General features: G+C 66.7%; 211 protein-coding genes, 1 pseudogene and 1 riboswitch (2 of these 213 only partly in view). Of the genes and pseudogenes, 78 read left to right on the forward strand and 134 right to left on the reverse strand.

Annotation, left to right across the window (positions count from 1 at the left end):
- The 6 genes from pilQ to E6C76_RS17080 all read left to right on the forward strand — a co-directional run.
- A protein-coding gene (gene pilQ, locus E6C76_RS17055) for a type IV pilus secretin PilQ (RefSeq protein WP_136349450.1) crosses the window boundary here: on the forward strand, window positions 1-2,155 show its 3' portion. The gene continues 11 nt to the left of window position 1, outside the view; only the last 2,155 of its 2,166 coding nucleotides appear in the window; the start codon falls outside the window, past its left edge; the stop codon is at window positions 2,153-2,155.
- An 85-nt stretch (window positions 2,156-2,240) separates the two neighbouring features.
- Window positions 2,241-2,759: a shikimate kinase gene (locus tag E6C76_RS17060; protein ID WP_136349451.1), complete on the forward strand. Its 519-nt coding sequence runs from the start codon at window positions 2,241-2,243 to the stop codon at window positions 2,757-2,759.
- Complete coding sequence (aroB, locus tag E6C76_RS17065) at window positions 2,759-3,841, forward strand: 3-dehydroquinate synthase (protein WP_136349664.1); 1,083 nt, start codon at window positions 2,759-2,761, stop codon at window positions 3,839-3,841. Before E6C76_RS17060 ends, aroB begins: the two co-directional genes overlap by 1 nt.
- Window positions 3,838-4,983, forward strand: a complete 1,146-nt coding sequence (locus tag E6C76_RS17070; protein ID WP_136349452.1) for a deoxyguanosinetriphosphate triphosphohydrolase — start codon at window positions 3,838-3,840, stop codon at window positions 4,981-4,983. Before aroB ends, E6C76_RS17070 begins: the two co-directional genes overlap by 4 nt.
- Before the next feature lie 250 nt (window positions 4,984-5,233).
- On the forward strand, window positions 5,234-9,907 hold the full coding sequence (locus E6C76_RS17075) for a glutamate synthase-related protein (RefSeq protein ID WP_136349453.1): 4,674 nt from the start codon (window positions 5,234-5,236) through the stop codon (window positions 9,905-9,907).
- A gap of 1 nt (window position 9,908) precedes the next feature.
- The gene (locus E6C76_RS17080) at window positions 9,909-11,372 is read left to right on the forward strand and encodes a glutamate synthase subunit beta (protein ID WP_136349454.1); all 1,464 of its coding nucleotides are present in this window, start codon (window positions 9,909-9,911) and stop codon (window positions 11,370-11,372) included.
- 203 nt (window positions 11,373-11,575) lie between these two features.
- Here E6C76_RS17080 and E6C76_RS17085 read toward each other — a convergent pair whose 3' ends face one another.
- Complete coding sequence (locus E6C76_RS17085; RefSeq protein ID WP_136349455.1) at window positions 11,576-12,760, reverse strand: acetate/propionate family kinase; 1,185 nt, start codon at window positions 12,758-12,760, stop codon at window positions 11,576-11,578.
- Window positions 12,757-14,169 carry a bifunctional enoyl-CoA hydratase/phosphate acetyltransferase gene (locus tag E6C76_RS17090; RefSeq protein WP_136349456.1) on the reverse strand — a complete coding sequence of 471 codons (1,413 nt, stop codon included), beginning with the start codon at window positions 14,167-14,169 and terminating at the stop codon, window positions 12,757-12,759. The genes E6C76_RS17085 and E6C76_RS17090 overlap by 4 nt, the downstream gene beginning before the upstream one ends.
- 192 nt (window positions 14,170-14,361) lie before the next feature.
- On the opposite strand from E6C76_RS17090, the gene glmU reads away from it, so the two are divergent.
- The 3 genes from glmU (at window position 14,362) to E6C76_RS22645 (ending at window position 19,134) form a co-directional block, all read left to right on the forward strand.
- Entirely contained in the window at window positions 14,362-15,729 is a 1,368-nt protein-coding gene (gene glmU, locus E6C76_RS17095) for a bifunctional UDP-N-acetylglucosamine diphosphorylase/glucosamine-1-phosphate N-acetyltransferase GlmU (RefSeq protein ID WP_136349457.1), read from the forward strand.
- A 2-nt stretch (window positions 15,730-15,731) separates the two neighbouring features.
- A complete protein-coding gene (glmS, locus tag E6C76_RS17100) occupies window positions 15,732-17,561 on the forward strand; it encodes a glutamine--fructose-6-phosphate transaminase (isomerizing) (protein WP_136349458.1) in 1,830 nt (609 codons plus the stop codon).
- 265 nt (window positions 17,562-17,826) lie between these two features.
- On the forward strand, window positions 17,827-19,134 hold the full coding sequence (locus E6C76_RS22645) for a methyl-accepting chemotaxis protein (protein WP_136349459.1): 1,308 nt from the start codon (window positions 17,827-17,829) through the stop codon (window positions 19,132-19,134).
- Window positions 19,135-19,250: 116 nt separating this feature from the next.
- Here E6C76_RS22645 and E6C76_RS17110 read toward each other — a convergent pair whose 3' ends face one another.
- The 10 genes from E6C76_RS17110 to E6C76_RS17155 all read right to left on the reverse strand — a co-directional run bounded on the left by E6C76_RS17110 (window position 19,251) and on the right by E6C76_RS17155 (window position 28,349).
- Window positions 19,251-19,901, reverse strand: coding sequence for a DedA family protein (locus tag E6C76_RS17110; RefSeq protein WP_136349460.1), 651 nt, complete (start codon window positions 19,899-19,901; stop codon window positions 19,251-19,253).
- 37 nt (window positions 19,902-19,938) lie between these two features.
- Window positions 19,939-21,510 (reverse strand): TerC family protein, encoded by a 1,572-nt coding sequence (locus tag E6C76_RS17115; RefSeq protein ID WP_230976303.1) that lies wholly within the window; start codon window positions 21,508-21,510, stop codon window positions 19,939-19,941.
- Between the two features lie 166 nt (window positions 21,511-21,676).
- Entirely contained in the window at window positions 21,677-22,351 is a 675-nt protein-coding gene (locus E6C76_RS17120) for a DUF6969 family protein (RefSeq protein ID WP_136349461.1), read from the reverse strand.
- Between the two features lie 12 nt (window positions 22,352-22,363).
- Complete coding sequence (locus E6C76_RS17125; protein ID WP_136349462.1) at window positions 22,364-22,546, reverse strand: hypothetical protein; 183 nt, start codon at window positions 22,544-22,546, stop codon at window positions 22,364-22,366.
- Window positions 22,543-23,751 (reverse strand): YeeE/YedE family protein, encoded by a 1,209-nt coding sequence (locus E6C76_RS17130; RefSeq protein ID WP_136349463.1) that lies wholly within the window; start codon window positions 23,749-23,751, stop codon window positions 22,543-22,545. The genes E6C76_RS17125 and E6C76_RS17130 overlap by 4 nt, the downstream gene beginning before the upstream one ends.
- Window positions 23,752-23,842: 91 nt before the next feature.
- A complete protein-coding gene (locus E6C76_RS17135) occupies window positions 23,843-25,159 on the reverse strand; it encodes a rhodanese-like domain-containing protein (RefSeq protein WP_136349464.1) in 1,317 nt (438 codons plus the stop codon).
- A 228-nt stretch (window positions 25,160-25,387) separates the two neighbouring features.
- On the reverse strand, window positions 25,388-26,221 hold the full coding sequence (gene fghA / locus E6C76_RS17140; protein ID WP_136349465.1) for an S-formylglutathione hydrolase: 834 nt from the start codon (window positions 26,219-26,221) through the stop codon (window positions 25,388-25,390).
- A gap of 10 nt (window positions 26,222-26,231) precedes the next feature.
- The gene (locus E6C76_RS17145) at window positions 26,232-27,341 is read right to left on the reverse strand and encodes an S-(hydroxymethyl)glutathione dehydrogenase/class III alcohol dehydrogenase (RefSeq protein WP_136349466.1); all 1,110 of its coding nucleotides are present in this window, start codon (window positions 27,339-27,341) and stop codon (window positions 26,232-26,234) included.
- A gap of 56 nt (window positions 27,342-27,397) precedes the next feature.
- Entirely contained in the window at window positions 27,398-27,673 is a 276-nt protein-coding gene (gene frmR, locus E6C76_RS17150) for a formaldehyde-responsive transcriptional repressor FrmR (RefSeq protein WP_136349467.1), read from the reverse strand.
- 106 nt (window positions 27,674-27,779) lie between these two features.
- The gene (locus E6C76_RS17155) at window positions 27,780-28,349 is read right to left on the reverse strand and encodes a TetR/AcrR family transcriptional regulator (RefSeq protein ID WP_230976304.1); all 570 of its coding nucleotides are present in this window, start codon (window positions 28,347-28,349) and stop codon (window positions 27,780-27,782) included.
- A gap of 185 nt (window positions 28,350-28,534) precedes the next feature.
- Here E6C76_RS17155 and E6C76_RS17160 point away from each other — a divergent pair, with 185 nt between their 5' ends.
- From E6C76_RS17160 to E6C76_RS17180, 5 genes are all read left to right on the forward strand, one after another.
- Window positions 28,535-29,680, forward strand: coding sequence for an efflux RND transporter periplasmic adaptor subunit (locus E6C76_RS17160; protein ID WP_136349468.1), 1,146 nt, complete (start codon window positions 28,535-28,537; stop codon window positions 29,678-29,680).
- Between the two features lie 34 nt (window positions 29,681-29,714).
- Window positions 29,715-32,837: an efflux RND transporter permease subunit gene (locus E6C76_RS17165; protein WP_136349469.1), complete on the forward strand. Its 3,123-nt coding sequence runs from the start codon at window positions 29,715-29,717 to the stop codon at window positions 32,835-32,837.
- Entirely contained in the window at window positions 32,834-34,276 is a 1,443-nt protein-coding gene (locus E6C76_RS17170; RefSeq protein ID WP_331000024.1) for an efflux transporter outer membrane subunit, read from the forward strand. Before E6C76_RS17165 ends, E6C76_RS17170 begins: the two co-directional genes overlap by 4 nt.
- Window positions 34,277-34,372: 96 nt before the next feature.
- Complete coding sequence (locus E6C76_RS17175; RefSeq protein WP_136349470.1) at window positions 34,373-35,782, forward strand: DHA2 family efflux MFS transporter permease subunit; 1,410 nt, start codon at window positions 34,373-34,375, stop codon at window positions 35,780-35,782.
- 42 nt (window positions 35,783-35,824) lie between these two features.
- Window positions 35,825-36,682, forward strand: a complete 858-nt coding sequence (locus E6C76_RS17180) for a hypothetical protein (RefSeq protein ID WP_136349471.1) — start codon at window positions 35,825-35,827, stop codon at window positions 36,680-36,682.
- Between the two features lie 52 nt (window positions 36,683-36,734).
- On the opposite strand, the gene E6C76_RS17185 is transcribed toward E6C76_RS17180, so the two are convergent.
- Window positions 36,735-37,835 (reverse strand): NAD(P)-dependent alcohol dehydrogenase, encoded by a 1,101-nt coding sequence (locus tag E6C76_RS17185; protein WP_136349472.1) that lies wholly within the window; start codon window positions 37,833-37,835, stop codon window positions 36,735-36,737.
- A gap of 204 nt (window positions 37,836-38,039) precedes the next feature.
- Window positions 38,040-39,023, reverse strand: coding sequence for a GlxA family transcriptional regulator (locus E6C76_RS17190; protein WP_136349473.1), 984 nt, complete (start codon window positions 39,021-39,023; stop codon window positions 38,040-38,042).
- Between the two features lie 95 nt (window positions 39,024-39,118).
- Here E6C76_RS17190 and E6C76_RS17195 point away from each other — a divergent pair, with 95 nt between their 5' ends.
- From E6C76_RS17195 to E6C76_RS17210, 4 genes are all read left to right on the forward strand, one after another.
- Entirely contained in the window at window positions 39,119-39,730 is a 612-nt protein-coding gene (locus tag E6C76_RS17195) for a LysE family translocator (protein ID WP_136349474.1), read from the forward strand.
- A 158-nt stretch (window positions 39,731-39,888) separates the two neighbouring features.
- Window positions 39,889-40,401: a sigma-70 family RNA polymerase sigma factor gene (locus E6C76_RS17200; RefSeq protein ID WP_136349475.1), complete on the forward strand. Its 513-nt coding sequence runs from the start codon at window positions 39,889-39,891 to the stop codon at window positions 40,399-40,401.
- Window positions 40,398-41,405 (forward strand): FecR domain-containing protein, encoded by a 1,008-nt coding sequence (locus tag E6C76_RS17205; RefSeq protein ID WP_136349476.1) that lies wholly within the window; start codon window positions 40,398-40,400, stop codon window positions 41,403-41,405. Before E6C76_RS17200 ends, E6C76_RS17205 begins: the two co-directional genes overlap by 4 nt.
- A 128-nt stretch (window positions 41,406-41,533) precedes the next feature.
- The gene (locus tag E6C76_RS17210; protein WP_136349477.1) at window positions 41,534-44,029 is read left to right on the forward strand and encodes a TonB-dependent siderophore receptor; all 2,496 of its coding nucleotides are present in this window, start codon (window positions 41,534-41,536) and stop codon (window positions 44,027-44,029) included.
- Window positions 44,030-44,089: 60 nt separating this feature from the next.
- Here E6C76_RS17210 and E6C76_RS17215 read toward each other — a convergent pair whose 3' ends face one another.
- The 9 genes from E6C76_RS17215 to E6C76_RS17255 form a co-directional block, all read right to left on the reverse strand.
- A complete protein-coding gene (locus E6C76_RS17215) occupies window positions 44,090-45,001 on the reverse strand; it encodes a DUF4351 domain-containing protein (RefSeq protein WP_136349478.1) in 912 nt (303 codons plus the stop codon).
- Between the two features lie 79 nt (window positions 45,002-45,080).
- A complete protein-coding gene (locus tag E6C76_RS17220) occupies window positions 45,081-45,407 on the reverse strand; it encodes an AzlD domain-containing protein (protein WP_136349479.1) in 327 nt (108 codons plus the stop codon).
- A complete protein-coding gene (locus E6C76_RS17225) occupies window positions 45,404-46,114 on the reverse strand; it encodes an AzlC family ABC transporter permease (RefSeq protein WP_136349480.1) in 711 nt (236 codons plus the stop codon). The genes E6C76_RS17220 and E6C76_RS17225 overlap by 4 nt, the downstream gene beginning before the upstream one ends.
- A gap of 93 nt (window positions 46,115-46,207) precedes the next feature.
- On the reverse strand, window positions 46,208-46,810 hold the full coding sequence (locus E6C76_RS17230; protein ID WP_136349481.1) for an LON peptidase substrate-binding domain-containing protein: 603 nt from the start codon (window positions 46,808-46,810) through the stop codon (window positions 46,208-46,210).
- Complete coding sequence (locus E6C76_RS17235; RefSeq protein WP_136349482.1) at window positions 46,800-47,420, reverse strand: flavin prenyltransferase UbiX; 621 nt, start codon at window positions 47,418-47,420, stop codon at window positions 46,800-46,802. Before E6C76_RS17235 ends, E6C76_RS17230 begins: the two co-directional genes overlap by 11 nt.
- Window positions 47,421-47,502: 82 nt before the next feature.
- A complete protein-coding gene (locus E6C76_RS17240; protein WP_136349483.1) occupies window positions 47,503-48,663 on the reverse strand; it encodes an ABC transporter substrate-binding protein in 1,161 nt (386 codons plus the stop codon).
- Between the two features lie 96 nt (window positions 48,664-48,759).
- A complete protein-coding gene (locus tag E6C76_RS17245; protein ID WP_136349484.1) occupies window positions 48,760-49,701 on the reverse strand; it encodes a branched-chain amino acid ABC transporter permease in 942 nt (313 codons plus the stop codon).
- Complete coding sequence (locus E6C76_RS17250; protein ID WP_136349668.1) at window positions 49,701-50,579, reverse strand: branched-chain amino acid ABC transporter permease; 879 nt, start codon at window positions 50,577-50,579, stop codon at window positions 49,701-49,703. The genes E6C76_RS17245 and E6C76_RS17250 overlap by 1 nt, the downstream gene beginning before the upstream one ends.
- A 61-nt stretch (window positions 50,580-50,640) precedes the next feature.
- Window positions 50,641-51,612: an NAD(P)H-dependent flavin oxidoreductase gene (locus E6C76_RS17255; RefSeq protein WP_136349485.1), complete on the reverse strand. Its 972-nt coding sequence runs from the start codon at window positions 51,610-51,612 to the stop codon at window positions 50,641-50,643.
- A 167-nt stretch (window positions 51,613-51,779) separates the two neighbouring features.
- Here E6C76_RS17255 and E6C76_RS17260 point away from each other — a divergent pair, with 167 nt between their 5' ends.
- Window positions 51,780-52,397, forward strand: a complete 618-nt coding sequence (locus E6C76_RS17260) for a trimeric intracellular cation channel family protein (protein WP_230976305.1) — start codon at window positions 51,780-51,782, stop codon at window positions 52,395-52,397.
- A 56-nt stretch (window positions 52,398-52,453) separates the two neighbouring features.
- Here E6C76_RS17260 and E6C76_RS17265 read toward each other — a convergent pair whose 3' ends face one another.
- The 4 genes from E6C76_RS17265 to E6C76_RS17280 form a co-directional block, all read right to left on the reverse strand.
- Window positions 52,454-52,879: a hypothetical protein gene (locus tag E6C76_RS17265; protein ID WP_136349487.1), complete on the reverse strand. Its 426-nt coding sequence runs from the start codon at window positions 52,877-52,879 to the stop codon at window positions 52,454-52,456.
- Window positions 52,879-54,108 (reverse strand): hypothetical protein, encoded by a 1,230-nt coding sequence (locus E6C76_RS17270; protein WP_136349488.1) that lies wholly within the window; start codon window positions 54,106-54,108, stop codon window positions 52,879-52,881. Before E6C76_RS17270 ends, E6C76_RS17265 begins: the two co-directional genes overlap by 1 nt.
- A complete protein-coding gene (locus E6C76_RS17275; RefSeq protein ID WP_211090261.1) occupies window positions 54,105-56,549 on the reverse strand; it encodes an EAL domain-containing protein in 2,445 nt (814 codons plus the stop codon). Before E6C76_RS17275 ends, E6C76_RS17270 begins: the two co-directional genes overlap by 4 nt.
- Window positions 56,550-56,666: 117 nt before the next feature.
- A complete protein-coding gene (locus tag E6C76_RS17280; RefSeq protein ID WP_136349489.1) occupies window positions 56,667-58,046 on the reverse strand; it encodes a malonyl-CoA decarboxylase in 1,380 nt (459 codons plus the stop codon).
- A gap of 161 nt (window positions 58,047-58,207) precedes the next feature.
- Here E6C76_RS17280 and E6C76_RS17285 point away from each other — a divergent pair, with 161 nt between their 5' ends.
- The 3 genes from E6C76_RS17285 (at window position 58,208) to E6C76_RS17295 (ending at window position 61,104) form a co-directional block, all read left to right on the forward strand.
- Window positions 58,208-59,911, forward strand: coding sequence for a PAS domain-containing sensor histidine kinase (locus tag E6C76_RS17285; protein WP_136349490.1), 1,704 nt, complete (start codon window positions 58,208-58,210; stop codon window positions 59,909-59,911).
- A gap of 8 nt (window positions 59,912-59,919) precedes the next feature.
- Window positions 59,920-60,528 (forward strand): response regulator, encoded by a 609-nt coding sequence (locus E6C76_RS17290; protein ID WP_211090262.1) that lies wholly within the window; start codon window positions 59,920-59,922, stop codon window positions 60,526-60,528.
- Window positions 60,529-60,660: 132 nt separating this feature from the next.
- The gene (locus E6C76_RS17295) at window positions 60,661-61,104 is read left to right on the forward strand and encodes a helix-turn-helix domain-containing protein (RefSeq protein WP_136349492.1); all 444 of its coding nucleotides are present in this window, start codon (window positions 60,661-60,663) and stop codon (window positions 61,102-61,104) included.
- A 37-nt stretch (window positions 61,105-61,141) separates the two neighbouring features.
- Here the strand turns inward: E6C76_RS17295 and lgt are convergent, their stop codons facing one another.
- The 5 genes from lgt to dmeF all read right to left on the reverse strand — a co-directional run bounded on the left by lgt (window position 61,142) and on the right by dmeF (window position 68,088).
- Entirely contained in the window at window positions 61,142-61,930 is a 789-nt protein-coding gene (lgt, locus tag E6C76_RS17300; RefSeq protein WP_136349493.1) for a prolipoprotein diacylglyceryl transferase, read from the reverse strand.
- A gap of 22 nt (window positions 61,931-61,952) precedes the next feature.
- A complete protein-coding gene (locus E6C76_RS17305; protein ID WP_136349494.1) occupies window positions 61,953-62,633 on the reverse strand; it encodes a YceH family protein in 681 nt (226 codons plus the stop codon).
- A 91-nt stretch (window positions 62,634-62,724) separates the two neighbouring features.
- On the reverse strand, window positions 62,725-65,811 hold the full coding sequence (locus E6C76_RS17310; protein WP_136349495.1) for an efflux RND transporter permease subunit: 3,087 nt from the start codon (window positions 65,809-65,811) through the stop codon (window positions 62,725-62,727).
- Complete coding sequence (locus tag E6C76_RS17315) at window positions 65,808-66,953, reverse strand: efflux RND transporter periplasmic adaptor subunit (protein WP_136349496.1); 1,146 nt, start codon at window positions 66,951-66,953, stop codon at window positions 65,808-65,810. The genes E6C76_RS17310 and E6C76_RS17315 overlap by 4 nt, the downstream gene beginning before the upstream one ends.
- Before the next feature lie 82 nt (window positions 66,954-67,035).
- On the reverse strand, window positions 67,036-68,088 hold the full coding sequence (dmeF, locus tag E6C76_RS17320) for a CDF family Co(II)/Ni(II) efflux transporter DmeF (RefSeq protein ID WP_136349497.1): 1,053 nt from the start codon (window positions 68,086-68,088) through the stop codon (window positions 67,036-67,038).
- A 177-nt stretch (window positions 68,089-68,265) separates the two neighbouring features.
- Here dmeF and ilvD point away from each other — a divergent pair, with 177 nt between their 5' ends.
- Window positions 68,266-70,116: a dihydroxy-acid dehydratase gene (ilvD, locus tag E6C76_RS17325; RefSeq protein WP_136349498.1), complete on the forward strand. Its 1,851-nt coding sequence runs from the start codon at window positions 68,266-68,268 to the stop codon at window positions 70,114-70,116.
- Between the two features lie 25 nt (window positions 70,117-70,141).
- Here ilvD and E6C76_RS17330 read toward each other — a convergent pair whose 3' ends face one another.
- Window positions 70,142-70,726, reverse strand: coding sequence for a cytochrome b (locus E6C76_RS17330; protein WP_136349499.1), 585 nt, complete (start codon window positions 70,724-70,726; stop codon window positions 70,142-70,144).
- A 209-nt stretch (window positions 70,727-70,935) separates the two neighbouring features.
- A complete protein-coding gene (locus E6C76_RS17335) occupies window positions 70,936-71,877 on the reverse strand; it encodes a ChaN family lipoprotein (protein WP_211090263.1) in 942 nt (313 codons plus the stop codon).
- A gap of 173 nt (window positions 71,878-72,050) precedes the next feature.
- Between E6C76_RS17335 and rhtB the strand changes: the two genes are divergently transcribed.
- Complete coding sequence (rhtB, locus tag E6C76_RS17340) at window positions 72,051-72,671, forward strand: homoserine/homoserine lactone efflux protein (RefSeq protein ID WP_136349500.1); 621 nt, start codon at window positions 72,051-72,053, stop codon at window positions 72,669-72,671.
- A gap of 21 nt (window positions 72,672-72,692) precedes the next feature.
- On the opposite strand, the gene E6C76_RS17345 is transcribed toward rhtB, so the two are convergent.
- The 5 genes from E6C76_RS17345 to E6C76_RS17360 all read right to left on the reverse strand — a co-directional run bounded on the left by E6C76_RS17345 (window position 72,693) and on the right by E6C76_RS17360 (window position 75,938).
- Window positions 72,693-73,616, reverse strand: a complete 924-nt coding sequence (locus E6C76_RS17345; RefSeq protein ID WP_136349501.1) for a metal ABC transporter solute-binding protein, Zn/Mn family — start codon at window positions 73,614-73,616, stop codon at window positions 72,693-72,695.
- 17 nt (window positions 73,617-73,633) lie between these two features.
- Window positions 73,634-74,500 (reverse strand): metal ABC transporter permease, encoded by an 867-nt coding sequence (locus E6C76_RS17350; protein WP_136349502.1) that lies wholly within the window; start codon window positions 74,498-74,500, stop codon window positions 73,634-73,636.
- Complete coding sequence (locus tag E6C76_RS17355; protein WP_136349503.1) at window positions 74,497-75,240, reverse strand: metal ABC transporter ATP-binding protein; 744 nt, start codon at window positions 75,238-75,240, stop codon at window positions 74,497-74,499. The genes E6C76_RS17350 and E6C76_RS17355 overlap by 4 nt, the downstream gene beginning before the upstream one ends.
- A 10-nt stretch (window positions 75,241-75,250) precedes the next feature.
- Window positions 75,251-75,400, reverse strand: a complete 150-nt coding sequence (locus E6C76_RS22110; RefSeq protein WP_168734368.1) for a hypothetical protein — start codon at window positions 75,398-75,400, stop codon at window positions 75,251-75,253.
- A 64-nt stretch (window positions 75,401-75,464) separates the two neighbouring features.
- Complete coding sequence (locus E6C76_RS17360) at window positions 75,465-75,938, reverse strand: Fur family transcriptional regulator (protein ID WP_136349504.1); 474 nt, start codon at window positions 75,936-75,938, stop codon at window positions 75,465-75,467.
- 96 nt (window positions 75,939-76,034) lie between these two features.
- Here E6C76_RS17360 and E6C76_RS17365 point away from each other — a divergent pair, with 96 nt between their 5' ends.
- From E6C76_RS17365 to E6C76_RS17380, 4 genes are read left to right on the forward strand one after another with little or no spacing between them, the layout of a single operon-like run.
- Complete coding sequence (locus E6C76_RS17365; RefSeq protein ID WP_230976306.1) at window positions 76,035-76,601, forward strand: DUF2796 domain-containing protein; 567 nt, start codon at window positions 76,035-76,037, stop codon at window positions 76,599-76,601.
- Window positions 76,598-77,311, forward strand: a complete 714-nt coding sequence (locus E6C76_RS17370) for an ABC transporter ATP-binding protein (RefSeq protein ID WP_136349506.1) — start codon at window positions 76,598-76,600, stop codon at window positions 77,309-77,311. The genes E6C76_RS17365 and E6C76_RS17370 overlap by 4 nt, the downstream gene beginning before the upstream one ends.
- Entirely contained in the window at window positions 77,308-78,573 is a 1,266-nt protein-coding gene (locus E6C76_RS17375; protein ID WP_136349507.1) for an ABC transporter permease, read from the forward strand. The genes E6C76_RS17370 and E6C76_RS17375 overlap by 4 nt, the downstream gene beginning before the upstream one ends.
- 5 nt (window positions 78,574-78,578) lie before the next feature.
- On the forward strand, window positions 78,579-79,223 hold the full coding sequence (locus E6C76_RS17380; protein WP_136349508.1) for a DUF3299 domain-containing protein: 645 nt from the start codon (window positions 78,579-78,581) through the stop codon (window positions 79,221-79,223).
- Between the two features lie 2 nt (window positions 79,224-79,225).
- On the opposite strand, the gene mutY is transcribed toward E6C76_RS17380, so the two are convergent.
- Window positions 79,226-80,278 (reverse strand): A/G-specific adenine glycosylase, encoded by a 1,053-nt coding sequence (gene mutY / locus E6C76_RS17385; protein WP_269140173.1) that lies wholly within the window; start codon window positions 80,276-80,278, stop codon window positions 79,226-79,228.
- Between the two features lie 123 nt (window positions 80,279-80,401).
- Between mutY and E6C76_RS17390 the strand changes: the two genes are divergently transcribed.
- Window positions 80,402-80,905, forward strand: a complete 504-nt coding sequence (locus tag E6C76_RS17390) for a flavin reductase family protein (RefSeq protein WP_136349509.1) — start codon at window positions 80,402-80,404, stop codon at window positions 80,903-80,905.
- A gap of 70 nt (window positions 80,906-80,975) precedes the next feature.
- Here E6C76_RS17390 and E6C76_RS17395 read toward each other — a convergent pair whose 3' ends face one another.
- Both E6C76_RS17395 and E6C76_RS17400 read right to left on the reverse strand, forming a co-directional pair.
- Window positions 80,976-81,551: a HupE/UreJ family protein gene (locus tag E6C76_RS17395; RefSeq protein WP_136349510.1), complete on the reverse strand. Its 576-nt coding sequence runs from the start codon at window positions 81,549-81,551 to the stop codon at window positions 80,976-80,978.
- 340 nt (window positions 81,552-81,891) lie between these two features.
- Window positions 81,892-83,025, reverse strand: coding sequence for a hypothetical protein (locus E6C76_RS17400; RefSeq protein ID WP_136349511.1), 1,134 nt, complete (start codon window positions 83,023-83,025; stop codon window positions 81,892-81,894).
- A 339-nt stretch (window positions 83,026-83,364) separates the two neighbouring features.
- Here E6C76_RS17400 and E6C76_RS17405 point away from each other — a divergent pair, with 339 nt between their 5' ends.
- Window positions 83,365-83,658, forward strand: coding sequence for an ArsR/SmtB family transcription factor (locus E6C76_RS17405; protein ID WP_136349512.1), 294 nt, complete (start codon window positions 83,365-83,367; stop codon window positions 83,656-83,658).
- Window positions 83,659-83,698: 40 nt separating this feature from the next.
- Window positions 83,699-84,811: an alkene reductase gene (locus E6C76_RS17410; protein WP_136349513.1), complete on the forward strand. Its 1,113-nt coding sequence runs from the start codon at window positions 83,699-83,701 to the stop codon at window positions 84,809-84,811.
- A 34-nt stretch (window positions 84,812-84,845) separates the two neighbouring features.
- Here E6C76_RS17410 and E6C76_RS17415 read toward each other — a convergent pair whose 3' ends face one another.
- Window positions 84,846-85,058 (reverse strand): DUF3079 domain-containing protein, encoded by a 213-nt coding sequence (locus E6C76_RS17415; protein WP_136349514.1) that lies wholly within the window; start codon window positions 85,056-85,058, stop codon window positions 84,846-84,848.
- Window positions 85,059-85,256: 198 nt separating this feature from the next.
- On the opposite strand from E6C76_RS17415, the gene E6C76_RS17420 reads away from it, so the two are divergent.
- The gene (locus tag E6C76_RS17420) at window positions 85,257-85,643 is read left to right on the forward strand and encodes a VOC family protein (RefSeq protein WP_136349515.1); all 387 of its coding nucleotides are present in this window, start codon (window positions 85,257-85,259) and stop codon (window positions 85,641-85,643) included.
- Here the strand turns inward: E6C76_RS17420 and E6C76_RS17425 are convergent.
- The 3 genes from E6C76_RS17425 to E6C76_RS17435 are packed head-to-tail and all read right to left on the reverse strand — an operon-like array spanning window position 85,634 to window position 87,114.
- Complete coding sequence (locus E6C76_RS17425; RefSeq protein WP_136349516.1) at window positions 85,634-86,287, reverse strand: AraC family transcriptional regulator; 654 nt, start codon at window positions 86,285-86,287, stop codon at window positions 85,634-85,636. The two genes, E6C76_RS17420 and E6C76_RS17425, sit on opposite strands and share 10 nt — an antisense overlap.
- On the reverse strand, window positions 86,274-86,609 hold the full coding sequence (locus tag E6C76_RS17430) for a cupin domain-containing protein (protein WP_136349517.1): 336 nt from the start codon (window positions 86,607-86,609) through the stop codon (window positions 86,274-86,276). The genes E6C76_RS17425 and E6C76_RS17430 overlap by 14 nt, the downstream gene beginning before the upstream one ends.
- A gap of 1 nt (window position 86,610) precedes the next feature.
- On the reverse strand, window positions 86,611-87,114 hold the full coding sequence (locus E6C76_RS17435) for a YbaK/EbsC family protein (protein ID WP_136349518.1): 504 nt from the start codon (window positions 87,112-87,114) through the stop codon (window positions 86,611-86,613).
- 186 nt (window positions 87,115-87,300) lie between these two features.
- Here E6C76_RS17435 and E6C76_RS17440 point away from each other — a divergent pair, with 186 nt between their 5' ends.
- On the forward strand, window positions 87,301-88,440 hold the full coding sequence (locus E6C76_RS17440; RefSeq protein WP_136349519.1) for an ABC transporter substrate-binding protein: 1,140 nt from the start codon (window positions 87,301-87,303) through the stop codon (window positions 88,438-88,440).
- A 54-nt stretch (window positions 88,441-88,494) separates the two neighbouring features.
- On the opposite strand, the gene E6C76_RS17445 is transcribed toward E6C76_RS17440, so the two are convergent.
- The gene (locus tag E6C76_RS17445) at window positions 88,495-90,552 is read right to left on the reverse strand and encodes an LTA synthase family protein (protein ID WP_136349520.1); all 2,058 of its coding nucleotides are present in this window, start codon (window positions 90,550-90,552) and stop codon (window positions 88,495-88,497) included.
- Window positions 90,553-90,652: 100 nt separating this feature from the next.
- On the opposite strand from E6C76_RS17445, the gene E6C76_RS17450 reads away from it, so the two are divergent.
- The 4 genes from E6C76_RS17450 (at window position 90,653) to E6C76_RS22650 (ending at window position 94,536) form a co-directional block, all read left to right on the forward strand.
- A complete protein-coding gene (locus E6C76_RS17450) occupies window positions 90,653-91,336 on the forward strand; it encodes a response regulator transcription factor (RefSeq protein ID WP_136349521.1) in 684 nt (227 codons plus the stop codon).
- On the forward strand, window positions 91,333-92,721 hold the full coding sequence (locus E6C76_RS17455; protein ID WP_136349522.1) for an ATP-binding protein: 1,389 nt from the start codon (window positions 91,333-91,335) through the stop codon (window positions 92,719-92,721). Before E6C76_RS17450 ends, E6C76_RS17455 begins: the two co-directional genes overlap by 4 nt.
- A gap of 141 nt (window positions 92,722-92,862) precedes the next feature.
- Complete coding sequence (cycA, locus tag E6C76_RS17460; RefSeq protein WP_136349523.1) at window positions 92,863-94,257, forward strand: D-serine/D-alanine/glycine transporter; 1,395 nt, start codon at window positions 92,863-92,865, stop codon at window positions 94,255-94,257.
- A gap of 147 nt (window positions 94,258-94,404) precedes the next feature.
- Window positions 94,405-94,536 (forward strand): hypothetical protein, encoded by a 132-nt coding sequence (locus E6C76_RS22650; RefSeq protein WP_408003495.1) that lies wholly within the window; start codon window positions 94,405-94,407, stop codon window positions 94,534-94,536.
- A gap of 113 nt (window positions 94,537-94,649) precedes the next feature.
- On the opposite strand, the gene E6C76_RS17465 is transcribed toward E6C76_RS22650, so the two are convergent.
- From E6C76_RS17465 to lldD, 9 genes are all read right to left on the reverse strand, one after another.
- Window positions 94,650-97,064: a TonB-dependent siderophore receptor gene (locus tag E6C76_RS17465; protein WP_136349524.1), complete on the reverse strand. Its 2,415-nt coding sequence runs from the start codon at window positions 97,062-97,064 to the stop codon at window positions 94,650-94,652.
- Window positions 97,065-97,184: 120 nt separating this feature from the next.
- Window positions 97,185-97,613, reverse strand: coding sequence for a PIN domain-containing protein (locus E6C76_RS17470; protein WP_136349525.1), 429 nt, complete (start codon window positions 97,611-97,613; stop codon window positions 97,185-97,187).
- Complete coding sequence (locus E6C76_RS17475; protein WP_211090265.1) at window positions 97,610-97,864, reverse strand: DUF6364 family protein; 255 nt, start codon at window positions 97,862-97,864, stop codon at window positions 97,610-97,612. The genes E6C76_RS17470 and E6C76_RS17475 overlap by 4 nt, the downstream gene beginning before the upstream one ends.
- A gap of 75 nt (window positions 97,865-97,939) precedes the next feature.
- On the reverse strand, window positions 97,940-98,878 hold the full coding sequence (locus E6C76_RS17480; RefSeq protein ID WP_136349526.1) for a FecR domain-containing protein: 939 nt from the start codon (window positions 98,876-98,878) through the stop codon (window positions 97,940-97,942).
- Window positions 98,879-98,880: 2 nt separating this feature from the next.
- Entirely contained in the window at window positions 98,881-99,411 is a 531-nt protein-coding gene (locus tag E6C76_RS17485) for a sigma-70 family RNA polymerase sigma factor (protein ID WP_136349527.1), read from the reverse strand.
- 296 nt (window positions 99,412-99,707) lie between these two features.
- Complete coding sequence (locus tag E6C76_RS17490; RefSeq protein ID WP_136349528.1) at window positions 99,708-102,122, reverse strand: TonB-dependent siderophore receptor; 2,415 nt, start codon at window positions 102,120-102,122, stop codon at window positions 99,708-99,710.
- A 109-nt stretch (window positions 102,123-102,231) separates the two neighbouring features.
- Entirely contained in the window at window positions 102,232-103,194 is a 963-nt protein-coding gene (locus tag E6C76_RS17495) for a FecR domain-containing protein (protein WP_136349529.1), read from the reverse strand.
- A 4-nt stretch (window positions 103,195-103,198) separates the two neighbouring features.
- The gene (locus E6C76_RS17500; protein WP_136349530.1) at window positions 103,199-103,702 is read right to left on the reverse strand and encodes a sigma-70 family RNA polymerase sigma factor; all 504 of its coding nucleotides are present in this window, start codon (window positions 103,700-103,702) and stop codon (window positions 103,199-103,201) included.
- A gap of 178 nt (window positions 103,703-103,880) precedes the next feature.
- The gene (gene lldD / locus E6C76_RS17505; protein ID WP_136349531.1) at window positions 103,881-105,032 is read right to left on the reverse strand and encodes an FMN-dependent L-lactate dehydrogenase LldD; all 1,152 of its coding nucleotides are present in this window, start codon (window positions 105,030-105,032) and stop codon (window positions 103,881-103,883) included.
- A 217-nt stretch (window positions 105,033-105,249) separates the two neighbouring features.
- Here lldD and E6C76_RS17510 point away from each other — a divergent pair, with 217 nt between their 5' ends.
- The 3 genes from E6C76_RS17510 (at window position 105,250) to E6C76_RS17520 (ending at window position 107,563) form a co-directional block, all read left to right on the forward strand.
- Window positions 105,250-106,026, forward strand: a complete 777-nt coding sequence (locus E6C76_RS17510; RefSeq protein ID WP_136349532.1) for an FCD domain-containing protein — start codon at window positions 105,250-105,252, stop codon at window positions 106,024-106,026.
- 323 nt (window positions 106,027-106,349) lie between these two features.
- Window positions 106,350-106,988, forward strand: a complete 639-nt coding sequence (locus E6C76_RS17515) for a DUF4198 domain-containing protein (RefSeq protein WP_136349533.1) — start codon at window positions 106,350-106,352, stop codon at window positions 106,986-106,988.
- Between the two features lie 296 nt (window positions 106,989-107,284).
- Entirely contained in the window at window positions 107,285-107,563 is a 279-nt protein-coding gene (locus tag E6C76_RS17520; RefSeq protein ID WP_136349534.1) for an HU family DNA-binding protein, read from the forward strand.
- A gap of 49 nt (window positions 107,564-107,612) precedes the next feature.
- On the opposite strand, the gene E6C76_RS17525 is transcribed toward E6C76_RS17520, so the two are convergent.
- Together E6C76_RS17525 and mtnA are read right to left on the reverse strand one after the other, a co-directional pair.
- Window positions 107,613-108,296 (reverse strand): class II aldolase/adducin family protein, encoded by a 684-nt coding sequence (locus E6C76_RS17525; RefSeq protein WP_136349535.1) that lies wholly within the window; start codon window positions 108,294-108,296, stop codon window positions 107,613-107,615.
- Window positions 108,293-109,369 (reverse strand): S-methyl-5-thioribose-1-phosphate isomerase, encoded by a 1,077-nt coding sequence (mtnA, locus tag E6C76_RS17530; RefSeq protein WP_136349536.1) that lies wholly within the window; start codon window positions 109,367-109,369, stop codon window positions 108,293-108,295. The genes E6C76_RS17525 and mtnA overlap by 4 nt, the downstream gene beginning before the upstream one ends.
- A 121-nt stretch (window positions 109,370-109,490) precedes the next feature.
- Here mtnA and E6C76_RS17535 point away from each other — a divergent pair, with 121 nt between their 5' ends.
- From E6C76_RS17535 to E6C76_RS17550, 4 genes are all read left to right on the forward strand, one after another.
- Window positions 109,491-110,660 carry a pyridoxal phosphate-dependent aminotransferase gene (locus E6C76_RS17535; RefSeq protein WP_136349537.1) on the forward strand — a complete coding sequence of 390 codons (1,170 nt, stop codon included), beginning with the start codon at window positions 109,491-109,493 and terminating at the stop codon, window positions 110,658-110,660.
- A gap of 306 nt (window positions 110,661-110,966) precedes the next feature.
- On the forward strand, window positions 110,967-111,848 hold the full coding sequence (gene rapZ, locus E6C76_RS17540; RefSeq protein WP_136349673.1) for an RNase adapter RapZ: 882 nt from the start codon (window positions 110,967-110,969) through the stop codon (window positions 111,846-111,848).
- Window positions 111,845-112,240, forward strand: a complete 396-nt coding sequence (locus E6C76_RS17545; RefSeq protein WP_230976307.1) for a NusG domain II-containing protein — start codon at window positions 111,845-111,847, stop codon at window positions 112,238-112,240. The genes rapZ and E6C76_RS17545 overlap by 4 nt, the downstream gene beginning before the upstream one ends.
- Window positions 112,221-112,742: a Gx transporter family protein gene (locus E6C76_RS17550; RefSeq protein WP_211090266.1), complete on the forward strand. Its 522-nt coding sequence runs from the start codon at window positions 112,221-112,223 to the stop codon at window positions 112,740-112,742. The genes E6C76_RS17545 and E6C76_RS17550 overlap by 20 nt, the downstream gene beginning before the upstream one ends.
- Before the next feature lie 227 nt (window positions 112,743-112,969).
- On the opposite strand, the gene E6C76_RS17555 is transcribed toward E6C76_RS17550, so the two are convergent.
- The 14 genes from E6C76_RS17555 to E6C76_RS17620 form a co-directional block, all read right to left on the reverse strand.
- On the reverse strand, window positions 112,970-114,094 hold the full coding sequence (locus E6C76_RS17555; protein ID WP_136349538.1) for a protein-glutamate methylesterase/protein-glutamine glutaminase: 1,125 nt from the start codon (window positions 114,092-114,094) through the stop codon (window positions 112,970-112,972).
- Window positions 114,091-114,591, reverse strand: coding sequence for a chemotaxis protein CheD (locus E6C76_RS17560; protein WP_136349539.1), 501 nt, complete (start codon window positions 114,589-114,591; stop codon window positions 114,091-114,093). Before E6C76_RS17560 ends, E6C76_RS17555 begins: the two co-directional genes overlap by 4 nt.
- On the reverse strand, window positions 114,591-115,430 hold the full coding sequence (locus tag E6C76_RS17565; RefSeq protein ID WP_136349540.1) for a CheR family methyltransferase: 840 nt from the start codon (window positions 115,428-115,430) through the stop codon (window positions 114,591-114,593). Before E6C76_RS17565 ends, E6C76_RS17560 begins: the two co-directional genes overlap by 1 nt.
- A gap of 39 nt (window positions 115,431-115,469) precedes the next feature.
- Entirely contained in the window at window positions 115,470-117,074 is a 1,605-nt protein-coding gene (locus E6C76_RS17570) for a methyl-accepting chemotaxis protein (RefSeq protein ID WP_136349541.1), read from the reverse strand.
- A gap of 41 nt (window positions 117,075-117,115) precedes the next feature.
- The gene (locus tag E6C76_RS17575; RefSeq protein WP_136349542.1) at window positions 117,116-117,691 is read right to left on the reverse strand and encodes a chemotaxis protein CheW; all 576 of its coding nucleotides are present in this window, start codon (window positions 117,689-117,691) and stop codon (window positions 117,116-117,118) included.
- 16 nt (window positions 117,692-117,707) lie between these two features.
- Window positions 117,708-119,405, reverse strand: a complete 1,698-nt coding sequence (locus E6C76_RS17580) for a methyl-accepting chemotaxis protein (RefSeq protein ID WP_168734369.1) — start codon at window positions 119,403-119,405, stop codon at window positions 117,708-117,710.
- Between the two features lie 60 nt (window positions 119,406-119,465).
- Entirely contained in the window at window positions 119,466-121,664 is a 2,199-nt protein-coding gene (locus tag E6C76_RS17585; RefSeq protein WP_136349543.1) for a chemotaxis protein CheA, read from the reverse strand.
- A gap of 3 nt (window positions 121,665-121,667) precedes the next feature.
- Window positions 121,668-121,994: an STAS domain-containing protein gene (locus E6C76_RS17590; protein ID WP_136349544.1), complete on the reverse strand. Its 327-nt coding sequence runs from the start codon at window positions 121,992-121,994 to the stop codon at window positions 121,668-121,670.
- Window positions 121,995-122,034: 40 nt separating this feature from the next.
- Window positions 122,035-123,315, reverse strand: a complete 1,281-nt coding sequence (locus E6C76_RS17595; RefSeq protein WP_136349545.1) for a methyl-accepting chemotaxis protein — start codon at window positions 123,313-123,315, stop codon at window positions 122,035-122,037.
- 16 nt (window positions 123,316-123,331) lie between these two features.
- A complete protein-coding gene (locus tag E6C76_RS17600) occupies window positions 123,332-123,697 on the reverse strand; it encodes a response regulator (protein WP_136349546.1) in 366 nt (121 codons plus the stop codon).
- A gap of 173 nt (window positions 123,698-123,870) precedes the next feature.
- Window positions 123,871-124,752 carry a dienelactone hydrolase family protein gene (locus E6C76_RS17605; RefSeq protein ID WP_136349547.1) on the reverse strand — a complete coding sequence of 294 codons (882 nt, stop codon included), beginning with the start codon at window positions 124,750-124,752 and terminating at the stop codon, window positions 123,871-123,873.
- An 81-nt stretch (window positions 124,753-124,833) separates the two neighbouring features.
- Window positions 124,834-125,394, reverse strand: coding sequence for a crossover junction endodeoxyribonuclease RuvC (gene ruvC, locus E6C76_RS17610; RefSeq protein WP_136349548.1), 561 nt, complete (start codon window positions 125,392-125,394; stop codon window positions 124,834-124,836).
- A 25-nt stretch (window positions 125,395-125,419) separates the two neighbouring features.
- Window positions 125,420-126,298 carry a DMT family transporter gene (locus E6C76_RS17615; protein WP_136349549.1) on the reverse strand — a complete coding sequence of 293 codons (879 nt, stop codon included), beginning with the start codon at window positions 126,296-126,298 and terminating at the stop codon, window positions 125,420-125,422.
- Between the two features lie 136 nt (window positions 126,299-126,434).
- Complete coding sequence (locus tag E6C76_RS17620; protein WP_136349550.1) at window positions 126,435-127,160, reverse strand: YebC/PmpR family DNA-binding transcriptional regulator; 726 nt, start codon at window positions 127,158-127,160, stop codon at window positions 126,435-126,437.
- 118 nt (window positions 127,161-127,278) lie between these two features.
- Here E6C76_RS17620 and E6C76_RS17625 point away from each other — a divergent pair, with 118 nt between their 5' ends.
- A complete protein-coding gene (locus tag E6C76_RS17625) occupies window positions 127,279-127,881 on the forward strand; it encodes a hypothetical protein (RefSeq protein WP_136349551.1) in 603 nt (200 codons plus the stop codon).
- 29 nt (window positions 127,882-127,910) lie between these two features.
- A complete protein-coding gene (locus E6C76_RS17630; protein WP_136349552.1) occupies window positions 127,911-129,425 on the forward strand; it encodes a helicase HerA-like domain-containing protein in 1,515 nt (504 codons plus the stop codon).
- Window positions 129,426-129,456: 31 nt separating this feature from the next.
- Here E6C76_RS17630 and E6C76_RS17635 read toward each other — a convergent pair whose 3' ends face one another.
- Complete coding sequence (locus E6C76_RS17635; RefSeq protein WP_136349553.1) at window positions 129,457-131,259, reverse strand: DUF1631 family protein; 1,803 nt, start codon at window positions 131,257-131,259, stop codon at window positions 129,457-129,459.
- Between the two features lie 98 nt (window positions 131,260-131,357).
- On the opposite strand from E6C76_RS17635, the gene E6C76_RS17640 reads away from it, so the two are divergent.
- A complete protein-coding gene (locus E6C76_RS17640; RefSeq protein WP_168734370.1) occupies window positions 131,358-132,263 on the forward strand; it encodes a DMT family transporter in 906 nt (301 codons plus the stop codon).
- Window positions 132,264-132,308: 45 nt separating this feature from the next.
- On the opposite strand, the gene E6C76_RS17645 is transcribed toward E6C76_RS17640, so the two are convergent.
- Window positions 132,309-133,517: an MFS transporter gene (locus tag E6C76_RS17645; RefSeq protein ID WP_136349555.1), complete on the reverse strand. Its 1,209-nt coding sequence runs from the start codon at window positions 133,515-133,517 to the stop codon at window positions 132,309-132,311.
- 98 nt (window positions 133,518-133,615) lie between these two features.
- Here E6C76_RS17645 and E6C76_RS17650 point away from each other — a divergent pair, with 98 nt between their 5' ends.
- Complete coding sequence (locus tag E6C76_RS17650; protein ID WP_211090267.1) at window positions 133,616-134,584, forward strand: LysR family transcriptional regulator; 969 nt, start codon at window positions 133,616-133,618, stop codon at window positions 134,582-134,584.
- A gap of 29 nt (window positions 134,585-134,613) precedes the next feature.
- Here the strand turns inward: E6C76_RS17650 and metF are convergent, their stop codons facing one another.
- From metF to metK, 6 genes are all read right to left on the reverse strand, one after another.
- Window positions 134,614-135,447, reverse strand: coding sequence for a methylenetetrahydrofolate reductase [NAD(P)H] (metF, locus tag E6C76_RS17655; protein ID WP_136349557.1), 834 nt, complete (start codon window positions 135,445-135,447; stop codon window positions 134,614-134,616).
- Window positions 135,434-136,261 carry a TlyA family RNA methyltransferase gene (locus E6C76_RS17660; RefSeq protein WP_136349558.1) on the reverse strand — a complete coding sequence of 276 codons (828 nt, stop codon included), beginning with the start codon at window positions 136,259-136,261 and terminating at the stop codon, window positions 135,434-135,436. The genes metF and E6C76_RS17660 overlap by 14 nt, the downstream gene beginning before the upstream one ends.
- Window positions 136,262-136,678 carry a PIN domain-containing protein gene (locus E6C76_RS22115; RefSeq protein WP_168734371.1) on the reverse strand — a complete coding sequence of 139 codons (417 nt, stop codon included), beginning with the start codon at window positions 136,676-136,678 and terminating at the stop codon, window positions 136,262-136,264. It lies immediately after the preceding gene.
- Window positions 136,675-137,121 (reverse strand): FitA-like ribbon-helix-helix domain-containing protein, encoded by a 447-nt coding sequence (locus E6C76_RS17670; protein ID WP_136349559.1) that lies wholly within the window; start codon window positions 137,119-137,121, stop codon window positions 136,675-136,677. Before E6C76_RS17670 ends, E6C76_RS22115 begins: the two co-directional genes overlap by 4 nt.
- Before the next feature lie 63 nt (window positions 137,122-137,184).
- Window positions 137,185-138,594 carry an adenosylhomocysteinase gene (ahcY, locus tag E6C76_RS17675; RefSeq protein ID WP_136349560.1) on the reverse strand — a complete coding sequence of 470 codons (1,410 nt, stop codon included), beginning with the start codon at window positions 138,592-138,594 and terminating at the stop codon, window positions 137,185-137,187.
- A gap of 79 nt (window positions 138,595-138,673) precedes the next feature.
- Window positions 138,674-138,741, reverse strand: a riboswitch (S-adenosyl-L-homocysteine riboswitch).
- Between the two features lie 61 nt (window positions 138,742-138,802).
- A complete protein-coding gene (gene metK / locus E6C76_RS17680; protein ID WP_136349561.1) occupies window positions 138,803-139,969 on the reverse strand; it encodes a methionine adenosyltransferase in 1,167 nt (388 codons plus the stop codon).
- Between the two features lie 210 nt (window positions 139,970-140,179).
- Between metK and E6C76_RS17685 the strand changes: the two genes are divergently transcribed.
- Both E6C76_RS17685 and E6C76_RS17690 read left to right on the forward strand, forming a co-directional pair.
- Window positions 140,180-141,049 (forward strand): lysophospholipid acyltransferase family protein, encoded by an 870-nt coding sequence (locus E6C76_RS17685; RefSeq protein ID WP_136349562.1) that lies wholly within the window; start codon window positions 140,180-140,182, stop codon window positions 141,047-141,049.
- Window positions 141,046-141,969: a lysophospholipid acyltransferase family protein gene (locus E6C76_RS17690; protein WP_136349563.1), complete on the forward strand. Its 924-nt coding sequence runs from the start codon at window positions 141,046-141,048 to the stop codon at window positions 141,967-141,969. Before E6C76_RS17685 ends, E6C76_RS17690 begins: the two co-directional genes overlap by 4 nt.
- Here the strand turns inward: E6C76_RS17690 and E6C76_RS17695 are convergent.
- On the reverse strand, window positions 141,963-142,223 hold the full coding sequence (locus E6C76_RS17695; RefSeq protein WP_136349564.1) for a hypothetical protein: 261 nt from the start codon (window positions 142,221-142,223) through the stop codon (window positions 141,963-141,965). The two genes, E6C76_RS17690 and E6C76_RS17695, sit on opposite strands and share 7 nt — an antisense overlap.
- A 93-nt stretch (window positions 142,224-142,316) precedes the next feature.
- On the opposite strand from E6C76_RS17695, the gene dapF reads away from it, so the two are divergent.
- From dapF to E6C76_RS17730, 7 genes are all read left to right on the forward strand, one after another.
- Complete coding sequence (gene dapF, locus E6C76_RS17700) at window positions 142,317-143,150, forward strand: diaminopimelate epimerase (RefSeq protein ID WP_136349565.1); 834 nt, start codon at window positions 142,317-142,319, stop codon at window positions 143,148-143,150.
- Window positions 143,151-143,190: 40 nt separating this feature from the next.
- Window positions 143,191-143,841: a DUF484 family protein gene (locus E6C76_RS17705; RefSeq protein WP_136349566.1), complete on the forward strand. Its 651-nt coding sequence runs from the start codon at window positions 143,191-143,193 to the stop codon at window positions 143,839-143,841.
- Between the two features lie 12 nt (window positions 143,842-143,853).
- The gene (xerC, locus tag E6C76_RS17710; RefSeq protein ID WP_136349567.1) at window positions 143,854-144,774 is read left to right on the forward strand and encodes a tyrosine recombinase XerC; all 921 of its coding nucleotides are present in this window, start codon (window positions 143,854-143,856) and stop codon (window positions 144,772-144,774) included.
- 218 nt (window positions 144,775-144,992) lie between these two features.
- Window positions 144,993-145,496, forward strand: a complete 504-nt coding sequence (locus E6C76_RS17715; RefSeq protein ID WP_230976308.1) for a hypothetical protein — start codon at window positions 144,993-144,995, stop codon at window positions 145,494-145,496.
- Window positions 145,497-145,508: 12 nt separating this feature from the next.
- Window positions 145,509-145,733: a hypothetical protein gene (locus E6C76_RS17720; protein WP_136349568.1), complete on the forward strand. Its 225-nt coding sequence runs from the start codon at window positions 145,509-145,511 to the stop codon at window positions 145,731-145,733.
- A 78-nt stretch (window positions 145,734-145,811) separates the two neighbouring features.
- Window positions 145,812-147,002 (forward strand): class I SAM-dependent rRNA methyltransferase, encoded by a 1,191-nt coding sequence (locus E6C76_RS17725; RefSeq protein WP_136349569.1) that lies wholly within the window; start codon window positions 145,812-145,814, stop codon window positions 147,000-147,002.
- Window positions 147,003-147,151: 149 nt separating this feature from the next.
- Entirely contained in the window at window positions 147,152-147,502 is a 351-nt protein-coding gene (locus tag E6C76_RS17730) for a DUF2249 domain-containing protein (protein ID WP_136349570.1), read from the forward strand.
- A gap of 52 nt (window positions 147,503-147,554) precedes the next feature.
- Here E6C76_RS17730 and E6C76_RS17735 read toward each other — a convergent pair whose 3' ends face one another.
- From E6C76_RS17735 to ruvA, 4 genes are all read right to left on the reverse strand, one after another.
- Window positions 147,555-147,890, reverse strand: a complete 336-nt coding sequence (locus tag E6C76_RS17735; RefSeq protein ID WP_136349571.1) for a hypothetical protein — start codon at window positions 147,888-147,890, stop codon at window positions 147,555-147,557.
- Between the two features lie 22 nt (window positions 147,891-147,912).
- Window positions 147,913-148,971: a Holliday junction branch migration DNA helicase RuvB gene (ruvB, locus tag E6C76_RS17740; protein ID WP_136349572.1), complete on the reverse strand. Its 1,059-nt coding sequence runs from the start codon at window positions 148,969-148,971 to the stop codon at window positions 147,913-147,915.
- Window positions 148,972-149,083: 112 nt separating this feature from the next.
- Window positions 149,084-149,899 (reverse strand): THxN family PEP-CTERM protein, encoded by an 816-nt coding sequence (locus E6C76_RS17745; protein WP_136349573.1) that lies wholly within the window; start codon window positions 149,897-149,899, stop codon window positions 149,084-149,086.
- A 125-nt stretch (window positions 149,900-150,024) separates the two neighbouring features.
- Window positions 150,025-150,630 carry a Holliday junction branch migration protein RuvA gene (gene ruvA, locus E6C76_RS17750; RefSeq protein WP_136349574.1) on the reverse strand — a complete coding sequence of 202 codons (606 nt, stop codon included), beginning with the start codon at window positions 150,628-150,630 and terminating at the stop codon, window positions 150,025-150,027.
- Between the two features lie 190 nt (window positions 150,631-150,820).
- On the opposite strand from ruvA, the gene E6C76_RS17755 reads away from it, so the two are divergent.
- The 5 genes from E6C76_RS17755 to E6C76_RS17775 all read left to right on the forward strand — a co-directional run bounded on the left by E6C76_RS17755 (window position 150,821) and on the right by E6C76_RS17775 (window position 155,435).
- Window positions 150,821-151,981 (forward strand): ABC transporter substrate-binding protein, encoded by a 1,161-nt coding sequence (locus E6C76_RS17755; RefSeq protein WP_136349575.1) that lies wholly within the window; start codon window positions 150,821-150,823, stop codon window positions 151,979-151,981.
- Window positions 151,982-152,015: 34 nt separating this feature from the next.
- Window positions 152,016-152,936: a branched-chain amino acid ABC transporter permease gene (locus E6C76_RS17760; protein ID WP_136349576.1), complete on the forward strand. Its 921-nt coding sequence runs from the start codon at window positions 152,016-152,018 to the stop codon at window positions 152,934-152,936.
- A gap of 77 nt (window positions 152,937-153,013) precedes the next feature.
- Window positions 153,014-153,976, forward strand: a complete 963-nt coding sequence (locus E6C76_RS17765) for a branched-chain amino acid ABC transporter permease (protein WP_136349678.1) — start codon at window positions 153,014-153,016, stop codon at window positions 153,974-153,976.
- Window positions 153,973-154,722 (forward strand): ABC transporter ATP-binding protein, encoded by a 750-nt coding sequence (locus tag E6C76_RS17770; protein WP_136349577.1) that lies wholly within the window; start codon window positions 153,973-153,975, stop codon window positions 154,720-154,722. The genes E6C76_RS17765 and E6C76_RS17770 overlap by 4 nt, the downstream gene beginning before the upstream one ends.
- Window positions 154,719-155,435, forward strand: coding sequence for an ABC transporter ATP-binding protein (locus tag E6C76_RS17775; protein WP_136349578.1), 717 nt, complete (start codon window positions 154,719-154,721; stop codon window positions 155,433-155,435). Before E6C76_RS17770 ends, E6C76_RS17775 begins: the two co-directional genes overlap by 4 nt.
- Before the next feature lie 3 nt (window positions 155,436-155,438).
- On the opposite strand, the gene E6C76_RS17780 is transcribed toward E6C76_RS17775, so the two are convergent.
- The 11 genes from E6C76_RS17780 to E6C76_RS17830 form a co-directional block, all read right to left on the reverse strand.
- Window positions 155,439-156,314, reverse strand: coding sequence for a prenyltransferase (locus E6C76_RS17780; protein WP_230976309.1), 876 nt, complete (start codon window positions 156,312-156,314; stop codon window positions 155,439-155,441).
- Window positions 156,315-156,385: 71 nt separating this feature from the next.
- Entirely contained in the window at window positions 156,386-157,840 is a 1,455-nt protein-coding gene (gene rng, locus E6C76_RS17785) for a ribonuclease G (protein WP_136349579.1), read from the reverse strand.
- Between the two features lie 113 nt (window positions 157,841-157,953).
- On the reverse strand, window positions 157,954-158,577 hold the full coding sequence (locus E6C76_RS17790) for a Maf family protein (protein WP_136349580.1): 624 nt from the start codon (window positions 158,575-158,577) through the stop codon (window positions 157,954-157,956).
- Between the two features lie 83 nt (window positions 158,578-158,660).
- Entirely contained in the window at window positions 158,661-159,131 is a 471-nt protein-coding gene (gene rlmH / locus E6C76_RS17795; protein WP_136349581.1) for a 23S rRNA (pseudouridine(1915)-N(3))-methyltransferase RlmH, read from the reverse strand.
- Window positions 159,132-159,138: 7 nt separating this feature from the next.
- The gene (rsfS, locus tag E6C76_RS17800; protein ID WP_136349582.1) at window positions 159,139-159,498 is read right to left on the reverse strand and encodes a ribosome silencing factor; all 360 of its coding nucleotides are present in this window, start codon (window positions 159,496-159,498) and stop codon (window positions 159,139-159,141) included.
- Complete coding sequence (gene nadD, locus E6C76_RS17805) at window positions 159,498-160,181, reverse strand: nicotinate-nucleotide adenylyltransferase (RefSeq protein ID WP_136349583.1); 684 nt, start codon at window positions 160,179-160,181, stop codon at window positions 159,498-159,500. The genes rsfS and nadD overlap by 1 nt, the downstream gene beginning before the upstream one ends.
- Window positions 160,162-160,962, reverse strand: a complete 801-nt coding sequence (locus E6C76_RS17810) for a BPSS1780 family membrane protein (RefSeq protein WP_136349584.1) — start codon at window positions 160,960-160,962, stop codon at window positions 160,162-160,164. The genes nadD and E6C76_RS17810 overlap by 20 nt, the downstream gene beginning before the upstream one ends.
- Entirely contained in the window at window positions 160,952-161,713 is a 762-nt protein-coding gene (locus E6C76_RS17815) for a DUF2189 domain-containing protein (protein ID WP_136349585.1), read from the reverse strand. The genes E6C76_RS17810 and E6C76_RS17815 overlap by 11 nt, the downstream gene beginning before the upstream one ends.
- Window positions 161,710-162,660 carry a homoserine kinase gene (locus E6C76_RS17820; RefSeq protein WP_136349586.1) on the reverse strand — a complete coding sequence of 317 codons (951 nt, stop codon included), beginning with the start codon at window positions 162,658-162,660 and terminating at the stop codon, window positions 161,710-161,712. Before E6C76_RS17820 ends, E6C76_RS17815 begins: the two co-directional genes overlap by 4 nt.
- A gap of 40 nt (window positions 162,661-162,700) precedes the next feature.
- Window positions 162,701-163,033, reverse strand: coding sequence for a DUF2782 domain-containing protein (locus E6C76_RS17825; protein WP_136349587.1), 333 nt, complete (start codon window positions 163,031-163,033; stop codon window positions 162,701-162,703).
- Window positions 163,034-163,118: 85 nt separating this feature from the next.
- Window positions 163,119-163,841 (reverse strand): LOG family protein, encoded by a 723-nt coding sequence (locus E6C76_RS17830; protein WP_136349588.1) that lies wholly within the window; start codon window positions 163,839-163,841, stop codon window positions 163,119-163,121.
- A 103-nt stretch (window positions 163,842-163,944) separates the two neighbouring features.
- Here E6C76_RS17830 and polA point away from each other — a divergent pair, with 103 nt between their 5' ends.
- Window positions 163,945-166,656 (forward strand): DNA polymerase I, encoded by a 2,712-nt coding sequence (polA, locus tag E6C76_RS17835; protein ID WP_136349589.1) that lies wholly within the window; start codon window positions 163,945-163,947, stop codon window positions 166,654-166,656.
- An 86-nt stretch (window positions 166,657-166,742) separates the two neighbouring features.
- Here the strand turns inward: polA and E6C76_RS17840 are convergent, their stop codons facing one another.
- From E6C76_RS17840 to E6C76_RS17890, 11 genes are all read right to left on the reverse strand, one after another.
- On the reverse strand, window positions 166,743-167,936 hold the full coding sequence (locus E6C76_RS17840) for an O-antigen ligase family protein (protein ID WP_136349590.1): 1,194 nt from the start codon (window positions 167,934-167,936) through the stop codon (window positions 166,743-166,745).
- A gap of 19 nt (window positions 167,937-167,955) precedes the next feature.
- Window positions 167,956-169,341: an undecaprenyl-phosphate glucose phosphotransferase gene (locus E6C76_RS17845; RefSeq protein ID WP_136349591.1), complete on the reverse strand. Its 1,386-nt coding sequence runs from the start codon at window positions 169,339-169,341 to the stop codon at window positions 167,956-167,958.
- 173 nt (window positions 169,342-169,514) lie between these two features.
- Window positions 169,515-170,933, reverse strand: coding sequence for a mannose-1-phosphate guanylyltransferase/mannose-6-phosphate isomerase (locus tag E6C76_RS17850; RefSeq protein WP_136349592.1), 1,419 nt, complete (start codon window positions 170,931-170,933; stop codon window positions 169,515-169,517).
- Window positions 170,934-171,565: 632 nt separating this feature from the next.
- Window positions 171,566-172,456: a GDP-mannose 4,6-dehydratase gene (locus E6C76_RS17855; RefSeq protein WP_136349593.1), complete on the reverse strand. Its 891-nt coding sequence runs from the start codon at window positions 172,454-172,456 to the stop codon at window positions 171,566-171,568.
- Between the two features lie 11 nt (window positions 172,457-172,467).
- Window positions 172,468-173,502: a GDP-mannose 4,6-dehydratase gene (gene gmd, locus E6C76_RS17860; RefSeq protein ID WP_136349594.1), complete on the reverse strand. Its 1,035-nt coding sequence runs from the start codon at window positions 173,500-173,502 to the stop codon at window positions 172,468-172,470.
- A 174-nt stretch (window positions 173,503-173,676) separates the two neighbouring features.
- On the reverse strand, window positions 173,677-174,726 hold the full coding sequence (locus E6C76_RS17865; protein WP_230976310.1) for a glycosyltransferase: 1,050 nt from the start codon (window positions 174,724-174,726) through the stop codon (window positions 173,677-173,679).
- A 332-nt stretch (window positions 174,727-175,058) separates the two neighbouring features.
- The gene (locus E6C76_RS17870) at window positions 175,059-176,330 is read right to left on the reverse strand and encodes a hypothetical protein (RefSeq protein ID WP_136349596.1); all 1,272 of its coding nucleotides are present in this window, start codon (window positions 176,328-176,330) and stop codon (window positions 175,059-175,061) included.
- A gap of 276 nt (window positions 176,331-176,606) precedes the next feature.
- Window positions 176,607-177,944: a glycosyltransferase family 1 protein gene (locus tag E6C76_RS17875; RefSeq protein ID WP_136349597.1), complete on the reverse strand. Its 1,338-nt coding sequence runs from the start codon at window positions 177,942-177,944 to the stop codon at window positions 176,607-176,609.
- Between the two features lie 114 nt (window positions 177,945-178,058).
- Complete coding sequence (locus E6C76_RS17880) at window positions 178,059-178,727, reverse strand: PIG-L deacetylase family protein (protein WP_136349598.1); 669 nt, start codon at window positions 178,725-178,727, stop codon at window positions 178,059-178,061.
- On the reverse strand, window positions 178,724-179,776 hold the full coding sequence (gene pseI / locus E6C76_RS17885) for a pseudaminic acid synthase (protein ID WP_136349599.1): 1,053 nt from the start codon (window positions 179,774-179,776) through the stop codon (window positions 178,724-178,726). Before pseI ends, E6C76_RS17880 begins: the two co-directional genes overlap by 4 nt.
- A complete protein-coding gene (locus E6C76_RS17890; protein ID WP_136349600.1) occupies window positions 179,773-180,729 on the reverse strand; it encodes a UDP-3-O-(3-hydroxymyristoyl)glucosamine N-acyltransferase in 957 nt (318 codons plus the stop codon). The genes pseI and E6C76_RS17890 overlap by 4 nt, the downstream gene beginning before the upstream one ends.
- A 445-nt stretch (window positions 180,730-181,174) precedes the next feature.
- Between E6C76_RS17890 and E6C76_RS17895 the strand changes: the two are divergent.
- Window positions 181,175-182,234: pseudogene (locus E6C76_RS17895) on the forward strand (IS5 family transposase).
- A 153-nt stretch (window positions 182,235-182,387) separates the two neighbouring features.
- Here E6C76_RS17895 and E6C76_RS17900 read toward each other — a convergent pair.
- From E6C76_RS17900 to E6C76_RS17950, 11 genes are all read right to left on the reverse strand, one after another.
- Window positions 182,388-183,086: a formyltransferase family protein gene (locus E6C76_RS17900; RefSeq protein ID WP_136349601.1), complete on the reverse strand. Its 699-nt coding sequence runs from the start codon at window positions 183,084-183,086 to the stop codon at window positions 182,388-182,390.
- Complete coding sequence (pseG, locus tag E6C76_RS17905; protein ID WP_136349602.1) at window positions 183,040-184,161, reverse strand: UDP-2,4-diacetamido-2,4,6-trideoxy-beta-L-altropyranose hydrolase; 1,122 nt, start codon at window positions 184,159-184,161, stop codon at window positions 183,040-183,042. The genes E6C76_RS17900 and pseG overlap by 47 nt, the downstream gene beginning before the upstream one ends.
- Window positions 184,161-186,188 carry an aminotransferase class III-fold pyridoxal phosphate-dependent enzyme gene (locus E6C76_RS17910; RefSeq protein ID WP_136349603.1) on the reverse strand — a complete coding sequence of 676 codons (2,028 nt, stop codon included), beginning with the start codon at window positions 186,186-186,188 and terminating at the stop codon, window positions 184,161-184,163. The genes pseG and E6C76_RS17910 overlap by 1 nt, the downstream gene beginning before the upstream one ends.
- On the reverse strand, window positions 186,185-187,078 hold the full coding sequence (locus E6C76_RS17915; RefSeq protein WP_136349604.1) for an aldo/keto reductase: 894 nt from the start codon (window positions 187,076-187,078) through the stop codon (window positions 186,185-186,187). Before E6C76_RS17915 ends, E6C76_RS17910 begins: the two co-directional genes overlap by 4 nt.
- Window positions 187,065-187,607 carry a GNAT family N-acetyltransferase gene (locus E6C76_RS17920; protein ID WP_230976311.1) on the reverse strand — a complete coding sequence of 181 codons (543 nt, stop codon included), beginning with the start codon at window positions 187,605-187,607 and terminating at the stop codon, window positions 187,065-187,067. The genes E6C76_RS17915 and E6C76_RS17920 overlap by 14 nt, the downstream gene beginning before the upstream one ends.
- Window positions 187,608-187,761: 154 nt before the next feature.
- Window positions 187,762-188,082, reverse strand: coding sequence for a PLP-dependent aminotransferase family protein (locus E6C76_RS22310; protein WP_211090270.1), 321 nt, complete (start codon window positions 188,080-188,082; stop codon window positions 187,762-187,764).
- A 140-nt stretch (window positions 188,083-188,222) separates the two neighbouring features.
- Window positions 188,223-189,389, reverse strand: coding sequence for an acyltransferase family protein (locus tag E6C76_RS17930; protein WP_136349605.1), 1,167 nt, complete (start codon window positions 189,387-189,389; stop codon window positions 188,223-188,225).
- Between the two features lie 9 nt (window positions 189,390-189,398).
- On the reverse strand, window positions 189,399-190,565 hold the full coding sequence (pseC, locus tag E6C76_RS17935; RefSeq protein WP_136349606.1) for a UDP-4-amino-4,6-dideoxy-N-acetyl-beta-L-altrosamine transaminase: 1,167 nt from the start codon (window positions 190,563-190,565) through the stop codon (window positions 189,399-189,401).
- Between the two features lie 3 nt (window positions 190,566-190,568).
- Window positions 190,569-191,567, reverse strand: coding sequence for a UDP-N-acetylglucosamine 4,6-dehydratase (inverting) (gene pseB, locus E6C76_RS17940; protein ID WP_136349607.1), 999 nt, complete (start codon window positions 191,565-191,567; stop codon window positions 190,569-190,571).
- A gap of 32 nt (window positions 191,568-191,599) precedes the next feature.
- Window positions 191,600-192,844, reverse strand: a complete 1,245-nt coding sequence (locus E6C76_RS17945) for a lipopolysaccharide biosynthesis protein (RefSeq protein ID WP_136349608.1) — start codon at window positions 192,842-192,844, stop codon at window positions 191,600-191,602.
- A 34-nt stretch (window positions 192,845-192,878) separates the two neighbouring features.
- Complete coding sequence (locus E6C76_RS17950; protein WP_136349609.1) at window positions 192,879-194,099, reverse strand: Wzz/FepE/Etk N-terminal domain-containing protein; 1,221 nt, start codon at window positions 194,097-194,099, stop codon at window positions 192,879-192,881.
- Window positions 194,100-194,320: 221 nt separating this feature from the next.
- Here E6C76_RS17950 and E6C76_RS17955 point away from each other — a divergent pair, with 221 nt between their 5' ends.
- From E6C76_RS17955 to E6C76_RS18005, 10 genes are all read left to right on the forward strand, one after another.
- The gene (locus E6C76_RS17955; protein ID WP_136349610.1) at window positions 194,321-196,075 is read left to right on the forward strand and encodes a carbamoyltransferase family protein; all 1,755 of its coding nucleotides are present in this window, start codon (window positions 194,321-194,323) and stop codon (window positions 196,073-196,075) included.
- 197 nt (window positions 196,076-196,272) lie between these two features.
- Window positions 196,273-197,199 (forward strand): DUF6625 family protein, encoded by a 927-nt coding sequence (locus E6C76_RS17960; RefSeq protein ID WP_136349611.1) that lies wholly within the window; start codon window positions 196,273-196,275, stop codon window positions 197,197-197,199.
- A 14-nt stretch (window positions 197,200-197,213) separates the two neighbouring features.
- Window positions 197,214-198,356: a glycosyltransferase gene (locus E6C76_RS17965; protein ID WP_211090271.1), complete on the forward strand. Its 1,143-nt coding sequence runs from the start codon at window positions 197,214-197,216 to the stop codon at window positions 198,354-198,356.
- A 19-nt stretch (window positions 198,357-198,375) separates the two neighbouring features.
- Window positions 198,376-199,239: a glycosyltransferase gene (locus tag E6C76_RS17970; RefSeq protein ID WP_331000026.1), complete on the forward strand. Its 864-nt coding sequence runs from the start codon at window positions 198,376-198,378 to the stop codon at window positions 199,237-199,239.
- Window positions 199,191-200,390 carry a glycosyltransferase gene (locus E6C76_RS17975; RefSeq protein WP_230976312.1) on the forward strand — a complete coding sequence of 400 codons (1,200 nt, stop codon included), beginning with the start codon at window positions 199,191-199,193 and terminating at the stop codon, window positions 200,388-200,390. The genes E6C76_RS17970 and E6C76_RS17975 overlap by 49 nt, the downstream gene beginning before the upstream one ends.
- 453 nt (window positions 200,391-200,843) lie before the next feature.
- Entirely contained in the window at window positions 200,844-201,698 is an 855-nt protein-coding gene (locus tag E6C76_RS17985) for an AarF/UbiB family protein (protein ID WP_168734373.1), read from the forward strand.
- 180 nt (window positions 201,699-201,878) lie between these two features.
- Window positions 201,879-202,133 (forward strand): DUF6625 family protein, encoded by a 255-nt coding sequence (locus tag E6C76_RS17990; protein WP_211090272.1) that lies wholly within the window; start codon window positions 201,879-201,881, stop codon window positions 202,131-202,133.
- A 55-nt stretch (window positions 202,134-202,188) separates the two neighbouring features.
- Window positions 202,189-203,187, forward strand: a complete 999-nt coding sequence (locus tag E6C76_RS17995; protein WP_136349613.1) for a glycosyltransferase family protein — start codon at window positions 202,189-202,191, stop codon at window positions 203,185-203,187.
- 7 nt (window positions 203,188-203,194) lie between these two features.
- Entirely contained in the window at window positions 203,195-203,998 is an 804-nt protein-coding gene (locus E6C76_RS18000; protein ID WP_136349614.1) for a polysaccharide pyruvyl transferase family protein, read from the forward strand.
- A gap of 369 nt (window positions 203,999-204,367) precedes the next feature.
- Window positions 204,368-205,372, forward strand: a complete 1,005-nt coding sequence (locus E6C76_RS18005) for a glycosyltransferase family 9 protein (protein WP_136349615.1) — start codon at window positions 204,368-204,370, stop codon at window positions 205,370-205,372.
- Here the strand turns inward: E6C76_RS18005 and rfbC are convergent.
- From rfbC to E6C76_RS18025, 4 genes are all read right to left on the reverse strand, one after another.
- Window positions 205,340-205,906 (reverse strand): dTDP-4-dehydrorhamnose 3,5-epimerase, encoded by a 567-nt coding sequence (rfbC, locus tag E6C76_RS18010; RefSeq protein WP_136349616.1) that lies wholly within the window; start codon window positions 205,904-205,906, stop codon window positions 205,340-205,342. The two genes, E6C76_RS18005 and rfbC, sit on opposite strands and share 33 nt — an antisense overlap.
- Entirely contained in the window at window positions 205,906-206,781 is an 876-nt protein-coding gene (gene rfbA / locus E6C76_RS18015) for a glucose-1-phosphate thymidylyltransferase RfbA (RefSeq protein ID WP_136349617.1), read from the reverse strand. The genes rfbC and rfbA overlap by 1 nt, the downstream gene beginning before the upstream one ends.
- Before the next feature lie 106 nt (window positions 206,782-206,887).
- Complete coding sequence (locus E6C76_RS18020) at window positions 206,888-208,012, reverse strand: porin (protein WP_168734374.1); 1,125 nt, start codon at window positions 208,010-208,012, stop codon at window positions 206,888-206,890.
- Between the two features lie 246 nt (window positions 208,013-208,258).
- Window positions 208,259-209,317: a porin gene (locus E6C76_RS18025; RefSeq protein ID WP_136349619.1), complete on the reverse strand. Its 1,059-nt coding sequence runs from the start codon at window positions 209,315-209,317 to the stop codon at window positions 208,259-208,261.
- A gap of 309 nt (window positions 209,318-209,626) precedes the next feature.
- Between E6C76_RS18025 and E6C76_RS18030 the strand changes: the two genes are divergently transcribed.
- A complete protein-coding gene (locus E6C76_RS18030) occupies window positions 209,627-209,866 on the forward strand; it encodes a type II toxin-antitoxin system prevent-host-death family antitoxin (protein ID WP_136349620.1) in 240 nt (79 codons plus the stop codon).
- Complete coding sequence (locus tag E6C76_RS18035) at window positions 209,866-210,243, forward strand: type II toxin-antitoxin system VapC family toxin (RefSeq protein WP_136349621.1); 378 nt, start codon at window positions 209,866-209,868, stop codon at window positions 210,241-210,243. Before E6C76_RS18030 ends, E6C76_RS18035 begins: the two co-directional genes overlap by 1 nt.
- 43 nt (window positions 210,244-210,286) lie before the next feature.
- Here the strand turns inward: E6C76_RS18035 and E6C76_RS18040 are convergent, their stop codons facing one another.
- The 12 genes from E6C76_RS18040 to E6C76_RS18095 all read right to left on the reverse strand — a co-directional run bounded on the left by E6C76_RS18040 (window position 210,287) and on the right by E6C76_RS18095 (window position 224,170).
- Complete coding sequence (locus E6C76_RS18040; protein WP_168734375.1) at window positions 210,287-212,512, reverse strand: lipopolysaccharide kinase InaA family protein; 2,226 nt, start codon at window positions 212,510-212,512, stop codon at window positions 210,287-210,289.
- A 127-nt stretch (window positions 212,513-212,639) separates the two neighbouring features.
- A complete protein-coding gene (gene msbA / locus E6C76_RS18045; protein ID WP_136349623.1) occupies window positions 212,640-214,457 on the reverse strand; it encodes a lipid A export permease/ATP-binding protein MsbA in 1,818 nt (605 codons plus the stop codon).
- Window positions 214,458-214,518: 61 nt separating this feature from the next.
- A complete protein-coding gene (locus tag E6C76_RS18050) occupies window positions 214,519-215,970 on the reverse strand; it encodes a lipopolysaccharide kinase InaA family protein (protein WP_136349624.1) in 1,452 nt (483 codons plus the stop codon).
- Complete coding sequence (locus tag E6C76_RS18055; RefSeq protein ID WP_136349625.1) at window positions 215,970-216,734, reverse strand: lipopolysaccharide kinase InaA family protein; 765 nt, start codon at window positions 216,732-216,734, stop codon at window positions 215,970-215,972. The genes E6C76_RS18050 and E6C76_RS18055 overlap by 1 nt, the downstream gene beginning before the upstream one ends.
- A complete protein-coding gene (gene rfaP / locus E6C76_RS18060) occupies window positions 216,731-217,564 on the reverse strand; it encodes a lipopolysaccharide core heptose(I) kinase RfaP (RefSeq protein ID WP_136349626.1) in 834 nt (277 codons plus the stop codon). Before rfaP ends, E6C76_RS18055 begins: the two co-directional genes overlap by 4 nt.
- Complete coding sequence (locus E6C76_RS18065; RefSeq protein ID WP_136349627.1) at window positions 217,561-218,694, reverse strand: glycosyltransferase family 4 protein; 1,134 nt, start codon at window positions 218,692-218,694, stop codon at window positions 217,561-217,563. Before E6C76_RS18065 ends, rfaP begins: the two co-directional genes overlap by 4 nt.
- Complete coding sequence (waaC, locus tag E6C76_RS18070) at window positions 218,694-219,776, reverse strand: lipopolysaccharide heptosyltransferase I (protein WP_136349628.1); 1,083 nt, start codon at window positions 219,774-219,776, stop codon at window positions 218,694-218,696. The genes E6C76_RS18065 and waaC overlap by 1 nt, the downstream gene beginning before the upstream one ends.
- Window positions 219,777-220,832 (reverse strand): lipopolysaccharide heptosyltransferase II, encoded by a 1,056-nt coding sequence (waaF, locus tag E6C76_RS18075; RefSeq protein ID WP_136349629.1) that lies wholly within the window; start codon window positions 220,830-220,832, stop codon window positions 219,777-219,779.
- The gene (rfaD, locus tag E6C76_RS18080; protein ID WP_136349630.1) at window positions 220,832-221,803 is read right to left on the reverse strand and encodes an ADP-glyceromanno-heptose 6-epimerase; all 972 of its coding nucleotides are present in this window, start codon (window positions 221,801-221,803) and stop codon (window positions 220,832-220,834) included. Before rfaD ends, waaF begins: the two co-directional genes overlap by 1 nt.
- On the reverse strand, window positions 221,800-222,768 hold the full coding sequence (gene rfaE1 / locus E6C76_RS18085) for a D-glycero-beta-D-manno-heptose-7-phosphate kinase (protein ID WP_136349631.1): 969 nt from the start codon (window positions 222,766-222,768) through the stop codon (window positions 221,800-221,802). The genes rfaD and rfaE1 overlap by 4 nt, the downstream gene beginning before the upstream one ends.
- 95 nt (window positions 222,769-222,863) lie before the next feature.
- Complete coding sequence (gene cobC, locus E6C76_RS18090) at window positions 222,864-223,415, reverse strand: alpha-ribazole phosphatase family protein (protein WP_136349632.1); 552 nt, start codon at window positions 223,413-223,415, stop codon at window positions 222,864-222,866.
- Entirely contained in the window at window positions 223,400-224,170 is a 771-nt protein-coding gene (locus E6C76_RS18095; RefSeq protein ID WP_136349633.1) for an adenosylcobinamide-GDP ribazoletransferase, read from the reverse strand. The genes cobC and E6C76_RS18095 overlap by 16 nt, the downstream gene beginning before the upstream one ends.
- Between E6C76_RS18095 and E6C76_RS18100 the strand changes: the two genes are divergently transcribed.
- The gene (locus E6C76_RS18100) at window positions 224,169-224,486 is read left to right on the forward strand and encodes a type II toxin-antitoxin system CcdA family antitoxin (protein ID WP_230976313.1); all 318 of its coding nucleotides are present in this window, start codon (window positions 224,169-224,171) and stop codon (window positions 224,484-224,486) included. The two genes, E6C76_RS18095 and E6C76_RS18100, sit on opposite strands and share 2 nt — an antisense overlap.
- 1 nt (window position 224,487) lies before the next feature.
- Window positions 224,488-224,519, forward strand: partial view of a CcdB family protein gene (locus E6C76_RS18105; RefSeq protein WP_136349634.1) — the 5' portion only. It continues 286 nt past the right edge of the window; only the first 32 of its 318 coding nucleotides appear in the window; its start codon is at window positions 224,488-224,490; the stop codon falls past the right edge of the window.

Consider the following 224,519-nt stretch of genomic DNA (forward strand, 5'->3'; position numbering starts at 1 on the left):
GATCGCGACGCTGCTGTGCGCAGCGCTTGTCCTGGCGCCCGGTGCGGCGGCTCCGGTGTACGCGCAGGAGGCGGCGCACGCGCAGGCGCCGCTCAACCGCATCGAGAGCCTGGAGGTCGCCCAGCAAGGCGGTGCGGTTTACGTCAAACTCCTCATGCAGGAGCCGCTCGCCAGCGTACCCGCCAGTTTCAGCGTGGCGAATCCGGCGCGTATCGCCTTCGATTTTCCGGGCACGGCCAACGCGCTGGGACGCAATGCGCAGACCTTCAACCAGGGAGATCTGAACAGCGCGAACATCGTCCAGGCCGGTGAGCGCACCCGTCTCGTCCTCAACCTGACGCGCGTGACGCCATACGAGGCCCGCTTGGAGGGCGGCGGACGCGAACTGATCATTGCGCTGACGCCGATTGCCCAGGAAAACCTGACGGCGAGCGCCTCGGCCGAGCAGCCGCTGGTCAATTTCGCCGCCTCCTCGAAAGCTGCCGAAGTGGTCAGCAAGAGCATCCGCGACGTCAATTTCCGCCGCGGCAAGGACGGTGAAGGGCGGGTCATCGTCGAACTGTCCAACCCGGACACCGCGATCGACGTTCGTCAGCAAGGCCCCAATCTGGTCGTCGAGTTCGTCAAGACCTCGTTGCCCGAGCATTTGCAGCGCCGTTCCGACGTGGTCGATTTCGGCACGCCGGTGCAGAGCATGACTGCCCAGCAGCAGGGCGACAACGTCCGTCTGGTGGTCGCCCCCTCCGGCCTCTGGGAGCACAACGCCTATCAGAGCGACAACCAGTTCGTTCTGGAAGTGAAGCGCCTGGTCGAAGACCCGAACCGCCTGGTGCAGGGCACGCCGCGCGGCCAGTATGCCGGCGAACGCCTGTCGCTGAATTTCCAGAACATCGACGTGCGTGCGGTGCTGCAGGTCATCGCCGACTTCACCGACTTCAACATCATCACCAGCGACTCGGTGCGCGGCAATTTGACCCTGCGCCTGAAGGATGTGCCCTGGGACCAGGCCCTGGACATCATCCTGCAGGCCAAGGGCCTGGATATGCGCAAGAACGGCAACGTGATCTGGATCGCGCCGGGCGCCGAACTGGCCTCGCGCGAGAAGATGCAGCTGGAGGCCCAGGCGCAGATCGGCGACCTGGAGCCTCTGCGCACCGAGAGCTTTCAGATCAACTACCACCGCGCCAAGGAAATCTTCGACTTCCTGAACAAGAAGGATCAGACCATCCTGTCTAGGCGGGGCAGCGTGGTGGTCGATGACCGCAGCAACAAGCTGTTCGTCACCGACGTCGGCAGCCGCCTGGACGATCTGCGCCGCCTGATCTCGGAGATCGACCTGGCGCCTCGCCAAGTGTTGATCGAGGCGCGTATCGTCGAGGCCAGCAAGGACTTTACACGGGACATCGGTGTCCGTCTGGGCTACGGTGACCGTACGGCACGCAAGATCGGCAATGGCGGCCGGGTGGGTTTCGGCTCCTCCGAGTTCGCTTCGATCAACGCCGACGGTACGATCAACACCGGGGCCAATGCGCCGATCAACGGTATGATCCACCGTGTTGGTGAATCTGCGACTAGTGGCAGCTCCATCACTAACCCCTACGGCACGTTGAATCTGACCCTATTCAACAGTAGTTTGACGCGCTTCCTGAACCTTGAACTGACCGCGATGGAATCCGATCAGCGTGGCCGCATCATCTCCAGCCCGCGGGTGCTGACGGCCAACCAGGTTGAGGCCTCGATCGAGCAGGGCCAGGAGATTCCGTATCAGGAAGCGAGCAGTTCCGGAGCGACCAGTGTGTCGTTCAAGAAGGCGGTGCTGTCGCTCAAGGTCAAGCCGCTGATCACCCCCGATGGGCGCATTCAGCTGCAGGTGACGGTGAACAAGGACCAGCCCGTGTTTGATACTCGCTTCGCTGTCCCGGCGATCGACACCAAGAACATCAAGAGTGAAGTGCTGGTCGAGAATGGCGGGACCGTGGTAATCGGTGGTATTTTTGAAGAGGAGGAGAGCACCTCCATTTCACGCGTACCGCTGCTTGGCGAGATTCCGGTGGTCGGCGCGCTGTTCCGTAATACCAGCCGGATTTCCAACCGCCAGGAACTGCTGGTATTTATTACCCCGCGTATCGTGAACGACGCGCTGACGCTGCGCTGATCAGGGCAAACGGCAAATCGGGGGCCGGGACTCCGGAGCGGGAGTCCCGGCCCCTTGTGTTTCAACACTGCATGACACCACGGGCGTGGATCGAATCATACTGATCGGCATGATGGGGGCCGGCAAGACCACCATCGGACGTGAATTGGCCAAGCGCTGCGGCATGCGTTTCGTGGACTGCGATCACGAGATCGAGGCTCGCACCGGCGTCAGCGTGCCCACCATCTTCGAGATCGAGGGCGAGGAAGGTTTCCGCCGGCGGGAAACCCAGGTCATCGACGAACTCACCTGCACGCCGGGGCTGGTCATCGCCACCGGCGGGGGCGCGGTGCTCAGCCCGCTCAACCGTACGATGCTGGCCGAGCGCGGCGTGGTGATCTATCTGAATGTACCGCCCCAGGTGCTGTGGGAACGCACGCGGCACGACCGCAACCGTCCCTTGCTGCGCGTGCCGAATCCACGCGAGCGCATCTTCGCTCTGCATCGCGAGCGTGATCCGCTTTACCGGGAGATCGCCGACATCATCGTCGATGGCGGCCGGGGCAATCCGGGCGGTACCATACGGCAGATACGCAAGGCCCTGGAAATCTGCGGAAAGGCATGATGCACACACTGGACGTCGCGCTGGGCGAGCGCAGCTACCCCATCCATATCGGCCGGGGGCTGCTTGATGACCCCGCTCCCATTCTGGCGCGCTTGAAAACCCCGCGCGTCGCCCTGGTCACCAACGACCGGGTCGGGCCGCTCTATCTGGAGCGCGTTCAGCACGGCCTGGAGCGCGCGGGCGTGCGCTGCACCGCCGTGGTGCTGCCCGACGGCGAGGCGCACAAGGATTGGCCGACCCTCAATCTGGTCTTCGACGCGCTGCTCGGCGCGCGCTGCGAACGCTCCACCACGCTGATCGCGCTCGGCGGCGGGGTGGTCGGCGACATGGCCGGCTTTGCCGCCGCCACCTATCAGCGGGGCATGCCGTTCATGCAGATGCCGACCACGCTGCTGTCGCAGGTGGACTCCTCGGTGGGCGGCAAGACGGCGATCAACCACCCGCTGGGCAAGAACATGATTGGCGCGTTCTACCAGCCCCGCCTGGTGATCGCCGATACCGCCACGCTCGATACGCTGCCGGACCGCGAACTGAAGGCCGGCGTGGCCGAGGTCATCAAGTACGGACTGATCCGCGACGCGGCCTTCTTCGCCTGGCTGGAAGACAACCTCGAACGCATCCTCGCACGCGATCCGGACGTGCTTGCCCAGGCCATCGAACGCTCCTGCCGCAACAAGGCGGAGGTGGTGGCGGCCGACGAGACCGAACGTGGCGAACGCGCCCTGCTCAACCTTGGGCATACCTTCGGCCACGCCATCGAAACCGGCCTGGGCTACGGTGAATGGCTGCACGGCGAGGCGGTGGCAGCCGGTACGGTGATGGCCGCGCGCCTGTCGCGCGACCTGGGCTGGCTGGGGGAGGGCGACCTGGACCGGCTGGTGGCCCTGTTCGAACGTGCGGGTTTGCCGGTACAGGGGCCGAAGCTGGGCGCGGAGCGCTACCTGGAGCTGATGGCGCACGACAAGAAGGTCGAAGACGGCCGTCTGCGTCTGGTGCTGCTCGATGGCATCGGGGCCAGCCGGGTCAGCGATGCGGCCGCGCCCGAGCGCATCGCTGCCGCCATCGAGGCATGCTGCGCATGAGCGCGAACCTGTGTTCCGCGCCCGCGCTGGCATCCTACGCCGCCCGCGCGGAGACCTCGCGCGGCCGCCAGCATGCCGAACCGGCGCCGGCCGAACGCAGCGAATTCCAGCGCGACCGCGACCGCATCGTGCATTCCACCGCCTTCCGGCGGCTGGAGTACAAGACGCAGGTGTTCGTCAATCACGAGGGCGACCTGTTCCGCACCCGCCTGACGCACAGCATCGAGGTCGCGCAGATTTCGCGCGGCATCGCGCGCATTCTCGGGCTCAACGAGGATCTGGCCGAATCCATCGCGCTGGCGCATGACCTCGGGCACACTCCGTTCGGCCACGCCGGACAGGAGGCGCTCAACGATTGCATGAAGAGCCATGGCGGCTTCGAGCACAACCTGCAATCGTTGCGCACGGTGGATCTGCTCGAAGAGCATTACGCCGCCTTCGACGGGCTCAATCTCACCTTTGAGACGCGCGAGGGCATCCTCAAGCACTGCTCGCGCGCCAACGCGGAGCGTCTCGGCGAGCTGGGCGTGCGTTTTCTCGAAGGCACGCAGCCCACGCTCGAAGCCCAACTGGCCAATCTCGCCGACGAGATCGCCTACAACAACCACGACGTCGACGACGGTCTGCGCTCCGGGTTGATCACCCTGGAGCAGCTCGATGCCGTGCCCATCTTCGCCGCCAATCGCCGCGAGGTGGAGCGCACTTGGCCCGGCCTGGCCGGCCGCCGGCTGATTCACGAGACCATCCGCCGCATGATCAATCAGATGGTGCTCGACCTCAGCGCGCGCACGCGCGAGAACATCGCCGCTGCCGGGGTGGCGACACTCGCCGATGTGCGCGCCGCGCCGCGTCTGGTGGCCTATTCCGACGAGCTGCAGCCGCGTCTGCGCGAACTCAAGCGCTTTCTGCGCGACAACTTGTACCGCCATTATCAGGTGCTGCGCATGACCAACAAGGCGCGCCGCATCGTCACCGACCTGTTCGACGCCTTCATGGCCGAGCCGCAACTGCTCCCGCCGCAATACCAGGCGCGCGGGCGCGACGGCATGGCGCGCGCCATCGCCGACTACATCGCCGGGATGACCGACCGCTACGCCATCAAGGAGCATCGCCGGCTGTTCGCGGTCGGCGAAATCCACTGAGCCGTCATAGGCTTGCCGCAGCGCAAAAAAATCTTGAATGATGATCCCCACGGGGGGTATATTCGTCGACCGCTCTCCAGAAAGCAGAATGCGGGCGCCTGATTGCGCGCAAAAGACCAAAGCCGGTGCCTGAGGACCGGCGTTTTTTTGGCCTTTGCACTATTTTGGTGCGTATTTTGCTTGGGGTTGGCAACTGCTTGATTCGTGCCGGATCCGTCCGGTTGAACGTGTTGTTTCGAGGAAGAACGAGATGGATCTCCCCCAGAAGCAGGGCCTGTATGACCCGGCAAACGAACACGATGCCTGTGGCGTGGGCTTCATTGCCCACATCAAGGGCAAGAAGTCCCACGACATCGTCCTGCAGGGCCTCGAAATCCTGAAAAACCTGGATCACCGCGGCGCGGTGGGCGCCGACCCCTTGCAGGGCGACGGCGCCGGCATCCTGATCCAGATTCCCGACCAGCTGTACCGCGAGGAAATGGCCGCGCAGGGCGTGCAGCTGCCGGCCGCCGGCGAGTACGGCGTGGGCATGGTGTTCATGCCCAAGGAAGCGGCCTCGCGTCTGGCCTGTGAAGAGGAAATCGAGCGCGCGGTGCGCGCCGAAGGGCAGATCGTGCTGGGCTGGCGCGACGTGCCGGTCAACCGCGACATGCCGATGAGCCCCACCGTGAAGGCCAAGGAGCCGGTGATCCGCCAGGTCTTCGTCGGCCGCGGCCCGGACGTCATGGTCACCGAGGCGCTGGAGCGCAAGCTGTACGTCGCGCGCCGCCGCGCGGCCAACGCCATCGGCGCGCTGCAGCTCAAGCACGGGCAGGAGTTCTACATGGTCTCCATGTCCGCGCGCACGGTGAACTACAAGGGCCTGCTGCTCGCCAACCAGGTGGGCGAGTACTACCTCGACCTGGTCGATCCGCGCGCCGTCTCCGCGCTCGCCCTGGTGCACCAGCGCTTCTCCACCAACACCTTCCCGAAGTGGAACCTGTCGCACCCGTTCCGCTACATCGCCCACAACGGCGAGATCAACACCCTGCGCGGCAACTACAACTGGATGCGCGCGCGCGAGAAGGGCGTGCATTCGCCGCTGCTCGGCGCCGACCTGGAAAAGATCTGGCCGCTGATCTACCCCGGCCAGTCCGACTCCGCCGCCTTCGACAACGCGCTCGAACTGCTGGTGATGAGCGGCTACTCCATGGCCCACGCGGTGATGATGATGATCCCCGAGGCCTGGGAATCGCACACCTTCATGGACGAGCGCCGCCGCGCCTTCTACGAGTACCACGCGGCCATGATGGAGCCGTGGGACGGCCCGGCCGCGGTGGCGTTCACCGACGGCCGCCAGATCGGCGCCACGCTGGACCGCAACGGCCTGCGCCCGGCGCGCTACCTGGTCACCGACGACGACCTGGTGGTGATGGCCTCGGAATCCGGCGTGTTGCCCATCCCCGACAGCAAGATCGTCAAGAAGTGGCGCTTGCAGCCCGGCAAGATGTTCCTGATCGACATGGAGCAGGGTCGCATCATCGACGACAAGGAGATCAAGGAATCCCTCGCCGCCGCGCGCCCGTACGCCGACTGGCTGTCGCGCATCAACATCAAGCTGGACGGGCTGGAAACCCCGGCCAATGTGGCGGCGCCCGAGGCCGCCGCCTCGCTGCTCGACCGCCAGCAGGCCTTCGGCTACACCCAGGAAGACATCAAGTTCATCCTGGAGCCGATGGGCAAGGCCGGCGAGGAAGCCACCGGCTCGATGGGCAATGATTCCCCGCTAGCCGTGCTGTCGGGCAAGGAAAAGCCGCTCTACAACTACTTCCGCCAGCTCTTCGCGCAGGTCACCAACCCGCCCATCGACCCGATCCGCGAGCAACTGGTGATGTCGCTGGTGTCCTTCATCGGCCCGCGCCCGAACCTGCTCGAAATCAACGAGATCAACCCGCCGTTCCGCCTGGAAGTGTCGCAGCCGGTGCTGGACTTCGCCGACATGGCGAAGATCCGCAACATCGCGCGCTACACTCACAACAAGTTCCGCTCGGCGGAACTGGATGTCTGTTACCCGGCCGCCTGGGGCAAGGAAGGCGTGGAAGCGCGCCTGGCCTCGCTGTGCGCGGAAGCCGAGGACGCGGTGCTGCAGGGCTACAACATCCTGGTGGTGTCCGACCGCAAGGTGGATGCCGACAGCGTCGCCATCCCCGCGCTGCTGGCGCTTTCCGCCATCCATCAGCACCTGGTCGGCAAGGGCCTGCGCACGCGCGCCGGGCTGGTGGTGGAAACCGGCACCGCGCGTGAGATCCACCACTTCGCCGTGCTCGCCGGCTACGGCGCGGAAGCCGTGCATCCCTACCTCGCGCTGGAAACCCTGCAGAACCTCGCGGGCGACGCCGAAACCGGCGAGAAGTACGTCAAGCACTTCGTCAAGGCCGTCGGCAAGGGGCTGATGAAGGTGATGTCCAAGATGGGCATCTCCACCTACATGTCCTACACCGGCGCGCAGATCTTCGAAGCGGTCGGCCTGCAGCAGGCGCTGCTCGACAAGTATTTCACCGGCACCACCAGCCAGGTCGAGGGCATGGGCGTGTTCGAGATCATGGAAGAGGCCATCCGCCTGCACAAGAAGGCCTTCAGCGCCGATCCGGTGCTCGCCGCCATGCTCGACGCCGGCGGCGAGTATGCCTACCGCGCGCGCGGCGACGAGCACATGTGGACGCCCGACGCCATCGCCAAGCTGCAGCACTCCACGCGCTCCGGCAAATACGACACGTACAAGGAGTACGCGCGCATCATCAACGACCAGAGCAAGCGCCACATGACGCTGCGCGGCCTGTTCGAGATCAAGCCCGCCGGCGCGCCGGTGGCGCTGGACGAAGTCGAACCGGCCAAGGAAATCGTCAAGCGCTTCGCCACCGGCGCGATGTCGCTCGGCTCGATCTCCACCGAGGCGCATTCCACGCTGGCCATCGCCATGAACCGCATCGGCGGCAAGTCGAATACCGGTGAGGGCGGCGAGGATCCGATGCGTTTCAAGCCGATCACCAAGGCCATGAAGCTGTCGCAGATTATCGGCGAAGGCCGCATCGAGCGCGATCTGGAATTGTCCGCCGGCGATTCGCTGCGTTCGGCGATCAAGCAGGTCGCTTCCGGCCGCTTCGGCGTGACCACCGAATACCTGGTCAATGCCGACCAGATCCAGATCAAGATGGCCCAGGGCGCCAAGCCCGGCGAGGGCGGCCAGTTGCCCGGCCACAAGGTCTCCGAGTACATCGGCTACCTGCGCCATTCGGTGCCGGGCGTCGGGCTGATCTCGCCGCCGCCGCACCACGACATCTACTCCATCGAGGATCTGGCCCAGCTCATCCATGACCTGAAGAACGCCAATCCCAAGGCCGACATCTCGGTCAAGCTGGTCTCCGAGATCGGCGTGGGCACGGTGGCGGCCGGCGTGGCCAAGGCCAAGGCCGACCACATCGTCATCGCCGGGCACGACGGCGGCACCGGCGCCTCGCCGCTGTCGTCGATCAAGCACGCCGGTTCGGCCTGGGAGCTCGGCCTCGCCGAAACCCAGCAGACCCTGGTGCTGAACCGCTTGCGCTCCCGCGTGCGCGTGCAGGTCGATGGGCAGATCAAGACCGGCCGCGACGTGGTCGTCGGCGCGCTGCTGGGGGCCGACGAATTCGGCTTCGCCACCGCGCCGCTGGTCGTCGAGGGCTGCATCATGATGCGCAAGTGCCACCTCAACACCTGCCCGGTGGGCGTCGCCACGCAGGACCCGGTGTTGCGCCGCCGCTTCTCCGGCCAGCCGGAGCACGTGGTCAACTTCTTCTTCTTCATCGCCGAGGAAGTGCGCGAACTGATGGCCCAACTGGGCATCCGCAAGTTCGACGAACTGATCGGCCGCGCCGACCTGCTCGACATCAAGCAGGGCATCGAGCACTGGAAGGCCAAGGGGCTGGATTACTCGCGCATCTTCTACCGCCCCAACGTGCCGGCCAGCGTGCCGCGCCTGCACACCGAGACGCAGGACCACGGCCTGGACAAGGCGCTCGACAACCAACTCATCGAACTGGCCGGGCCCGCGTTGGAAAAGGGCGAAAAGCTCAGCATCGACCTGCCGGTGCGCAACATCAACCGCACCGTCGGCGCCATGCTCTCCGGCCGCGTGGCCGAAAAGTACGGCAACGCCGGCCTGCCCGCCGACACCATCCACGTCAAGCTCACCGGCACCGCCGGCCAGGCCTTCGGCGCCTTCCTGGCGCGTGGGGTCACGCTGGAACTGGTGGGCGAGGGTAACGACTACGTGGGCAAGGGCCTGTCCGGCGGGCGCATCGTCGTGCGCCCGCAGGCCGAGTTCCGCGGCGCCACGGCGGACAACATCATCGTCGGCAACACCGTGCTGTACGGTGCCACCGAGGGCGAGGTGTACTTCGCCGGCGTGGGCGGCGAGCGCTTCGCGGTGCGCAACTCCGGCGCCACCGCGGTGGTGGAGGGCGTGGGCGACCACGGCTGCGAGTACATGACCGGCGGCACCGTGGTGGTGCTCGGCCAGACCGGGCGCAACTTCGCCGCGGGCATGTCCGGCGGCGTGGCCTACGTGCTCGACGAGGCCGGCGACTTCGACAAGCGCTGCAACATGGCGCAGGTCGCCCTGGAGCCGCTGCCCGAGGAAATCGAGGCGCGCAAGGGTTCCGAATTCGGCGACGAGCTCGAATCCCACGGCCACGTGAAGATCAACCATCTGTCGATGGGCGACGAGCAGATCCTCAAGGGGCTGATCGAGCGCCACGCACGCTTCACCGGCAGCCCGCACGCGCGCCAGATCCTGGAAGACTGGACGACTTGGCGCGGCCGCTTCGTCAAGGTGTTCCCCAACGAGTACCGTCGCGCGCTGGCCGAAATGGCCGCGCAAAAGCAACAGCAACTGGAGGCCGCTTGAGATGGGCAAGCCAACCGGATTCCTTGAGTACCAGCGCCTGTCCGAAGCCTACAAGCCGGCCGCCGAGCGGCTGAAGGACTACCGCGAGTTCACCGTACGCCTGGACGATCAGCAGGCCGCCGTGCAGGGCGCGCGCTGCATGGACTGCGGCATCCCGTTCTGCAACAACGGCTGCCCGGTCAACAACATCATCCCGGACTGGAACGATTTGGTGTACCGCAACGGCTGGCAGGAAGCCATCCAGGTGCTGCACTCCACCAACAACTTCCCGGAATTCACCGGGCGCATCTGTCCGGCGCCCTGTGAGGCCGCCTGCACCCTCGGCATCAATGCGGACCCGGTGGGCATCAAGTCCATCGAGCGTGCCATCATCGACAAGGCCTGGGAACAGGGTTGGGTGCGGCCGCAGCCGTCCGCCGCCAGGACCGGCAAGAAGGTCGCCGTGGTCGGTTCCGGCCCGGCCGGGCTGGCCGCGGCGCAGCAACTGGCGCGTGCCGGCCATGACGTCACCGTGTTCGAGAAAAACGACCGCGTGGGCGGCCTGCTGCGCTACGGCATCCCCGACTTCAAGATGGACAAGGCGCTGATCGACCGCCGCGCCGAGCAGATGAAGGCCGAAGGCGTTACCTTCCGCACCGGCGTGCTGGTCGGCGCCAGGGAAGTGCCTGCCGGCATCATCAACGACGCCAGGGAAATCATCTCCGCCGAGGAACTGAAGAAGACCTTCGATGCGGTGATCCTCGCCGGCGGCGCCGAAGTGCCGCGCGACCTGCCGGCCCCCGGCCGCGAACAGGCCGGCGTGCATTTCGCGCTGGAATTCCTCATTCCGCAGAACAAGGAAGTGGCCGGCGACCGCGCCAACCCGATTTCCGCCAAGGGCAAGCACGTGGTGGTGATCGGCGGCGGTGATACCGGCTCCGACTGCGTGGGCACCTCCAACCGCCACGGCGCGCTGTCGGTGACCCAGCTCGAACTCATGCCGATGCCGCCCGAGCAGGAGAACAAGCCGCTGACCTGGCCGTACTGGCCCACCAAGCTGCGCACCTCCACCTCCCACAACGAAGGCTGCACGCGCGAGTTCGCCGTGGCCACCAAGGAATTCATCGGCGAAAACGGCCAGGTCAAGGCCGTCAAGCTCGTCCGGCTGGAGTGGAAGGACGGCAAGATGAGCGAGGTGGCGGGTTCGGAATTCGAACTCAAGGCCGATCTGGTGCTGCTCGCCATGGGCTTCACCAATCCGGTGGGCGGCGTGCTGGACGGCTTCGGCGTGGGCAAGGACGCGCGCGGCAACGCCAAGGCCACCACCGACGGCGCCGGCTGCTACGCCACCAACGTGCCGGGCGTGTTCGCCGCCGGCGACATGCGCCGTGGCCAATCGCTGGTCGTGTGGGCGATTCGCGAGGGCCGCCAGGCCGCCCGTGAAGTCGATGCGTATCTGATGGGTGAGAGCGTTCTGCCTCGCTGAACGGCGTATCGCCCACGCAGGGCGAGTTGACGAAAGCGGGCCGACCGGCCCGCTTGGCGAGGGCCGCCAGGCCACCCGTGAGGTCGATGCGTATTCGACGGGTGAGAGCGTGCTGCCGCGCTGAACGCGTCGGGCACGGACGATGTAAAAAGGGCGACCCGCGGGTCGCCCTTTTTGCTGCCGTCGGACCGGTTGGCCCCGGGTCAGAGCTCCAGCACTTCCGCCGTGTAGCGCGCGATCATGCCTTCCTCATTGGTCGGGATCACCGCCACGGCCACGCGGCTGCCCGCGCTTTCGATACGCGAGGCGTGCGCGGCGTTGGCCTGCGGGTCGATCTCGACGCCCAGCCAGGCGGACAGCGCGGCGGCCTTCTCGCGCACCGGCGCGGCGTGTTCGCCGATACCGCCGGTGAATACCAGCGCGTCCAGCCCGCCGGCGGCTGCCGCCAGCGAACCCAGTTCGCGGGCGATGCGGTAGCAGAACAGGTCCACCGCCTCCTTGGCTTCCGGGGCCTCGGAGTTCAGCAGCGTGCGCATGTCCTGGCTGATGCCGGATACGCCGAGCAGGCCGGATTCCTTGTACAGCAGGCGGGTCAGCGCCTTCAGGTCCATGCCCTTCTGCTCCATCAGGTAGAGCAGCACGCCGGGGTCCAGGCTGCCGGTGCGGGTGCCCATCATCAGGCCTTCCACGGCGGTGAAGCCCATCGTCGAGGCCACGCTCTTGCCGTCGCGCAGCGCGGTCATCGACGCGCCGTTGCCCAGGTGGGCGATTACCACCGCGCCGCTCGCGCGCTCGCCGATCACCTCCGGCAGCTTGCGTGCCACGTAGTCGTAGGACAGGCCGTGGAAGCCGTAGCGCTTCACGCCGGCGGCGGTGAGTTCGCGCGGGATCGCGAAGGTCTGCGCGACCGCCGGCTGGGTGCGGTGGAAGGCGGTGTCGAAGCAGCCCACCTGGGGGATTTCCGGCAGCAGCGCGGAAACCGCGTGCACCGCGCGCAGGTTGTGCGGCTGATGCAGCGGAGCGAGCGGGATCAGCCGTTCCAGCCGGCGCATGGTTACGCCGTCCAGCCGTGTGGGGGCGCTGAAGCGGATGCCGCCATGCACGATGCGGTGGCCGGCGGCGACGATTTCCAGGTCCGGATTGTGTGCGGCCAGCCAGCGGAACAGATGGGTGAGCGCGTCGCGGTGCTGCTCGGACTGCCCGCCGGAAGTGGTCACCGGCTCATGATGGCGCTCGCCGTTGGCGTCGCGCGCGGTCAGCTCCGGGTTGGCGCCGATGCCTTCCACCTGCCCCGAGAGCGCGGGCTTTTCGGCCAGCTGCGGTTCGGTGGGGAAGAGCGCGAACTTCAGGCTGGACGAGCCGGCGTTGAGGACGAGAATGGCCTTCATCCGAGCATTGCCTCCCGTTTCTTGTGGGCCATCAGTTGCACGATGGCGCAGGAGGCGGCGCGCGTCTCGGCGGTGTCGGCGCGGCTGGTCAGCACGATGGGCACGCGCGCGCCCAGCACCACGCCGGCCATCAGCGCGCTGGCGAGGTATTCGAGCTGCTTGGCGACCATGTTGCCGGATTCGAGGTCTGGCACCACCAGGATGTCGGCGTTGCCGGCGACCACCGAGCGGATGCCCTTGGTTTTGGCGGCGACCAGCGACACCGCGTTGTCGAAGGCCAGCGGGCCGTCGAGCAGGCCGCCCTTGATCTGGCCGCGGTCGGCCATCTTGCACAGCGCGGCGGCCTCGATGGTGGAGCGGATCTTCGGGGTGACGGTTTCCACCGCCGACAGGATGGCCACCTTGGGTTCGGGCAGGCCAAGCACGTGGGCGAGGTCGATGGCGTTCTGGATGATGTCGACCTTCACTTCCAGCGTTGGCTCGATGTTGATCGCCGCGTCGGTGATCAGCAGCGGATGCGGATAGGTCGGCACGTCGGCGAGGAACACGTGGCTGATGCGCCGCGCGGTGCGCAGGCCGCCCTCGCGGGAAACCACCGCGCCCATCAGCTCATCGGTGTGCAGCGACCCCTTCATCAGCGCCTCGGCCACGCCGTCGCGGCACAGGCCCACGGCGGTTTCGGCGGAAGCGTGGCTGTGCGCCACATCGACGATGCGGAAACCCTTGATGTCGATGTTGTGCTCTTCGGCCACCGCGCGGATCTTGGCTTCCGGGCCGACCAGGATCGGATCGACCAGCCCCGCCTGGGCGGCCTGCACCGGGCCGCGCAGCGATTCGCTGTCGCACGGGTGGGCCACGGCGATGGGAATCGGCGCCAGTCCGGTGCTGATCGACAGCAGGTGGCGGTAGCGCAGCTCGCGGTCGGAGATGGTCACCGCCGGCAGATTGACGCGCGCGCGCTTGATCTTCTCGGTGGGCGCCAGTACCTCGGCGTTGCCGTCGATCACCTTCAGGCCATCCTGGTTCACCGCCAGGCAGTCGAAGATGATGTGATGGTTGTGGTCGTGCTTCTCGCGGCAGGTCACGGTGATGGTCAGCGTGTCGCCGATGGTGATCGGCCGCCAGAAATTCAGCCCCTGCGACACGTAAACCGTGCCGGGGCCGGGGAATTCGGTGCCCAGCACGGTGGAGATCAGCGTGCTGCCCCACATGCTGTGGCCCACCACCTCGCGGAACTGGCTGGAACGGGCGAACTCCGGATCGACGTGCGTCGGGTTCACGTCGCCGGACATCACCGCGAACAGGTGGATGTCTTCCGGTTTCAGCGTACGGACGAGCTGGGCGATATCGCCCACCTGGATCTCGTCGAAGGTGCGGTTCTCGATGAATTGCTGGACGGCATGCTCCATGGCGGTTCTCGCTAGAGTGTTTGCATTTGCAACATGGCGATTCTAACCATGATCCGTGACATCCACCGCACAAACATGGTCATTTTGTGTGCGCTGCAACAACGTACGCGCTGTAACACCCACGCCATCCGGGCGCGGTAGGCCTGCATGCTAGAATCGCAGCCGATTCAAAGCTCATTCCCCGGGGTATCCATGGAAGTGGTCGTCTTGGCCGCCGGACAAGGCAGGCGCATGCGTTCCGCCTTGCCCAAGGTATTGCAGCCGCTCGCCGGCCGCGCGCTGCTCGCCCACGTGCTGGACACCGCGCGTGCCCTGGAACCCGGCCGCATCTGCGTGGTGTACGGCCACGGCGGCGAGGCCGTGCGGGCGCGCTTCGCCAACGAAACGCTGGACTGGGCCCTGCAGGCCGAACAACTCGGCACCGGCCACGCCGTGTGCCAGGCCCTGCCCGTGCTCACCGATGGCGAGCAGGCCCTGGTGCTGTACGGCGACGTGCCGCTCATCGGCGCTGCCACGCTGCGCCGCCTGGCCGAAGCCGCCGGCCGCGAGCGCCTCGCCCTGCTCACCGTGGAACTCGACGACCCCACCGGCTACGGGCGCATCCTGCGCAATGCAGAAGGGCAGGTCACGCGCATCGTCGAGGAAAAGGACGCCAACGCCGCCGAACGCAGCATGCGCGAGGTGAACACCGGCATCCTCGTCGCCCCGGTCGCCCGCCTGCGCGACTGGCTGGCGCGCGTCGGCAACCAGAACGCGCAGGGCGAGTACTACCTCACCGACATCATCGGCCTGGCCGTGGCCGACGGCGTACCGGTGGTCACCGAACAGCCCGCCGCCGAGTGGGAAACCCTGGGCGTCAACAGCAAGCCGCAACTGGCCGAGCTGGAACGCCTGCACCAGCGCAACATCGCACAGCGCCTGATGGAAGACGGCGTTACCCTGATCGATCCGGCACGCATCGACGTGCGCGGCCAACTGATCTGCGGGCGGGATGTGGAAATCGACGTCAATTGCGTGTTCGAAGGCCGCGTGGAACTCGCCGACGGCGTGCGCGTGGGCGCCAACAGCGTGATCCGCGACGCGCTTATCGGCGCCGGCACGCGCATCGCGCCGTTCTCCCACGTCGAATCCACTCGCATGGGCGAACACTGCGTGATCGGCCCCTACGCACGCACCCGGCCGGGCACCGAACTGGGCGCGGACGTGCATCTGGGCAACTTCGTCGAAGTGAAGAACAGCCGCATCGCCGACCACTCCAAGGCCAACCACCTGGCCTACGTGGGCGACGCCGACGTGGGCAGCCGGGTGAACATCGGCGCCGGCACCATCACCTGCAACTACGACGGCGCCAACAAGCACCGTACCATCATCGAAGACGACGTGTTCATCGGTTCCGACACCCAACTCGTCGCCCCGGTGCGCGTCGGCCGCGGCGCCACGCTGGGCGCCGGCACCACGCTCACCAAGGACGCGCCGGCCGAACAGCTCACCGTCTCGCGCGCCAGGCAGATCAGCCTTCCGGGCTGGCAGCGCCCGGTGAAGAACAAGCAAGGAGCCTGACCATGTGCGGCATCGTCACCGCCATCTCCACCGCCGACATCGTGCCGGTGCTGCTCGAAGGCCTGCGCAAGCTGGAATACCGCGGCTACGATTCCGCTGGCCTGGCCATCGTCTCGAATGGCCGTCTCGCCCGCCTGCGCGCCGCCGGGCGCGTGGCCGAACTCGCCGCCCTGGCCGAACGCGAACACGCCAGCGCGCGCATCGGCATCGCCCACACGCGCTGGGCCACCCACGGTGTGCCGTCCGAACGCAACGCCCACCCGCACATCTCCGGCGGGCTGGCGGTGGTGCATAACGGCATCATCGAAAACTTCGAGGCTATCAAGAGCGCCCTGCAGGCACGCGGCTACGTGTTCGAATCCGACACCGACACCGAAGCCATCGCCCACCTCATCCACAGCAAGCTCGCCGCCGGCGCCGACCTCTTCGAAGCCGTGCGCCTGGCCACCAATGAATTGCACGGTGCCTACGCCATCGCCGTGCTGGCCGAGGCCGAACCGGAACGCGCCGTGGTCGCGCGCAGCGGCGCACCGCTGCTGCTCGGCGTGGGCGAACACGGCATGTACGCCGCCTCCGATACCGCCGCGCTGCTGCAGGTGACCCGCCAGGTCATCTACCTGGAAGACGGCGACGTGGCCGAACTGCGCCTCGCCAGCCACCGCATCGTGCGCCCGGACGGCAGCTCGGTGGAACGCGAAATCCACCTCTCCAGCCTGTCGGCGGACGCGGTGGAGCTCGGCCAGTTCCGCCACTACATGCAGAAGGAAATCTTCGAACAGCCCCAGGCCCTCGCGCAGACCCTGGAAATCATCACCGGCGGTGGCTCCGTCGCCCCGCAACTGTTCGGTGCGCGCGCGCTGGAAGTGCTGGGCGGCGTGCAGCGTGTGCTGGTGCTGGCCTGCGGCACCAGCTACCACGCCGGCCTGGTCGCGCGCTACTGGCTGGAATCGGTCGCCAAGGTGCCCTGCTCGGTGGAAATCGCCAGCGAATACCGCTACCGCGACTCGGTGCCGGATCCGGACACCCTGGTCGTGGTCATCTCCCAGTCCGGCGAGACCGCCGATACCCTGGCCGCCCTCAAGCACGCCATCGCCCAGGGCATGCAGCGCACCCTGGCCATCTGCAACGTGCCGGAATCCGCCATCGTGCGTGAAGCGAGCTTGCGCTTCATCACCCGCGCCGGCCCGGAAATCGGTGTGGCCTCCACCAAGGCCTTCACCACCCAGCTCGCTGCCCTGGCCCTGCTCACCCTTACGCTGGCCAAGCTCGCCGGCCGTCTGCCCGAAGAACAGGAAGCCCGCCACCTGCAGAACCTGCGCCACCTGCCGGTGGCCGTGCAGAAGGTGCTGGAACTGGAACCGGAGATCGAACGCTGGGCCCAGCGCTTCGCCGCCAAGCAGCACGCCCTGTTCCTCGGCCGTGGCCGCCACTGGCCCATCGCCATGGAAGGCGCACTGAAGCTCAAGGAAATCTCCTACATCCACGCCGAAGCCTACGCCGCCGGCGAACTCAAGCACGGCCCGCTCGCCCTGGTGGACCGCGACATGCCCGTCATCGCCGTGGCCCCGGCCGACGAACTGCTGGAAAAACTCAAGTCCAACCTGCAGGAAGTCCGCGCGCGCGGCGGCGAACTCTACGTGTTCGCCGACGCCGGCAGCGAAATCCCCGAATCGGAGGGCGTGCACATCCTGCACATGCCGGAGCACTACGGCATGCTTTCCCCGGTGCTGCACGTCGTACCGCTGCAACTGCTGTCCTACCACGCCGCGCTGGTAAAGGGGACGGATGTGGACAAGCCGAGGAATCTGGCGAAGTCGGTGACGGTGGAGTGAGGATGGGCATGTTGCGCTGATTCGTTGCTCCGATCCAGTAGAACCGAAGATTTCCCGCAAGATGAACAACGCCCGGCATGCCGGGCGTTGCTGTTTGTGTGTGGCCGGAAAGAGTGTCTCGATTGTGATGGTTCGCTACTGCTGTCGCTGATCGCGATTCAGGTCTGAATGGCAACGTCGGGAGTATCACCTGGACAGAAAGTCCGCAGCCCCTGCATACTCACTATGAATCAGCGTACGGTACGCCGCATACCGAGGAGGCTCCATGTTCATCCGCAAAGCTCAATGCGAACGTGCCCTGGCCCTTCAACGCGATGATTTCGAACATGAGATCGCACGCTATCGCGACGACCTGAACGCCATACGACAGAATCTCGCCTACATCGAGTTCACGCCGGAAGGCACCATCCTCGACGCCAACGACTGCTTTCTCGCGGCCACGGGCTACACCCTCGACGAAATCCGCGGCCAGCATCACCGCATGTTCTGCGAACCGGCCTACACGGCCAGCGACGAATACGCCGCCTTCTGGCGCAACCTCGCGCAAGGCCAACCCAACCAGAGCACGTTCGGGCGGCTCACCAAATCGCGCCGGACGATCTGGCTCGAAGCCTCCTACTTCCCGGTCCGGAACGCCAGCGGCCAGATCGTCAAGATCATCAAGATCGCCTCCGACGTCACGGACAACCACTTTTCGCTGCTCGACAAGACGGCCATGTTCACGGCGCTCAACAACTCCCTCGCCGTCATCGAGTTCAAACCCGACGGCACGATCCTCACCGCCAACGAAAATTTCCTGCGTACGATGGGCTACCCGCTGGAGCAAATCCAGGGGAAACATCACTCGATGTTTTGTACGGAGGCGTTTTACCGCGAGAACCCCGACTTCTGGAAGCGCCTGGCAGACGGCCACTTCATGTCCGACCGTTTCGACCGCCTCAACAGTGCCGGCGAGCGCGTATGGCTCGAGGCCACCTACAACCCCATCGTCGACGCCGACGGCAAGGTGTACAAGGTCATCAAGTTCGCGTCCGACATCACCAGCCGTGTCAATGCCAAGCTCGACGCCGCAACGGCCGCCACCGACGCCTCGCGCCAGACCTCGCAGATCGCGCACGAAGCCAAGGAGCAACTCGACGAAGTGGTCGCGCTTTCCGACGAAATCGCGCGTCACGCCAATGAGGCCGCTACCGTCAGCGCCAGGCTCGACGACCAGATCGAAAGCATCAACGAAATCGTCACCACCATCCAGAGCATCGCGAACCAGACCAACCTGCTGTCCCTCAACGCCTCCATAGAAGCCGCGCGCGCCGGAGAAAGCGGCCGAGGCTTCGCCGTCGTGGCGGACGAGGTGCGCAAGCTCGCCTCCAAAACCTCCGAAGCCACCGCCGAAATCAGCAATGTTGCCCACGCCAACACCGAACTGACCCAACTGATCGCACTCCAGATCGACCGCATCCATGAAATCTCGACCAGCAGGCAATCCAAGGTGCAGCACGTGCGCACGCGCATCGCCAGCGTTGACGATAGCATCGCGAACCTCCTCGACGTCGTCGCCCACCTGGAGGAGTGACGCGGCCGCTGCGGCCGAGTAGCAGTCAAACAGCCTTCACAGACGAGAACGCCCGGCTTGCCGGGCGTTCTTCATGAGGCGATCGTCTTCAGCCTCGATCCGGTCCGGAACACCGTTCAGGCCGGCCCCTCCGCCCGTCCCCCGCGCTCCCGCCACCACGCAACGACGATCGGCGTTACCGACAGCAGGACGATGCCGATGACCACCGCCGACAGGTTGTTCTTGACCACCGGCAGGTTGCCGAACCAGTAGCCCAGCATGGTCAGCGGGGCCACCCACAGCGCGGCGCCGAAGACGTTGAAGAACACGAAGCGGCGGTATTCCATGCGCGACATGCCGGCCACGAACGGGGCGAAGGTGCGGATGATGGGGACGAAGCGGGCGATCACGATGGTCTTGCCGCCGTGGCGCGCGTAGAAGGCCTGGGTGCGTTCCAGTGCGCGGCGGTTGATGAGGCGGCTGTTCCAGTGTTCGATGCGCCGGCCGAAGTATTTGCCGATGGTGTAGTTGACGGTGTCGCCGAGCACGGCGGCGACGAACAGCAGGCCGATCAGCACGGCCGGGTCCAGGCCGCCGCCGGCGGCCAGCGCGCCGGCCATGAACAGCAGGGAGTCGCCGGGCAGGAAGGGGGTGACGACCAGCCCGGTTTCGCAGAACACGATCAGGAACAGGATGGCGTACAGCCATGGGCCGTACTGGGCGAGCAGCTCGGCCAGATGCTGGTCGAGGTGGAAGAGCAGGTCGATGAAGAAGGTGATGATTTCCATGCTGGGGCGGTGTCTGGGCTAGGGGCCGGCCGGCGGTTCACTCGGCGGCGGGTTCGGACGGCCGGGGCGGTTCGAGCCGGTGGATCTGTACGGTGGTGATGCGGCGTTCGTCGATGCCGGTGATGCGGAATTCGAAGTTCTCGTGGATCAAGGCTTCGTCGACCTTGGGCATGTAGCCGAAGTTCGCCAGCAGGTAGCCGCCCAGGGAGGAATAGCTGCCGTCCTCGCTGAGCAGGCCTTCGGTGTGCAGGGCCTGTTCGAGCTGGTGGAGGTCGACGCTGCCGGAGACGGTCCATTTGCCCGGCCCGGCGGGCTGGATTTCCAGGGTCTCGTCCTCGTCGGGGAATTCGCCGGCGATGGCTTCGAGGATGTCGATGGGCGAAACGACGCCCTTGAACAGGCCGAATTCGTCGCTGACCAGGGCGATCTGCCCGCGTGCGTGGCGCAGGGTTTCGATCAGTTTGATGGCGATGGTGCTGTCCGGCACGTAGATGGGCGCGCGCAGGCTGGCTTGTTCGTCGATGTGCCCGAAGCGCAGCAGGTCGGCGAGCAGGTCCTTGGCGCGCGCCACGCCGACGATTTCGTCGAGCGAGCCGCGGCACACCGGGAACATGGCGTGCGGGGCGGCCAGCAGCTTGTCGCGGATCACATCCGGCGCTTCGTTGAGATCGATCCAGGAGATGTCGGAGCGCGGCGTCATGATGGAGCGCACGTCGCGTTCGGCCAGGGTGAGCACGCCGCCGACCATGCTGCGCTCTTCCGGGGCGAAGGCGGATGCCGCCGCCACCGATCCGCCCGCGGGTGCGGCGGCGGCCATTTCCGGCGCCGGGCGGCCGCCGAGCAGACGCAGCACCGCTTCGGCGGTGCGGTCGCGCAGCGGGATGCGCGCCTCCTCCCTGGCGAGGTTGCGCTTGGCGAGCTGGTTGAAGGTCTCGATCATCACCGAGAAGCCGATGGCCGCGTACAGATAGCCCTTGGGCAGGTGGAAGCCCAGGCCCTCGGCGACCAGGCTGAGGCCGATCATCAGCAGGAAGCTCAGGCACAGCACGACCACCGTGGGGTGGGCGTTGACGAAGCGGGTGAGCGGCTTGGAGGCGAGCAGCATCACGCCGATGGAGATCACCACCGCCGCCATCATCACCGGCAGGTGGTTGACCATGCCGACGGCGGTGATCACCGCGTCCAGGGAGAACACCGCGTCGAGCACGACGATCTGCGCCACGACCACCGAGAAGCTGGCATAGACCGCCGTGGCCGGCCCCTTGTGCGTCACGCCCTCCAGGCGCTCGTGCAGTTCGGTGGTGGCCTTGAACAGCAGGAACAGGCCGCCCAGCAGCAGGATCAGATCGCGCCCGGAGAAGCTGAAGCCGAACATGCTGAACAGCGGCGTGGTCAGCGTGACCAGCCAGGAGATCACCGAGAGCAGCATCAGGCGCATCAGCAGCGCCAGGCTGAGCCCGATGACGCGCGCCTTGTCGCGTTGATGCGGGGGCAGCTTTTCCGCCAGGATGGCGATGAAGATCAGGTTGTCGATGCCAAGCACGATCTCCAGCAGAACCAGGGTGGCAAGGCCGATCCAGGTGGCTGGGTCCGAGAGCAGTTCGATCATGTTGGTTGGAGTGGGTGCGGTGCGGGGAAAAAGTCGGGCGCCGGGGGCCAAAGACCCCGGGCGCCCCGCATGGTTTCATACGAACGTGACAACAACAAGCGACAACTGGGCAGTTGCCGGGCAGGAGCGGGCTGTCGCGGTTGCCGGATGAGGCGTGCGGACGGGCTTATGGCCGTGGTGCGCCGCCGTCGGCAGGGGTTTGCCGTTCGAGCGTGCGTGCGGTGTCGCGCAGGTCGATGAGGGCTTCCGAGGTGACTTTCAGCCTGCGGTCGTCCAATACCTCCGCCAGGGTCTTGCCGTGTTCCCGGGCATGGCGCGCCAGGGTTTCGGCGCGCGTCTGGAGCAGCGCGCGGATGTCCGCCTCGTACAGGCGCAGGATCGCCGAGACCCAGCGGTTGACCAGGTAGGAGGGGCGGTCCAACTGCACGTCGAAGCGGCCGAGCAGTTCGCCGGCGCGTTCGGGCTCGATGAAATCGTCGCCGGCCATCCACTGATTCACGGTGAACAGCCGGTAGGCCCTGCCGGCGGCATCCACGCTGATGCCCGCCAGATGATGGATGGGGCCGCCCTTGCCCGCGGGGCGGACGAAGCAGTGGAAGTGCCCGTGCTCGCGCTCGTCGCGGGCCGGCAGGTGGCAGTGGTAGTACCACAGCGAGCCGCTTTCCGGATCGAACACGTCGTCCGGCGGGTAATGCGCCCAGCCCTCGACGGCCTCGCCGTGGCCGAGCGTGGTCAGCAGCACGTTGCTGGCGGACTTGGCCAGCACGTGTTCGCAGAACAGCGCTTCGCGGGCGGCTTGCAGGCGCTCGGCGAAGGTGTCGGGCGGAGGCGTTTCGTCCATGGGTGGGGTCCGCTAGATGGCGCCGCAGGGCGCGTAGCCCTCGTCGTCGTCCTGGCTGGCGGATTCCGACGATGGCGCGCTGGCGCGCGCGGCCTCGGGGATTTCGGCGGGGGCGTTCGCCTGGTGGTCGGCGATCACCGCGACCGTGGCGGCCAGCAGGGCGGAGCCGAACAGGAGCGTGTTGCGGGATTTCATGTTGGCTTGTGTCCGTCCAGGCCGAAGAAGGGGCGCAACCGCATGCCCACGATGCTGCCGAGAAAGGCCAGGGCGAACCATACCCAGCCATGCACGCTGCCCGAGGCGATGCCGCCGAACAGCGCGCCGATGTTGCAGCCGAACGACAGGCGCGCGCCGTAGCCCATCAGCAGGCCGCCGAGGATGGCGGCCACCACCGGGGCCAGCGTCAGTTTTGCGCTGCCCTGGGCGAATTTCCCCGCCAGTCCGGCGGCCAGCGCGGCGCCGAGGATCACGCCGAAGTTCATCACCGAGGTGACGTCCGCCAGCACGCTGGCGTTCAGTGCGCGCTCCTGCATCGGCCAGCTCCAGAAGGTCCACTCGCCCACCGCGACGCCGGCCGCCTGGGCGATCTTGGCGCCCCACAGGCCGAAGGCGTAGGTGACCGACCACGGATGCCCGGCGGAGAACAGGGTGACCGCATTGAGCCCCGCCAGGATCAGCGCGGCGGCGGTGAGCGACCAGGGGCCGAACAGCCAGGCCCGCAGGGTGAGCGGGAAAGGCGTGCTGCGTGCTTCCAGCATGCCGTGGGCGCGCTTCTCCACCCAGATGCTCAGCAGCGCGACGAGGCCCAGGCCGCCCAGGGTGAGCGCCAGCGCCGGCACCCAGCCGAAGCTCTTGCTCAGGTTGATGGAGGACAGCGAGGGCTGCGTCAGCCACCACGGCAGATGGGCGGTGCCGACCAGCGAGCCGAGGATGAAAAAGGCCAGCACGACCAGCATGCGCGCCTGCCCGCCGCCGACGGTGAACAGCGTGCCGGACGCGCAGCCGCCGCCCAGCTGCATGCCCAGCCCGAACAGGAAGGCACCGACCACCACCGAGGTGCCCACCGGCGCGAACGCGCCCGCCAGCGGACGCCCCCAGGGGCTGATGTCGCTGGCCAGCAGCGGAATGAACAGGAGTGCGGCCGCCGCGACCATCAGCATCTGTGCGCGCAGGGAACGTCCGCGCCGCTCCTGCACGAAGCGCCGCCAGCCGCCGGTGAAACCGAAGGAAGCGTGGAACAGGGTCAGCCCGAAAGCGCCGCCGAGCAGGAACAGAAAGGCCTGCCGGGCGTCGATCGCCAGGCCGATGCCCAGCGCGGCGAGCAGGATGAAGCCGCCGACGAAGGTGACGAGGTAATGGTCGGCGGCAGCCGGAGGGGAAGTGGAAATGCGGGTGCTCATGTGCGAATGACGCTCACCCCGCGCACGGATGCGCGGGGTGAGCGTGGGAAAGGTTCAGAGAGGGCCCGGGGAGGGTCCGTTGCAGTATCCCTTACTTGCTCTTCCAGCCCTCGAACTTGCCGGTGAAGAAGTCGATGTTCTTGTAGCCGAGCAGGCTGAGGGTCGTGTAGGTGTGGGTCAGCTGGTAGCCGCCGCGCGCGTAGATGATCACGCGCTTGTCCGGCGTCACACCCGCGGCCTTGTAGAGCTTGTCCAGCTCGGCGGTGGATTTCAGCGTGCGGTCGGCGTTCAGCGTGGTGTCCCAGAATACGTTCACCGAGTTGGGGATGTGGCCCCAGTCGTAGTCGGCCGGCGCGCGCACGTCGATGATCACGCTCTTCTTGTCGTCGGAGGCCTTCTTCAACTCGTTGATGTCGATGAACTGCGGCACGCCGCTCTTGCCGCCGACGGGAATGCCATCCGCAGTGGTCTGCGCCGAGGCGCCGCCCGCGACGTTGAAGGTGTAGTTGTCGTAGGCGATGGACTGGCCGGCCTTCGGGTCGCGGCTCCATTCGTCCCAGCTGGCGTCGTAGAAGGCCACGTTCCGGTAGCCCAGGTTGCGCAGCGCCAGGTAGTTGTTGGCCGCGTAGACGCCGCTGCCGCAGTAGGAAACGATTTCGTCGTCCGGGTTGATCTGCTTGTCGGCGAGCACCTGGGCCAGTGCGGACTGCGGCTTGAGCGTGCGCTCGGCGGTCAGCAGCTTCGGCGCCGGCAGGCTCTTCGCGCCCGGGATGTGGCCGTCCAGATAGGCTTCCTCGTCGCGGCCGTCGATGATGGTCACGTCGGCCTTGCCCACCTTGCCTTCGACGAATTTCTTGTCGACGCGGATTTCCTTCTTCTGGCTCAACTTGAAGGCGCTTGGCTGCGGGGTGACGGCTTCGGTGGAGAGCTTTTCCTTCCACGCGCCGACACCGCCGTCGAGCACGTGCACCTTCTTGAAGCCGGCGTAGTCGAACACCACGTAGGCGCGGCCGGGCAGCGCGCTGTTCTCGTAGATCACCAGGGTGTCGTCATAGCTCAGGCCAGCGGCGGCGAGTTCGCGCTCGATCACCTCGTCGCTGGCGAACTCGTTGCGCACGCCGTCCACTTCGCGCTGGTTGAACTTGATCCACGGCAGATTGATGGCGCCGGGGATGTGGCCGGCGGCGTAATCCTTGGCGGGGCGCAGGTCGATGATCTTGGCGCCGGAGGCGGCCAGCTTCTTCGCCTGATCGGCGGAGATGATGATGTTGCCCTGCTGCGCGGCTTGCGCCGCGGCGGGGGTGGCGGCCACGGCGGCGCCGGTATGAGCGGTGGCCGCCAGGGCCGGCAGGCTCACGGCGAGCAGGACGGAGCGCAGGGATTTCTTCAGGGGGAATCTCGGGGACATTTTCGCTTCCTTTTATTGTGATGGACGGTCCGGGCAGGGGATGCGGCGGCATGCCGGACATGCTTCCAAGGGCGAAAATGTAAGACCTGGGGCGGTCATATCAAACGACGAATTACCGATATCTATATCACTTTCGTTGTATTTTTCCGTTGGACATATTTCAACTGGATGCCCCGGCAAGCGGCGTGCCCCCGGCGCTTGCCGGGGGCGGTCGGGCCACTGCGTGTTTCAGGCGCCACGCAGCGCCCGGGCGTGATGCGCGACGTGCTCGCCGATGAAGCTGGCGATGAAGTAGTAGCTGTGGTCGTAGCCGGGGCGCAGGCGCAGTTGCAGCGGATGTCCGGCGGCCTCGGCGGCAGCCTGCAGCAGTTGCGGGCGCAACTGGCTTGCGAGGAATTCGTCGCCCTCGCCCTGGTCGATCAGCAGCGGCAGCTTCTCCGGGGCCGATTTCACCAGTTCGGTGGCGTCCCAGGCCTTCCAGCTTGCGCGGTCCTCGCCCAGATAGGCGGTGAACGCCTTTTCGCCCCAGGGCACCTGTGTGGGCGCGACGATGGGCGAGAATGCCGAGACGCTGCGGTAGCGCCCCGGGTTCTTCAGGGCGATGGTGAGCGCGCCGTGTCCGCCCATGGAATGGCCGCTGATGGCGCGCGCGGCGGTGGCCGGAAAGTTCGCCTCGACCAGCGCCGGCAGTTCTTCCACGATGTAGTCGTACATGCGGTAGTGCCTGGCCCAGGGTTCCTGCGTGGCGTTGAGGTAGAAGCCTGCGCCCTTGCCCAGGTCGTAGCCTTCGGCATCGGCCACCTCGTCGCCGCGCGGGCTGGTGTCGGGCACGACGAGGAGGATGCCGTGCTCGGCGGCGTAGCGCTGCGCGCCGGCCTTGGTGATGAAGTTCTGCTCGGTGCAGGTCAGGCCGGACAGCCAGTACAGCACCGGCAGCCTTTCCTTTTCCGCCTGCGGCGGCAGGTACACGGCGAAGTTCATCGCGCAGCCCAGCACCTTCGATTCGTGCCGGTACACGTCCTGCCAGCCACCGAAGCAGGCGCGGTGTTCAATGCGTTCCATCCCCGTCTCCTCAGTAATGCACCACCGAGCGGATGGACTTGCCCTCGTGCATCAGCTCGAAGGCGGTGTTGATGTCGTCCAGCGGCATGGTGTGGGTGACGAAGGGGGCCAGTTCGATCTTGCCCTGCATGGCGTCTTCCACCATGCCCGGCAACTGCGTGCGGCCCTTCACGCCGCCGAAGGCGGTGCCCTTCCAGGTGCGCCCGGTGACCAGCTGGAACGGCCGCGTGGAGATTTCCTGCCCCGCGCCGGCCACGCCGATGATCACGCTCTGGCCCCAGCCCCGGTGCGCGCATTCCAGCGCCGCGCGCATCACGTTGACGTTGCCGATGCACTCGAAGCTGTGGTCCACGCCCCAGCCCGTCATGTCCACGATGACCTGCTGGATGGGCTTGTCGTGATCCTTGGGATTCACGCAGTCGGTGGCGCCGAACTGCCTGGCCAGTTCGAACTTGGACGGGTTGGTGTCGATGGCGATGATGCGCCCGGCCTTGGCCTGGCGCGCGCCCTGGATCACCGCCAGGCCGATGCCGCCGAGGCCGAACACGGCCACCGAATCGCCTTCCTGCACCTTGGCGGTGTTGTGCACCGCGCCGATGCCGGTGGTCACGCCGCAGCCCAGCAGACAGACGTGTTCGGGGTTGGCCTGCGGGTTGACCTTGGCTAGCGACACCTCGGCCACCACGGTGTATTCGCTGAAGGTGGAGCAGCCCATGTAGTGGTAGATGGGCTGGCCGTTGTAGGAGAAGCGCGTGGTGCCGTCCGGCATCACGCCCTTGCCCTGGGTGGCACGCACCGAGACGCACAGGTTGGTCTTGCCGGACTTGCAAAACAGGCATTCGCCGCATTCGGCGGTGTACAGAGGGATGACGTGGTCGCCCGGCTGCACGCTGGTCACGCCTTCGCCCACTTCCACCACGATGCCGGCGCCCTCGTGGCCCAGCACGGCGGGGAACAGGCCTTCCGGGTCGTCGCCGGAGAGGGTGAAGGCATCGGTGTGGCAGACGCCGGTGTGGGTGATCTTCACCAGCACTTCGCCCGCCTTGGGCGGGGCAACGTCGATCTCGACGATCTGCAGCGGTTCTCCGGGGGCGAAGGCGACGGCGGCGCGGGATTTCATGGTCTCGACTCCTTTTCTCTTTGTCGGGGCGGGGCGCGGCTGCGTGGCCGCGCGGGTCATTTGAGGTAGGAACGCAGCAGGCCGGTCATCTCTGCGATGCGCGCCTGCCGGTCTGTGTCGGACGTGGCCGGCTGGCCGAAGGTTTCGCGCAGGTGGGCTTCCATGACCTCGGACATCAGCCCATTGACCGCGCCACGGATGGCGGCGATCTGCTGCAATACCGGGGCGCAGTCGGCGCCGGCCTCCAGCGCACGTTCCAGCGCCTCGGCCTGGCCGCGGATGCGGCGCACGCGGGTGAGTACGCGCTTCTTCTCTTCCGGGCTGTGGGGCACGGCAGGCTCCTGTCCAATACTGGGGTATAGTATCAAGGCGGGTGTGCGGCCCGTCAATCCTCTGGCGCGGGCGTGTTGGGCCCGCTCCCCCGCCCTGCGGGACTGCCTATGGTTTCTGCGTCCGGGTGCCGTCGAGGAAGGCGCTTTCGATCAGCGCGGCCAGTCCGACGCGGGCGACGCGGCCCCGGCGTTCGGCGTCGAACAGGCCGATCAGGGTGCTGATGAAGATCTCGGTGAGCCCGGGCGCGCTGATGTCGATGCGGAACACGCCGGCCTGCTGCCCGCGCAGGAAGAAGGCGTCGAGCGCCTTGTCCCACTCGCAGTGCGCGCAGATGTCGGTGGAGGCGTCCTTCCAGTAGTACATCAGGAACACGGTCAGCTCGCGGTGTTCCAGGTGGCTGGCGATCAACTGCCGCAGCGCGTCCAGCGGCGGGGCGCTGTCCAGCCGGGCGGAGGTGATGACTTCGTCGAGCACTTGCCCGCTGTGCGTCGCGAGCCGGTCGATCAATGCCTGCCGGGTGCGGCAGAAGCGGTAGAGCGTGGCCTTGCTGATGCCGATGGCGCGGGAAAGCTCCTGCAGCGAAGCCCTGGGCTGTTCCACCAGTGCCAGCGCCAGCGCGACCAGGATGCGGCGGTCTTCGGCATCGGTGGTGGGCGGCGTGCTCGTCATCGACATTGCTTTATCCATGTCCGGAATGGGGTCGGCGAATCGTACTGGATTCGATTTTCCCTAACCACCCGTTTGCTACCCGGGTGGTGCTATTTTAGCATTTTGGTTCAAAATGAATCTAAATAGATTCAAAAGATGCTTCATGGTAGCATCGCTGTCTTGCCAAAAATTCACACGCACGGGTGTCGATGATGAAAGGTCTGCAAATGGGGTGGCTGCCGCCATCCGCGCTGGTTCTGGCGGTTCTGCTGACGGGCTGCGGGCGGGGCGGGGATGCGCCGCCGCCGGCCGAGATGGCGAAGGCCGTGGAGGTGGTGGCCGCGCAGTCGCGTGAACTGGCGCTGACCAGCGAGCTGCCCGGACGCGTCGAGCCGGTGCGCGTGGCCGAGGTGCGTGCCCGCGTGCCCGGGATCGTGCTGAGCCGCAGCTTCGAGGAAGGCGCGGACGTCAAGGCAGGCCAGTTGCTGTTCCAGATCGATCCGGCCCGCTTCAAGGCGGAGCTGTCGCGGGCGCGCGGCGAACTGGCGAAGGCCGAGGCGGCGCTGCTCGACGCCCAGTCGGTGGTGCGGCGGTATGCGCCGCTGGTGGAGATCGAAGCCGTCAGTCCGCAGGATTTCGATGCGGCGCAGGCCGCCCTGCAGAGCGCGCAGGCGGCGCGGCAGTCCGCGCAGGCCGAGGTGGAGACGGCGCAGCTGAATCTGGAATACGCCAGCGTGCGCGCACCGATTTCCGGGCGCATCGGCCGTGCGCTGGTGACCGAGGGGGCACTGGTGGGGCAGAACGAGGCCACGCCGCTGGCAGTCATCCAGCAGCTCGACCCCGTGTATGTGGACTTCAAGCAGCCCGCGGCTGATCTGCTGCGTCTGCGCGAGGCGCTGGAAGAGGGCCGTCTGGCGCGCACGGACGGCGCCGTGCCGATCAGCGTGAGCGTGGAAGGCGCCAGCCGCCCGCGCGAGGGCCGGCTGCTGTTCTCCGACGTGACGGTGGACCGCGCCACCGGGCAGGTGTCGCTGCGCGGCGAGGTGCCGAACGCGGACGGCCTGCTGCTGCCCGGCCTGTACGTGCGCGTGCGCATCGCCCAGGGCCTGGACCCGCAGGCCGTCGTGGTGCCGCAGCGCGCGGTGCGGCGCGCGGCCGACGGCAGCGCGAGCGTGCTGGTGGTGGGCGCGGACGGCGTGGCCGAGGAGCGCCCGGTGCACACCGGCGCGATGGCCGGCACCGAATGGCAGATCCGCGCAGGGCTGGCGGCGGGGGAGCGGGTGATCGTCGGCGGCAGCGCCGGCGCGGGCGAGCCCGTACGCATCGTCACGCCGGCCGCCGGCGGCGAACCGCGCTGAGCCGGCTGGCCGGCGCATTCCCGAGGACCACGACATGTCCAGGTTTTTCATCGACCGCCCAAACTTCGCGTGGGTGATCGCCATTTTCATCACCTTCGCCGGCCTGCTGGCGATTCCGTCGCTGCCGGTGTCCCAGTATCCGGTGGTGGCGCCGCCGCAGATTTCCATCAACGCCACCTACCCGGGCGCTTCCGCGACCACCGTGGTCGATTCGGTCACCAGCGTGATCGAGGAGGAACTGAACGGTGCCAAGGGGATGCTGTACTACGAATCCTCCAGCAGTTCGGCCGGCACCGGCGAGATCGTCGTCACCTTCGCGCCGGGCACCGATCCGGACCTGGCGCAGGTGGATGTGCAGAACCGCATCAAGAAGGCCGAGGCGCGCCTGCCGCAGGCAGTGATGCAGCAGGGCCTGCAGGTGGAGCAGGCCAGCGCGGGCTTCCTGTTGATCTACACGCTGCGCTACAAGAGCGGCGATGCCGACGTGGTCGGCCTGGCCGATTTCGCCGCGCGCAACGTCAACAACGAGATCCGCCGCGTGCCCGGCGTCGGCAAGGTGCTGTTCTTCGGCGCGGAGGCGGCCATGCGGGTGTGGCTCGATCCGCAGAAGCTGGTCGGCTACGGCCTGTCGGTGGACGACGTGAATGCCGCCATCGCCGCGCAGAACGTGCAGGTGCCGGCCGGCAGCTTCGGCAGCCGTCCCGGCGGCGCGCAGCAGGAGCTGACCGCCACCATCGCCGTCAAGGGCATGCTGGAGACGCCGGAGGAATTCGGCCGCATCGTGCTGCGCGCCAATCCGGACGGCTCGGCGGTCACCCTGGCGGACGTCGCGCGCATGGAGATCGGCCGGCAGGACTTCCAGTTCGACATCCGTGACGGCGGCCGCAAGGCCGTCGGCGCCGCGGTGCAACTGAGCCCCGGCGCCAACGCGCTGCAGACCGCGGAGGCCGTGCGTGCCCGCCTGGAGGAACTGTCCGCCGGTTTCCCGGACGACATCGAGCATTCGGTGCCCTACGACACCTCGCGCTTCGTCGAGGTGGCCATCGACAAGGTGGTGATGACCCTGATCGAGGCCGTGGTGCTGGTCGTCCTGGTGATGCTGCTGTTCCTGCAGAACCTGCGCTACACGCTGATTCCGACCATCGTGGTGCCGGTGTGCCTGGCCGGCACGCTGGCGATGATGTACGCACTGGGTTTCTCGGTGAACATGATGACCATGTTCGGCATGGTGCTGGCCATCGGCATCCTGGTCGACGACGCCATCGTGGTGGTGGAGAACGTCGAGCGCATCATGACCGAGGAGGGCCTGCCGCCGCGCGAGGCCACCATCAAGGCCATGGGCCAGGTGTCGGGCGCCATCGTGGGAATCACGCTGGTGCTGTCGGCGGTGTTCCTGCCGCTGGCGTTCATGAGCGGCTCGGTGGGGGTGATCTACCAGCAGTTCTCGCTGTCGCTGGCGGTGTCCATCCTGTTTTCCGGCTTCCTCGCGCTGACCTTCACCCCGGCGCTGTGCGCGACCCTGCTCAAGCCCATCCCGCAGGGGCATCACGAGCAGAAGAAGGGCTTCTTCGGCTGGTTCAACCGCGGCTTCGCCACGCTCACGGCGCGCTTCGAATGGCTGAGCGCGCGCCTGGTGCGGCGCACCGGGCGCTACATGCTGATCTACGCCGGCATCGTGGCGGTGCTCGCGTTCTTCTACCTGCGCCTGCCGGAATCCTTCGTGCCGGCCGAGGATCAGGGGTATTACATCGTCGACGTGCAACTGCCGCCGGGGGCCGCGTATGCGCGCACCGAGAAGGTGGCCGAGGCGCTGGAAGACTATCTGCTCAAGCGCGACGTCACCTCAGCCAACACGCTGGTGCTGGGGTGGAGCTTCTCCGGCACGGGACAGAACGCGGCCATCTCGTTCCCGATGCTGACCGACTGGTCGGTGCGCGAGCAGTCCGTGAACGACGAGGTGGCGGCCTTCGGCGCGCATTTCGCCGATTTCACCGACGCGCAACTGATGGCGGTGAACCCGCCGCCGATCGAAGGCCTGGGCAATGCCGGCGGCTTCGCGCTGCGCCTGCAGGACCGTGGCGGCCTGGGCCGCGCGGCGCTGGTCGAAGCGCGCAACCAGCTGCTGTACCGCGCCAACACCTCGCCGGTGATCGCCTACGCGATGATGGAGGGCCTGGAAGACGCACCGCAGCTGCGCCTCCACATCGACCGCGAAAAGGCCGAGGCGCAGGGCGTGGGCTTCGGCACCGTCAGCGCGGCGCTGTCCACCGCCTTCGGCTCCTCGGTGGCGGCCGACTTCGCCAACGCCGGGCGCCTGCAACGCGTGGTGGTGCAGGCCGACTTGGCGGAGCGCATGACGCCGGAGGGCATCCTGCGCCTGCACGTGCCCAACGCGCGCGGCGAGCAGGTGCCGCTGGCGGCCTTCGCCAGCGCGAGCTGGGAAACCGGCGCGGTGCAGATTTCGCGCTACAACGGCTATCCGGCCTTCAAGATTTCCGGCGATGCGGCGCCGGGCTACAGCACCGGCCAGGCGATGGCCGAGCTGGAGCGCATCATCGCCGAACTGCCGCCGGGCATCGGCTACGAGTGGACCGCGCTGTCCTTCCAGGAGCGCGCGGCCGGGGCGCAGGCGCCCTTCCTGTTCAGCGTCGCCATCCTGGTGGTGTTCCTGCTGCTGGTGGCGCTGTACGAGAGCTGGTCGATTCCCACCGCGGTGATGCTGATCGTGCCGATCGGCGCGCTCGGTGCGGTACTGGCGGTGACGCTGCTGGGCATGCCCAACGACGTGTACTTCAAGGTCGGCCTGATCACCATCATCGGGCTGGCGGCGAAGAACGCCATCCTGATCGTCGAATTCGCCCGCAGCCTGTACCTGCAGGGGCGGCCCGTGGTGGACGCGGCCATCGAGGCGGCGCGGCTGCGCTTCCGGCCGATCATCATGACCTCGATGGCGTTCATCCTCGGCGTGGTGCCGCTGGCCATCGCCAGCGGTGCCGGCGGCGCCAGCCAGCGCGCCATCGGCACCGGGGTGATCGGCGGCATGCTGAGCGCTACGCTGCTCGGGGTGATCTTCGTGCCGATCTTCTTCGTCTGGGTGATGTCGCACGTGCGGCGCGCCCGCGCCGATGCACCGGCGGATGCGGAGGTGGCGGAATGAACGGCAGACAAGGTGGAGGCGAATGCATGGGCGGCCGCAAGACACTCACCGCGCTGACAGTCGCCACCCTGCTGGCCGGCTGCTCGCTCGCGCCGGTCTACCAGCAACCCGAAGCGGCCCTGCCCGCGCAGTGGAAGCAGGCGGCCGACCGGGTGGGCGCCGCCACGGCGGAAACCGGCTGGCGGGATTTCATCCTCGACGAGGGCCTGCGCGAACTGGTCGTGCAGGCCCTGGCCAACAACCGCGACCTGCGCCAGACTCTGCTGGACGTCGAGGCGGCGCGCGCGCAGTACCGCGTGCAGCGCGCCGACCGTGTGCCGGGACTGGAGGCGCAGGGCGGCGGCACGCGCCAGCGCGTGCCGGGCGACCTGAGTAGCAGCGGCGAATCCGCCGTGCACAGCCAGTGGCAGGCCGGCATCGGGCTGAGCGCCTTCGAACTGGATCTGTTCGGCCGCGTGCGCAATCTGTCGCAGGCCGCGCTGCAGGAATATCTGGCCACCGAGGAGGGCGCGCGGGCGGCACGCATCAGCCTGATGGCGGAAGTCGTGCGTGCCTATCTGGTACGCGACGGCGCGCAGCGCCGGCTGCACCTGATCCGGCAGACGCTGGCATCGCGCGAGGCCTCGCTGGCGCTGATCGAGCGCCGCCGCGCGGCCGGTGCCTCGACCGCGCTGGATCATCAGGAAGCGCTCGGCCTGGCCGAACAGGCCCGCGCCGAGCTGGAGCGCGTGGACCGCGAGTTCCGCCAGGCCGGCAACGCGCTGCGGCTGCTCGTCGGCATGGCGGATCTGGCGCTGCCGGAGAGCACGAATGCGCGTACCGTGCTGGTGCAGGACATCGCCCCGGGCGTGCCTTCGGACCTGCTGGCCCGCCGCCCGGACATCCTCGCCGCCGAACACCGGCTGCGCGGGCGCAATGCCAGCATCGGCGCGGCGCGCGCGGTGTTTTTCCCGCGCATCGCGCTGACCGGCCTGTTCGGCAGCGCCAGCGCGGAACTGTCCGACCTGTTCGGTTCGGGCCAGCGCGCCTGGTCGTTCTCGCCGCAGATCACCCTGCCGATCTTCGACGGCGGGCGCAACCGCGCCAACCTGGACCTGGCGGCGGTCCGCAGAGACATCGCCGTGGCGGCCTACGAGCAGACCGTGCAGCAGGCCTTCCGCGAGGTGGCCGACGCGCTGGACGCCACTGCGACGCTGTACCGCGAGGAAGCCGCGCGCCGCACGCTGGCGGCGTCCAGCGCCGAAGTGCTGCGCCTGGCGGAAGCGCGCTACCGCGCCGGTGTGGACAGCCATCTGCGCTACCTGGATGCCCAGCGCAGCGCGCTCGCCAACGAGATGGCCCTGGCCGAAGTCGCCACGCAGCGCCAAGTCGCGCTGGCGACGCTGTTCAGCGCCCTGGGGGGCGGCTGGGAACGGGCGGAGGGCGTGGCCGGACGGTGAAAGGCAGATCATCCGGCGGCAGCCGCGACGGGGTGTTGTGGGCAAGCTCCTCGCCGGGCTAATGTCGGGGCTTCGTTCTCCGGATCCGCTCCCGCCGTGAAACCCAGGTTGTCCCCCAGCCGTGCAGCACTGATCGAACGCTACGGCGAACGCTACAAATGGATCGCGCTGTCCGTGGTCGCACTCGGCACCATCGCCGCGGTGCTGTCGACCACCAGCTTCAACGTGGCGATTCCCGCGCTGATGGCGCATTTCGGCCTCGGGCAGGAGCGCGTGCAGTGGGCCATCACCGGCTTCATGGGGGCGATGACGCTGGCCATGCTGCCCACGCCCTGGCTGCTGGACCGCTTCGGTTTCCGTACCTGCTTCCTGAGCGCCATCCTGGTTCTCGCGCTGGCCAGCGTGGCGGGCAGCCTGTCGCCGTCCTTCGGCTTCCTGGTGGCGATGCGGGTGATCCAGGGCGCGGCGGCGGGTTTGCTGCAGCCGCTCGGCGCGCTGGCCGTGCTGCGGCTGTTTCCGCCGCAGGCGCAGGGCAGGGCGGGCGGTGTGCTGGGCTTCGGCATCGTGCTGGCGCCGGCGGTGGCGCCGGCGCTGGGCGGAATCCTGCTCGACCTGTTCGGCTGGCCGGCGATCTTCTGGCTCAACCTGCCGTTCTGCCTGGTGGCCGGCGTGGCGGCGCTGTTCCTGCTGCCGGTGGCCGGCGAGCGCAGCGCCAGGCCGTTCGACTGGACCGGGGTGAGCCTGCTGGCGCTGGCCACCGTGGGCGCCATCGAGAGCGTTGCCGGCCTGCACCACAGCGGGCTGTTCAGCTTGTGGACGCTGGTGCCCGCGGCGGCGGCGCTGCTCGGCTTCGGCGGCTTCGTGGTGCACAGCCGGCGTGCGGCGGCGCCGATCATTCATCCGGGGCTGTTCGCCGACCGGGCGTTCGCCATGGGCAACGTGGTGTCCTTCGCCTACGGCTTCGGGCTGTACGCCTCCACCTACCTGATTCCGGTGTTCATGCTCAGTGCGCTGGGCTACTCAGCCACCGAGGCCGGCGCGACGCTGCTGCCGGCGGGCATCGCGCTGGCGCTGTGCATGCCCCTGGCCGGCCGCCTGGCTGACCGCTATCCGCCGCGGCGCGTGGCGCAGTGCGGGCTGGCGGTGTTCGGCGCGTCCTTCGCGCTGCTGGCGGTATATGGCGGTGACGTCACCCATGGCGAACTGATCGCCTTCACCATCCTCGGGCGCATCGGCCTCGGCCTGATCCTGCCCTCGCTCAACCTGGCCGCCCTGCGCGGGCTGGCGCCGCACCAGTTGGGGCAGTCGTCCACGGTGATTACCTACGCGCGCCAACTGGGCGGCGTGCTGGGCGTGGCGATCTGCGCGGTATTCGTCGAGTGGCGCATGGCCGCGATGCCGGCGGACGAGGCCGGCGCGTTCGCCCAGGGCTTTGTGCTGGTCGCGGTGGTGTTCGGCATCGCATTCCTGGCGGCCTTGCGGATGCGCCGCGCGGATGGCGCCTGAGTGCTAGACTGAAAAACCGCGTCCATCCAAGTGGAGTCCGCCATGAACATCGACCTCGCCGCGTTCCGCCTGAATGCACTGACCACGCTGACCGGCAGCGGCGCGAGCGCCGCCGGTGGCAGCGCGGGCAATACCGATTTTCTCAACATCCTGCTGCAGGCGCGCGGCGCATCCGGCACCCTGAACGCCGGTGGCGGCAGCGGAAGCGCGGTGGACGCGCTGCTGGGCGGCGAGTCCTCGCGGATGAACAGCGTGCTCTCGCAGCTTGAGGCGAGCAACGCTGCCTTTCTGCAGCGCTACAACGCCCGCGTGGAAGAGATCGGCGACGAGGCGGAGGTGCTCACGCAACTGCGCGAGCGCGTGGCCGAACTGGGCGCGGCCAGCGGGGCCATGGCGCAACTGAAGACGGACAGCGCGGACGACGAGATCCGCGCCGTGCTGCGCGAATTCATCGCCGGCTACAACGCCTGGGATGCCGAATTCGATCCCTACTTCGAGCGCGGCGGGCTGCTGGAGGACAACCAGGCCGGCGGCGTGGCGCGCTTCTCCCTGCGCCGCGAGGTGGGCTCGATCTTCCACGGCGCGGGCAACGGCGGCTTCGAACTGGGGCTGACCGACATGGGCGTGCGCTTCACCGCCGACGGGCAACTGGTGCTGGACGAAGCGGCCTTCGACGCCGCGCTGGCTTCCGACCGAGAGGGCGCGCTGGGCACGCTGAACAACGTGGCCCGCGCGTTCGGCCAGGCTGCCGAGATGCTGTCCGCCGACGGCCATCTGCTCGACCGCCGCATCGACAACGCCGAGCGTGCGGTGGCCTGGGCCGCCGACAACCAGGACGAGGTGGATGCGGAGTTCGGCCCCGGCGCGGTGCGTGCGCGCCTGCGCGGCCTGTATGGCTGAACGCTGATGCCGCCACCCGGCGCGCCGGCGGACCGGCGCGCGGGCCGGGCGCTCAGAACGGCTTGATGGCGACCTTCAGCACGCCGTCGCGCTGATTGGCGAACAGGTCGTAGGCCGTGACGATGTCGTCCAGCTTGTAGTGGTGGGTGACCAGCAGGCCGAGGTCCAGGCGTTCTGCGGCGATCACGTTCATCAGGCGGCGCATGCGCTCCTTGCCGCCGGGGCACAGCGCGGTGTTGATGCGGTGATCGCCCAGGCCGGCGGCGAAGGCATCCAGCGGAATCTTCAGATCCTGCGAATACACCCCCAGGCTGGACAGCGTGCCGCCGGGCTTGAGGCAGCGCAGCGACTGTTCGAAGGTGATCTGCGTGCCGAGCGCCTCGATGGCCGAGTCCGCACCGCGCCCGCCGGTGAGCTTCATCACCTCGTCCACCACGTCGCAGTTGCGGAAGTTGAGGCTGATGTCGGCGCCGAGCTTCTGCGCGATGCCCAGGCGGTGGTCGTTGCCGTCCACGGCGATGATGGTGGTGGCCCCCAGCAGGCGCGCACCGGCGGTGGCGCACAGGCCGATCGGCCCCTGGGCGAAAACCACCACGGTGTCGCCGATGCGGATGTTGGCGTTTTCCGCGCCCTTGAAGCCGGTGGACATGATGTCCGGGCACATCAATACCTGTTCGTCGGTAAGGCCGTCGGGAATCGGCGCCAGGTTGGCCTGCGCGTCCGGCACCAGCACGTACTCGGCCTGGGTGCCGTCGATCAGGTTGCCGAAACGCCAGCCGGCGGTGGCCTTGTAGCCGTGGCAGCCGCAGCGCCCGGAGGGGATCAGGTAGCTGCCGTCCTGCGACGGGGCGCCGTCCTGCGCGGCGTAGGAGCCGAAGTTGGGGCAGATGGCGCCGGCGATGACGCGCTGGCCTTCCTCATAGCCGGTGACCGCGCTGCCGAGCTTTTCAATGATCCCCACCGGTTCGTGGCCGACCGTGAGGCCCTTGGCGACCGGGTATTCGCCCTTGAGGATGTGGACGTCGGTGCCGCAGATGGTGGTGGTGGTGATGCGCACCAGCGCATCGTTGGGGCCGACGTCTGGGATGGGTTTCTCGGTCAGTTCGATACGGCCGGGTTCTAGGAAAACGGCGGCCTTCATTCTTGTTGCCATGAGTGCTCTCCTTCCTTGTATTGGTATTGCCGACGGTGGGCGGCAGTTCCATGCTAGTGGATCGCAGGGCGGAGTTCTTGTGCCAGATCATGGGACGGCAAGTTCGACGGGAAATGCATGAATCATGCTGGGCAGGCTGCGCCGGGATGTCCGCCTTCCGGTCTCGCCGGCGTGTCCGCCTGGCCGGGGGAGGAAGGTTCCGGCCTACCCGGGCTGTTTGCGGAAGCGTGCCGGCGACTGCCCGAAGCGTCTGCGGAACTGGCGCGCCAGCTGGCTGGTGTCGGCCAGGCCGATCTCGTCGGCGATCTGCGCCAGCGCGTGGCCGGAGTTGAGCAGCCGCCAGCGCGCGTGCTGCATGCGCATCTCCGTCCAATATGCGCGTACCGTCCGGCCGTGGCGCTGCAGGAACAGGCGGTCGAGCTGGCGGCGGCTGACGCCGATGCGCGCGGCCAGTTCGTCGGAGGTGGCGCGCGTGCCCAGCAGCGTGCGCATCAGCGCGATGGCGCGGCCGACGTGGCGGCCGGAGACGGCGGCATCGTCGAGCGAGCGCAGCGCGTGGGCGCTGCCGCGCGCCTCGTCCACCAGCATGTCGGGCAGGCCCTTCAGCGCGCGCGTGCGCCCGCAGGCGCCGGCCAGCAGTTCCACCGCCAGATCGATGGCCGCCATGCCGCCTGCGCAGGTGATGCGCGCGCCGTCCACGCAGTACAACTGCTCGCTCATCACTTCCACGCGTGGGTGGCTGGCGCGGAATTCGGCCTCGTGGCGCCAATGCACGGCCACCTTGTGGCCGTCCAGCAGCCCGCAGGCGGCCAGCAGGAAGCTGGCGTTGTCGATGGCCACCAGCTTCACGCCGTGGCGCAGCGCGCGGCGCAGCAGGGGGCGGTAGCGCGGCGCGAGGGCCTCGGTGGCACGTGCGCTGCGCCCGCCGAACAGCACCAGGTAGTCGTACTCGTCCCAACGCGCATCGGCCGCGGCCAGGTCGGTGTGCACCGCCACCCCGCTGCTCGCGCGCACGCTGCCGGCTTCGATGCCGAGGATGCGCCAGGCGCAGTAGCGCTGGCGGCTGTAGTCCTCCTCGTCGGCGGTGAAGCGCAGCTTGTCGAGGAAACCGCCGAAGGGCAGCAGGGCGAATTCCGGCAGCGGCAGCAGCAGGAAGCGCAGGTCCGGGGCGATGGGTTCGGTGGGCATGGCGGATGTCCGGATCAGACCGATCTGTGTCCGGATCATACCGTGCGCAGCATACGCCGCGCCCTACACTGGGCGCCTGTTCCCGGAGACCGATGATGGCGCTGCATGTCTGGCTGCTTTACACCCTGGCAGCGATCGGCCTGGCGCTCACGCCCGGCCCCAACAGCCTGCTGGCGCTCACCCACGGTGCGCTCTACGGCACCCGCCACACGCTGTACACCGTGGTCGGCGGCGTGCTCGGCTTCACCGTGCTGATCGCTCTGTCGATGTTCGGCCTGGGCGCCTTGCTGCAGACCTCGCAGCACGCCCTGCTGGTGCTCAAGTGGGTGGGCGGCGCCTATCTGGTGTGGCTGGGCGTGCAGTTGTGGCGCGCGCCGGCCATGCATCTGGCCCCGGTGGGCCACGGCGGCAGGCCGCGCGGCCGCGTGCTGTTCCGCCAGGGCCTTTTGTCGGCGTTGTCCAATCCAAAGGTATTGCTGTTCTACGGCGCCTTCCTGCCGCAGTTCATCGACGCGCAGCGCGCGCTGCTGCCGCAGTTCGTCATCATGGCGGCCACCTTCGCGGTGGTGGAGTTCGCCGTGGAGGTGGTGCTCGCCCGTCTGGCGCATGCCATCCGGCCCTGGCTGGAGCGCGGCGGCAAGCGCTTCAACCGGGTGTGCGGGACGCTCTTCGTGCTGATCGGCGCCGCGCTGCCGGCCACGCGTTAGAGCGCGGGCCTGGATTGAAGGCAGGTTCTGGCCGCATGGCCGCCGCGCTAGCCGTGTTGCTGCACATTCCCATAAAATAAGAAGCGTTCGCATTTGTTGTGCTGTTTTCGTACTTCAGCCCGGCAAGCCCGACCCGCCACGACAGGAACCCCCACGGTATGGACGCCTCCACTCCGCCGGACCGCATCGACGCGCTCTACATCCAGCACCACGGCTGGCTGGTCGGCATGCTGCGCCGCAAGCTCGGCAATGTGGACAACGCGCACGACATCGCGCAGGACACCTTCCTGCGCATCCTGTCCGCCAGCGAACCGGTATCGATCCGTGAGCCGCGCGCCTTTCTCACCACCGTTGCCAGCCGGCTGACGGCGCAGTACTTTCGCCGGCTGGCGCTGGAGCGCGCCTACCTGGAGGCCCTCGCCGCCCAGCCGGAAGCCACCGCCCCGTCGCCCGAAACCCGCCAACTGGTGGTCGAGGCCCTCACCGCCGTCAGCAACGTGTTGGCCGGCCTGCCGGCGCGCACGCGCGAAATCTTCCTGCTGTCGCAGCTCGACGGCCTGACCTATGGCGAAATCGCCCGCTTGCAGCAGGTTTCCGTCGGTACCGTGCAAAAGGCCATGACCAAGGCCCTCATGCACTGCTACAGCGCGGTGTACGGCGACGACGCATGAACCATCCCGCCGAATCCCTGCTCGGCCGGCAGCCGGATGGAATCCCGGCACTCGACCCCGCCGTGGTGGAACAGGCCATCGCCTGGCACGTCGCCCTGCTCTCCGGCAGCGCCGACGACGCCCAGCGCGCGGCCTGTCTGGCCTGGCGGCAGGCAGACGAAACCCATGAATGCGCCTGGCAGCGCATCGCCTCGCTCGGCCAGGGCATGCGCGCGGCCAGCGGCGAAGTCGCGCCGCCGCTGGCCCGCTACCTGCTGCGCAGCGCGGCAGGCGGTGCACGCCGCATCGTGCTGAAGAGCTTTGCCGGCCTCGGCCTGCTCGGCGGCGGCGTGCTGCTGGCCAACGAACTGCGCCTGCACGACGCCATCGGCGCCGACCACCGTACCGCCACCGGCGAACAGCGCTGGATCACGCTGGCGGACGGCACCCGCATCCTGCTCAACACCGCCACGTCGATCGACGTGCGCTACGGCGCCGAACTGCGCCAGATCCGTCTGCGCAGCGGTGAAATCCTCGTGGAAACCGCGCCGGACGCCGCGCGCCGCCCCTTCCTCGTCAGCACCGCGCATGGGGATGTCCTGCCCGTCGGCACGCGCTTTTCCGTCCGCCAGGACCAGGGCGACGGCCCCATTGCCGTCGCCGTGTTCGATGGCACCGTCGAAATCCGCCCCGCGCACGGTGCCGCGCTGCGGCTGCATGCCGGCCAGCAAAGCGCCTTCACCGCCCAGGGTACGGTTCCTGCCCATCTCCTGCATGCCGGGCAGGAAGCCTGGCGCGATGGCATGCTGGTCGTCGAGCGCATGCCGCTGCCCGACTTCATCGCCGAACTCGAGCGCTACCGCCCCGGCAGGCTGAGCTGCGACCCCGCCGTCGCCCACCTGCGCGTCAGCGGCGCCTTTCCGCTGCACGCGCCGGACGAAGTGCTTGCGTTGCTGGCCGAGACGCTGCCGATCCGCATCGAGCATTTCACCCGCTACTGGGTCACCGTCAGGCTGCGCACCTGAGCGCCGCCCATCAAAAAAATTTCGGATGGTGGGGTAGTTTTTTCCATCTCGCGCATCAAGCAGAACAGAGAGGCCGCAAATGCCCGCGCGCCTTCCGTTCAACGCCTGTCCGCGAAAGGAAAATCCGCATGCAGCACGCTCACCCGTTCCCCGTCCGCCGCCCGCTTGCCAGCACGATCCGCCTGATGCTGTGCGGCGCCCTCCTGGCCGGCGGCGCCATCCAGGCGCCGGCCCAGGCCCAACCGGCCGGGTCCGCCGGCGGCGCCCAGGCCTCGGCCAGCCGCGCCTACGACATTCCCGCCGGCAGCCTGGACCAGGTGCTCGGCCATTTCGGCCGCGAAGCCGGCGTAATGATCGCCATCGACCCCGAACTCACCCAGGGCATCCGCAGTGGCGGACTGCGCGGCACGCACACCACCGCCTCCGGCCTCGCCGCCATCCTCGCTGTCCATCGGCTGGAGGCCGTTCCCGGCGCAGGCGGCGGCTACCGCTTGCGCCGCCTGCCGGCGGCGGCGGACACCAGGCTGGCGCCGGTCACGGTGACGGCCCAGGCCGAGCGCAGCGGCACCACGGAAGGCACCGGCAGCTACACCACCCGCAGCATGAGTACCGCCACCAAGCTGCCGCTGTCCATCCGCGAAACGCCGCAGTCGGTCACGGTCATCACTTCACAGCGCATCGAGGACCAGGGGCTGACCTCGCTCAGCGACGTCGTGCAGGCCACGCCCGGCCTCACCGTGACCAAATGGGGCGGCGAGCGCTATCGCTTCACTTCGCGCGGCTTCCAGATCAACAATCTGATGGTCGACGGCATTCCGATCCAGTACGAGGAGGCCGCGCTGTCCACCGGCGCCATGTCGATGTACGACCGCGTCGAGGTCATGCGCGGCGCGGCCGGGCTGATGGAGGGCGAGGGCACGCCGGGCGGCTCGATCAACCTGATGCGCAAGCGTCCGACCCGGGAATTCCAGGGCTCGCTGACCGGCAGCGCCGGCAGCTGGGACAACTACCTCGGCTCCCTCGACGTCGGCGGCCCGATCAACGAGGCCGGCACCCTGCGCGGCCGCGCCGTGGTCAGCTATCAGGACAAGCAATCCTTCATCGACGATTACGCGAACAAGCGCACGCTGGTGTACGGCATCCTCGAAGCCGATCTCACCCCCGCCACCACCGCGACGCTGGGCTTCTCCTACAGCAACGAGGACAACCCCGGCGCGGACTGGAACGGCATCGGCACCTGGCCGGACGGCAGCTTTCTGCCCATCTCCCGCTCCACGCGCATGAGTCCGAGCTGGTCCTACTGGGACAAGAAAAGCACAACGGTGTTTGCCGATCTGGAACACCGGCTGGACAACGGCTGGAAGGCCAAGGTTGCGGTGAACGTGGTGGATAGCCGCATGGACATGCTCGGTACATTTCTCGGCGATACCGTCGTGGACAGCGCGGGCAACCCTTCCTTCACGCTGTATGGCGGGAGTACCGCCTATCGCTATGACCGCGAGCAGTACAGCATCGACGCTTATGCATCCGGTCCAGTGAATCTGTGGGGGCGCACACATGAATTGGCGATCGGTGCCAGTCACCGCAAGAGCACCTGGAAAGACGAAGGCGCACCGACCGATTTCACCTCGGTAAGCTTCAACCCGCTGAATTGGAACCCGCGTTCCGTCCCCAAGCCGACGATCACCGGCAGTTGGAGCCTATGGACCCGTGACGACGAACGGGAGCAGACCGGCCTCTACGGGTCTGGCCGTTTCAAACTGTCCGATCCGCTGACCCTGATCGCCGGGGCACGCCTGGATTGGTACAAGCATACGATTGCCCAGCAGTGGGGCGGATACGCCTATGGCGCGACGGATTTCAACATCGACCATGAATTCACGCCGTATCTGGGCGCGGTTTACGATTTGAACGCGCAGCACTCGATCTATGCCAGCTGGACGCGCATCTTCAATCCGCAGAGTTATTACACAGCCAATGGCGGCCTGCTCGACCCGCAGACCGGCAGCAACTACGAGATCGGCATCAAGGGCGAGTACTTCGGCGGCCGCCTGAACGCCAGCGCCGCGATCTTCCAGATCGACCTGGAGAACCTGCCGGATGGTTTGCCCGTGTCCCAATGCGCGACCGGGTTGACCAGTTGCTATCGCTCGGCCGGCGAAGTGCGCAGCCGTGGCGTCGAGTTCGAGCTGAACGGCGAACTGGCGCCGGGCTGGCAGATGGCCGCCAGCTACACCTATGCCTCGGCCAAGCGCCTGTCGGAGGCATCGGGTTACGATCCGATCGGCAGCCACAGCATCGGCAAGCGCTACGCGACCAACATCCCCCGCCACCTGTTCAAGCTCGCCACCACGTATCGGCTGCCGGGCGACCTGAGCCGCTGGAAGGTGGGCGGTTCGCTGCATGCGCAGGACGATATCGCAAGCCCGTGGGGCGTGAAGCAGGGCGGCTATGCCATCGTCGGGCTGCATGCCAGCTACGCGCTCACCAGGCAACTGGACCTGAGCCTGAATATCAACAACCTGTTCGACCGCGAATACTATTCGACCATTGGCTCATACTCGGATGCCAACTTCTTCGGTGATCCGCGCAACTTCCTGCTGACGGCGAAGTACCGCTTCTAGGCGCCATGCCGGGCGGCCTTAGCGGCCGCCCGCATTGCACCGCCCCGGAGAACGGGGGCGTCAGTGCGCGCCGAACACGTCGTCCAGCGTGCGGGCGTCGAGGATGTTGTCGGCCCAGTGTTCCAGTTCGGCGGAACTGGCCTTTTGCAGGCGTTCGGTGACGGCCGGATCGAGCGGACCGAAGCGGCGGGCGAGTTGGCGGGAGAGCACGGCGAGTTCGCCTTGCTGCATCCCCTGTTGCATGCCCTGCTGTCTGCCCTGGGTAAGCAAGCGTTCTGTCAATCCAGCCATTTTCCGGTTCTCCTGCGGGTAGCGTGCGGCGTACAGCCGCCGTTCATTATCGTCAAGGGCGCTGTAGATGTCGACGAAGTCCATGTATTTGAGGCGTTTTTCGACTTCCGGTTCAAGCGTCAGCAGGCCGCGGACGGCCTGGGCGTAGACCTCGATCTTCCTGTCCCTGGGCCAGTGCATGTTGGGCAGGTTGAGGCGGGCGACGAGGTTGCCGCTGTTCATGTGGGGGTGGGCCGGGATGTCGGCCAGAATGCAGGCGAGGTAGTCGAAGCGCAGGTAGGCGTGGCGTTCGCTGCCCAGTTCCAGCGAGCGGGGAATGCGCCGGCTGCCGCGCAGGAAGATGACCACCGGCACCACGCGCGCGGTCTTGCACAGTTCAGCCAGCGTGGCGGTGTAGGACACCAGCCGGTGGATGGAAAAGCGCGCCGGATCGCTTTCTTCTTCCAGCACGAAGAGCAGGGCTTCCCGGCGGCCGTCGGGCCATTCCACCAGCAGGGGCACGTCGAGTTCGTGGAAGCGGTCGCCGAGGCGGTTTTTCAGCTGTTCCTGGCGGATGGGCGTGATGAGCACCGCGTCGTCGAGGTCCCGCGCTTCTTCAGGGGCGAAGAATTCCAGCGCCTGGCGCGGGTAGTCGAGGATGAGGTTCTTGAAGTTCTGGTCGTGGCTGACGGGGGCGGACATGTGGAGGTTCCGGCAATGATGATGGAATCATCATTCGCCGTCCGGATCATGTCAATATCATCGATGCTGCGGCGCTTGCCTACAGCCCCAGCCCCTTGCGCAGCAACAGCAGCACGGCCATGCCGCCGATGAAGGGCAGCCAGGGGTTGCGGAAGCGGGTGCAGGCCAGGATCACCACGATGGCGGCGGCCAGCTTGGGGTTGAAGGGTTCGAACCCGCCGTCGGCGAGCAGCACGTCCGGCGCCACCAGCGCGGCCAGCGCGGCGGCCGGGGCGTAGCGCAGCGCGCGCTGCAGGGGGGCCGGCAGGCGGGCGCGTTCGCCGGGGATGATGAAGCTGCCGCGGGTGAGGATGGTGGTGCTGCCGATGGCGGCCAGCGTCAGCCACAGCCAGAAGCCTTGGCTCATGCCGGCCTCCCGCTGTTGCCTTGCCAGCGCTCGGCGGCGAAGCCCGCGGCGATGCCGGCCAGGATGCCGACGATCATGCCGAGCTTGAGCGGCAGGCCGCGCGCGAACACCGTGGCCAGACCGCCGACCAGCGCGGCGACCAGCATCGGGCGGGTGGCGCACATCGGCACCAGCATGACCATCAGCGCGATGGTGGCCATGAATTCCAGCGACCAGTCGCGCGGCAGGATGCCGGCGCCGAACACGCCGACCGCGGTGAAGATCTGCCAGAGCAGCCAGCACCACAGCGACGGCGCCAGGAAACAGCCCCAGCGCCAGCGCGCATCGTCGGCGCGCAGCAGACGCTCGGAGAGCACGGCGAACACGCCATCCACCAGCAGATAGCTGGAGAACACGCGGCGCGGGCGCGAGGCGTCGGCGAAGGCCGGGGCGAGCGCGGCGGAGAAGATCACGAAGCGCAGGTTGAGCACCAGCGCGGTAAGCACCAGCAGCCACAGCGGCGCGCCCACGGCGATCAGCGGCAGGGTGCCGAGCTGGGCGGTGCCGGCGTACACCAGCAGGTTCATGCCCATGGCTTCGAGCGGGCTCAGGCCGATGGAGCGCATGGCCACGCCGGTGACCACGGCCCAGGGGATCAGGCCCACGGACAACGGCAAAAAGGCGCGGAAGCCTTCTGCGGCGCCGCGCTTGAAGGAATCGTCGAACATCGGGATGGGAATCCTGCGGGTGTCGCGTCGGGGGCCGCGACCAGCCTTGGAGGATAGCAGTGCCGGCGGCCGGCGGAAATGCTCCCGTGGCGTTCAGCCGCGTCCGCCGAGCAGGCCGTGCTGGCGGAGGTATTGCTGGATGATCTCCAGCCGGCTGACCACGTCGTCGAGTTCCAGCAGGGCCTGGCGCGCGCGCGCCGGAATGGGCAGCAGCTCGGCGTAGCGCGCGCCCACCCAGGCGGCGTCGTCGAGGCGCAGCGGTTCGGGCAGCGGGTTGCCGACCTCGCCGGCGATGGCACCGAGCAGCGGCAGGATGTCGGCCTGCGCGTCGGGCACCGCCTGCGGCGGCGGTTCGTCCAGCCAGCGCACGGTGGCGGTGAGCAGGCCGTCGGCCTCGACCTCGTGGTCCTCGATGCGGAAGCGCCGGCGGCCGCGCGCGATGATGGACAGCACGCCCGGCTCGCCCATGTCCCAGTGCTCGATGACGGCCTCGGTGCCCACCGGATGCGGCACGGCGGGCTCGCCGACTTCCTTGCCGGCGGCGATCAGGCACACGCCGAAGGCCGACTGCTCGCGCAGGCAGCGCGCGCTCATGTCCATGTAGCGCGCCTCGAACACGCGCAGCGGCAGACGGCCCTCGGGGAACAGCACGGTGCCCAGCGGGAACAGCGGCAGGCGGGCGGTCTCAGCCGTCATCGCGCGGCTCCTCCCCCCAGCGCGGCCCCAGGTCGTGCTGCACGCCGAGCTGGTCGAGGATGCGCGCGACGACGAAATCGACCAGATCGTCGATGCCGCGCGGGTGGTGGTAGAAGCCCGGATTGGGCGGCAGGATGACCACGCCCAGGCGCGCCAGGCGCAGCATGTTCTCCAGATGGATGGCGGAGAAGGGGGTTTCGCGCGGCACCAGGATCAGCTTGCGGCCTTCCTTGATGGCCACGTCGGCGGCGCGTTCCACCAGGCTGCCGGCCAGCCCGGCGGAGATCGCCGCCAGCGTGCCCATGGTGCACGGGCACACTACCATGGCGTCCGGCGGATTGGAGCCGGAGGCCGGCGGGGCGAACCATTCCTCGCGGCCGAACACGCGCAGGCGGCCGTCGGCGTCGTGGAAACGCTCGCGCAGCACCGCCTGCACCTCGGCCGGGCGGGAGGGCAGGTCGAGGCCCATCTCCTGGCGGGCGACGATCTGCGCCACCTGCGAATACAGCAGCCACACCCGGTGGCCACCGGCCAGCAGGCGGTCGATGAGCCGCAGGCCGTAGGGCATGCCGGAGGCGCCGGTGAGGGCGACGGCGATGGTCTGGGTCATGGGTGTGCGCGGGCGGGGAACGGGGTGCTAGTGTTGCACGCCCGCCGCGTGAGGAAAAGCGGGCGCGTCGTGCCGGCGGCCCTCAGTGCAGATAGTCGGAAATCAGTTGCCAGCGCCCGTTGCGGATCTGCGCCAGACGGCCGCTGCGGTTGCCCAGGTGGTCGTCGGCACTGAAGCGGTAAACCGGCCCGCCGAAGATGTCCGGCCGGATCTGCAGGTTTTCCAGGGCGACGCGGAAGCCTTCCACGGTGAGTTCCGGGCCGGCGGCCTGCGCGGCCTGCACCAGCAGGTCGGCGGCGGTGTAGCCCATCACGCTCCATACGTTGGGCGCGGCGCCGAAGCGTTCGCGGTAGCGCGCCACCCAGGCCGCCAGTTCGGGCGTGGCGCCCTCGGCGTAGGGGTGGGGCAGCACCGACACGCCGTACAGGCCCTCCACCGCCGGGCCGCCGAGCGCGTGGGTCTGCGCCGAGTAGCCGGACGCGGTGACCAGCATGTCCACCTCCCAGCCCAGCTTGCGTGCCTCGGTCATCGCCGCCACGGTCTCGCGTACCACGGTGGCGAGCACCACCAGGTCGCAACCGGCCGCGCGCAGGCGCGCGATCTGGCTGGAAAAGTCGGTGGCGCCGCGCTTGTAGCTGGTGCGTTCGGTGAGTCGCCTGCCTTGCCGCGCCAGCCCGGCCTCCACGCCCTTCATCACTTCCAGGCCGTAATCGTCGTCCTGGTAGAGCAGGCAGGTGCGCGAATACTCGTGGGTCTTCACCATGTAATCGGTGGCCGCCGCCATGTAGTCCTGATATGGCGCGTAGATCTGGAATTTCAGCGGGTGCAGCGGCAGGTAGGTGGCTTCGTGCGGCGAGAACGGGAACAGGTGCGGGCGGCCGGCCTCCACGATCATCGGCATGCTGGCCATGACCACCGGGGTGCCCATGTTGGACAGGAAGGCGAACACGCGGTCGCGCTGGATCAATTTGCGCGCGGCCAGTACCGCGCGCTTGGGATCGTAGCCGGCGTCCTCGACGACCAGGCGCAGACGGCGGCCATGCACGCCGCCGCTGGCGTTGGCCTCCTCGAAGCGCATCAGCATGCCGTCGCGCACCGGTGCGCCGAGCATGGCGATCGGCCCGGAGAGATCCTGGATGCTGCCGACGGTGATCTCGTCGTGGCTCACGCCGGGGGTTTCGGCGCCGGCGGCGAGCGGCAGCAGGGCGAACGCGGCGGCCAGGAGGATGCGGGAGTGGAGCATGGAAAACCTCGAACGCATGGCTACCACTGAAGGCGTAGCACCAAATACTTCATAAAGTATGGCTGGCGGCACGCTTTGCGCAACCCCGCGCCGGCATCAGCGCTGTCCGGCGATGCCCTGCGGCCGCCACAGCACCACCGCCACCAGCACGCCGCCGAACAGCAGGGCTTCCAGGCCCGCGGTGCTGGCCAGCGCGTCGGGCAGCAGATCGCGGGCGAGCGCGATGAGCTGCGGAATGGCGACGATGACCAGCGCACCCCACAGCGCGCCGGCCAGGTGCCGCGCGCCGCCGATGAAGGCCAGCATGAGTAGTTCGAAGGACAGCATCAGGCCGAACTGCTCGGGGGTCAGGAAGCCGATCCAGTGGGCGTACAGCCCGCCGGCCAGGCCGGACAGCGCGCCACCGGCGACGAAGGCGGAGGTTTTCGCGCGGGCGGGGTCGATCGCGCAGGACTGGGCCGCCGCCTCGTCGGCGCGGATGGCCCGCCAGGCGCGCCCGAGCGCGGAATCCACCCAGTGTCGGCAGGCCAGCCAGGCCAGCGCAAGCACGAGCAGGCTGACCAGCGCCTCGCGCGCGGCGCTGTCCGCCGCCAGCGGGCCGACCGCGAAGGCCGGCACTGCCAGCCCGGCTGCGCCCCCGGTCAGCCCGTCCGCGCGTACCAGCAGTTCCTCGATGATCAGCGCGAAGGCCAGCGTGCTCATGGCGAAGTACAGCCCGCCCAGCCGGCGTGCCGGCAGACTGGCCAGCCAGCCGCCGCCGGCGCCCAGCGCCATGGCGAAGGGCAGGGCCAGCGGCGCCGGCACGCCCAGGCGCACGAGCAGGCACTGGGCGTAGGCGCCCAAGGCCATCAGCGCACCCTGGCCCAGCGAGATCTGCCCGGCTTGGCCGACGATCAGCACCACGCCCAGTCCGGCGATGGCGAAGGTGGCAACGAAGGCGAGCTGGCCGAGCGCGTAATCCGGCCCCATTGCCGCCAGTACCCCCAGCGCGGCGAGGGCCAGCGCGCTCCAGGCCACCCAGCGCAACGGCGTACGCATTACCGCGCGCGCTCCCGCCCGGCCGCGCTGCCCAGGCCGTTGGGGAACAGCAGCAGCGCACCCATCAGCAGCAGGTAGGGCACCATGTCCTTGGCGCCTTCGGGCAGGGCCAGCCCGGCGAGCGCTTCGACCACGCCCAGGAACACACCGGCGGCCAGCGCGCCGGACAGGCTGCTCATGCCGCCCAGTACGGCGGCGGGGAAGGCCTTCAGGGCGATCAGCCCCATGTTCAGATGGATGAAGGTGATCGGCGCCAGCAGCAGCCCGGCGAAGGCCGCCAGCCCGGCGCCGAGCGCCCAGGCCAGGGTGTGCATGGCGGCCACCGGCACGCCGCTGAGCGCGGCGGCGCGCGGATCCTCGGAGCAGGCGCGCAGCGCCAGGCCGAGGCGTGTATGGCGGAAGAACAGGGCGAGCGCGCCGGCCACCAGCAAGGTTGCGCCGATCACCATCAGGTGCGCGGGCGCCAGTGCCAGTCCGCCGAGGCGCAGCGCTTCATCGGCGGGCTGGCCGAGGCGGTGCATGGAGTGGCTGGCGGCGGGTACGGCGGTGAGCGCGCCGCGCATCATCAGGCCAAGGCCGAAGGTGAGCAGCACAGCGGTGAGATGCGGTTGGCCGAGTGCGCGGCGCAGCACGCTGCGCTCCAGCCCGGCGCCAAGGCCGACCATCAGGCCGAGGCCGAGCGCAATGGCCAGCCACAGCGGCAGACCCACGCCGGCGTTGAGCGCCAGCACCGTGAAGGCGCCCAGCATCAGTAGGTCGCCCTGCATGAAGCTGATTGTTTCGGTGGCCTTGTAGATCAGCACGAAGGACAGCGCCACCAGCCCATAGACGCAGCCGATGGCGATGCCGCTGGTGAGAACCTGCAGGAAGGTGAGCATGGGGCGCAAGGATAGCCGATCCGGCCGCCGGGCGGCGCCCCCGCCCCGTTCAGGTGTCTGCTCAGGTGGCCAGTGCCGGGCTGGGGGGCAGCGCGCAGGCGCTGCGGTATTCGGCGGCCAGGCGGTCGACCAGTTCGGCCACCGGCACGACGTCGTGGATGGTGGCCACGCCGTGGCCGGCGCTCCATACATCGCGCCAGGCGCGCGCCTCGTCGGCGATGCCGTGCAGCTTGCCCTTGCCGAAGTTCACGCCGAGCTGCTCGCGGTCGAAACCGGCACGCTCCAGGCTGGGCCACAGAAAGTTGGCGTTGGTGCCGGAGATGGCGTCGGTATATACCACGTCGCCCGGCCCGCTATCGACCAGCATGCGCTTGTAGTCGTCCTGCGCCATGGACTCGCGCGTGGCGATGAAGCGCGTGCCCATGTAGGCGAAATCCGCGCCCATGGTCTCGGCGGCGCGCACGCTGGCGCCGTCGGAGATGGCGCCGGCGAGCACCAGGGCGCCGTCCCAGAATTCGCGGATCTCGCGGATCAGGCTGAACGGGCTCTGCGTGCCGGCATGCCCGCCCGCACCGCCGGCCACGGCGATGATGCCGTCCACCCCGGCGGCCGCGGCCTTGCGCGCGTGGTAGGCATGGATGATGTCGGAGAACACCAGCCCGCCATAGGCGTGCACGGCCTTCACCACCTCGCCGGGATGGCCGAGGCTGGTGATCACGAAGGGCACGCGGTGCTCGACGATCAGCGCGAGGTCTTCGGGCAGGCGGGTGTTGCTCGGGTGCAGGATGAGGTTGATGCCGTAGGGCGCCACCGGCGCGCCGGGATGGGCGGCGCGGTGCTCGGCCAGCTCACGGTCGATGCGCGTCAGCCATTCGCCGAACTGCGCGGCCGGGCGGGCGTTGAGCGAGGGCAAGGTGCCGGCCACGCCGGCCTTGCAGGCCTCGATGACCAGATCGGGGCCGGACACCAGGAACATCGGCGCGGCGATCACCGGCACCCGCAGGGCGCCGCGGAATACGTTCGGTACGGACATGCTGTCTCCTCTGGATGGCGGAGGCTCGTGGGCGGCCTTCCTCGGACGGACTCTAGCACGCCGGGCAGTCATGTCAAACGACCGTTTGAATTGCGCCGGGCGGGCCGATTTCCACCGGGTCGGCGGCCATGGCCGGACCCGCGCGGGCGATGCTATGCTCCCGCGCCATGTCCATCGAAACCCTCATCTACGCCATGGCGCTGGGCGGCGTGGCGGTCAATGCCGCCGCCGGCGTGCTGGAAGCCGGACGCAAGCCCTTCGACCTGTTCGGCATGGTGGTGGTCGCCCTGGCCGCCGCCTTGGGCGGCGGCAGCCTGCGCGACGTGCTGCTCGACCGCACGGTGTTCTGGATCGCCGACCAGATCTACCTGCTCACCGCCGTGCTGGCCGGCCTGGTGACCTTCGCCCTGGTGCGCGTGGTGCGCCTGCCGCCGCGCCTGTTCCTGCTGCCCGATGCAGTGGGGCTGGCGCTGTTCACCGTGAGCGGCACGCAGGCCGCGCTGGCGATGGATGCGCCGTGGCTGGTGGCCAGCATGATGGGGGTGATCACCGGGGTGTTCGGCGGCATCGTGCGCGACGTGCTGTGCAACGAGGTGCCGCTGGTGTTCACCGGCGAGCTGTACGCCACCGCGTCCTGGCTGGGCGCGCTGCTGCTGGTCGGGTTGGTGGGCGGGGGCGTGTCCCCCGGCTGGTCGGCGCTGGCCGCCGCCGCGCTGGTGCTGGTGCTGCGCCTGGCGGCGATCCGTTTCCGCTGGCGCCTGCCGGTGTTTACCGCACGGCCCTGAGCTGGCGGTGGCGCGGCGGCCCGGCCGCGTTTCGTCCCGCAAGCAGGGAACCCGTTTCAGGGCAGGCGCAGCAGGATCTTCAGGCCGTCGGTGGCCGCGTCGGCCGGCAGGTAGCCGATGGCCGCCGGATTGGCCGCCACCCACTGGCGCGCTTCGCTGACGCTGCCGGCCTCGCGCGGTGGCAGCGCGCGCCCGGAGAACACCTGGCGTGACCACCAGGCGCGGATCTGCGCGGGATTCTTGCCGGTGAGCAGCAGGTAGAAGCGGTCGCGCAGATTGCCCGGGGGCAGGTCCACCAGCATCGCCGTGCGCCCGTCCGGCAGCGCGTCGCGGCGGCCCAGGTAGAGTTGCTCGGCCTGCTCGCGCGACAGCGCCGGCAGGGGATTGTCCGCGTGGCCGATCAGCACGAACTCCGCGCGAACACCGGCCACCCACAGCAGCAGGGCGCACGCGGCCAGCAGGGGGTGCAGTGGGCGGGGCATCAGAACACCACGTCCAGCGACAGGCTGAGCAGGTGCACCGTGCGCCCGTCCGGCGTGGTGCCGGGCGTGGCGGAATTCGGAAAGTACGATCCCCAGGCGCCCCGATCGACGCGTGCGCGGCTCCATTCCACCTTGAACGCGGTGTCGCGCGCGAAATCCCAGCGCGTGCCGACGGCGAGGCTGCGCTGGGCGTCGTTGCGTGAAGCGGCGAAGGCCTCCACCGCGGCGGCCAGCGGTGCGGGCAGGCCGTCGGCGCGTGCCACCGGGCGCTCCTGGCGCTGGCGGGCCAGGGTGAGGTAGGGCGTGAAGGCGCCGAAACGCCTGCCGGCGGTGAGGTACCAGGCGTGCGCGCTGTTGACGTAGCGGTCGGCGCGCCGGTAGACGAACTCGCCGATCAGCATGTTCCGGCCGTCGTCCCACTGGAAGCCGGCCGAACTGAAGCCGGCGTGCCCCTGCTTGCCGGACAGTCTTGCGGGCAGGGCCGCGGCGGCACCGCCGGCGAGATTCAGCGCGCCGACCAGCTGGTGGTAGGCGGGGTCGTTCCAGCGTAGCTGCAGGCGCCCCTCGCCATGGCCGGCGTGCAGGCTGAAGTGTTCCCCGACCAGGGCCAGGTTGAGGCCGCGAATCCGGCGCATGCGGGCCTTGCCTTCATCGAGCAGATCGATCCGGCCGGTGCCGTAGTAGGGCTTGATTTCCAGATCGAGCCTGCCGAGTGGCACCTGCCAGAGCAGATCGAAGCCGTCCAGATCGCTGAACGGGTTGAGGCTGTAGACCTCCTGCGGCGGACGTACCCACGGGTGGGCGTAGTTGACGTAGAGCGAGTCGGACAGCATGAAGAAAGGCGCGCGCAGGCGGCCGATGCGCGCGCTCAGCGTGGGGGTGGGGGCGAAGCGCCAGAATGCCCAGGTGATGCGTGGGTCGTAGGAGCCCAGCGGGGATTCGTGGGTCATCGCCTGCACGGTCAGGTCGCCCGCCTTGCCCAGGCGCAGGCTGCCCTGCACGCCCGCCAGGGTGTCGTTGCCGAAATCGACGCGCCTCTTGCCGGGTTTGTTGAAGCCGGAGCGGTAGAACCACAGGTCGCTGCGGTCGACGGCCGTGGCGCCCAGCGTGGCGAAGCCGGACAGATGCAGACCGGTGGCGCCGCCTTCGTCCTGTGCCCCGGCAGGGAGGGCGGCAAACGCCAGCGCCAATGCGCCGGCGAGGACGGCCAGCACGCGCGTCGCGCTCATCGTACGGTCTCCCCGGCGGCGAGCAGGGCGAAGGCGGCCTCGCCGTCGAGCGGGCGGTCGTACAGATAGCCCTGGCCGAAGTCGCAGCCCATCGCGCGCAGCAGTTCTTCCTGTTCGGTGGTCTCGATGCATTCGGCGACCACGCTCATGCCCAGGTCGTGGGCCAGTTCGATGCTGCGCCGGACGATGGCGCCCAGGCGGGCGTCGCCGGCCAGGTTGCGCACGAAGGAACCGTCCAGTTTGACCGTGTCGCAGGGAATGGTGTGCAGATAGCTGAGCGCCGAGTAGCCGGTGCCGAAGTCGTCGATCAGCACGCGGATGCCGGCGCGCCGGATGCGCGCGAGCATGGCCGGCGCGGGGCCGTCGGCCGCGGCCGCGGCGCTTTCGGTGACTTCCACGCGCACGGCCTCGGTGGGCAGGCCGTGGCGCTGGATGCAGTCGAGCACCAGCTTGGGCAGGTCGGGCTCGAGGAACTGGCGGGCGGAGAGGTTGATGCTGACCGGCGGAACCTGTCCGGCGCCGAGCCGGTGGCGCCAGGCAGCGAGGTCCGCGCAGGCGCGTTCGAGCACCTGCATGCCGATCTCGTGGATCAGCCCGAGGGTTTCGGCCAGTGGCACGAAGGCCAGCGGGCCGAGTACGCCGTGCTGCGGGTGCGGCCAGCGCACCAGGGCTTCCAGGCTGGTGACGCGCCGGTCGTCCAGGGCGACGATGGGCTGGTAGTACACCGCCAGGGCGCGGCGGGTCAGCGCGCCGCGCAGGTCGGCCTCCAGGCGCAGGGCGTGCAGGGTCTGGGTGTGCATGCCGGGTTCGAACACCACCACCGTGCCGTCGCCCCCGCGCCGCGCGCGGTGCAGGGCGTTGTCGGCGTCGCGCAGCATGGCTTCGGCATCGTCGTGGTAATCCTTGGAGAGCGCCACGCCGATGCGCGTCTTGGGGTACACCGCGTGCCCGGCCACGGTGGCCGGGCGGGCCAGCGCATCGCGCAGTTCCGCGGCGATGCGGCCGGCTTCGTCGGCGGCGGATACACCGTTGAGCAGCACGGCGAACAGGTCGCCGCCGATGCGCGCGGCCACGTCGCCGGCGCGCAGGTGTTCGCCGATGCGTTCCGCGACGCGGCGCAGCAGTTCGTCCCCGGCGAAGTGGCCGAAGCTGTCGTTGATCAGGCGGAAGCGCTCCAGGTTGACGGTGAGCACGGCGAAACGCAGCTTGTCGCTGTAGCGCTGGCGGCCGAGCGCGCTGTTGAGATGCTCGACGAACAGCGCGCGGTTGGGCAGGCCGGTGAGCGGGTCGTGCAGCGCGTCGTGCTGCAGGCGCTGCTGAGCCTGCCGGCGCGTATGCACGTCGGCCAGCGAACCGGCCATGCGGAAGGCGCGGCCGTCGGTGTCGCGCCGCGCCACGCCTCGGGTGAGCACCCAGCGGTAAGCGCCGTCCGGCAGGCGGATGCGGTGTTCGAGCATGAACTGGGTGCTCTCGCCCTTGAGGTGCTCGCGCAGTTCGGCGAGGAAACGCGCCGAGTCATCGGGATGCAGGCTGGCGGCGATGTCGCCGGGCGCCGCCTGGGTGGTGGTGGCGTCGCGTCCGGCGATCTCGAAGCAACGCGGTGACAGGTACAGCGTACCGGCGGCGATGTCCCAGTCCCACACGCCGTCGTTGGCGCCATGCACGGCCAGCGCGTAGCGTTCCTCGCTGGCTTGCAGGCGGGTGGCGGTGTACTCCAGTGCTTCGATGCGGTCCTGCAGGCGGTCGGCCATGCGGTTGAAGTGGCGCGACAGGCTGGACAGTTCGTCGTGGCCCTCTTCCGGCAGACGATGGTCCAGATGGCCTTCGGCGAGCGCTTGGCTGCCGGCCAGCAGCCGGCCGAGCTTGCGGGTGAGCAGATAGCCGATCAGCGAGAGCAGTACGCAGGTGAGGGCGATCTCGGCCAGGGCGATGGCCGCGCCCTGTTCGAGGATGGCCTGGCGGGCGGCGGTGAGCGTGGAGACCGAAACGCCGAACTGCAGGTAGCCGACCTCGTTGCGGTCGAGCAGCAGCGGCCTGCGCACGTGGATCAGGCCGTCGCGCGGCATGGCTTCGAGGCGGCCATCGCCCCAGCGGTGGGGCGGCGGCGTGCGGTCCATCGCGGGCAGGCCGGCGCTGACCAGCAGCCGGCCGTCCGGGCGGGCGATGCGCACGTAGACCAGGCCCTCGCCGGCATCGTCGAGCAGTTCCCCGAGCACGTCCTGCAAGCCTGCGTAGCCGCCGTGGGCGCTCTGCGTGGTGGCGGCCACGGCGTGCAGCATGGCGGCATTCTGTTCCACCAGCGTGCGCAGGCTGGCATGGGCGGCTTCGTCCATCAGCCGCACGCTGTTGGCCAGCAGCAGGGTGAGCAGTACGACCTGGACCACGGTGCTGGCGAGCAGCAGACGGATGCGGATCGAACTGGGCTTGAAAGGCAGCGGCAAGTCGTTCTTCCGGGTCGGGGCGCAGGCGGAGATGCAGAAGTGGTGGGCCTTTCGCCGAATTGTAAGTGAATTTCTTACTTCGGGTTGATGAATCGATATGCCGTTCTGCTTGCCGGGTCAGCGCCGGGCCTGTCGTCTGACCGCGCTGGCGGCATCGACCTTGCCGTCGCAGGCGAAGGCCTCCAGATTGGTTTCGATGCGATCCGGGTCGTACAGATAATTGACCATCATGCCCCAGGATTGCTCCAGCCCCTTGTGAGAAATGTCGGCCATCCAGTTCAAACGTTCCACGCGCGCGCCGTTGCCCAGGTGGAAGCGCGCCACCGGATCGGCGGCGCGGCCGTCGCGGCGGGCTTCGAGCAGATAGCGTGCGGCCAGGCGCAGCAGCGGGTCGCGCAGCGCGCGGGCGAGCGCGGGATCGTCCTGCCAGCCGGGCTGGCTGTCGAGGAAGGCGCGCAGGCGGGGCGATTCCGCGTCTGCCACGCCGGCGGCGGCCAGGCGCTTCCAGTCGGTGGCGGTGAACGCGGCGGCGATCTCCGCCGGATGGCGGCGTGCCCAGCGCGCCAGGCCGGGAATCGGCGACAGGGTGGCGAAGGTGTCGAGTCTGGGGAAGTCGCGGCGCAGGTCCTCCACCACGCGCTTGAGCAGGAAATTGCCGAAGGACACGCCGCGCAGGCCGTCCTGGGTGCTGCTGATCGAGTAGAAGATGGCGGTGCGCGCGTGCGCCGAGTCGAGCACCGGGGCATGTTCGTCGAGCAGCTTCTGCACGTTGTCGGCGAGTTCCTCGACCAGTGCCACTTCCACGAAGATCAGCGGTTCGAGCGGCATGCGCGGGTGGAAGAAGGCGTAGCAGCGGCGGTCGGAATCGAGACGGTTCTTCAGGTCGGTCCAGGAGCGGATCTCGTGCACGGCCTCGTACTCGACCAGCTTTTCCAGCAGTGCGGCGGGCGAGTGCCAGGTGATGCGCTGGAGTTCGAGGAAGCCGACGTCGAACCATGCGCTCAGGCGTGCTTCCAGCTCGCGGTCGAGCGGCTTGAGTTCCTTGTCACTGGTGAGAAAGCGCAGCAGGTCGGTGCGCAGGTCGACGAGGAATTTCACCCCCTGCGGAATGGCATTGAACTGGGTCAGGATGCGGATGCGCGACGAGCGCATGGCCGCACGCAGCTGGGCCTCGGCGTCCCACTGGCGCTCGCCGCCCACGGCATCCTGGTAGGCCTCGTGGGCCTTGGCGACGCGTTTGGGGTCGGGACCGAACTCGAGCGCGATGATGCGCAGGAAGGCGTGCCGGCCGGCGTCGTCCAGGCGCAGATAGGTTTCCGCCAGGCGCGCGGCGCGCTGCCGCGTGGATACCTCGCCGCCGCGCCCCTCGGCGCATTCGCGCAATTGCTGGCGGATGCGTTCGAGCGTCTGTTCGGAAGGTTCGGTCTTTTTTGCCGTGGCGCCGCTGACCATGGCGCGGACCTTGGACAGGCCGCGCGATACCAATCCTGTGGGCATTTTGTCTCCTCGTTCTGTCGGGTGAGCGGATAGTAGCCCGGGTAAGAGCCTGTCTACGATCTTTTCATGGGCCCCGCCGCCTCTATGTGCGGCGTGTGGGAAAGGTGAGTAAGATTGCCGTACGCGTAAGCGGACCACTCCTCCTCGCCCAGGCGCCCGCCATGCCCTACCGCAGCCTGCGCGCCAGCGCCCCGCCCGGGCGTCTGGCGCTCTCCATCGCGCTGATCTACGCTGCGTTGTCCACCGGCTGGATCATCTATTCCGACCGCTTGCTGGCGGTGTGGCTGCGCGACCCCGTCCAGCTCACCGAGATGCAGACCTGGAAAGGGCTGTTTTTCGTGTTCTCGACCACCTTGCTGGTGTGGGCGATGATCCGCTACGGTTTTGCCTCGCTGTGGTCGCTGCAGCAGCGCCTGGCCGACCGCGAGGCGGCTTTCCGCGTCGCCTTGCACGCGACCCGCCTGGGGTTGTGGGACTACCGGATCGGGCACGGGGCCGTCGATACCAGCGAGGCGGTGGCGCGCATGCTGGGCCATGCGCCGGAGACGTTCCGCGAAACGGTCGGCGCCTGGGTGGAGCGCCTGCATCCGGAAGACCGGGAACTGGCGCGCGCGCGTTTCCGCAATTACCTGGAGGGGCGCACGCGCGAGTACGCCAGCGAGTACCGCATGCGCATGGCCGACGGCAGCTATCGCTGGTTCCGCTCGGCCGGAGAGGTCATCGAGCGCGACCCGCAGGGCCGTCCGCTGCGGGTGATCGGCACCTATCTGGACATCCACGAGCAGGTCGAAAGCTTCCGCCGCATCGCCGAGAGCGAGGCGCGCGCGCGCCTGTACCTGGAGCGCATGCCGATCGGCTGCGTGATCACCGACACCGACTGGAAGGTCGTCGAATGCAACCCGGCCTTCCAGCAGATCTTCGGCTACAGCAGCGAGGAACTGGCGGGGCGCAGCGTGTTCGACACCCTCATCCCGGACAGCGCCCGGGCGCAGACCGAGGTGGTGCTGGAGCGCCTGCGCGCGGGCAACTTCGATGCCCACAACGTCAATGAAAACATTACCCGCGACGGCCGGCGCATCCTGTGCGAATGGTTCAACACGCCGATCCGCGATGCCAACGGGGAGGTCACCCAGTTGATCGCCATGGCCATCGACATCTCCGCGCGCGACGGCGGCGAACGCGCGCTGGCGGACAGCCATCGGCGCCTGTCCGAGTTGTCCGCGCGGCTGATGCAGATCCAGGAGGAAGAGCGCGGCCGGCTGGCGCGCGAACTGCACGACGAGATCGGCCAGCAGCTCGCCGCCGTGCAGTTCAATCTGCACGCATTGGCCCATGAAGCGTCCGGCGATGGCTCGCGCGCCCGCCTGGACGACTGCATGGGCATCATGGAAACCACCATCCGGCGTATCCGCGACCGCGCGCTGGACCTGCGCCCGTCCATGCTCGATGACCTCGGCCTCGGGCCGGCGCTGGCCTGGTACTGCCAGGGACAGGCCGAGCGCACCGGGGTGAAGATCGTGCTGAGCGGCGTGGAAGGCATCGGGCGGCTGGACGAACCGGCCGAGACGGCGGCCTTCCGCATCGTGCAGGAATCGGTCAACAACGCCCTGCGCCATGCCCAGCCCGCGCGCATCGGTGTCAGCCTCCAACTGACCGACGGCGTGTTGACCCTGCGCATCGAGGATGACGGACACGGCTTCGACCCCGGGGGCGGCCGTGCGCCGGGCGCCCACCTGGGGTTGGCCGGCATGCGCGAGCGCGCCGAACTGGCCGGCGGTTCGTTCGAGCTCGGCTCCGCGCCGGGGCGCGGCACGTACGTGCTGGCCCGCCTGCCGGCGACCGGCCGCAGCGGGGCGGCGGGTTGAAGCGGCGCGTGCTGATCGCCGACGACCACGCGCTGGTGCGCGGTGGGCTGCGCGCATTGATCGGCGCGCTGGACAGCTTCGAAGTGGTCGGCGAGGCGGCGGACGGCGACGAGGTGGTGGTGCGCGCCGTGGAGCTCGACCCGCAGATCATCCTGATGGATCTGTCCATGCCGCGCGCCGGCGGCATGCAGGCCATCGCGCGGGTGCATGCCGTGCGTCCCGCGTGTGCGATCCTGGTGCTGTCCATGCATGCCTCGGACTACTACGTCGGCGAGGCCCTGCAGGCCGGCGCGGTCGGCTACCTGGTCAAGGACTCCGCCCCCGAGGAACTGGAAAGCGCATTGCATGCCGTGGCGGCCGGCGGGCATTACCTTTCCCCGCGCCTGGCATCGCAGCGCGCGCGCGCCGGGGCCGATCTGCTCACCCCGCGCCAGCGCCAGATCCTGCGCCTGATCGCCGAGGGGCTGGGTACCCGCGAAATCGCCGAACGCCTGGAAATCAGCGTGAAGACCGTGGAAACCCATCGCGCGCAGATCATGCAGCGCCTGGATATCCACGACGTGGCCGGACTGACCCGGCACGCCATTCGCATCGGACTGATATCGCCCGAAGAGTGAGAAAAAAGTCACGCCGCAGCAAATATTTTTTTCCGCAAATTACGGAGCGCTTGACCGGAATCAGGGATTTCCTGATGCCAAACGGCTGATGATTCGGGCATCATTCAGACATCGTCCAAGGTCCTGTCCGTCATGTTCCCTGCTCCCGGTGCCGCTTCGCTTTCCGCCGCCGCCCCGTCGATCGACGGCAGCGGCGCCCTGCGCGTGCTGCTCGCTTCGCCCACCGACGTGCGCTGCGAGCGTCTGGAAGCCTTCCTGGCGAACACCCCGGATATCGAACTGGCCGGCTGGACCGACAGCGAAAGCCGCGCCATGCAGCTGTTCTTCCTGCTCACCCCGGATGTCACCGTGCTCGACTGGCGGGTTTCGGTGTCGCAGCCGGCGCGCTTCGTCGGCCTGCTTAAGCGGGTCGCGCCCTACGCGCGCATCGTCTCGGTGGTGCCCGCGCAGGATTCCATGCCGGCGCGCGCCGCGCGCGCGCTGGGTGCCGACGCGGTGGTCACGTCCGACGATCTGCAGGCCTGTCTGGAAGCCCTGGTCATCGACCGCGAGAGCGTGCCCGCGCGCTTCCGCTGAGCAGGGCGCGGGTCCGCGTCGTCCGCTGCAGCGCCGTTCAGGCGCGCGTGCGGGACACCGCCAGCAGCCACACCCCCACGACCATCATCGGCACGCACAGCCACTGCGCGGTGGACAGCCCCAGCGTCAGCGTGCCGAAGATGCCCGGATCCGGCGTGCGGAAGAACTCCGCGCCGAAGCGCAGCAGCCCGTAGCCCAGCAGGAAGGCGCCGGATACCGCGCGCAGCGGGCGCGGGCTGGCGGAGAACCACCACAGTACGATGAACAGCAGCAGGCCTTCGCCCGCCGCCTGATACAGTTGCGAGGGGTGGCGGGGCAGTTCATCCACCCACGGAAACACCATCGCCCAGGGCAGATCGGTGCTCGCCGGGCGGCCCCACAGCTCGCCGTTGATGAAGTTGCCGATGCGCCCGGCGGCCAGCCCGGTGGGCACCAGCGGGGCGATGAAGTCGGTGACCTGCCAGAAGCCCTTGCCATGCCGGCGGCCGTACAGCCACATGGCCGCCAGCACGCCGAGGAAGCCGCCGTGAAAGCTCATGCCGCCCTTCCAGATCGCCGGGATTTCCAGCGGATGGGCGAAGTAGTACGCCGGCTCGAAGAACAGCACCTCGCCCAAGCGCCCGCCGATCACCACGCCGAGCACGCCGTAGAGCAGCAGATCGTCGATCTGCACCGGCGTCCACCCCAGTTCCGGGCGGCGGCGTGCGTGCAGGCGGCCGAGCAGCATGAACAGCCCAAAGGCCAGCAGGTACATCAGCCCGTACCAATGCACGGAGAGCGGACCGAGGGAAATGGCGACCGGGTCGAACTGCGGATGGACGAGCATGGTGGTTTCCTGGCTGCGGGGATCAGTCGAACTGGGCGCGGAACTTGTCGAACTCGCCGCGCAGCCAGTCGATCTCCTGGCGCAGGCGGCGCACCTCGTCCTCCAGTTCGGCCAGGCGTCCGCGCGCGGCGGGCGCGGGGTCGGCCGCGCCTTCGGAAGCCAGCGCGCTCAGCACCGGCTCGCCGCCCAGCAGATGGGCCCAGCGCGTTTCCTTGGTGCCCGGCGCGCGCGGCAGGGCCACGGCCATGGGCGGATATTTTTCCGCCAGATGTTCCAGCACGGCCTCCACCTCGGCGATGTCGCCGAAGCGGTGCATGCGCTCGCAGCGGCTGCGCACCTCACCGGCGGTCTGCGCGCCGCGCAGCAGCAGGGTGGCCAGCACGGCCTGTTCGGCGGGCGGCAGCGAGTGGCGCAGACGGATCAGGTGCTCGTACTTGGCCACGCGCGCGCCGGCCTGGTCGCGGCGCGATACCAGCCGGCGGGCCAGCAGGCTGTCGAGCGCGCCCTGCACGGCTTCCTCGCCCAGTTCCATGACCGGCTCGCGGCCGGTGAGCTGGTTGCAGCCGCCGAGCAGCGCATTGACTGACAGGGGGTAGTTGTCCGGGGTGATGAAGCTCTTTTCGATCAGCACGCCGAGCACGCGCAGTTCGATGGGGTCGAGGTCGAAGGCCGCGTCGGTGGTGGAGGAATCGGCGTCGTGCATGGCGTGGGGCGCGGAAACGGCGGAAGGTGGGAAGCCGGCATGATAGCGCAGCGCGCCGCCGGCCCCCGCCTTGGGGCGTGCGGGCCGGCGCTCAGTTGGCCGGCTGGCGCTTGCCGCCGTCCGCCTTGGCGCGGCCGAACAGGCGTTGCAGCCACTGGGCGAAATCGTCGACGTAGGTGAACACCGCCGGCACCACCAGCAGGCTGAGCACGGTGGAGGTCATCAGCCCGCCGATCACCGCCACCGCCATCGGCGAGCGGAAGCTCATGTCGGCACCGCCCAGGGCGAGCGCCACCGGCATCATGCCGGCGCTCATCGCCAGCGTGGTCATGATGATCGGCCGGGCGCGCTTGTGGCAGGCGTCGAGCAGCGCCTCCAGGCGGCCCATGCCGTGCTCGCGGCGTGCGACGATGGCGTATTCCACCAGCAGGATGGAGTTCTTGGTGGCGATGCCCATCAGCATGATCAGGCCGATCAGCGAGGGCATGGAAAAGCTCTTGCCGGTGAGCAGCAGGCCGACGAAGGCGCCGCCCAGCGACAGCGGCAGCGCGGCAAGGATGGTCACCGGGTGCAGCAGGTCCTTGAACAGCAGCACCAGCACCACGTAGATGCTCACCACGCCGGCCAGCATGGCCAGGCCGAAGCTGGCGAACAGTTCGCCCATGACCTCGGCGTCGCCCACGTCGATGGGCCGCACGCCGGGCGGCAGGCCGGCGATGGCGGGCAGTTCGCGCACCGCCGCGGTGACCTCGCCCAAGCCGCGCCGGCCCAGTTCGATCTCGAAGTTGACGTTGCGCGCGCGGTCGTAGCGGCTGATCACCGCCGGGCCGCCGGCCATCTCCAGGGCGGCCACCTCGCCCAGGCGCACCGGGCCGCGGCTGCCCGGCACGGTCAGGCGTTCGAGCACCGCGAGGTCCTCGCGCGCGGCGTCGTCCAGGCGGACCACGATGGGTACCTGGCGGCGCGGCAGGTTGAGCTTGGGCAGGTACTGGTCGTAGTCGCCCACGGTGGCCACGCGCAGGGTGTCGGCGATGGCGGCGGTGCTCACGCCCAGGTCGGCGGCGCGCGCGAAGTCCGGGCGCACGGCGATTTCCGGGCGGATCAGGCTGGCGTTGGAGCTGACGTTGCCGATGCCGGGGATGGTGCGCAGGTCGCGCTCCACGGCGCGCGCGGCGTCGGCCAGGGCCTGCGGGTCGTCGCTGGCCAGGGCGAGGATGTACTTGTCGTTGGAGCCGCCCAGGCCGACCTTGACGCGCAGGCCGGGCAGGTCGGCCATGGACTCGCGCAGGCGCTGTTCCAGTTCCTGCTTGAGCGGGCGTTCGCCGCGCGCGCCGAAGCGCAGGGTGAGGGTGGCGCGGCGCGGTTCGGCGGTGGCGCTGCCGGCGAACGGGTCGCTGCCCGCGCTGCCGCCGCCGATGGCGGTGTAGATGCGCTCGACGTGGCCCACCGCCATGGCGCGCTGGCGGGCCAGTTCGGCCATCGCCAGGGTGTCCTGCAGGCGGCTGCCGGGCGGCAGTTCGAGCTGGATCTGCGTCTGCGCATTGTCGTCGGCGGGGATGAAGCCGGACGGCAGCAGCGGGATCAGCGCCAGCGAGCCGGCGAAGAACAGCAGCGCGGCCACCAGCGTGGCGCGCCGGTGGCGCAGGCACCAGGCCGACATGCGCATGTAGGCTTCCAGCCAGCGCGGCTCGCGGTCCGGCGCGACCATGGGCTTGAGCAGGTAGGCGGCCATCATCGGGGTGAGCATGCGTGCCACCACCAGCGAGGCGAACACCGCCAGCGAGGCCGTCCAGCCGAACTGCTTGAAGAAGCGCCCGGCGATGCCGCTCATGAAGGCGGTGGGCAGGAACACCGCGATCAGCGTGAAGGTGGTGGCGATCACCGCCAGGCCGATCTCGTCGGCCGCTTCCATGGCGGCCTGGTAGGGCGGCTTGCCCATGCGCAGGTGGCGGACGATGTTCTCCACCTCGACGATGGCGTCGTCCACCAGGATGCCGATGACCAGCGACAGGGCCAGCAGGGTGATGATGTTGATCGAGAAGCCCAGCAGGTACATGCCGATGAAAGCCGGGATGACCGACAGGGGCAGGGCCGTGGCGGAGACGATGGTGGCCCGCCAGTCGCGCAGGAACAGCCAGACCACCACCACGGCGAGCAGCGCGCCCTCGTAGAGCAGGCGCATGGAGCCGTCGTATTCGTCCTGGGCGATGTCGACGAAGTCGAAGGTCTGGGTGAGTTGCAGATCGGGATGTTCGCGTTGCAGGGCCTGCAGCGCGCGGGCCACGCCTTCGCCCACCTCGATTTCGCTGGCGCCCCGGCTGCGCGAGATTTCGAAGCCGATCACCGGCCTGCCGTCGAGCAGCGCCGCCGCGCGCACCTCGGCCACGGTGTCGCGCACCGTGGCGATCTGGTCGATGCGCACGCGGCGGCCGTCGTTCAGGGTGAGCTGCAGCGCGCCGATCTCGGCAGCCTCGCCCACCGTGCCCAGCGTGCGCATGGGCTGTTCGGCGCCGCCCAGGTCGGCGCGGCCGCCGGCACTTTCCATCTGCACCTGGCGCAGGCGCTGGGAGACTTCCGCCGCGCTCACGCCCAGCGCCTGCAGGCGCAGCGGGTCGAGCGCCACGCGCACCTCGCGGGTGACGCCGCCCACGCGGGTCACCGCGCCCACGCCGGGCACGGCCAGCAGGCGGCGGGTCAGCGTGTCGTCGACGAACCACGAGAGCGCCTCGTCGTCCATCTCCGGCGAGGCGATGGCGTAGGCCTGGATGGGCTGGGAGGACAGTTCCAGCTTGTTGACGATGGGATCGCGCAGGTCGGCGGGCAGGTCGGCGCGCACGCTGCTGACCGCCGAGCGCACGTCGTCCACCGCTTCCTGCACGGGTTTTTCCAGGCGGAATTCGGCGGCGATGGTGGCCGTGCCATCGACCAGCGTGGAGGTGATGTGCTTGAGCCCCTGGGTGGTGGCGATGGCGTTCTCGATCTTGCGCGCCACGTCGCTTTCCAGCTGCCCCGGCGAGGCGCCCGGCAGGCTGGCGGTGACCACCACGATGGGCAGGTCCATGTCCGGGAAGTTCTGCACCTTCATCAGGTGGAAGGAGAACAGCCCGGCCAGCGTGAGCAGCACGAACAGCATGGCTGCGGCCAGCGGATTGCGGATCGACCAGGCGGAGAAGTTCATGGCGCGGGTGTCGCCGCGGCGGGCGGCGCGACCACGCGCACCAGGTCGCCGTCGTTGAGGAAGGCACCGCCGCGCTCGACCACGCGGGCATCGGCCGGCAGGCCGTCGAGAATCGCCACGCGGTCGCCGTCGCGTGCGCCGGGATGCACGCGCAGCATGCGTACGCGCGACCCGTCGCCGACCACGAACACGTGGCTGAAGCCGTCGCGCACCACCACGGCCTGCTGCGGCACGGTCAGCGCGTCCTGCTCGCCGAGCAGGAACTCGCCGCGCGCGAACATGCCGGGCAGCAGCGCGGCGGGCGCTACGGGTGTTTCAGCGGCCAGCGCGGGCAGATCGACATAGACCAGGGCGTTGCGCGTGCGCGCATCGACCACCGGGGCGACCAGGCGGATGCGTCCTTTTACCGCTTGGCCGTCGGCGGTGGACACGCGTGCCGCCATGCCGGGGCGCAGGCGCGGGGCGTCGGCGGCGGTGAGTTCGGCGCGCCATTCCAGGCGGCCCTGGCGCAGCAGGCGGAACAGTTCGCCGCCCACGCCCGCCACCGCGCCCACGCTGGCCGTGCGCGTGGAAATCACCCCGTCGTCCGGCGCCAGCACGCGGGTGCGGCGCAGGCGCAGTTCCTCGGCCGCCAATGTGGCCTGGGCGGCTTGCAGGCGCGCCTCGGCGCTCTGTTCGGCACTCAGCATGGCGCTGATCTGCTGCTGCGCCAGCGCGCCGCTGTCGCGCAGCGCGCGGGCGCGGGCGGCGTTGTCGCGCGCTTCCGCCAGCGCGGCCTGGGCTTCGGCCTGCGCGGCCCGCGCGCGCGCCACGTCGGTGCGCACGGTTTCGTCGTCGAACACCGCCAGCACCTGCCCGGCGCGCACGCGGTCGCCCACGTCGGCACGTACCTCGGTGAGCCGCAGCCCGCCCACGTCGGCGCCGATTTCGGCCTCCTGCCAGGCGGCCACGTCGCCGTTGGCGGGCAGGGTGACGGGCAGACGCTGGGCGAGAGGCTGCACCACCGTGACGGTGAGTGCCGGGCGCAGCGTTTCCGCCGCGGGATCGGGGTCGGCGGCCTGGGCCGGCGGCGCCGGACGCAGTACGAATACCAGCCCCGCGGCGAGCAATGCTGCGGTCAGGAGGATGTGAGCGGCTTTCATCGTGTCGGAAAAAGGTCGGGGCACGGGTGTGCGACCGCCGTCGCGCAAGGGGAAGCCCGGAGGAGCCGGGTGGGGGTCGATTCTACCTGTCGCCGGGCGCGCCGCCAGCGGGTCCGTTACAGCGGTCGCAGTGGCGCACCTCGATCATCGGGTGATGGATGTCGGGCAGGTCGCGCAGACGGGCACGGAAGTCGTCCGGGGTGGCCGAAGCGTGGCTGACCACGCCGGCCACCAGGGTCCAGGCGCCCTGGCCCACCGACCACAGATGCAGGTCGGTGACGCGCGCGTCGCCCAGGCTTTCCAGACGCTCGCGCACCTGGGCGCGCAGGCTGTCCGGCCCTTCCGCGTCGAGCAGCACCGCGCCGGTCTGGCGCAGCAGGCCGATCGCCCAGCGCGCGATCACCAGTGAAGCAACCAGGGCAATCAGCGGATCCAGCCAATTCCAGCCCCACAGCCAGGCGGCCAGCAGGCCTGCGATGGCGGCCACCGAGGTGACCGCGTCGGCGATCACATGCACGAGCGCGGCCCTCAGGTTGTTGTCCTGGCGGACGTGGGCGTGCCCGCCGTGTGCATGCTCGTGGTCATGGCCGTGGTGGCCGGGATCGTGCTCGTGAGGGTGCGTGTGCCCGTGATCATGATGGTGGCCGTGCTCGTGGCTGCTCGCCAGCAGCCAGGCCGAAAGCAGGTTCACCGCCAGGCCGATGACCGCCACGCTCATCGCCTCCACCGCCATCAGCGGCTGGGGCGCCAGCAGGCGCTGGATGGATTCGGCCACCAGCCACAGGGTGCTGATGCCGAGGAACAGCGCGCTAGTATAGGCCGCCAGATCGCCGATCTTGCCGCTGCCCAGGCTCAGGCGGCGGTCGTTGGCGTGGCGGCGCGCCAGATAGTAGGCCGCGGCGGCCAGCCCGAGCGCCAGCGCGTGCCCGGCCATGTGGATGCCGTCGGCCAGCAGGGCCATCGAGCCGGTGATCCAGCCGCCGACCACCTCGGCCAGCATGGTCGCCAGGGTCAGCAGAGTGACCCACAGCGTGCGGCTTTCCGCCTTGTGGCGCGAGCCCTGGCCGAAGTCGTGCGGGTGCTGGTTGTGGCGCGCGGTTTCGCAGGAGTGGGCGGTCAGGGTCGGCTGGGGCATGGCGATCGGCTCCCGGTGAGTGGGGGAAGCATAATCCAGCGTCCGCCTGCGGGACACCTCTGGCGGCGATCTGCCGTATGGCCGTGGCCTTTCACGCGCCGCGGCGGGTACTTACGGCCCGGACGCATGGCGGTACAATCACCGGTTCCCCACGCAGACTTTTCGCGGAGTCCCGTCATGCCCCAGTACCGTTCCCGCACCTCCACCGCCGGCCGCAACATGGCGGGCGCCCGCGCCCTGTGGCGCGCCACAGGCATGAAGGACGGCGACTTCGACAAACCCATCATCGCCATCGCCAACAGCTTCACCCAGTTCGTGCCCGGCCACGTGCACCTGAAGGACATGGGCCAGCTGGTGGCGCGCGAGATCGAGGCGGCCGGCGGCGTGGCCAAGGAATTCAACACCATCGCCGTGGACGACGGCATCGCCATGGGCCACAGCGGCATGCTGTATTCGCTGCCCTCGCGCGACCTGATCGCCGACAGCGTGGAATACATGTGCAACGCCCACACGGCGGACGCGCTGGTGTGCATCTCCAACTGCGACAAGATCACCCCGGGCATGCTGATGGCCGCGCTGCGCCTGAACATCCCGGCGATCTTCGTATCCGGCGGACCGATGGAGGCCGGCAAGGTCAAGTGGGAGGCCAAGGTGATTTCGCTGGATCTGGTGGATGCCATGGTCAAGGCCGCCGACAAGAACTGTTCGGACGAAGAGGTGGACGCCATCGAGCGTTCCGCCTGCCCGACCTGCGGTTCCTGTTCCGGCATGTTCACCGCCAACTCGATGAACTGCCTTACCGAGGCGCTGGGCCTGTCGCTGCCGGGCAACGGCACCACGCTGGCCACCCATGCGGACCGCGAGAAGCTGTTCAAGGAAGCCGGCCGGCGCATCGTGGACATCGCCCGGCGCTGGTACGAGCAGGACGACGCCTCGGTGCTGCCGCGCTCCATCGCCAGCTTCCAGGCCTTCGAGAACGCCATCAGCCTGGACGTGGCCATGGGCGGCTCCACCAACACCGTGCTGCACCTGCTGGCGGCCGCGCGCGAGGCCGGGGTGGACTTCACCATGAAGGATATCGACCGCATCAGCCGCCGAGTGCCTTGCCTCTCCAAGGTCGCCCCGGCGGTGGCCGACGTGCACATCGAGGACGTGCACCGCGCCGGCGGCATCATGGGCATCCTCGGCGAACTGGACCGCGCCGGCCTGCTGCACCGCGACGTGCCCACCGTGCACAGCAAGACCCTGGGCGAGGCGCTGAGCCGTTGGGACATCATGCAGGCCCACGACAAGTCGGTGTTCGACTTCTTCCTCGCCGCGCCGGGCGGCGTGCCCACCCAGGTGGCGTTCTCGCAGAACCGCCGCTGGAACGAACTGGACATGGACCGCGCGCGCGGCGTGATCCGCAACAAGGCCAACGCCTTCACCACCGACGGCGGGCTGGCGGTGCTGTACGGCAACATCGCCGAGAAGGGCTGCATCGTGAAGACCGCCGGGGTGGATGAATCCATCTGGCAATTCACCGGCAAGGCGCGCGTGTATGAAAGCCAGGAAGACGCCGTGGAAGGCATTCTGGGCGAACAGGTGCAGGCCGGCGACGTGGTGGTGATCCGCTACGAAGGCCCCAAGGGCGGCCCCGGCATGCAGGAAATGCTCTACCCCACCTCCTACCTGAAGAGCCGCGGCCTGGGCGCGCAGTGCGCGCTGCTCACCGACGGGCGCTTCTCCGGCGGCACCTCCGGCCTGTCCATCGGCCATGCCTCGCCGGAAGCGGCGATGGGCGGGGCCATCGGCCTGGTGGAGGATGGCGACACCATCGAGATCGACATTCCCAAGCGCCGCATCCATCTGGCGGTGAGCGACGAGGAACTGGCCCGCCGCCGCGCCGCGATGGACGCCAAGGGCGCGCAGGCGTGGAAGCCGGCCAGCCGCCAGCGCACCGTGTCCGCCGCGCTGCAGGCCTACGCGGCGCTTACCACCAGCGCGGACACGGGCGCGGTGCGCGACGTCACCCAGATCCGGCGTTGACGCCGGATCCCACGGGCAGTGGGGCTCATCCCCTGCCCGTGGTCATCTTGAGCAGCGTCCTGTCCTCGAGCGTGTAGTGGTGATACAGGGCCGCCCCGGCGTGGCCCAGGATCAGCAGCCAGACCAGATAGGCGCCGCCGTTCTTGTGGATAAAATCCATCGGTTGCTCGAATTCCTTGAAGCCCAGCCCCATCCAGCCTTCGACCACCGTCTTGAACAGATACGTGTCCTCGAACTTCGGCACGTCGAAGAGAAAGAACAGCTCGGTGGCGACCCCCGTTCCCAGGTAGCCGGTCAGCGGCATGACGATCAGCACGGCGTACAGCGCCAGATGTCCGCCGTGCGCCGCCAGGTGTGCCAGCCTGCTGCCGGGCTCCGCACGCGGCCGCTTGTTCGCCAGGCTCCAGACGATACGCAGCAAGGCCAGCACGCCGATGCTGACGCCGAATGACAGATGCAGCTGCAGCGCCGTCCAGTTCTCCGGGGTTCGCGGTTCGGTGAACCAGTGGCGGTAATACACCGCGGCGTATGCGGTGAGGAATAGCAAGGCGGTGACCCAGTGGAGGGTTTTCGCTACCAGGCCGTAATTCAGATCGGAGTTCTTCAGCATCGAGGGGCTTCCTGTATTGGCGCTGCATGTCAGGAAAGTTGCGGTCCGCCAGTTTGCTGCGGCACAGCATGGACTCGCCGGTGCGGCGAATGTTCCGTGCATCGGCAGCGGCCGGCATGGAAGCGGCCGGTATCCGCTTGTCAAGAGCGCAGCGCGGCGATACGACAATGCGCGGGGCGTCAGGCAGGGGCCATGAGCGGTGCGCGGCTTCAGCCGGCCGGAGTGCTGAGCGCCGCCCGGCGGGCGGGAACGGGTGGGTGCCCGGCGGGCAGGCCGATGCCATAGACCGCCGTGGCCAGCCCGGCCACCAACTCGGCGCAGTCGCTGCCGTGGTCCCAGGGCAGCAGCACCGCCGCATCGGTGACGCCCAGGCTGGCCAGTTGGTGCGGCACGCCCCAGCCGTGGCGCAGGTGGCCGCCGCCGATCAGGCCGACCACCAGCGCGCCGGGCCGCTCGGCGCGCACGGCGGCGATGCCCTCGGCCATCGCGCGGTCCCACATCAATTGCGCTTCGACGAAGCGGCGGCGGGCCGCGTCGTCGTCCGCCGCGCCGTCCGGGTGGTGCGCGCGGCGGATGGCGTGCAGCCAATCCACATAGGCCGCCGCAGGCTCCGCCGGGCGGCCCACGCCCTCGCGCTGTTCGGCCGGCACGCCGTCGTAGCCGGCGCGTCCCACTGCGCGTACCAGTGTGCGTTCGACGTTGAGTGCGCGTAGCGGGATGCGGTGGTCGCGCGCGAAGCGGAAGATGTCCAGGTACAGCGCCGCGTCGTGATTCCATACACGGGCCCAGTCGCTGCGTTCCAGGAAGGCGGCCTCGTCCAGCTCGCCGGCCACCCAGGCATCGAGTGCCGGCTGTACCCGGCGAGGGAACATCTCCAGGCCGATCACCATGTCCTTGTGGCGGGCGTACAAGGCTGCCAGGGTTTCCAACTGCCAGCGGTGGTGGGCCATGCTGTCATGGCGTTCGCCGAGCAGCACCACGCCATTCCCTGTCAGGTCGCCGAGCAACGCATCGCGCTGCAGTTCCCCGCCGCCCGGGGCGACCCAGGCGGCGTCAGGCACACAGGCTGGCCCCGACGTCCGTCCACCGGCCGGGCCGGCGCTCATGCAGGCGGTCAGCAGCAGTAGTGCGAACAGGGCAGTCGCCTTCATGTCGATCTCCTTTCCCGGTCGCCAAGCCGTTCGCCCAGTCGGCGAGCGGCCTTGCGGACGTGCTGCACGCACGCTTCATGGTGTTCGGATTCGGTGGGGTGGGCTTGGTTCCTACCGCCTCTTGCGCGGCGCAGCGAAAGGCGGGATGCTCCTTTCCTTTAAGGAGTTTCATCGTGAGCTGGAGCCTGTGGGTCGCCTTTCTGGTCGCGGCCATCGTCATCGCCGTTAGCCCCGGCCCCGGGGCGGTGCTTTCCATGGCCACCGGGCTGCGCCATGGCTATGGCGGGGCCTTGCGCGCGATCGCGGGCCTGCAGATCGCACTGCTGATCCAGCTTGCGGTGGTGGCCCTGGGCCTGGGCGCGGTGCTGGCCACCTCGGCCACCGCATTCCTGGCGCTGAAGATTGCCGGCGCGGCTTATCTGGTGTGGCTGGGCGTGCAGAAGTGGCGCGCCCGCCCGGAGCCGCTGGACGAGGCCGGCGCCGCGCTGCCCGCGCGGCGCGGCGGCCTGCTGCTGCAGGGGCTGCTGGTCAATCTGACCAATCCCAAGGCGATCATCTTCATGGCCGCGCTGGTGCCGCAGTTCATCAATCCGCGCGAGCCGCAGTTCATCCAGTTCGTCATCATCGGCCTGACCATGACGGCGGTGGATACGCTGGTGATGTCCTGCTACGCGGGGCTGGCCACGCGGTTCCGCCCGCTGCTGCGCAATCCGCGCGCGCTGCGCCTGCAGAACCGCGTGTTCGGCACGCTGTTCGTCGGCGCCGGAGCGGCGCTGGCGGCTTCCTCGCGCTGAGGGTTCGGGCGGGGTGACTGCTCAGTCGGCCGCGAGGCCGGCGAGCAGGGTGGCGAGATTGTGGCGCATCATCGCCACATAGGTGGGCGCCGGGCCGCCGGCCGCCGACAGCGCGTCGGAATACAGCGTGCCGCCCAGGCGCGCGCCGCCCTCGGCGCGGATGCGCTCCACCAGGCGGCGGTCCACCACGTTTTCCAGGAATACCGCGGGCACCTTTTCCGCGCGCACCTGACGGATCAGCCGGGCGATGCCCTGGGCGCTCGGCTCGGCGGTGCTGGCCACGCCGCGCGCGGGCAGGAAGCGCACGCCGTAGGCGCGGTCGAAATAGGCGAAGGCGTCGTGCGAGCTGACCACCTTGCGGCGTTCGGCCGGCAGCGTCGCCAGCGCGGCGCGGATTTCGGCGTCGAGCGCGTGCAGTTCGGCCGTGTAACGCTCTGCGTTGGCGCGATAGTCCTGCGTGCCGGCGGGGTCGGCAGCGGCCAGCGCGTCGGTGATGTTGCGCACGTAGATCACCACGTTGCGCACGTCCTGCCAGGCGTGGGGGTCGAGGTCGCCGTGGTCGTGGTGGCCGTGCCCATGTCCATGATCGTGCGCTTCTTCCGCATGCAGCGCTTCGATGCCCTGCGCGGCAAGCACCAGCGGCGCGCGGCTGCCGGCGGAGCGCGCCAGGCGCTCCACCCAGTTGTCGAAGCCCAGCCCATTGGCTACCACCAGCGTGGCGGCGCCCACCAGGCGGGCGTCCGAGGGGCGTGGCTGGAAGCCGTGGGCATCCTGGTCGGGGCCGACCAGCGCGCGCACGCTGACGCGTTCGCCGCCGACCTGGGCGACCAGATCGGCGAGGATGGAGAAGCTCGCCACTACCTCCACGCGCTCGGCGCGCGCGGGTTGCAGGGCGGCGGCCAGCAGCAGGGCGGAGAGGGCGAGCAGACGGAGCAGGGGGCGCATGGGGAGCGTGACGGCAATCAGGATTCGAGGTGTTTGCGGATCGGCAGGCGGCCGGCGAGCAGGCCGTCCGGGGCGAGCAGCAGCGAGCCGAGGTAGGCCAGCCCGCACATCAGCACGATGGCCGGGCCGGCCGGCACGTCGGCGTGGAAGGACAGCAGCAGGCCGGCCAGTGCGCTGCCGAAGGCGATGCCCACAGCGATGGCCAGCAGCGGCCCCAGCGCGCGCGCCCAGACCCGCGCAGCGGCGGCCGGCAGGATCATGATGCCCACCGCCATCAGCGTGCCCAGGGCGTGGAAGCCGGCCACCAGGTTGAACACCACCAGCGCCAGAAAGCCGTAGTGCGCCAGCGGCGACAGCCGGCTGACCCCGCGCAGGAAGGCCGGGTCGAAGCATTCCAGCGCCAGCGGGCGCAGCAGCGCGGCGAGCGCCAGCACGGTGAGGCTGGCGATGGCGGCGATGAGCAGCAGCGAGCCGTCGTCGAGCGCCAGCACCGAGCCGAACAGCACGTGCAGCAGGTCGAGGTTGTTGCCGCGCAGGGAGACGATCATCACTCCAGCGGCCAGCGAGAGCAGGTAGAAGGTGGCCAGCGTGGCGTCTTCCTTGAGCACCGAGCTGCGGCTGACCACGCCGGCGGCCAGCACCACCAGCAGGCCGGCGGCGATGCCGCCCACGGTCATCGCGCCCAGGGACAGGCCGAAGGCCAGGTAGCCGAGCGCGGCGCCGGGCAGGATGGCGTGGCTCATGGCGTCGCCCATCAGGCTCATGCGGCGCAGCAGCAGGAACACGCCCACCGGCGTGGCGCCCAGGGAGAGCGCCAGGCAGCCGGCCAGCGCGCGGCGCATGAACTCGAATTCGATGAAGGGCTGGATGAAGAAGTCGATCATGCGTGGGCGTCTTCCGCGCGGTGGCACACTGCCGCGCTGTCGTCGAAGGCTTCGGACAGCGCGCGCGCGCGTTCCAGCAGCGGCTCGGTGAGCACCTGGGCGGTGGGGCCGAAGGCCACCGGCTCGCGCGCCAGCAGCAGGCAGGCGGGGAAATGGCGGCGTACCAGGTCGAGGTCGTGCACCACGGCGAGGATGGTGCGGCCTTCGCGCTGCCAGTCCAGCAGGATCCGGGTGAGATCGGCCACGGTGCGTGCGTCGAGCGCGGCAAAGGGTTCGTCGAGCAGGATCAGCGCGGCGTCCTGCAGGATCAGCCGGGCGAAGCGTGCACGCTGCAGTTGTCCGCCGGACAGCGAGCCCAGCGGCCGTGCTTCGAAACCGGAGAGGCCCACGGCCGCCAGCGCCGCGCGCACGCGTTCGTGGTGCGCGGCCGTGAGACGGCCGAAGGCGCCGATCTCGCGCCACAGGCCCATCGCCACCATCTCGAACACCGACACCGGAAAACTCAGGTCCAGGTCGCCGCGCTGCGGCAGGTAAGCCAGCGTGGCACGCCCGCCGGGGTCGAGGGCAATGCGCCCGCCGAGCGGGCGCAGTTCGCCGGCGATGCCCTTGAGCAGGGTGGATTTGCCCGCGCCGTTGGGGCCGACCACGGCGAGCAGCGTGCCGGCGGGGATTACGGTGCTGAGGTGATGGACCGCCGGGTGGCGGTCGTAACCCAGCGTGAGGTCGTCGCAGCGGATCATCCGGGCGTTTTCAACCGAGCGCCCAGAGCACCGCCAGCCACAGCACCGCCAACGCCCCGAGCGCCATCCCCAGGCGCGTGCCCAGGCCGGCCGACAGCAGACCGGCGGGGTCGCGGCGGCGCCGGGGGGCGTGGGAATGGTCGTGGTGGGCGTGGTTCATGGACGGCGGTGCGTCGGGCGGGGGTGGGATGATGCAACGCAGTTGCGTTAAAGGCAAGCGCCGTTCATGGCGTGGGCGGCGGGGCGGTACAGTCCGCACAGGCGCCGTGCAGCACCAGCTCGGCCTGTTCCAGGCGGAAGCCCGCCGGCAGCGCGCCGGCCAGTGCCGGTTCCACTTCGTCCAGGCACAGCACGCGGCCGCAGCGCTGGCAGTGGAAATGCGCGTGGCGGTGGCCCGTGTCGCGCACCAGTTCGAACTTCCACGCGCGGTCGCTGCCCGCCACGCGGGTGGCGATGCCCTGTTCCACCAGCCAGTCGAGGGCGCGGTACAGGGTGACGCGGTCGTGCTGCTCGCCGGCGGCTTCCAGCTCGGCGGCGATCTGGTCGTGGTTGAGCGGTCGCGGCGCGCTGCGCAGCACGTCGAGCACCGCCACGCGGGTGCGGGTGACGCGTCCGCCGCGCGCGGTGATCAGCTCACGGGCGGAAGGGGCGTCCGGCGCGGCGGGGTGGGAATGGGCAGTGTCGGGGTTTGCGATCATTTGTGCAACATTGTAGCATTTGCGTGATCCGAAGCATTCAGGATACCCCCGCCGCCCGGTGGGAGGGCGTTTTCTCGAACATGGAGCATGCAACCGATGAAAGGCGTGATCGCGGCATCTTTTCTCTTGGGTTTTGCCTCCCTGGCACAGGCGCATGGCGCGCACGAACACGGCGTGGCCGATCTGCGCGTGGCGGTCGAGGGCGGCGAACTGTCGATCGAACTGAGTACGCCGCTCGACAATCTGGTGGGCTTCGAGCATGCCCCGCGCACCGATGCGCAGCGCAAGGCGGTGGCCGAGGCCGAGGCACGGCTGCGCGACTTCTCCGCGCTGTTCGTGCTGCCCGCGGCGGCGCGTTGCGAGGTGAAGGACATCGAGCTGGAGTCGCCCTGGCATGAGGCGGAGCACGACCATGACCACAAGCACGAACAGGCGCATGCGCACGATCACAAGCATGATGACGGGCACGAACACGATGCCGGCCATGGCGACCTGCATGCGCACTACGAATTGAGCTGCGCCGTTCCGCAGGCGCTGAATGAAGTGCAGGTGCGCCTCGGCGAGGTCTTCCCGCGCATGACGCGGGTGCGTGCCGAGACCGCCACGCCGAACGGGCAAAACGCGGCCACGCTGGACAAGACGCGCAACCGGCTGCCGCTGTGAGCACTGCCGCGCCGGCGGTCGCCTTGCGCGGGCTGCGCTTCGCCTGGCCGGGCACGCCACGCCCCTGCCTGGAGATCGACGCCTTCGAACTGGCCGCCGGCGAGCGCGTCTTCCTGCACGGCCCCAGCGGCAGCGGCAAGACCACGCTGCTGTCGCTGATCGGCGGCGTGCTGGACCCGGACGCGGGCCACGTCGCCGTGCATGGGCAGGAACTCGGCGCGCTGCACGCCGGCGCGCGCGACCGCTTCCGCGCGGATCACATCGGTTTCGTGTTCCAGCTGTTCAACCTGATTCCCTACCTGTCCGCGCGCGACAACATTCTGCTGCCCTGCCGCTTTTCCAGGGCGCGGCGCGCGCGGATTGCCGCAGCGGGCGGCGATCCGGCCGCCGAGGCTGCCCGTCTGGCGGCGCGCCTGGATCTGCAGGCTGCGCTGCTCGACCACCCGGCCGCCGAACTGTCGGTGGGCCAGCAACAGCGCGTGGCCGCCGCGCGCGCGCTGATCGGCCGTCCGCCGCTGGTGATCGCCGACGAACCCACTTCGGCGCTCGATGCCGACCGCCAGCGCGGCTTTCTCGATTTGCTGCTGGCCGAATGCGCGCAGGCCGGCGCTGCGCTGCTGTTCGTCAGCCATGACGGGCGCCTTGCCGAACACTTCGACCGTGTGGTGGCGCTCGGCGAACTGAACCGCGTGGCGGGAGAGGCCGCATGAAATCGCCGATCTGGCAACTGACCTGGCGCAGCCTGCTCAACCGCCGCCTCACCGCGTTGCTCACGGTGATTTCGGTGGCCCTCGCGGTGGCCCTGCTGCTCGGCGTCGAGCGCCTGCGCCACGATGCGCGCGCGGGCTTCGCCTCGACCATCTCCGGCACCGATCTGGTGGTCGGCGCACGCGGCGGCTCGGTGCAGTTGCTGCTGTATTCGGTGTTCCATATCGGCAACGCCACCAACAACGTGTCGTGGCCGAGCATCGAGCGCATTGCCGCGCTGCCCGACGTGGACTGGCTGGTGCCGCTGTCGCTGGGCGATTCGCATCGCGGCTTCCGCGTGGTGGGCACCACCGCCGGCTTCTTCGAGCATTACCGCCACGGGCGCGGGCAGGCATTGCGTTTCGCGGACGGGCAGCCCTTCGGCGGGCTGTTCGAAGCCGTGGTCGGCGCCGAGGTGGCGGCGCGCTTCGGCTACCGCGTGGGCCAGCGCATCGTGGTCAGCCACGGCGCGGGCGGCACCGGCTTCGCCGAACACGACGACAAGCCGTTCACCATCGTCGGCGTGCTGGAGCGCAGCGGCACGCCGGTGGACCGCTCGGTGCTGGTCAGCCTGGAAGGCATCGAGGCCATCCATGTGGATTGGGTGGGCGGCGCCCGCCTGCCCGGGGTGAACATCGCTGCCGAGCACGTGCGCAAGTTCGATCTCAGCCCGAAGAGCGCCACCGCTGCGCTGGTCGGCCTGAAGTCGCGCGTGGCGGTGTTCCGCGTGCAGCGCCAGATCAACAACTGGAGCGAGGAACCGCTCACCGCCGTGCTGCCCGGCGCCACGCTGCAGGAACTGTGGAACGTGGTGGCGGTGGCCGAGCGCGCGTTGCTTGCGGTGTCCGCCCTGGTGGTCGCGGTGGGGCTGGCCGGGCTGGTGGCGGTGGTGATCGCCAGCCTGGGCGAGCGCCGCCGCGAACTGGCCATCCTGCGTTCGTTGGGCGCCAGCCCCGGCCAGGTATTCCGCCTGCTGGCGCTGGAAAGCCTGCTGCTCAGCCTGGCCGGCTGCATTCTCGGTATCCTTCTGCTTTCCGCCACGGTGGCCGCCGTTGGGCCGTGGCTGGAATCGGCGCACGGTCTGCCGCTTTCCGCGGACTGGCCGTCGCTGGCCGAATGGCGCCTGCTCGGCGCGGTGCTCGGCGCCGCATTGCTGGCCAGTCTGGTGCCGGCCTGGCGGGCCTACCGCCATTCGCTCGCCGACGGCATGACGATCAGGATCTGATGAGCATGAACCCGCGTATCACCCTGGCCGCCGTGGCGGCGGCCGGCGCCCTCGCCGCCTTGCCCTGGCTGCCGTGGACGGCCACCGAAGCGCAGGCTCAGGCCGCCAAGCCGGTACCCGTCGCACAGGACTACCAGGTTGGCGACCGCCTGGCGCCGCGCGGCGCGGCGGCCAAATCCGCCTACCCCGAAATCGAATGGGACGACCTGCTGCCGGCGGACTGGAATCCGCAGGCCCTGTTCGAGGAGGTGGACCTGGACTCCCTGAGCGACGCCGACCCGCGCGCCATCGATCTGCTGCGCCGCCTGCGCGAGGAGTGGGACCGCGCCCCGGTGGTGCAGGCCATGGACGGCCGGCGGGTGCGCATCCCCGGCTTCGTGGTGCCGCTGGAGGGCGACGGCAAGACCATCCGCGAATTCCTGCTGGTACCGTACTTCGGCGCCTGCATCCACGTGCCGCCGCCGCCGGCCAACCAGCTCATCCACGTGCAGCCGGCCAAGGCGATCCCCGGCGAATGGAACATGGTGCCGGTGTGGGTGAATGGCGAGCTGAGCGTGGAGCGCGTCGATTCCGAACTGGGCAACGCGGGCTACCGCCTGCGCGCGGTGTCGGTGGAAGAGTACGTTGATACGGAGCCGTTGCCGGACTGAGTTCAGACCCGCCCTGCGGGCGGCGGCAGTGCGTTCAGGATGGCGCGCACCGGCGTGGGCAGCGGCGCCTCGGCAAGCTGATCGAGGTTCTGCCAGTACCACGTGCCGTCGTGGACGGCAGTGGGCGGGGCATCCAGTTCCACCAGCCAGGGCTGGATGTCCAGCACGAAGTGGGTGAAGGCGTGTGTCAGCGCGGGCAGTGCCACGGGCGCGCCGGGCTTGATGCCGAGATAGGCGCCCACCCAGTCGGCCACATCCCGCGCACCGCTTTCCGGGAGGGCCAGCAATCCGCCCCAGATGCCCGCAGGTGGGCGGCGTTCGAGCAGTACCGCGCCGTCGGCGCGTATCACCACCATGCTGCTCGCGCGGCGCGGCGGCGTCTTGCGCGGACGCGCGGTGGGCAGCTCGGCGGTGCGTCCGTCGCGCAGCGCGACGCAGCCATCGGCCAGCGGGCAGCGCGTACAGGCCGGGTTGGATCGCGTGCACAGCGTGGCGCCGAGGTCCATCTGCGCCTGGATGTAGCGCCCGACCCCGGCGGGCGGCAGCAACTCCCCGGCCAGCGCCCACAGGCGCTGCTCCACCGCGCGTTCGCCTGGAAAGCCTTCGATGCCGAAGGCGCGGCACAGCACGCGCTTGACGTTGCCGTCGAGGATGGGCACGCGCTCGTCGAAGCAGAACGCGGCGATGGCCGCCGCCGTGGAGCGGCCGATGCCCGGCAGTCCGGCGATTTCCGCGGCACTGCGCGGGAATTGCCCGCCATGTTCGGCCACCACGGCCTGCGCGGCGGCGTGCAGGTTGCGTGCGCGGGCGTAGTAGCCCAGGCCGCTCCACAGCCCCAGCACGGCTTCCTGCGGCGCGGCGGCGAGATCCGCGATGCGCGGGAAGCGTTCGAGGAAGCGCTGGTAGTACGGGATCACCGTCTCCACGCGGGTCTGCTGCAGCATGATCTCGGAGAGCCACACCCGGTAAGGGTCGCGGGTCTGCTGCCAGGGCAGATCATGCCGTCCGTGTTCGGCCTGCCAGGTCATCAGGCGGGCCGCAAAGTCTTGCTTCAAAGGGAATTTTTCCTGTTATTGCGGCGCAGCAGGGGGTCGACGCCGTGGGGCTTCGGCGCCATAATCCGCCGACCGATCACCCCGGCCCGGTCCTCTCGCCCGGTGCCGCCTACGCATAAATCCATGTCTGCCAACAACTATTCCAACACACACGAAGATTTCACCCGCAATTTTCGCAATGCCCTGGGCATGTTCGCCACCGGCATCACGGTGGTCACCACGCGCGCGGCCAATGGTGCGCCGGTGGGGCTTACGGTGAATTCCTTCAATTCCGTTTCGCTCGATCCGCCGCTGGTGCTGTGGAGCCTGTCGGCGCATCTGCCCAGCCTGCCGGTTTTCGAAGCCTGCGAATACTACGCCATCAACGTGCTGGCGGAGGATCAGCAGGACGTCTCCCAGCTGTTCGCCAGCCGGGTAGAAGACCGCTTCGCCGGGCTGGAGTTCGACGAGGGCCTGGGCGGCGCACCGCTGCTGCGCGGTTGCTGTGCGCGTTTCGAATGCCGCAACACCCAGCGCTACCCGGGTGGGGACCACGTGCTGTTCGTCAGCGAGGTGGTGAATTTCGACCGCGAGGATCGTCCACCGCTGCTGTTCCATGGCGGTGCCTACCGACGGCTCGCGCCCTGAAGTGGTGCGCGATCTCTGAATGCGAAGAGGTGGCCGAGGCCACCTCTTCGTTTTGGCGGGAGAGACCTGTTCAGGCGCCGAGGAATACCGCACCCGCGCCAGCAATGAGCGCGCCGGCCGCACGTTGTGTGCGCTGCGCCCACGGCGTGGCGGGCAGCCAGCGGCCGATCAGGTAGCCGGCGCCGTGCAGCAGGGCGGTGGCCAGCGCGAAGCCGACTGCGTAGGCGGCCAGCGTGCCGTCGCCCATTTCGGCGTGGTGGGCATGGCCGTGGAACAGCGCGAAGGCGGCCACCAGGACCACCGCGGCAGCCATCGGCAGGCGCGCGGCGAAGGCGATCAGCAGGCCCAGCACCAGCACCGATGCGGCGATGCCGGTTTCCACCGCCGGCAGCGCCAGACCCAGCGCGCCCAGCCCGGCGCCGGCCAGCATGGCCAGCACGAAGGCCGCCGGCAGCGCCCAGCGCTGGCGGCCGGCCTGGCGGGCGGCGTACAGGCCCACGGCGAGCATGGCCAGCAGGTGGTCCGGGCCGCCCAGCGGATGCGAGAAACCAGAGAAGAAGCTGGCGGTTTCGTGGCCGGGATGGGCCAGCGCGGAGCCGCTGGCGAGGGCGAGACCGAGGGGGATCAGGACGCGGGTCGAATACATGCTTGCTCCAGGAATGCTCGAATGGAATGCGCTTTCCCTAACAAGTTGCGTGCCAGCCGTGGGGCAGGCTCCCAGAGCCTGTCTACGATCTTTTCATGGGTCCCGCAGCCGCCCAAAGCGTTCCGCTCAAGGCGCGCGGCGCAGGCAATACCGGGCGTCTTGGCAAGGCGCGCAACGCGGAGCGGAGCGCTTTGGGCGGCTGCCCTGCGGGTTGCCCCGCCAGGCCGGCCGCTGCCGCGTTGCAAATACTCGCCGGGCCACCAGCCCGACTGCGTTTTGCGCCTTGCATCGACCGGCCTGGCGGGGCAACGGGACCCATGAAAAGGTCGTAGACAGGCTCTTATGCGTCGTCGCCGTCGGTGAAGCGGATGTCGAAAGGCAGGCCGGGATTCAGGCCGAGCACCAGCGCGGTGAGATGGCGGCGCGCGCTTTCCGGATCGGGCTCGCGCCAGCCGCTGCCTTCCAGGGCCAGGGCGCCGGCGGGGTGGAAGTTCCACGCGTCGGGCGTGATGATGGCGTAGTCGGCCAGTGTGTCGCCGTCCAGGCGGACGGCATGCAGCAGCACGCCGCGCGCGCTTTCGCAGCGTGCCAGTCCGGTGTGCGGACCGAGCGGAGCGGCATCCACCACGGCGGGCAGGTCGTCGGCCAGCGGGTGGCGCAGGCGGCTGGCCCAGTCGGACAGGTCGACCACCTGGGCGAACAGGCGTGCGGCGACGGGGTGGCCGTGGTCGACCAGCAGGCGTACCAGCGCGGAATCGCGCTGGCGTGCCAGTGCGCCGGTTTCCGCCGGGGCGCCGGCCCAGGTGGGCGCATCGCAGAACGCCATGTCCGGCACGCCGCCCAGTTCGGCGGCCCAGATGGCGGCGTCCATGCAGGGCAGCAACGCGGCCATGCCCTGCGGTGGGGCGTGGGTGCCCATTTCCAGCAGATCGGAGAGCGCCGCGCCGATGCTGCCGCCGCGCCGCGCGCGGCGGGCGAATTCTCCCAGGCTGGAGGGTTCGCGCGCCATGGTGAAGAAGCCGGAAAGCAGTTCGGCGGCCACCAGATCGAGCAACTGGCCGCCCAGGTCGCGCGCATTGGCGGCATCGCCGACGACGGCCAGGCGGGCGAGGCGGCGGTGCAGGTCGGTGAAGCGCGCGCGGCGCGGTTCGTGGTCGAACAGGGCCGGCCAGTCGAGCAGCAGGCGGGACAGGAGTTGCTGCGCGGCTTCGGCGGAGATCGCGCGTTCGACGGCGATCCGGGCGTCTTCTTCGGCGGCGGGCTCTCCGCGTGCTGCCGCGATAGCCGCCTGTGCGCACAACTGCTGGGCCTGCGCATCCGGGGCGCACAGCGCGGGCAGGCGTTCCAGGGCTTCGCCGGCGGGCAGGCCGATCAATTCGCGGGCGATCTGCGGGCTTTCGATGCGGGCACCCGCGCGGGGCACGCCGCGGCCGTCCCAGTGGGCATCGATGAACAGGCGGCCGGCGGCGTTCATCGCCAGCCGTCCGTGTTCAGGGGAAAAGCCCGCCGGATACGGCCTGCCGGCCGCGTCTCGGTGGTGAACGGGAGCTTCCTGCCCGGGTGCTTGTCTGCAAACATCGTTATGTCGTTGTCGAGACCTGTTCGCAGCGTAGCGGCCGATCTGCCCGGCCGCAACCTGGATCGGATGGCGGGGCACGGCAATGGGGCGGGCATGGGGCTGCACGGCGATTGCATTTTTATATGAATGAATCGAAAAAAATAGATATATGATTCGAAGAAAATCGATGTATAAATCGTTTTCGTTCGATGTTGTTCGCGCGTCGGACGACGACCCGGATACGCGGCGATGCCCATGGACCTCGACGAAATCATCAAGGCGCTTGCCCACCCGGTGCGGCGCGAAATCCTGCAGTGGCTGAAGGAGCCGGAAAAGCACTTCGCCGACCAGACCCACTCCTTCGACGTGGGGGTGTGCGCCGGCAAGTTCGAGCGCTGCGGGCTGTCGCAATCCACCGTGTCGACCCACTTGGCGGTGTTGCAGCGCGCCGGGCTGGTGACCACCCGGCGCATCGGCCAGTGGGTGTTCTACAAGCGCGACGAGCAGGCCATCGCCGCATTCCTCGAACGCATCGGCCGCGAGCTATGAACCCCGCGCGGGCCACCGCGCACCCTCAGGAGCATTGCCCATGACTTCCCTGTTCGATCCGCTCACCGCCGGCGAGCTGCGCCTGGCCAACCGCATCGCCATGGCGCCGCTGACCCGCAACCGCGCGCCCGATGCCGTGCCGGCGCCGATCACCGCCACCTACTACGCCCAGCGTGCCAGCGCCGGCCTGCTGATCACCGAGGCCACGGCGATCAGCCAGCAGGGTCAGGGCTATGCGGACGTGCCGGGCCTCTACGCGCCCGAGCAGATCGCCGGCTGGAAGCGCGTGACCGAGGCCGTGCATGCGGCCGGCGGCAGCATCGTCACCCAGCTCTGGCACGTCGGCCGGGTTTCGCATACTTCGCTGCAGCCGGGCGGCGGTGCGCCGGTGGCGCCGTCGGCGATCACCGCCAACACCAAGACCTATCTGGTGAACCCGGACGGCAGCGGCGCCTTCGTGCCGACCTCCACGCCGCGTGCGCTGGAGATCGGCGAGATTCCCGGCATCGTCGAGGACTACCGGCGCGCCGCGCGCGCCGCGCGCGAGGCCGGCTTCGACGGCATTGAGGTGCACGCCGCCAACGGCTATCTGATCGACCAGTTCCTGCGTTCCGGCAGCAACCGGCGCACCGACGCCTACGGCGGCTCCATCGAGAACCGTGCGCGCCTGCTGGTGGAGGTGCTGGAAGCGGTGACCGCCGAGATCGGCGCCGGGCGCGTGGGCATCCGCATCTCGCCGGTGACGCCGGCCAACGACGCCGCCGATGCCGATCCGCAGCCGCTGTTCACCTACGTGGTGGAGCAACTGGCGCGCTGGCCGCTGGCCTACGTGCACGTCATCGAGGGCGCCACCGGCGGCGCGCGCGACTTCCAGCAGGGCGAGCGGCCGTTCGACTACGCCGCGCTGCGCGCCGCCTACACTGCGGCCGGCGGCCGCGCCGCGTGGATGGTGAACAACGGCTACGACCGCGAACTGGCGCTGGCCGCGGTGGCCGAGGGACGCGCGGACATCGTCGCCTTCGGCAAGGACTTCATCTCCAACCCGGATCTGGTGCGCCGCCTGCGCGAGAACGCGCCGCTCAATGCGTGGGACAACACCACCTTCTATGGTGGCGGCGAGCGCGGCTACACCGACTATCCGGCGCTGGCCTGAGCGTCGTGCCCCACGCCGTTCCGCCCGCGGGCGCTCAGCGCGTTGCGGGCGGAACGGGGGTTTCCTCTTCCGCCACGTCCAGCCCCCAGTCGCCGTATTCGTACCAGTCCTCGCCGAGCATCTCGATGGGGTGGGGGGTGCGCTCCGAGCCGTTGCCGCAACCCAGGTCGGTGGTCGGGCAATACTTGTCGCAACCCCAGCAGATGCGTTCGGGGTGGCGCGGACGGAGGGGGAACTTCTTCGCCATGGCGCGGGAGACGGTGAAAGGCGGCGGACTCCGTCAGCCTAGCGCCCGGCGCCGGAAATGGCTTGATGCCGGTCAAGGGGAGGGCGCGTGGCCTTCGGGCGCGGGCACGCGCCGGGCGCATGTCGGCTTCGTTCAAGACCGCGCGCCGGGCGCCGTGCGAGCATGGCAGTCTACGATCGACACGCCCGGAGGGCGAACATGGAATTCGCTTATACCATCCTGTATGTGGACGACGTCGCCCAGGCACTGGCGTTCTACGAGAAGGCCTTCGGCCTGCGCCGGCGTTTCCTGCATGAGAGCGGCGACTACGGCGAGCTGGACAGCGGCGCCACGGCACTGGCTTTTTCGTCGCGCCGCCTGATGCGCGAACTGGGCAAGCACCCGGCCGCACCCGACCCGCACGCCCCCGGCTTCGAGATCGCCTTTGCCACGGCGGACGTGCATGGCGCCCTGGCGCGTGCGCTGGCGGCCGGCGCGACGCTGGAGCAGGAGGCCCGCGAGATGCCCTGGGGGCAGACGGTGGCCTATGTGGCCGACCCGCAGGGTTATCTGGTGGAGTTATGCACGCCGGTGATTCAGGCGTAACCCGGCTCGGCGATCTGCGCGGCGAACGCCGGATCGGCGCGCAGGCGCCCGGGCGGGCGGCCGAACCAGCGGCGCAGTTCGCGGCTCAGGTGCGCCTGGTCCGCATAGCCGTGGTCGGCCGCCAGCGCGGCCAGCGGCACCGTGGTGTCCAGCGCTCGGGCGGCGCGGCGGGCGCGGGCCAGGGCATGCCAGAAGCGCGGCGTACGCGCGTCGGCGCGGCCGCGCAGCAGGCGTTCCAGCGTGCGCTCGGAAACGCCCAGACGGGCGCAGGCCGCGGCCACGCCGCGTGCCTCGGCGAGCGCGGCGAGTGCCTCGGCGACGCGCGTGTCGATGCGGGCATGTTCGCCGAGTAGGCGCAGCGCCGTGGCCGGATCATCGTCGTCCGCGCGCCGCGCGGCATCCAGCAGTGCCCGCTCGTCGATGCGTGTGGCCGGATGAAGACGGAAGCCGGCGTAACGTTCGCCGCGCACACAGGACACCCGCATGACGCCGTCGGCGAGCGGGGAAACGAACCAATGCGGGCGGCCGTCGGCATCCACCCGCAGAATCAGGTCGCGGCATCCATCGGGGAGCACCGGCTCCACGCAAGCCGCGCGGACTTCCATTCCCCATGCGCGCAGCAGCACGCCGTCAGGATGGGGCATGGCAGTGCACCGCCAGCCACACCGTGGCCGGGCCGGTGGCCTCGACGCGGTGGCGCAGGCGGGCGGGGATGCGCACCCAGTCTCCGGGGGCAAGATCGAGCGCGCGGCCATCGTCGAAGGCCAGCCGGGCGCTGCCCTGCGCCAGCATCACCCATTCGTCGTCGGCCTGTTCGTACCAGAACCCCGGCGGGCTGGCGTGGCAGTGGGAAACGATGCGCTCGATGCGGCAGTGCGGGGTTTCCAGCAGGGTTTCGAAGGCTTCCTCGTCGCCGGGCGGCGGCAGGGCGGCGAGCAGGTTGCCGAAGGCCGGCGGGGCGTTCATCTCAATCGGCCTGGCGCACGTCGACCACGCGGATGCCCGGAATGCGGTGCAGGTCGTCGGCGGACAGGCGGAACACCGCGTTGGGCGTGCCGGCCGCCGCCCAGATCGGCTCCAGCGCCCACAGCGCGCGGTCGACCAGTACGGTCACTTCGCCCGCGTGGCCGACCGGGGCCACGCCGCCGATGGCGAAGCCGGTGCGCTGGCGGACGAAATCCGCGTCGGCACGGCCGACCTTCTCGCCCAGCTCGGCTGCCAGCCTCTTCTCGTCGATGCGGTCCGCGCCGCTGGCGATCACCACGATGCAGGCGTCGCTGGCCTTGCCGCGAAACACCACCGACTTGGCGATCTGCTCGATCCCGCAGCCGATGGCCGCGGCGGCTTCCGCGCTGCTGCGCGTGGGCATGGCGAATTCGACGATGTCGGTGGGCATGCCCAGCGCGCGCAAGGCGTTTTCCACGCGGATGCGCGAGGCGGAGACGGGCGGGGTGGCGGTTTCTGCGCTCATGAGGGGGCCTGGAGAGAGACGGTCGGCATCGGTACCGCGGCCGGAGCCGGCAGTCTAGAAGAACCCGGCGTCGCGTCAAGGCATGGGTTGGCCGCGACGCCGGCGCGCGGCATTCCCACGGCGCCCGGCAATGCCGATAATGGCCCGCCGTCCGTCCCCTGCGTCCACCCGAGGAGAATCCCCGCCATGAAGTCCGTCACCGCCGCGCTGGCCGGCATTGTCCTGCTCCATGCCGTCTGCGTACACGCCGAAGCGCCGGTCACCGTGGGCGTCAGCCTGTCGACGAGCGGCCCGGCGGCGGCGCTGGGGCAGGCGCAGCGTGCCGTGATCGATCTGCTGCCCGGATCCATCGACGGTCGCGCGGTGCGCTACGTGGTGCTGGACGATGCGGCGGACCCCTTGCTCGCCACGGCCAACTTCGCCCGTCTGGCGGGCGCCGAGCGTGCCGACGTGGTGATCGGTTCGACCACCGTGCCGGCCTCGCGGGCGATGAGCGTCGAGGCCGCCGCGCGTGCCACGCCGCTGATCGCCCCGGCCGCCGCCGAGGCGCCGGATGGCACCCGCCGCTGGGTGTTCCGCACCGTGCAGGACGATGCGCAGATGGCCACCGCGCTGGTTGCCCACATGCTTGACGCGGGCGTGCGCACGGTGGGCTTCATCGGTTTCGCCGATGCCTACGGCGAGGGCTGGCGGGCGCGTTTCGGCGCCATCGCCGAGGCACGCGGCCTGCGGGTGGTGGCCGACGAGCGCTATGCGCGCCTGGCGGATGAGGTGGACCGGCAGGCCGGCCGTCTGCGCACGGCCGGGCCGGACGCGGTGCTGATCGCCGGCGCCGGTTCGCCCGCCATGCTGCCTGCCCGTGCCCTGCGCGCGGGCGGCTATGGCGGGGCGCTCTATTTCACCCCCGGCGTGGCCCAGGCGGATTTTCCCCAGACGTGCGGGGCGCCGTGCGCGGGGGCGCTGGCGCCCGCCGGGCCGGCGCTGGTGGCGGAGCAACTGCCCGCCGGGCATCCGGCGCGGGCCGGCGCGCTGGTTTGGCGGCGGGCCTGGGAGGCCGCGCAGGGCGCGGCCGTGGCGCCGCCGCACGCGGCACACGTCTGGGATGCCGGGGTGTTGCTGCGTGCGGCGCTGCCGGCGGCCTTGCGCCAGGCCGAACCGGGTGGCGCGGAATTCCGCTCTGCCTTGCGCGAAGCCCTGGAGAACGTGCGCGAGGCGGCCGGCGCGCATGGCGTATTCACGCTGAGCGCGAACGACCACAGCGGCCTTGATCAGCGCGCGCAGGTGATGGTGCGCGCGGTGGATGGGGTCTGGCGCCTGGAGCCCTGAGCGCCCTCCGCGCTCTGGGCACAGGGCTCGCACCCACCCGGAGCGCTGCCGCTTTCAGCGCGCGGCGGCGGAAGCTTCCGCCTCGTCCGGCAGGCGGTACAGGCGTTCGCGGTACAGCCAGGCCGGCAGCAGCGAGTGGGCCAGCGCACGGCGTGCGAAGGCTTCGCCGTCGGGCGGCGGTGCATCGCCGGTCACCAGGCGCTTGCCGCTGCGCTCGTAGCGGCCGAACAGCGGCGGCTGGTCCGGGCGCAGCACCACCACGCGGTCGCCCTCCATCCAGGCGTAGTTCTGCTCGTACTGCATCATCGCGCGCCCCGGCACGTCCGCCGCTTCGGCGGACAGGTCGCGGCCGATCATCGGGTGCTCGGTGCGGATGCCCATCAGCGACAGCAGGGTGACCGGCAGGTCGACCTGACTGGCCACGGTGCGCAGGCGGCGCGCTTCGATATCGGCGCCGAGGATCAGCCCGGGGATGTGGAAGCGCTCGATGGGCACGGCGGTGTCGCCGCGCACGCGGATGTCGTGGTCGGCCACCACGAGAAACAGCGTGTCGCGCCAGTAGTCGCTTTGCCGTGCCTTCTCGAAGAAGCGGCCGAGGGCATGGTCGGCGTACTTCACCGCGTTGTTCTCGGTCGCCTTGTCGCTGTCGTACAGCTCGATGCGCCCGTCGGGGAACTCGAATGGCGCGTGATTCGACGAGGTGAACACCAGCGTGAAGAACGGCTTGCCTTCGGCATGGTGGCGGCTGATTTCCGCGTGCGCGCGGTCGAACAGATCCTCGTCGGAGACGCCCCAGCTGCCCTTGAACCTGGGTGCCGGGTAGTCGTTCTGGTCGACGATGCGGGTGAAGCCGTTGCCCTTGAAGAAGCTGCGCATGTTGTCGAAGTGCGACTCGCCGCCGTAGATGAACTCGGTGAGGTAGCCCCGGCGGCGCAGCGGCTCGGCCAGCGAGAAGAAGTTTTCCTGTGACAGGGAGAGCTTGACCACGCTTTGCGCCGGCGTGGGCAGAAAGCCGGCGGTGACCGCCTCGATGCCGCGTACCGAGCGCGTGCCGGTGGCGTACAGCTGTTCGAACCACCAGCCCTGTTCCTTAAGCTTTTCCAGTTCCGGGGTCACCGGCAGGCCGCCCAGGGATTCGACGAAGGTCGCGCCCAGGCTCTCCTCCAGCACGATCACCAGATTGAGCGGGCGTTCGCGCGGGCGGGTGGGTTCCAGCAGGGTCAGCGTCGGCAGGGGGCTGCCGGCGGGCGGGCGCTGCAGGCCGCGCGCGGCGAACACGGTGTCGAGGATTTCGTCCTCGCCCATCCTGCCGTAGATCTCGCTGGAGCCGGACTCGTGCTTGAGGTTGTAGATGGCGTGGGTGACCGACCAGGTGGAATTGAGGATCAGGCTGTTCACCATGGTGTCGGTGGTCAGCGCGAACAGCGCCGGGTTGGCCGGGCGGTGGTCGGTGGTCGAGCGGATGGCGAAGGCCGCCAGCAGGAACACGAAGGGCCAGGACAGCCACAGCTGCCAGTGGCGCCCGCGCCGCGCTTCGCCCAGCCACGGGCGCATCAGCGAGGTGAAGGCCCACGCGGCCACGGCGGTGAACACCAGGCCGGCGAGCAGATGGACGCGGAAGCCCAGCCACAGCATGGAAAGCACTTCGTTGGGGTACTTCAGGTATTCGACGAACAGGCGGTTCGGGCGCGTGTCGTATTCGCCGATGAAGCCCGGGGTGGCCAGTTCCAGGAACACCAGCAGGGTCAGGCCGAAGATGGCCCACGCCCAGGTCAGCCGGCGCCACAGCCGCCAGCCCGGCGCGGTGGCCAGCACGGGGGCGAGCAGCAGCGGCGGAACGACCAGCAAGCCCACCTGGATCAGGTCGACACGCACGCCCTGCAGCAGCATGCGTCCGGCGATGCCGGTGGCCGCCACGCGTTCCCACTGCCACAGCATCAGGCCGATGCGCGAGGCGCTCAGCACCAGCAGACCGGCGACCATCATCGCCACCAGCGGCGCATAGGGTCCGAATGGGCGCAGTGCTGCCCAGAAGCGCTGGAGCAGGGAGGGCGGCGGATCTTGTCGGGCGGAGGACTGGGCGGGTGCGGCGACGATGACTGCGGGCGGCATGGAGGAGCCTGGTGACGAGACGCGCGCAGTGGAGCATGGCAAACTTAAGGCGGGCTTAAGCCCGGGGATCGGCAAACGTAACGGAGCATTGCGCGCAGGCATGAGAGTGCTGCTGGTGGAAGACGATGCCGCGCTGGCCGCCGGGGTGCGCGCTGCGCTGCGCCCCGAGGGCTACGCGGTGGACTGGCTGGACGACGGGCTGGCGGCGCTCGGCGCGCTGCGGGGCGAACCGTACGATGTGGCCGTGCTCGATCTCGGCCTGCCGCGCCTGGATGGCCTGGAAGTCCTGCGCCGCCTGCGTGCCGCCGGTTCCACCATGCCGGTGCTCGCGCTCACCGCGCGCGACGCCACCGCCGACCGCATTGCCGGGCTGGATGCCGGCGCGGACGATTACCTGATCAAACCCTTCGACGTCGATGAACTGAAGGCCCGCCTGCGCGCGCTGCTGCGCCGGCGCGACGGGCGTCCGCGTCCACTCATCGAGCACCGCGGCGTGCGCCTCGACCCGGCCGCGCAGAGCGTGCATCTGCACGGACAGCCGGTGAGCCTGTCGCGCCGCGAGTTCGCCCTGCTGCACGAACTGCTCGCCCAGCCCGGCCGTGTGCTGACCCGCGAGCAGCTCGAAGGGCTGGTGTACGGCTGGGGCGAGGAACTGGAGAGCAATGCCGTGGAAGTGCACATCCACCATTTGCGGCGCAAGCTGTTCCCCGGACTGATCCGCACGCTGCGCGGCATCGGCTACGCCATCGACAAGGAAGCCGGGCCGGGCGAGGGCGCGCAGTGATCTCGATCCGCCGCCGCACGCTGGTGCTGGTGCTGGCGTTGTTCGTGTTCAGCAACCTGCTGATCTTCGTGGTCAGCGCGCGCGATGCGACGCATGAGGTGAAGGAACTGTTCGACGCCCGTCTGGTGCAGGGCGCGCGCCTGCTGCACGGCCTGGTGCGTGCCGATCCGGATTTCGACGAGGCGCGCCGCGCCCGCCTGGATGCCGCCTTCGCCGAGGCGCTCGATCAGTACGACGCGGATGACGGACACCGCTACGAGAGCATGTTGAGCTTTCAGGTCTGGCGCGGGGACACCTTGCTGATGCGCAGCGCCGGCGCCCCCGAGCGCGCGCTGAGCGCCATCGGGCGCGGTTTCGTCGATGCGCACGTCGGCGAGCACATTTGGCGTGTGTATGTGTTGTATGACAGCGTCCGGGATCTACGGGTGCTGGTAGGAGAACCGGAAGAGGCACGTGATGAGCTGATCAATGCCATCGTCTGGCAGACCCTGATTCCCGATCTGATCGGCGGACCGCTGCTCGCCGTGCTGATCTGGTCTGCCATCGGCTGGGGGCTGCGTCCGCTCGACCGTATGGCGCGGCTGATCCGCGCGCGCGAACCGGCCAGCCTGCAGCCGCTGGAACTCAGCCCGCTGCCCGAGGAACTGGCGCCGATGCAGCAGGCGCTGAACCGCCTGCTCGGCGAGGTCGCCCGGCTGCTGGAAAGCGAACAGCGCTTCCTGGCCGATGCCGCGCACGAATTGCGCACCCCGCTGGCGGTGCTGCGCGTGCATGCGCAGAACGCGCTCGATGCGCCCGATGCCGAGACACGCGAGGAGGCGCTACGCGAACTGCGCGGCGGCGTCGACCGGATCACCCGTCTGGCCACCCAGTTGCTGACCCTGGCCCGTCTGGAGACGGCCGGCGGCGGGGCGGCCCGCCAGCCGGTCGATCTGCTCGCCGAAACGCGCCGGGTGCTGGCGGAATTGATGCCGCTGGTGCTCGACGCGCAGGTCGATCTGGCGCTGGAGGCCGACGAAAGAATGGATTGGCAGGCATGCCTGGAGCCCGGCGCGCTGGACATGCTGGTGCACAATCTGGTCGGCAATGCCGTGCGCCACGCGGCGCGCGGACAGAACGTGGAAGTGGCGCTGCTGGAGGCCGATGGCGGCGTCGAATTGCGGGTGGCCGATCATGGCCCCGGCGTTTCGGCGGAACTGCGTACGCGCCTTGCCGAGCGCTTCCTGCGCACGGGCCCGGCGGCGGGGAGCGGGCTGGGCCTGTCCATCGTGCGTAGGGTGGCCGAACGCCACGGCGGAACCCTGGATTTCGTCGAGACGCCGGGTGGCGGGTTGACCGCGCGGGTGTGCCTGCCGCGCGCCGAAACGCTTGCCGGGAGCCGCTGACGGGCTGCGCGGCGCGCACGACCGTTTTCCTTCCGGGGGGTGGATCGTATATGCTCGCCCACTTTTGGTGCGCGTTCATTCCCTGCGCGACCCGGCCCTCGGCGCGCATCGCGCGCCAATCCTGCGAAAGCGATCCCACTCATGACTCAGCAACCCTCCAGCGTCGGCCACTCCGGTGAGCACGACCACGAACACCTGCGCCGAAATCTCAGCAACCGCCACATCCAGCTCATCGCCATCGGCGGAGCCATCGGCACCGGCCTGTTCATGGGTTCAGGCAAGACCATCAGCCTGGCTGGCCCCTCCATCGTGTTCGTGTACACCATCATCGGGGTGATGCTGTTCTTCGTGATGCGCGCGCTGGGCGAGCTGCTGCTCTCCAATCTGTCCTACAAGTCCTTCATCGATTTCTCCGACGACCTGCTCGGCCCCTGGGCGGGCTTCTTCACCGGCTGGACCTACTGGTTCTGCTGGGTGGTGACCGGCATCGCCGACGTCATCGCCATTGCCGCCTACACCCAGTTCTGGTTTCCGGACCTGCCGCAGTGGATTCCGGCGCTGGCCTGCGTGGGTCTGCTGCTGTCGCTCAACCTGCTCACCGTGCGGCTGTTCGGCGAGGTGGAGTTCTGGTTCGCGATGATCAAGATCGTCGCCATCGTCGCCCTGGTGCTCACCGGCATGGTCATGGTGTTCGGCAGTTTCGTGTCGCCGGCCGGACACACCGCCAGCCTGAGCAACCTGTGGAACGACCGGGGCATGTTCCCGCACGGCATGATGGGTTTCTTCGCCGGTTTCCAGATTGCCGTGTTCGCCTTCGTGGGCATCGAACTGGTGGGTACCACGGCGGCCGAGGCGCGCGACCCGATGCGCACGCTGCCGCGCGCGATCAACTCGATTCCGGTGCGCATCATCGTGTTCTACGTGCTGGCGCTGATCGCCATCATGGCGGTGACGCCGTGGCGCGAGGTGGTGCCGGGCAAGAGTCCGTTCGTCGAGCTCTTCGTGCTCGCCGGCCTGCCCGCGGCTGCCGGGGTGATCAACTTCGTGGTGCTGACCTCGGCGGCCTCGTCGGCCAACAGCGGGGTGTTTTCCACCAGCCGCATGCTCTACGGCCTGTCCCTCAAGGGCGACGCGCCGCCGGCCTTCGGGCGCCTGTCGCGCGCCAGCGTGCCGGCCAATGGCCTGCTGTTCTCCTGCCTGTGCCTGCTCGGCGGCGTGGTACTGATGTGGGCGGTTCCTGATCTGGTGGAAGCCTTCACGCTGGTCACCACCGTGTCGGCGATCCTGTTCATGTTCGTCTGGTCGCTGATCCTGCTCTCCTACATCGCCTATCGCCGCAAGCGCGCCGCGCTGCACCAGGCTTCCACCTACAAGATGCCGGGCGGGGTGTTCATGTGCGTGGTCTGCCTGCTCTTTTTCGCTTTTGTGCTGGTGCTGCTGTCGCTGGAAGCCGATACCCGCCAGGCGCTCCTGGTCAGCCCACTGTGGTTCGCGGCGTTGGCGGTGGGCTACCGGTTCAGGCGCAAGGCGGCGTGAGCGCCGCCTTTCTCCGGGTGTAGCCTTTCCCACAAGGGGAGGGAGAAAAACGGCGCGGAAGTCGCCGTTAATTGACAATGGAATTTTTGTTGATGACGATGGCGTTTCCGCGATCCGAGGCGCCAGTCATGACTGACCCGCCAGCTCATCCGCCGTTTCGGCCCACTCGATGCAGTGACCACCGAACGCCTGCAGAAAGCCACCTCGGCTGAACTGGAGCAATGGGCCGACAACATCCTCGACGCGCGTACGCTGGACGAGGTGTTCGGCGAAAGCTGAGCGCCGGTCGAGAGAAATCACGACGCCCTGCGCTTGCCCGCGGGAAACAGCACAACAAACGGCCCCGGCGGGTTTTCCGTCCGGGGCCGTTGCGTTTCGATTCTGGTGTGCCGTCAGAAGTCGTAACGCAGGCTGAGGTTGGCGCTGCGCGGTTCGCCCCAGCTGTAGTTGCTGTCGAAGATGGTGTAGTACTTCTTGTCCAGCAGGTTGTTGATCGCGAGGGTGGCCGACAGGTGTTGGTTGATCTGGTAGCGGGCCGTCGCATCGACCAGCCAGTACCCTTCGACAATATGTTTGGCCTTGCCCTGCGTGGGGTGGTTGACCATGGTCCAGGTGTCATCCTGCCAGCGTGCGCCGCCACCCAGCGTCAGGCCCTTGAGCTTGCCGCCCAGTTTGTAGCTGGTGTACAGGCTGAACTGTTTCTCGGGGGCCAAGGTGGAAACGCGCTCCCCGTTGAGGCGCGGCTTCTGCTGGTTGAGTCCGGCATGCAATTGCCAGTCCGGCGTCAACTGCCCGGAAACTTCCAGTTCGAAGCCTTTGGTCTTGACCCCGCTCACCGCACGATAGGCGGTCGTGCCGCTCGGCGTCAGGTTGCCGGTGCGTTCCGCGTAGTTGTCCTGCTCCAGATGGAAATAGGCCACGCTGGCATTCAGGCGTCCGCCGAAGAACGCGCCTTTCAAACCGACCTCGGCGTTGTTGCCCTCTAGCGGGTCGAGCGTGCGGCCTTGTTCGTTCTGCGCGGATTGAGGCTTGAAAATGCTGGTGTAGCTGCCGTACAGCGAGAGTTGCCTGTTCAGGTCATAGACCGCACCCAGGTAGGGGACGACGACGCCGGATTTCTTCAGGTCTTCCTTCTCGTAATCGGCGACGCGGCTGCCGACCAGCAGCTTGAGGTCGTCGCGCAGATTGAGGCGGGCGGCAAGGTAGAAGCCCTGTTCCCGCGTGGTTTCGTCCTTGCCTTTGGCGCGTGACCAGTTCGGTTCCGGATGGCTGCCGTTCCACTCGTAGAAATCCGCGATGGCGGTGGCGCCGGCCCATTGCCCTTCGTTGGTCCATTCACGCCTGGAGATACTGCCGCCGACCACCAGTTCGTGTTTGCGCCCGAACAGACTGAACGGCCCGCTGGCGTAAAGATCGGCGGCGTTGCTGACGGTCTTGCCGACGTAGCTGCCCAGCCAGAGGCTGGTGCCGGCACCGGTGGCCGGATTGGGGAAACCGCTGCCGATCGAGCCCATCCGGTTGTCGTAGCCGTTGATCTGGTGGTTCAGCTGTAGCTTGGCGACCCATTCGTTGTCGAAATAGTGCTCCAGCGTCGCGAAGGCCGTGCGGGTGTATTGCTCCCAACTGCTCCAGCGGGCCGCGGGATTGAAGGAGCGCGATGTCTTGTTGAAGTTGCCGTTGCTGTCGTAGACCGGAATCCCGCCCCAGGTGCTGCCTTTGGGATCGTTGTCCTGATAGTCGGCCCCCACGGTGAGCAGGGTATTGGGCGTCAGGTCGGCCTCCAGAATGCCGTAGAACACCGAAGTCTTGCGCTGGTAATGGTCCTGGTAGGAGTGTTTGTCCTGATATGCAGCCACCGCCCGGCCACGCAGGCTGCCGCTTTCGTTCAGCGGGCCGCTGAAATCGAGTTCGGTCCGGTAGTTCTGCCATGAACCTGCCCCCAGGCTTGCATGGCCCTGGAATTCGCGGGTCGGCTTCTTGCGGATCAGGTTGATCGTCGCGCCGGGGTCGCCGTTGCCGGTCAGCAATCCGGTGGCGCCCTTGAGCACTTCCACGCGGTCGTAGATCGCCATGTCGCTGAGCGTGTTGCCGGCAGAGTAGCCGGAGAAGCGTTCCATCGGAATGCCGTCGTACTGGAAATTGTTGATGGCGAAACCGCGTGCGTAGTACATCGTGCGCTCGCTGTCCATGGTGATGATGCCGATGCCCGGCGTGTGCTCCATGACCTTGTCGATCGAGGTCAGGTTGAAATCGTCCATTTCCTGCCGGGTGATGACGCTGATCGACTGCGGCGTCTCGCGCGGCGTCAGCACCAGCCGGGTGGCGGTGGCGATGGCGCCGGGCGTGTAGCTGCCGCTGCCTTCGGTGATTTCACCGAGCTGGTTGGCGGTGACGGTCATCACTGCCAGCGTGGCTTCGCGCGCTGCCGGGCGCCGCCGCAGCAGGTAATTGCCATCGCCCTGTACGCGGGCTTCCAGCCCGCTGCCCTCCAGCAGCCGGGCAAAGCCTTCGTCTACGCTGTAATTGCCCTGCAGGCCGCCGCTTTCCCGGCCGGCGGTGAGGGCTGCGTCGAAGGACAGCACGACGCCGGCGGCCCCGGCGAAGCGGCTCAGCGCGGTGCCGAGCGGGCCGGCGGGGATGTCGTAGACGCGCTGTGCGCTGTGCGGCGCAGGGTTTTGCGCGTGGGCGAGGACCGGCAGGATGGCCGCTGCGGTCAGGGCGAGGCCGAGGCAGGCATGGCGCAGGGCGGCGAGGATCGGGTTGAGGGACTGGCCGTGGTGGCACGGCGGACGGCTCGGGTGTCGCATGGGCATTCCTTTCGTCGTTCGAAGCGAGGGATTTCCTCTGGGGGTCGAACGAGATTTCAAAAAGGACAATGCCCGGCGGAATTTTTTCGGCACGTGATCCGGACTTGCCATCCGCAAGCCCTAATGCCGACCTTGTGCCTTTTGCCAGACCAGCAGAAATTCGGTCGGCGTATAAACCGGCATGCTTGCCGCTGCGAAGTCGCGCACGTTGCGCGTGACGATGCATTGGCATTCCGCATGGCGGGCGGCTTCGTGCAGGACGGCATCTTCGAAGTCGGCGAAGGCCGTGTCCAGCGCATTGGCCAGCACCATGCGATTGACCTGAGCAATGTCGAACAGCTTGAGCAGGGTTGCGATGTGGATGTGCGCCTGGCGACGGTCCAGGGTACGGTCACACAGGTAGAACAGCGTGGTGACCGTGGTGGCGCACAGGCTGCCGCCGATCTCGCCGCGCTCGACCAGTGCCAGCGCCTGAGCGCTGGCGTGGACGTGAGGCTCCCGATCCAGCAGGACGTCGAGTACGACGTTGGTGTCGAAAAGGACGTTCATCGGTGCTTGTCTTCCAGATGGCGGCGGTAGTCCTGCTCATCGGGCATGTCCTGCCGGCCGGCGCTGCCTTTCAGGGCGCCCTTGAGTGCGCGGATGACCGGCGGCAGCGGTTGCTGGAGCGGCGCCTCGCCGAGCTGCACGAAGTAGTCCGCAACCAGTTGCGAGAGCGACTTGCCGCTGAGGCGTGCCTGTTCCTTGGCCTGCTCGATCAGGTGCGCATCCAGCCGCAGGGTGAGTTTGGTCTGCATCATGAACCTCGCTTGACGTACATGTTCTGCAAATTGTACGTCACTGCGTCTGCGCTTGCACTGGCGCATCCGGAGGGTTTACACCCCCTCGATCCGCGTCCAGTAGCGGGTGAAGTGCCGGATGCGCACGGGCAGGGCCTGGGCGACGGCATGCAGGGCGCGTTCGGTGTCGTCGATGGGGAAGGCGCCGGACAGGCGCAGGTGGGCGACTTCCGGTGCGCAGCCGAGGTGGCCGGGGCGGTAGCGGGCGAGCTCGGCGGCGAATTCGCCGAGCGGCATGTCGGCGACCACCAGCATGCCGTTGACCCAGCCGCCCGGTTCGCTGGCCGGCGCGGCCAGGGGCAGGACGGCGGCGGCAGTGAATTCGGCCTGTTCTCCGGCTTCGAGCCGCTGGCGGATGGCCGGGGCGCCGGTCGGCTGCAGGAGCACGGCGTGCTGTTCGACGCCGACGCGGGTGGATTCGGGCAACTGGCGGACGATGAAGCGGGTGCCCAGGGCTTCGACGAGGCCGTCGCGGGTCTGCACGCGCAGGGGGCGCCTGGCGGCGTCGGGCGCGGATTGCACGAGGATTTCGCCTGCGTGCAGCTGGATCAGGCGCTGCCGGGCGTCGTAGCGCACGTCCACGCGGGTGCCGGTATTGAGGATCAACGTGCCACCGTCGGCCAGCGTGACGCTGCGGCGTTCGCCGAGCGCCGTGCGGTGGCCGGCGGCGAGTGCGGGGTACTCGCGCACGCCGAGCCAGCCGGCGCCGCCGGCGGCGATCAGCAGCGCCACGCCCTTGAGCGCGCTGCGGCGGCTGTGGCGGCTGGTGCTGGCGCGCGCCAGCGCGCTGGCGGCGGCGGGGCCGGGCAGGGCGTCGAGCTTGCCGCGCAGGGTCTGCAGCTGCTGCCAGGCCCAGCGGTGGTCGGCATGGGCCTGCAGCCAGCGCTCATGCGCGGCGCGGTCCTCGGGGCCGGCGTCGTCGGCGCACAGTTGGGCGTGCCATTCGGCGGCGGCCTTGATCGCTTCGCGGCTCATCGTCAGCGCGGCGCTTCCAGCATCAGCAGCAGGCAGTGCTCGGTGGCGCGGGCCATGTACTTCTTGACCGAGCTGACGCTGACTTCCAGCCGCCCGGCGATCTCCGCGTAGCCCAGGCCTTCCAGCTGCGACAGCAGGAAGGCCTGGCGCGGCCTGGCGCCGAGGCCGTCGAGCATGGCGTCGATCTCGAACAGGGTTTCCAGGATCAGTGCGCGGGTTTCCGGCGAATGGGCGACAGGTTCCGGCCATCGCGCCATCTCTTCCAGCCAGGCCTTTTCCAGCGCGCGGCGGCGCAGGTGGTCGACCACCACGCGGCGCGCCACGGTGACGAGGAAATGGCGCGGCTCGCGCAGTTCCTCCAGCTGCCTGCCCGCGGCGGGCGAGGCGAGCACGCGCACGAAGGTGTCCTGGGTCAGGTCGGCGGCTTCCCAGACGCAGCCCAGCTTGCGCCGCAGCCAGCCTTGCAGCCAGGTGCCGTGTTCGCGGTACAGACCGGAAACGGTGTCGGTGGGCAGGGTGGGGGGCACGGGCATCTCCGGCGTGCGGGCACGCTGGCTGGCCCGTGGGGGTGGGCTTGGCTGGCGTCAGAGGTTGAGAATTGTTCGCATTGTTGAGGCTTTGTGTGGGCGCGTCAATCGCCGGCATGGCGCTGCGCGGTTCATACACCGCGCCGAGTCAAGGGACGCCGCCCCTGGATTCTTGATGGTCCTGCTGCCTTGCGACAGCAGGATCCGCCTGCGGCCGATGGCGGCCGGGGCCGGACCCTCCGCCGGGGCGGGTACGCTTGGGCTCATGCCATGCGGCCCCGGGCGCGGGCCCCCGCGGCGTGTCAGAAGTCGTATTTCATGGAAAGCACGGCGCTGCGCGGTGCGGCGTAGTTGCTGTAGCTGCCGGGCCAGCTGTAGTACCTGCGGTCGAACAGGTTGTCCACGTTGAGCGAGACGCTGAGGTGGCGGTCGATCCGGTAGCGTGCCATCAGGCTGGCAATGGTCTGGCTGCCCTGCCAGACGCCGTAGCTGCCGGTCTTGCTCTGCCAGCGCAGGCCGCCGCCCACGGTCAGGCCCTGGAGGGCGCCGGGCAGGCGGTAGCTGGTGTGCAGCTTCACGCTGTTGCGCGGCAGGAAGGTGTTGAGGCGCTCGCCGTCCGCGTCGGTGGTGCGTGTATGCGCATAGCCGGCGGCGAGTTGCCAGCCTTCGGCCAGTTCGCCGTTGACTTCGAGTTCGATGCCCTTGGAGGTGGTGTTTTGTTCGGCGGAATAGATGAGCCCCACGCCCGTCCACACGGGGAGGTTGTCCTGCTTGGTGTGGAAGAGAGCAGCGCTGGACTGCAAGCGGCCGCCGAAGTGGCTGCCCTTGACGCCGATTTCGTAGCCCGTGCCTTCCAGCGGGTCCAGCACGCTGTCGTTCTCGTCCTTCACCCAGGAGCCTTGCGGGTTGAAGATCTTGGTGGCGCTGGCATAGGCCGACCATTCCTTGTTCAGGGCATACACGACGCCCACGTACGGCACGACGACGTTTTCGCGCAACGACTCCAGGCTCGCGCTGCCGTCGTTGCCCCAATTGCGTTCGTCCTGCTCCCAGCGCACGACGCGGGTGCCGAGGATGAGCTTGAGGTCGTCGGAGAGGTGGAAGCGGCTGCTCAGGTAAGCGGCGTTGTTGCGGGTCTTGGTGGACGAGCCGCCGCTGGCGGTGAAGGCCGGCGCGGCATTGCTGCCGTCCCAGGTGAACAGGTTGTCGATGGCGCCGGCGGCCGAACTGGCGTAGCCGTACTGCCAGCCGCCGTAGGACGGCCCGCTGGATTCATAGCGCGAGAGCGTGAGGCCGCCGATCAACTCATGTTCGCGGCCGAACAGCCGGAAGGCGCCGGTCAGGTACAGATCCAGGTTGTGCTGCGTGGGTTTGCCCTTCCAGCGTGTGGGCAGCAGGCTGAGGCCGCTGCCGTCGCGCTGTAGGGTTCCACTGAGGTAGGTGGCGACGAAATCGTAGTCGACCTCGGTGTAGGTGTACTCGGCCTTACCGCTCCAGCCGTTACGCCACTCCCGCTCCACGGAGACGAAGGCGCTCGCCGCTTCCTGGTCGTTGTAGGACCAGCGCGGCGCGGCATTCGTGGAGCGGGAGAGGCGGGTCTTGCCGCCGTCGGCATAGAAGGCCGGCAGGCCGGAGCGCAGCGGGGAGTCGATGTCCGTGCGCTGGTAGCTGAAGCCCGCGGTCAGCAGTGTGGCGTCGTCCAGATCGGCCTCGGCGATGCCGTAGAGCGTGCCCGACTTCTCCTTGTAGCGGTCCAGCCAGTTGTCGCTGCGCTTGGCGTCGCCCACCAGCCGGCCGCGCACACTGCCGCTGTCGTTGAGTGCGCCCGAGAGGTCGAAGGCGGCGCCGCGCCGATTCCAGTTGCCGGCCTCCACGCTGAGGCTGGCCTGCGGCTTGAGCGTCGGGCGCTTGCGGATCAGGTTGATGGTGGCCGCCGGGTTGCCCATGCCGCTGATCAGGCCGGTGGCGCCGCGCACGATCTCCACGCGGTCGTAGATCGCCAGGTTCTGGCTGAAGAGTTGCAGCCCGTTGTTCGTCGGCACGCCGTCCACCTCGAAATTGAGAATTTCGAAACCGCGCGCGTAATAGCCGTAGATCTCGTCGCCCACGCCTTCCTTGGCCACATGGACGCCGGGAACGGCGTCCAGCAGGGCGGTCAGCGTGGTCGCATTGCGGTCCTCGATCTGCTGGCGCGTGACCACGGTCAGCGACTGCGGCGTCTCCTGCGGTGCGAGGTTCAGGCGGGTGGAACTGCTCGAAGAGTAGGTGGTGTAGAGGCCGGTGCCCTCGGTGATGGCGCCCGGCGCCTTGCCGGAGATGACGACGGCTGGCAGTTGCGTATCGGGAAGCGGGGCGGTCGGGCTTGCCGCTTTGCGCAGCACGTAGTTGCCCTGGCCCCTGTGCTCGGCTTCCAGGCCGCTGCCGGCGAGCAGGCGGGCCAGGCCGCCGTCCGGAGTGTAGTCGCCATCCAGGCCGGTGGTGCTCAACGGGCGGACTTGCGCGGCTTCGAAGGAGAGCGTGATGTCCGCCTGGGCGGCGAAGGCGGTGAGCGCCGCATCGAGCGGGCCGGCCGGAATCCGGTAGTGGCGCGTGGCGCTCTGCGCCTGGGCCGGGGAACTCGTGGCGAATGCGACGGGGCCCGCGAGGGCGATGCCGAGCAGTGCGGCGCGCAGGGCGCGGACCAGCGGGCGCGGGTGCGATGGAACGGGGTGTGCCATGACGAACTTTCCTCTTTTCCGGGTTGGCCTTGGATGGATGCGGAGAACCGCTTCTATCCGGTTGGCCGTTTTCAACGGGAAAAGAGCAACCCCTGGATGAAAATAATTTTCAGCCGGCCTCGACCCGCACCCAGTAGCGGGTGAGGTAGCGCAGGCGGATCGGCAGCGAGGCGGCTAGGTTGTCGAGCACGGCGTCGGTGTCGTGCAGGCGGAAGGTGCCGGACAGGCGCAGGCCGGCGACTTCCGGCGCGCAGGCGATGTGGCCGGGGCGGTGGCGTGCGAGTTCGGCGAGGAAGTCGTCGAGCCGGCGGTCGATGGCAATCAGCTTGCCTTCGCTCCAGGCGCCCTCGCCGGGCTGGAGCGGGACGGGGGCGGAGGCTGCGCGTGTGGAGAAAACGCTTTGCTGGCCGGCTTCGATGCGCGCAGCCGGACCATCCTGCGGGCGGATTTCCACGGCATGCTCGAGCACCGCGACGCGGGTTTGCCCGTCTTCGTGGCGGACGCTGAAGCGTGTGCCCAGCGCGCGGACCGCGCCGTGTTCGGTGTGTACTTCGAAGGGCCGCCGCAGCGCCGGGTCGGGCGCGGTGCGGATGAGGATTTCGCCGCTCAGCAGGCGCAGGCGGCGCAGCGCCGGGCCGTACTCGATGCGGATCGCCGAAGCGGAGTTGAGATCCAGCACGCCGCCGTCGGCCAGCGCGATGCGGCGCCGTTCGCCGCTGCGGGTGCGGTGGTCGGCGCGGGCCAGTTCCCAGCCCGATTCGAGGCGCGGCAGCAACGCGCCCAGCGTGCCGGCGGACAGCAGCAGGGCGAGTGTTTTGACGGCGCGGCGGCGCCGGCTGCGGACCTTGGCGAGCGTGGGGCCGGCGAGCTCGGGCGGCAGCGCGCCGAGGCGCTCGGCGAGGGCCTGCATGCGTTCCCAGGCCTGCCGGTGGCGGACGTCGGCGGCCAGCCAGCGTTCCCACGCGGCGTGCTGCCGGTCTTCCGGCGCCGCGTCGTGCAGCTGGACGTACCAGTGGGCGGCCGCTTCCAGGGCTTCGTGGGGGAGTGCGGGGGGTGTGCCGGCCGGGTTCATCGCCTCAGGCTTCGCTCAGGATCAGGCACTGCGTGAGCGCGCGGGTGAGGTGCTTCTTCACGGAGGTGACCGAGATGCCGAGCCGTTCGCCGATGGCGGCGTAGGTGAGCCCTTCGAACTGGGCGAGCAGGAAGACCGCGCGGGTACGCGGGCCGAAATCGTCGAGCATGCGGTCGATGGCCAGCAGGGTCTCGATGATCAGCGTGCGCTCCTCGGGGGAGATGGCCGTCGGTTCCGGGCGCGCGGCCAGGGTTTCGAGGTAGGCCTCTTCGATGCTGCGGCGGCGGAAGCGGTCGACCACCAGGCTGCCGGCGATGGTGGCGAGGTACTTGCGCGGTTCGACGATGGCGGCGGCATTGCGGCCCGCCAGGATGCGCAGGAAGGTGTCCTGCGCCAGATCGGCGGCGTCGCTGCGGTTGCCCAGCTTGCGCCGCAGCCAGCCTTGCAGCCAGCCGTGGTGGTCGCGGTAGAGCGTGTCGAGCGTATCGGGCGGGACGGCGGTGCTCATGGGAAGATCGCGAAATCGGCAGCACTGGCTGGCCCGGGTGGGGTGGCTGGCTAGGGTTTATCGAGAATCGCTCTCATTCTTGCCGTTTCACCCCGGGGCGTCAAATGCATCAGGTGCCGTCCGCCTGGCGGCAGGAAGGCGCGCAACGGCCGGGTATGCCGGCCGTTGCGCGGCCGACTCAGGCGGATTGCCCGAGTTCGTGCACCAGCAGGTCGGCATCGATCTCGGCGATGGTCTTGGCGCCGGTGAGCACCATGGCCACGCGCATCTCCTTCTCGAACAGCTCCAGCAGGTTGCGCACGCCGGCCTCGCCGTCGGCGGCCAGGGCGTAGACGAAGGCGCGGCCGAGCATCACCGTGTCGGCGCCCAGGGCGAGCATGCGCACCACGTCCAGGCCGGTGCGGATGCCGGAGTCGGCAAGGATCTTCAGCTCGCCCTTCACCGCGTCGGCGATGGCCGGCAGGGCGCGGGCGCTGGACAGCACGCCGTCGAGCTGGCGGCCGCCGTGGTTGGAGACGACGATGCCGTCGGCGCCGAACTTCACCGCGTCGCGCGCGTCCTCCGGGTCGAGGATGCCCTTGATCACCATCGGGCCTTCCCAGAAGTCGCGGATCCACTGCAGATCCTTCCAGGAGATCGACGGGTCGAAGTTGGCGCCCAGCCAGCCGATGTAGTCGGCCAGCCCGGTGGGGTTGCCGCGGTAGGCGGAGATGTTGCCCAGGTCGTGCGGCTTGCCCAGCAGGCCCACGTCCCACGCCCAGGACGGGTGGGTGACGGCCTGCAGCACGCGGCGCAGCGGCGCGTTGGGGCCGCTCATGCCGGAGTGGGCGTCGCGGTAGCGTGCGCCGGGGGTGGGCATGTCCACGGTGAACACCAGGGTGGTGACGCCGGCGGCCTTGGCGCGCTCCAGGGCGTTCTTCATGAAGCCGCGGTCCTTCAGCACGTAGAGCTGAAACCACATCGGCCGGTCGATGGCCGGCGCGACTTCCTCGATCGGGCACACCGACACGGTGGACAGGGTGAAGGGCACACCCTTGGCCGCCGCCGCGCGGGCCGCCTGCACCTCGCCGCGGCGCGCGTACATGCCGGTCAGGCCGACCGGGGCCAGGGCCACCGGCATGGCCAGCTTCTCGCCGAACAGCTCGGTTTCCAGGCTCAGCTCGGACATGTTCTTCAGCACGCGCTGGCGCAGGGCGATGCCGGACAGATCCTCGACGTTGCGGCGCAGGGTGTATTCGGCGTAGGCGCCGCCGTCGATGTAGTGGAACAGGAAGGGCGGCAGCTTGCGCTGGGCGGCGGCGCGGTAATCGGTGGAGGCGGAGATGATCATCGGGTCGATTCCATGAAATCCGGGACGGGGCGGCGGCGCTACGGACACATTGGATCAGTGGTTGTGTAAATTGGTAATACCAATTGTCCGAAGGGTTTGCCCAGATTAAGGGAGTGCGTCGCGGCCGTCAAACTTGCCCTGTTGAACCAGCTCTGGTTGTTGCGGAACGGCGTGGCAGGCATAATCCATGTTTATTGGTCAGACCAATTTTGCATCCATGCAGATCGGGCAAATCCACCAGCGCCGGCTGGCCGACACCATCGTCGAGCAGCTGGAGTCCATGATTCTCGAAGGCGCCCTGCAGCCGGGCGAACGCCTGCCCGCCGAGCGCGTCCTCGCCACGCAGTTCGGGGTGTCGCGCCCGTCGCTGCGCGAGGCCATGCAGAAACTGGCGGCCAAGGGGCTGCTGGTCAGCCGGCAGGGGGGCGGGAACTACGTGGCCGAGACGCTGGGAAGCAGTTTCAGCGATCCCCTGGCGGCCTTGCTGGGGGACCACCCGGAAGCCCAGCGCGATTTGCTGGAATTCCGCCACACGCTGGAGGCGGACTGCGCCTACTACGCCGCGCTGCGTGCCACCGAGACGGACCGGCAGCATCTGCGCGCGGTGTACGAGGCCCTGCAGGCCAGTTTCGCCCTGGACGGGCGGGCCGGCCGCGCCGAGGCCGGGGCGGCGGATGCCCGTTTCCATCTGGCGATCGCCGAGGCCAGCCACAACGTGATCCTGCTGCACACCATCCGCGGCCTGTTCGATCTGCTCCAGCGCAACACGGTGACCAACATCGGCGACATGTACGAACTGCGCCCGGAGACGCGCGGGGCGCTGATGGGCCAGCACAGGGAATTGTTCGAGGCGATCATCGAAGGCCGCGCCGAGGACGCCCGCCAGTGCGCCAATCGGCACATCGGCTATGTGCGCGAGGTGCTGGCGGAACGGCGTGAGGAAGCAGGGCGCCAGGCCCGCGCGCGGCGCCGGGAGCGCGTGCTCGGGCGTTGACCTGGAAACTGCAGTTGTCCGTTTGTTGATGGCCCGCAAGCCAGATGAACACTGCGTTCCACGCCTTCGCCAGACCTCACCGATCCGATGGGCGCGTCCAACTGCGGTTTCTAGGTTGAAGCGCTGCGGCGGGCGATGGCGCTGCGGAATGGTAGTGTGTCAAATTGTATCTGTTGGTGCTTTTTCGCCCGCCTCAAACGACATAGCTATTGAGGGGCGCGCACGCGGCATTCGCCGCCGGCCGCGCCCGCCATGCCGCACGCCTCGGGCGTGCCCCCTATCCATGCCGGCCCTGGCGCCGGTGGCCGACCAGGAGTTCTCCGATGCATTGCTTCGCTGTTCCCCGTGCTGTTTCTCAACTGCTGCTCTGCGGCGCGCTCGTGCTGGGCGCGGCGGTCGCCAGGGCCGACTACGTTTGGCTGTCCCCCGGCGAAGCCGGTACGGCAGTGGCCGAGGCCGGCCTGCTCGACGGCGAGCGCGTACCGATGGCCGGGTTCGGCGAGGTCGACGTCAGCCAGGGCGGGGAGGCGCGCACCGCGCTGGCCGCGGACGGCGACCGCCTGCTGGTGTCCGGCCTGCAGGGCGATGGCGACCTGCGGCTGGTCGGGCACCGCGCCACCGCCGAGGGAGCGCTGATGTATTACCAGGCCAAACTGGGCCGGCAGGAAACCCGCGCCAGCCTGGATCTCGAACTGGTGCCGACCGAGCCCGGCGGCAACACCTTCCGCCTGATGTGGAAGGGCAACCCGGTGAGCGCCTCGCAGGTGAACGTGACCACCTCGGAAGGCTGGAGCCGCGTGCTGCGCCCGGCCAAGGACGGCACGGTCACGCTGAGCACGCCGTTTCCCGGGCTGTACGTGCTGGAGCTGACCGCCAAGGTGAACGGCTCCGCCACCGTGGATGGCAAGAAGTACGACGACGTCCGCCACACGACGACGCTGAGCTTCGTGGTCCAGCCCTGAGCGCCCATGGGCGCCGGCGGCAAGGCCAGCCGGGGGTTTCGGGGGTTGGGTGATTCCGTGTGCAAGCGGGTTTTTCCGCTACGCCGAAAGGCAGTTGCCGGTGCTTTGGAAGGCCTTTCGTCCCCCGGCGCGGGATGATGTAGGCGAAAGTTATCGATGACCCTGCCCGGAATTGAACAAAATCTGTATGCTTCGCACCACGCCTTGTGCATCGAATGCAGCCCGCAAGCCGCGACGGTGCTAGAATCCGGCGAAGAATTTTGTCCCGCTCTCTTACTACCAATCGAGGATTTAGCATGAACAAAGGTGAATTCGTCGAAGCCCTGGCCGACCGCCTGGACGTCTCCCGTGCTCAGGCCGACCGCGCCCTGTCCGGCGTGCTCGAGCTCGTGGCCGAGCAACTCGCCAAGGGCGAGAAGGTGGCTTTCACTGGCTTTGGCTCCTTCGAGGTCTCCAAGCGTGCTGCGCGTACCGGCCGCAACCCGCAGACCGGCGCCACCATCAAGATCGCCGCTTCCAGCGTGCCCAAGTTCACCGCCGGCGCCACCCTCAAGGCTGCCGTGAACGGCAAGTAAGCCCGTTCAGGTCGTACCGATGCAAACCGGCGCTGCGGCGCCGGTTTTTTTATGCCTGTCCGCCGGGCGGGTGCGCCGGATTGTCGGCGGGCTGGCCGTAGCCGTCGAAGCGTGCCAGCGCTTCGTTCATCTCCCCGGCGGTCAGCAGCGCCGGCCCGCCCAGCTGGACGGCGCGCCAGTAATGCTCGCAGAGCATCTCGAATTCCACGGCCATGCGCAGCGCGTGTGCGGCGTCGCGGCCGAACACCACCATGCCGTGGTTGGCGAGCAGGCAGGCGCTGCGCTCGTGCAGGGCTTCCAGCGCCAGGTCGGAGAGCGCCTGGGTGCCGAAGGTGGCGTAGCCGGCGCAGCGCACGGTGGCGCCGCCGAAGCGCGCGATCATGTAATGGAAGGGGGGGATCTCCACGCGCCGGCAGGCCAGCGCGGTGGCGAAGGGCGAGTGCGCATGCACGATGGCGCCGGCTTCCGGGCGCGCGGCGTACAGATCATGGTGCAGGCGCCATTCGGACGAGGGCGCGCGGCGGCCGTGCGCCACGCCGTCCGGGCTCATCTCCACCATGTCCTCGGCGTGACTGTCCTCGGGCGGCAGGCCGGTGGGGGTGATCAGGTAGCCACCGTCCGCGCCCAGGCGCAGGCTGGCGTTGCCCGCCGTGCCCACGCTCAGGCGCGCCGCACCCAGCGCGCGGGCGACGTCGAGCAGGGCTGCGCGCTGCGCTGCGCTGGCACGGTTCATCGGGCGCCTTCTTCGGCGGGGAACAGTTCGCGCAGGGCGCCGGCGGCGGCGATGCCGCGTTCGGTGATGATGCCGTCGATGAGGCGTGCCGGGGTCACGTCGAAGGCCGGGTTGAGCACCTGGGTATCGGCGGGCGCCTGGCGCAGCGTGGCGGGCTGGCCGTTGGCGTCCAGGCCGGCGACGCACAGCAGTTCGTCGGCGGCGCGGTCTTCGATGGGAATGGCGCCACCGTCCGGGCAGGCAAAATCCAGCGTGGAGAACGGCGCGGCGATGTAGAACGGCACGCCGGCATCGCGCGCCGCGAGCGCCTTCAGGCAGGTGCCGACCTTGTTGGCGGTGTCGCCGTTGGCGGCCACGCGGTCGGCGCCGGTGATCACCAGGTCCACTTCGCCGCGCGCCAGCAGCAGGCCGGCGGCGTTGTCGGCGATCAGCGCGTGGGGCACGCCGGCCTCGCGCAGTTCCCAGGCGGTCAGCAGTCCCTGATTGCGCGGGCGGGTCTCGCTGACCAGCACGCGCACCGCGATGCCACGCGCGTGCGCCGCATACACCGGGGCGAGCGCGGTGCCCGCGCCGCAGGTGGCCACCCAGCCGGCGTTGCAGTGGGTCATCACGCGTGCCGGGCCGGGGCGGCGCGCAGCCACGCTTTCGATCAGCGCCAGGCCGTGGGTGCCGATGGCCGCGCAGGTTTCTTGGTCTTCCAGGCGGATCGCCTCGGCTTCCAGCCAGGCCGCCTCGGCGCGCGCGCCGGGGGCCAGGGGCAGCAGGCGCGCGCCCATGCGGCCCAGTGCCCAGTGTAGGTTGACCGCCGTCGGACGGGTGGCGGCCAGCGTGTGCAGGGCGTGCTCCAGCGCATCGTCGCCGGCGTCGCGGGTCAGCGCGATGGCCACGCCGTAGGCGGCGGTGGCGCCGATCAGCGGTGCGCCGCGCACCTGCATGTCGCGGATGGCCGTGGCGACCTCGGCCAGGGTGGCGAGGCAGCGGGTTTCGGTGCGCTGGGGCAGACAGGTCTGGTCGAGGATGACGACGCCGTCGCCATCGCGGCGGATGGTGGGGATGGGCTGGATGAAGTGCATGGGCGGAATTCTATCAACGGACGGTGGTGTTGCAGGCGCTGCGCAGCGGCGCGGGCGTTTTCAAAGCGGACCGGGCTCTGCCACAATGGTTCGGTCGATTTTCCTGCCGCTGCTTCCGTCCATGCCTGCCTTTCCCGCGCCCGTCGTTTCCCGCCTGCCCTCGGTGGGTACCACCATCTTCACCGTGATGTCGAAGCTTGCCCAGGAATGCGGGGCGATCAATTTGTCGCAGGGCTATCCGGACTTCAATGCCGACGACCTGCTGTTCGAGCGCGTGGCGCACTGGATGCGCGCGGGAGCCAACCAGTACCCGCCGATGGCCGGCGTGCCCGCACTGCGGGAGGCCATCGCGCGCAAGGTGGAGGCGCTGTACGGCACCGCCTACGACGTGGACAGCGAGATCACCGTGACCGCCGGGGCCACCCAGGCGCTGTTCACCGCGGTGGCCGCGCTGGTGCATCCGGGCGACGAGGTGATCGTCTTCGAGCCGGTGTACGATTCCTACGCGCCGGCCGTCGAGCTGCAGGGCGGCAAGGTGGTGCGCATGCGCCTGTGCGCGCCGGATTACCGGCCCGACTGGGCGGCCGTGGCGGCGGCGATCGGGCCGCGCACGCGCATGATCATGATCAACTCGCCGCACAACCCCACTGCCACGGTGTGGGGGGCGGAGGACATGGCGCGGCTGGCCGAGCTGACCCGTGGCACCGGCATCGTGGTGGTGTCCGACGAGGTGTACGAGCACATCGTGTTCGACGGCGCATGCCACGAAAGCTGCGCCCGCCATCCCGAACTGGCCGCGCGCAGCCTGATTGTTTCCAGCTTCGGCAAGACCTATCACATCACCGGCTGGAAGGTGGGCTACGTGGTCGGCCCGCGCGAACTGATGGCGGAGTTCCGCAAGGTGCACCAGTTCAACGTGTTCACCGTGAACACCCCGGCGCAGCACGCTCTGGCGGATTACATGGCCGATGCCGCGCGCCACCTCAAACTGGCGGCGTTCTACGAAGCCAAGCGCGATTTCTTCCGCGACGCGCTGGGCGGCTCGCTTTTCGAGCTGCTGCCCTCGCGCGGCACCTACTTCCAGCTGGCGCGCTACCGCGCCATCGCCGACGAGCCGGACAGCGTGTTCTGCCAGCGCCTGACCCGTGAGACTGGGGTGGCAGCGATCCCGGTCTCGGCGTTCTTCGCCGATGGCCACGACGAGCGCGTGGTGCGCTTCTGCTTCGCCAAGAACGAGGATACCCTGGCGCGCGCCTGCGAACGCCTGCGCGCGCTGGCGCCGCGCGTGTAAGAGCCTGTCTACGATCTTTTCATGGGTCCCGTTGCCCCGCCAGGCCGGCCGCTGCCGCGTTGCAACCCGAAGGGCAGCCGCCCAAAGCGCCCCGCTCCGCGTTGCGCGGCTTGACAAGACGCCCGGTATTGCCTGCGCCGCGCGCCTTGAGCGGAACGCTTTGGGCGGCTGCGGGACCCATGAAAAGATCGTAGACAGGCTCTAAGACCCGCGGCGGCGCGCTGCGCTATAGTTACGCGGGACGCCAGGGCCCCGCCCGGCCCGGCGTGTGCCTTGTCTTCCGCCTTTCGTCCGATGTCCAGCACCATGCAGATCATCCTCATCAGCGGCCTGTCCGGTTCCGGCAAGAGCGTGGCGCTCGACGTGCTCGAGGACGCCGGCTATTACGTGGTCGACAACCTGCCGGCAACGTTGCTGCCGCAGCTCATCGACAACCTGCGCGAAGCCGGCCGCGAGCGCGTGGCGGTGGCCGTGGATGTGCGCTCCGGGGCCAGCATCGCCGCGCTGCCCGAGCAGGTCGCCAAGCTGCGCGGCATGGTCGACGACCTGCGCTTCATCTTCCTGGAGGCGCGCGACGACGCGCTGATCGCGCGCTTCTCGGAAACCCGCCGGCGCCATCCGCTGGCCAGCGAGGAGGTTTCGCTGGAAGAGGCGATCCGCCGCGAGCGCGACCTGCTCGCGGAAATTGCCGAACTCGGCCACCGCGTCGATACCAGCGATCTGCGCGCCAACACCCTGCGTTCCTGGGTGAAGGACTTCGTGCGCATCGAGGCCACCGAGGGGCTGACCCTGATGTTCCAGTCCTTCGGCTTCAAGTACGGCATTCCGCTCGATGCCGATCTGGTGTTCGACGTGCGCTGCCTGCCCAATCCGCACTACGACCCGCAGCTGCGCCCGCTCACCGGGCGCGACCAGCCGGTCATCGATTTCCTCGCTGCGCTGCCCGAAGTCGGCCGCATGGCCGAGGACATCCGCCGCTTCGTCGATGACTGGCTGCCCTGTTACGTGCGCGACAACCGCAGCTATCTGACCGTGGCGATCGGCTGCACCGGCGGCAAGCACCGCTCGGTGTATCTGGCCGAATGGCTGGCGGCGCGCTTCCGTGACCGCCTGCGCGTGCAGGTGCGCCACCGCACCGCCGCCGCGCGCGGCGAGGGTGGCGAGGGCGAGGCCCCCGGCCAGCTGTGAGCGCACGGGCGGCGCTGGCCGACTGGTTGTCCCTGTTGCGCCCGGGCGACTGGCTGGTGATCGCCGCCGGGCTGCTGCTGTGTGCCTATGCCGGTGCCACGCTGTGGCGCGGCGGCGCGCCGGACAAGGCGGTGATCCGCGCCGGCGGCGAGCTGTTCGGCGAGTATCCGCTGAGCGCGCGGCGCACCGTCGAGGTGCCGGGGCCGCTGGGCGTCACCCTGATCGAGATCGAACCCGGCCGCGCGCGCGTGGCCGCCGACCCGGGGCCGCGCCAGTACTGCGTGCGCCAGGGCTGGCTGACCCAGGCGGGCGCGGTGGCGATCTGCGCGCCCAACCAGGTCAGCCTGGGCTTGAGCGGGCGCGGAGGGCAGTATGACTCGCTCAACTATTGAACTGACGCCCACGGCGGAAGACCGCCGCATCGCCCGCCATGCGGCGGCGGCCATCGTGCTGACGGTGGCCGAGGCGGCCATTCCGCTGCCGCTGCCGGGGGTCAAGCCGGGGCTGGCCAACATCGTCACGCTGATCGTGCTGGCGCGCTGGGGGTGGCGCGAGGCGGCGTGGGTGGCGCTGCTGCGCGTGCTGGCCGGCAGCCTGCTGCTCGGCCAGTTCCTCGCGCCGGGCTTTTTCCTCAGCCTGTCCGGCGCGCTGGCCAGTCTGGTGGTGCTGGGGCTGGCCATGCATCTGCCGCGCCGCTGGTTCGGCCCGGTCAGCCTGTCGGTGTTCGCCGCGTTCGCGCATATCGGCGCGCAGCTGGTGGTGGCGCGGCTGTGGCTGGTGCCGCACGACGGCGTGTTCTATCTCACCCCGGTGTTCGCCGGCGCGGCGGTGCTGTTCGGCGTGGTGAACGGCCTGATCGCCGCGCGCCTGCTGCGCGCTCTGTCGGCGCGCTGAGCACTTGTCCGCGCGGGTGCTGCGGCGTCCCGGAACGACCGCCGGGCCGCCGCGTCCAACCGGCATCGGAATGCGGCGGGGTGGGGCATGCGCGCTTGGTTGAGGGTGATCGTGACCGCGATCGCCTGGATCGTCGGAGTGTTGTTCGGCTTGTGGGCGGGGCTGGCGGTGGTGCGCGCGGCCGTACCGTCGTGCGCGCCGGCGGTGATCCACGCCGTGGCGGACGTTCAGCCGCCGCGCGCCGACTGCATGATCGCTTCGGGGATGCGACCGAGCGGCAATACCTGAGCGGCACCGCCCAGGCGGATGGCTTCCTTGGGCATGCCGAAGACCACGCAGGTCGATTCGTCCTCGGCGATGGTGGGGGAGCCGGCGTCGAACATCTCCTTCAGGCCGCGTGCGCCATCGTCGCCCATGCCGGTCATGATGATCCCGGTGGCGTTGCGCCCGGCGAACTTGGCGCAGGAGCGGAACAGCACGTCCACCGACGGGCGGTGGCGATTCACCAGCGGGCCGTCGACCACTTCCACGGTGTATTGCGCGCCGCTGCGCGCGACCATCATGTGCTTGCCGCCGGGGGCGATCAGCGCGCGTCCGGGGATCACCCGGTCGCCGTGACGCGCCTCGCGCACCTCGATGGCGCACAGCGAGTTGAGGCGCTCGGCGAACATCGCGGTGAAGCGTTCCGGCATGTGCTGGACGATGACGATGGGCGGGGCGACCGCCGGCAGGCGGGTCAGTACGGCTTCCAGTGCCTGGGTGCCGCCGGTGGAGGTGCCGATGGCGACGAAGCGTTCGGTGGTGCGCACCATGCCGGCGCCGCTGCCCAGGCCGCCGCCCGGGCTGGCGGAGATGACCGCGTCGGCGCTGAGCTTGGGGCGCACGGCGGCCGCGCTGACGGCGGCCTGATTGGCGGCTGCCAGCCCGCCGCCGAGATGGCGGACGTTGGCGCGCGCGGCGGCCTTCACTGCCTGCACGATGTCGTTGGAGCTGTCCTCGAGGAACTGCTTGAGGCCCATGGTGGGCTTGGTGATGATCGACACCGCGCCGGCGGACAGCGCCTTCATCGCCGCGTCCGAACCGCGTTCGGCGAGCGAGGAGCAGATCACCACCGGGGTGGGGTGCTCGCTCATCACCTTGCGCAGGAAGGTCAGTCCGTCCATGCGCGGCATCTCGATGTCGAGCACGATCACGTCCGGCCACTGCTTCTTCATGTGCTCGAGGGCGAACAGCGGATCGGAGGCTGCGCCGATGACCTGGATGCTGGGGTCGGCGGCCAGCGCCTGCTTGACCACCTGGCGCACCACGGCCGAATCGTCGACGATCATCACACGTATGGCGGGCACGTTCATTGTCTCCTTTGTTGTTGGGCACCTAGATCCTGGAAGGCGATCCAGGCGTCGCCGCTGCCGACGTCGAACACCAGCTTGCGGTGACCGTCGCCGCCGAGGTGTTCGGCGACGATGCGTATGCCGCGCTCGGCCAGCAGGCTGTGCGCGCTCAGGATGTTGCGCTGGCCGACGTCCAGCGCGGGCGTCGGTCGTGGTCGGGTGGGGAACATGTTGCCACCACCGAACACCTTTGCGCAGTAGTCGGCCGGGCGCGTGCCGTGGCGGGCGATCTCGCGGTCGAACAGGGCCATCGCCTCGTCGCCGTAGCGGCCGTCCAGCGGTTCCTCGGGGCGTCGGTTGCGCGCCGGCAGCATGAAGTGGCACATGCCGCCCAGCTTGCGCGCCGGGTGCCACAGGGTGATCGACACGCAGGAGCCGAGCAGCGTGCGGATGCGTGCCGGCGCGCTGCAGAAATGCAGGTCGCCGATGCCCAGGAAAATGTCCAGCGCGGCACGCATCAGGGTTTCTTGTAGATGGTGGGGCGCACGGCGGCCAGGTGCTGCGGTTCGACGATACCGTTGAGGGTTTCGGAGTGGCCGACGATGAACCATCCGCCGGACTTCAGGCGGGAGAGCAGGTTGGTGACCACCTTGCGCTTGGTTTCCTGATCGAAATAGATCATCACGTTGCGCAGGAAGATCACGTCGAACGGGCCGATGGCCGGCGGTGCTTCGATCAGGTTCACCTGCATGAAATTGACCCGCTCGCGCAGCTCCTTGCCGACCAGGAAAGTGCCGGCCTGCTCGCGTACGCCCTTCAGACAGTACTTCTTCAGCAGCGCGGGCGGAATGCCGTCGATGCGTTCCATCGGGTAGTGGCCGCGGCGGGCGCGCTCCAGCACCTGGGTGGAAATGTCCGAAGCGGTGATCCGCCATGGGGCTTCGTTGAGCTGATCGGCCAGCACCATCGCCAGGGTGTAGGGTTCCTCGCCGCTCGAGCAGGCCGCGCTCCACACCTCGAAGGGCGTGCCGCGCGGGCGTTTCGGCAGGATTTCCTGGCGCAGGAAGTCGAAGTGCTTGGGCTCGCGGAAGAAATAGGTTTCGTTGGTGGTCAGCAGATCCACCATGGTCTGCAGTTCGGCGGGGTCCCCACCGCCGGAAACCAGCCGGTAATACTCGGCAAAGCTGTCCAGCCCGCGCGCGCGCAGGCGTTTGGTCAGCCGGCCGACCAGCAGCACCTTCTTGGATGGTGCCAGATAGATGCCGGCAAGTTTGTAGAGCAGGGCCTGAAAGCGGCTGAATTCCTGATCGCTGATGCCGCTGTTGATGCTGCCGCCGTCGGCGGAGGGTGACTGCATGAAGGCTCCGGGAAGGTGTGCGAGGGGCGGCCGTCAGGCTCAGAAGCGCTCGAAAGCCGCCTCGTCCGCGCTTCGTGCCACCGGCTTTGCCCGCTTGGCCGCGCGCGCGTTTCCGGCGGGCTGCACCACCGGCACGGCATGGTGTTCTTCGATATGGAAGAACTGCATCAGGCTCTGCAGCTGTTCGGCCTGCGAGCCCATCTCCTCTGCGGTGGCGGCCAGCTCCTCGGAGGCCGAGGCGTTCTGCTGGGTGGCCTGGCTCAACTGGCCGACGGCCTGGTTGATCTGGGTGATGCCGCCGGCCTGCTCCTCGGAAGCCGAGGCGATCTCCTGCACCAGATCGGAGGTCTTGCGGATCGAGGGCACCATCTCGTCGAGCAGGTGGCCGGCCTTCTCGGCCATCTTCACGCTGGAGCCGGCCAGTTCGCCGATCTCCTGGGCGGCCACCTGGCTGCGCTCGGCGAGCTTGCGCACCTCGGCGGCGACCACGGCGAAGCCTTTGCCGTGCTCGCCGGCGCGCGCAGCCTCGATGGCGGCGTTCAGCGCGAGCAGGTTGGTCTGGTAGGCGATGTCGTCGATGATGCCGATCTTGTCGGCGATGGATTTCATCGCATCGACGGTTTCCTTGACGGCCTTGCCGCCGTCGGCGGCCTCGGTGGAGGCCTTGGCGGCGATGCCATCGGTGACGCGGGCGTTGTCGGTGTTCTGGTTGACGCTGGCGGTGGTCTGTTCCAGCGTGGAGGAGATTTCCTCGACGCTGGCGGCCTGCTCGGAGGCGCCCTGGGAGAGCGACTGGGCGGTGGCGGAGACCTGTTCGGAGGCGGAGGAGAGGTTGTCGGCGGCGCCGCGCACCTCGCCGATGATCTGCGAGAGGCGGCCGACCATGTCCTGCATGGCGGCGAGCAGCTGGCCGACCTCGTCGCGCGAGCGCACCTGCACGCGCACGCTCAGGTCGCCCTCGGCCAGGGCGTTGGCCACGCCCACCGCCTCGCCCAGCGGACGGGTGATGGCACGCGTGATGAAGTAGGCGAAGGCCAGCGCCAGCAGCGCGGCGGCCAGCCCCAGCGCGGCGACGGTCAGGCGCGCCGAGTGGGCCTGCGCGGAAGCCTGCGCGCCGCTCTCGCTCATGCGTGCGGTTTCGTGTTCGATCAGCGCGTGCAGCGTGGCGATGTAGGCCGCCTGCGCCGGGCGCAGCTCGCGCACCAGCACGTCGCCGGCCTCATCCAGGCGGCCGGCGTTGATCGCCTCGATGACCTTGCCGCGCGGGCCGCGATAGGCTGCGCGCGCGGTTTCCACCCGCTCCAGCAGGGCCTTGCCCTCGGGGCTGCTGACCTGGGCCTTCAGTCTGTCGAGGTTCTCGGTCACCGTCGCGCTGGTTGCCGACAGGGGCGCCAGCACGCCTGCGCGCTCCTCCGCGGTATCGGCCAGCACGGCATCGCGCAGGCCGTTGCCGGCCTGGTAGAGGCGGTCGATGACGGTGTTGGACCACACGGTCATCGGGAAGCGCTCGTTGACCGTGGTGTCGATCTCGTCGCCGAGCGCGCCGAGGCGCACAAAGCTGGTGAGGACGGTGAGCAGCAGCATCAGGATGACGATGCCGAAGGCCAGGGCGAGTTTGGCGCCGATACGCAGATTGCCGAACATGGATACGGAGTTGGGGAAGGGGGAAAGCGTTGGCGGAGGGCTCAGGCGCCGTGTTTGTCGTTGCCTTCTTCGGTGGGCAGGCGGGCGCCGACCAGCGCCAGTTGAGCCATTTCATCGACCGACAATACACGGTCGATGTTGAGGATGATGACGAACTTGCCGGCCACCTTGCCCATGCCCTGGATGAAATCGGCACGGATGCGCGCGCCGAACGACGGCGGCGGTTCGATCTCGCCGGGCGGAATCTCGAGCACTTCGTTGACGCTGTCCACGACAATGCCGATGTCCTGGCGGATTTCCGCGTCGTCCACCACCTGCGCCATCTCCACGATGACGATGCAGGTGCGCCGGGCGACTTCGGTCTGCCGGCTGCCGAAGCGCGCCGACAGATCCACCACCGGCACCACCGCGCCGCGCAGGTTGATCACCCCGCGGATGAAGGCCGGCATCATCGGAATCTCGGTGAGCGTGCCGTACTCGATGATTTCCTTGATGTTGAGGATGCCGATGGCGAACACCTCGGCGTTCAGGGTGAAGGTGAGGTACTGCTGCGAGCCCTGGTCGCTGGTGGCGAATGCGAGCGGCGCGGCGGCCGGTTGTGCGACGACTTGTCCCATGTGCGTGCGCGTCCTGTCAGAAGCGTTCGAAATCCTGCTCGTTCAGCCCGGCGGGCACCTTTGGCAGTGGCTTGCCCGTCTTCGGCTGGGGCTTGCCACCGCCGCTGCGGCGGGCAGCGGGCGGCGGCGCCTCGGCAGCGGACGGGGGCGCCGGGCTGCGGGCCGGTGCGCGGGCCGTCACGGGAGTATGGCGGACATTCGTGGCTTCGTGCTCATCGACGCGGAAGAACTGCATCAGGCTCTGCAGTTGTTCGGCCTGCGAGCCCATCTCCTCTGCGGTGGCGGCCAGCTCCTCGGAGGCCGAGGCGTTCTGCTGGGTGGCCTGGCTCAACTGGCCGACGGCCTGGTTGATCTGGGTGATGCCGCCGGCCTGCTCCTCGGAAGCCGAGGCGATCTCCTGCACCAGATCGGAGGTCTTGCGGATCGAGGGCACCATCTCGTCGAGCAGGTGGCCGGCCTTCTCGGCCATCTTCACGCTGGAGCCGGCCAGTTCGCCGATCTCCTGGGCGGCCACCTGGCTGCGCTCGGCGAGCTTGCGCACCTCGGCGGCGACCACGGCGAAGCCCTTGCCGTGTTCGCCGGCGCGCGCAGCCTCGATGGCGGCGTTCAGCGCGAGCAGGTTGGTCTGGTAGGCGATGTCGTCGATGATGCCGATCTTGTCGGCGATGGACTTCATCGCATCGACGGTTTCCTTGACGGCCTTGCCGCCGTCGGCGGCCTCGGTGGAGGCCTTGGCGGCGATGCCATCGGTGACGCGGGCGTTGTCGGTGTTCTGGTTGACGCTGGCGGTGGTCTGTTCGAGCGTGGAAGAGATTTCCTCGACGCTGGCGGCCTGCTCGGAGGCGCCCTGGGAGAGCGACTGGGCGGTGGCGGAGACCTGCTCGGAGGCGGACGACAGGTTGTCGGCGGCGCCGCGCACCTCGCCGATGATCTGCGAGAGGCGGCCGACCATGTCCTGCATGGCGGCGAGCAACTGGCCGACCTCGTCGCGCGAGCGCACCTGCACGCGTACGCTCAGGTCGCCCTCGGCCAGGGCGTTGGCCACGCCCACCGCCTCGCCCAGCGGACGGGTGATGGAGCGCGCGATCAGCCAGGCCGAGCCGCCGGCCAGCAGGATGGCCAGCGCCGACAGGGCGATCATCAGCGTGCGCGAGGCCAGGGCGATCTCGCTGGCCTGGCGGCCTTCGCTTTCCATGATCTCGCCCTGGTAGTCGATGATCTGGTTGATGCCCTGCAGATAGGCTTCCTGGGCTCTCTGCATGTCGCCCAGCAGCAGGCTCAGCGCGGCCTCGGACTGGTGGTCGAGGATCAGCGTGTTGAGGCGGCCGATGGTGCTCACGTACTGCGTGCGCACTGCGGCCAGCTCGCGCAGCAGGGCCTGCCCGCGGTCGGTGTGGATGCTGTTCTGCAGGCGCTCCAGGTTTTCGTTGATGACCGGCGTGAGTTCGGCGGAGATGCGTGCGAGTTCGCGTTCGGAGGCCGCGCGGTCGTTCAGCAGCATGGCGTTGCGGGTGTATTGCGCGGCCAGGTTGATCTGGTCAAGCACGTTGTTGGCCCACACCGTCTTCGGATAGCGGTCCGTGACGATCAGGTCGATTTCCTTGGACAGCGTGTTGAGACGCACGACGCTGATGGCCGCGATGACCACCATCAGGGCGATGACGACCCCGAAGGCGATCGACAGGCGGGCGCCGATTTTCAGGTTGGTTAGCACGGTGACTCCCTCACAAAAGATCGATCGGTTGCTGCTTGTTTTTTGGTTGTCTGTGGATGTTCAGCCGGCCACGCCGCTCCGCCCTCCGGGGCTGTAGGACAGGCTGCGCTCCTCGTCGCGCGCGGCGATCTGCACGAGCGCCTGCACGTCGAGGATCAGCGCCACCTCGCCGCTGCCCAGGATGGTGGAGCCGCCGATGCCGCGCAGGTTGCGGAACAGGTGGCCGAGCGGCTTGATGACCGTCTGGAATTCGCCGAGCAGTTGATCGACGACGATGCCGGCCTTCTGCCCGGCGGATTTCACCACCACCACGTTCTCGCGGCGCGGCGGCTCGCCGGGGATCTCGAACAGCTCGCGCAGGCGGATGAAGGGCAGCACCTCGCCGCGCAGGTTGAGGTAGTTGCGTTCGCCGCCGCCGGCTTCCAGTTCCATGCACTCGACCACCATGTCGAGCGGGATCACGTAGCCGGCGCTGCCCGCGTCGACCAGGAAGCCGTCGATGATCGCCAGGGTGAGCGGCAGGCGGATGGAGAAGCGCGTGCCCCGGCCCTCGTGGGAATCCACCTCGACGCGGCCGCGCAGGCTCTGGATGTTGCGCTTGACCACGTCCATGCCCACGCCGCGCCCGGACAGGTTGGAGACCTGGTCGACGGTGGAGAAGCCGGCCTCGAAGATCAGCGCATAGACCTCCTGGTCGCTCAATGTGTGGCCGGGCTGGATCAGCCCGCGTTCGACGGCCTTGCGCGCGATCTTCTCGCGGTTCAGGCCGCCGCCGTCGTCGACGATCTCGATGACGATGCTGCCGGAGTCGTGATAGGCGTTGAGCTCCAGCCGGCCGCGCGGCGGCTTGCTGCGCTCCACGCGGACCTCGGGCGCCTCGATGCCGTGGTCGATGGCGTTGCGCACCAGGTGCATCAGCGGGTCGCCGATCTTCTCGACCACCGATTTGTCGAGTTCGGTCTCGCCGCCGCTGATGACCAGTTCGATGTCCTTGCCGAGTTCCTTGGAAACGTCCCGTACCACGCGGTTGAAGCGGTTGAAGGTTTCGCCGATCTGCACCATGCGCAGCTGCAGTGCGGAGTCGCGGATGCTCTCCACCAGCCGGCTGACGATGGAGGTGGCCTCGGTGAGGTCGGCGTGGCCGGCGCGGCTGGCCAGCAGGTTCACCCCGGCGCCGGCGATCACCAGTTCGCCGACCAGATCGATCAGGCGGTCCAGCTTGTCGGCCTGGATGCGGATCAGGCGCGCTTCGGCGGCCTTCTTGTCGGTGACCTGCTTCTGCTTGACCACCGCGGCTTCGACCAACTCGGGCTGCACCACGCGCTGCTCGACGAGAATTTCGCCGAGCGGCGCCGGCACGGCGTCTTCCTCGGCGTTCTCGCTGCCGGCGCTCTGCGCGCGCAGGCCCTCGTCCAGTTCGGCCTGGGTCAGCGCGCCGATGCGCACCAGGATCTCGCCCAGGCGCATGTTGTCCTCGGGCAGGGCCATCATCAGTTGGATGTAGTCGGCCAGCTTGCTGCGCGGCGGCAGGATGTGCAGCACGCACTCGTCGCGCACGAAGTCGAAGACCTGTTCGATGGCGGCCTTGTCGGCGCTGGAGGCGAAGCTGATTTCGAAGCCCAGGTAGCAGGCCTCGGGGTCCATCTCGTCGGCCGGCGGCATGGCGTCGGCCAGTGTCTCCAGGCGTTCGATGCGTCCCAGGGTGCCCAGATAGCGCAGGAAGGACAGCGGGTCCATGCCGTTCTTCAGCACGTCCGGGCCGAAGCGCAGCGAGATGTGCCAGCAGTCGGTTTCCACCGCGCCGCCGCCGCTGCTCTCCAGTGCTTCGTCGGGGGCGGCGACGGGGGGCGTGGCATCCTGCGCGCCCTCGGCGGACAGCCAGTCGCGCTGCAGGCGGGCAAGCAGCGCGTCGCCATCGGCGCGCAGACCGTCGTCCGGTGCGGCAGCGCCGGATTCCAGTACGCCGATCAGGTGGCCCATGTGGTCCGAGCAGGCCAGCAGCAGGGCGATCAGGTCGGCATTGGCGGCGATCTCGCCGTTGCGCAGCTTGTCCAGCGCGCTTTCCACCACGTGGGTGAAGGCCACCAGGAACTGGCATTCGATGACGCCCGCGCCGCCCTTGATGGTGTGCGCGGCGCGAAACACCGCGCCAAGGATGTCGGCGTCGGTGGGCTGGTCTTCGAGCTGGAGCAGGGCGGCTTCCATGGCCTCCAGCTGCTCGCGGCTTTCGGTGACGAAGACGGAGGTGATCTCATCCATCGCTCAACGCGCCTCCTGCGCGGGGACCAGCATCGGATCGCCGAAATGCGCCGCCATGTTGAAGAAATCCACCACTTCGCTGACCGCCGGGCTGTGCGCGACGATGCCGGCGCGCTTGCCGAGGCGGGCGGCCTCGCGCTTGATCAGCACCAGCAACTGGAAGCCGGCGGTGTCGATCTCGCTGACCGCCGACAGGTCGAGCTCCAGCTCCTCGCAGCCGGCCAGCGCCTCGACGAGGATCTGCTTCTGGTCGGCTGCGTGATAGATGGTCATGTCCTCGACGATGGACAATCGCTGCGCGCTGGTGGCGGCTCTGCTCTGCTTGCTCATGCTCCCTCCATGGACGCGCGCCCGGCGGGCGCGCCGTCCGCTAGAACAGCTCGATTTTGGAGCCGCTGGAATCGGACGATGTGGATGCCCCGCCGCCTCCGTTCAGGCTGGCGTCGTGCGTGTTGCGCTGGCTTTCCATGACGTAGCGCGCGTACAGCTGGTCGAGGTGCTCGTTGAGCGGCACGAAGCTGAACTCCGGGTCCTCGGCCTGCTGCAGGCGGTCGGCCAAGCCGACCATGTGCTCGTCGAGGCGTTCGAGCGCCTGCGCGGTGTGTTCGATCTGCTGGCGGGTGACGTCCTGGAACTGCACGCTGGCCATGGTATCCATGAACATCGACGCGAGTTCCGCGCTGCTGTCGCGCACCGTGTCGATGACGTTGGACTGGTGGCGGAGGATGTCCTCGTAGTTCGAACCGAGCTCTTCCAGCTGGTCGGCGAACTGGCCGAGCGCGGCCTTCTCGCGGTCCAGGTTGGTGGCCGAGAGCTTTTCCTGCAGCTGCGTCTCGATGGTGATGGCAACGCCCTGGATGCCCTGATTGATCGACTGCACGGCCTTTTCGGTTTCCGCCGAGAGCTTGCGCACCTCGTCGGCCACCACGGCGAAGCCGCGGCCCTGTTCGCCGGCGCGCGCGGCCTCGATGGCGGCGTTGAGGGCGAGCAGGTTGGTCTGCGCGGCGATGTCCTTGATCAGGCGGGTCAGCGATTCGAGCGAGCGCGCTTCATTGACCACCTGCACCACGCGCTCCTGGTCGGCCTGCGCGTCGGTGATGCGCGCGTCGATGTAGTGGCGCATCTCGCCGATCAGGCGCTTGTTCTGCGCGATGTTCTCTTCCGAATGCAGCACCATCTCGTCGGATTCGGAGGAACTGGCGGTGACGAAGTCGTTGAGCCGGCTGACCACCTCGTCGATGCCCTGCAGGCGGCTGGTGATGTCGTAGGCGGCCTGCTCGGTCTGTTCGATCACGCTGGACAGCTGGTTGCGCAGCACGCCGTTGTAGGTGGGCACCGAGCGCAGCTCGTGCGACACCTCGTCGGTCACCGCCACCACGTTCTTGGTGGAATACTCCAATTGCTCCTGCACCGAGGTGAGGCCGAACATGTGGTCGCGGAAGAAGGCCAGCGATACCAGGCGCTGGGCGAAGTAGGCCACCGCGACGATCAGCGCCACGCCGACGGCGTCGCCCAGCGGCTGGGGTACCTCCATGCGGACGAGGAAATCCTCGTGGAACCATTCGTTGAGGAAGTACACCGTGGTGCCCGCCCCGGCCGCGACCACGAGGGCGACCAGGATGGAGCGTCGGAGCAGGGCGTGGAAGTCCATGGTGCGCATTCCGCAATCAACGCATGACCAGTTTGATGGTGCTCAGCAGCTGGTCGGCGGTGGCGGGCTTGACGATCCAGCCCGAGGCACCGGCGGCCTTGGCCTCTGCTTTCTTGGTCTGTTGCGATTCAGTGGTCAGGAAAAGGATCGGCAGGAAGCGGTAGGCGGGCAGCTTGCGCACTTCCTTGATGAAATCGATGCCGTTCATGCCCGGCATGTTGAGGTCGGTGATCAGCAGGTCCACCTTCACCCCGGCCTGGAACTTCTTCAGCGCTTCGAGGGCGTTGTTCGCCTTCTCGACGCCGTAGCCGGCCTTGGTGAGGATGCCGGAGATGCTGAGCAGGATCGTCGCGGAATCGTCGACGAGAAAGATGGTTTTCATGGGTGTGCGATGTCTGTGCCTGTACGTGGGAATTGGGCGGATTCACTGGGGTTTCCGGCATTCCGCCTGCCTCGCAGGAGTATATACGACGCAATGGGCGGGCGACTTTAGGCCGCACCGCCCATTGCGTGTAGGAAGTTGGGGAATTGTGTGTCGTGGTTTCGGAGCCAGGCTCAGGCGCCGTGGCGGCGCAGCCAGTCGAGCAGGCGGCGCCAGCCGTCGGTGGCCTCGGCGGCGCGGTAGCTCGGCCGGTAGTCGGCGTGGAAGGCGTGCGGAGCGTCCGGGTAGACGACGATCTCCGAGGGCTTGCCAGCCTGTTCGAGCGCCGCGCGCATGCGCTCCACGTCCGCCAGCGGAATGCCCTGGTCCTGCCCGCCGTACAGGCCGAGCACCGGCGCCTGCAGGTCGCCGGCCACGTCGACGGGGTGCAGGGGGGTGAGCGCGCCGGCCTCGCCGCCCAGCCGGCCGTACCAGGCCACCCCGGCGCGCAGCCGTGGGTTGTGGGCGGCGTACAGCCAGGTGATGCGTCCGCCCCAGCAGAAGCCGGTGATCGCCAGGCGCGCCGGGTCGCCGCCGTGCGCGGCGGCCCAGGCGGCGCAGGCATCCAGGTCGGCCATGACCTGGGCATCCGGCACCTTGGCGACGATGGTGCTCAGGATCTCGCTGATCTGTTCGATGTTCGCCGGGTCGCCCTGGCGGTAGAACAGCTCGGGGGCGATGGCCAGGTAGCCCTCATGCGCCAGCCGGCGGCACACGTCGCGGATGTGTTCGTGTACGCCGAAGATCTCCTGCACGACCAGCACGGTCGGCAGTTTGTCCTTGCCGGCCGGGCAGGCGAAATAGGCGGGCAGTGCATCGGCGCCGCTGGGGATCGTCGTGCTGCCGTGCTCCAGTCCATCGGCCGGCGTGCTGATCACGCTCTGCGCCAGCGCCGGGCGCACGGCCAGCGCGAAGCCAGCGGCGCTCAGCGTGGTGACGAAGGTCCGCCGGTCGATGCGGCTGGCCGGCAGTAGGCTGTCGAAATCGGCGGAGGTGGGGTGTTCGCGGTCGTTCATCGTGCTCTCCTCTGTGGGCTGCGCGGGGCGCGGTGGTACAAGCGCTGACCGATGGGCGGCGGCGACGTTCCGTGCGCGCCTTCAGCCGCCGGAGCGCGGCGCGAGCAGGCGTCCGGCGCGCCGCCGGGTGGTGCCGGCGAGCGCGCCCAGCCCCGCGCTGCCGTGTGCGTGGCAGATCGCGCAGGCCAGCGCGTCGGCGGCGTCCGGCCCGGGCAGGGCGGGCAGGCTGAGCAGGCGCTGCACCATGTGCTGCACCTGCTCCTTGTTGGCCTTGCCGTATCCGACCACCGACTGCTTGACCTGCAGGGCGGTGTATTCGGCCACCGGCAGATCGCACGATACCGCGCCGCAGATCACCGCGCCGCGCGCCTGGCCGAGCAGCAGGGTGGATTGCGGGTTGACGTTCACGAACACCTTTTCCACTGCGACCTGGTCGGGGGAATAGGTCTGGATGACCTCGCGCACGCCGTCGAGCAGGGTGCGCAGGCGGCCGGGCAACTCGCCGTCCTGGGTGCGGATGGTGCCGCTGGCGACGTAGCGCAACTGGTTGCCGAGCTGGTCGACGAGGCCGAAGCCGGTGATGCGCAGGCCGGGGTCGAGGCCAAGGATGCGGGTGGTGACGGAGCTGGCGGCGGTTTTCATGTGGGCATTCTAGGACGTGTTGCGTTCAGCTTCTGCGCGCCAGCCACACGCCGCAGACCGCCACCGCCATGCCGGCCATGGCCAGCGGGGCGAGGTGTTCGTCGAACATGGCCCAGGCGATCAGCGCGGTGGTCGGCGGGGTGAGATAGAACAGGCTGGCCACGTTGACCGCGCTGCCGCTGCGCAGCAGCAGGTTGAGCAGGCTCACCGCGCCGAGCGAGAGGACCAGCACCAGCCACAGCAGCGCGAAGATGAACTCCGCCTGCCAGTCGATGTGGGTGCTCTCGGTGCCCGCGGCCAGCCAGCCGGTGAGCAGCAGGCAGGGGGCGAACTGGAGGACCGTGCCGGTGCGCAGGTCGAAGCGCGGGCAGAAGCGCTTCTGGTACAGCGTGCCGGCGGTGATTGCCAGCAGCGCGGCGAGCGCCGGCAGCAGGGCCAGCCACAGGCCCTCGGCGAGCGCGTTGCCCGGGGCGGCCTTGCTGCCGACCACCAGGGCCACCCCGGTGAACCCCAGTGCCAGACCGCACCATTGGCGGGCCGATACCCGCTCGCCGAGCAGCCAGCCGGCGCCCAGTGCGGTGAGCAAGGGTTGCATGCCGACTACCAGCGCGGTCACCCCGGCGGGCAGGCCGCGGTCGATGGCGATGAACACGCCGCCCAGGTAGCCGGCATGGATCAGCACGCCGGTGGCACCGATGTGGAAGCACTCACGCGGGGTCTTCGGCCACGGGGCACGGGTGGCCAGCACCACCGCCAGCATCAGGCCGACCACCAGCAGGTAGCGCGCGGACAGGAAGGTCAGCGGTTCGGCGTAGGGCAGGCCGTACTTGGCGCCGATGAAACCCGTGCTCCACAGCAGCACGAACAACAGCGGATAGAGGGCGGAGGGGTCGAGTGAGCGCATCGGTGCAGCATGCCGCGCACGCGCCGCGAAGGAAAGGGACGCGTGTGCGCAGGCTGGCCGGTACGCCCGCGGCCGCCGCGCAAAAAGCAACGGGCCGCGCTGGGCGGCCCGTTCTGCCGGGAGTGGCGGGTAGCGTTCAGTCTTCCAGCACGGCGGAGGTATACACCTCCTGCACGTCGTCCAGCCCTTCCAGCGCGTCCAGCAGCTTCTGCATGCGCACCGCGTCGTCGCCGGCGAGCACGGTCTCGTTGAGCGGCTTCATGCTCACTTCGCCGAACTCGGCAGTGAAGCCGGCCTTCTCCAGCGCTTCCTTCACCGTGGTGAATTCCCACGGGCCGGTGAGCACCTCGATGGAGCCGTCGTCGTTGCTCACCACGTCCTCGGCGCCGGCTTCCAGCGCGGCTTCCATCAGCGTGTCCTCGTCGGTGCCGGGGGCGAACATCAACTGGCCGCAGTGCTTGAACTGGAAGGCCACGCAGCCGTCGGTACCCATGTTGCCGCCGTACTTGGAGAAGGCGTGGCGCACGTCGGCCACGGTGCGGGTCTTGTTGTCGGTGAGGCAATCGACCATCACCGCCGCGCCGCCGATGCCGTAGCCCTCGTAGCGGCCTTCCTCATAGGTCACGCCTTCGAGCTGGCCGGTGCCGCGCTTGATGGCGTTCTCGATGTTGTCCTTGGGCATCGACTCGCCCTTGGCCTTGTCCACCGCCAGACGCAGGCGCGGATTGGCGTTCAGGTCGCCACCGCCCATCTTCGCGGCGACGGTGATTTCCTTGATCAGCTTGGTGAAAACCTTGCCGCGCCGGGCGTCCTGGCGCCCCTTGCGGTGCTGGATATTGGCCCACTTGGAATGACCAGCCATGGGGATGTCCTCGATGCTGCCGTTGGTTGGATAGAGGGCGAGCATTATACAGGGGCCGGGAATCCCTGGCCGGTGTCTCGGTGGTATGCTGGGCGCGTACCGCCACGGAGACTCCCCCATGCGCATGCTGCTCGTCTGCCTGTTTGTCATGCTGTCCGGTGGCGCATCGACTGCGTTCGGCGCGCCCAGCTACCATGGCTGCGTCGATGCCGCCGGGCGCCCGGTGGTGTCCGCCGCCGATCCGTTCGCCACGGCGGTGGCACGCAGCGCCTTCGAGGCCGGCCGACCGGCCATTCTGTACAACCCGGGACTGCTGCCGCGCCTGAGCGATTCGGCCCGCCTGTTCTTCTACGCGCACGAATGCGCGCGCCACCACCTCGGCCTGCCGCTGGAGCGCCGGCTCACCGTGGAGGAAGCGCGCCGCGCCGATTGCCACGGGCTGGACGGCCTGCTGCGCTCCGGTCTGCTCGGCGCGGACGCGCTGGTGGTGCTGCAGGCCGAACTGCGCTTCGATGCCGGCGAATGGGGCGTGCTGCCGGGGCCGCCGCGCGGCTTCGACCTGCTCGGCTGCCGGCGGGCCAGCATGCTGGTCGTGCCGCCGGGTGGGCGGGAGCAATGGAACGCCTGCGCCCGGGTGTGCGCGGACACCCTGCGCTGGTGCCGGGGGGCGGATTGCCAGGCAGCCTACGACCGCTGCGCGGCGTTGTGCGATCATCGCTGAACGCTTGTAGAGAACCCTTGGAGCCCGCCATGACCGAAGCGCTGCGCATCGCCCGCGTTGCCGACCGAGACCTTCACCTGCTGCCGCGCCTGGCCAACCGCCACGGCCTGATCACCGGCGCCACCGGCACCGGCAAGACGGTCACCCTGCAGCGCCTCGCCGAGCAGTTCGCCGCCATCGGCGTGCCGGTGTTCCTCGCCGACGTGAAGGGCGACCTGGCCGGGCTGGGGGCGCCCGGGGTGGCTTCCGAGCGCCTGCTGCAGCGCCTGGCGGCGATCGGCATCCACGAATTCACGCCGAGTGCCAACAACGTGGTGTTCTGGGACGTGTTCGGCGAGGGCGGCCACCCGGTGCGCGCCACCGTCTCCGACATGGGGCCGCTGCTGCTGGCGCGCCTGCTCAACCTCAACGACACCCAGTCCGGCGTGCTGCAGCTGGTGTTCAAGGTCGCCGACGACAACGGCCTGCTGCTGCTCGATCTGAAGGATCTGCGCGCCATGGTGCAGCACGTCGGCGACAACGCGAAGCGCTTCACCACCGAGTACGGCAACGTCTCGGCGGCCTCCATCGGCGCCATCCAGCGCGGCCTGCTGACCCTCGAACAGGAAGGCGGCGAGCGTTTCTTCGGCGAGCCGATGCTCGATCTGGCCGACCTGATGCAGACTGGTGCGGACGGGCGCGGGGTCATCAACATCCTGGCCGCCGAGCGCCTGTACAACTCGCCCCGGCTGTACTCCACCTTCCTGCTGTGGATGCTCTCCGAGCTGTTCGAGCGCCTGCCCGAGGTGGGCGACCCGGACAAGCCCAAGCTGGTGTTCTTCTTCGACGAGGCCCACCTGCTGTTCAACGACGCGCCCAAGGCGCTGCTGGAAAAGATCGAGCAGGTGGTGCGGCTGATCCGCTCCAAGGGTGTCGGGGTGTATTTCGTCACCCAGAGCCCGCTGGACGTGCCGGACAGCGTGCTCGGCCAGCTCGGCAACCGCGTGCAGCACGCCCTGCGTGCGTTCACGCCGCGCGACCAGAAGGCGGTGAAGAGCGCCGCCGAGACCATGCGCGCGAATCCGGCGTTCAATGCCGCCGAGGCGATCACCGAACTGGGCGTGGGCGAGGCGCTGGTGTCCTTCCTCGACGACAAGGGTCGGCCCGAGGTGGTCGAGCGTGCCTTCGTGATCGCGCCTTCGTCGCGCCTCGGGCCGCTGGAGGCGGCCGAGCGCACGGCGGCGATCCGTGCCTCGGTGCTGTATGGCCATTACGAACAGGAAATCGACCGTGAATCGGCCTATGAACTGCTGCGCGCGCAGGCCGAAGCCGCCCAGCAGGCTGCCGGCGCGGGCAAGGCCGGCGCTCCGGCGGAAACGCAGCAGGGTTCCGCGGGCGGGCTGAACGACATCCTGTTCGGTTCCACCGGCCCGCGCGGCGGCAAGCGCGACGGTCTGGTGCAGATCGCCGCGAAGACGGTCACCCGCACCATCGGCAGTTCGCTCGGCCGGCAGATCGCGCGCGGCCTGCTCGGCTCGCTGCTGGGCGGCGGCGGGAAACGCTGAAAGCTCGGTGAAGTAAGCGCGCGGGCTGGGTTCAGGCGGCCGGCTGGGCGAGCAGGGTACGCGCGTCGAGCAGCCGGCAGGCGTCGTTCTTTGCCAGTTCGGCCAGGGCGCGGCGGGTCGCCACCAGCACCCGGGAGCTGTCCGGGTTGGCCAGCATGACCAGGCGCTGCGTGGCGCCGCTCCACACCAGGCAGCCGCGCATCGGTTCGCCTTCCGGCAGGTCCACCACCAGCCAGCTACCGGGGCCGGCGGTGGCTGCCGGGTGATGGCCGATGGCCGTGGCGGCGTAGCCGCCGTGGCTGAACAGGCGCAGGCCGTTGGGCCCCAGCGGCGCGCTCAGGCGGGCCGGATCGGGCGCTGGCTGAGGCTGAGCGGCCGGGCGCTGGCCGGCTATCAGGGCGCTGTGCAGGCTCATGCAGGGCGCCATCGCGGCCTGCCGGGCCGCTTCGTCGAGGCCCAATGCCGACAGCCCCTGATTGAGGTCGCGCACCAGCGCCGGCAGGCCGTTGAGCCAGCGCGAGCGGCCATGCGGATCCTGCGGCGGGTGGGCGCTGCGCAGCAGGCGGTCGGCCAGCTCGGCGGCGCTGCGCCATTGCGCATGGCCGTCGCCGTGGTGGTAGTGCAGACGGGCCAGCAGGGGCAGCCAGGAGCGCGTGAGGAACGTGCGGATCGCATCCGGGGTGTCGGTGCTGCTCAGGCGGTTGATCAGGTGGGTGGCCTGGATCAGCGAGTGCTCGCGGCGCTCGGCGCGTTCGGCGAGTTCCACGGCCGGAGGGCCGAGGGCGAAGGCGGCGGTGCGGCGTTCTTCCGCCAGCGCATCGGCCTCGCACAGGATTTCCTCGAGGTGCTCCGGTTGCTGCAGCGCCCGTCCGGCCAATGCCTGCAGGGTGAGCGCGGCGGGGTGCGTGGCCGGGCATTGCGGGCCGAGCGTGGCGCCCAGTGTGATCAGGCGTTCGAGCAGTGCGCGTGCCTTGCGCGTGCCCTGCACGTGGTCGGCCAGGATGCACTGGCGGAACGGTTCGCGCAGCAAGGCCAGCGCGGCGGCCAGTTGCGGGCTGATCTCCGTGCATTGCGGCAGCGCGTCGAACAGGCGATCCACGCTCTGCGCGGCGGCCTGCGCGGGCGGCAGGTCGGGTGCCGCTGGCGCGCTGGTGGGGGGCGCGACAGGTGCCGGCGGCGGAGCCGTTGGGGGCGGCGCGGGACGAGCGGGCGCGGGGGTGTTGAACGGCGCCGGGGATGCGTTGCCTGCGGGGGGGCGGGGGCGCTCCGTCTGGCGCGGCGAGATGCCGGCCGTCGACATGGTTTCGTTGAGTTCGCGGTACAGTGCGTGCAGGGTATGGCCCAGCGGTTCGGCGCAGCGTTCGAGAAAGCGCAGGCGCTGGGCGGCATCGAAACCGGCGGCGTCGGACAGCGCGCGCAGCGCGCTGCACACCGCCTCGGGGCCGACCGGGGTCTGCTCGGCGGCCGCGTCGCGCTGTTCCAGCAGGGTCATGTAGCGCTGGTGCAGGCGGACCAGCTCGGCACCGCAGCGTTCGCGCAGGCGGCGCGCCAGCGCGGTGAGTTCCAGGGTGAATTCGAGGTCGTTCTCGTGCACCAGGCTGATGCGCGAGGCGGTCAGCCCGTGTGCGCGTTCGAAGCCGCGCCGGTCGTGCAGGCCGGCCAGTTCGTCGTGGGCCTGGCCGGCGGCGTGCAGGAAGCGTTGCAGCCAGTCGCCGTGGTCGAACCCCATCGCGCGGGCGAACTGCTCCAGGCGGGCGAGCAGCGCGGTGCGGCATTGCTCGCGCAGGCGGGGCTGCAGCGGGAGGTCCTGCGCGGCGCGGGTGGGGTCGTTCATCGCGGCGGCGGTGGAATGTGGAAAAGTGTCAATTATGCCGCCAAATGCCTTTGGCGTGCCGGGTGGTCATGCCAACGCAGCGAGGGAGGAAAATGCCGATGGGGCAGGCGGTGGGTGGTTTCGGTGTCGGGCTGATGCTCGCCGTGGCGGGGGCCGCAGGGTTTTCCTTCAAGGCCATCCTGGTCAAGCTGGCCTATCAGTACCGGGTGGACGCGGAAACCCTGCTGGCGCTGCGCATGGCCTTCTCGCTGCCCTTCTTCCTGGTGATGGGCTGGCTGGCCGCGAAGCGGGCGGAGCGGGCCCTGACGGCGCGCGACTGGGTATGGATGGCGGGTCTGGGCCTGTTCGGCTACTACCTAGCGAGCTATCTGGATTTTCTCGGGCTGGACTACATCTCCGCGGCGCTGGAGCGCCTGATCCTGTTTCTGTACCCGACGGTGGTGATCGTGCTGTCGGCGCTGTTCCTCGGCAAGCCGGTGACGCGCGGCATGCTGGCGGCGATGCTGCTGAGCTACCTGGGCATCGCGCTGGCCATCGGCCACGATCTGGAGGTTTCCGGGCCCGCGCGCGAGGTGGCGCTGGGCAGCGTGCTCGTGTTCGGCAGCGCGGTGTGCTACGCGCTCTATCTGATGGGCAACGGCCAGGTGGTCGGCCGCCTGGGTTCGGCGCGGGTAACGGCGTACGCCAGCAGCTTCGCCTGTTTCTTCAGCCTGGCGCAGTTCGTCGCCCTGCGGCCGCTGGGCCTGCTGGCGGAACAGGCCTGGCAGGTATATGCCTACGCCGGATTGATGACCGTGTTCAGCACGGTGGCGCCGGTGTGGATGGTGTCGGAGGCGATCCGCCGCATCGGCGCCGGACCGGTCTCGCTGACCGGCATGCTGGCGCCGGCCATCACGATGCTGCTGGGCTGGTGGATCCTGGACGAGGCCATCGGCCCCTACCAACTGGCCGGCATGGCCATGGTGGTTGCCGGCATCGCGGTCATGGCGCGCGGACGCGGCTGACCGGGGGAAGGCTGGTTTGCGAGTGTTCGTGCGGCGCGGGGGCGTTCAGTGCCGTGCGCCCAGGCGGACGAGCAGGGCGCCTGCGCTGGCCAGCACCGCGACGCCGACCACGCCCGCCCAGCCCAGCCGGGCGAGTGCCAGCCCGCCGAGCGCCGAGCCGGCGGCCATGCCGGCGAACATGCCGGTGATCAGTACCGCGTTGATGCGGCTGCGCGCGTCCGGATCGAGGCCGTACACGATGGTCTGGTGGGCCACCAGCACGGCCTGGATGCCGAAGTCGAAACCGATCGCGCCGACCACCAGCAGGACCAGCTGGAGGTGCGCGGACAGCAGCGGCGCCAGCCACAGGATGGCGAAGGCGGTCAGGGTGAGGGCCGCGCCGAATACCGCGACCGGCCGTGGGCCGCGCCGGTCGGCCAGGCGTCCGGCCAGCGGCGCGGCCAGCGCGCCGGCGGCGCCGGCCAGGCCGAAGGCGCCGGCCGCCGCGCTGCCGAGGCCGAACTCGGCATGCAGCATGATCGCCAGCGTGGACCAGAAGGCGCTGAAACCCACCGACAGCAGCCCCTGGGCCAGTGCGGCGCGGCGCAGGGCCGGGTAGCGCCGCCACAGGCTGCCGAGCGAGCCGAGCAGGGAGAGATAGCTGGCCCGCGTGGTGGGGGCGATGTGCGGTAGGCGGTACCACATCACCACGCCGATGGTGGCCACCGGCAGCGCGGCGGCGAAGTACATCGCGCGCCAGCCGAACTGCTCGGCGACGAAGCCGCTGACCACCCGCGACAGCAGAATGCCCAGCAGCAGGCCGGTCATCACCGTGCCGACGATGCGTCCGCGCTGCGCGGCCGGTGCCAGGGTCGCCGCGGTGGGCAGGATGTCCTGCGCCAGGGTTGCGGCCAGACCCATGCCGAGGCTGGCGGCGAGCAGCAGGCCGATGCCCGGCGCGCAGCCGCTGGCGAGCAGCGCGGCGGTCAGCGCCACGGCCTTCAGCACGATGATCAGGCGGCGGTCGTAGCGGTCGCCCAGCGGGGCCAGCAGCAGGATGCCGAGGGCGTAGCCGAGCTGGGTGAACGTGGGGATCAGGCTGGTGTCGCCGGCCGTGGCGCCGAGGTCCGCGCCGAGCAGGCCGAGCATGGGCTGGCTGTAGTACAGCGAGGCCACGCTGAGGCCTGCTCCGCAGGCGAGCAGCAGGACCAGCGCGGGAGTCGGCCCGGCGTGTTGGGGAAGCGGACTGACATGCGCGCTTTGAATGTTCGACATGGGGTGAATGTGCGCCGTTGATCGGATGGTGCGATTTTTATCCGTAAATGTCTGGTGCTGTAGTAGCCTGCGGTGCAGCATTGATATACGTTGAAAGTATGAAAGAGCCGCCGATTTCGCAGGGTTCCGCCGGTGCCGACCGTGTCGAGCTGCTGCGCACCTTCGTGCGCATCGTCGAATCCGGCAGTCTGTCGGCCGCCGCGCCGCATCTTGGCACCACGCAGCCCACGGTCAGCCGCCGCCTGCAGGCGCTGGAGCGCACATTGGGGCTGGTGTTGCTGCAGCGTTCCACGCACGGCATGAAGCTCACCGGTGAGGGCGAGCGCTGCTATGCGCATGCGCGCGACCTGATCGAGCGCTGGCAGGCGATGGAGCTGGACTTGGGCGGCGCGCGGGACGAGCCGCGCGGCCATCTGCGCGTGCTGGTGCCGCATGCCTTCGGCCAGGATCAGTTGATGGCGCCGCTGACCGACTACCTGCGGCGTTATCCCGAGGTGTCGGTGGAGTGGCTGCTGCACGACCGCCGGCCGGATTTCGTCGCCGAGGGCATCGATTGCGCGGTGCAGGTCGGCGAGGTGGCCGATGCTTCGGTGGTCGCGGTGCGTCTGGCGGAGGTGCCGCGCATCGTGGCGGCCGCGCCGGGGGCCTGGGGCGATGGGGCGCCGCCCACTCGCATCGAGGAACTGGCCGCCATGCCCTGGCTGGCGCTGCGTACCTATTACTGCGACGAGGTGGCGTTGACGCGCGCGGACGATGGCCGGCGGGCGAGCTTCCCGATCCGCCCGCGCCTGAGCACGGACAGCCTGTATGCGCTGTGCGGCGCCGCGCGCGCCGGGCTGGGGGCCTGCGTGGTGTCGGCCTGGATGGCCGCCGAGGACGTCCGCCATGGACGCCTGTGCCATCTGCTGCCCGAATGGGAAGCGCCGCCCCTGCCGGTGTATCTGGCCTATCCGCACGCGCGGCACTATCCGGCCAAGCTGCGCGCCTTCAATGCCGTGATGCGCGCCTACATGCCCACCCTGACCGGCATGCGCGCGCCCACCCCGGCTTCGGCCGGGCAGGGTTGAGCGGGCGGGGTGCCCTGCCCGCGCGTGGCTCAGCCCAGCTTCAGGCGCCGGCAGATCTCGCTGGTCAGGCCGGCCTGGTTCATGCTGTAGAAGTGCAGGCCGGGCGCGCCGGCGGCGATCAGCCTCTCGCACAGCGTGGTGACCACGTCCAGGCCGAAGGCGCGGATGGATTCCGCGTCGTCGCCGTAGGCCTCGAACTTGCGCCGCATCCAGCGCGGCAGCTCGGCGCCGCAGGCGTCCGAAAAGCGTGCCAGCTTGGAGAAACTGGCGATCGGCATGATGCCGGGGACCACCGGCTTGTCGATGCCCAGCCTGCGCACCGCGTCGACGAAATGCAGGTAAGCGTCGAGGTTGTAGAAGTACTGGGTGATCGCCGAATCGGCGCCGGCATCCATCTTGCGCTTGAAGGCGGCCAGGTCGTCGGCCGGGGTGCGCGCCTGCGGGTGCCATTCCGGGTAGGCGGCGACTTCGAGGTGGAAGCGGCTGCCGGTCTCGGCGCGGATGAATTCGACCAGTTCGTTGGCGTAGCGGAACTCGCCCGGATCGCCCACGCCGGACGGCAGGTCGCCGCGCAGCGCGACGATGCGGCGGATGCCGGCGTCGGCGTATTCGCGCAGGATTTCGCGGATGCCCTCGCGCGTGGAACCGATGCAGGACAGGTGCGGAGCGGCCTCGCTGCCGGCGGCAGCGATGGCCCGCACGGTGGCGAAGGTGCGCTCGCGCGTGGAGCCGCCGGCGCCGTAGGTCACCGAGAAGAAGGCGGGCTTGAGTTCGGCCAGCTTGGCGTGGACCGCGCGCAGCTTGTCCGCGCCTTCGGCGGTCTGCGGCGGAAAGAATTCGATGGAGAGTTCAGTCTTGTGCATGTCGCATCCGGATGAAGAATTCGTGGTTGCCGTCGGTGCCGGTGATCGGCGAGTCGTACCAGCCGTGTACCGCCAGTGCGCAGGACTGCGCGGCGGCGCGCAGCTTGCGTTCGACCTCGCCGTACAGCCTGGTGTCGCGCACGATGCCGCCCTTGGCCAGCCCTTGCGGGCCGACCTCGAACTGCGGCTTGACCAGTGCGAGGATGTCGCCGCCGGCGGCGAGCAGCGCCGGCCATTGCGGCAGCAGCAGCGTCAGTGAGATGAAGCTGGCGTCGCAGACAATCAGGCCGAATCCGCCGGGCGGCAAGTGCTCGCCCAGATCGGTGGCGGCCAGATGGCGGGCGTTGAGGCCTTCCAGCGTGGTGTTGCGCGTTTCGCCGGCCAGGCGGGGATGCAACTGGCCGTGGCCGACCTCGACGCCGACCACGCGCGCGGCGCCGGCCTGCAGCAGGCAATCGGTAAACCCGCCGGTGGACTGGCCCACGTCCAGGCAGATGCGGCCGGCCGGGTCGAGCCCGCTGGCCGCCAGCGCCCCGGCCAGTTTCAGGCCGCCGCGCGAGACGTAGCGATCGGCGGCGTCCGGGGTGACCGTCAGCACGGCGGAATCCGGCAGCTCCTGCGCGGGTTTGCCCACCGCCACGCCGTCGGCCCGCACCCGGCCGGCCTCGATCAGCACCCGCGCCGCGGTGCGCGAGGCCGCCAGCCCCTGCTGCACCAGCAACTGGTCGGCGCGCGGCAGGCCGCGCGGGATCGTGGCGGGCGCCGTGGGGCGCTCGGCGGCGGGCCGGCTGCTGCGGCGGTGGAAGGATTTCATTCAGCCGAGGAAAGGATTGAGGACGGTGACTTTGCCGTATGCCTGGCCGTGGGCAAGGTCCTCGCTCACCACCGTATGGGCGCCGATGCGCTGCGCGGCGCACAGGATGGCAGCGTCCCAGTGGCTGATCTGGTGCCGTTCGCGCAGTTCCAGTGCTTCGAGTACCAGGTCCCGGTCCATGCCCTGAACGGGGCGCTGCCTGGCCAGTTGGGCGACGAGTTGCCGTGGCGCGGCGGGCGGCAGGCCGTGTCGGTGCTGGCGGGCGTTGGCGTAGAACTCCATCAGCACCTGGGTGGACAGGCCCCAGTCGTCCCGCGCGACCCAGCTGCGGGCGACCGCCTTCTTGCCGGCATGGTCGGCCGCAAGCGAGGTGGCATAGATCAGGATGTTGGTGTCGAGGAAGTAGGCGGGGTTCATCGGCGTTTGGCAGCATGCCCTTCCCGGGCGAGGTGGTCGATTTCCCGGATCAGGCCGCGATCGTTGGCCTGATCGCGGCTCAGGATGGGGGCGTCGCCCCAGCGGCTGCCCGCGACGATGCCGTCGAGTTCGGCGAGCAGGCCGGTTGGCTGGCCCCGTTCCCGGTCGGCGCGGATGATGTCGACCGCCCGCGGGCCATCGGCAAGTGCTGCGGGGTATCGCGCCTGATGCTCGGCGGCGATGCGGGCGACGGTCTTGCTGCCTGCCTCCGTTGCGTACCATCCGGCGGTCTCCGGCTGGGTGGGGGGCACGGCAGGGGCTTCCACCGCCTGTTCGATGATGGCCATTAGTTCACCCTGCAGCGAACGGTGGTTGAGCATGGCGCGCTGGCGCAGACGTTCCGCGAGCGCTTCCGGCACGTTCTTGATCGACAGGTTGGGCATGATGCTGCTCCACAATGGTTCCGCAATGGAACCATTGTGGAGCGCTTGCCACATGCGGGTCAATCAATAACGATAGTGGTCGGGCTTGTAGGGCCCCTTCACCGGCACGCCGATGTAATCGGCCTGGGCCTGGCTCAGGGTGGTGAGATGGGCGCCGATCTTCTTCAGGTGCAGGCGGGCGACCATTTCATCCAGCAGCTTGGGCAGCACGTACACACCCACCGGATATTCGCCGGTCTTGGTGTACAGCTCGATCTGCGCCAGGGTCTGGTTGGCGAAGGAGTTGCTCATCACGAAGCTGGGGTGGCCGGTGGCGCAGCCCAGGTTCACCAGGCGGCCTTCGGCCAGCAGGATGATGCGCTTGTCATCCGGGAAGATGATGTGGTCGACCTGCGGCTTGATGTTCTCCCACTGGTACTGGCGCAGGCTGGCGACTTCGATCTCGGAGTCGAAGTGGCCGATGTTGCACACGATGGCGTTGTTCTTCATCGCCTTCATGTGATCGTGGGTGATCACGCCGACGTTGCCGGTGGTGGTGACGAAGATGTCGCCGAGCGCGGCGGCGTCTTCCATGGTGACCACGCGGAAGCCTTCCATCGCCGCCTGCAGTGCGCAGATCGGGTCGATCTCTGTGACCCACACGGTGGCGCCGAGGCCGCGCAGGGACTGCGCGCAGCCCTTGCCCACGTCGCCGTAGCCGAGCACCACGCCGATCTTGCCGGCGATCATCACGTCGGTGGCGCGCTTGATGCCGTCCACCAGCGATTCGCGGCAGCCGTAGAGGTTGTCGAACTTGGACTTGGTGACCGAGTCGTTGACGTTGATGGCCGGGAACTTCAACTCGCCCTTGGCGTGCATCTGGTACAGACGGTGCACGCCGGTGGTGGTCTCTTCGGTGACGCCCTTGATCTGCGCCAGGCGGGTGGAGTACCAGCTCGGATCGGTCTTCAGCTTGGCCTTGATGGAGGCGAACAGCACTTCGGCCTCTTCGCTGTCCGGCTTGTCGAGCACCGAGAGATCATGCTCGGCGCGGGCGCCCAGGTGCAGCAGCAGCGTGGCGTCGCCGCCGTCGTCGAGGATCATGTTGCTGTAACCACCGTCGGTCCACTCGAAGATGCGGTGGGTGTAATTCCAGTAGTCCCCCAGCGACTCGCCCTTCACGGCGAACACCGGAATGCCGGCGGCGGCGATGGCGGCGGCGGCGTGATCCTGCGTGGAGAAGATGTTGCACGAGGCCCAGCGCACTTCGGCGCCCAGCGCGGTGAGCGTCTCGATCAGCACCGCGGTCTGGATGGTCATGTGCAGTGAACCGGTGATGCGTGCGCCCTTGAGCGGCTGCTTGGCCGCGAATTCCTCGCGGATGGCCATCAGGCCAGGCATCTCGGTTTCGGCGATGCGGATTTCCTTGCGGCCCCAGTCGGCGAGCGACAGGTCGGCGACCACGTAATCCTTGGTGTCAGCCACAGTGTTCATGTCGGATTCCTTGAACGTGTGGCCGGGAGGGGGTGCTGCGGTGGGCTCACCTCGTCACCCCGTGCCCGGCACGGGTTGTGTAAGGCGAGCGCGGTTCTGAAGAGGCCGAGCCTGGGACGGAATCGTCTCGCAGCGCTCCTCGGCGAACGGGAATTATAGCCGTGGCGATGCGTGCCGTGTCGCACGCATCGCCACGGTCGGACAGATCTTACAGTCCGGCAGCGGCCTTCAGCGCGGCGGCCTTGTCGGTCTGCTCCCAGGTGAATTCCGGCTCGTCGCGGCCGAAATGGCCGTAGGCGGCGGTCTTGGAGTAGATCGGGCGCAGCAGGTCCAGGGTCTGGATGATGGCCTTGGGGCGCAGGTCGAAGTGGGCGCGGATCAGTTCGACGATCTTTTCGTCACTGACCTTGCCGGTGCCGAAGGTGTTCACCATCAGCGAAACCGGCTTGGCCACGCCGATGGCATAGGCTACCTGCACCTCGCACTTGTCGGCCAGGCCGGCGGCCACCACGTTCTTGGCCACGTAGCGGCCGGCGTAGGCGGCCGAGCGGTCCACCTTGGAGGGGTCCTTGCCGGAGAACGCGCCGCCGCCGTGGTGGGCCGCGCCGCCATAGGTGTCGACGATGATCTTGCGCCCGGTCAGGCCGCAGTCGCCGTGCGGGCCGCCGATGACGAAGCGGCCGGTCGGGTTGATCAGGTAGCGCACCTCGCCCTGCATCAGCTCCTTGGGCAGCACCGGCTTGATGATTTCTTCGATCACCGCTTCGGAAAGCTGGGAGTGCGAGACGTCCGGGGCGTGCTGGGTGGATACCACCACGGTGTCGATGGCCGCCGGCTTGCCGTCCACGTACTTCACCGTGAGCTGGCTCTTGGCGTCCGGGCGCAGCCAGGGCAGGCGGCCGTCCTTACGCACCTCCGCCTGGCGCTGCATGATGCGGTGCGCGTAGTAGATCGGCAGCGGCATCAGGCTGGGGGTTTCGTTGGTGGCGAAGCCGAACATCAGGCCCTGGTCGCCGGCACCCTGGTCGAGATCCAGGCCTTCGCCTTCATTCACGCCCTGGGCGATGTCGGCGGACTGGCGGTTGATCGCCGCGAGCACCGCGCAGCTCTTGTAGTCGAAGCCGATGTCGGAATCGTTGTAGCCGATGCGGCGGATCACGTCCTGGGCAATCTCGCGGTAGTTCGGATGCGCGCTGGTGGTGATTTCGCCGGAAATGACCACCAGACCGGTGGATACCAGGGTTTCGCAGGCCACGCGGGCCTTCGGGTCCTCGGCCAGGATGGCGTCGAGCACGCCGTCGGAGACCTGGTCGGCGACCTTGTCCGGATGGCCTTCGGAAACCGACTCGGAGGTGAAGAGGAATTCTTTGGACATGCACTGCTCCAGAAACACAAAATCCCCGGTGACTCGGCGTCTTGGCCGGCTCCGGGGATTTCGTCGAGCAGCGGACGCTTTAGCAGAATTTGTGGTGCCGGATACGGCGCCGCCCTGCAAGTTGTCGTGTTAACTCGGCGGCTAGGGGATAATTATACGTTTTGAACCAGCCGGGTCAAACCGCATCCGGTCCGGAACGCCCGTTCGCGCATGTTCACTACCCTGTTGTTCCGTGTCCTCTCGCGTCTGCCGTTGGCCTGGCTGCATCGTCTCGGCGGCCTCGCCGGCTCGCTGGTTTATCGTTTCGATGCGACCTATCGCCGCCGCCTGGAGGCAAACCTCGCGGGCGCCCTTGGCCGCCCGGATCCGGCCCTGGCCCGCGAGGCCGCGCGCCAGGCCGGTTGCCAGGCGCTCGAACTGCCCTGGCTGTGGCTGCGCCCGGCCGCCGAGGTGGTCGGCGCGGTTCGCAGGGTGGAAGGCTGGGAACTGGTCGAGGAGGCGCTGGCCGGCGGTGGTGGCATGCTGTTCCTCACCCCGCATCTGGGCTGCTTCGAGATCACCGCGCAGTACATCGCCGCGCATGCGCCGATCACCGTGCTTTACCGTCCGCCGCGCCATGCCGCGTTGGGGCCGCTGATGCAGGCCGGGCGGGCGCGCGGGCAGATGAGCACCGCACCGGCGGACATCGCTGGGGTGCGCAAGTTGGTCAAGACCCTGCGCAGCCGTGAATCGGTCGGCATGCTGCCCGATCAGGCGCCGGGGGTCGGCGAGGGCGTGTGGGCGCCGTTCTTCGGCCGGCCGGCGTGGACCATGACCCTGGCCGCGCGCATGGCCGAGGTCAAGGGCGTTCGGGTGATCTACGTGTGGGCCGAGCGTCTGCCGCGTGGCGAGGGCTACGTGCTGCGCTTCAGTGCCGGACAGGAAGTGTTGCAGGGCGAACTGGCCGAGCGCTGCGCGACCATCAATCGCGAGATCGAGCGTCTGGTGCTGGCTTGTCCGGTGCAGTATCTGTGGGGATACGACCGCTACAAGCGTCCGCGCGGAGTGCCCGGGCCGGGCGAGGCGGAGGCTGCGGCATGAGCACGGATCGGGGCGCACCAGATGGTTCCGGCGTGTTGTCGCGTGCCGTCAGCCATGCCGGCGTGGCGGTGCTGTGGGCGTTGCACTGGTTGCCGCTGTCGGTCCTTGCTCCGCTCGGTGGCATGCTGGGGGAATTGCTGTTTCGCCTGGCCGGCGCTCGACGGCATGTCGTGCGCACCAATCTGCGGCTTTGCTTCCCGGAATTGGGCGAAGGCGAACGTGAAGTGCTGGCGCGCCGCCATTTCCATGTGCTGGGCCGCAGCCTGCTGGAGCGCAGCCTTGCCTGGTGGGCGCCGCGGGCGCGCATGGAGCGCATCGTGCGGCTGGAAGGGGAAGAGCGCCTGCGCGGCCTGCTGACCAGTGGTCGCCCGGTGATTCTGCTGACTCCGCATTTCGTCGGGCTGGATATGGCCGGTACCCGGGTCACGATGTCCTTCGACATCGTCAGCATCTATGCGAACCAGAACAATCCGGTGTTCGAGCGCTGGCTATGGCATGGGCGCAGCCGCTTTGGCAACCAGTTGCTGGTTGCGCGCGAAGAGGGCGTGCGCGCTGCGGTGCGCGGCATGAAGCAGGGGCGGCCGTTCTATTACCTGCCGGACATGGACTATCGCCGCAAGGACTCCATCTTCGTGCCGTTTTTCGGCGTACAGGCGGCCACCATCACGGGGCTGTCGCGCGTTGCGCGTTTGACCGGTGCGGCCGTGGTGCCCTGCGTGGCGCGCATGCTGCCGGGCGGGCAGGGTTACCGGGTCGAGCTGGGCGAAGCGTGGACGGATTTCCCGACGGCCGATGTCGAGGCCGACACCGCGCGGATGAACCGCTGGCTGGAAGAGGTGATCCGCACCATGCCCGAGCAGTATTACTGGGTGCACCGGCGCTTCAAGACGCGCCCCGAGGGTGAGGCAAAGCCTTACTGAGCCGGCGGTGTGCGGATGTCGTCGGCCGGGCGGTCCTGTTCCGCCAGGCGGCGCAAGGCGAAGGGAAACGCCGCGCTGCCCAGCAAGGCGATTGCCGACACCAGCAGCGCCAGTCCGGCGGCGGGACCGCCGAGCAGTGGGTGCAGCCGGGCGAAATCGCCGGCCAGCAGGATCAGGCCGAGGAGCAGGCAGCACAGGCCCGGCAGGCCGAGCAGCCAGGTGGCGAGTGGAAGGGCGGTGCGCGAGCGGGACATCGTCCGGCCATTCTCGCATACGGCGTCTGGCGCGGTGGACGCTGCGCGGAGGCTGGGGGAGAATGATTCATTACAGCCTCGCGGAAACCCCTCATGTCCCAGCGTTTCACCAAGATGCACGGCCTCGGCAACGACTTCGTCGTGCTCGATGCCACCCGCGCGCCGGTCGATCTGTCCGCCGAGCGGGTGCGCCGCATCGCCGACCGCCATTTCGGTGTCGGCTGCGACCAGTTGCTGGTGGTCGAGCCGGCCAGCCAGTCCGGTGTCGATTTCCGCTATCGCATCTTCAACGCCGACGGCGGCGAGGTGGAGCAATGCGGCAACGGTGCGCGCTGCTTCGTGCGCTTCGTGCATGAGAAGGGGCTGACCGCCAAGCGCGAGATCCGCGTGGAGACGCGCGCGGGCATCATCGTGCCGCGCCTTGAGGACGACGGACAGGTCACCGTGGACATGGGCGTGCCGGTGCTGGAGCCGGCGCGCGTGCCCTTCGTGTCCGACTCCGACGCGGTGGTCCAGCCGCTGCAGGTAGGCGACGCCACGGTGGCGATCACCGCCGTGTCGATGGGCAACCCCCACGCCGTGCAGGTGGTCGCCGACGTCGATGACGCGCCGGTCACCGGGCAGGGGCCGCTGATCGAACGCCACGAACGCTTCCCCGCGCGCGTCAACGCCGGCTTCATGCAGGTGGTGGCCCCCACGCACATCCGCCTGCGGGTGTACGAGCGCGGCGCGGGGGAAACCCTGGCCTGCGGCACCGGTGCCTGCGCGGCGGTGGTGGCCGGCATCCTGCGCGGCCTGCTGGACTCGCCGGTACGCGTGGATACGCGCGGCGGATCACTGAGCATCGCCTGGGACGGCCCGGGTACGCCGGTGCGCATGACCGGGCCCGCGGTCACCGTATTCGAGGGCGAGTTCGAACTCGCCTGATATCCCACCGGCCCCGGCCGGGGTGCAGGAGCTCATGCTGATGAATGCCGACGACGTCGTCCGTTATCTCAAGGATCACCCCGATTTCCTCGCCGAACATGGCGAGCTGTTCACCGAACTGACCGTACCGCACCCGCATGGCGGGCAGGCCATCTCGCTAGCCGAGCGCCAGTTGCACGCGCTGCGTGACAAGATCCGCCAGCTTGAGGGCAAGCTCGCCGAATTGATCCGCTTCGGCGAGGAAAACGACGAAATCGGCGAGAAAGTGCACCGCCTGTGCGTCGCCCTGCTGGAAGCGTCCGACTACGAGTCCCTGCGCCACGCCTTGTTCCACAACCTGCAGGAAGACTTCGCGGTGCCGCGCGTCGCGCTGCGCATCTGGAACAGTGTGATCACCCACGAAGGCGAGGATTTCTCCGAAGTCAGCGAGGCCGCGCGTTTCTTTGCCGGCGACCTGCGCCACCCGTACTGCGGCGCGCCGGGCAATATCGAGATCGTCGGCTGGTTCGGCGAGGGGGCGCCGCACGTGCGTTCGGTGGCCCTGGTGCCGCTGCACCGTGGCGCCCAGGTGTTCGGTCTGCTGGCGCTGGGCAGCGAAGAAGCCGAACGCTTCTACGCCGGCATGGGTACGCTCTACCTCGGCCGCATCGGCGACCTGGTGTCCACCGCCCTGCTGCGCCAGCTCGGCTGACGCGCCCTCGCCGTGGCGCCGCCCGACGATCCCAAGGCCTTGCCGGAGTGGGGTGAGGCCTATCTCGGCTGGCTCGCCACCCAGCGCCGGGCGGCCGGACACACGCTGGACAGTTACCGGGGCGACCTGCTGGCCCTGTGCAGGCTTGCCGAAGCCCGCCCCCCCGAAAGCCTGGGTACCCACGATATCCGCCGCTTCGTCGCCCGCCTGCATGCGGAGGGGCTGGGCGGGCGTTCGATCGCGCGGCGCCTGTCGGCCTGGCGCGGCCTGTTCAACTGGCTGGTGCGCCATCGCGGTCTGCCCGCCAACCCCGCCGAAGGCGTGCGTCCACCCCGTGCTCCGCGCCGTCTGCCCAAGGCGCTGACGCCGGATCAGGCTGCCGCCCTGCTCGATACGCAGCCCGTGGACGGGGCATTGGGCCTGCGTGACCGTGCGATGTTCGAGCTGCTGTATTCATCCGGGCTGCGTGTGGCCGAACTGGCCGCGCTGAATCTCGACGCTGCGCACGAACTGGGCGAAGGCATGCTCACGGTGACCGGCAAGCGCTCCAAGACGCGCACTGTGCCGGTCGGTGGAAAGGCGCTGGAGGCTTTGCGCGCCTGGCTGGAGGTTCGTCCGACCCTGGCGTGCGTGGATGAGACGGCGCTGTTCGTCAGCCGCCAGGGCGCCCGTCTGAGCACCGCCGCCGTGCGGACCCGCCTGGCGCGCTGGGCGCGCGAATCCGGGCTGGGCGTGCATGTCCATCCGCACATGCTGCGGCACAGCTTCGCCAGCCACGTGCTGCAGTCGAGCGGCGACCTGCGCGCGGTGCAGGAACTGCTGGGGCATGCCAGCATTCAGAGCACACAGGTGTACACACACCTCGATTTTCAGCATCTGGCCAAGGTCTATGACGCGGCCCATCCACGGGCACGCAAACGGGGGGGAGCTTAGCCGACTGCGGCCTGCACGCCATGTCGTTCGACTGGCAGGGGGTACAAGACGGAGGAGGCACGCCGGGGTGGCAGGACCGTGGTGTTTCGGGGTCTGCCCAAGTTGGGCATTGAGGGCTCTTCGGGGCGAATGGTCATCGGGTATTCTCGGCGCGATACAGCTGCCAGTGCCAGCCCCGGGGAGGCCTCTGCATGCAGGGGTATGGGAGCGCAAACAACATGACAACTACATTGACCCCAACAGATCGAGCAGACAAGCGATCGGACGATGCGACGCGGGCAGAGGCCCAGCGCGTGTTCCGTTCCGTCGCGTTGCTGCTGGCGCGCTACGAGGTGCGCAATCTCAAGCGCATCTTCGAGGAGTTCGAGCGCGACATTCTGCTGCCCATCCTGCTGGGGGAGATTGCCCTGCATAACCTGGGCGAGCTGGAGAACGGCAAGGAGGTCAGTGCCCGGCCGCTCGATCGCGACGAACCGTGCGATACCCGCAGCCTGCGGCCGTGCAACGCGTATTCCATCGCGGCGGCCACCGGATTGCCGCGCGAGACCGTGCGCCGCAAGATCGCCCGGTTGATCGAACTGGGCTGGATCAACCGTCGCCATAACGGTCATCTGTACGTCAGTTCCGAGGCCCTGGCCAAGTTCGGTGAATTGCTCTACTCGCGCGAATTGCCGGAGTTGCTCGCCATTGCCGACCGCGCACGACGCTTGATGGGACGCTGACGCGCCAAGGCCATGGAAACACGGGCCCGCCGCATCGTGCAGATACTCGAAAGCGAGGTGCTGGCCATCTGCGCGGACGCGGGACTGGCCTGCGACGACTTCAACCAGCTGCTGGAAAATCTGGAAAGCCACGACGAGACCACCCGGCACCTTTCCGCGCCGGTCGCCGAGGCCTTGCGCAGCCTGCTCGCCCTGCGCCGCGACATGCTGGCCATCCGGGTGCCGCCCCGGCACTGAGCATCTTGCCCTCGTCGTGCGTGACCGCAAGCCGCGAGAGCGGGTAGACTTCCGGCCCCGCCTTTTTTCCGTCCGATCATGGCCCGTCTCATCCTCAAAGCCGGCAAGGAGCGCTCGCTGCTGCGCCGCCATCCCTGGATCTTCGCCGGATCGGTGGAGCGTCTGGACGGGCGGGCGCGTCCCGGCGACACCGTCGAGGTGGTGAGTGCGGAAGGCCGCGTGCTGGCGCGCGCGGCCTGGTCGCCGGCCTCGCAGATCCGTGCGCGGGTGTGGAGCTTCGACGACGATGGCGCCATTGACCACGCCTTCTTCAAGCGCCAGGTTGCACGCTCGGTCGCCCGCCGCGCCACCCATCCGCTGCTCGTCGGGCAGGATGGCGTGCGCCTGATCCACGGTGAATCGGATGGCCTGCCGGGCGTCATCGCCGACCGCTACGGCGAGGTGGTGGTGGTGCAACTGACTAGCGCGGGCGCGGACAAATGGCGCGACGCCATCGTCGCCGCGCTGGTCGCGGCCACGGGTTGCCGCGCGGTGTATGAACGCTCGGATTCCGACGTGCGTGCGCTGGAAGGGCTGCAGCCGGTGGCCGGCTGGGCCTATGGCGAGGCGCCGGAAGGCACGCTGACCATCGTCGAGAACGGCGTCACCATGGAAGTGGACGTGGCCGGCGGACACAAGACCGGCTTCTACCTCGACCAGCGTGACAACCGCCTGCTCACCGGCCGCCTGGCGGCGGGGCGGCGGGTGCTGAACTGCTTCTGCTACACCGGCGGCTTCTCGCTGCAGGCACTGGCCGGGGGCGCCGCAGCGGTACTGTCCATCGATTCTTCCGGGCCCGCGCTGGCCGTCGGCGCGCGCAATCTGGCGCTCAATCCGCAACTCGATGCGGCACGCGCCGAATGGCGCGAGGACGACGTGTTCGATGCCCTGCGCGCGCTGCGCGCGGAAGGCCGGCGCTTCGAGCTGATCGTGCTCGACCCGCCCAAGTTCGCGCCGTCCGCCGCGCATGCCGAGCGCGCCGCGCGCGCCTACAAGGACATCAACCTGCAGGCCTTCCGGCTGCTCGAACCCGGCGGCATCCTGATGACCTATTCGTGCTCCGGCGGCGTCGGGCTCGAACTGTTCCAGAAGATCGTCGCCGGCGCGGCGGTCGATGCCGGCGTGGAGGCGCGCATCCTGCACCGTCTGGCCGCCGCTGCGGATCACCCGGTCGGGCTCGCGGTGCCAGAGGGCGAGTACCTCAAGGGGCTGGCCTGCCAGATCGGCTGAGGGCCCCGGCAAAGGAGCGTAGCCAGGCTCCGGGCGGCTGCAAATTCTTGTTCTGCCTCAAGGCGCGGCCGCATGCAGCTGCCTAGGATGCCCTCCAGCGACCACCCGGCCAACGGGTGGCGCACTCCCAATCCCAAGAGAGCGCATCCATGAACGAGTTGCCCCTGCTCAACGACACCTCCTTTCCCTTCGACGCGCGCGGCGTGGCCAAGCGCTTCCGCCACGCGGCGATCTTCGGCGCGCTGGAAGCGCTGATGGACGGCGAAACCATGCGCTTCGTGAACGATCACGATCCGCTGCCGCTGCTCGGCCAGATCCGCCAGCGTTACGGCGATCAGGTGAGCATCGAGTACATCTCGCGCGAAGCGGAGCGCGTGGTCATCGACTTCACCATCACCTTGTCCGCGCGCGCGCAGCCGCCGGCAGCCGAGGCGCCCGCGCCGGCCACCGGTGGCGGCTGCGGCGGAGGGGGCGGCGGCTGCGGATGCTCCGGCGGCTGAGCCGGCGGCCGGGGCGGATGCTCCGGTGGCTACGAAAAAATCGTAGACAGGCTCAGGGCCGCGTCTGGTGGTGCGGGCTGGGCATCGGCTCGCCCAGCTGATAGGCGGTCCCGATCAGCGCCAGGCTGAGCATCAGCATCGCGAAGTAGCGCCATTGCCAGGCGCTGGAAGGCGGCCTGCCGGTGCCTTGCCCGGCATGGCGCTTCACGCTGAGTCCGGCCGCGCCAATCAGCAGCAGCGCAAGGCCGAGCAACTGGGACGACAGGCCGCTGAACTGCACGCCATGCGACGGGTCGTGGCGCGCGGGCATGAAGAACTCCGGCCCGCTCAGCAGCCAGGCGCCGCCGAAGGCGCACAGCAGGATGACGAAGGCCTGGAAGGTGCGCATGGCGCGCGCTGCGCGGGGCCGTTCAGCTGCTGCCGGGCCACAGCTCGCCGCTGGCCGCGGCGCCGGGCGGGGTGAGGCCGAAGTGCCGCCAGATGGCCGGCGTGGCCATGCGCCCGCGCGGGGTGCGCTGCAGATAGCCTTGCTGGATCAGGAAGGGTTCCAGCACGTCCTCGATGGTGTCGGTGGATTCGCCCACCGAGGCGGCCAGGTTGTCCAGCCCCACCGGGCCGCCGCCGAACTTCTCCAGCATGGCGCCGAGCAGCTTGCGGTCCATCAGGTCCAGTCCGAGGTGGTCCACGTCCAGCATGGTCAAGGCCGCGTCGGCCACCTTGGCGGTGATGCGCCCGCCGGCCTTCACTTCGGCGTAATCGCGCACGCGGCGCAGCAGGCGGTTGGCGATGCGCGGGGTGCCGCGCGCGCGCCGGGCGATCTCGAAGGCGCCGGCGTCCTCGATGTCCACGTTGAGCAGGCCGGCCGAGCGGCCGACGATGTAGCCGAGTTCCTCGGCCGTGTAGAACTCCAGCCGGGCGACGATGCCGAAGCGGTCGCGCAGCGGGTTGGTCAGCATGCCGGCGCGGGTGGTGGCGCCGACCAGGGTGAAGGGCGGCAGGTCGAGCTTCACCGAGCGTGCGGCCGGGCCTTCGCCGATCATGATGTCGATCTGGAAATCCTCCAGCGCGGGGTAGAGGATTTCCTCCACCACCGGCGACAGGCGGTGGATTTCGTCGATGAACAGCACGTCGTGCGGTTCCAGGTTGGTCAGCAGCGCGGCCAGGTCGCCGGCGCGTTCCAGCACCGGGCCGGAAGTCTGGCGCAGGTTCACGCCCATCTCGGCGGCGACGATGTGCGCCAGCGTGGTCTTGCCCAGTCCCGGCGGGCCGAACAGCAGCACGTGGTCGAGCGCCTCGGCGCGCCCGCGCGCGGCCTGGATGAAGATTTCCAGTTGCTCGCGGATCTTCTGCTGGCCGACGTAATCGGCCAGGCGTTTCGGGCGCAGCGCGCGCTCGATGGCGTCTTCCTGGCGGTCGGCCGGCTGGGCGGAGATCAGGCGGGGGGCGGCGAGCTTGTCGGTTTCGATCATGGAGCGAAGTGTAGCCGAAGGCCGTGCCGGGCGAGCCGCCGCATGGTCCGCGGCAAAAACAAAACGGGGAGCCGAAGCTCCCCGTCGTGGCCGCCCGCAAGGGCGAAACCGGTCAGGCGCGGCGACGGCGCAGCACGCCCAGGCCGGCCAGGCCGATGCCCAGCAGCGCCAGCACGCCCGGTTCCGGCACTTGCAGCGGTTCGGAGGTGATGACGAAGGCGAACTGCGCGGGGGTGAAGGCGCCTTCCGGGGTCATGAAGCCGATGCAGGGCGCGGAAGTGCCGGCGGCGGCGCACGCCGCGGGCGGCAGCGGGTTGAGCGCGCCGGAGGCTTCGAAGATGCTGGCGTAGTAGGTGTAGCCGTCGTATTCGAACTCGTCGTTGAGCGCGCCGAAGGTCAGCACGAATGCGTCGTCGCACACCGTCGTGCTGCCCGGCAGACAGGTGCCGGCGCTGTTCGGGGTTTCGACGAAATAGATCTGGAACGGATTGACCAGCACCGGCAGGGCGGCGCCGGCCGGATCGTACGGCGTCAGCGTCACGTTGGCGACCAGGGTCGCGGTCTGCAGGGTGGCGTAGTTGCCGCCGATGGCGTTGTTGTAGTGGGTGACCGTGTTGGTCAGCGCCGGGCCGCCATTGGTGTCGACGAAGCCGGAAGCCGGCGAATTGGTGATCTGCAGGCCACTGCGGGAGTTCTCCGGCGTCTGACTGTTGTCGGTATGGTCGCCGCCGGTGGCGCCCCAACTGATCAGGGAACTGGTGATGGTCTGCGAGCCGCCGCCGCCGCTGAAGGTGGTCGCGCCCGGCGCGGTGGACCACGCCAGATCGATGGTGTAGCTCCAGGTATTGATGAAGGCCGCGTGCGAGGCCGAGGCGGTCAGGGCCAGTGCGCAGGCGGTGGTGAATTGGCGAAGTGTTTTGCTGTTCATGATAGGCCTCCCAGGGTTGTGAGGCCCATCAAGCAGGCTTCGTGCCTGCTGATTTTGAGATTGATTTATAAGGAGAAAAGATAAGTTTCCGGTGGGCGCTGTAAAGGCCGCCGACAGTGCGTGCCTTAGCCTTTCGACAGATGGCGCAGCGCGAGCCGGATGCCCTCGGAGACACCGACCCCGGCGTCCAGGCCTTTCATCGCGCCGAGCGCTTCGCGTTCGTTGTAGCCCAGTGCGAGCAGGGCGTTGAGGATGTCGGTCCTGGCGTCCGCCGGGCCTGTGGCGGGAGCGCCCGCGCGGATCGCGCTGCCGGCCAGTGTGGGCAGGGCGCCGCCCAGCTTGTCGCGCAATTCGAGCAACAGGCGTTCGGCGGTCTTCTTGCCGATGCCGGGCACCTTGATGAGGCGTCCGGCTTCCTGCAAGGCCACGGCCTGCGCCAGATCGCTCACCGACAGGCCGGAGAGCACCGCCAGGGCGGTGCGTGCGCCGATGCCGGAGACCTTGAGCAGTTGCCGGAAGGCAGCACGCTCCTCGGTGGTGGCGAAGCCGTACAGGAAATGCCCGTCCTCGCGGATGGCCAGATGGGTGTGCAGCACTACCGCCTGGCCGGTGGCCGGCAGGCCATAGAAGGTGCTCATCGGTACGTCTACTTCGTAGCCGACGCCGTGGGCGTCGATGAGGATTTGCGGCGGGTTCTTTTCCAGCAGGGTGCCGGTGAGTCGTCCGATCATGGGAAAGGGCAGTGGTGGAAATATTCGGCTGCAAGTCTATCAGGCTGGGCGCGCGGACACCGATTCCGCGGGTGTGCAGGCTGGCCGGGTTCCCCGCAAGCGCGGCACGCACGCTAGAATTCGGCGCTTGTGCGGCCGGCCAGCATTCGTCCTGCCCGGCCGACACCCACCCATCCACGAGGAAACCGCCATGCCGTCCATGAACAAGATCGCCGCAGCCCTGGCACTTTGCTGCGCCGCCACCGCCCATGCCGACACCATCAAGGTCGGCATCGCGCTGGATATCTCCGGGCCGTTTTCGGCCTTGGGCGCGGAGGCGCGCGACGGTTTCGAACTGGCCATCGAGAAGCTCGGCGGCCAACTCGGCGGCCAGCCAGCGGAATTCCTGCGTACCGACTTCGGCGGCAGCCCGGAGCAGGCCAATCAGTTGGTCTCCCGCTATTTGCAGCGCGACAAGATCAGCTTCTTCACCGGTCCGATCGGCTCGAACGCCGCGCTGGCGGTCGGCCCCGCGCTGTTCGCCGCCAAGGTGCCCTATCTGTCCAGCAACCCCGGCCCGAGCGTGTATGCGGGCGACAAGTGCAATCCCTACTTCTTCGCCCAGTACCAGAACGACACCTACGACGAGGCCGCCGGCAAGGTCGCCAACGAAAAGGGCTACAAGAATGTGGTGCTGATCGCGCCCAACTATCCGGCGGGCAAGGACCACCTCAACGGCTTCAAGCGCCTGTACGCGGGCGCGGTGAAGGACGAGATCTACACCCGCCTCGGCCAGATCGACTACGCCGCCGAGATTGCGCAGATCCGCGCGGCGCGGCCGGACGCGGTGTTCTTCTTCCTGCCCGGCGCCATGGGCATCAACTTCGTCAAGCAGTACGTCGGCGGCGGCCTGAAGGACATTCCGCTGATCGCGCCGGGCTTCTCCGCCGACGAGGACGTGATCCAGGCCGTGGGCGAACCGATGATCGGCGTGCTCAACACCGCGCACTGGACACACGACCTCGACCTGCCGGCCAATGCCGAATTCGTCGCTGCCTTCCGCAAGAAGTACGACGGCCGCTATCCTTCCGTGTATGCGGCGATGGCCTACGACACGCTGATGGCCATGGACGCGGCGGTGCGCGACGCGGGCGGCAAGGTGCAGGACCGCGAGGCCGTGCTGAAGGCGCTGCGCAACCCCAGCTTCCAGTCGGTGCGCGGTGAGTTCCGCTACGGCGCCAACAACTACCCGGTGCAGAATTACTACCTGCGCGAAGTCGGCAAGGACGCCGACGGCCGCCTGACCAACAAGCTGGTCGGCATCACCCTGGAACAGCACCAGGACGCCTACGTCGGCGCCTGCAAGATGTAAGGCGGCGGTCCGGCGCGCACCATTTCCCCCGTCCATGGACGCCATCTTCGTCTTCGAGCAGTTGCTCAACGGCCTGGGCTACGGCCTCATGCTGTTCCTGATCGCCGCCGGCCTGACGCTGGTGTTCGGCATCATGGACACCATGAACCTGGCCCACGGCTCGCTGTACATGGCCGGGGCCTACGTGGCCGCGCGCGTGCATGAGGCCAGCGCCAGCTTCGCCCTGGCGGTGCTGGTGGCCGTGCTGGTCACCGTGGCGGTGGCAGCGCTGCTGGAAGTGCTGGTGGTGCGCCACCTCTACCGGCGCGACCATCTGGTGCAGGTGCTGGCGACCTTCGGCATCATCCTCATCGCCGACGACGCGGTGAAGGCGATCTGGGGCGTGGCACCGCTGATGGCCTCCACGCCTGCGGCGCTCGCCGGGCCGGTGCAACTCATCGACGGCCTGCCCTATCCCGCCTACCGCCTGCTGCTGATCGGCGCCGGCCTGCTGGTCGCGCTGGGCCTGTACCTGCTGGTGAGCCGCACGCGCGTCGGCATGCTGGTGCGCGCCGGCGCGTCCAACCGCCAGATGGCGGAGTACATGGGCGTGCGCGTGGGCGGCGTGTTCGCCTTCGTGTTCGCCCTGGGGGCCGCGCTGGCGGCGCTGGCCGGCGCGCTGATGGCGCCCATCAGCGCGGTGCAGATCGGCATGGGCGAGGCCATCCTGATTCCCGCCCTGGTGGTCATCGTCATCGGCGGCATCGGTTCGATTCGCGGCGCCTTCGTCGCGGCGCTGCTGGTCGGTCTGGTGGATACCGCCGGGCGGGCCTTCCTGCCCCCGGCGCTGCGCGCGGTGCTGCCGCCCTCGGTGGCGGCGGACCTGGGGCCGGCGCTGGCCGGCATCGCCATGTACGTGCTGATGGCGGCCGTGCTCACGCTCAAGCCGGCGGGCCTGTTCCCCGCCCGGGCGTGAGGCGGGCCGTGGCGAATCCCGTGTCCGATCCGTCGCGCGCTACCGTGCAAACCGCAGCCGCGCATCCGCAACCGCGCCTGGCCGTGCGCTTTCCCGGTCTGGTGCGCCGCCTGCCGTGGCTGGTGCTGGCCGTGCTGGCGCTGTTTCCCCTGCTGGCGCCGCTGGGCGGGCTGGAATACTACGTGGGCTTCGTGCGCCGGCTGCTGATCGTCGCCATCGCCGCGGCCAGCCTCAACTTCATCCTCGGCTACGGCGGCATGGCGGCGCTGGGCCACGCCGGCTTCGTCGGCGTGGGGGCGTATACCGTGGTCGCGCTGGTGGATGCGGGCTTCTCGTCCGCCTGGCTGGCCTGGGGCGCGGCCCTGCTGGCGGCCGGCCTGTGCGCGGCGCTGATCGGCGCGGTGTCGCTGCGCACGCGCGGGGTGTACTTCATCATGATCACGCTGGCCTTCGCGCAGATGCTGTACTACCTGGCGGTATCGCTGCGCACCTACGGCGGCGACGACGGCTACGGGCTGTACACCCCGCTGGCAATGGGCGCCTGGCTGGATGGCGCGCACCCCGACGTGTTCTATTGGGTGGTGCTGGGCATCGCCGCGCTGGTGTTCGCCGCCTTCGGTCGGGTGGCGCATTCGCGCTTCGGCTACGCGCTGCGCGGCATCCGCGACAACGAAACGCGCATGGCCGCGCTGGGCTATCCGGTGTATCGGCTCAAGCTGGCCGGCTTTGCCGCCGCCGGCGCGGTGGCCGGGCTGGCGGGCGGGCTGCTGGCCAGCCACAACGCCTTCGTCAGTCCGGCGATCATGCACTGGACGCAATCCGCCCTGCTGCTGGTGATGGTGATGCTGGGCGGCCTGGGGCGGCGCTGGGGCGCACCGCTGGGCGTGGCGCTGTGGCTGACGCTGGAAGAAATGCTCAAGCTGTATACCGACTACTGGCACTGGCCGCTCGGGCTGTTGCTGCTGCTCGTCGTGTTCCGTGCGCCGCAGGGGCTGGCGGCCCTGTTCGAGCGCCGGGACGGCCACGGAGGTGCGCGGTGAGCCTGTTCCGCGCGCAAGGGCTGGTGAAACGCTTCGGCGGCCTGCTGGCCGCCGATCATGTGGATCTGGCGGTGGAGCAAGGAGAAATCCATGCCCTCATCGGCCCCAACGGCGCGGGCAAGTCCACCCTGGTCAATCTGATCTCCGGCCTGCTGCCGGCTGATGCCGGGCGCATCGTGCTGGACGGTGTCGACCTCACTCCGCTGAGCGCCCAGCAACGCGTGCGCCACGGCCTGGCGCGCTGCTTCCAGATCGCCAGCGTGTTCCGCAGCGATTCAGTGCGCGACAACCTGCTGCTGGCGGTGCAGGCGCAGGCCGGCTCCAGTTTCCGCTGCCTGCGGCGGCGCGAATCGGAACGGGCCTTGATGGACGCCGCGCAGGCCCTGGCGGAGCGGCTGGCGCTCACCGAGGTGCTGGACCGCCCCGCCGGCGTCCTGCCCCACGGTATGCAGAAGCGCCTGGACGTGGCGCTGGCGCTGGCCGCACGCCCCCGCCTGCTGCTGCTCGACGAGCCGATGGCGGGCATGGGGCCGGAGGATTCGCGGCAGATGATCGAACTGATCGAAAGCCTGCGCGGTGAGATGGCCATTCTGCTGATTGAGCACGACATGGATGCGGTGTTCCAGCTCGCCGGGCGCATCTCCGTGCTGGTCAATGGCCGGGTGCTGACCTCGGGCGACGCCGCGCACGTGCGCGGGCACGCGGAAGTACAGTCGGTCTATCTGGGCACCGAGGTGCCGGCATGAGCGACGCCCCCCTGCTGTCCTGCCGCGGGCTGGAAGCCGGCTATGGCGCCAGCCGGGTGCTGTTCGGGCTGGATTTCGACATCCGTGTGGGCCAGGTGCTGGCCCTGATGGGCCGCAACGGCATGGGCAAGAGCACGACGATCAAGACCCTGGTGGGCGGCCTGTGCCCGCAGCGCGGCGAGATCCTCTTCGACGGCCAAGCCATCCACGGCGCGCGGGCGGACCATATCGCCCGGCTGGGCGTGGCGATCGTGCCCGAGGGCCGGCAGTGCTTTCCCAACCTGACGGTGCGCGAACACCTGGTCGCCTTCGCCGACCGGCGCAACCAGGCGGCCGAACCCTGGACGCTGGGCCGCCTGTACGAACTCTTTCCGCGTCTGGCCGAGCGCGCCGGCCACCTGGGCAACCAGTTGTCCGGTGGCGAGCAGCAGATGCTGGCGATTGCGCGCGCGCTGTCGACCAACCCGCGCCTGCTGATCCTCGACGAGGCCACCGAAGGGCTGGCGCCAGTGATCCGCGACGAGATCTGGCGCTGCCTGGCCGTGCTGAAGGCCCAGGGCCAGACCACGCTGGTGGTCGACAAGTACGTGGAAAAACTGCTGCCGCTGGCCGACCACAACCTGATCCTGGAGCGCGGGCGCATCGCCTGGCAGGGCAGTTCGGCCGAACTGGCGGCGCAGCGCGATCTATGGAGCCGTTATTTGGGGGTGTGAGCGTCAGGCGAAGGCCAGCGCGCCGGCGAGGATCAGCCCGTGCAGCAGGGCGGCGGCAATGGTGCGGCGGATCGCAGGCCCCAGTTCTGCGGGCGTGCCGGCGTGTTCGAGCAGTTCGCGCGCGGCGGAAAAGGACAGCACCAGGGTGATGGCCGCGGCGCCGCTCTTCTGCGGCAGCACGTCGGTGCCGCTCATGCCCACCAGCCAGCCATAGGCAACCAGTGCGATCAGCAGATAGCCCCACTTGGCCGTCTGCGGGCCCAGGCGCACGACCAGGGTGCGCTTGCCGGCGGCCGCGTCGCCCTGGTGGTCGGGGAACTGGTTGATGTAGAGCAGGTTGGCGACCAGCAGCGCATAGGACAGCCCGGCCGTGAACGGCAGCGCGCTGAATGCGCCGCGCTGCACGTAGTCGGTGCCGGCCACCACCAGCAGCCACGCGGCGACGATGCACAGCTCGCCCAGGCCGCGTCCGACCAGATAAAGCGGTGGCGCGGAATACGCCCAGGCCAGCAGCAGACCGGCTGCGCCGATGACCAGCAGGCCGGGGCCGCTCGCCCACGTCAGCCACAGCCCGCCGATCATGGAGACGCATAGCAGGCCGTAGCCCAGCGCGGCGATCTGCCGCGCATTCAGCACGCCGTTCTGGATGAAGCGGCTGCCGCCGGTATAGGGAAACAGGCGCTTCCGGTTGAGCGGGTCGGCGTCACGGTCGTGGAAATCGTTGATGACGTTGCCGCCCGCGTGCGCGAACAGGGCGAGCAGCACGCTGAGCACGGCGGTGAAGGGGTCGAGTGCGACGCCGCTGCCATGGGCCGCGCCGAGGCCGACCAGGCAGGCTGCCAGGGTGACTCCCAGGAAGGCCGGTCGGGTGGCGGCCACGTAGCGCCACGGCGAGGCGCTTGGCAGCGGTTCTCCGGGCTGAGGGGCAGGGGGGGAAGGATCGGTGGTGCTCACAGCAGCACGATGTCGAACTGTTCCTGGGTGTAGCTGGCCTCGGGGTGTAGCGAGATCTTCTTGCCGATGAAGTCGGACAGCATGGCCAGCGATTGCGACTCTTCGTCGAGGAACAGGTCGATGACGTTGGGCGCGGCGAGCACGCGGAATTCGCGCGCGTTGAACTGGCGCGCCTCGCGCAGCAGTTCGCGCAGGATTTCGTAGCACACCGTGCGCGCGGTCTTCACCTCGCCGCGCCCGCCGCAGGTGGGGCAGGGTTCGCACAGCAGGTGGGCCAGCGACTCCCGCGTGCGCTTGCGGGTCATCTCCACCAGGCCGAGCGCGGTGAAGCCGTTGATGCTCATCTTGGTGTGGTCGCGCGACAGCGCCTTGCGGAATTCGTCGAGCACCATGTCGCGGTGCTCGGGGGTTTCCATGTCGATGAAGTCGATGATGATGATGCCGCCCAGGTTGCGCAGGCGCAGCTGGCGGGCGATGGCCTGGGCGGCCTCCAGGTTGGTCTTGAAGATGGTGTCGTCGAAGTTGCGCGCGCCGACGAAGCCGCCGGTGTTCACGTCCACGGTGGTCATCGCCTCGGTCTGGTCGATGATCAGGTAGCCGCCGGATTTCAGATCCACGCGGCGCGCCAGGGCCTTCTGGATCTCGTCTTCCACGCTGTGCAGGTCGAACAGCGGGCGTTCGCCGGTGTAGTGCTCCAGCAGCGGCAGCACCTTGGGCATGTATTCCTGCGCGAAGGCAGAAAGCTTCTGGAAGTTCTCCCGCGAGTCGATGACGATGCGCGAGGTGTCGTCATCGACCAGATCGCGCAGCGCGCGCTGGCCCAGGCCGAGGTCCTCGTATAGCAGGCGGGGCGGGCGGGCACCCTCGGCGTGCGCGCGGATCTCGCTCCACAGCTTGCGCAGATAGCCGATGTCAGCGGCCAGTTCGTCGTCGCTGGCGGATTCGGCCATGGTGCGCACGATGAAGCCGCCCGGCTCGTCCTCGGGCACCAGGCGGGTCAGGCGCTCGCGCAGGGCTTCGCGGCCGGCCTCGTCCTCGATACGCTGCGAGATGCCGATGTGCTTCTCCTGCGGCAGATAGACCAGCATGCGCCCGGCGATGCTGACCTGGGTCGACAGGCGCGCGCCCTTGGTGCCGATGGGGTCCTTGAGCACCTGTACGGTGAGGTTCTGGCCTTCCGACAGGATGCGCTCGATGGGCTTGGCGGCCTCGCCGTTCTGGCGTTCGCTCCAGATGTCGGCCACGTGCAGGAAGGCGGTGCGCTCCAGGCCGATGTCGATGAAGGCCGACTGCATGCCGGGCAGTACGCGCACCACCTTGCCCTGGTAGATGTTGCCGACGATGCCCCGGCTGGCGGTGCGTTCGACGTGCAGTTCCTGGACGACGCCTTGTTCGACCAGGGCCACACGCGTTTCCTGAGGCGTGCAGTTGATGAGGAATTCGATGCTCATGGGTGCGAGAAGAATTTAATGAGAAATGCGCAATGGCGGACTGGCGGGCCGCCATTGCGCATTGCCCATCGGGCACCGCGCGCGTTCCGCCGGGCACGGGCGGGTGCGGCGGACTACAGGCAAGAATAGCCGAAGGCGTCGAGCAACTGGGCGGTTTCGAACAGCGGCAGGCCCATGATTCCGGAGTAGCTGCCGGAGATGTTCTCCACGAACACCGCCGCGCGTCCCTGGATGCCGTAGGCGCCGGCCTTGTCGAGCGGTTCGCCGGTGGCCACGTAGTTGCGCAGTTCTTCGTCGCGGATGCTGCGGAAACGCACCTCGCTCACGCTGATCTGGCTGCGCGTGCGTTCGCCGTCGGTCACTGCCACGGCGGTCAGCACCCGATGGCTGCGCCCGGACAGCCCGCGCAGAATGCGGATGGCGTCTTCCGTGCTGACCGGCTTGCCGACGATCCGTCCATCCACTGCCAGCGTGGTGTCGGCGGCCAGTACCGGGTGGCGCGGCAGCTTGCGCCACATCAGCCGGCGCATGCCGGCTTCCGCCTTGGAGAGCGCGAGGCGCTCCACGTAGCGTTCGGCGGCCTCGCCGTCCAGCGGGGATTCGTCCACGTCGCAATCCTCCCCCCGTTCGCCGCCCCGGAAGGCCAGTACGTCGAAACGCACGCCGATCTGGCGCAGCAATTCACGCCGGCGCGGACTGCGCGAGGCGAGGTAGATGCTGGGTGGGACGGGGCTCATGGCACGCTCGGGCGAGGTGGGCAGGCCCGTATTCTAACGTGTTCCCGGCACTGGCCGAATGCGTGCGGAGCCGGGCTGCACGCTCATTCCCGGTGATAGGGGTGGTTCTTCAGCACGCTCCAGGCGCGGTACAGCGCTTCCGCGAGCAGCGGGCGCACCAGGGCGTGGGGCAGGGTGAGGCTGGTCAGGCGCAGAGTCTCGTCGGCACCGGCCTTGAGCGCGGGCGCCAGGCCGTCCGGACCGCCGACGATCAGCGCGACGTCGCGGCCGTCGCCCTGCCAGCGTTCCAAGCGGTCGGCGAGCTTGCGGGTAGTCAGATCGTCGCCGCGTTCGTCGAGGATCACCCGCCGGCAGCGCGGCGGCAACACGGCTTCGATGCGTGCGGCTTCGGCGGCCATCATGGCGTCAACCGGCTTGCCGGTGCTGCGCGGCTCGGCCTTCACCTCGACGAGCTGCAGCGGCAGTTCGCGCGGCATGCGGCGGGCGAACTCCTCGTAGCCGGTATTCACCCAGTCCGGCATGCGGTGGCCGACCGCCACCAGCAGCAGCTTCACCGCGGGATCAGCCCGCGGCGGCGGCGCGGCGTGGCGCCGGGGCCTTGCCGGTGGCCCACAGTTCCTCGAGGTTGTAGTAGCTGCGGATGGCCGGCTGCATGATGTGCACGACGATGGCGCCCAGATCGACCAGCACCCATTCGCCGCTTTCCTCGCCTTCCACGCTGATGACCTCGCCGCCGGCTTCCTTGGCCTTCTCTTGCACGTTGCGCGCGAGCGCGCGGGTCTGCCGGTTGGAGTCCGCGCTGGCGATCACGATGCGTTCGAACAGGGCGGTGAGGCGGGTGGTGTCGATGACCTCGATGTCCTTGGCCTTGATGTCTTCGAGGGCGGAGACGACGATTTCCTGCAGGGTGGTGATTTCCATCAGCGCGTACGGTAAAGGTGGTGCAGCCCAATATAGTCGAGAACGGAATCGGGGAGCAAATAACGGGGGCTCGCGCCGCGCGCCAGCAGGGCGCGGATGTGCGAGGCGGAAATGTCCAGTGGCGTCATGGCGAAGGCGATCACCCGGCCGCTCGGGGAGCTTGCCAGTTCGGCCGGCTGTTCGGTCAGGCGGGCGCTGCAGGCTGCCGCGAGTTCAGCGGGCAAGCGGGCGACCCAGTCCATGTCCCGTGGAGCATGGCCGGGCCGGTTGGCCACCGCGACGTGGGCGAGATCGAACAGCTCGCCCCAGCGGTGCCAGCCGGGCAGGCCGTGGAAGGCGTCGGCGCCGAGGATCAGTACCAGCGGGCGGGCCGGGCCGAGTTCCGCGCGCAGGCGTTCCAGGGTGGGTACGGTGTAGCTGGCGGCGGCGGCGCGCACCTCGCCGTCATCCACTTCCAGTGCCGGGTTGCCCGCGGCGGCCAGGCGGGCCATCGTCAGACGGTGGTTGGCAGAGGCATGCGGCGCGTCGCGGTGCGCGGGCTGGCCGGCCGGCAGCAGGCGCACGCCGGCCAGGTCGAGGGCTTCGCGGGCTTCCTCGGCGAGGCGCAGATGGGCGAAATGGATGGGATCGAAGGTGCCGCCCAGCAGGCCCAGTGGCGCGGGCTCAGCCGTGCTCATCATCATCCACGACCAGCGGCGCGGAGTGCACCGCGTCGCCGGGCAGGCCGAACACGTCGCGCGCGTTGATGTAGAAACTGGCGAAGATGGTGGGCACCAGCACCAGCGGGACCAGGAAGCTGAGCAGGGTGGCACCCAGCGGGATCACCATGCCGATCACGGCGATGGCCATGCCCGGCAGCACCGCGCCGAACAGCATCAGGGAGATGGCGTAGGCCAGGAAGGGCCGCCAGTTGCGCAGGCAGGCGAAGAAGCTGAAGAACATCGCCTTGGGCGCGGGAATTTTCCACCAGCCGGCCAGCAGCGGGGCGAACCAGTAGGCCATGATGACCGGTGTGGACAGGGTGAGCGCGATCAGCAGCGCCAGGGTGAGGCCGGGCGACTGCGCGGTTTCCGGGTCCATCCTGGCGCCGCCCATGAGTTTGAGCAGCACGCCGCCGTCGGCCAGCATGGTGCTGGCGAGCACCAGCAGGCTGGCGATCAGGTAGATGCCGCCAATGGCGACCAGCGCCTGCAGATTGCTGCGGAAGCCGGAGAACAGCACGTCCGGCCCGGCGCGCCGGCCTTCGTCGATGGCCCGGCAGCCGTTGAGCACGCCCAGAGAGAGCACGGGCATCAGCAGTGAGGCGATGGGCTGGCCGATCAGCGGAAAGATGCTGACCACCACCAGGGTGAGCAGATAGCCGAAGGCCAGGAAGGTCATCAGCGCGGGGTTCTTGCGCCACAGCAGCAGGCCTTCCTTGAGCCAGGACCAGCCACGGTGCGCGGGGAGTTGTCTAGCTTGCATCGTTGGGGGGTGTTTCCGGGGTGGGGGCGGGCAGCGCGGGGGCGTTGCCGAAGACGTCCTGCCAGGCGGCGCGCAGCGTGCCGGCGAGGACGGGAACCAGCACCAGCATGCCCAGCCCGGCCGGCAGCATGGCGATCCACACCAGCACGTAGAGCAGCGCAGCGAGCACCAGGAAGGTGAGCGGGCTGGCCAGGCAGGCCTGCGCGGAGAGCTTCATGGCGTCCAGCGGGGCGACCTCGTCGTGCAGCACCAGCGGGGCGGCGAACCACAGTGCCATGATCAGCAGCGCCCACAGCACGGTGAAGATCAGCACGCCGAGCATGACGCCGCCGGCTGCCACCCCGGCGCCCGCGAAGGCGCCCAGCAGCATGCCGGTGAGCACCGCGCTGCCGCCGATGGCCGCGCCGATCAGCGCGGCGCCGAACGCGCCGACGAGATGGAACACGCCGACCAGCAGCAGGTTGCCGGTGTGGCGGCGCACGCCTTCGAACAGATGGTCGACGCGCAAGGCCTCGCCGCGCGCCTGCGCCAGCGCGCCGGTGACCAGACCGCCGGCCAGCACCGGCAGGGCGATGGGCGCGGCCGCCCAGCCGATCAGCGGCACGAAGCCGAGCGCGGCGAGAATGACGATGAACACCACGGCCTGGATGAGCCAGATGCCCGGGTTGGCGACGAAGCCACGCCAGCCTTCGGTGAGCCAGCGCAGGGTGTGGGCGGGGGCGACGTGGCGGGGCTGGGGCAGGGTCTTCATGCCGGGTCTCCGGGCAGCGGTGGCACGCCCTGCGCGCGTAGGCGCAGGATGTCGCGGTATTCGTCGGGGTTCTTGACCAGCACCATCTCGCCGGCGCGCGGCAGGTGGAAATCCGCCGCGCGCGACATCCAGAAGCGCAGCGCGGCGGCGCGCAGCATGGCCGGCCAGGCTGCGCGTTCGGCCGGGGTGAACGGGCGTTCGGCGTGGTAGGCGTCGAGCAGAGCGTGGTAGCGCGCGGGTTCCAGTTCGCCGTCCGCCGTGCAGCACCAGTCATTAACGGTAACCGCGACGTCGAACAACAGGGCGTCGCGGCCGGCGAAGTAGAAATCGATGACGCCGCCGATGTGTTCGCCGTCCCACAGGATGTTGTCGCGGAACAGGTCGGCGTGGATTACCCCGCGGGGCAGTTCGTCGATGCGCACGGCGGCCTGGAAGGCGAGTTCCGCATCGAGCAGGGCCTGTTCCGCGGCCGGCAGGAAGGGGCGCACCTGGGCGGCGGTGGCGCTGCGCCAGGCCGCACCGCGTGGGTTGTCCTGGCGGCGGCCGTAGGACAGGCCGGCCAGATGCAGGCCGGCCAGCATGGCGCCCACGCGCGCGCAGCGCTGTGGCCCGGGGGCCATGTCGGACTGGCCGCTGAGGCGGGCCACCAGCGCCGCGGGCTTGCCGGACAGGGTGCCGAGGTATTCGTTGTCGCGGTCGGCGATGGGGGCGGGCACCGGCAGGCCGTGGCGCGCGAGGTGGGCGGTGAGGTGCAGGTAGAAGGGCAGTTCGGCGCGCGGGATGGTCTCGAACAGCGTCAGCACGTAGCGCCCGAGCGTGGTGGTGACGAAGAAATTGCTGTTCTGCACGCCGGCCGGGATGCCCTGCAGATCGGTCAGCCGGCCGATGGCGTAGCGGCGCAGCCAGTCGGCGAGCGCCTCGGGCGTGACGGGGGTGAAGACGGACATGGGGCGTGCGGTCGGCCGGGCAGTGTGCGCCGCGCGGGGCTCACCAGCTGCGGATCACCCACATCGGCACGGACAGCACCGGGGCCGCGTCGCTATGGCGCACGAAGTTGCCGTCGCCCTGCGGATCCACCAGATAGTACGGCGTGCCATGCGGCGGGGTGACCTTGACCATGTAGAGCTTGCCGCGCAGGCGGTACTCTTCCACGGTGTCGCCGCCGCGCTGGACGATGGTGACCTCCGGCTCGAAATCGTCCTCGATCAGGCCGGGCGGCGGTGGGGGCGGCTCGGGCAGCGGCTGCAGGTCGGCGGGGCGCTGCTGGGCGAAGGCCGGCAGGGCGCAGGCGAGGGCAAGAACGAGCAGTTTGCGATGCATGATGGATTCTCCGCGGGAATGTGCCGATTCTATCAGGGGCGCGGACTTTCCCACGGGCGGGAATGCGTCCGTGTCGGGTGTCGGCTCAAAGATTCAGCATCAGTTCGTGTTCTTCGGGCAGCGGCAGGAAGCCGCGCGTTTCGTAATGCTTGAAGATGGCTTCCACCACTTCTTCCGGCTTGTCGATGACCTGCACCAGATCGAGATCCTCTGGATTGATCATGCGCTCGCTCACCAGCCGGTCGCGGAACCAGTCCAGCAGGCCCTGCCAGAACTGGCCATGCACCAGGATGATGGGGATCTTGCGACTCTTGTTGGTCTGGATCAGCGTCATCGCCTCCAGCAGTTCGTCCAGCGTGCCGAAGCCGCCGGGCATGACCACGTAGGCGCTGGCGAACTTCACGAACATGAACTTGCGTGCGAAGAAATGCTGAAAGGTCTGCGAGATGTCCTGGTAGGGGTTGGCGGCCTGTTCGTGCGGCAACTGGATGTTCAGCCCGATGGACGGGCTTTTGCCGAAGTAGGCGCCCTTGTTGGCGGCCTCCATGACGCCGGGGCCGCCGCCGGAGATCACCGAGAAACCGGCATCCGACAACTGGCGAGCGATCTTTTCGGTGAGCATGTAGTACATGTGGTCCGGCGGTGTGCGCGCGCTGCCGAAGATCGACACTGCCGGACGGATGGCGTTGAGCCGCTCGGTGGCCTCGACGAACTCGGCCATGATGCCGAAGATGCGCCAGGATTCGCGGGCGTTGGAATGCGGTTCCGCGTTCTTTGCCCTGCGGGGCAGTTTGTCTTTTGCGGTCATGAGCGGGCGGGGTGATCCGGATCGGGAAAAAGAGGTAAACGATAACCCAGAGCGTGCTCGCGGTACCATTCACAGCTTCCCGTACCGATTCTTTCCGCCCGCCATGCCCACGCTGCTGCTCGTCGATGGTTCCAGCTACCTGTACCGCGCCTTCCACGCCTTGCCAGACCTGCGCAACCGCGCGGGCGAGCCCACCGGGGCGATCCGCGGCGTGCTTTCCATGCTGCGCCGGCTGGAGTCCGAATACGCCGCCGAATACCGCGCCTGCGTGTTCGACGCCAAGGGCAAGACCTTTCGCGAGGACTGGTACCCGGAATACAAGGCCCACCGTCCGCCCATGCCGGACGACCTGCGCGTGCAGATCGAGCCGCTGCATGAGGCGGTGCAGGCCGAAGGCTGGCCGCTGCTGATGGTCGAGGGCGTGGAGGCCGACGACGTCATCGGCACGCTGACCCGCCAGGCCGTGGAGCGCGGCTGGCAGGTGGTGATCTCCACCGGCGACAAGGACCTGACCCAACTGGTCGCCCCCGGCGTGCGCTGGGTGAACACCATGAACGAGGAAGTGCTGGACGAAGCCGGCGTGACCGCCAAGTTTGGTGTGCCGCCGGAACGCATCATCGACTACCTGGCGCTGATGGGCGACGCGGTGGACAACGTGCCCGGCGTGGAAAAGTGCGGACCGAAGACCGCGGTGAAATGGCTCACCGAATACGGCACGCTGGACAACCTGGTGACCAATGCCGACAAGGTGGGCGGCAAGGTGGGCGAGAACCTGCGCAAGCACCTGGATTTCCTGCCGCTGGGGCGCAGGCTGGTCACCGTGGCCACCGACGTGCCCCTGCCGGTGACGCCGGAAGACCTGCCCGCGCGCGACGACGACAAGGCCGCGCTGCGTGCGCTCTATGAGCGCTTCGAGTTCCGCTCCTGGCTGCGCGATCTGGACGACGCCCAGCGCGGCATCGTACCGGCCGCCGCTGCAGATGATGAACCCACCGAACCGGGGGGGCATCGCGCCGGCTACGTCAGCATTATCGACTGGGCAACCTTCGACGACTGGCTGGCGCGCATCGAAGGGGCCGCACTCACCGCCTTCGATACCGAAACCACCAGTCTGGACCCGATGGCCGCGCGTCTGGTGGGCATATCCTTTGCCGTGAAGACGGGCGAGGCCGCCTACCTGCCGCTGGCCCACCGGGGCACCGAAGCGCCGGATCAACTGCCGCTGGACGAGGTACTGGCGCGCCTCAAACCCTGGCTGGAATCCGCCGCCCACGCCAAGGTCGGCCAGAACCTCAAGTACGATGCCCACGTGCTGGCCAACCACGGTATCACCCTGCGCGGCATCGCCCACGACACCCTGCTGGAATCCTACGTGCTGGAATCCGACCGCCCGCACGACATGGATTCCCTGGCCCGCCGCCATCTGGGGCTGACCACCATCCCCTACACCGAGGTGTGCGGCAAGGGCGCCAAGCAGATCGGCTTCGACGAGGTGGCCGTCGACCGTGCCACCGAGTATGCCGCCGAGGATGCCGACGTCACTCTGCGCCTGCACCGCAGGCTGTGGCCCCAGGTCGAAGCCGAAGGGCAACTGGCCGCTGTGTACCGCGACATCGAACTGCCCACCTTGAGCGTGCTGCTCGACATGGAACGCACCGGCGTGCTCATCGACCCCTTCCTGCTCGCCCAGCACGGGGAAGAACTCGGCCGGCGCCTGCATGAACTGGAAGGCCAGGCGCACGAACTGGCCGGCCAGCCCTTCAACCTGGGGTCACCCAAGCAACTCGGCGAAATCCTCTTCGGCAAGCTCGGCCTGCCGGTCGTCAAAAAAACCGCCACTGGCCAGCCTTCCACCGACGAGGATGTACTCACCCAACTGGCCGAGGATTACCCGCTACCCAAGCTGCTGCTCGAACACCGTGGCCTGGCCAAGCTGAAGAGCACCTATGCCGACAAGCTGCCGCGCATGGTCAACCCCAGGACCGGGCGGGTGCACACCAGCTTCTCGCAGGCTACGGCCGTGACCGGCCGGCTGGCCAGTTCCGAACCCAACCTGCAGAACATCCCCATCCGCACGGCGGAAGGGCGACGCATCCGCGCGGCCTTCATCGCGCCCCGCGGCCATGTCATCGTCTCGGCGGATTACTCGCAGATCGAACTGCGCATCATGGCCCATCTGTCGAGCGACGCCCGCCTGCTGGACGCCTTCGCGCGCGGCGAGGACGTACACCGTGCCACCGCCGCCGAGGTGTTCGGCATGGCGCCCGCCGAAGTCAGCAGCGAACAGCGCCGCTACGCCAAGGTCATCAACTTCGGCCTGATCTACGGCATGAGCGCACACGGCTTGGCCAAGAACCTGGGCATCGAGCGTGGCGCGGCGCAAGCCTGGATCGACCGCTACTTCGCGCGCTACCCCGGCGTGGCCGACTACATGGAACGCATCAAGGCAGAAGCGCACGACAAGGGCTACGTAGAAACCGTGTTCGGCCGCCGCCTGCACCTGCCCGACATCCGCGCCCAGCAGGTCGGCCGCCGCCAGGCCGCCGAGCGCGCGGCGATCAATGCCCCAATGCAGGGAACGGCGGCAGATCTGATCAAGAAGGCGATGATCGCCGTCAGCGCCTGGCTGAAGCGCGAACAGCTTGCTTCCCGCCTGATTCTGCAGGTGCATGACGAACTGGTGCTGGAAGTGCCGGATGGGGAGTTGGCACGCCTTCGCACGGAACTGCCCGTGCTGATGGGCGGCGTGGCGCAACTGGCCGTGCCGCTGCTGGTGGAGGTGGGAGCGGGGGGGAATTGGGACGAGGCGCACTAATGCGCCATCAGGCTTCGCCTGTCGTTCCGAACACACTCCGGCAGCGGCCCTGCCCAGACCCCGCCAGGTAGGTAATCCCCCGGAAATCAGGGATATTGCTTGTCGCGTGAAGCTGCGTGGCCTATCCGTGGGGAAACCGCTGCCATGCAAAAAGCCAGTGGAAGCCAGATGATGAACCAACTTTCGTTGGGGCGCGACAAGAAGTTGCCTCCTTCGGTTAGTCCTGCAGCAAGACCGAAGACAAGTAAACAGGAAGCCAGTACCGCCTGGGGAATGGCGCGCTGTTTGAAGCAGGCATAGAGTGCCGCAGCATGCATCGCGATCCAGATCGCCAAGCCGATCATCCCTAGTTCAAGTGCGACAGCCAAAGAGATGTTGTGGGGGTCGCGCCAACTCCTGTGCATCGCCTCAACCGTGAAATCGATGTTTCCGGCGAAGCCATGGCCAATCAGGGGATGATCCATGATTTTTTGGACCGCCGCGGACCATATCTCTGGCCGCCACGATACCCCTCTGGACGTAAAAATATCAGGCTGCGCTAGATAGGCAATTAATGCCAGAAGAGCCATCACGGCGACCATGCCGACCGTACGCGTGCTTGGCCGAATTACACAGAGCCAGCACAGCACTGCCGCAATGCCAACCAAAGGTGTGCGGGAACCTGTCATGAAGAGCCCCCATAGCAGCAACGGGCAGCAGATCAGGGAGATCCAGAAGATTGTGCGTTGACGTACGTCGGAAAGTAGCAGCGATACCAAACTGGCTGTGAACAGAAAACCCAGGACATGCGAGGTGAGGAGCGGATGCATCAGACTGCCTGGGCCGATGTAGCGACTTCCTGGCTTGAATGTTTCTATGAATTCGTGGCTGGTCAATATGATGAAGAAAGAAACCACGGCTGCGGAAATCAATATGATTTTTTGCAATGAAATTACAGCATGAACGCGGAAAAGGTAGATTATGCCGATAACCGCGAGTAATACATAAACCGGGCGTTTTGCCAGAGATAATGAAGACTGATCCCCCTCGGACCAGCTCAAGCTGATCAGCACCCAGATGATTAATGCCAAAAAGAACACTGCCGCTGGATGGCGCATGGAATCCAGTATTTCTTTTCGTGCCGTGAGAGCCCCGATGAGTGCGGGTAGTGCGAAAAGCGCATAGAACGTTTTTGGGTAGAGGCTGCGGTCTGGAAGCCAGAACAGTCCGGTCAATAGTGTAAACAGACCGATGCTGAGCCATGCGCCAAGCACAATCTGGATTTTCTTCTGATCGATCACTTCTTAATTTCCATAGGGTTCAGTATGCGTTCGGGTTGCGAAACCCTTTGAAGGTCGTCAGAAGAATGATCTTAAAATCCAGCCATAGCGACCAATTGTCGATATACCACAGATCATGTTCGACCCGTGCTTTCATCTTCTCTAGGGTGTCGGTTTCTCCACGCAGCCCATTGACTTGAGCCCAGCCAGTTATGCCCGGTTTTACCTGGTGGCGTTGCATGTAGGACTCTACCAAATCTTTATAGTATTCATTGTGAGCCAATGCATGTGGGCGGGGACCAACAATGGACATCCTGCCTTGTAGCACGTTGAAAAACTGGGGTAGTTCGTCTAGGCTCGTACGTCGTAAAAAAGCGCCGAGCTTGGTAATGCGTGGATCACCTAACTTGGCCTGCGTTACGGTGCCGGAAGATTCTTTGTGCACGATCATTGACCGAAATTTGTATACTTTGAAGCGTTGTCCGTTGATGCCGGTCCGATACTGCTTGAACAGTATCGGGCCAGGAGAGGTCAGCTTGATCGCAAGTGCAATCGCGATGCACACCGGAAGAATCAGTAAAAAAATAAGGCTGCCAAGAACGAGGTCTTCCGTGCGTTTCAAAATACGGGCCACGCCGTCCATCGGCGTCATGCTTAAATCGATGGAATAAAACCCAGCAATACGACTCACCTGGTGATTGAGTAAAGGGAGATCGTTCAGCTGCGGTAAAAATCGAATCGAAACAACATGGTGCCGTAGTGCGTATACTGCTGATTGGATATGCCCCCCTTCGCTCAGAGGCAGCATTAGCCATACTTCGTGCGCCTTGGATGCATCGGCCTGCTCAGGCAGAGTCCTAAGCCAATCGGCACCTTCATCACACTCCAAGATGCTGGCGATGGCGTACCCTTGGGCGCGTAGGGATAATGTGCTGGGTAAAATCTGGCCCCTTGCCTCAGTGGGCAAAACCGCCAAGATCTGCTTCAGGTTTCGACCGGCCCGCCGAGCTTGGCGCAGTGCTAAAAAAACCAACAAACGGAGACTGGTTCCTATTCCAATGGTTATAAGGACAGTGTAAACAGCCCAAAGACGGGAATAGCTGGTTGAGGTTTTTAAAAAGAAACTCAGCATCGACAAAACAGCCGCAGCCAGCAGCCAACCGCCCCCAACGCGTGCAACCTGTCGTAGAAAACTCTGCCCGCGCCACGAGCCATAAGCACCCACTATAAATAATGCAGATACCACTAGACTTGCCCAGGTAATGGCCCCCATCAGGTAAAACGAACTCAGATCAAATTTATCGAAGCGCAGAAAAAACGCCAGATACGCTGCCAGGATGGCAATGCCTGCATCAACCAGTGCCGTAGCGAGCGCGACAGGGTAGCGTTCGGCAAAGGTAGGGGTATAGTTCAGCGAGTGGGGCATAAAAACACGGAGGGGATGTTATTGAGAAAGTTATATAAAATCAGCTTTCCGATTGTTTGAGATCAACCTTGACTGTCTGCAGGCTTCAAGCTGAAGCGAGAATTCTCTAGTGTAAATGGATAAAGGCTGTTCGGGGAGCGTTTTCTCACCATCGCTCCGTCTCAAGTGAGTAATCAAGTCCGCCCGTATTTATCCTCGAAGCGCACGATATCGTCTTCGCCCAGATAGGCACCAGACTGAACTTCAATCAGCTCCAGCGGAATCACGCCGGGATTTTCCAGTGTATGCAACTGGCCAATTGGAATGTAGGTCGATTGATTCTCAGTGACTAGATAAGATTTGTCACCATTCGTGACTCTGGCGGTACCGCTGACGACGACCCAGTGTTCCGCGCGGTGGTGATGCAGTTGTACCGAAAGCTTGGCCCCCGGCTTGACAGTGATCCGCTTTACCTGATAGCGGTGCCCGCTGTCGATGGCTTCGTACATACCCCAGGGACGGTGTACCTTGCGATGGCAAATATGCTCTTGCCGGCGATCTGATTTGAGGCGGTCAACGATTTTTTTTACGTCCTGAACTTTGTCTTGATGCGCCACCAGTACGGCGTCCTGGGTTTCGACAATCACCAAATCCTCTATGCCTACAGTCGCCACCATGCTACTGTCTGCGTGCACGTAGGTGTTACGGGTGGCATACCCGAGCACGTTCCCCCTGAATACGTTGCCCTCGGCGTCCTTGGTGCTTACTCTCCACAGTGCCGACCAGGAGCCGACATCGCTCCAGCCTGAATCCAGCGGTACCATTACGGCTTCGGTGGTTTTCTCCATTACCGCATAGTCGATGGAGTCCTCCGGGCAGGCTGCAAAGGCGGCCGCATCGATGCGGGTGAAGTGCAGATCTTGTGTGCTGCCGGCTAGAGCCGTACGGCAGGCGGTGAGGATATCTGGCCGGAAACGTTCCAGTTCCTCCAGATAGCGGCTGGCGCGGAACATGAACATGCCACTGTTCCAGAAGAACCGACCGCTCGTCACGTAGCCCTCGGCAGTTGCAAGGCAGGGCTTCTCGACGAAGCGGGCGACTGTAAAGCCGCCGCTGTCGATCGCTGCACCTCGCTCGATATAGCCGTAGCCGGTTTCGGGATAGCTGGGTACGACCCCGAAGGTCACCAACTTGCTGTCGTTTGCGAGCGATAGCGCTGTCCGGATGTTGGAGTGAAAGCCACTCACGTCCTGAATCAGATGATCGGCAGCCAATACCAACAGTACTGCGTCACCATCTTCTGCAATCGCTTGAAGCGCCGCCAAGGCAACAGCGGGGGCCGTATTCCGGCCAACCGGTTCGAGTAGGATGTTGGCTTGGTCCATACCTAACTGGCGCAACTGTTCGGCGGCGAGGAAGCGGTGCTCCTCGTTACAGATCAGCCGGGGAGGGGCGATATCCAACCCCTGCAGGCGTTGGATGGTGGCCTGCAGCATCGACAACTGGGTATCACCGAGTGTCAGGAATTGTTTGGGATTGAGCTGGCGTGAAAGCGGCCACAGGCGCGAGCCTGTCCCCCCGGCCATGATGATGGGTAGAATCGTATGATTCATGCAGCCTCCTTTTATTAAACCGCCGTCAAGCATAAAGTATAGGCGTACGGGGGGTCGGTTATTTCAAGCAGGAAATAATCCATTGCACGCATGTCGTGAACCAGTTGGCCAATTTCCTGAATTCAAAGAAGTTTCTCGTATCCGGCCGTACTGCTTTACAGCTTTTTACCCGCTGTTGTGTTCACCCCTGCCCTGTGGCGTGTACGCGGCCGTGCAGGGAGCGCTCAACCACTTCTTCTCCCTGCTCGGGCAACGCATCCGGCTGCTGGCGTGATCAGCGCGCGGGTCTTTTCCAAGGCGTGCCACCGGATCCGTGCGGATTTCTTCGAGCAGATCAACCGCGCCCTGCTCGATATCGTCGGCGAGCAGATCGGTTGCGCGCGCGAGTGCGGGCTGCGCCTGGTGAGCGGCTATCCCCGTGCTTGGCTGGCCTTGCTCCTGACACGCAGTATCGACTCTTGCATCCACTGCGACATCGAGGGCTGCGGATTCAGGGCAGTACGCCGGCTTGTGCGTTCGGGCAGCCGCGACCATCGTCTAGCTTGCCCACCCTCAACGCCCGCGATGAAGCCCCGACCCGACTACGCGTGCCCCATCCCCCTCGTGCGTGCGTCTGAGCCATCAGGTCTAAGTTAAGAGGACTGTTCCAGCATCCAGCGCAAGGTGTTTTTCAGCGGCGGTGTTTCCCAGTCCCCGATCAGCGAACGGAGCCTCGAAGCGTCCCCGCACAAGGTTTTTACTTCGTTGGCGCGCACGAAAGCCGGATTCACCTCCACCTGGATCCTGTGACCAGTAATCGCCTCGGCCATCGCCAGCACTTCCCGCAACGAATGGGAGTGCCCTGAACACACATTCACGGTTGCCGCCATCGGGCGCACCTCCAGTAGCCGCCGATACGCGCATGCCACGGCGCGGACGTCGGAAAAATCCCGCCACACGTCGAGATTGCCTAGTTCAATCACCTCGGCCCCACGACGGAAATGCCCCACGATCTTCGGCAACAGAAAGGATTCCGACTGCCCGACGCCGGTGTAGTTGAACGGCCGCACAATCACCAACGGTAGCTTGTCCGACCACAAGCGCGCCATGTACTCCATCGCCAGCTTACTCACGGCATATTCATTGGCCGGATTGGCTGGCATCGTCTCGTCCAGCATACCTTCGGCCGAGTTGCCGTACACGTTCGCGCTGCTCGCCAACAGGACACAATCGGGTGTTTTCCCACTGCCCGCCAGTGCAGCGAGCAGGTTGCGGGTGCCGATCAGGTTGACCTTGTAGAACGATTCGGCGTCCCCATGTCCGACGAAGGAGATGGCCGCTAGATGCACGACGGCGTCTGGCCGTAGCTCGGCGAGCACGCTACGCACTGCTTCGGCGTCGGTGAGATCCGCGCGTCGGTAGTTCCCGTCACCGGACTCGTCGTGTGCCCCCATGCCCCATACTTCCCAACCATGCGCCTGCAACTCAGCAGCGACGTAGCGTCCGGTAAAACCTTTGATGCCGGTAATCAGCACCCGTTTCATCGCCTCGGGCCCTAGAATGAGAAACCGCACTCGTTGCGGCGGATGTCGGTCTCCACCATCATCTGGCACAACTGCTCCAGCGTCGTGGTGGGTGCCCAGCCGAGTTCCCGTTTGGCCTTTTCCGGATTGCCGATCAGCAGATCGACCTCGGCGGGACGGTAAAATCTGGGATTCACCCGTACCAGCGTGCGGCCCGTTGCGCGGTCTACGCCTACTTCCTTCTCGTTCCTACCTTCCCATTCCAGATCGAAACCTGCCGCCTTGCCCGCCATGGCCACGAAGTCGCGCACCGTTTCGGTTCTATTCGTCGCCAACACGTAGGTATCGGGCTTGTCCGCCTGCAGCATGCGCCACATGCCTTCCACGTACTCCTTGGCGTAACCCCAGTCGCGTCGCGCATCCAAGTTGCCCAGTTCGAGCACGTCCAGCTTGCCCAGTTTGATTTTGGCGACGCTGTCCGATACTTTCCGGGTAAGGAACTCGCGCCCCCGCAACGGGGATTCGTGATTGAACAGGATGCCACTGCTACCGAAGATGCCGTAACTCTCCCGGTAGTTCACTGTCATCCAGTGGGCGTACAGCTTGGCCACACCATACGGGCTACGCGGATAGAATGGTGTGGACTCCACCTGTGGAATCGCCTGTACCTTGCCGAACATTTCCGACGTGCTGGCTTGGTAGAAGCGAATCTCCGGATTCACGATCCGGATCGCTTCAAGCAGATTCACCACGCCGACCCCGGTGATTTCCGCCGTCGTGATCGGCTGCTCGAAGGACACGCCCACGAAGCTCTGCGCCGCCAGATTGTAGACCTCGGTCGCCTCGATCGTTTGCAGGAGGCGGATGCTCGCGGATAGATCGGTAAGGTCGTACTCGACCAAGTTCAAATTCTCGTGTCCAGCGATACCGAGTTCTTCGATCCGCCAGAAATTCACCGAACTGGTACGGCGATAGGTGCCATAGACCACATAGCCCTTGTCCAGTAACAGACTCGCCAGATAAGCACCATCCTGCCCGGTGATCCCGGTGATGATCGCCTTCTTCATGCCGTCTCCTTGTCTTTCGTATCAAATAACGCCTTTGTCGCCGAACTGTCGATCATGCCGAAGTCAGGCAGCACACCGGAAACTGCCGCATTGTAGTCGCTATCATGCTAACTACGTCCTCAGCCGCTTTGCCTGAAGTTCTTCTGCTAAGGCGCCGGTCCCGATGTGTCGTGATCAAGCCGGATTTCTTCTATTTCCCGGCTCAACGGATGAAAAGAATTCTGCGCATTTCTGTTCCACGAACGCTTGAAACTCCGATCGGAAATGCTCTGTCGAGAAGATGCAGGCATTTCTTCTTATGGCATCGGCGTCCGGCTGAAACTCCCTTTCGAAACGATCGACGGCCGCCATGATCGAGGCCTCCGTTTGCTCCGAGAAGAAGACCCCAGTCACCCCGTCCACCACGGTCTCGAGAGCCCCACCCTTTGCAAAAGCAATGACCGGGGTTCCGCAAGCCTGAGCCTCTACAGGAGCGATGCCGAAGTCCTCCTCGGCGGCAAAAACGAATGCCTTAGCTCTTTGCATGTAGTCCTTGAGCACTTCGAACGGTTGATAACCCAGAACCTCTACATTGGGGGAGGCCATTCTTTGCACTTTCTCGAACTGCGGCCCTTCGCCGATGACGACAAGTTGCTTGTCCCTCATCTTGGAAAAGGCGCGAACGATCAGGTCGACTTTCTTGTAAGGAACCAGACGGGAGGCTGTGACATAAAAATCCTCCTTTTCATGCACCAGAGGGAAATCGTCGACGGCGACGTTGGGGTAGATCGTGATTGAATTTCTGCGGTATGCCTTTTCTATTCGACGGCCGATATAGTTGCTGATGGCAACGAAGAAATCCACTCTGTTGGCAGTTCTGTGGTCCCACCCCCGCATTTTGAACAGGACATAGCGAGCCAGCCATCCCTTCAGCCCCTTATCCATTCCGGTTTCGGAAAGATATTGATTCTGCAGATCCCATGCGTATCTTATCGGGGTGTAGCAATAACATATGTGGAGTTGATCCGGCCCCACTATGACTCCTTTGGCTACGGCATGGCTGCTGCTGATGATCAGATCATAGTCTGACAAATCCAGTTGTTCGATGGCGAGCGGCATCAAGGGAAGATAAGCTTGATAGCGGGTGGCAGCCCTTGGCAATTTCTGGATGAATGTCGTCCTGGCGTGCTTGCCAAGTAAATTCTTTCTGTCCTCGTCTGAAAGGAAATCGATGACGGAAAACAAATCAGCCTGCGGCCAAATCCTGATTATTTCTGCCAGGACTCTCTCTGCCCCCGCGTAGGTAACCAGCCAGTCGTGAATAACAGCTATTCTCAAAATTTTGACCTCGTTGGAAACTTTAAATCTTTCGGCATCTTAAGCTAATGAACATTGAATTATCCTTGAAGCGCACCCATGCTGCGCATGGTGACGCGCGCAGTGAATTTTGAGCAACGGAAATGTGTGATGGAGAACTAATTGAACCTAGTGCTGTATGGCGGTCAATTTATAATTGAAATTTTCTTTAGTCCAAGGGTTTTCAAGACAGAGAAAGTGAAGATGTTTTCTATATTCATTTAGGTGTCGCGTGATGCGGGAGGTTTGCTCGGATGCTTGATCCACTTTAATGCAGGATAAGTGAGCAGCGCGACTAGCAAATATATCTGCCCGTTAATCACGGCTAGGATGTTCACCGCTGCGGCAAAGGGTAGCGCAGTGCATAGTGCTATGTAGAGTGGCAAGAGCTCTAATCTTCCTCTAAAGAGGTATTTGGATATTCTTCCGGAATAAAATCCGATGACGCATGAGGCAAATAATGCGTAATGGCCAAAATCGAAGAACAAAGGGCCAAAATATGTTGTGTACACATAAGCGCGGGGCATGGCTTCCTGCACACGTTCATCTGCTGATGGGTTTATATCAAAAAGCGTAACGACAATCTTGAATGGAATATAGAAAGAGTATGCCCCATCTGATGTGGTGCCGCCATGATGCTCTATCGCATAGAAAAACTCAAAGACGCCGTGAGAAAAATATTGGGCTATATGAACTAGACCGTAGATAAAGCCAGTTTGGTCTTTTCGGACAAAATCCTCCCCTTTTGGGGAAATCGGAGTAAACGCGGCATAAGCAGATTGTGTCATGGAGTCGATCGGGTCTATTCCTGACTGCGATGCTCTCAAGGTAAAAGTGTATCCCAGTGTCCATACAATTACCGGAGCTAGAGCAAAAAGCAAAAAGTTGCGTTTTAAAAATTTGCCTCTTTTGTAAAATAGTCCAGATGTTATCCAAATGCTGACGAGCTGGATAATGATCGGATACCGCAATCCAAACAACAGGAGGTCCGTCATGGGGTATAAGAAGCAAATTAATAGTACTAACTTATCGCTACTTTTTCTCTGCCCTCCTGCTTTCCTTATGGCGAGGAGTGTGGGTATTATGAGGGAGAAATGACAAAAAAGTAATGCAAAGAACGACACTGCACTTGTTTCGACTTCTGTAACAGCTAGCCTGTTGTCCATAAAGTTCGAAGTAAAGCTTGCGCCGCGCAGTGCGATACGATCTATTAATCTTAGTGCAACCCCGATCAATACAATAAACATAAGGGTATGTATAGTAATGCTCAGCCGATTGGGATTTATGTTAATATCGAAGCTTGATGGGGTTCTGCGTTGTCCGATTAAATAGAAAAGGGCGAAAGTAAGGGGGAATGAAACCCCAATTAAAATGCTCAGTGCGCTGAAATCGTTCTTGCTTTCGATTGGTGCTATAAGCAGGAGAGTCAGGAGGGCCAGATACGAGCCGACAAAAAGACGCAAAGGCTTGTTGTTAAATAATATAATTTGCATCTTTGGTTGAATGTGGGTGATTGTTAATCAATGGTCAAAGAGATAGCTGTTCTGTGGCCTATTCGGCAAATCGTTTGCTTGTGAAAAGTGCTGTGCCAATGAAAATTGTTTATGCAATTAATAAAAATTGAATTAAAAGAGAAAGTCGTTCCCTCGGGGGCAGGCTCAAAGTTGACTTGCGATGATAATCGCTAGGTCGATAATTCGAGCATAAGCAATACTATTGCCGCGCAATCTCCGCTCATCGCCCAGTAGTTAGTCCAGAGAAATCGAGATTCAGGCGCATTGTTCCGAAACCTCCAAGATGGTACGAGCCACAGTTTGTATATTCTGCTGCGTCATCACGACTGGCGAGTTTGCGGGGTCTGAAATCATTCCAGGGAAAGTCGTTTTGTAAAGGCGCTGAATCAGTCGTATACGATCCGCGTCAGACGCGGTGATGAAGAGATTTGTCTCGATTTCTTGAATGACATCCCTAATACGGCCGGTTTCGCTAAGCAGTGTGCAACCTCTTCCGCTGTCGACGATCCCTGGCCCTAGTTGAACCACTGGTTTCGAGGACAGAACACACTCGACGGCTACTGTTCCCGTGACAGTACAGACGAGATCGACCCGGTTAAGCGCATCGGCCATGCTATCAGTAAGCGATATCGGTGAAATCCGAGCATCCCTACGCAGTACGTCGATCAATTCAGCGCTGAGTTCATATTTCGCCTTCGGGTTGGCTTTCACAAGCAAGTGCCATCCCTGCTGTAGATTGTCCGCAAGGTCGCTGATGAGTTTTGTCTGATCCCGGAATTTCTGTCCCCAAACGTCTATATTGGCCTCTGGTTGCATCTGCAGAGGGTAGAGAACGAAGCGTGCCCCTCTCGGAGGCGCTTTGGCTGATGCGAGCTGCTCCCACGTCGATAAATACTTCTTGGTCTGCCGATCCAGTAGCCACTTTTTCAAAGGCGATGGTGTGTTGAAGCGCTCCCCCTGGAGGTAGCCACGCAAAATAGTCAAACGGTCCTTAAGCGAACCTGGCCGTGGATGGTTGCGCTCTGGTTCGCGCCCAGAGGGCAAAGTCATGTAGTCAGGAACCTTTTCGCGCCTTCGAATGGACTCGGCGATGGCCAAACACTCTTGTTCTGCGGGAATATCCTGGCTTTCTCCAAGAGGTTCCTTGGTGGCATAGGCATAAACAGAGAAACGCCCCCCTGGATATCCTGGTGTGCTCGGATGGAGATAGGGGATCCCCCTTGAGAGACACTCATCGATGACTAGAAATTCGTGAAACAATGTGCTCTCTCCAATTACTACATCTGGAGTTTGGTCATCGAGCCATTTTTTGATTTGAAGATGATAGTGGTAGTAGTGACGATCATTGCCACCGAAATAGTTGATAAAACGATCCCCGGCGCGGGCCCAATGCAAGCCATGCGAACGGCTATCAAGGTCCGTGTGCAAGTCGGTGCATCGAGGGAAAGGCGCTAAGAACACGGATTCATCATCCGGCGAAAACACTGGGTTCTGCACTAGCCAGGTAATGCGGTGTCCAAATGACCTTAGCTCTTTGGCTATGGCAGCCCAAAATATGGTCTTGTATCTGTTCTCTATAAATGCGAATTTCATTTTTTGCGAGATTTTGCAAATTTGAATTCTTCAAAATCCGTGTACATAAATGCGGCCCTTTCAGGAATTAGCGCCGATTTCGAATGCAGGACAGATGGGTCGTCTTGCCGGCGATCAACGTAAAAGCCTAACAACCATAAATGCTTCCGCGGCCACTACTCCAACCGTGTTGCCTCGATGCCTTGCCAAGGATTCCAAGTGCTTTAAGCTGCGAGAATGCGGCTCATCACGCATTTCAAGTTCATAAGCCTGGAGTGCTTGAAGCTTCACATCCAGGAAATCACTGATATCCACGTAGTGATTCGGCTGAAAAGGAGATTCCGATGGTGTGGCCCATTCTGTGCTGGACATGACTTCAAAAGCATAAATCTCGCGGACGCTGCATCCCGGCATCGGCCTGCAGGCAGTCAAGACGGCCGCGTGAGTGATTCTATGGTCAATGTTCAAATCGCCGTGGTGGTGCGTATAGATCACATCCGGTCGTACTTTTCGGACGATTGGCTCAAGGCATTGAACAACTTCGATCAGTGGTAAATAGTCAAGCCGGTTGTCAGGTAGACCCAGGTAGTAGGATTCTCGGATGCCTAACAGTTGGCGGGCTTTTTCTGCGGCCCCGGTGCGTTGCTCAAGCTCGACATTACCCGACGTCTCACGTGCACTGACCCCATCCGCCAGGAATACAGCATATACGATATCGCCTTCCGAAACATGCCGGGCGATGGTACCGCCGCAGCCGAGAGCTTCATCATCGGGATGAGCGGAAACGATAAGAACGGTTTTCATCCGATGTAATTCCAAGAAAAAGCCGTCCCCTTTTTTAAATCCTGGTTGACGCGTCGACCAAGAACAATTTCATAATACTTTGGAGCCAGTCCGAATCCAGGTCTTATGACACGAATATTATTTTCTGTCAGCACTTCTCCAGCGACCATGTCCCTGCTGACGTAGATAGATCGTCGAAATTTAAGCGAGTTTCGTTCATTTTTACTTCCCCCATACTCTACCGCGCCAAGCGCTTGCCATGCGCGTTCCGTTTCCTCGACCAAGATTTTCAGCTCATGGGGTTCCAGCGAAAACGCAGAATCTACTCCACCATCTGCGCGCGCCAAGGTGAAATGCTTTTCAATGACAGTCGCCCCCATTGCGACCGCTGCGCATGAAGCTCCAACTCCCATGGTATGGTCCGACAAACCAACTATGGTCTTGAATGCATCGCGTAAATGTGGAATGGTTAATAAGTTAGTGTCCGACGGTTTGGCTGGGTAGGTCGAGGTGCACTTGAGAAGAACAATCTGATCGTTGCCTTGATCGCGGACGGTGTTGACGGCCGTTTCGATTTCGCTGAGGGTCGCCATTCCTGTCGATAAAATGACCGGTTTCCCGGTCTTGGCTACGCGGCGCAATAACTGCGTATCAACCAGTTCAAATGATGCAATCTTGTATAGAGGGGCATCGAGTTCTTCAAGAAAATCTACTGCTTTCAGTTCGAAAGGGGAGCTGAAGACAATAATTCCCTTTTTTTGGCAATATTCAAAAATGGGGGCGTGCCAATCCCATGGAGTGATGGCTATTTCGTACAGTTGATAAAGATTCTTGCCATACCAGAGGCTCTCTTTATCCAGTATCTGAAAGTCTGGCGAATCGATGTTCAGTGTTAATCCATCAGGGCTAGCTGTCTGCAATTTAATGGCATGTGCGCCAGCGGAAATCGCTGCATCAATTATCCTATAAGCACGATCCAGGGATTGATTGTGGTTGCCAGACATCTCGGCAATAATGAAGGGTCGGCTCTTGAGTCCTATCGAAAAATCGCCAACTGATATGTTCTTCATAGGTATTTTTTCCTTTTGATCTCAATCGGCCTAGCGGGATTCCCGATAACCGTTGTGTTGCTTTCAACGGACTTTGTTACGACTGCGCCCATCCCGATAATGGCTTCATCTCCTAAATCAATCCAGTCGCGTATTGCACTGGCTGGCGCGAGCCAGCAGTTTTTCCCAATGCGGGTGCTGCCTCCAATAATTGAAAGTGCTACTATACGTGTCTCATTTCCGATCTTGACGTTATGGCCAATGTGGCAAAGATTGTCAATCTTCACATTGTCACCAAGGATAGTTTCGCCTATAGACGCCCTGTCAATGCATGTGCATGCTCCCACGCGGACGTTGTCCCCCATTCGCACTGTGCCGATATGAGGAAAATCGATGATTTCCCCTGTCGCGGGGTCTTTCTCGAAGCCAAATCCTATCCCACCAATTACGGCGTTTGCGCCGATGCTGCATTTATTGCCGATCATGGCGTTTTCGATAACTGCGCCCGGGAAAATAACTGTATCGTCACCTATTGACACATTTTTGCCGATAATCGCGCCTTTCATGATTTTTGCGCTATTAGAGATTCTGGCCTGAGGGTGCACTAAGCCGCCATGCCTATGATTGGTGTAGGCTGAGTCGGAATCGAGTTCGATCCAAAATCTCTTGAGGAAGTAGGCTAGTTCCAGCCTAGGTGTTTCGCATGCCAAATACATCAATCCATTGTCGTTGCGCGCGAGACGATCAGCCTCCTCTAATAGTGAGAACGGTATGAACAATAGGCCTGCTGACGAATTCTTTATCAGGGATACCCCCTGTTCGCCCTCAAATCGACAAAAGGAGACGTCTTCTGGCTTCGCCAGTGCTATGGGCTTTATGCTTGTGAATTTCTTACTTGGATGCGCCTTTCCGATGATTGTTATGCATCTTTCGCTGGAAAAGGACTCTATGTCGTGAATTGTAATGTTTAGCATGATTGATAGAAATTCGATTGGGGTTTGCCGTGCCAGGGGTCGATTATTCCTATTCTTGCGCTGGAATTCCAAGGAAAACAGGGCTGCAATGGCTGGAGTTTATAAAGTAATGTTCTATCAAAATCCCTTCCTGATGGATTGCAAGTTTTTATGAGCTCTCAGTGATGCTTGGTTGATGCACAATACTATTCCCGTAGTCTTGCTAAAAAAGTGCGCTGGTTGCCGTATATCCGATTCGACTGCGTGACAGGGCTTCGGTGTCTGAAGAGCATGCGATCTATATATAAGGGCTTTCCTGGGCGGACGCATGGAACACAGCGCAAGTTTCTTCATTCGCTCGAACTCTTTAATGATACTGTGCTCTAGCAGATTGATACAGAGTCTGCTGAGTGCACCAAAAGTCGGTAGCCATAGAACTGTCCCCAAATTTTCCGTCCTGACAGCGATGCGAGACCAACCCAATCCCCTGCAGTCCTTAATGTTCCACTATTTCTCGCTGGAGTCGCGCATACCGGCCGAACACTGAGCGCGATTTCGTCGGATCTGGATGCGCTGCACTCGGCAACGCAACGGGGCGGCCGTCGATTCCGTTCGACCGCCCGCTCAATGGTCAGTTGCTGATTGCGCTGTACTCGATGCGCTCGGCTAAGCAGTTCTGCGGGTAGTTGGACTACAATTTTCCGTTCCGCAGGTTTCTCGACATGGATCTGGAGAGTGCGGACCTGGGTCAGTCCAATTTCATCTGGTTGTGCGAGTGTCTGATAGTGATCGACATCGCGCGACGTTTCTTTGACGAAGTGGTGAGCCTGGTCCGTCGAGACAGTTTGCTGTTCTCGGATCATTTCACAGCCGATGGCACCTTGATCGAGACGTGAGCCTCCTTCAAGAGCTTCAGGCGCAAGGACGGCGAACTGCCGAAAGACGGTGGCGGCTGCAGCGAAATGGTCAACTTCGAGGGCGGGAAGCGCTCGAACGCCACGCACCAAAGCTCCACCGATCCGGACTCGCGGCTCATGTGCAAGGGCAACGGACAGCCGGCGAAACCGAGCCACGGCGGGTATGTTCTCACGGGGAACCGCAACGGGCTGTGCGTCGACATTCTGGTGACCGAATCGACGCAGGCTGAATATTATGCCGCACACTCGATGCTGACGCGCGCCCGTCGGCGGCGGATTCATCCAAAGACGCTGACCACCGACAAGGGTTACCACGTCCAGGATTTCGTGGCACACCTGCGCGATCAGTGAATTCGTCCGCATATCGCCCGAATCGAGGGCCGGAAGACGCCGGGCCTCGATGGTTAGACGCGTACCGAAGGCGATCGGATCAGTCTGCGTAAACGAAAGCGGGTGGAGGAAATCTTTGGGCGGTTGAAGACAGTCGGTGGTATGCGCAAGACGCGTTTCACTGGCTAGGCGAAGACACAGAGGGCAGCCTTTATCTCTGGAGCCGCATACAATATGTTGAGAATCGCGAAATTGAGCGATTGGAAGATGGCTGTGTGAGCCGAACAGTCGAAAGGCGCGGCGACGCACCTTCGGCGAACCACTTGGGAAATACAAGTCGAATTGAAGGGGCAATTCTCGCAACGAAGTCACCAGGGAGGTCAATTCGAATCCTTTGGTTGGAGTGGTGCTCGGCACTTTTACATCAACCTGTCAATCGCCACTTTTGGATTCGACTTTAAATAGTTGTACTGTATAAACCCGTCCTTCCATCTCGAAATAAGCAGGATATCGTTCATTGTCGACTATCCGAAACAAATTAAATTGTTCTCGCAAGGATTTGTCGACATCAAGCCGACTATCGGCAGGAATACGGCGGGAATAGTAAGAAGGCTCGCCTCCTTGTTGCTTAACTGGTTTGAGTGTTGGATAGGCACTCACGAACTTCAAACACAGCTCTACGGTCTTTTGCCCTTGAAGCGACCGCCACTCGTCGCACAGCTCGGTTCCATCAAGCTCGATGACGTCGCTTAGCCAGATATCGCCGGCATCGACCTCGTCAGTTGCCTCGATCAGACATATCGGGATGCTGCGTTTGCCTTCGAGAATCTGCCATGCCATGGGCGCAAAACCCCGCCCTTTAGGCAGGTCACTTTCATGTACGACCAGGTTATGTTGGTTGCGCTGCAGCACTTCACTTCTGATGATACGCGTGCAGCCCAGAATGAAATTGACCCAGCCTGGATATACTTTGTCAGCACTATCGACAAACTCAGCGTCGAACCCTTTTTTCTTTAGGGCCTGCACAAGGTGATGGGCGTAAGGAATGATCCAAGAATCATTGTCCACCAGAACAGTGATTGAGTTATTTTCCAAGCAGTATTCTCCCGACACGTTCAGTACCTGATCCATCACAGATCGAAGCTGCTATCTGGGCGCTTTCCCTAAGCCGGGCTGGTGTGCGATAACTGTCTATTACCAACTTTAGCTGGGAGGCTAACGTTCCTGCCTCCAGGATGATCGTCTTGGCAGCGCCAGTTCGGTTCAGCTCAGACGAGATGAATCGCTGGTTTTCAGCCAATACCAGCACGATGCTAGGCAAGCCCAGACAGCAACGCTCCCACGAGGTACTGCCAGCAGCTCCTATGGACAGGTCACTGTTCGTCATCAGGAGGCCCATGTCAGCGACGTTGACCAGCACCTGAGTTGGCCAAGGCATCCCTTTGGCGATTTCCTGCACCTGTTCAAGCCATAGCGCTTTCGATCCCATCACTACGGTTATTTCGCAGTCGCTCGGCAAGGAGCAAACCTGCAGCGCCTGCAAAACCATGCTGGTGGCGTTGGGCCCGTCTACTCCACCCATTGAAATAAGCAATCTGCGCAAACGAGGTGCGGCGCGTCGACTCAGGCTAGCCTCACGCAACGCGGCAAACTCGGGGCGTAGCAACGCATAGCGCGGCCCGGTAAGAACGGTGCAATGCTCCGGCACCAAGCTTTCATAGTCGACAGCCTGCCGCCCTAAATTTTGATCGAGCAGCAGATCGCACTGATGGTGCCGATCAGCTAGGTCATCAATGACCATCAAATGTGGGCAGCAATTGCGTAGAGCCTGTTCCCAGTGAATTTCCAACGCATAGTGGTCAACAATCAGCCAGTTGGGGCGCTGTGCCGCCAGAATGGGGGCGCAGGCCTCGGCGTCCTGCGCCTGGGGGGCGCCGAGCCAGTGACCGTGGGCGAGGTTGGGGTGCGTAGCTGTTTGCTCGGTTGCAAGCGACCCAGTCCTCGCAGCGGGTGGCGGCAGGGTGTGCACGATATGGCCTTTGCTGCGAATGAGTTCAATCAAGTTGCCGGGGTGCTCGCGGCAAATGAAGTGGCAATAGGCACCACGTTCGGTAAGCGCATCGGCTAGCGTCAAGCAGCGCATGACGTGACCGGTGCCGATCTGCAGTGAGGCGTCTGTACGGAAGGCAAATTGCATCGTAGTCATCAGTTCAGGCGTTTGAACCCTCCGTGACACACTGGGCCATTGAGCAGGCTGGCGATATCGCGGCCTTCTTCGCACTCCTTGATCAGACCGAATACCGGATCAAGTACCGAAAAATAATCCTGGACGATTTGGGGGGTGTGATCGATGCACACATAGACGCTGGTGCCGCCGAGATAACCCTTTGCGAGCATTTCCTGCGTGATCAAGGTTTTGTAGGCCAGGGCGTTGTCACTACGGAAGGAGAAACCGGTGAGGGCGGGAAGGCCCCAGTGATCGATGACCAGACCGTGTTTGTCGGCGAGCTGCTGCCAGCATTCGCGAATCTGTAGCCCGGTGGCTGTAATGGTTTCCCAGGAGTGGAGACGTTGCATGACTTCGAGCGTCTTGAGGGCCGCGCTGGGGCCTATGCGCTCGGTCCAGAATGTGCTGCTGATGAAGGTGCTTTGTGCGGCTTCCATGATTTCGCGTTTGCCGATGGTGGCGGTAATCGCGTAGCCATTGCCGAGTGCCTTGCCGAACATGGCCATGTCTGGTTCAACTCCGTAAAGTTGATGCAGCCCGCCAAAGCTTTGTCGGAAACCGGAAGTGCATTCGTCGAAGATCAGCACGATGCCGCGGTCGGTGGCGAGCTTGCGTACTTTGTGGAGAAAGTTGTCTTCAGGCCCTTTGTTGCGCACGACCTCCATCTTGATGACGCCGATGTCGTGCGTATTGACCAGGGATTCGAGCTCGGCAAAATTGTTGTAGCTGAAGGGGAAGACGGTACCTCGCAGGTTGCGTGGCACGCCGTTGGGCTCCAGCCCGGGCAGCAGATGCCCCGCGAGGCTTTCATCGTCGCCCAGGTTCGCCGACAGATACCAGTCGTGCCAACCGTGGTAGCCACACACGGCCACTTTGTCCTTCCCGCTGGCTGCACGGGCGATACGGATTGCGATGGCGTTGGCTTCTCCGCCGGAGCGGGCGAAGCGTGCCATATCGGCCCATGGATGGAGTTCGATGAGCTTTTCCGCGAGATAGACTTCCTCGGGGCAGTTGAAAGTGGACATGTTGCCCGCGCTGACGGTTCGCTGCACGGCTTCGTCTACTTCCGGGTGGCCGTAGCCAAGCGTGTTGGTACCAATGCCCATGATGGACATGTCGATGTACGCGTTACCGTCCAGATCCCAGACCGTGCAGCCTTTGGCCTTGCTGAAGTAAGCGGGCCACTGTTCGGGGAGGAACATTTCCGCGCGTTTGGACAACAGCATGTTGCCGCCAGGAATGACGCGTTTGGCGCGTTTCCAGAGTTTCTGGCCGGTTCCCATCGAGGCTCCTTCGTTGCGAATCAGATGGTGGTTGGTGGCGAAAAGAGCCGGGCGTATCTGTTGCAGCGCCAGCACGTCCCGCCAAGAGAAGTGAATGTTGGGGGCGAAGTGTGCGAACACTGCCGTGACGACGTCGAAATCCGCCTGTTCATCAACTGTCCAGCGCAGTGTGTCGTGATTTTCTTCGGCCTGCAGGGATGCTTGGCTGAAGCGTCCCGATTCTCGTAGATAGGGTGTCACATGTTCGCGGTCGTGCGGGCGGGCTGTTTCCGCCGCAGCGCGTTCGAGTGCCGCCATGCTGAAGACCTCGGTATCCAGCCCGTCGGGGTAGGTGGGAGGGGATATGTTGCTGAAATAATTCACCCCGCTGGCTTTGAAGCCGCGAATGACCTCGTCAACCAACTCGGGGTCGATCAGTGGGCAGTCTCCGGTCACGCGCACCACGACGTCCGCACGGTGTGCGCGTGCGGCCTGCAGATAACGCGCAAGCACGTCTGTTTCGCTGCCCATTTCACATGCATAACCGAGTTTGCGCACATGCTCGGCAAGCACTTGGTTGCGGGGATCGATCGAGGTGGCGACGACGATCTGGTCGACTTCGCGTGCGCGAGAGAGCCGGGTGAGCAGCAGTTCGATCATCGGCACGCCGCCGATGGGCTTCATCACCTTGTTCGGCAGGCGTGTCGAACCCATGCGGGCTTGGACGATGGCAACGACTTTCATGTTCTGTTCCAAAGAGCGGGATTGAGCAGCGCGGGGTCATCGGTGTCGAGGCTGGCCGGGCGTGCGGGCAGGACACCTTGCGCAGCAGAAAGAATGCCCTCCAGATGAGCTGTGCTGTCAACACCGATCACCACTCGTTTGACATCGGCTGTCCGCAGCGCATGGCGCACGCAGAGCTGAAGGGGGGACAGGTCGGTTTCGACAAGCCAATTTTCCCACCTTCTCCAAATTACATCCCATCTGGAAAAGTAGGCTGGTCGTGCGGAGGCGGACATCAGGAGTAAACCTTGCAAAAAAATAGATCGTGCGTGCAACTCACAGCCCGTTTCCGCCAATCGCGCAGCCCAGCCGGAGCGGACGATGCGGGTATCGAGGACGTTCAGCGGGGCCTGGACAATGTCGAATGTCATTTCCGATGGCAACTGCGCGAGTTCTTCTGGGTCGTAGATCGAAATACCGATTTTCCGGACATGTCCCAGATCGCATTGAGTGCGCAATGCACGGTATAGGGCCGCCCCCTCGGCGGTACGCAATTGCGCTGGCCGATGGAGTAGCAACCCGTGCAGAACGGGTACCCGGAGCCTTGTAAGCGATCCCTTCACCTGTGCCTCGACCCACGCGGCCACGTGATCCGCGCCGGGCAGTGCGGGCATTTCCGGCAGCTTGGTGATGATTTGCCAGTCGGCGACGTTCAAGATCCCCAGTGTCGTCTCGCTATCGCCGTAGGCAATGGCCGTATCGAGTGTCCGGATACCGGCTTGGCGGGCAAGTGCAAGTATCCCGGCGCCTTGCTGGCGAGAGACTTGTCCCTGGGTGTTCGAAATGCCGTAAGGCAAGCCAAATTGCACGGTGCCCAAGATGATTTTATCGGGGTCGCTATTGCCATTCATCTTTCAACACCCCCAACCAAAAGCAGCCCTGGCGGTTACCGTCCAGCACGACGTTTTTTCTGAAAAAACCTTCGACGGTATAGCCGGATTTCATGAATGCCTTGAGGGATGCCAGATTCTCGTTGTAGCAGCCTGCTTCGACCCGCAAGAGACCGAGATCCTCGAAAGCGTGGCGTGTGGCGAGGCGGATTGCCTCAGTAGCATAGCCCTTGCCCCATGCCTGCTTGCTGCCGATGAAAAGGCTGAGCTGAGCGGTGCTGTACCGCGAGTTGATAAAACCAATCTTGATGTTGCCGATGTGTTCGTCCATTCCAGCCAGAAAGATGCCGAAAAGGTGATGTACAGGGTTGTTATTCATGCTCTCGATGAATTGGCGGCAACTTTCGACGGAATGGTGCTGATGCCGAATTTCGAGAAAACGATTGACTTCGGGGTCATTGAGCCAGGCCGCATAGGAGGGACTGGCGTCGCTTGGGCAAAGCGGACGTAGGTAAAGTCGTTCAGAATTCAAAAAGGGCATTTGTTTCATCCTGCCTGATGTGGTGTCACGCCGTATGTTTGATGGGTACGTCCGGTCTGATCGTCGAGTATTGACGGCACGATAGTGGCAATTGTATCCACTTGTTGTTCGCTCAGCCCGATCCACAGAGGCAGGCGCACCAGTCGCTCGGCGACGTCCCGTGTCACCGGCAGATGCCATGGGGTCGACCATAGCGCAGCCCGGCTGGAGCGGTGTGCAAGGGGATGTAATGGAATACGGCATGGACACCGCGTTGCTGCAGGCCGTCGATGAACGCCGTGAGTTCGTGCGGGGCCAGTGCCTGATGGTAGCGCTGCCAGGTTGTCCGGCAAGCCGTGATGATGTCGTCGGCCGCTTCCATCTGGGCCCACAGGAAGGTCGCGATCAGTTCGCCGGGTAGGTCGTTGGAGCCCAAGTCGCACCACGTGTACTTGTCCGCCGGGCCGCGGAAAAAGGCGCTGTCGCAGGCGAGGCATTGTTTCACGGTCGGGACTCCACGGCGGGATGGCGAAAGAAGAAGCACCTGAACGCGATGAACAGAAAGCTTGCCACCATGAACACCGCCACGGCTTGCGCCCCTCTTGATAGGGATAGCCCAGCAAGTCCCCGGACAAGGCCCGGAATCTACGGCGTTTCATTTCTTGACGATATTCGTCTTGTAAATGGTAATGGCATTTTATAGGCGATTATTTTGGAGGACCAATGTTGGTTTTCAACGTAAGTGGATGCAAATTTGGAAAGCAGGACGCATGCGGCCAGCACACAAAGCATGACGGTGGTCGCGGTGACCAGGCCGTTGCCGAGATGGGACCTCATCAGGCTATGCGTGAACATGAGTACCGGGAAATGGATCAAATAAAGGGTATATGAAAAGGTCGCTGCTTGTTTTCCTATATGGATTTTTATTCTATTTGAATTTATCATCAGGAAGAGTGCGAAGGTGAAGGCCAAGCCGATCCGAACGTTGTACTGGATGATATCGTCGTTCTTCTTGGTGGTGGCGAAAGTGGTTAACGGATCGAGTGCATGGAAGGCCAGGGAGATCGATGCAAGAAGCGCAGCCCATTTAATGATGCGATGGATGTTCCGGCCTTGCACGAAACACAAAGCGAAGCCGGCCGCCCACACCTGCGAGTAGGGATAGAAGAAGGGGTTTGACTGGAAGCCGATCCAGAACAGCAGGACTCCAATCAACATGAGGAAGGGGCGAGCAGTGAAAAGTAGCCCTGCGACCGCGTAGTACCAGACTTCGATTGACAAGCTCCAGAGAGGACCATTAATTCGGACTCCCGGAGTAAAGAAACCGTTCAGAAAAAACAGGCTGCCGAAGATCTGTTGGTACGTAGTTTGGAAAGCTCGAGTCGCGAACTCTTTCGGCACAAACGCCCACGATGCCTCGATGATCAGGACCGTCAGGAGCGTAGCTAGTAGCAGAGGGGGGTAAATGCGTAGTGCGCGGCTCCGCGCATATTGAGCCAGGCTAAATGCTCTGCTGTTATTCTTGATGTTGTTTTGGATGGATGTGCCAATGAGAAAGCCGCTTAGCACAAAGAAAACCATGACGCTGGCTTGAGCGAATCCAGCTATGTACGTGTTTATCTTCAGGTCCGGGGCAGCAGGCTCCACAAAGATATGTAACCCGTGCGCGAGCGCAACGACAAGTGCGGCGCAACCTCGCAAAGCGTCCAATGTGTCGAAGTGGTGGTTTTGTGGTGAGCGCATTTTACAAACTGCGGGAATGGTCAGATTACAGGTAAGTGGATATCTGCGGAAAACCGCCCAGGCGCGCATGGCTGGATGCTACTGCGCCGGACGCAGCACGTGTGCGAGGGCCGTCACGACCTGTTCGAGCTGGGCGTCCGTCATGCGCGGGTACAGCGGCAGGCTGATCGCCTCGGCGTAATAGCGCTCCGCTTCGGGGAAGTCGCCTGCCTGGAAGCCCATGGCCTGGTAATACGGTTGGGTATGGACGGGAATGTAGTGCAGATTCACGCCGATGCCCTGCTCGCGCAGCGCTTCGAAGATCTGGCGGTGGTTTCTGCCGATGCAGTCCAGTTGCAGACGGATGATGTAGAGGTGCAGGCCGGAGTAACCGTCCGGGTGCTGCCACGGCGTGGTCACCGGCAGGCCGGCCAGCAGTTCGTCGTAGCGGCGGGCCAGTTGATGGCGGCGGGCGACGTAGTCGTCGAGCCGTGCCATCTGGCTCGTGCCGAGCGCGGCCTGCAGTTCGGTCATACGGTAGTTGAAACCGAGTGCGATCTGCTGGTAGTACCACGGGCCGCCGGCGTCGTGGGTCATACGCGCCGGGTCGCGGGTGATGCCGTGGCTGCGCAGCAGGGCCATCCTGTCGGCGAGCACGTCGTCGTTGGTCAGCGCCATGCCGCCCTCGGCGGTGGTGACGATCTTGACCGGGTGAAAGCTGAACACGGTGATGTCGCTGTAGCGGCCGCTGCCGATGTATTCGCCTTGGTATTTGCCACCGATGGCGTGCGAGGCGTCCTCGACGATCTTGAAGCCGTAGCGCTGCGCCAGCGCGTGGATGGTCGCCATGTCGCAGGGCTGGCCGCACAGGTGCACCGGCACGACGATTTTCGGCAGACGGCCTTCGCGTTCAGCCTGCTGGAGCCTGCGTTCCAGTGCTTGCGGACACAGGTTGTAGGTGCGCGGATTGATGTCGACGAAATCGATCTTGGCACCGCAGTACAGTGCGCAGTTGGCCGAGGCGACGAAGGTGATCGGGCTGGTCCACAGCCAGTCGCCCGGCCCCAGGCCGAGCGCCAGACAGGCGAGGTGCAGCGCCGAGGTGGCGCTATTGACCGCGACGGCGTGCTTTGCACCGACATGCCGGGCGACCTGCTGCTCAAAGCGCGGCACCTGCGGGCCCTGGGTCAGAAAGTCGGAACGCAGCACCGCGACGACGGCGTCGATGTCTGCCTCGGTGATGTCCTGGCGGCCGTAGGGGATCATGGTTCAGATCTTCCCGATTTTCTCTTGATTGGCGGCGACCCAGGCCTGCAAGGCCTCTCGGGACATCCAGTCGGGGTTGTTGTCGCTGGTGTAGCTGAAGCCTTCGGTGACGCGCTGGCCGTTCTTGATGCGTTTTTCGCAGCGATGCCAGTCGTTGATCGCCGGAAGAATCTTGAAGTGCTCCTCGTATTCGTAGGTATAGAGGGAATCTTCCGCACTGATCATTTCTTCATGCAGCTTTTCGCCCGGGCGGATGCCGACGATTTCCTGTTGAGCCTCGGGCGCCACGGCTGCGGCCAGGTCGGTGATGTTCATCGATGGAATCTTCTTGACATAGATCTCGCCGCCTTCCATGTCGTGGAAGGCATGCCAGACCAGTTCCACACCCTGTTCGAGCGAGATCATGAAGCGCGTCATGCGCGGATCGGTGATCGGCAGCACGCCCTTGTCCTTGATCGACAGGAAAAACGGGATCACCGAACCGCGCGAGCCCATGACGTTGCCGTAGCGCACCACGGCGAAGCGGGTGTCGTGGGCGCCGGAATAGGAATTGCCGGCGACGAACAGTTTGTCCGAGGCCAGTTTGGTGGCGCCGTACAGATTGACCGGGCTGCTGGCCTTGTCGGTGGATAGCGCGACGACGCGTTTGACACCCTTGTCGATGCAGGCGTCGATGAGGTTCATCGCACCGTTGATGTTGGTCTTGACGCATTCGAAGGGGTTGTATTCGGCGGTCGGTACGATCTTGGTGGCCGCCGCGTGGATCACGTGGTCCACGCCGTCGAGCGCGCGGTACAGGCGGTCCTTGTCGCGCACGTCGCCGATGAAGAAACGCACGCGGGGGTCGCCCCGAAACTGCTTGGCCATTTCCCATTGCTTCATTTCGTCGCGCGAGAAGATGATGATTTTCTTGGGGTTGTACCTGGCGAGCGTCATCGGAACGAAGGTGTGGCCGAAGGAGCCGGTGCCGCCGGTGACGAGAATGGTCTGGTTGGTGAGCATGGGAACAATCCGTGAAGCAGAAGAAAGCGGGGTCAAAGGGGCACGGCGAGGGGGCCGCAGCGCTTGAAGGCGCCGAGCTTGGCGAGCAACAGGAACAGGAAGGCCGAGGCCATTGCCGCCGGAACGGCGGCAATGCCGAGCAGCGGGCCCAATGCGAGTGTCGCAATGCAGAAGAGCGGCAGCGAAGCCAGATGACTGAGGATGATAGGTCGATCCTTGCGGCGTGCGTAGAGTCCGTAATGGGGAACCATACTGAGCCCGAAGAGCGCGGCGGCCAGGACGGTCCAGTACAACAGGGTGAAGTGCTGCGAGTAGCTAGGACGGTCCAGCCAGTCGATGACGGGGCCGGCACACAGGATTGCGGCGACCGACAGGCCCGCGGTAACCGCCAGCGTATGCTGGCCAAGGCGGCGCATCTGCCCATCGAAGGCAGTCTGGTCGCCCTTGCCCGCGGTGGCAATCAGCGCGGGGTAGGCGAAGGTGAAGACCGCGGCATCCAGGAAGCTCATGATGGCGTTGGCGATGCCGACGAACAGCACGTAGGCCGCGAGCACCTCAAGACCGCCCAGCGCTTCGATCCAGTAGCGGTCGACGGTGTACAGGGCGCGTAGCGACAAAGTGGCGAGGACGAAGGGAAAAGCGATGCGGATTCCCTGCCGGATCCACTGCCAATCGATCGCACGGCGCAGTGAGGCGGAGTCGAGATTCCGCATGCGCCATACTCCGAGCCCACAGGCGGCGAACACGCCGGTCGTCCACGCCGCAAGCACAAACGCCAGCGAGCGCTGCCCGGGATCGAGCCACATCCAGAGTGTAGCCACGACGGCCCAGGCTCCTGAACGCACGAACAGTACGGCGCTCGCCCAAAGCGGCTCGGAGATGGCCACGAGCAGCCGGTTGAGCTCCTGTGCCAGATGCTCGAGCGCGAGCAGCGGGAAGAACCAGACCGCCAGATGCCAGGGCAGCAAGCCAAGCCAGAAAAGCAGCAGGCAGAGCGGAAACAGGGCGGTGTAAGTAATCCCGTAGAACACGCCCTGGTCGCGCAACATGCCGGCCCAGTTGCGGCGGTCGGTGACGATCAACTCGCGCGTGGAGAAGGTGTAGAAATCGAAGCCGAGCGCCATCAGCACGTAGAGCACCGTTGCGGCAAGCAGGCCATACAGGCCGACTTCCGCAGGTTCGAGGAACTTTGCCAGAACGAAGATGAGCGCAAACTTGCTTACCAGTGTGGCGGCACGCAGGATGAGGTTGAGGAGGCGCTTGGCGGGGGCTGGCACGGGAAGGGGAGATCAGGCGACAACTTGGGTGGTGTCAAGCCTTGCCGGTAGTCTCATCTTGATCGCTCCGCCACCAGGCGCGTACCAATGCGATGAACATGCCGAGCATGCCGCCCAGAAGGCCCCCCAGCACGATGCCGAGTTTCAAGCCAGGCTTGCGCTCCTTGACCTCGGCACCTTCCGGCGATGCGATGAAGCGCATGCCCTGAAGATAGGTATTGGCCCAGTTTTCGCGCTTGACGTCGAGCTCGTTCCAAGTCTGCTCGACAATGTCGATGGTCTTGTCCTGATTCTGGAACACGGCGGCCTGAATGCGTTTCAGCTCCTCCAGGAACGCGCGGCCCGTAGTGGGCTTCTGCAGGGTTTGCTGAGCCTGACAGTAGTAGTCGCGCTTGAGTGCGCTGGTGATACGGTCGCGTTCGCGGCGGATTTCGGCGAGCTTCATGTCGGCGATCTGTATTTCGGCAGCGACCAGTTGTGCCGCTGGCGACAGGAAGCGTTCGCTACCCTTTTCGAGGGAGACGATCTGGCGGTTGTCGCTGGCGGCGGCGCCCGGGTTGCGGGTGATGATGTCGCGCAGGGTGGCGGCGCGCTTTTCTTCCTGGGAGATGGCGAAGTCATTGGCAATTTGGGCATTGCGCAACACTTGTTCGCGGCTGCGGTGTCTTGCGCACTGCTCCAGAGTGACGGTCTCCATGTCGACGCGGATGATGGTGTCACGTACGTACTCGGCCAGCAGCACCACGGGCATGCTCCCCGAGGGTTCACGCGCTTCGTACCGGAGCCTGATACCGATCAAGGCGTCGGAGGGAGTGCCCTTGACTCCGAATACCCTGGCGTCCTTGTCCGTGAAGGCAAACTCCGGCCGGATGGCCCCGCTGAGTCCATCGGATGCGTCACCCAATCGCAGCAGTGCGGTCACGGCTGAACCCTGGGCATCTGCGTACTCTTGCAGGAACGCAGTCATCCGCGGCATGTTCGAGAAGGCGCTTTCGTAGCGCTTGAACGCGTCCACAGTGATACTCTGCGCGACCGTGACATCCTGGTTATAACTGTCGGTGCTGACGGTCCGCGGAATCAGGAACAGTCCTTCGGAGACGTATTTTGCAGACAGGAGGCTTGCACCAGCTCCGAGCGTCGCACACGCCAATGTGCTGACCGCGATGATGCCTTTCTGGCGCCACAACACCCCGACCAGTTGGCGCAGGTCGATCTCGTCGTCGTAAGTTTGGGCGGCCGGCCGGGTGTTCTGCATGGGGTGGGGTCGTTCGGAAAAGCCCGGATTGTCTCACATGATTGTGGGCTCTTTAATTGGGCAAACGTAATAGTTCCTGCCGCGCAGGGCAGGGCCAGCAGCGTTGGCGCCATGCAGGAGTTTTTCCGGCAATCTGACCAGGGCGGGCCTGGTTGTATAATTCGCCCTGTACATGCCTGAGCTGCGGCTCGGCGTAACTTCTCGTTGCAAAAGGTACTTCCTTGTCCCTGATTATCCTCGGTTTGTCCGGTGCGCTGACCCACGACCCTTCCGCCGCGCTGTATATCGACGGCAAGCTCGTTGCCGCGGCGGAAGAAGAGCGCTTTGTGCGCGACAAGCATGCAAAGAACCGCATGCCCTACGAGTCTGCGCGCTTCTGTCTGGATTTTGCCGGCATCAAACCAAAAGACGTTACGGCCGTTGCCATCCCCTTCGCGCCGATCAGCATCTTCGACAAGGCACGCTGGCACTACGCCAGGCGCTACTGGTATGCGCCGGACCGCGGGCTGGACGCCATCCTGACGGGCAACCGACGTTTCCACCGCTACAGGAAGCGCATCGAGTGGTGCCTGCAGCAACTGGGCTTCGAGCTGGCGAAGACCGAGATCGTCCCGGTCGAGCACCATCTTGCCCATGCTTCCAGCGCCTATCACTGCTCGGGTTTCGCGGAAAAGACCGCCATCCTCGGCATCGACGGCAAGGGCGAATACGCCACCACTTTCTTCGGCTGGGGTGAGAACGGCCGCATCCACAAGATCAAGGAGTTCTACGACCCCGACTCGCTGGGCGGCCTGTATGGCGCGCTTACCGAGTACCTCGGCTTCGAGATGCTCGACGGCGAATACAAGGTCATGGGCATGGCGCCCTATGGCGACCCGGACAAGTACGACTTCTCGCGCCTGGCCCGGTTCGAGAACGGGGAACTGGTGGTCAACACCGAACTGGCCAACGTCATCGGCCTGCGGCGCTACAAGGAAAACGGCAAGGGCTACTACTTCTCGCCCAGACTTGTCGACTGGCTGGGCCCGATGCGCCACGGCGACGTGGCCGACGAACCCTACGTCCACTACGCAGCGAGCATGCAGAAGCTGTTCGAAGATCTCGCGCTGCAGATGATGGACTACTATCTGGGGGACGTCCTGCGCGAAACCGGCAAGCTTGCCTTTGCCGGCGGCGGTGCGCTCAACGTCAAGCTCAACCAGAAAATCATCGCGCGGCCGGAGCTCAAGGAACTCTTCGTGCAGCCGGCCTCAGGCGATTCCGGTACCGCGGTGGGCGCGGCCGCCTATGTGTCGGTGGCGCGTGGCGTGCCGGTGGACAAGATGGAGCACGTCTATCTCGGCCCCGCCTACAGCAACGAGGAGGTGATCGCCGCCTGCGTGCGCCACCCTGCCAAGCCGCATTGGGAACGCATCGAAGGTGGGGATGCCGCAGTGCCGCAACGTATCGCGCGGATTCTGGCCGACGGCAATCCGGTGGCCTGGTTCCAGGGGCGCATGGAGTTCGGTCCGCGTGCGCTCGGCGGGCGTTCCATCCTCGGCTGTCCCAGTGCGCCCGGCGTGGCCGACCGCATCAACGAGCAGATCAAGTTCCGCGAGCGCTGGCGGCCGTTCTGCCCCAGCATGCTCGACACCGTCGGCCCGCAGATGCTGGGTACCGACCATCCAGCGCCGTTCATGACCTTCACCTTCGAGGTCGCGCCGGGCTGGAAGGACCGCGTGCCCGAGGTCGTGCATGAGGACGGCACGTCGCGCGCCCAGGTGCTCAGGCGCGAGCACAACCCGCGCTACTACGATCTGATGAAGGAACTGGAAGCGCTGACCGGCAACGGCGTGGTGCTCAATACCTCGCTGAACCGCCGCGGCGAGCCAATGATCTGCTCGCCCACCGATGCGTTGAACATGTTCTATGGGTCGGATCTGCAGTATCTGATCATGGAGGACGTGCTGGTGGTGAAGGGGCAGGGCGACGCGTAATGCCTGTTACACGGCGGGAAGATCATGGAGCCTTTGCCGCCGTGCGGGTTGCGGCCTGGGCGTACGGAGCGCCGGCAAGCTCTCGATCGCGAACATCGGCCGATAGTGCCCGCGATTCCGGTTGCTTCTATGAGTCGATTTCGTATGCGTGAAGTGTCTGCAGGATGGAGTGCCAGGCCGTTGGAGATTGACCGCCCATGGTAAGCACGCATGTTACGGGACCCGAGGCCGGGGGATATCCGCTTATCAAGGTGCTCATTCCGTATTTTGGTGCCTGGCCGGTGTGGTTTCGTTTCTTCCTGGAAAGCTGTGCATGGAATCCACACTACCGCTGGGTAATCTTTACCGACTGCGGGGCGCCGGCGGAGTTGCCCGCCAATGTCCGGATCGTTCAGCTGTCCTTTGCCGAGTACTGTGCTCATGTCTCTGGGCAGCTAGGTATTAGCTTCGCTCCTTCATCCCCCTACAAGCTCTGCGATATCAAACCCGCGTTGGCGGAAGTTCATGCGGACGAACTCGAAGGGGTGGATTTTTGGGCGTTTGGGGACATCGACGTCATTTATGGTGATCTTGCTGCATATTTCACCGCGGAGCGATTGGCGGGTCATGATCTCTACTCGACGCACGCCCGGCGTGTGTCAGGGCATTTCACCCTGCTTCGCAATCGGCCCGACATGAATTCGGCGTTTCGGCGGGTTGATGGCTGGCGGGATGCCTTCGAGTCGAAGGAGCATCGCGCTTTCGACGAGCGTGCGTACTCGAAGGTGTTCCTGCGCCACAAGAATTCTCCGGGATTCGTGCGTACGCTTGCCAAGGCGCTGGATCCCTGGTTGAGGCGGGCCGAGTTCGTCGAGGCATATAGCACGCCCAATGCGGGCATACCCTGGCGTGATGGATCGAGTGGTTTTCCGCAAGTCTGGACGTGGAACCGCGGGCGTTTGAGCAACGATCTGGATCGGAACTCCATCTATCCATACTTTCACTTCATGACCTGGAAGCACGAGTGGCGGAAGTTCGTGTGTATGGCTGATGCGAATGCGGAGGGTTCTCTTGGGGATTTTGAGTGGTCGATTTCCTGCAATGGCATCGATCTTGTGGAGTTGGTCAGCATGGAGCGCGTCTAGTGGAAATGCGCAGATTGAAAATCCTTCTGCTTCAACCCGACTATCACGAGAACTCCCACAACTGGTCGGATCTTGTCGAGCAGATTGTCCAGGCATTCGATCCTGTGCGCTACGAAATGGTGACGGCCTTTCTGCATGGGCATCCTGATCCCGGTGATCCGGAGACCCGTGCTTCGAGAGCCGTTTACTTTGATTTTCCGCCGGACTGGTCCAGGGGGCTGCGTCTTCGCATGGGGGCTCGGCTACGTGAGTTCTTGGCGGAAGAGAAGTTCGATGTGGTGATTTGCAACCGATACAAGCCGGTGAATATGCTGATGGGGCTGAGCCTGAAGCTGGAAATCCCGCTGTGCATCGGAATTTCGCATAGCCTTGGGGAATATGACAGGGTGTGGCGGCGCTTTCGTTTTCGCCGCCTTGTTCGCCCGAATTGGCGTTTCGTTGGCGTGTCGGATGCCGTGAAAGACTATCTGATCGGTCTGAACTGTGGATTCAGCGCGGACAATACGGTAGCCATCCAGAACGCGATCGACATCGATCGGGCCGTCTCGGAGCAGTTCTCCAGAGAAGAGGCACGAGAGCGCCTCGGGCTTCCCGCACATGCCCGGATCGTGGGCGCTGCGGGCCGCCTGGTGGCGGTGAAGGCGTATGACGTGTTGATCCGTGCGTTTGCCAGCGTCGCCGAGGATTACCCGGATGCTCTCCTGGCCATTGCTGGAGAGGGAAAGAAGCGCGGCGAGCTGGAGGCGCTGATTGTCGAACTGAATCTGCAGGAACGCGTACGGCTGCTGGGCTTCATCGCTGGCGTGAAGCGCTATACCAAGGCATTCGATATATGGACGATGCCGTCGTACAAGGAGGGGCTGGGACTTGCCTTGCTCGAGGGCATGGCAGGTGGGCTGCCCGTGATAGCCAGTGATGTCCCGGCGATGCGCGCGCTTGTGGAAGGAGCGCGGGGCAGGCTCGTTCGCCCTGGGAACGTGGACGATCTGGCTGCCGCGCTCGATGCGTACTTGAGAATGTCCGACGATGAGCTTCGCACGGCGGGGGAGCTAAGCTTCAGGTACGTTTCCGCGGCACATCCCATTGACCGTTACCGCTCGCAGTATCGTGCACTGGTCGAGGAAGGGCTTGGTCCTGCTGAACGGGGATCGCTCTGATGGTGGTGAGGAAATGAGTGTGCAGAAGGGACTGGTAAGCGTCGTCATTTCGTCCTACAACCACGAGCCCTATATCGAGGAGGCGATTCTGAGCGTCCTTGGCCAGAGCTATCCGAGTGTCGAGCTTCTGGTCGTCGATGATGGGTCGACGGATAACAGTGTAGAGCGTATCCGCAGGCTGCAGGAGCGTCACGGCTTCGATTTTCGCGTCCAGCAGAACAAGGGGCTGACCCGGACGCTCAACGAGGCGTTCGCGCGGGCGAAAGGGGAGTTCTTTGCCCCCTTCGGCTCTGACGACATCATGCTTCCCGACCGGCTGGCGGTTCAGATGGCGCATATGGAGGGCAAGCCCGAGGTGGGCATCTGTTCGGGCAACATGCAGCTGATCAGGGCGGATGGCTCCCGATATTCCAATGCCGACCCTGGAGAGCATGCGCCCTATCGCCGGCTGCAATTTGATGACCTCTTTCGAAATCGCAAATCCGGGATTTCGGCACCAACCATGCTGATCCGCAGAGAGGCGTTCGAGAAGGCGGGCGGGTTCAACCCGGATATCAGGCTGGAAGATCTGTACATTCAGCTCAAGATCACTCGGTTGGGCTATTGTGTGGATGCACTGGGTGTGCTGATGGCGAAGTATCGCAAGCATGAGACGAACGCCCATAAGAACATCCGTTTCATGACTGAGAGCATTCTTCGGATCTATGCCGAATACTCGGATCACCCGGATTATGATCGTGTCCGTTACCGGTTCATAAATTCCATGTTCGCCAAATCCGCGAAGCGTGATCATCAACTCGCGCGCGAGCTGCTGGCCATGCTGCCACTGCGCGAGTGGACGCCGAGAACGCTGAAGAGTCTGATTCGGTACGTTTTTTCCTGATCCTTTTAGCGAGGCGTGTCGTGTCCCGGGGCGACCATATTCTCCAGTTTTGTCATTGCTATTACGGGCCCTTTGGCGATGTGGCGCGTCAGTATGCGGAACTGTTCCGTGGAACACCCTATAAGGTGACCACTGTTTATCTCACCGAGCCTCCAAGTGCGGAAGTGGCGGAGCAATCCGCATCGGAGAGGGTGGTTTTTCTGAACTACTCTTCGGACGACGTGGGCGGCCTCAAGCTCGGGCCGATCCGCGCCTTGCGGAAGATCGTCGCTGAGCATGATTTCCGCCTGGTTCTGGCGCATCGGTTCAAACCGATTTATATCGCGTGCTGGGCTACGGGGCTGCCGGTCATTGGGGTGCATCACGCCTTTGGCGATTACGACCGCTTGTCCCATAGGCTTTTCGCCCGATTTTTCAGCAATCGGCTTGGCTTGCTCGGCGTGTCCGACTCAGTGCGGGACGATATCCGGAGAAATCTGCCCGGCTGGCCTGCGACACGCATCGAGACACTGCATAATCGTATCGATGTCGACGCCGTGCGTTCCGGCCTGTATTCCCCGCAGGCGGCGCGTGAGGTTCTCGGGTTGCCGAGCGATGCATTCATCGTCGCGAATGTCGGTCGTTTGCATCCGGACAAGGATCAGGCGACCTTGCTGCGCGGCTTTGCCCGCGCGCGGGCACATCTGCCTCCTGGGGCCCTGCTGGTGATTCTGGGAACGGGGCGGCTTGAGCGCACTCTCAAGGCGCTTGCCAATGAGTTGGGCATAGCGGAGTACGTGCGCTTCCTTGGGCAGGTCCCTGACGCCAGGAGATTGTTTGCCGCGTTTGACCTGTTTGCGCTGAGCTCGGATCATGAACCCTTTGGCATGGTCTTGCTGGAGGCCATGGCGGCAGGGGTGCCGGTCATCGCGACCAATTGTGGTGGTGCTCCGGAAGTGGTGGCCGATGTACAGGCTTTGTTTCCCCTCGGCGACGATGAGGCGTTGGCGCGGTTGATGGTCGAGCGGGCAAGCTGGTCTGTAGAAATCCGGGCACAAACCGCCGAACACAACCTGAAGCGGCTCTATGAGCACTTCTCCGATGAAGCCGTGCGCAGTGCATTCTTTGAGCTTTCGATGGTCCGAAAGGTGCTGGGCAACGCCCTGGCATAGCTGCGTACTTGGCCGGTGAGGGATGGCACCTGCGGCCGTCTTCACCTGGACCGCGGGCTGGTACAACCCACGCTGCCGTCATTCCGCCCTCGGCTATTCGTCACCGATGAACTTCGAGGAGACAAGCCAACCCTACGCCGCTGTAACGCCGTGCTCCGAACACGGGTTACCCACCGGGCCGATCGCCTCCGGGCTGAGAGGGGCTGGCGGCGGCCCCGTGGATGACCCCGCTCTGGGGTACGACCACACCGCTTGGGATTCAAGCGCCAACTTGTCCACGGGAAGGGGGTAACTCCATTCCCAGATAGCTTGTGGGAATAAAGCAACAGAATGTAAAATCTGAGCTGTCCGCGGATAAGAACCGAGCCTCGAAGCGGCTCACTGCGCGGGCATGAATACGACAAGAGCTCGTCATGCATTTCGGGGTGTAGCCAATCAAGGGGGGGAGTGGTGTTGCATCTGCGCCAGTTCGTGCAGGGGCTGGACAAGGTCGTCTACCCGGGGCATGTTTTTTACCTTTCCCCCGAATTGTCTGACGAACGGCGGCAGATAGCCGATTTTCTTGATGGGAAGCGTCGCTTGACAAGCTTGTACTTCAAGGAAAACATCCGCGCGGTTTACCTGCTTGATGGCAATGCATACGTTCTGAAGCACGGCTTCCTGAAGGGGTGGAAATATCGCCTCAAAAGGCATCTTGGTGTAACCGGCCACGGTGGTCTGTGCAGCGAATTCATCAATCTGAGACGGCTGGGCAGCAGCGCACTGGCACCCAATGTCTATGGGGTCGGGTATCGGCGGTATGGGATTCTGAGGGAAGAGTTCCTGGTGGCCGAATTCCATGGGGGCATGCTCACCATTGATGCCTTCCTGAAAATGAATTCATCATTGGCAGAGTGGGTGTTGGTGCGAGTGGTGGGACTGTTCCGCCGGATGCTCGATGACGGCTTCGTGCATATGGACCCGAATCCCATGAACATTCTTGTGAGCGATGAAGGGGAGATGCGCTTCATCGATTTCGAGTTCTGTTCGTTCGAGGCATCGGATCGGGGGTTCGTGCTGTCGTTTGCCCTGGGTTATTTCTATCATTTCTGGTTTCGGCGCTTTCTTGGGGAAGAGCATTATGACCATCTGGTGCTGGGGGTCTTGGTGCGCGAAGAGCGTGGAATGGTGGATGAAAAGTTTCTGAACGTTTACCGGCGTTTCAAGCAAGGCAAGATCGGCCGCAAGGAAAGCCACGCTTACTTGCTTTCTCCCGCCCGCAGGCAGGCGTTCGTGGGTGCTTGCCAAATTGCAGCGGGCGAATTCTAGGATGAGGCTTGGCACTCCCGTTGTGATACCGGCTTTGCGTGAGCCGCGTATCCCCCGGTTCTGCCACGACGGCCCCTCTGCCGATGTGGCGAGGCAGTACGCCGGTTTCTCGGACGCAGTCGTACGCAAGTGCTGCTTCGCACTGTCCATGGTGCAGGCGGCGCTGGGCGGAGCGTTGCCATGATGGTGGAGGCTGCTGCTGCGCCCAGCCTGTGTTTCGTCATCCCGTATTTCGGCAAGTGGCCGTTCTGGATGCCTTTCTTCCTCGCCAGTTGCCGCGCCAACCCCACGGTGGACTGGCTGTTGTTTTCGGATTGCGGCGAACTGCCGGACTGTCCGCCCAGCGTGCGCATGGTGGGGACGAGCTTTGTGATCTCAAACCGCCTGCGCAGTCCGCGCTGCGTGAATTGGCCGCGTCCGGCCGCTGGATGGTAGACGAACATGGATTTCATCCAGCCGCCACCCGGCTGCTGGCCACTGAGGACAAAGGATGAAGATTCTCCTGCTCGTTCAGAAGGAGCAGCGCGTCATACTCGATCGCCTGTATGACGGTATCGCCGCCCATGCCGATTGCGACCTGCGTTGGCTGGGCAGGGCCGAACAGGCCAATCTCCGGCGCTACTTCCGCCACGCAGTCGATGTCTGCGCATACGATCGTATCGTGTTCTTTTTGCGTTTCAAGCAGGAGATACGCCAGGTTCCATTCATCCGCACCGTCCCCAATCTTGTCATCCTCGAACACGACGCCTGTCAGAACTACTTCCCCGGCAAATACCAGGGGAAATTCAGCCGCCACTATGCCCAGTTGCCATGGGTGCGCATCATCAGTTCTGGCCATGTGGTGGCCGAGCGCCTGCGTGCGGAGGGGTTCGACGCGCTGTTCGTTCCCAAGGGCTATGATCAGGCAACCCTGCGCAACCTGGGGCTGGAGCGGGATGTCGAACTCGCCTTCGTCGGCAGTACCAAGAGTTCCGTCTATACCGGTCGCCGTCGCCTGCTTGAAGAGATCGCCGCGCGTGAAAATCTGCTGATCACGCGCACCGAGTCCGGTGACGAATATCTGCGCATGCTCAACCGCATCCGCTTCTTCGTCAGCGCCGATGCCGGCATTGGCGAGTACATGATCAAGAATTTCGAAGCCATGGCCTGCGGCTGCGTGCTTTTTGCCTACGACCAGGGTGAGGCCGAGAATGAGGCGCTCGGTTTTCGGGACATGGTGAACGTGGTGCTCTACCGCGACGTGGAGCAACTCCGCGTCAAACTCGCGCAACTCCGTGCGGACCCGGCCCTGGCAGAACGCATCGCGTGTGCAGGCCAGGCCCTGGTCGAGCGCGAGTATCGCTTCGATGTGCTGGGCCGGCGCGTTGTGGAAGCCATGCAGGCGCCTTTGCGCCCTCATCCGCCGCTCGGCTGGCTGGATCGTCTGCGCTTGCGGCTGGGCGTGCGCCTTTATGCGGATTTCACTGAAATAGCGGATGCTCGTGGGTAGGTTGGGTATGGTGTTGAAATTGTATTGGTGCCGTGGGAAGGGACGCGATGACCCGGGGCAGTGCAACTTTGGTGATTTCCTGTCCCCCCTGATCGTCGAAATGGCCGCCGGGCGGGCGGTGGAATATGCACCCATCCACAAGGCGGACATGATGGCGATCGGTTCCATCATGAACCGGGAGGTGAAGGCCAGGCGCCTTTTGCTGCCCCGTCGGCTGCACGTATGGGGCAGCGGAACCGATGCCCCGGGAAGAGCCTTTTCTGCGCGGCACCATTATCACGCCGTGCGTGGGAGCCACACCCGCGATCAGATCACAGGGGAGGGGTTCAGCGCGGTGGCACTGGGTGATCCGGGCCTGCTGGCGAACGAATGGTGGAGCGGGCGGCCACGGCCGGGCAAGCGCTACACACTGGGCGTCATTCCACATTACGTAGACCGCGACGATGCCGCGGTGCAACGGGTGGCGATGCAGCCGGGTGTGCGCATCATCGATGTCTATTGGCCGGTGGAGGATGTGCTGAAGGCCATCCAGGAGTGTCACTTCATCCTGTCTTCGAGTATGCACGGGCTCATCGTGGCGGACGCCTTCGGCATTCCAAACCGTCGGGTGGTACTGTCGCAGGGAATGATCTCGGACTTCAAGTTCGTCGATTACTACTCGGCCTTCGGGCTGGCGGAGCCGGCCAGCCTGACTGCCGGGGATCTCGCGGGAGCGACGGCGGCCAGTGCCGAGCGGTTGGTCGGCGAATACCTCCGGCCCGGACTGGATGGGATCAAGCGCGGCCTGCTTTCAGCTTTCCCGTCTCTCTGACCACGGGTCGAGCGCAATCTCCGCCATTCATGGCGGGGGCAGCGAGACCAGCGTGCCTGGAGCCGGTTCGTGGCGAGGAGGCCCCAGTTTCAGGCTGGGGCGACTCACAGCGCAGGCACCGTTGAACAGGAAGAGGGCCGTGCGCCCTCCTTGCAGGCCACGGTTATATCAAGTCCGATGCGGTTCGGTTGTAAGCGTCATTCCGAGACTGCATCGACGAGAAGGGCTTGATCTTATAATCCCCCTCGCGGCGGCCTCGTCACCGTGGATGTTCGCTGAGGCTCCGAGGCCGCGCAGAGGCGGGTTCGCACTACCTGCGGGCCGGATCGCCTTCAACGAGACCGATCTCACCATCCATAAAGGGTAATCATGATTCCGGCAGGGCTTCGGGTGGCGATCGTGCCGTTCCCGGCATTGGGCGATCTGACCATTTATCTGAGACTGGCCCAGGCGTTCAGTGCCGCCGGTGCCTGTGTGACCTACTATTCGGACCACTTGTCTGCGGCAGCATCGCGGTTTGACTGGTTGCAGGTAACCGCTCTGGGCCAGACGGGCGTCCGCGCACTGCTTGCCGAGTTCGACCTGGTTATCTGGGATGCCGGAGCCCCGCTGGGGCGAGACCGTCGGGAGGATGGTTTTGTGCTGGCCGAAATGGTCGATGCACATGCGCATCTTGCCGTCGTGACGGCCAAGAAACTTCCCCAGCCCCTGAGTGACTGCCGGCTGCCGCTGACGATCGGGGGACGTGAGTTCGGGCCCAAGTGTGCGACGTTCTGCCAGGATGGGAAGGCGGGCCTGACGATGGTCGACTGGGTCGATCGATATGCCGCCGAAACGTTCGGACTTGCCGTGCCGTCGACGCCGCCGGGGGTGACGGGCGAAGGCTCCTCCCGAGCCGTCGGACGGAAGGCAGTCATTTTCCCGACGACGCCCAATCCGCGGAAAAACTACTGGCCGCAGGGCTTCAGACGGATCGCGAATTCGCTTGCGGCCGCGGGCTGGGATGTGTCATTTGTCGTCATGCCGGCCGAGCATTCGCGTCTTGAGGGCGAATATCCGCGTTTTCCCGTGGTGACCTTTCCTGACCTCGATCAGTTGATCGCCTATCTGCAGGATACCTGCATCGTCATCAGCAACGACTCCGGCGGCGGGCACCTTGCGTCCATGATGGGCCTGCATACCGTCACCATTACGCGCAAACCCCCGAACTTCGTCTGGCGGCCAGGTTTCAATGGGCACAATACCGTGCTTTCTCCATTGCTCACCTTCAAGGGCTGGGGCGGGCATGTCTGGCGGCCGTTCGTGCCGTACTGGCGAGCCCAGACCTGCGCGGAGGAGGCTTTACGCCGATTGGTCGGATGCCGACGTGCGTAACATGGCGAACGCGGCACCCTGTCGGTCCTTGGAGGACAGTATGGGGTCGATGCCGTCCAGGGGCCAGGCGATTGCCAGCTTTGGGTCATCCCAGGCGATACAGCGTTCGTGTTCGGGTGAGTAGAAATCGGTGGTCTTGTACAGGAACTCGGCATGCTCCGTCAGTGTGAGAAAGCCGTGTGCGAAGCCTGGAGGAATCCACATCTGCTTCTTGTTATCGGCGGACAGGGTTTCGCCGACCCACTGGCCGAAAGTGGGGGAGTGCGGGCGGATGTCCACCGCCACGTCGAACACCGCCCCCAGGCTTGCACGTACCAGTTTGCCCTGGGCGTGAGGCTCGATCTGGTAATGCAGGCCGCGCAGCACGCCCCGTGCGGAGCGGCTGTGATTGTCCTGGACGAAGCGCGTTTCGAGTCCGGTGGCTTCCTGGAAACTATGCTCGTTGTAGCTTTCGAAGAAAAAGCCGCGCTCGTCGCCGAATATCCGGGGAGTGAACACGAACACGTCTGGAATGGCGAGTGGGGTTGCCTGCATCAGAACACCTTTGTCTGCAGCAGACTCAACAGATACTGCCCGTAGCGATTCTTCGCCAGGGGCTCGGCAAGCGCGCGCAGCGCCGCGTCGTCGATCCAGCCGTTGCGCCAGGCCACCTCTTCCGGGCAGGCGATCTTCAGCCCCTGCCGGCTCTCCAGGGTGGCGATGAACTGGCTGGCATCGAGGAGGCTCTCGTGCGTGCCGGTGTCCAGCCACGCGTAACCGCGCCCCATGATCTGCACGGAAAGTTCGGCACGCTCCAGGTAAAGGCGGTTGAGGTCGGTGATCTCCAGTTCTCCCCGGGCGGAGGGCGTGAGTTGCCGGGCGAACTCGACGGCGCGTCCGTCGTAGAAATACAGGCCGGTAACCGCATAGTTGGATTTGGGGCGAACCGGCTTCTCTTCCAGGGAAAGCGCCTTGCCGGCGGCATCGAACTCGACTACCCCGTAACGTTCCGGGTCATGCACGTGGTAGGCGAATACGCGAGCGCCGTGCTGCAACCGGCTGGCTTCGTGCAGCAGCAGGTGAAAGTCATGGCCGTGGAAGAGGTTGTCACCCAGCACCAGCGCGCAGGGCTCTCCATCGATGAATTCCTCGCCGATCAGGAAAGCCTGGGCCAGTCCATCCGGGCTGGGCTGCACCGCATACCGGAGGTGCAGGCCCCAGTGCGCACCGTCGCCCAGCAACTGCCGGAAGCGGGGGGTGTCCTGGGGTGTGGAGATGATCAGGACGTCGCGGATGCCCGCCAGCATCAGGGTGCTGAGCGGGTAATAGATCATCGGCTTGTCGAACACCGGCAGCAACTGCTTGGAAACGGCCAGGGTGGCGGGGTGCAGGCGGGTGCCTGCGCCGCCGGCGAGGATGATGCCTTTCATGGTTCTGTGTTCGCCGAAAAATCCTATTCTGGGCGAAATCTTCGAGTGCAGAAATAAAAAACGGGCGCCGAAGCGCCCGTTTGCCGTTCAAAACGTCCGGAGACGATCAGAACTTGTGGCGCAGACCGATGTTGATGCCACGCTTGTAGTTGCTTTCGTTGCGGAACACGGAGTCGAATGCCAGATCATCGCCCACCTTGTCGCTGCTCAACTTGGCGTAGGCGGCGTACAGGTTGGTGCGCTTGGACAGGTCGTGGGTGTAGCCGATGGAGAACTTCTTGGCATCGCGGTCCTTAAGACCGGTGGAGGAGCTGTAGTCCAGTTCGGTCTTGATGTAGGACACCAGCACCTTGCCGGCTTCGCTGACCGGGATGGTCGCACCGACCAGCCAGGAGGTCTGGGTGTTCTTGATGCCAAGGGTATCGATAGCGTCGCCGGACAGCTTGCTCTTGCCGTACAGGGCGCTCAGGCGAACCGCACCGAAGTCATACGCACCGCCCAGATCCCAGACGCTGTTCTTCGCGTCGTTGTTGGAGGTGCCATCGAGGCTGTCGATGGTGATGCGGTGGTAGTTCAGACCGACCAGCAGCGGGCCGTTCTTGTACACCGGGTTGATCGCCCAGACCTTGGCGTCGGTGCTCTTGGTGTTCTTCTCGGTAGCGCTTTCGTCGGCGAGACCGTTGGCGGTGTAGGCCGCGGTCACGGTCAGGCCGCCGAAGTCCGGAGAAACGTAGGCGACCACGTTGTCCAGGCGGATCGCGCCAGCGCCAAGGTCGGCGCCAACGGCGGAGTTCACGCCGGTGGCGTACAGGTTTTCGACGTTACCCACGGTGCCGGTGTTGAACGGATCGATGGAATCGAAGAAGGTGTGTTGCGGGGTGTACTGACGGCCGAAGGCAAAGGTACCGAAGTTGCCGACCAGGGCCAGGTAGGACTGGCGGTTGGTGCTGCCGCCGAGCAGGCCGCCGCTGGTGTTGCGGTCGACGTTGAGGCCCTGTTCCAGCACGAAGGCGACCTTCAGGCCGTTGCCCAGGTCTTCCACGCCGCGGAAGCCGATGCGGCTGCCGGACTGCAGGCCGGAGTCGATGCCGCTGCGGTTCTTGTGGGTGCTGGAGCCGCCCAGGTTGGAGAAGCCGACGTCAACCAGGCCATAGACGGTGACGTTGGATTGGGCGAAAGCCGGAGCGGAAACCAGGCCAGCGACGGCCAGCGCGATCAGTTTCTTCTGCATGTAATTCTCCTCTTGCATGAAGTGGAGGTCGCGGTTGCCCGCGGCCTGTGGACCTCTCTAACGAGGGGTTGGGGCGATTCTGCAAACCTCGGCCACGGGAGACAAGTTTTCGACACCGAAAAGTCATGGGGTCTGAAAAAAACTGTAGCGTTCACGCAACGTATTGCAGATCGCATATGCAAGAGGGGGCAAAAAGCGAAAACGGGCGCCTGGGCGCCCGTTGGGTCAAGGCCGTACCACCGGTGCTCAGAAGCGGTGGCGGATACCCACATTCAGGCCATTCTTGTAGCCGGTGTTGTTTTCCACCACGCCCGAGCCGCTGTTGGTGAAGCGCATCTCGTCGGAGCGCTTGGCATAGGCCGCGTAGAGATTGGTGCGCTTGGACAGATCGTGGAAGTAGCCGACGGCGACCTGCTTGCCCTCGATGTTGTTGCCGGCGATCTTCTTGTCGTATTCGGCGTTGACATAGGAGACGGCCACCTTGCCGGCGGCGCCGACCGGAATGCTGGCGCCGAGCATCCACTGCTTGCGGTCGTTGTCACCGTAGGTGGCGTGGTTGTCGTAGTCGATCTCGCCGTACAGCACGCTCAGGCGCAGCACGCCGAAGTCATAGGCGGCACCCACTTCCCAGGTGCTGGACTTGTTGTCCTGGGTGGCGGTTTCGGCCTTGGTGCGGATGTAGTTCAAACCGACCAGCAGCGGCCCGTTCTTGTACACCGGATGCAGGGCGAAGACTTTCAGGTTGGTGTCCGGCGTGTTCTTGGGGATGGCGGCCTCGTCCGCCGTGCCATTGGCCGTGTAGGCGGCAGTCAGGCTGAAGCCGCTGAAGTCGGGCGTAACGTAGGCGATGACGTTGTCGAGCCGGCTGGCGGTTTTCGCATATACGCCGTTGGCCTGGCCGACGGTGCCACCGCCAAACGGGTCGACGGCGTCGACGAACTTGTGCTGCGGGGTTTCCTGGCGACCCAGGGCCACGGTACCGAAGCCGCCGGAGAGGGCGAGGAAGGATTGGCGGTTGGCGTTGCTGCCGAGCAGGCCAGCAGTGGAGTTGCGGTCGACGTTGATGCCCTGTTCCAGTACGAAGGAAGCCTTCAGGCCGTTGCCCAGGTCTTCGACGCCGCGGAAGCCGATGCGGCTGCCCGATTGCAGGCCGCTGTCGAGGCCGCTGCGGTTCTTGTGGGTCTTGCTGCCGGAACGGTGGTCCAGGCCCATATCTACGACGCCGTAGACAGTGACGTTGGATTGAGCGAACGCCGGGGCGGCAACCAGGGTGGCGACGGCCAGTGCGATCAGTTTTTTCTGCATGTGAATCTCCTGTGCATGATTGGGACGCGCTGATCTGCGCCCGGAGAGCCTCTCGAAGCGAGAAGTCGGGCCGATTCTGGAAGCCGTTTGCGACCCCAATGTGACGGTGCAGGGGCGAAAGGGGAGAATGGGTTTTTCAGGTGAATTGTGTTGTATTGGCGCAACATTTCGGGTGTGCCGATCCGGTGAAAACACTGCTGGCCGGGCCGGTACTGCGGATGTCGCGAACTGGAGTGCCGCGGCAGGCGCCACGACTGACCCTTGTTCCCGGAGAAGTTATACTTCGTTGTGTAACTTGAAGGAGGTGCCATGGAAGCGACGACCAGGGACTTGCGCCTGCATACGGCCGAGGTGCTGGCGGCGGCGGACCGCGGGGAGCGGGTGGTGATCACCTACCGGGGACGTTCGCGCGCCGTCCTGACCCGTTGGGAAGGCGCCGAGCGGGCCGCGGGCGCCGCGCGCAACCCCGCTTTCGGTTTGTGGTGCGACAGCGGTGAGGCAGTCGACGATCAAATCCGGCGCCTGCGTCAGGGCAGGGAATTGCCGTGATGCTGGTGGATACCGATGTGCTGATCTGGAATCTGCGCGGCAATGCCAGGGCTGCAGACTTGCTGGATGCTGCGCCGGGGTTCTCGATTTCCGCGGTGACGTATATGGAACTGGTGCAGGGCATGCGCGACAAGCGTGAACTCAGGGCGATCAGGCAGGCGCTGTCGTTCTGGTCGGCACGCATCGCGCAGATCGATACGGCGGTGTCGGCGCGTGCGTGCTTTCTGGTGGAACAGCACGCGTTGTCCCACGCGATGCGCCTGGCCGATGCCTTGATCGCGGCGACCGCGCTCGAATTGGGGGCAGTCCTGCTTACGGCCAACGACAAGCACTACAAGGCGGTGGATGGGCTGGAACTGAAGGTGTTCCGGCCGTAGCCGGCTTGGTGCAAGGTCGTGGAGCCGCAGGAAAACGACCAGATCAGCGCTTGAGTTTGCGGTAGAGCGCCGTCCCTCGCAGGCGGCGCTTGAGGGCGGCCTTGAGGTCGTAGAAGGCGAAGCCGGCGCGCTGCAAGGGCGTGAAGCGGCGCCCGAGGCCCTGCAGGTAGAGCGCCATGAAGGCTTCCCGGCCTTCCGGGTGCAGCTTGTGGCAGGCGCGCGCGAGGTCGGACAGGCGCCGGCGCAGCGGTACGCCCTGCGGGTAGAGGCGGATGCGGGCGGTGTCGATGAGGGCGAATTCCAGTTCGCCCGGTGCGGCGGGCTTCACCAGAATGTTGCCGCCGGACAGGTCGCGGAAGAAGATGCCGCGCCCGTGCATGCGCAGCAGGAAGGCGGCGAGCTGGGCATACACCGTTTGTGCCGCGAGGCCGGCGTGGGCCTGTTCGCCGCGTGCATAGGCGGAGAACAGCTGGCCCACCGAAGTCTGGCCTGTCACGTACTCGCAGGTATACCAGTTGAGGGTGAGGTCGCGGCCGCTGCGCTGTTCGAACCAGGCCACCGGCGCGGCGGAGCCGAGCCCGCGGCGCAGCAGTTCACAGGCGCCGTTCCAGCTTCTGCGCGCCTTGGAGGGTTTGAGGCGGTCGAGCAGTTTCTTGTGCAGGTGGTGTTTGACCGGCTGCTTGACGGCCAGCCGGGCTGCGGGGTTGCGCGGGTCGGGCAGCGTCCAGATGGCATTGCGCGCGTGGCGCAGAGTGTCGGCCTCCCGCGGGCCGCCGACGTGTTCGGGATGCAGGGCGTGGATCAGGGCATCGGCTTGCGGGCCGTCGGCCGCGCGCACCATGCCGTGCCAGGCGGCGTCGCGGTAGTAGTAGTGCAGGCCGCCGCCGTGGGCGTGTACGGCAAGGCCGGGCAACGGGGCGGCGGCAGGGGAAACGGCGGGGGCCTGGTCCGCCGGCCAGGCGAGATAGAGCGGCTTTTCGGTGACGGCGAGCGTGGCGAGGCGGGTTTCGAGGGCCGGGGTGCCGCTGAGTTCGCCACCGTCCCGGTCGAAGATGCGCACGGTGGCGAGGGCGGCGGTGTCGTAGAGGTCGGGCAGTGCCGCCGCGCGGGCATTGGTGGTCCATACCACGTGGATCTGGCGCGTACCGTTCTCGAAGGCGTGTACTTCCAGTTCCTGCCCGTGGTTCAGGCGGCCGCGGTAGATGCTGCCGGGAATCAGGCGGTTGAAGGCCGCCAGAGCATGGAAGGCCGGGCGCGGACGGTATTCCGGGCCGGTGACCGAAGCATAGTGGGTGATGCGTTCGAGCGCCGGATAGGGTTGCGCACCGTCGTCGATGAGACCTTCGCGGTGGCAGGCCAGCGGACCCCAGCCAGCATGTTCCAGCGCGCCGGAGGCGGCGCACAGGACGAAGTAGCGGGTGAGGTAGTCGGCCTGCTTCTGTTCGCTGTCCGGCAGGCGGCGTTCGATGCGCGGCAGGGTCCAGAACGCGGCGGGCGACACCAGCCGCGGTACACCGGCCTGGGCGCCGATGCGTGCCAGCAGGCGGGCTTTCTTGACGAGGTTGAAGCGGATCAGCGGGGCGAGGCGGCGGCCGAGAATCTTGTGGTCCCAGCGCTCGGGGCGGATGGCGCGCTCGGCGAACAGGTTGTCGGTGTGGATGTCCGGCAACTGGCCGCAGTCGCGCAGCAGGGAGAGCAGGCCGACGTTGTAGATGGGTTCGAAGTCGGTGATGCTGGGGCCGGCCAGGGTCAGGCCGCGGCGGCGCACTTCGTCGTGGGCGATGCGCCAGGCGTCGAGCAGGCCTTCCAGGCGGTAGCCGGCCCAGCGCCGACGGTTGACCGTGGAGGTGATCTCGACGATGTCGGCAAGCGTGCCATAGCGGTCCAGCGTGTCGGCGAGGAAGCTGCGCCAGCGTTCCGCGGCGTCCGGGCCCGGCATGCGGCGGGCTTCGTCGAAGGGCTGCAGCAGGTGCAGGTTGATACGGTAGCCGGCCGCGGCGAGCTTGGGACACAGGCGCCCGGCGGGGCCGTCGGCGTCGCCGTAGGTGAAGTCGATGCGCACCCGGCGTACGCCCAGACGTGCGAGGTGTTCGAGCTGCAGGTCGTCGTGGGCCGGATCGGCTGCCGCGGCGACGCCGACGCCGGTGAACGCGTCGGGCACGTGGTGGCCGGCGGGCGGCAGGTGGCCGCTGCGGTACAGGAAGCCGCCGCGCAGCAGGGCGCGCAGCACGGCCAGGCCGAAACGCGTGCCGGTGCGCAGGGTGCTCACTGGACTACCCTCCTGTCGCTGCGCGACGCAGGGCCGGCTTTGCACAGCCAGCCCGCTGCGCGAAACCCCTGCTCCGCCCTCCCCAGGGGAGGATGAGCGCCCCCTTCGGGCGGCCGGGCGGGGGCGCTCATGCGACTGGAGTCTCCGGGGCCTCCTGTTCGCGGAACTGCATGGTGTGCAGGCGGGCGTAGTGGCCGCCCGCGGCGAGCAGTTCGGCATGGGTGCCGCGTTCTACCAGGCGGCCCTGGTCCATGACCAGGATCAGATTGGCTTTTTCGATGGTGGACAGGCGGTGGGCGATGACCAGGGTGCTGCGGCCCCGCATGACGTGGTCGAGGGCGGCCTGGATGTGGCGCTCGGATTCAGTGTCCAGCGCAGAGGTGGCTTCGTCCAGGATCAGGATGGGTGCATCCTTGAGGATGGCGCGGGCGATCGCCAAGCGCTGGCGCTGGCCGCCCGAGAGCAGGACGCCGTTTTCCCCCACCAGGGTGTCGAAGCCTTGAGGCAGGCGGTCGATGAATTCGCGCGCGAAAGCCGCTTCGGCGGCACGTTCGACGTCGGTGCGCGGTGCGCCGGCGAGGTCGCCATAGGCGATGTTGTTGGTGACCGTGTCGTTGAACAGGGTGACCTGCTGGGTGACCAGTGCGATGTGCCGGCGCAGGTTGCGCAGGGTGTAGTCCTCCACGTCTACGCCGTCGATCAGGATCTGGCCTTCGGCATGATGGTAGAAGCGTGGAATCAGGTTGGCGAGGGTGGATTTGCCGCTGCCGGAGCGGCCCACCACGGCCACCATCTGGCCGGGCTCGATGGTGAAGTTCAGTCCGTCCAGCACCAGCTGGTCGCTGCCCGGGTAGGCGAAGCGCAGGTCGCGCACTTCGATGCGGCCCTGGACCCGTGCCTTTTCCACCGTGCCGCGGTCGCTTTCCGGCGCTTCGTCGAGCTGGGCAAAGATGCTTTCCGCGCCGGCCAGGCCTTTCTGGATGTTGGTGCTGACCTCGGAGAGCTGGCGGATGGGCTTGGGCAGCAGGCCGGCGGCGGTGATGTAGGCGACCAGATCGCCGGCCGAGGCATCGCCGCGCAGCCACAGCACGAGGAAGAGCAGCACCGCCATGGCCGAGTAGGTGACCAGCTGCAGCGAGGGGGTGAACACCGCCCCGGTCTTGACCATGCGCAACTGCCGGCGGGTATTGTCCGCGCTGGCCTGCCCGAAGCGGGCGGATTCGTAATCCTCGCCGCCGAAGCTGCGCACCACGCGGTAGCCCTGGATGGTTTCCGAGGCCACGTGGGTGAGGTCGCCCATGGCCGCCTGGATCTTGTGGCTCTGCTTGCGGAACTTGCGGTTGACGCTGCCCACCATGACGCCGATCACCGGGAGGATGGCCATCATGACCAGCGTGAGCTTCCAGTTCATCCACAGCAGGTAGCCGAACAGGAAGAGCACCGAGAGCCCTTCGCGCACCACGGTCTTGATGGCGTCGGTGGCCGCGCTGGTGACCATGGTCACGTTGTAGGTGATGCGCGAGATCAGGTGGCCGGAGCTGTGCTGGTCGAAGTAGCGGTTGGGCAGGTGCAGCAGGCTGTCGAACAGCGCGCGGCGCAGGTCGTGGATCAGTCCCAGGGAAACCCGCGACAGGTAGTAGTTGCCGAAAAAGGAGCCCATGCCCTGCCAGGCGGCGATGAGCACGAGCATGACCGGCACGCCGTACATCAGTTCCATGCCGTCGAGCAGCGGCACGCCGCGCAGGACGGCGTGCTCGGGATCGTTCAGGCCATCGACGAAATACTTCATGACGCCGGCCAGCATGGGCTGAGCCGAAGCGAAGATCATGTAGCCGAGCAGGCTGATGGAGAAAGCGCCGGCATAGGGGCGCACATAGCCCAGCAGGCGCAGGTAGATGCGCAGGGAGCTTTGCGGGGTGTTGCTGGATGCCTGGCCGGCTTGCATCGGGTGTGCGGGGGAGGAAATTCGACGGCGGATGTTACCACGCCGCCTGTGGGGGGGCTGGCTATGCGGCCGGCGGCAGGCGGGCGTCCAGCCAGCGGTGCAGCACGCAGTCCGCCGGCCAGTTGCGCAGCAGGCGGGCGCGGTCTTTCGCCCAGGCGCGCGCGTGGCCGGTGGGCGAGGCGTGCTGGCGCATGGTGTCCAGATCGATGAGCTGTACCGCCTGACCGTCCCACAGCAGGTTGGTGGCCTTGAGGTCGCCGTGGCTGACGCGTTCCCGGTGCAGGGTGGCGAACAGCGTCGTGAGCGCCGCTGCGATGGCGGGTGGCGGTTCGCTGCCGGCATCGAGCAGGGCGAGGAGGTCGGTGCCGGCGCAGTATTCGCTCACCAGCCAGGCGCGGCCGCGCAGGGGGCCGCGGCGCTCCTCGACCAGTGCCAGCGGCGCCGGCGTGGGAACGCCGAACAGGTGCAGGCGATGGCCTTCGCGCCAGGAATGCCAGCCGCGGCTGGGCCGCCACAGCCGCGAGAGGGCATGGCGGGCGTTCTTGATGTTGTAGCGCTTGACCACCAGCGGACGTCCGTCCAGGTCGACCCGGGCGACGGTGCAGGTGTTGCCGCGCTTGAGCAACTGCCCTGCGTCGATGAACCGGTCCGGTTCGGCCAGCAGCGCCGCGAGCGTATCGGCTTCCGTGCGGACGACGGCGGTGAAGTGGTCGAAGTGCCGCTCCATCTTGAACAGGGTGCAGTCGCGTCCTGTTTTGGAGAGGTAGTCGCGCAGCCGCCAGGCGCGCTCGCGGGCAAGCGCGCGCGCCAGGGCGGCCTTGCCTGGCGGCTGGGGGTTGGTCTGGCGGTAGGCGGCCAGCAGGGTATCCAGGTGGCCGTCCCAGGTGCGCGGCAGTTGCGCGAGCAGCATCGCCAGGTCGCGGGCGGCGGTCTTTTCGGCGAGCGGGCCGTTGCCGTGGCGGCGCACTGCGTCGCCGTCGATCAGCAGCAGGCGGCCGTCGTGGCGCAGGAAGTTGCCGAAGTGCAGGTCGTCGTGGCTGAGGCCGGCGGCGTGTACCCGGCCGAGCAGGGCGAAGGCCGGCGCCAGCAGTACGGTGGCGCCGGCGTCGCCGGGAGCGGAGCCGGCCAGCGGCTGCCAGCCGTCGAGCAGAGTGTCGGCGCCGTCCAGGAAGGCGGTCAGCAGCCCGTGACCGCCGCCGGCCAGCGGCTGGGCAGCGACCAGGGCCGGGGTCGGGATGCCGGCGGCGGCCAGCAAGCCGATGCCGGCGCATTCCCGCTGCCAATGGCGTTCGCTGTGCCGGCCGATGAAGAGCTTGACCAGCCGGCGCTCTCCGTTTGCGTCCGTGCCTGCGCCTACCACCCGTTTGCCCGGCAACACCCGCAGCAACTGGTGCAGGACGAGTTCGCTTCCGCCGGCGAGGCGGATGCGGAAGGGGGCGGGCGGCCTGCGGCCCGCGGAGGCGAGGGCCGCGGCGTCGAGCAGCGGGGCGGCGGCGGAAGGGGCATTGCTCATCACAGTCTGCCCTTGCGCCGCAGCCTGTGCTCGAAGGCATGCATGATGCGGCGGATCGCCGCCTTGTCGGCCGCATCCAGCCGGGCATGGCCAGCGTAGTGGAGGTAGAACCTCAGCCTTTGGGTACGGCGCAGGATCCTGCGCGCCGTCTTGTCCAGGGAGGCGAGATCCTTGGCGATGCGGTATCGCAGGAAGGGGCCGTACCAGAAGCGTCCGGTGGGGCAGTCGATGAGGAAAACCTCGCCGCTATCCTGCCGGTAGAGCAGATTCCGCCAGTGCAGGTCGTTGTGGGTGAAGCCGTGGGCGTGCAGGGCGCGGGCGATGCGGGCGGCCTGTCGGCTGATGCGTTCGAAGGTTTCCCGGTCGTGAAGGAGTCCGGGGCTGTGGGCTGCGAGCGTTTCGAGGTTCGTGCTGTCGGGAATTTCGGCGGTGATGAGTGCGCCGCGGTGGAAAGCGCCGTGGCGCCGTTCCAGCCCCCAGCCGACCAGCGTCGCCGTGGGGATGCCCCAGGCGGCGAAATGCTGCAGATTCTCCCATTCCGCCTGCGCGCGGGAGCGGCCGAACCAGCGCCGCAGAGGGTTCTTGGCCGCGCGGTGGTAGCGCTTGACGTAATAGCGGCGCCCGCCGACGGTCACCCGCAGCACCCGGCTCAAGGGATCGCTCGCCACCGGTTCGCCTTCGAGCGCGAACACGGCATCCAGCGTGGCGAAGGCGGCGGCCGCCGCGTCGTCGAGTTGGGTGCGGGCGGGGGTCCAGTGTGTCATCGCTGCAGGGCGGGGCGGTTGGCGAACTTGCGTTCGTAGCGTCGCTTGAGGCGGACCGCTTCGCGTTCCAGGTGGCGCAACAGGGCCGCCTCGCGCTGCAGCGTGGCGCGCAGCGGGCTAGGGAAATAGTGGCGCAGGAAGCGCAGTTTGTCGCGCTGGGTGAGTCCGATGTCGAGTGCCGAGAAGTATAGTGCGGAAAGATCCTTGTCGCGCCAGCGTCGCGGCGTGGCTGGCCGTATCTGGGCGCGGTGCAGGTCGATCAGCGCGAGTCGTGGCGCGTCGCCGGGGGCGTCGGTGCACAGCAGGAAGTGGCAGAGGTAGAGGTCGCGGTGGTTCATGCCGCCTTCGTGCAGGCGGCGGGTGATGCCGGCCACCGCCGCGATCAGCGCGCGTTTGTGGTTCGGCGGCGGTGGCGTGTCGCGCCACGTGCGGGTGTGGGCGTCCAGGTCCTCCGCCGGTTCGATGGCTTCGGTGACCAGGAAGGATTCGCGCCAGGCCGGGCCGCGGCCGCGCTCGCCATAGGCGACTGCGGTCATGGTCGGTACGCCGAGCGCGTGGCAGGTCTGGACAGCGCGCCATTCGCTGCCGGCGCCGAGTACCGGGCGGCGAAGGTGGATCAGTTCTTCGACGATGCGGCCCCAGCCGATGCCGTGCTGGTGCTTGAGGTAGTAGCCGCGGCCGTCGATCTCGAAGCGTAGCGTGCGCCGGCCTTCCAGGTCGCGCACAACAGCCCCGCCAGTGGCGTTGCGGGCGAGTTCGGCGGCCGCGGCGAAGGCATCGCGCCCGGCCCACAGCGTCGATAGCGGCGGGGTCAGCTCCAGCCTGTTCATCCGCGCCAGCCCAGAATGACGTCTGCCGCGCGTTCCGGCAGGCTGTAGAGATCGGCCTGGCCGGCGAAGGCGAGCGCATTGCGCTGCCAGCGCGTGCGTGCCTGATCATCGCCGAGCAGTTGCGCCAGCGCGTCGTCGAGTGCCGATTGGGTGAAGGGCTCGCCGATGATCAGGCCGGCGTCGGCGTCACTGATGTAGTGCGCGTAGCCGCAGGCGGCGGTGGCGACCACCGGCAGGCCGGCGACCAGCGCTTCGAGCAGCACCGTGCCGGTGTTCTCGTGGCGGGCCGGGTGCAGCAGCGCATCGGCGCCGAGCAGGAAGGCCGGCACGTCGTCGCGTCCGCCGGGGATGAAGACCCGTTCGCCGATGCCGAGTTTGTGCGCCTGTTCGAGGAAGGGGCGGGGGTCGTCGGCACCGATCGCCACCAGTCGGGTGCGGCGCTTGAGTGTTTCCGGCAGTGCGGCCAGGGCCGCGATGCTGCGATCCAGGCCCTTGCGCGGAAAGTCGGAGCCGATCTGCACCAGCAGCAGGTCGTCGGCGTGCAGGCCGAACTCGGTGGCGAATTGCGCGCGTGCGGCGGTACGGCGCTCGGCCGCATCCGGCGGCGCGCGGCGGTCGGGTGCGATGCCCGGCGGAAGCAGGTGGAAGCGCCGCGCCGGCGTGCCGTAATACTGGGCGAAGAGCGGCTGCTGGGTGGTGGAGATCATCAGGATCTCCGTCTTGCTTTCGGGCGCGAATACCGCTTGTTCGTAGGCGGCGAAGTGGCGGTAGCGCCAGCCGTAACGGTAGAGGGGTTTTCTCAGGGTGCGCGCTTTGTGTTCGAAGCAGGGATCGGCGGCGTAATAGACGTCCAGCCCTGGCATCTTGTTGAAGCCGACGACCCGGTCCACCGGCCGGCGGGAGAGGTCGTCTTCGACCCAGCGGGTGAATTTCGCATAGCGGCGGTGGTTGGCGAAGGCTGCCACCGGTACCCGCAGCAGTTCGAAGCCCGGCGGCACCTCGCCTTGCCATTCCAGCACATAGACGCGGATGGCGTGGCCGCGCGCCTGGCAGGTCAGTGCGATGCGCAGGAAGTCGCGCTGCAGGCCGCCGTAGGGAAAATACTTGTAAAGGCAGAAAGCGAGTTGCATCAGAGTGGTGATTCCGGATGAAGCGTGGGCTGCAGTGCCTGCCAGACGCGTTGCGGATTCGCCCGGGTGAAGCACAGCGGCCATTCGCGTTCGGTATCGAAGCGCTGTTGCTCCGCTTCCGTGGGGCGGTAGGCGCAGGTCCTGGACAGGCAGGGTGCGCAGGGGAAATCGCTGGGCAGATGGATCTGGCCGGGGCCCCAGGCGCCGGTGAAGCCGGGGTTGGTGGGACCGAACAGCGACAGGGTGGGAACGTCGAGCGCGGCGGCGAGATGGCCCAGGCCGGTGTCGACCGCCACGCAGGCGCGCGCGCCGGCCAGTTGCGTGGCCATGCCGGCGAGGGGCAGGCGCGGGAGTACGTGGGCGTCGGGCAGGCCTTGCGCGAGGCGTTGGGCGCGCTGGTGTTCGGCGTCGCAGCCCCAGGGCAGGCGCACCGGCCAGCCGGCGGCGGTGGCGGTTTCCAGCAGTTCGCGCCAGTAGGCTTCCGGCCAGTGCTTGGTGGGCCAGGTGGTGCCGTGCAGGAAGACCAGGTAGGGGCGCGGATCGGCCGGCGCCCCGGCGCCCGCTGCGCCGGTGAGCACGCGGGCGCGGTCCAGGCCATAGGCGCCGGCGTCGGTCGGCACCGGATAACCCAGCGTATGGGCGAACAGTGCGCGCGTGCGCGCCACCGCGTGCTGGCCGCGCGCCACGTGGTGGCGGTGGGTGTAGAAGCGTGCGGCCAGCGCTTCGCGCGCGGAATTGCGGTCCAGGCCGTGCACCGGGGTGCTGGCGTAGCGGGTGAGCAGGGCGCTTTTCAGCAGGCCCTGTGCGTCCAGGGTGAGGTCGTAGCGGGTGGCGAGCAGTTCGCGGGTGAAGCGCCGCCATTCCCCGCTGGCCCATGCGCGCAGCGGGGCCTTGCGCCAGCGCCGGATGGCCACCGGGATGACGCGGTCCACCGCCGGGTGCCAGGCGGGGATTTCCGCGAAGGCTTCTTCCACCACCCAGTCGAAGCGGATACCCGGCCGCGCGCGCGCCGCATCGGTGAGTGCCGGCAGGGTGTGGATGATGTCGCCCAGCGAGGACGTCTTGACCAGCAGCACGCGCATTCAGCGCGCCTCCAGGTGGATGCGGCGGGACAGTGAGCCGAGCTGGGTGAGCGCCTCGACCACGCTGTCCGGGGTGATCTCGTGCAGGCAGCGGGTGTGGCCGAGCGGACAGGTGCGCTTGAAGCACGGCGAACAGTCCAGCCGCAGGTAGCGGGTGACCACACGTTCGGCGAGCGGCGGGGTGTGGTCCGGCGTGGAAGAACCGTAGAGGGCCACCAGTGGAATGTCCAGCGCGGCGGCCACGTGCATCAGCCCGGAATCGTTGGTGACCGCGGCACGGCTCATGGCGAGCAGATCCACCGCGTCGCCGAGCTGGGTGCGGCCGCACAGGTTGAGCACCGCGCTGCCCATGCCGGCGGCGATCACCTCGCCGACTTCGCGATCCTTGCCCGAGCCGAGAATCCAGATCTGGAAGTCGCGGCGCACCAGTTCCTCGGCCAGCGTGGCGTAGTGGGCCAGCGGCCATTGCTTGGCGGGACCGTATTCGGCACCGGGCATGAAGGCGATGGCGGGCCGGTTGGTCAGGCCGAGTTCGGCGCGCAGGCGGGCCTGGTTGGCAGCGTCCGGCACCAGGGCGGGGCGCGGGAAGGGTTCGGGCAGCGGGGCGCCGGCCACGCGGCCGAGCGCGACGAAGCGCTGCACGGTCATCGGCAGCGCCTGCTTGTCGAGGGCGCGCAGATCGTTCAGCAGGCCGTAGCGCATTTCCCCGCGAAAGCCAGTGCGGCGAGGGATGCGCGCGAACAACGGCACCAGGGCGGATTTGAGCGAGCCGGGCAGCACGATGGCCTGGTCATAGCCTGTGGCGGCGAGCTGGCGCCCCAGCGTCCAGCGCTTGCCCAGGCCGAATTCGCCGTGACCCAGCGGCATCACGATGCCCTGGCGCACTTCCGGCATGCGCGCGAGGATGGGCAGCGACCAGGCCGGGGCGAGCACGTCGATGTCGCACGGCGCGCCGGCTTTCAGCGTCTTGAACAGGCTCTGCGCCATGACCATGTCGCCGACCCAGGAGGGGCCGACGACGAGGATGCGGCGCGCGCGCGCGCCCGTCGCGTCCATCACAGTCCGCGTGCGGCCAGCCAGTCGAGGTAGCGCGGCACACCCTGTTCCACGGTGAGGAAGGGGCGGTCGTAGCCGGCGGCGCGCAGGGCGCCCATGTCGGCCTCGGTGAAGCTCTGGTAGCGGCCCTTGAGGTGTTCGGGGAAGGCGATGTAATCGATGCCGCCGCGCTCCTTGTCGCCGCTCTGCGCGCGGAACCAGGTGATGGCGGCACGCGCCACGTCGTTGAAGCTCTGCGCGCGGCCGGTGCCGACGTTGAAGATGCCGGAAACCTGCGGGTTGTCGAGCAGCCACAGGTTGACCGCCACCACGTCGTCCACGTGGATGAAGTCGCGGCGCTGTTCGCCCGGGCCGTAGCCGTCCGAGCCTTCGAACAGGCGCACGCGGCCGGCGTCGCGCAGCTGGCCGTTGAAGTGCCAGGCCACGCTGGCCATGCTGCCCTTGTGCTGTTCGCGCGGGCCATACACGTTGAAGTAGCGCAGCCCGGCGATCTGCATCGGCAGCTTGCCCAGTTGCGGGCGCAGGTGGCAGTCGAACAGGAACTTGGAGTAGGCGTACATGTTGAGCGGGTGCTCGTGCTCGCGCGCCTCGCGGAACACCGGGCCCATGCCGTACACCGACGCGGAGGAGGCGTAGATCAGCCGCGTGCGCTGGTGCGTGGCCCATTCCAGCAGGGCCTTGGTGTATTCGTAATTCACGCTCATGACGAAGCGCCCGTCCCACTCGGTGGTGGCGGAGCACGCGCCTTCGTGGAACACCGCCTCGACCTCGCCGAAGGACTTGCCGGCGCGGATGTGCGCAAGGAAGTCATCCTTGTCCAGGTAGTCGGCGATGTCCGCGTCCGACAGGTTCAAACATTTGCGCCCGTCGCTGAGGTCGTCCACCACCAGGATGTCGCGGATGCCGCGCGCGTTGAGGCCCTGCACGATGTTGCTGCCGATGAAGCCGGCGCCGCCGGTGACGATGATCATGGCCGTTCTCCGTTCGATTCGATGGCGCGCGCCGCGGCGCGCAGTTCTTCCGCACTGACGGTGGCGGTGCCCAGCTTGCCGACCACCACGCCGGCGGCCAGGTTGGCCAGCGCGGTGGCCTCGGCCAGCGCCAGCCCGCAGGCCAGCCCGGCGCCCAGCACGGCCACCACGGTATCGCCCGCGCCGGTCACGTCGAACACGTCGCGCGCGCGGGTGGGCAGGTCCAGGGGGGACTGGCCGCGCGCCAGCAGGGTCATGCCGCGCTCGGAGCGGGTGACCAGCACGGCCTCCAGGTCGAGCGCCGCGCGCAGCGCCTCGCCGCGTTCGCGCAGTGTGGCCTCGTCAGTGCAGTGGCCCACCACGGCTTCGAATTCACCCATGTTCGGGGTGATCACCGTGGCGCCGCAATAGCGCCCGAAATCCGTGCCCTTGGGATCGACCACCACCGGCACGCCGCGTTCGCGCGCGGCGCGGATCAGGCTGCCGGCCTGCGCCAGCGTGCCCTTGCCGTAGTCGGACAGGATCACCGCGCCGCAGTCCGGCAGGGCGGCCTCGAAGGCCTGTTCGATGCCGGCGGATTCGAGCACCGCGAAGCTGTCCTCGAAATCCAGGCGGATCAGTTGCTGGTGGCGGCTGATCACGCGCAATTTGGTGATGGTGGGGTGTTGCGGGGCTTCCAGCAGCCGGCAGCTCACGCCGCCGGCTTCCAGGCGTTCGCGCAGCAGGCGGGCGGCCTCGTCGCGGCCCACCAAACCGACCAGCGCGGCCCGGCCGCCCAGCGAGGCGGCGTTGAGCGCCACGTTGCCGGCGCCGCCGGCACGGAATTCGTCGTTCTCGACCTTGACCACCGGCACCGGCGCTTCCGGCGAGATGCGGTGGGTGGCGCCATGCCAGTAGCGGTCCAGCATGACATCGCCGACCACGACTACGCGGCCGGCGGAAAAATCGGGCAGGGGAGGCAGCATGAAGCGTGCGTGAGCCTGGGTGTGGAAAGAGCGCGATTATCCCATGAACGCCGCCAGGGAGCCTGTTTGCGCTTATTTCAACGGGGCGGACAAATTTAGCGGTTGAACCACTTCAGTACCGTGCCCCAGGGCTCCACGTCCAGCCGGGTCACCTGGCCGCAGGCGAAGTCCAGCCCCAGCCAGTGTTCGGCGGGCACATTGAGCAGGTGGCCGGCGATCACCCGCAGCGGGCCGCCGTGGGCGACGATGACCACCGGCCGCGCGGGTGGCCCGGCGCGCAGTGCGTTCAGCCAGTCGAGCACGCGCACACTCATGTCGCGCACGGATTCGCCCTGCGGGGCGCGGAAGCCGAGCGGATCGTCCGCCCAGAGGTTCATCACGTCGCCCAGTTCGGCGAACGGGCGGCCTTCCCAGTCGCCGAAGTGGATTTCCTTCAGGCGCGCGTCCACCCGGGGCGTGCCGAACTGCTCGGCGAGCAGGCGGGCGCGCTGCAGGGGGCTGGCGTGCAGGTCGAATTCGGCCGGCAGATGGGGGCGCAGGCGCTCGGCCACCTCGGCGGCGGATTCGGCGATGCCGAGGTCGAGCTGCCCGTAGCACACGCCGGGTTCGACGTCCGGGCGGGGGTGGCGGATCAGGTGCAATTCCATGCGATCAGGATTCCCAGATAGATGCCCAGTTCGCCGGCCTGCTGGGCGGCACCCAGCAGATCGCCGGTGTAGCCGCCCAGGCGGCGCAGGAAGAGGCGCGCGGCCCACAGCGCCACCGCGCCGGCCGCGAGCAGCGCGGCGAGCGCCTGGGCGAAACCCAGCAGGATGAGTGGGACGAGCCCGCACAGCGCGGCAATGGCCAGTTCGCCGGGGCGCAGGGCGTGCGCCAGTGGTTTGGATTTGCTGCTGTCGTCCTCGCGCGCATAGGGCAGCCAGTGGATCAGCGCGGTGGCGCCCAGCCGCGACAGCGGATGGGCGGCCAGCAGCGCCAGGGCCACGGCCGCGTTGCCGTGGGCGGCCAGTTCGATCAGTGCGAAGGCCTTGGCGAGCAGCATCAGCACCAGTCCCACGGTGCCGTAGCTGCCGATGCGCGAGTCCTTCATGATGGCGAGCACCTGGGCCTTGTCCCAGCCGCCGCCCAGGCCGTCGCAGCTGTCCGCCCAGCCATCCTCGTGGAAGGCGCCGGTGAACCGGATGGTGACCGCCATCGACAGGATCACCGCCAGCGACGCCGGCAGCACCTGCGCGAAGCCCAGCCAGGCGGCCGCGCCCACACCGCCCACCACCCAGCCGACCAGCGGGAAGTAGCGCGCCGCGTGGTTCAGCCGCTGCGTCGACCACGGTACCCAGGCGGGTACCGGAATGCGGGTGAAGTAGCCCAGCGCGGTAAGGAAGAGTTCGAGTTGGTAGCGCATGGGCGCAGGATGGCAATGGCGGGGCAATGAACTAGAATGCGCATTGATGATGCGCGTTGTGAGTGTGAGGTCAAAAATGGGTGTTTCAGCAACGAAGCCAAAGCGTGCGACCAATCTGACGCTCTCCACCGATGTCCTGGCGGAGGCCAAGAGCCTGGACATCAACATCTCCCAGGTCTGCGACGAGTTTCTGAGAGATCTTGTGCGGCGGGAAAAGGCCCGGCGCTGGAAGCGGGAGAACGCGGAATTCATCGCGGAATACAACCGCACCGTCGATGTCGAGGGGCTCCCCTTGGCCGAATGGCGGACATTCTGACATGGCGCGCTTCGATGTCTATCGCAATCCCGC

This window comes from Pseudothauera nasutitermitis (assembly GCF_004801295.1).
Taxonomy (GTDB): domain Bacteria; phylum Pseudomonadota; class Gammaproteobacteria; order Burkholderiales; family Rhodocyclaceae; genus Pseudothauera; species Pseudothauera nasutitermitis.

Bases quoted from the DNA above. Each gene is read 5' to 3' on its own strand.
- aroB (WP_136349664.1), top strand. From the start codon at position 2,759: ATGCACACACTGGACGTCGCGCTGGGCGAGCGCAGCTACCCCATCCAT.
- E6C76_RS17070 (WP_136349452.1), top strand. From the start codon at position 3,838: ATGAGCGCGAACCTGTGTTCCGCGCCCGCGCTGGCATCCTACGCCGCC.
- E6C76_RS17075 (WP_136349453.1), top strand. From the start codon at position 5,234: ATGGATCTCCCCCAGAAGCAGGGCCTGTATGACCCGGCAAACGAACAC.
- E6C76_RS17080 (WP_136349454.1), top strand. From the start codon at position 9,909: ATGGGCAAGCCAACCGGATTCCTTGAGTACCAGCGCCTGTCCGAAGCC.
- E6C76_RS17085 (WP_136349455.1), bottom strand. From the start codon at position 12,760: ATGAAGGCCATTCTCGTCCTCAACGCCGGCTCGTCCAGCCTGAAGTTC.
- E6C76_RS17090 (WP_136349456.1), bottom strand. From the start codon at position 14,169: ATGGAGCATGCCGTCCAGCAATTCATCGAGAACCGCACCTTCGACGAG.
- glmU (WP_136349457.1), top strand. From the start codon at position 14,362: ATGGAAGTGGTCGTCTTGGCCGCCGGACAAGGCAGGCGCATGCGTTCC.
- glmS (WP_136349458.1), top strand. From the start codon at position 15,732: ATGTGCGGCATCGTCACCGCCATCTCCACCGCCGACATCGTGCCGGTG.
- E6C76_RS22645 (WP_136349459.1), top strand. From the start codon at position 17,827: ATGTTCATCCGCAAAGCTCAATGCGAACGTGCCCTGGCCCTTCAACGC.
- E6C76_RS17110 (WP_136349460.1), bottom strand. From the start codon at position 19,901: ATGGAAATCATCACCTTCTTCATCGACCTGCTCTTCCACCTCGACCAG.
- E6C76_RS17115 (WP_230976303.1), bottom strand. From the start codon at position 21,510: ATGATCGAACTGCTCTCGGACCCAGCCACCTGGATCGGCCTTGCCACC.
- E6C76_RS17120 (WP_136349461.1), bottom strand. From the start codon at position 22,351: ATGGACGAAACGCCTCCGCCCGACACCTTCGCCGAGCGCCTGCAAGCC.
- E6C76_RS17125 (WP_136349462.1), bottom strand. From the start codon at position 22,546: ATGAAATCCCGCAACACGCTCCTGTTCGGCTCCGCCCTGCTGGCCGCC.
- E6C76_RS17130 (WP_136349463.1), bottom strand. From the start codon at position 23,751: ATGAGCACCCGCATTTCCACTTCCCCTCCGGCTGCCGCCGACCATTAC.
- E6C76_RS17135 (WP_136349464.1), bottom strand. From the start codon at position 25,159: ATGTCCCCGAGATTCCCCCTGAAGAAATCCCTGCGCTCCGTCCTGCTC.
- fghA (WP_136349465.1), bottom strand. From the start codon at position 26,221: ATGGAACGCATTGAACACCGCGCCTGCTTCGGTGGCTGGCAGGACGTG.
- E6C76_RS17145 (WP_136349466.1), bottom strand. From the start codon at position 27,341: ATGAAATCCCGCGCCGCCGTCGCCTTCGCCCCCGGAGAACCGCTGCAG.
- E6C76_RS17155 (WP_230976304.1), bottom strand. From the start codon at position 28,349: ATGTCGATGACGAGCACGCCGCCCACCACCGATGCCGAAGACCGCCGC.
- E6C76_RS17160 (WP_136349468.1), top strand. From the start codon at position 28,535: ATGAAAGGTCTGCAAATGGGGTGGCTGCCGCCATCCGCGCTGGTTCTG.
- E6C76_RS17165 (WP_136349469.1), top strand. From the start codon at position 29,715: ATGTCCAGGTTTTTCATCGACCGCCCAAACTTCGCGTGGGTGATCGCC.
- E6C76_RS17170 (WP_331000024.1), top strand. From the start codon at position 32,834: ATGAACGGCAGACAAGGTGGAGGCGAATGCATGGGCGGCCGCAAGACA.
- E6C76_RS17180 (WP_136349471.1), top strand. From the start codon at position 35,825: ATGAACATCGACCTCGCCGCGTTCCGCCTGAATGCACTGACCACGCTG.
- E6C76_RS17185 (WP_136349472.1), bottom strand. From the start codon at position 37,835: ATGGCAACAAGAATGAAGGCCGCCGTTTTCCTAGAACCCGGCCGTATC.
- E6C76_RS17190 (WP_136349473.1), bottom strand. From the start codon at position 39,023: ATGCCCACCGAACCCATCGCCCCGGACCTGCGCTTCCTGCTGCTGCCG.
- E6C76_RS17195 (WP_136349474.1), top strand. From the start codon at position 39,119: ATGGCGCTGCATGTCTGGCTGCTTTACACCCTGGCAGCGATCGGCCTG.
- E6C76_RS17200 (WP_136349475.1), top strand. From the start codon at position 39,889: ATGGACGCCTCCACTCCGCCGGACCGCATCGACGCGCTCTACATCCAG.
- E6C76_RS17205 (WP_136349476.1), top strand. From the start codon at position 40,398: ATGAACCATCCCGCCGAATCCCTGCTCGGCCGGCAGCCGGATGGAATC.
- E6C76_RS17210 (WP_136349477.1), top strand. From the start codon at position 41,534: ATGCAGCACGCTCACCCGTTCCCCGTCCGCCGCCCGCTTGCCAGCACG.
- E6C76_RS17215 (WP_136349478.1), bottom strand. From the start codon at position 45,001: ATGTCCGCCCCCGTCAGCCACGACCAGAACTTCAAGAACCTCATCCTC.
- E6C76_RS17220 (WP_136349479.1), bottom strand. From the start codon at position 45,407: ATGAGCCAAGGCTTCTGGCTGTGGCTGACGCTGGCCGCCATCGGCAGC.
- E6C76_RS17225 (WP_136349480.1), bottom strand. From the start codon at position 46,114: ATGTTCGACGATTCCTTCAAGCGCGGCGCCGCAGAAGGCTTCCGCGCC.
- E6C76_RS17230 (WP_136349481.1), bottom strand. From the start codon at position 46,810: ATGACGGCTGAGACCGCCCGCCTGCCGCTGTTCCCGCTGGGCACCGTG.
- E6C76_RS17235 (WP_136349482.1), bottom strand. From the start codon at position 47,420: ATGACCCAGACCATCGCCGTCGCCCTCACCGGCGCCTCCGGCATGCCC.
- E6C76_RS17240 (WP_136349483.1), bottom strand. From the start codon at position 48,663: ATGCTCCACTCCCGCATCCTCCTGGCCGCCGCGTTCGCCCTGCTGCCG.
- E6C76_RS17245 (WP_136349484.1), bottom strand. From the start codon at position 49,701: ATGCGTACGCCGTTGCGCTGGGTGGCCTGGAGCGCGCTGGCCCTCGCC.
- E6C76_RS17250 (WP_136349668.1), bottom strand. From the start codon at position 50,579: ATGCTCACCTTCCTGCAGGTTCTCACCAGCGGCATCGCCATCGGCTGC.
- E6C76_RS17255 (WP_136349485.1), bottom strand. From the start codon at position 51,612: ATGTCCGTACCGAACGTATTCCGCGGCGCCCTGCGGGTGCCGGTGATC.
- E6C76_RS17260 (WP_230976305.1), top strand. From the start codon at position 51,780: ATGTCCATCGAAACCCTCATCTACGCCATGGCGCTGGGCGGCGTGGCG.
- E6C76_RS17265 (WP_136349487.1), bottom strand. From the start codon at position 52,879: ATGCCCCGCCCACTGCACCCCCTGCTGGCCGCGTGCGCCCTGCTGCTG.
- E6C76_RS17270 (WP_136349488.1), bottom strand. From the start codon at position 54,108: ATGAGCGCGACGCGCGTGCTGGCCGTCCTCGCCGGCGCATTGGCGCTG.
- E6C76_RS17280 (WP_136349489.1), bottom strand. From the start codon at position 58,046: ATGCCCACAGGATTGGTATCGCGCGGCCTGTCCAAGGTCCGCGCCATG.
- E6C76_RS17285 (WP_136349490.1), top strand. From the start codon at position 58,208: ATGCCCTACCGCAGCCTGCGCGCCAGCGCCCCGCCCGGGCGTCTGGCG.
- E6C76_RS17295 (WP_136349492.1), top strand. From the start codon at position 60,661: ATGTTCCCTGCTCCCGGTGCCGCTTCGCTTTCCGCCGCCGCCCCGTCG.
- lgt (WP_136349493.1), bottom strand. From the start codon at position 61,930: ATGCTCGTCCATCCGCAGTTCGACCCGGTCGCCATTTCCCTCGGTCCG.
- E6C76_RS17305 (WP_136349494.1), bottom strand. From the start codon at position 62,633: ATGCACGACGCCGATTCCTCCACCACCGACGCGGCCTTCGACCTCGAC.
- E6C76_RS17310 (WP_136349495.1), bottom strand. From the start codon at position 65,811: ATGAACTTCTCCGCCTGGTCGATCCGCAATCCGCTGGCCGCAGCCATG.
- E6C76_RS17315 (WP_136349496.1), bottom strand. From the start codon at position 66,953: ATGAAAGCCGCTCACATCCTCCTGACCGCAGCATTGCTCGCCGCGGGG.
- dmeF (WP_136349497.1), bottom strand. From the start codon at position 68,088: ATGCCCCAGCCGACCCTGACCGCCCACTCCTGCGAAACCGCGCGCCAC.
- ilvD (WP_136349498.1), top strand. From the start codon at position 68,266: ATGCCCCAGTACCGTTCCCGCACCTCCACCGCCGGCCGCAACATGGCG.
- E6C76_RS17330 (WP_136349499.1), bottom strand. From the start codon at position 70,726: ATGCTGAAGAACTCCGATCTGAATTACGGCCTGGTAGCGAAAACCCTC.
- E6C76_RS17335 (WP_211090263.1), bottom strand. From the start codon at position 71,877: ATGAAGGCGACTGCCCTGTTCGCACTACTGCTGCTGACCGCCTGCATG.
- E6C76_RS17345 (WP_136349501.1), bottom strand. From the start codon at position 73,616: ATGCGCCCCCTGCTCCGTCTGCTCGCCCTCTCCGCCCTGCTGCTGGCC.
- E6C76_RS17350 (WP_136349502.1), bottom strand. From the start codon at position 74,500: ATGATCGACTTCTTCATCCAGCCCTTCATCGAATTCGAGTTCATGCGC.
- E6C76_RS17355 (WP_136349503.1), bottom strand. From the start codon at position 75,240: ATGATCCGCTGCGACGACCTCACGCTGGGTTACGACCGCCACCCGGCG.
- E6C76_RS22110 (WP_168734368.1), bottom strand. From the start codon at position 75,400: ATGAACCACGCCCACCACGACCATTCCCACGCCCCCCGGCGCCGCCGC.
- E6C76_RS17360 (WP_136349504.1), bottom strand. From the start codon at position 75,938: ATGATCGCAAACCCCGACACTGCCCATTCCCACCCCGCCGCGCCGGAC.
- E6C76_RS17365 (WP_230976306.1), top strand. From the start codon at position 76,035: ATGAAAGGCGTGATCGCGGCATCTTTTCTCTTGGGTTTTGCCTCCCTG.
- E6C76_RS17375 (WP_136349507.1), top strand. From the start codon at position 77,308: ATGAAATCGCCGATCTGGCAACTGACCTGGCGCAGCCTGCTCAACCGC.
- E6C76_RS17380 (WP_136349508.1), top strand. From the start codon at position 78,579: ATGAACCCGCGTATCACCCTGGCCGCCGTGGCGGCGGCCGGCGCCCTC.
- E6C76_RS17390 (WP_136349509.1), top strand. From the start codon at position 80,402: ATGTCTGCCAACAACTATTCCAACACACACGAAGATTTCACCCGCAAT.
- E6C76_RS17395 (WP_136349510.1), bottom strand. From the start codon at position 81,551: ATGTATTCGACCCGCGTCCTGATCCCCCTCGGTCTCGCCCTCGCCAGC.
- E6C76_RS17400 (WP_136349511.1), bottom strand. From the start codon at position 83,025: ATGAACGCCGCCGGCCGCCTGTTCATCGATGCCCACTGGGACGGCCGC.
- E6C76_RS17405 (WP_136349512.1), top strand. From the start codon at position 83,365: ATGGACCTCGACGAAATCATCAAGGCGCTTGCCCACCCGGTGCGGCGC.
- E6C76_RS17410 (WP_136349513.1), top strand. From the start codon at position 83,699: ATGACTTCCCTGTTCGATCCGCTCACCGCCGGCGAGCTGCGCCTGGCC.
- E6C76_RS17415 (WP_136349514.1), bottom strand. From the start codon at position 85,058: ATGGCGAAGAAGTTCCCCCTCCGTCCGCGCCACCCCGAACGCATCTGC.
- E6C76_RS17420 (WP_136349515.1), top strand. From the start codon at position 85,257: ATGGAATTCGCTTATACCATCCTGTATGTGGACGACGTCGCCCAGGCA.
- E6C76_RS17425 (WP_136349516.1), bottom strand. From the start codon at position 86,287: ATGCCCCATCCTGACGGCGTGCTGCTGCGCGCATGGGGAATGGAAGTC.
- E6C76_RS17430 (WP_136349517.1), bottom strand. From the start codon at position 86,609: ATGAACGCCCCGCCGGCCTTCGGCAACCTGCTCGCCGCCCTGCCGCCG.
- E6C76_RS17435 (WP_136349518.1), bottom strand. From the start codon at position 87,114: ATGAGCGCAGAAACCGCCACCCCGCCCGTCTCCGCCTCGCGCATCCGC.
- E6C76_RS17440 (WP_136349519.1), top strand. From the start codon at position 87,301: ATGAAGTCCGTCACCGCCGCGCTGGCCGGCATTGTCCTGCTCCATGCC.
- E6C76_RS17445 (WP_136349520.1), bottom strand. From the start codon at position 90,552: ATGCCGCCCGCAGTCATCGTCGCCGCACCCGCCCAGTCCTCCGCCCGA.
- E6C76_RS17450 (WP_136349521.1), top strand. From the start codon at position 90,653: ATGAGAGTGCTGCTGGTGGAAGACGATGCCGCGCTGGCCGCCGGGGTG.
- cycA (WP_136349523.1), top strand. From the start codon at position 92,863: ATGACTCAGCAACCCTCCAGCGTCGGCCACTCCGGTGAGCACGACCAC.
- E6C76_RS17465 (WP_136349524.1), bottom strand. From the start codon at position 97,064: ATGCGACACCCGAGCCGTCCGCCGTGCCACCACGGCCAGTCCCTCAAC.
- E6C76_RS17470 (WP_136349525.1), bottom strand. From the start codon at position 97,613: ATGAACGTCCTTTTCGACACCAACGTCGTACTCGACGTCCTGCTGGAT.
- E6C76_RS17475 (WP_211090265.1), bottom strand. From the start codon at position 97,864: ATGATGCAGACCAAACTCACCCTGCGGCTGGATGCGCACCTGATCGAG.
- E6C76_RS17480 (WP_136349526.1), bottom strand. From the start codon at position 98,878: ATGAGCCGCGAAGCGATCAAGGCCGCCGCCGAATGGCACGCCCAACTG.
- E6C76_RS17485 (WP_136349527.1), bottom strand. From the start codon at position 99,411: ATGCCCGTGCCCCCCACCCTGCCCACCGACACCGTTTCCGGTCTGTAC.
- E6C76_RS17490 (WP_136349528.1), bottom strand. From the start codon at position 102,122: ATGGCACACCCCGTTCCATCGCACCCGCGCCCGCTGGTCCGCGCCCTG.
- E6C76_RS17495 (WP_136349529.1), bottom strand. From the start codon at position 103,194: ATGAACCCGGCCGGCACACCCCCCGCACTCCCCCACGAAGCCCTGGAA.
- E6C76_RS17500 (WP_136349530.1), bottom strand. From the start codon at position 103,702: ATGAGCACCGCCGTCCCGCCCGATACGCTCGACACGCTCTACCGCGAC.
- lldD (WP_136349531.1), bottom strand. From the start codon at position 105,032: ATGATCATCTCCGCCTCCACCGATTACCGCGCCGCCGCCCAGCGCAAG.
- E6C76_RS17510 (WP_136349532.1), top strand. From the start codon at position 105,250: ATGCAGATCGGGCAAATCCACCAGCGCCGGCTGGCCGACACCATCGTC.
- E6C76_RS17515 (WP_136349533.1), top strand. From the start codon at position 106,350: ATGCATTGCTTCGCTGTTCCCCGTGCTGTTTCTCAACTGCTGCTCTGC.
- E6C76_RS17520 (WP_136349534.1), top strand. From the start codon at position 107,285: ATGAACAAAGGTGAATTCGTCGAAGCCCTGGCCGACCGCCTGGACGTC.
- E6C76_RS17525 (WP_136349535.1), bottom strand. From the start codon at position 108,296: ATGAACCGTGCCAGCGCAGCGCAGCGCGCAGCCCTGCTCGACGTCGCC.
- mtnA (WP_136349536.1), bottom strand. From the start codon at position 109,369: ATGCACTTCATCCAGCCCATCCCCACCATCCGCCGCGATGGCGACGGC.
- E6C76_RS17535 (WP_136349537.1), top strand. From the start codon at position 109,491: ATGCCTGCCTTTCCCGCGCCCGTCGTTTCCCGCCTGCCCTCGGTGGGT.
- rapZ (WP_136349673.1), top strand. From the start codon at position 110,967: ATGCAGATCATCCTCATCAGCGGCCTGTCCGGTTCCGGCAAGAGCGTG.
- E6C76_RS17550 (WP_211090266.1), top strand. From the start codon at position 112,221: ATGACTCGCTCAACTATTGAACTGACGCCCACGGCGGAAGACCGCCGC.
- E6C76_RS17555 (WP_136349538.1), bottom strand. From the start codon at position 114,094: ATGAACGTGCCCGCCATACGTGTGATGATCGTCGACGATTCGGCCGTG.
- E6C76_RS17560 (WP_136349539.1), bottom strand. From the start codon at position 114,591: ATGCGTGCCGCGCTGGACATTTTCCTGGGCATCGGCGACCTGCATTTC.
- E6C76_RS17565 (WP_136349540.1), bottom strand. From the start codon at position 115,430: ATGCAGTCACCCTCCGCCGACGGCGGCAGCATCAACAGCGGCATCAGC.
- E6C76_RS17570 (WP_136349541.1), bottom strand. From the start codon at position 117,074: ATGTTCGGCAATCTGCGTATCGGCGCCAAACTCGCCCTGGCCTTCGGC.
- E6C76_RS17575 (WP_136349542.1), bottom strand. From the start codon at position 117,691: ATGGGACAAGTCGTCGCACAACCGGCCGCCGCGCCGCTCGCATTCGCC.
- E6C76_RS17585 (WP_136349543.1), bottom strand. From the start codon at position 121,664: ATGGATGAGATCACCTCCGTCTTCGTCACCGAAAGCCGCGAGCAGCTG.
- E6C76_RS17590 (WP_136349544.1), bottom strand. From the start codon at position 121,994: ATGAGCAAGCAGAGCAGAGCCGCCACCAGCGCGCAGCGATTGTCCATC.
- E6C76_RS17595 (WP_136349545.1), bottom strand. From the start codon at position 123,315: ATGGACTTCCACGCCCTGCTCCGACGCTCCATCCTGGTCGCCCTCGTG.
- E6C76_RS17600 (WP_136349546.1), bottom strand. From the start codon at position 123,697: ATGAAAACCATCTTTCTCGTCGACGATTCCGCGACGATCCTGCTCAGC.
- E6C76_RS17605 (WP_136349547.1), bottom strand. From the start codon at position 124,752: ATGAACGACCGCGAACACCCCACCTCCGCCGATTTCGACAGCCTACTG.
- ruvC (WP_136349548.1), bottom strand. From the start codon at position 125,394: ATGAAAACCGCCGCCAGCTCCGTCACCACCCGCATCCTTGGCCTCGAC.
- E6C76_RS17615 (WP_136349549.1), bottom strand. From the start codon at position 126,298: ATGCGCTCACTCGACCCCTCCGCCCTCTATCCGCTGTTGTTCGTGCTG.
- E6C76_RS17620 (WP_136349550.1), bottom strand. From the start codon at position 127,160: ATGGCTGGTCATTCCAAGTGGGCCAATATCCAGCACCGCAAGGGGCGC.
- E6C76_RS17625 (WP_136349551.1), top strand. From the start codon at position 127,279: ATGCGCATGCTGCTCGTCTGCCTGTTTGTCATGCTGTCCGGTGGCGCA.
- E6C76_RS17630 (WP_136349552.1), top strand. From the start codon at position 127,911: ATGACCGAAGCGCTGCGCATCGCCCGCGTTGCCGACCGAGACCTTCAC.
- E6C76_RS17635 (WP_136349553.1), bottom strand. From the start codon at position 131,259: ATGAACGACCCCACCCGCGCCGCGCAGGACCTCCCGCTGCAGCCCCGC.
- E6C76_RS17640 (WP_168734370.1), top strand. From the start codon at position 131,358: ATGGGGCAGGCGGTGGGTGGTTTCGGTGTCGGGCTGATGCTCGCCGTG.
- E6C76_RS17645 (WP_136349555.1), bottom strand. From the start codon at position 133,517: ATGTCGAACATTCAAAGCGCGCATGTCAGTCCGCTTCCCCAACACGCC.
- E6C76_RS17650 (WP_211090267.1), top strand. From the start codon at position 133,616: ATGAAAGAGCCGCCGATTTCGCAGGGTTCCGCCGGTGCCGACCGTGTC.
- metF (WP_136349557.1), bottom strand. From the start codon at position 135,447: ATGCACAAGACTGAACTCTCCATCGAATTCTTTCCGCCGCAGACCGCC.
- E6C76_RS17660 (WP_136349558.1), bottom strand. From the start codon at position 136,261: ATGAAATCCTTCCACCGCCGCAGCAGCCGGCCCGCCGCCGAGCGCCCC.
- E6C76_RS22115 (WP_168734371.1), bottom strand. From the start codon at position 136,678: ATGAACCCCGCCTACTTCCTCGACACCAACATCCTGATCTATGCCACC.
- E6C76_RS17670 (WP_136349559.1), bottom strand. From the start codon at position 137,121: ATGCCCAACCTGTCGATCAAGAACGTGCCGGAAGCGCTCGCGGAACGT.
- ahcY (WP_136349560.1), bottom strand. From the start codon at position 138,594: ATGAACACTGTGGCTGACACCAAGGATTACGTGGTCGCCGACCTGTCG.
- metK (WP_136349561.1), bottom strand. From the start codon at position 139,969: ATGTCCAAAGAATTCCTCTTCACCTCCGAGTCGGTTTCCGAAGGCCAT.
- E6C76_RS17685 (WP_136349562.1), top strand. From the start codon at position 140,180: ATGTTCACTACCCTGTTGTTCCGTGTCCTCTCGCGTCTGCCGTTGGCC.
- E6C76_RS17690 (WP_136349563.1), top strand. From the start codon at position 141,046: ATGAGCACGGATCGGGGCGCACCAGATGGTTCCGGCGTGTTGTCGCGT.
- E6C76_RS17695 (WP_136349564.1), bottom strand. From the start codon at position 142,223: ATGTCCCGCTCGCGCACCGCCCTTCCACTCGCCACCTGGCTGCTCGGC.
- dapF (WP_136349565.1), top strand. From the start codon at position 142,317: ATGTCCCAGCGTTTCACCAAGATGCACGGCCTCGGCAACGACTTCGTC.
- E6C76_RS17705 (WP_136349566.1), top strand. From the start codon at position 143,191: ATGAATGCCGACGACGTCGTCCGTTATCTCAAGGATCACCCCGATTTC.
- E6C76_RS17715 (WP_230976308.1), top strand. From the start codon at position 144,993: ATGACAACTACATTGACCCCAACAGATCGAGCAGACAAGCGATCGGAC.
- E6C76_RS17720 (WP_136349568.1), top strand. From the start codon at position 145,509: ATGGAAACACGGGCCCGCCGCATCGTGCAGATACTCGAAAGCGAGGTG.
- E6C76_RS17725 (WP_136349569.1), top strand. From the start codon at position 145,812: ATGGCCCGTCTCATCCTCAAAGCCGGCAAGGAGCGCTCGCTGCTGCGC.
- E6C76_RS17730 (WP_136349570.1), top strand. From the start codon at position 147,152: ATGAACGAGTTGCCCCTGCTCAACGACACCTCCTTTCCCTTCGACGCG.
- E6C76_RS17735 (WP_136349571.1), bottom strand. From the start codon at position 147,890: ATGCGCACCTTCCAGGCCTTCGTCATCCTGCTGTGCGCCTTCGGCGGC.
- ruvB (WP_136349572.1), bottom strand. From the start codon at position 148,971: ATGATCGAAACCGACAAGCTCGCCGCCCCCCGCCTGATCTCCGCCCAG.
- E6C76_RS17745 (WP_136349573.1), bottom strand. From the start codon at position 149,899: ATGAACAGCAAAACACTTCGCCAATTCACCACCGCCTGCGCACTGGCC.
- ruvA (WP_136349574.1), bottom strand. From the start codon at position 150,630: ATGATCGGACGACTCACCGGCACCCTGCTGGAAAAGAACCCGCCGCAA.
- E6C76_RS17755 (WP_136349575.1), top strand. From the start codon at position 150,821: ATGCCGTCCATGAACAAGATCGCCGCAGCCCTGGCACTTTGCTGCGCC.
- E6C76_RS17760 (WP_136349576.1), top strand. From the start codon at position 152,016: ATGGACGCCATCTTCGTCTTCGAGCAGTTGCTCAACGGCCTGGGCTAC.
- E6C76_RS17775 (WP_136349578.1), top strand. From the start codon at position 154,719: ATGAGCGACGCCCCCCTGCTGTCCTGCCGCGGGCTGGAAGCCGGCTAT.
- rng (WP_136349579.1), bottom strand. From the start codon at position 157,840: ATGAGCATCGAATTCCTCATCAACTGCACGCCTCAGGAAACGCGTGTG.
- E6C76_RS17790 (WP_136349580.1), bottom strand. From the start codon at position 158,577: ATGAGCCCCGTCCCACCCAGCATCTACCTCGCCTCGCGCAGTCCGCGC.
- rsfS (WP_136349582.1), bottom strand. From the start codon at position 159,498: ATGGAAATCACCACCCTGCAGGAAATCGTCGTCTCCGCCCTCGAAGAC.
- nadD (WP_136349583.1), bottom strand. From the start codon at position 160,181: ATGATGATGAGCACGGCTGAGCCCGCGCCACTGGGCCTGCTGGGCGGC.
- E6C76_RS17810 (WP_136349584.1), bottom strand. From the start codon at position 160,962: ATGCAAGCTAGACAACTCCCCGCGCACCGTGGCTGGTCCTGGCTCAAG.
- E6C76_RS17815 (WP_136349585.1), bottom strand. From the start codon at position 161,713: ATGAAGACCCTGCCCCAGCCCCGCCACGTCGCCCCCGCCCACACCCTG.
- E6C76_RS17820 (WP_136349586.1), bottom strand. From the start codon at position 162,660: ATGTCCGTCTTCACCCCCGTCACGCCCGAGGCGCTCGCCGACTGGCTG.
- E6C76_RS17825 (WP_136349587.1), bottom strand. From the start codon at position 163,033: ATGCATCGCAAACTGCTCGTTCTTGCCCTCGCCTGCGCCCTGCCGGCC.
- E6C76_RS17830 (WP_136349588.1), bottom strand. From the start codon at position 163,841: ATGACCGCAAAAGACAAACTGCCCCGCAGGGCAAAGAACGCGGAACCG.
- polA (WP_136349589.1), top strand. From the start codon at position 163,945: ATGCCCACGCTGCTGCTCGTCGATGGTTCCAGCTACCTGTACCGCGCC.
- E6C76_RS17845 (WP_136349591.1), bottom strand. From the start codon at position 169,341: ATGCCCCACTCGCTGAACTATACCCCTACCTTTGCCGAACGCTACCCT.
- E6C76_RS17850 (WP_136349592.1), bottom strand. From the start codon at position 170,933: ATGAATCATACGATTCTACCCATCATCATGGCCGGGGGGACAGGCTCG.
- E6C76_RS17855 (WP_136349593.1), bottom strand. From the start codon at position 172,456: ATGAAACGGGTGCTGATTACCGGCATCAAAGGTTTTACCGGACGCTAC.
- gmd (WP_136349594.1), bottom strand. From the start codon at position 173,502: ATGAAGAAGGCGATCATCACCGGGATCACCGGGCAGGATGGTGCTTAT.
- E6C76_RS17870 (WP_136349596.1), bottom strand. From the start codon at position 176,330: ATGCAAATTATATTATTTAACAACAAGCCTTTGCGTCTTTTTGTCGGC.
- E6C76_RS17875 (WP_136349597.1), bottom strand. From the start codon at position 177,944: ATGAAATTCGCATTTATAGAGAACAGATACAAGACCATATTTTGGGCT.
- E6C76_RS17880 (WP_136349598.1), bottom strand. From the start codon at position 178,727: ATGAAAACCGTTCTTATCGTTTCCGCTCATCCCGATGATGAAGCTCTC.
- pseI (WP_136349599.1), bottom strand. From the start codon at position 179,776: ATGAAGAACATATCAGTTGGCGATTTTTCGATAGGACTCAAGAGCCGA.
- E6C76_RS17890 (WP_136349600.1), bottom strand. From the start codon at position 180,729: ATGCTAAACATTACAATTCACGACATAGAGTCCTTTTCCAGCGAAAGA.
- E6C76_RS17900 (WP_136349601.1), bottom strand. From the start codon at position 183,086: ATGGATCAGGTACTGAACGTGTCGGGAGAATACTGCTTGGAAAATAAC.
- pseG (WP_136349602.1), bottom strand. From the start codon at position 184,161: ATGACTACGATGCAATTTGCCTTCCGTACAGACGCCTCACTGCAGATC.
- E6C76_RS17910 (WP_136349603.1), bottom strand. From the start codon at position 186,188: ATGAAAGTCGTTGCCATCGTCCAAGCCCGCATGGGTTCGACACGCCTG.
- E6C76_RS17915 (WP_136349604.1), bottom strand. From the start codon at position 187,078: ATGAATGGCAATAGCGACCCCGATAAAATCATCTTGGGCACCGTGCAA.
- E6C76_RS17920 (WP_230976311.1), bottom strand. From the start codon at position 187,607: ATGAAACAAATGCCCTTTTTGAATTCTGAACGACTTTACCTACGTCCG.
- E6C76_RS17930 (WP_136349605.1), bottom strand. From the start codon at position 189,389: ATGCGCGCCTGGGCGGTTTTCCGCAGATATCCACTTACCTGTAATCTG.
- pseC (WP_136349606.1), bottom strand. From the start codon at position 190,565: ATGATCCCCTACGGCCGCCAGGACATCACCGAGGCAGACATCGACGCC.
- pseB (WP_136349607.1), bottom strand. From the start codon at position 191,567: ATGCTCACCAACCAGACCATTCTCGTCACCGGCGGCACCGGCTCCTTC.
- E6C76_RS17950 (WP_136349609.1), bottom strand. From the start codon at position 194,099: ATGCAGAACACCCGGCCGGCCGCCCAAACTTACGACGACGAGATCGAC.
- E6C76_RS17960 (WP_136349611.1), top strand. From the start codon at position 196,273: ATGGTAAGCACGCATGTTACGGGACCCGAGGCCGGGGGATATCCGCTT.
- E6C76_RS17990 (WP_211090272.1), top strand. From the start codon at position 201,879: ATGATGGTGGAGGCTGCTGCTGCGCCCAGCCTGTGTTTCGTCATCCCG.
- E6C76_RS17995 (WP_136349613.1), top strand. From the start codon at position 202,189: ATGAAGATTCTCCTGCTCGTTCAGAAGGAGCAGCGCGTCATACTCGAT.
- E6C76_RS18000 (WP_136349614.1), top strand. From the start codon at position 203,195: ATGGTGTTGAAATTGTATTGGTGCCGTGGGAAGGGACGCGATGACCCG.
- E6C76_RS18005 (WP_136349615.1), top strand. From the start codon at position 204,368: ATGATTCCGGCAGGGCTTCGGGTGGCGATCGTGCCGTTCCCGGCATTG.
- rfbC (WP_136349616.1), bottom strand. From the start codon at position 205,906: ATGCAGGCAACCCCACTCGCCATTCCAGACGTGTTCGTGTTCACTCCC.
- rfbA (WP_136349617.1), bottom strand. From the start codon at position 206,781: ATGAAAGGCATCATCCTCGCCGGCGGCGCAGGCACCCGCCTGCACCCC.
- E6C76_RS18020 (WP_168734374.1), bottom strand. From the start codon at position 208,012: ATGCAGAAGAAACTGATCGCGCTGGCCGTCGCTGGCCTGGTTTCCGCT.
- E6C76_RS18025 (WP_136349619.1), bottom strand. From the start codon at position 209,317: ATGCAGAAAAAACTGATCGCACTGGCCGTCGCCACCCTGGTTGCCGCC.
- E6C76_RS18030 (WP_136349620.1), top strand. From the start codon at position 209,627: ATGGAAGCGACGACCAGGGACTTGCGCCTGCATACGGCCGAGGTGCTG.
- E6C76_RS18035 (WP_136349621.1), top strand. From the start codon at position 209,866: ATGCTGGTGGATACCGATGTGCTGATCTGGAATCTGCGCGGCAATGCC.
- msbA (WP_136349623.1), bottom strand. From the start codon at position 214,457: ATGCAAGCCGGCCAGGCATCCAGCAACACCCCGCAAAGCTCCCTGCGC.
- E6C76_RS18050 (WP_136349624.1), bottom strand. From the start codon at position 215,970: ATGAGCAATGCCCCTTCCGCCGCCGCCCCGCTGCTCGACGCCGCGGCC.
- E6C76_RS18055 (WP_136349625.1), bottom strand. From the start codon at position 216,734: ATGACACACTGGACCCCCGCCCGCACCCAACTCGACGACGCGGCGGCC.
- rfaP (WP_136349626.1), bottom strand. From the start codon at position 217,564: ATGAACAGGCTGGAGCTGACCCCGCCGCTATCGACGCTGTGGGCCGGG.
- E6C76_RS18065 (WP_136349627.1), bottom strand. From the start codon at position 218,694: ATGCAACTCGCTTTCTGCCTTTACAAGTATTTTCCCTACGGCGGCCTG.
- waaC (WP_136349628.1), bottom strand. From the start codon at position 219,776: ATGCGCGTGCTGCTGGTCAAGACGTCCTCGCTGGGCGACATCATCCAC.
- waaF (WP_136349629.1), bottom strand. From the start codon at position 220,832: ATGGACGCGACGGGCGCGCGCGCGCGCCGCATCCTCGTCGTCGGCCCC.
- rfaD (WP_136349630.1), bottom strand. From the start codon at position 221,803: ATGATCATCGTCACCGGCGGCGCCGGCTTCATCGGCAGCAACATCGTG.
- rfaE1 (WP_136349631.1), bottom strand. From the start codon at position 222,768: ATGCTGCCTCCCCTGCCCGATTTTTCCGCCGGCCGCGTAGTCGTGGTC.
- cobC (WP_136349632.1), bottom strand. From the start codon at position 223,415: ATGGAATTGCACCTGATCCGCCACCCCCGCCCGGACGTCGAACCCGGC.
- E6C76_RS18100 (WP_230976313.1), top strand. From the start codon at position 224,169: ATGGGCGCAGGATGGCAATGGCGGGGCAATGAACTAGAATGCGCATTG.
- E6C76_RS18095 (WP_136349633.1), bottom strand. From the start codon at position 224,170: ATGCGCTACCAACTCGAACTCTTCCTTACCGCGCTGGGCTACTTCACC.